Source organism: Algoriphagus vanfongensis DSM 17529 (assembly GCF_000429465.1).
GTDB classification, from domain to species: Bacteria; Bacteroidota; Bacteroidia; order Cytophagales; family Cyclobacteriaceae; genus Algoriphagus; species Algoriphagus vanfongensis.
Window position 1 is genome coordinate 1 of sequence record NZ_KE386906.1, and the last position, 230,686, is coordinate 230,686.

183 protein-coding genes and 1 tRNA gene are annotated in these 230,686 nt (G+C 41.7%); 106 read left to right on the forward strand and 78 right to left on the reverse strand.

Features of this window, described 5'->3' with window-relative positions; genetic code table 11:
• Positions 1-11 precede the first annotated feature (11 nt).
• Positions 12-221, reverse strand: a complete 210-nt coding sequence (locus G460_RS22235) for a DUF7218 family protein (RefSeq protein WP_342667619.1) — start codon at positions 219-221, stop codon at positions 12-14.
• A 460-nt stretch (positions 222-681) separates the two neighbouring features.
• Here G460_RS22235 and G460_RS0118935 point away from each other — a divergent pair, with 460 nt between their 5' ends.
• From G460_RS0118935 to G460_RS0118950, 4 genes are all read left to right on the forward strand, one after another.
• Positions 682-1,071 carry a plasmid mobilization protein gene (locus G460_RS0118935; protein ID WP_026956820.1) on the forward strand — a complete coding sequence of 130 codons (390 nt, stop codon included), beginning with the start codon at positions 682-684 and terminating at the stop codon, positions 1,069-1,071.
• Positions 1,059-2,342: a relaxase/mobilization nuclease domain-containing protein gene (locus G460_RS0118940; RefSeq protein WP_026956821.1), complete on the forward strand. Its 1,284-nt coding sequence runs from the start codon at positions 1,059-1,061 to the stop codon at positions 2,340-2,342. The genes G460_RS0118935 and G460_RS0118940 overlap by 13 nt, the downstream gene beginning before the upstream one ends.
• 18 nt (positions 2,343-2,360) lie before the next feature.
• The gene (gene mobC / locus G460_RS0118945; protein ID WP_245578760.1) at positions 2,361-4,346 is read left to right on the forward strand and encodes a conjugal transfer protein MobC; all 1,986 of its coding nucleotides are present in this window, start codon (positions 2,361-2,363) and stop codon (positions 4,344-4,346) included.
• Positions 4,347-4,892: 546 nt separating this feature from the next.
• Entirely contained in the window at positions 4,893-8,180 is a 3,288-nt protein-coding gene (locus G460_RS0118950) for a VCBS repeat-containing protein (protein ID WP_245578761.1), read from the forward strand.
• A gap of 113 nt (positions 8,181-8,293) precedes the next feature.
• Here the strand turns inward: G460_RS0118950 and G460_RS0118955 are convergent, their stop codons facing one another.
• The 4 genes from G460_RS0118955 to G460_RS0118975 form a co-directional block, all read right to left on the reverse strand.
• Positions 8,294-9,964 (reverse strand): RagB/SusD family nutrient uptake outer membrane protein, encoded by a 1,671-nt coding sequence (locus G460_RS0118955; protein WP_026956824.1) that lies wholly within the window; start codon positions 9,962-9,964, stop codon positions 8,294-8,296.
• A gap of 18 nt (positions 9,965-9,982) precedes the next feature.
• The gene (locus G460_RS22240; RefSeq protein ID WP_084421444.1) at positions 9,983-12,976 is read right to left on the reverse strand and encodes a SusC/RagA family TonB-linked outer membrane protein; all 2,994 of its coding nucleotides are present in this window, start codon (positions 12,974-12,976) and stop codon (positions 9,983-9,985) included.
• Positions 12,977-13,781: 805 nt separating this feature from the next.
• Positions 13,782-14,996, reverse strand: a complete 1,215-nt coding sequence (locus G460_RS0118970) for a site-specific integrase (protein ID WP_026956825.1) — start codon at positions 14,994-14,996, stop codon at positions 13,782-13,784.
• Positions 14,997-15,350: 354 nt separating this feature from the next.
• A tRNA-Ser gene (locus tag G460_RS0118975) sits at positions 15,351-15,442 on the reverse strand.
• A 237-nt stretch (positions 15,443-15,679) separates the two neighbouring features.
• Here G460_RS0118975 and G460_RS0118980 point away from each other — a divergent pair.
• Positions 15,680-15,931 (forward strand): hypothetical protein, encoded by a 252-nt coding sequence (locus G460_RS0118980; protein WP_026956826.1) that lies wholly within the window; start codon positions 15,680-15,682, stop codon positions 15,929-15,931.
• 5 nt (positions 15,932-15,936) lie between these two features.
• Here G460_RS0118980 and G460_RS22755 read toward each other — a convergent pair whose 3' ends face one another.
• Complete coding sequence (locus tag G460_RS22755; RefSeq protein WP_051316132.1) at positions 15,937-17,451, reverse strand: hypothetical protein; 1,515 nt, start codon at positions 17,449-17,451, stop codon at positions 15,937-15,939.
• A gap of 9 nt (positions 17,452-17,460) precedes the next feature.
• A complete protein-coding gene (locus tag G460_RS0118990; RefSeq protein ID WP_026956827.1) occupies positions 17,461-18,693 on the reverse strand; it encodes an S-adenosylmethionine:tRNA ribosyltransferase-isomerase in 1,233 nt (410 codons plus the stop codon).
• A gap of 73 nt (positions 18,694-18,766) precedes the next feature.
• Here G460_RS0118990 and G460_RS0118995 point away from each other — a divergent pair, with 73 nt between their 5' ends.
• Positions 18,767-19,837 (forward strand): o-succinylbenzoate synthase, encoded by a 1,071-nt coding sequence (locus G460_RS0118995; RefSeq protein WP_026956828.1) that lies wholly within the window; start codon positions 18,767-18,769, stop codon positions 19,835-19,837.
• Here G460_RS0118995 and G460_RS22250 read toward each other — a convergent pair.
• On the reverse strand, positions 19,834-20,973 hold the full coding sequence (locus G460_RS22250) for a lactonase family protein (RefSeq protein ID WP_051316133.1): 1,140 nt from the start codon (positions 20,971-20,973) through the stop codon (positions 19,834-19,836). The two genes, G460_RS0118995 and G460_RS22250, sit on opposite strands and share 4 nt — an antisense overlap.
• Positions 20,974-21,142: 169 nt before the next feature.
• Here G460_RS22250 and G460_RS0119005 point away from each other — a divergent pair, with 169 nt between their 5' ends.
• The gene (locus G460_RS0119005; protein ID WP_026956829.1) at positions 21,143-23,677 is read left to right on the forward strand and encodes a phosphoenolpyruvate carboxylase; all 2,535 of its coding nucleotides are present in this window, start codon (positions 21,143-21,145) and stop codon (positions 23,675-23,677) included.
• An 82-nt stretch (positions 23,678-23,759) separates the two neighbouring features.
• Here G460_RS0119005 and G460_RS0119010 read toward each other — a convergent pair whose 3' ends face one another.
• The 23 genes from G460_RS0119010 to G460_RS0119120 all read right to left on the reverse strand — a co-directional run bounded on the left by G460_RS0119010 (position 23,760) and on the right by G460_RS0119120 (position 48,334).
• Positions 23,760-24,395 carry a hypothetical protein gene (locus tag G460_RS0119010; RefSeq protein WP_035464800.1) on the reverse strand — a complete coding sequence of 212 codons (636 nt, stop codon included), beginning with the start codon at positions 24,393-24,395 and terminating at the stop codon, positions 23,760-23,762.
• A 26-nt stretch (positions 24,396-24,421) separates the two neighbouring features.
• Positions 24,422-24,970 (reverse strand): DUF4136 domain-containing protein, encoded by a 549-nt coding sequence (locus G460_RS22255; RefSeq protein ID WP_051316134.1) that lies wholly within the window; start codon positions 24,968-24,970, stop codon positions 24,422-24,424.
• 42 nt (positions 24,971-25,012) lie between these two features.
• On the reverse strand, positions 25,013-25,606 hold the full coding sequence (locus G460_RS0119020) for an outer membrane beta-barrel protein (protein WP_026956831.1): 594 nt from the start codon (positions 25,604-25,606) through the stop codon (positions 25,013-25,015).
• Positions 25,607-25,608: 2 nt separating this feature from the next.
• Positions 25,609-26,247 carry a DUF4136 domain-containing protein gene (locus tag G460_RS22260; protein ID WP_051316135.1) on the reverse strand — a complete coding sequence of 213 codons (639 nt, stop codon included), beginning with the start codon at positions 26,245-26,247 and terminating at the stop codon, positions 25,609-25,611.
• 18 nt (positions 26,248-26,265) lie between these two features.
• Positions 26,266-26,733, reverse strand: coding sequence for a hypothetical protein (locus G460_RS0119030; protein ID WP_035464802.1), 468 nt, complete (start codon positions 26,731-26,733; stop codon positions 26,266-26,268).
• A 121-nt stretch (positions 26,734-26,854) separates the two neighbouring features.
• Positions 26,855-28,054 carry a BamA/TamA family outer membrane protein gene (locus G460_RS0119035; RefSeq protein WP_026956833.1) on the reverse strand — a complete coding sequence of 400 codons (1,200 nt, stop codon included), beginning with the start codon at positions 28,052-28,054 and terminating at the stop codon, positions 26,855-26,857.
• Between the two features lie 39 nt (positions 28,055-28,093).
• Entirely contained in the window at positions 28,094-29,290 is a 1,197-nt protein-coding gene (locus G460_RS0119040) for a porin (RefSeq protein ID WP_026956834.1), read from the reverse strand.
• 88 nt (positions 29,291-29,378) lie between these two features.
• On the reverse strand, positions 29,379-30,032 hold the full coding sequence (locus tag G460_RS0119045; protein ID WP_026956835.1) for an outer membrane beta-barrel protein: 654 nt from the start codon (positions 30,030-30,032) through the stop codon (positions 29,379-29,381).
• Between the two features lies 1 nt (position 30,033).
• On the reverse strand, positions 30,034-30,768 hold the full coding sequence (locus G460_RS0119050; protein WP_084421447.1) for an outer membrane beta-barrel protein: 735 nt from the start codon (positions 30,766-30,768) through the stop codon (positions 30,034-30,036).
• A 20-nt stretch (positions 30,769-30,788) separates the two neighbouring features.
• The gene (locus G460_RS0119055; protein ID WP_026956837.1) at positions 30,789-31,829 is read right to left on the reverse strand and encodes a hypothetical protein; all 1,041 of its coding nucleotides are present in this window, start codon (positions 31,827-31,829) and stop codon (positions 30,789-30,791) included.
• Between the two features lie 12 nt (positions 31,830-31,841).
• Complete coding sequence (locus G460_RS0119060; RefSeq protein ID WP_026956838.1) at positions 31,842-32,396, reverse strand: hypothetical protein; 555 nt, start codon at positions 32,394-32,396, stop codon at positions 31,842-31,844.
• A gap of 2 nt (positions 32,397-32,398) precedes the next feature.
• Positions 32,399-33,421 (reverse strand): HAD family hydrolase, encoded by a 1,023-nt coding sequence (locus G460_RS0119065; protein WP_026956839.1) that lies wholly within the window; start codon positions 33,419-33,421, stop codon positions 32,399-32,401.
• 52 nt (positions 33,422-33,473) lie between these two features.
• On the reverse strand, positions 33,474-35,012 hold the full coding sequence (locus tag G460_RS0119070) for an arylsulfatase (RefSeq protein WP_084421450.1): 1,539 nt from the start codon (positions 35,010-35,012) through the stop codon (positions 33,474-33,476).
• A 154-nt stretch (positions 35,013-35,166) separates the two neighbouring features.
• Entirely contained in the window at positions 35,167-37,539 is a 2,373-nt protein-coding gene (locus tag G460_RS22760; RefSeq protein ID WP_026956841.1) for an OmpA family protein, read from the reverse strand.
• 4 nt (positions 37,540-37,543) lie between these two features.
• Positions 37,544-38,713, reverse strand: coding sequence for a hypothetical protein (locus G460_RS0119080; RefSeq protein WP_026956842.1), 1,170 nt, complete (start codon positions 38,711-38,713; stop codon positions 37,544-37,546).
• Between the two features lie 7 nt (positions 38,714-38,720).
• Positions 38,721-40,202 carry a hypothetical protein gene (locus tag G460_RS0119085; RefSeq protein ID WP_026956843.1) on the reverse strand — a complete coding sequence of 494 codons (1,482 nt, stop codon included), beginning with the start codon at positions 40,200-40,202 and terminating at the stop codon, positions 38,721-38,723.
• Positions 40,203-40,316: 114 nt separating this feature from the next.
• Positions 40,317-41,666 (reverse strand): BatD family protein, encoded by a 1,350-nt coding sequence (locus G460_RS22270; RefSeq protein ID WP_084421452.1) that lies wholly within the window; start codon positions 41,664-41,666, stop codon positions 40,317-40,319.
• Entirely contained in the window at positions 41,659-43,326 is a 1,668-nt protein-coding gene (locus tag G460_RS0119095) for a VWA domain-containing protein (protein WP_026956844.1), read from the reverse strand. The genes G460_RS22270 and G460_RS0119095 overlap by 8 nt, the downstream gene beginning before the upstream one ends.
• On the reverse strand, positions 43,316-44,332 hold the full coding sequence (locus tag G460_RS0119100; protein WP_026956845.1) for a VWA domain-containing protein: 1,017 nt from the start codon (positions 44,330-44,332) through the stop codon (positions 43,316-43,318). Before G460_RS0119100 ends, G460_RS0119095 begins: the two co-directional genes overlap by 11 nt.
• Entirely contained in the window at positions 44,316-44,813 is a 498-nt protein-coding gene (locus G460_RS22275) for a DUF4381 domain-containing protein (RefSeq protein ID WP_051316138.1), read from the reverse strand. The genes G460_RS0119100 and G460_RS22275 overlap by 17 nt, the downstream gene beginning before the upstream one ends.
• Entirely contained in the window at positions 44,810-45,745 is a 936-nt protein-coding gene (locus G460_RS0119110) for a DUF58 domain-containing protein (protein ID WP_026956846.1), read from the reverse strand. Before G460_RS0119110 ends, G460_RS22275 begins: the two co-directional genes overlap by 4 nt.
• A gap of 10 nt (positions 45,746-45,755) precedes the next feature.
• Positions 45,756-46,724 carry an AAA family ATPase gene (locus tag G460_RS0119115; RefSeq protein WP_026956847.1) on the reverse strand — a complete coding sequence of 323 codons (969 nt, stop codon included), beginning with the start codon at positions 46,722-46,724 and terminating at the stop codon, positions 45,756-45,758.
• A 62-nt stretch (positions 46,725-46,786) separates the two neighbouring features.
• The gene (locus G460_RS0119120; protein WP_211226774.1) at positions 46,787-48,334 is read right to left on the reverse strand and encodes an arylsulfatase; all 1,548 of its coding nucleotides are present in this window, start codon (positions 48,332-48,334) and stop codon (positions 46,787-46,789) included.
• Positions 48,335-48,591: 257 nt separating this feature from the next.
• Between G460_RS0119120 and G460_RS0119125 the strand changes: the two genes are divergently transcribed.
• Positions 48,592-48,909: a DUF3192 domain-containing protein gene (locus G460_RS0119125; RefSeq protein WP_157366970.1), complete on the forward strand. Its 318-nt coding sequence runs from the start codon at positions 48,592-48,594 to the stop codon at positions 48,907-48,909.
• A 94-nt stretch (positions 48,910-49,003) separates the two neighbouring features.
• Positions 49,004-50,404, forward strand: coding sequence for a sugar porter family MFS transporter (locus G460_RS0119130; protein WP_026956850.1), 1,401 nt, complete (start codon positions 49,004-49,006; stop codon positions 50,402-50,404).
• 6 nt (positions 50,405-50,410) lie between these two features.
• On the opposite strand, the gene G460_RS0119135 is transcribed toward G460_RS0119130, so the two are convergent.
• Genes G460_RS0119135 through tamL form a run of 3 tightly spaced genes read right to left on the reverse strand, consistent with a single transcriptional unit; the run spans position 50,411 to position 54,355 of the window.
• Entirely contained in the window at positions 50,411-50,986 is a 576-nt protein-coding gene (locus G460_RS0119135) for a phosphatase PAP2 family protein (protein WP_026956851.1), read from the reverse strand.
• Complete coding sequence (gene hemF, locus G460_RS0119140) at positions 50,983-51,894, reverse strand: oxygen-dependent coproporphyrinogen oxidase (RefSeq protein WP_026956852.1); 912 nt, start codon at positions 51,892-51,894, stop codon at positions 50,983-50,985. Before hemF ends, G460_RS0119135 begins: the two co-directional genes overlap by 4 nt.
• Before the next feature lie 7 nt (positions 51,895-51,901).
• Positions 51,902-54,355: a translocation and assembly module lipoprotein TamL gene (gene tamL, locus G460_RS0119145; protein WP_483756953.1), complete on the reverse strand. Its 2,454-nt coding sequence runs from the start codon at positions 54,353-54,355 to the stop codon at positions 51,902-51,904.
• Between tamL and G460_RS0119150 the strand changes: the two genes are divergently transcribed.
• The 3 genes from G460_RS0119150 to G460_RS0119160 all read left to right on the forward strand — a co-directional run bounded on the left by G460_RS0119150 (position 54,345) and on the right by G460_RS0119160 (position 57,025).
• Positions 54,345-55,094 (forward strand): TrmH family RNA methyltransferase, encoded by a 750-nt coding sequence (locus tag G460_RS0119150; protein WP_026956854.1) that lies wholly within the window; start codon positions 54,345-54,347, stop codon positions 55,092-55,094. The two genes, tamL and G460_RS0119150, sit on opposite strands and share 11 nt — an antisense overlap.
• Positions 55,094-56,083, forward strand: a complete 990-nt coding sequence (locus tag G460_RS0119155) for a bile acid:sodium symporter family protein (RefSeq protein WP_026956855.1) — start codon at positions 55,094-55,096, stop codon at positions 56,081-56,083. Before G460_RS0119150 ends, G460_RS0119155 begins: the two co-directional genes overlap by 1 nt.
• A gap of 78 nt (positions 56,084-56,161) precedes the next feature.
• Positions 56,162-57,025: a hypothetical protein gene (locus G460_RS0119160; protein ID WP_026956856.1), complete on the forward strand. Its 864-nt coding sequence runs from the start codon at positions 56,162-56,164 to the stop codon at positions 57,023-57,025.
• Between the two features lie 54 nt (positions 57,026-57,079).
• Here G460_RS0119160 and G460_RS0119165 read toward each other — a convergent pair whose 3' ends face one another.
• The 11 genes from G460_RS0119165 to G460_RS0119215 form a co-directional block, all read right to left on the reverse strand.
• Positions 57,080-57,340: an acyl-CoA-binding protein gene (locus G460_RS0119165; RefSeq protein WP_026956857.1), complete on the reverse strand. Its 261-nt coding sequence runs from the start codon at positions 57,338-57,340 to the stop codon at positions 57,080-57,082.
• Positions 57,341-57,459: 119 nt separating this feature from the next.
• Positions 57,460-58,746 carry a citrate synthase gene (locus G460_RS0119170; protein WP_026956858.1) on the reverse strand — a complete coding sequence of 429 codons (1,287 nt, stop codon included), beginning with the start codon at positions 58,744-58,746 and terminating at the stop codon, positions 57,460-57,462.
• A gap of 254 nt (positions 58,747-59,000) precedes the next feature.
• Positions 59,001-59,423: a BrxA/BrxB family bacilliredoxin gene (locus tag G460_RS0119175; RefSeq protein WP_026956859.1), complete on the reverse strand. Its 423-nt coding sequence runs from the start codon at positions 59,421-59,423 to the stop codon at positions 59,001-59,003.
• 27 nt (positions 59,424-59,450) lie between these two features.
• Positions 59,451-59,786 carry a DUF59 domain-containing protein gene (locus G460_RS0119180; RefSeq protein WP_026956860.1) on the reverse strand — a complete coding sequence of 112 codons (336 nt, stop codon included), beginning with the start codon at positions 59,784-59,786 and terminating at the stop codon, positions 59,451-59,453.
• A 1-nt stretch (position 59,787) separates the two neighbouring features.
• The gene (locus G460_RS0119185; RefSeq protein ID WP_026956861.1) at positions 59,788-60,216 is read right to left on the reverse strand and encodes a SufE family protein; all 429 of its coding nucleotides are present in this window, start codon (positions 60,214-60,216) and stop codon (positions 59,788-59,790) included.
• The gene (locus G460_RS0119190; RefSeq protein ID WP_026956862.1) at positions 60,213-61,436 is read right to left on the reverse strand and encodes a cysteine desulfurase; all 1,224 of its coding nucleotides are present in this window, start codon (positions 61,434-61,436) and stop codon (positions 60,213-60,215) included. Before G460_RS0119190 ends, G460_RS0119185 begins: the two co-directional genes overlap by 4 nt.
• A 9-nt stretch (positions 61,437-61,445) precedes the next feature.
• Entirely contained in the window at positions 61,446-62,711 is a 1,266-nt protein-coding gene (gene sufD, locus G460_RS0119195) for a Fe-S cluster assembly protein SufD (protein WP_026956863.1), read from the reverse strand.
• Between the two features lie 18 nt (positions 62,712-62,729).
• Entirely contained in the window at positions 62,730-63,491 is a 762-nt protein-coding gene (gene sufC / locus G460_RS0119200; RefSeq protein WP_026956864.1) for a Fe-S cluster assembly ATPase SufC, read from the reverse strand.
• Between the two features lie 43 nt (positions 63,492-63,534).
• Complete coding sequence (locus G460_RS0119205) at positions 63,535-63,924, reverse strand: four helix bundle protein (protein ID WP_026956865.1); 390 nt, start codon at positions 63,922-63,924, stop codon at positions 63,535-63,537.
• A 37-nt stretch (positions 63,925-63,961) separates the two neighbouring features.
• Entirely contained in the window at positions 63,962-65,407 is a 1,446-nt protein-coding gene (gene sufB, locus G460_RS0119210; protein ID WP_026956866.1) for a Fe-S cluster assembly protein SufB, read from the reverse strand.
• Positions 65,408-65,648: 241 nt separating this feature from the next.
• On the reverse strand, positions 65,649-66,122 hold the full coding sequence (locus G460_RS0119215; protein ID WP_026956867.1) for an Lrp/AsnC ligand binding domain-containing protein: 474 nt from the start codon (positions 66,120-66,122) through the stop codon (positions 65,649-65,651).
• A gap of 370 nt (positions 66,123-66,492) precedes the next feature.
• Between G460_RS0119215 and G460_RS22280 the strand changes: the two genes are divergently transcribed.
• From G460_RS22280 to G460_RS0119245, 4 genes are all read left to right on the forward strand, one after another.
• A complete protein-coding gene (locus G460_RS22280; protein WP_051316139.1) occupies positions 66,493-67,029 on the forward strand; it encodes a hypothetical protein in 537 nt (178 codons plus the stop codon).
• Between the two features lie 87 nt (positions 67,030-67,116).
• A complete protein-coding gene (locus tag G460_RS0119235) occupies positions 67,117-69,033 on the forward strand; it encodes a M14 family metallopeptidase (RefSeq protein ID WP_026956868.1) in 1,917 nt (638 codons plus the stop codon).
• A gap of 16 nt (positions 69,034-69,049) precedes the next feature.
• The gene (locus G460_RS0119240; RefSeq protein ID WP_084421490.1) at positions 69,050-71,863 is read left to right on the forward strand and encodes a S9 family peptidase; all 2,814 of its coding nucleotides are present in this window, start codon (positions 69,050-69,052) and stop codon (positions 71,861-71,863) included.
• Positions 71,864-72,005: 142 nt separating this feature from the next.
• The gene (locus G460_RS0119245) at positions 72,006-72,560 is read left to right on the forward strand and encodes a hypothetical protein (protein WP_026956870.1); all 555 of its coding nucleotides are present in this window, start codon (positions 72,006-72,008) and stop codon (positions 72,558-72,560) included.
• Positions 72,561-72,611: 51 nt separating this feature from the next.
• Here the strand turns inward: G460_RS0119245 and G460_RS0119250 are convergent, their stop codons facing one another.
• Positions 72,612-73,406 (reverse strand): thymidylate synthase, encoded by a 795-nt coding sequence (locus G460_RS0119250; protein WP_026956871.1) that lies wholly within the window; start codon positions 73,404-73,406, stop codon positions 72,612-72,614.
• A gap of 125 nt (positions 73,407-73,531) precedes the next feature.
• On the reverse strand, positions 73,532-74,584 hold the full coding sequence (locus G460_RS0119255; protein ID WP_026956872.1) for an endonuclease/exonuclease/phosphatase family protein: 1,053 nt from the start codon (positions 74,582-74,584) through the stop codon (positions 73,532-73,534).
• 214 nt (positions 74,585-74,798) lie between these two features.
• On the opposite strand from G460_RS0119255, the gene G460_RS0119260 reads away from it, so the two are divergent.
• The 17 genes from G460_RS0119260 (at position 74,799) to G460_RS0119340 (ending at position 94,061) form a co-directional block, all read left to right on the forward strand.
• Positions 74,799-75,371 carry a DUF2911 domain-containing protein gene (locus tag G460_RS0119260; RefSeq protein ID WP_026956873.1) on the forward strand — a complete coding sequence of 191 codons (573 nt, stop codon included), beginning with the start codon at positions 74,799-74,801 and terminating at the stop codon, positions 75,369-75,371.
• Between the two features lie 108 nt (positions 75,372-75,479).
• Positions 75,480-77,903: a penicillin acylase family protein gene (locus G460_RS0119265; protein ID WP_026956874.1), complete on the forward strand. Its 2,424-nt coding sequence runs from the start codon at positions 75,480-75,482 to the stop codon at positions 77,901-77,903.
• Positions 77,900-78,274, forward strand: a complete 375-nt coding sequence (locus G460_RS0119270) for a hypothetical protein (RefSeq protein WP_026956875.1) — start codon at positions 77,900-77,902, stop codon at positions 78,272-78,274. Before G460_RS0119265 ends, G460_RS0119270 begins: the two co-directional genes overlap by 4 nt.
• 103 nt (positions 78,275-78,377) lie before the next feature.
• Complete coding sequence (locus G460_RS0119275; RefSeq protein ID WP_026956876.1) at positions 78,378-78,896, forward strand: transcriptional regulator; 519 nt, start codon at positions 78,378-78,380, stop codon at positions 78,894-78,896.
• Positions 78,897-79,018: 122 nt separating this feature from the next.
• Positions 79,019-81,640, forward strand: coding sequence for a polysaccharide biosynthesis/export family protein (locus G460_RS0119280; protein WP_035464868.1), 2,622 nt, complete (start codon positions 79,019-79,021; stop codon positions 81,638-81,640).
• A gap of 36 nt (positions 81,641-81,676) precedes the next feature.
• A complete protein-coding gene (locus G460_RS0119285) occupies positions 81,677-82,996 on the forward strand; it encodes a UDP-glucose dehydrogenase family protein (protein ID WP_026956878.1) in 1,320 nt (439 codons plus the stop codon).
• 8 nt (positions 82,997-83,004) lie between these two features.
• A complete protein-coding gene (locus G460_RS0119290; protein ID WP_026956879.1) occupies positions 83,005-84,438 on the forward strand; it encodes a lipopolysaccharide biosynthesis protein in 1,434 nt (477 codons plus the stop codon).
• The gene (locus G460_RS0119295) at positions 84,435-85,514 is read left to right on the forward strand and encodes a DegT/DnrJ/EryC1/StrS family aminotransferase (protein ID WP_026956880.1); all 1,080 of its coding nucleotides are present in this window, start codon (positions 84,435-84,437) and stop codon (positions 85,512-85,514) included. The genes G460_RS0119290 and G460_RS0119295 overlap by 4 nt, the downstream gene beginning before the upstream one ends.
• Complete coding sequence (locus tag G460_RS0119300) at positions 85,515-86,120, forward strand: PglD-related sugar-binding protein (RefSeq protein ID WP_026956881.1); 606 nt, start codon at positions 85,515-85,517, stop codon at positions 86,118-86,120. It abuts the gene before it with no gap.
• A gap of 4 nt (positions 86,121-86,124) precedes the next feature.
• Complete coding sequence (locus G460_RS0119305) at positions 86,125-87,282, forward strand: TDP-N-acetylfucosamine:lipid II N-acetylfucosaminyltransferase family protein (RefSeq protein WP_169817536.1); 1,158 nt, start codon at positions 86,125-86,127, stop codon at positions 87,280-87,282.
• On the forward strand, positions 87,275-88,141 hold the full coding sequence (locus G460_RS22765) for a glycosyltransferase family 2 protein (protein ID WP_157366971.1): 867 nt from the start codon (positions 87,275-87,277) through the stop codon (positions 88,139-88,141). The genes G460_RS0119305 and G460_RS22765 overlap by 8 nt, the downstream gene beginning before the upstream one ends.
• Complete coding sequence (locus G460_RS22290; RefSeq protein WP_051316141.1) at positions 88,141-88,998, forward strand: glycosyltransferase family 2 protein; 858 nt, start codon at positions 88,141-88,143, stop codon at positions 88,996-88,998. The genes G460_RS22765 and G460_RS22290 overlap by 1 nt, the downstream gene beginning before the upstream one ends.
• Positions 88,995-89,945 carry a glycosyltransferase family 2 protein gene (locus G460_RS0119320; RefSeq protein ID WP_281171670.1) on the forward strand — a complete coding sequence of 317 codons (951 nt, stop codon included), beginning with the start codon at positions 88,995-88,997 and terminating at the stop codon, positions 89,943-89,945. Before G460_RS22290 ends, G460_RS0119320 begins: the two co-directional genes overlap by 4 nt.
• A gap of 172 nt (positions 89,946-90,117) precedes the next feature.
• Positions 90,118-90,996 carry a GNVR domain-containing protein gene (locus G460_RS22770; RefSeq protein ID WP_169817537.1) on the forward strand — a complete coding sequence of 293 codons (879 nt, stop codon included), beginning with the start codon at positions 90,118-90,120 and terminating at the stop codon, positions 90,994-90,996.
• Positions 90,989-92,263 (forward strand): O-antigen ligase family protein, encoded by a 1,275-nt coding sequence (locus G460_RS0119330; RefSeq protein WP_026956884.1) that lies wholly within the window; start codon positions 90,989-90,991, stop codon positions 92,261-92,263. Before G460_RS22770 ends, G460_RS0119330 begins: the two co-directional genes overlap by 8 nt.
• Positions 92,264-93,337, forward strand: coding sequence for a glycosyltransferase family 4 protein (locus G460_RS0119335; RefSeq protein ID WP_157366972.1), 1,074 nt, complete (start codon positions 92,264-92,266; stop codon positions 93,335-93,337).
• 25 nt (positions 93,338-93,362) lie between these two features.
• Entirely contained in the window at positions 93,363-94,061 is a 699-nt protein-coding gene (locus G460_RS0119340; RefSeq protein ID WP_026956886.1) for a WecB/TagA/CpsF family glycosyltransferase, read from the forward strand.
• On the opposite strand, the gene G460_RS0119345 is transcribed toward G460_RS0119340, so the two are convergent.
• Positions 94,058-95,308, reverse strand: a complete 1,251-nt coding sequence (locus G460_RS0119345; protein WP_169817538.1) for a glycosyl hydrolase family 28-related protein — start codon at positions 95,306-95,308, stop codon at positions 94,058-94,060. The two genes, G460_RS0119340 and G460_RS0119345, sit on opposite strands and share 4 nt — an antisense overlap.
• A 192-nt stretch (positions 95,309-95,500) precedes the next feature.
• Between G460_RS0119345 and G460_RS0119350 the strand changes: the two genes are divergently transcribed.
• From G460_RS0119350 to G460_RS0119555, 41 genes are all read left to right on the forward strand, one after another.
• Positions 95,501-97,081, forward strand: coding sequence for a capsule assembly Wzi family protein (locus G460_RS0119350; protein WP_245578763.1), 1,581 nt, complete (start codon positions 95,501-95,503; stop codon positions 97,079-97,081).
• Between the two features lie 233 nt (positions 97,082-97,314).
• Positions 97,315-98,625 carry a nucleotide sugar dehydrogenase gene (locus G460_RS0119355; protein WP_425393941.1) on the forward strand — a complete coding sequence of 437 codons (1,311 nt, stop codon included), beginning with the start codon at positions 97,315-97,317 and terminating at the stop codon, positions 98,623-98,625.
• Positions 98,626-98,799: 174 nt separating this feature from the next.
• Positions 98,800-99,537 (forward strand): polysaccharide biosynthesis/export family protein, encoded by a 738-nt coding sequence (locus G460_RS0119360; protein WP_026956890.1) that lies wholly within the window; start codon positions 98,800-98,802, stop codon positions 99,535-99,537.
• Between the two features lie 6 nt (positions 99,538-99,543).
• Positions 99,544-101,931: a GumC family protein gene (locus G460_RS0119365; protein ID WP_026956891.1), complete on the forward strand. Its 2,388-nt coding sequence runs from the start codon at positions 99,544-99,546 to the stop codon at positions 101,929-101,931.
• Positions 101,928-102,677, forward strand: coding sequence for a methyltransferase (locus tag G460_RS0119370; protein WP_026956892.1), 750 nt, complete (start codon positions 101,928-101,930; stop codon positions 102,675-102,677). Before G460_RS0119365 ends, G460_RS0119370 begins: the two co-directional genes overlap by 4 nt.
• Before the next feature lie 11 nt (positions 102,678-102,688).
• Entirely contained in the window at positions 102,689-103,408 is a 720-nt protein-coding gene (locus tag G460_RS0119375) for a hypothetical protein (protein ID WP_157366973.1), read from the forward strand.
• Between the two features lie 6 nt (positions 103,409-103,414).
• A complete protein-coding gene (locus G460_RS0119380) occupies positions 103,415-105,217 on the forward strand; it encodes an ABC transporter ATP-binding protein (RefSeq protein WP_026956894.1) in 1,803 nt (600 codons plus the stop codon).
• Between the two features lie 84 nt (positions 105,218-105,301).
• Entirely contained in the window at positions 105,302-106,303 is a 1,002-nt protein-coding gene (locus G460_RS0119385; RefSeq protein ID WP_157366974.1) for a glycosyltransferase family 4 protein, read from the forward strand.
• Positions 106,304-106,307: 4 nt separating this feature from the next.
• Positions 106,308-108,179: an asparagine synthase (glutamine-hydrolyzing) gene (gene asnB / locus G460_RS0119390; RefSeq protein WP_026956896.1), complete on the forward strand. Its 1,872-nt coding sequence runs from the start codon at positions 106,308-106,310 to the stop codon at positions 108,177-108,179.
• A gap of 3 nt (positions 108,180-108,182) precedes the next feature.
• Positions 108,183-109,580: a glycosyltransferase family protein gene (locus G460_RS0119395; RefSeq protein WP_026956897.1), complete on the forward strand. Its 1,398-nt coding sequence runs from the start codon at positions 108,183-108,185 to the stop codon at positions 109,578-109,580.
• Positions 109,581-109,584: 4 nt separating this feature from the next.
• Positions 109,585-110,736, forward strand: coding sequence for a glycosyltransferase family 4 protein (locus tag G460_RS0119400; protein WP_026956898.1), 1,152 nt, complete (start codon positions 109,585-109,587; stop codon positions 110,734-110,736).
• Positions 110,733-111,854: a glycosyltransferase family 4 protein gene (locus G460_RS0119405; RefSeq protein WP_026956899.1), complete on the forward strand. Its 1,122-nt coding sequence runs from the start codon at positions 110,733-110,735 to the stop codon at positions 111,852-111,854. The genes G460_RS0119400 and G460_RS0119405 overlap by 4 nt, the downstream gene beginning before the upstream one ends.
• 38 nt (positions 111,855-111,892) lie before the next feature.
• Complete coding sequence (locus tag G460_RS0119410; protein WP_026956900.1) at positions 111,893-112,927, forward strand: glycosyltransferase; 1,035 nt, start codon at positions 111,893-111,895, stop codon at positions 112,925-112,927.
• Positions 112,928-112,937: 10 nt separating this feature from the next.
• Positions 112,938-114,350, forward strand: coding sequence for an O-antigen ligase family protein (locus G460_RS0119415; RefSeq protein WP_157366976.1), 1,413 nt, complete (start codon positions 112,938-112,940; stop codon positions 114,348-114,350).
• Between the two features lie 16 nt (positions 114,351-114,366).
• Positions 114,367-115,563: a glycosyltransferase family 4 protein gene (locus G460_RS0119420; protein WP_026956902.1), complete on the forward strand. Its 1,197-nt coding sequence runs from the start codon at positions 114,367-114,369 to the stop codon at positions 115,561-115,563.
• Complete coding sequence (locus G460_RS0119425) at positions 115,560-116,447, forward strand: NAD-dependent epimerase/dehydratase family protein (protein ID WP_026956903.1); 888 nt, start codon at positions 115,560-115,562, stop codon at positions 116,445-116,447. Before G460_RS0119420 ends, G460_RS0119425 begins: the two co-directional genes overlap by 4 nt.
• 355 nt (positions 116,448-116,802) lie before the next feature.
• Positions 116,803-117,495 (forward strand): glycosyltransferase, encoded by a 693-nt coding sequence (locus G460_RS23360; protein ID WP_211226766.1) that lies wholly within the window; start codon positions 116,803-116,805, stop codon positions 117,493-117,495.
• Positions 117,496-117,507: 12 nt separating this feature from the next.
• Entirely contained in the window at positions 117,508-118,803 is a 1,296-nt protein-coding gene (locus tag G460_RS0119435; protein ID WP_026956905.1) for a phenylacetate--CoA ligase family protein, read from the forward strand.
• A gap of 9 nt (positions 118,804-118,812) precedes the next feature.
• Positions 118,813-120,660, forward strand: coding sequence for an asparagine synthase (glutamine-hydrolyzing) (gene asnB / locus G460_RS0119440; protein ID WP_026956906.1), 1,848 nt, complete (start codon positions 118,813-118,815; stop codon positions 120,658-120,660).
• Position 120,661: 1 nt separating this feature from the next.
• Positions 120,662-121,720, forward strand: coding sequence for a hypothetical protein (locus G460_RS0119445; RefSeq protein ID WP_026956907.1), 1,059 nt, complete (start codon positions 120,662-120,664; stop codon positions 121,718-121,720).
• 22 nt (positions 121,721-121,742) lie between these two features.
• Positions 121,743-122,687, forward strand: a complete 945-nt coding sequence (locus tag G460_RS0119450; RefSeq protein ID WP_157366977.1) for a hypothetical protein — start codon at positions 121,743-121,745, stop codon at positions 122,685-122,687.
• Positions 122,688-122,693: 6 nt separating this feature from the next.
• Positions 122,694-123,560 (forward strand): UbiA prenyltransferase family protein, encoded by an 867-nt coding sequence (locus tag G460_RS0119455; protein WP_026956909.1) that lies wholly within the window; start codon positions 122,694-122,696, stop codon positions 123,558-123,560.
• The gene (locus G460_RS0119460) at positions 123,553-124,869 is read left to right on the forward strand and encodes an FAD-binding oxidoreductase (RefSeq protein WP_026956910.1); all 1,317 of its coding nucleotides are present in this window, start codon (positions 123,553-123,555) and stop codon (positions 124,867-124,869) included. The genes G460_RS0119455 and G460_RS0119460 overlap by 8 nt, the downstream gene beginning before the upstream one ends.
• A 116-nt stretch (positions 124,870-124,985) precedes the next feature.
• Positions 124,986-126,500, forward strand: coding sequence for a hypothetical protein (locus G460_RS23365; RefSeq protein ID WP_211226767.1), 1,515 nt, complete (start codon positions 124,986-124,988; stop codon positions 126,498-126,500).
• Entirely contained in the window at positions 126,497-127,231 is a 735-nt protein-coding gene (locus G460_RS0119470) for an SDR family oxidoreductase (protein WP_026956912.1), read from the forward strand. The genes G460_RS23365 and G460_RS0119470 overlap by 4 nt, the downstream gene beginning before the upstream one ends.
• The gene (locus G460_RS0119475; RefSeq protein WP_026956913.1) at positions 127,232-128,365 is read left to right on the forward strand and encodes a hypothetical protein; all 1,134 of its coding nucleotides are present in this window, start codon (positions 127,232-127,234) and stop codon (positions 128,363-128,365) included.
• The gene (locus G460_RS22300) at positions 128,355-128,993 is read left to right on the forward strand and encodes an HAD-IB family hydrolase (RefSeq protein WP_051316144.1); all 639 of its coding nucleotides are present in this window, start codon (positions 128,355-128,357) and stop codon (positions 128,991-128,993) included. The genes G460_RS0119475 and G460_RS22300 overlap by 11 nt, the downstream gene beginning before the upstream one ends.
• A complete protein-coding gene (locus G460_RS0119485) occupies positions 128,980-130,047 on the forward strand; it encodes an N-acetylneuraminate synthase family protein (protein WP_051316145.1) in 1,068 nt (355 codons plus the stop codon). The genes G460_RS22300 and G460_RS0119485 overlap by 14 nt, the downstream gene beginning before the upstream one ends.
• Positions 130,034-131,176, forward strand: coding sequence for a UDP-N-acetylglucosamine 2-epimerase (gene neuC / locus G460_RS0119490; protein ID WP_026956915.1), 1,143 nt, complete (start codon positions 130,034-130,036; stop codon positions 131,174-131,176). Before G460_RS0119485 ends, neuC begins: the two co-directional genes overlap by 14 nt.
• A gap of 153 nt (positions 131,177-131,329) precedes the next feature.
• Positions 131,330-139,402 (forward strand): PKD domain-containing protein, encoded by an 8,073-nt coding sequence (locus G460_RS0119495; RefSeq protein WP_157366978.1) that lies wholly within the window; start codon positions 131,330-131,332, stop codon positions 139,400-139,402.
• 39 nt (positions 139,403-139,441) lie between these two features.
• Positions 139,442-140,143, forward strand: a complete 702-nt coding sequence (locus G460_RS0119500) for an acylneuraminate cytidylyltransferase family protein (RefSeq protein ID WP_026956917.1) — start codon at positions 139,442-139,444, stop codon at positions 140,141-140,143.
• Between the two features lie 119 nt (positions 140,144-140,262).
• A complete protein-coding gene (locus G460_RS0119505; RefSeq protein WP_026956918.1) occupies positions 140,263-141,225 on the forward strand; it encodes an MraY family glycosyltransferase in 963 nt (320 codons plus the stop codon).
• A gap of 533 nt (positions 141,226-141,758) precedes the next feature.
• Entirely contained in the window at positions 141,759-142,229 is a 471-nt protein-coding gene (locus G460_RS0119515) for a hypothetical protein (RefSeq protein WP_026956919.1), read from the forward strand.
• A gap of 24 nt (positions 142,230-142,253) precedes the next feature.
• Positions 142,254-142,832, forward strand: a complete 579-nt coding sequence (locus G460_RS0119520; protein WP_026956920.1) for a hypothetical protein — start codon at positions 142,254-142,256, stop codon at positions 142,830-142,832.
• Positions 142,829-143,668 (forward strand): hypothetical protein, encoded by an 840-nt coding sequence (locus G460_RS0119525; RefSeq protein WP_026956921.1) that lies wholly within the window; start codon positions 142,829-142,831, stop codon positions 143,666-143,668. Before G460_RS0119520 ends, G460_RS0119525 begins: the two co-directional genes overlap by 4 nt.
• The gene (locus tag G460_RS0119530; RefSeq protein WP_026956922.1) at positions 143,655-146,108 is read left to right on the forward strand and encodes a leucine-rich repeat domain-containing protein; all 2,454 of its coding nucleotides are present in this window, start codon (positions 143,655-143,657) and stop codon (positions 146,106-146,108) included. The genes G460_RS0119525 and G460_RS0119530 overlap by 14 nt, the downstream gene beginning before the upstream one ends.
• Positions 146,109-146,188: 80 nt before the next feature.
• Positions 146,189-146,443 carry a hypothetical protein gene (locus tag G460_RS0119535; protein ID WP_342667620.1) on the forward strand — a complete coding sequence of 85 codons (255 nt, stop codon included), beginning with the start codon at positions 146,189-146,191 and terminating at the stop codon, positions 146,441-146,443.
• Between the two features lie 73 nt (positions 146,444-146,516).
• Positions 146,517-146,657 (forward strand): hypothetical protein, encoded by a 141-nt coding sequence (locus G460_RS23245; RefSeq protein WP_157366979.1) that lies wholly within the window; start codon positions 146,517-146,519, stop codon positions 146,655-146,657.
• A gap of 346 nt (positions 146,658-147,003) precedes the next feature.
• Positions 147,004-148,761: a hypothetical protein gene (locus G460_RS0119545; RefSeq protein WP_026956924.1), complete on the forward strand. Its 1,758-nt coding sequence runs from the start codon at positions 147,004-147,006 to the stop codon at positions 148,759-148,761.
• A 13-nt stretch (positions 148,762-148,774) separates the two neighbouring features.
• On the forward strand, positions 148,775-151,465 hold the full coding sequence (locus G460_RS0119550; RefSeq protein ID WP_026956925.1) for a phage tail family protein: 2,691 nt from the start codon (positions 148,775-148,777) through the stop codon (positions 151,463-151,465).
• An 11-nt stretch (positions 151,466-151,476) separates the two neighbouring features.
• A complete protein-coding gene (locus G460_RS0119555) occupies positions 151,477-152,091 on the forward strand; it encodes a hypothetical protein (RefSeq protein WP_026956926.1) in 615 nt (204 codons plus the stop codon).
• A 76-nt stretch (positions 152,092-152,167) separates the two neighbouring features.
• On the opposite strand, the gene G460_RS22305 is transcribed toward G460_RS0119555, so the two are convergent.
• Positions 152,168-152,944 carry an endonuclease/exonuclease/phosphatase family protein gene (locus G460_RS22305; protein WP_084421462.1) on the reverse strand — a complete coding sequence of 259 codons (777 nt, stop codon included), beginning with the start codon at positions 152,942-152,944 and terminating at the stop codon, positions 152,168-152,170.
• Between the two features lie 116 nt (positions 152,945-153,060).
• Here G460_RS22305 and G460_RS0119565 point away from each other — a divergent pair, with 116 nt between their 5' ends.
• The 4 genes from G460_RS0119565 (at position 153,061) to G460_RS0119580 (ending at position 159,258) form a co-directional block, all read left to right on the forward strand.
• Positions 153,061-153,555, forward strand: a complete 495-nt coding sequence (locus tag G460_RS0119565) for a hypothetical protein (RefSeq protein ID WP_026956927.1) — start codon at positions 153,061-153,063, stop codon at positions 153,553-153,555.
• Between the two features lie 53 nt (positions 153,556-153,608).
• Complete coding sequence (locus tag G460_RS0119570) at positions 153,609-155,207, forward strand: tetratricopeptide repeat protein (protein WP_026956928.1); 1,599 nt, start codon at positions 153,609-153,611, stop codon at positions 155,205-155,207.
• Positions 155,208-155,397: 190 nt separating this feature from the next.
• On the forward strand, positions 155,398-156,483 hold the full coding sequence (locus G460_RS0119575) for a phytase (protein ID WP_026956929.1): 1,086 nt from the start codon (positions 155,398-155,400) through the stop codon (positions 156,481-156,483).
• Positions 156,484-156,498: 15 nt separating this feature from the next.
• Positions 156,499-159,258 carry a TonB-dependent receptor gene (locus G460_RS0119580; protein WP_026956930.1) on the forward strand — a complete coding sequence of 920 codons (2,760 nt, stop codon included), beginning with the start codon at positions 156,499-156,501 and terminating at the stop codon, positions 159,256-159,258.
• Between the two features lie 418 nt (positions 159,259-159,676).
• Here G460_RS0119580 and G460_RS0119585 read toward each other — a convergent pair whose 3' ends face one another.
• Positions 159,677-161,434, reverse strand: a complete 1,758-nt coding sequence (locus tag G460_RS0119585) for a metallophosphoesterase family protein (RefSeq protein WP_026956931.1) — start codon at positions 161,432-161,434, stop codon at positions 159,677-159,679.
• A gap of 198 nt (positions 161,435-161,632) precedes the next feature.
• Between G460_RS0119585 and G460_RS0119590 the strand changes: the two genes are divergently transcribed.
• From G460_RS0119590 to G460_RS0119600, 3 genes are all read left to right on the forward strand, one after another.
• Positions 161,633-163,429 carry an alkaline phosphatase gene (locus G460_RS0119590; protein ID WP_245578766.1) on the forward strand — a complete coding sequence of 599 codons (1,797 nt, stop codon included), beginning with the start codon at positions 161,633-161,635 and terminating at the stop codon, positions 163,427-163,429.
• 54 nt (positions 163,430-163,483) lie between these two features.
• Complete coding sequence (gene bla, locus G460_RS0119595; RefSeq protein WP_026956933.1) at positions 163,484-164,212, forward strand: subclass B1 metallo-beta-lactamase; 729 nt, start codon at positions 163,484-163,486, stop codon at positions 164,210-164,212.
• A gap of 226 nt (positions 164,213-164,438) precedes the next feature.
• A complete protein-coding gene (locus G460_RS0119600; RefSeq protein ID WP_035464808.1) occupies positions 164,439-166,415 on the forward strand; it encodes a M1 family metallopeptidase in 1,977 nt (658 codons plus the stop codon).
• A 36-nt stretch (positions 166,416-166,451) separates the two neighbouring features.
• On the opposite strand, the gene G460_RS22310 is transcribed toward G460_RS0119600, so the two are convergent.
• Positions 166,452-166,841, reverse strand: a complete 390-nt coding sequence (locus G460_RS22310) for a response regulator (protein WP_051316148.1) — start codon at positions 166,839-166,841, stop codon at positions 166,452-166,454.
• Between the two features lie 429 nt (positions 166,842-167,270).
• On the opposite strand from G460_RS22310, the gene G460_RS0119615 reads away from it, so the two are divergent.
• The 9 genes from G460_RS0119615 to G460_RS0119650 all read left to right on the forward strand — a co-directional run bounded on the left by G460_RS0119615 (position 167,271) and on the right by G460_RS0119650 (position 179,062).
• On the forward strand, positions 167,271-170,486 hold the full coding sequence (locus G460_RS0119615) for a SusC/RagA family TonB-linked outer membrane protein (protein WP_026956935.1): 3,216 nt from the start codon (positions 167,271-167,273) through the stop codon (positions 170,484-170,486).
• Between the two features lie 25 nt (positions 170,487-170,511).
• Positions 170,512-172,062 (forward strand): SusD/RagB family nutrient-binding outer membrane lipoprotein, encoded by a 1,551-nt coding sequence (locus tag G460_RS0119620; RefSeq protein ID WP_035464809.1) that lies wholly within the window; start codon positions 170,512-170,514, stop codon positions 172,060-172,062.
• 77 nt (positions 172,063-172,139) lie between these two features.
• The gene (locus G460_RS0119625; RefSeq protein ID WP_026956937.1) at positions 172,140-173,222 is read left to right on the forward strand and encodes an alkaline phosphatase family protein; all 1,083 of its coding nucleotides are present in this window, start codon (positions 172,140-172,142) and stop codon (positions 173,220-173,222) included.
• Positions 173,219-174,865: a metallophosphoesterase family protein gene (locus G460_RS0119630; protein WP_026956938.1), complete on the forward strand. Its 1,647-nt coding sequence runs from the start codon at positions 173,219-173,221 to the stop codon at positions 174,863-174,865. The genes G460_RS0119625 and G460_RS0119630 overlap by 4 nt, the downstream gene beginning before the upstream one ends.
• 107 nt (positions 174,866-174,972) lie before the next feature.
• Positions 174,973-175,593: an RNA polymerase sigma-70 factor gene (locus G460_RS0119635; RefSeq protein ID WP_245578767.1), complete on the forward strand. Its 621-nt coding sequence runs from the start codon at positions 174,973-174,975 to the stop codon at positions 175,591-175,593.
• Positions 175,590-176,561, forward strand: coding sequence for a FecR family protein (locus G460_RS0119640; RefSeq protein WP_026956940.1), 972 nt, complete (start codon positions 175,590-175,592; stop codon positions 176,559-176,561). The genes G460_RS0119635 and G460_RS0119640 overlap by 4 nt, the downstream gene beginning before the upstream one ends.
• A 169-nt stretch (positions 176,562-176,730) precedes the next feature.
• Positions 176,731-177,231: an STN and carboxypeptidase regulatory-like domain-containing protein gene (locus G460_RS23250; protein ID WP_157366980.1), complete on the forward strand. Its 501-nt coding sequence runs from the start codon at positions 176,731-176,733 to the stop codon at positions 177,229-177,231.
• 12 nt (positions 177,232-177,243) lie between these two features.
• Complete coding sequence (locus G460_RS22315) at positions 177,244-178,401, forward strand: hypothetical protein (protein WP_157366981.1); 1,158 nt, start codon at positions 177,244-177,246, stop codon at positions 178,399-178,401.
• A 109-nt stretch (positions 178,402-178,510) separates the two neighbouring features.
• The gene (locus G460_RS0119650; protein ID WP_035464810.1) at positions 178,511-179,062 is read left to right on the forward strand and encodes a DUF4256 domain-containing protein; all 552 of its coding nucleotides are present in this window, start codon (positions 178,511-178,513) and stop codon (positions 179,060-179,062) included.
• 804 nt (positions 179,063-179,866) lie between these two features.
• On the opposite strand, the gene G460_RS0119660 is transcribed toward G460_RS0119650, so the two are convergent.
• On the reverse strand, positions 179,867-180,814 hold the full coding sequence (locus tag G460_RS0119660) for a hypothetical protein (protein ID WP_026956943.1): 948 nt from the start codon (positions 180,812-180,814) through the stop codon (positions 179,867-179,869).
• A 200-nt stretch (positions 180,815-181,014) separates the two neighbouring features.
• On the reverse strand, positions 181,015-181,701 hold the full coding sequence (locus G460_RS0119665; protein ID WP_026956944.1) for a hypothetical protein: 687 nt from the start codon (positions 181,699-181,701) through the stop codon (positions 181,015-181,017).
• Positions 181,702-182,494: 793 nt separating this feature from the next.
• On the opposite strand from G460_RS0119665, the gene G460_RS22320 reads away from it, so the two are divergent.
• From G460_RS22320 to G460_RS23255, 3 genes are read left to right on the forward strand one after another with little or no spacing between them, the layout of a single operon-like run.
• The gene (locus tag G460_RS22320; protein WP_211226768.1) at positions 182,495-183,676 is read left to right on the forward strand and encodes a hypothetical protein; all 1,182 of its coding nucleotides are present in this window, start codon (positions 182,495-182,497) and stop codon (positions 183,674-183,676) included.
• Between the two features lie 34 nt (positions 183,677-183,710).
• The gene (locus G460_RS0119675) at positions 183,711-186,056 is read left to right on the forward strand and encodes a TonB-dependent receptor (protein ID WP_026956945.1); all 2,346 of its coding nucleotides are present in this window, start codon (positions 183,711-183,713) and stop codon (positions 186,054-186,056) included.
• Between the two features lie 5 nt (positions 186,057-186,061).
• A complete protein-coding gene (locus G460_RS23255; RefSeq protein WP_157366982.1) occupies positions 186,062-186,226 on the forward strand; it encodes a hypothetical protein in 165 nt (54 codons plus the stop codon).
• A 17-nt stretch (positions 186,227-186,243) separates the two neighbouring features.
• Here G460_RS23255 and G460_RS0119685 read toward each other — a convergent pair whose 3' ends face one another.
• From G460_RS0119685 to G460_RS0119695, 3 genes are all read right to left on the reverse strand, one after another.
• Positions 186,244-188,490, reverse strand: coding sequence for a Tex family protein (locus tag G460_RS0119685; protein ID WP_211226769.1), 2,247 nt, complete (start codon positions 188,488-188,490; stop codon positions 186,244-186,246).
• A 207-nt stretch (positions 188,491-188,697) separates the two neighbouring features.
• Positions 188,698-189,894 (reverse strand): AAA family ATPase, encoded by a 1,197-nt coding sequence (locus tag G460_RS0119690; RefSeq protein WP_026956947.1) that lies wholly within the window; start codon positions 189,892-189,894, stop codon positions 188,698-188,700.
• 105 nt (positions 189,895-189,999) lie between these two features.
• The gene (locus tag G460_RS0119695; protein WP_026956948.1) at positions 190,000-190,974 is read right to left on the reverse strand and encodes a helix-turn-helix transcriptional regulator; all 975 of its coding nucleotides are present in this window, start codon (positions 190,972-190,974) and stop codon (positions 190,000-190,002) included.
• Positions 190,975-191,067: 93 nt separating this feature from the next.
• Between G460_RS0119695 and G460_RS0119700 the strand changes: the two genes are divergently transcribed.
• Entirely contained in the window at positions 191,068-191,553 is a 486-nt protein-coding gene (locus tag G460_RS0119700) for a DinB family protein (RefSeq protein ID WP_026956949.1), read from the forward strand.
• A gap of 105 nt (positions 191,554-191,658) precedes the next feature.
• Here G460_RS0119700 and G460_RS0119705 read toward each other — a convergent pair whose 3' ends face one another.
• The gene (locus G460_RS0119705) at positions 191,659-194,448 is read right to left on the reverse strand and encodes a TonB-dependent receptor (RefSeq protein WP_026956950.1); all 2,790 of its coding nucleotides are present in this window, start codon (positions 194,446-194,448) and stop codon (positions 191,659-191,661) included.
• Between the two features lie 279 nt (positions 194,449-194,727).
• Between G460_RS0119705 and G460_RS0119710 the strand changes: the two genes are divergently transcribed.
• Together G460_RS0119710 and G460_RS0119715 are read left to right on the forward strand one after the other, a co-directional pair.
• Positions 194,728-194,985: a hypothetical protein gene (locus tag G460_RS0119710; RefSeq protein ID WP_026956951.1), complete on the forward strand. Its 258-nt coding sequence runs from the start codon at positions 194,728-194,730 to the stop codon at positions 194,983-194,985.
• Entirely contained in the window at positions 194,982-195,755 is a 774-nt protein-coding gene (locus G460_RS0119715) for an XRE family transcriptional regulator (RefSeq protein WP_026956952.1), read from the forward strand. The genes G460_RS0119710 and G460_RS0119715 overlap by 4 nt, the downstream gene beginning before the upstream one ends.
• Here the strand turns inward: G460_RS0119715 and G460_RS22775 are convergent.
• Both G460_RS22775 and G460_RS0119725 read right to left on the reverse strand, forming a co-directional pair.
• Positions 195,752-196,777: a toll/interleukin-1 receptor domain-containing protein gene (locus G460_RS22775; RefSeq protein WP_051316149.1), complete on the reverse strand. Its 1,026-nt coding sequence runs from the start codon at positions 196,775-196,777 to the stop codon at positions 195,752-195,754. The two genes, G460_RS0119715 and G460_RS22775, sit on opposite strands and share 4 nt — an antisense overlap.
• Positions 196,778-196,842: 65 nt before the next feature.
• The gene (locus G460_RS0119725) at positions 196,843-197,604 is read right to left on the reverse strand and encodes a hypothetical protein (RefSeq protein WP_026956953.1); all 762 of its coding nucleotides are present in this window, start codon (positions 197,602-197,604) and stop codon (positions 196,843-196,845) included.
• 72 nt (positions 197,605-197,676) lie between these two features.
• On the opposite strand from G460_RS0119725, the gene G460_RS0119730 reads away from it, so the two are divergent.
• Positions 197,677-198,288 (forward strand): 2OG-Fe(II) oxygenase, encoded by a 612-nt coding sequence (locus tag G460_RS0119730; protein ID WP_026956954.1) that lies wholly within the window; start codon positions 197,677-197,679, stop codon positions 198,286-198,288.
• Here the strand turns inward: G460_RS0119730 and G460_RS0119735 are convergent.
• Both G460_RS0119735 and G460_RS0119740 read right to left on the reverse strand, forming a co-directional pair.
• On the reverse strand, positions 198,285-198,716 hold the full coding sequence (locus tag G460_RS0119735; protein WP_026956955.1) for a DUF2141 domain-containing protein: 432 nt from the start codon (positions 198,714-198,716) through the stop codon (positions 198,285-198,287). The genes G460_RS0119730 and G460_RS0119735 overlap by 4 nt on opposite strands.
• Positions 198,713-199,780: an AMP-binding protein gene (locus tag G460_RS0119740; protein WP_026956956.1), complete on the reverse strand. Its 1,068-nt coding sequence runs from the start codon at positions 199,778-199,780 to the stop codon at positions 198,713-198,715. Before G460_RS0119740 ends, G460_RS0119735 begins: the two co-directional genes overlap by 4 nt.
• Before the next feature lie 104 nt (positions 199,781-199,884).
• Between G460_RS0119740 and G460_RS0119745 the strand changes: the two genes are divergently transcribed.
• Complete coding sequence (locus G460_RS0119745; RefSeq protein WP_026956957.1) at positions 199,885-200,718, forward strand: 1,4-dihydroxy-2-naphthoyl-CoA synthase; 834 nt, start codon at positions 199,885-199,887, stop codon at positions 200,716-200,718.
• A 98-nt stretch (positions 200,719-200,816) separates the two neighbouring features.
• Here the strand turns inward: G460_RS0119745 and G460_RS0119750 are convergent, their stop codons facing one another.
• The 9 genes from G460_RS0119750 to G460_RS0119790 form a co-directional block, all read right to left on the reverse strand.
• Positions 200,817-202,247: a sulfatase family protein gene (locus G460_RS0119750; RefSeq protein WP_026956958.1), complete on the reverse strand. Its 1,431-nt coding sequence runs from the start codon at positions 202,245-202,247 to the stop codon at positions 200,817-200,819.
• Positions 202,248-202,250: 3 nt separating this feature from the next.
• Positions 202,251-203,591, reverse strand: coding sequence for a vanadium-dependent haloperoxidase (locus tag G460_RS0119755; RefSeq protein WP_026956959.1), 1,341 nt, complete (start codon positions 203,589-203,591; stop codon positions 202,251-202,253).
• Positions 203,581-206,802, reverse strand: a complete 3,222-nt coding sequence (locus G460_RS0119760) for a VCBS repeat-containing protein (RefSeq protein ID WP_245578769.1) — start codon at positions 206,800-206,802, stop codon at positions 203,581-203,583. Before G460_RS0119760 ends, G460_RS0119755 begins: the two co-directional genes overlap by 11 nt.
• 90 nt (positions 206,803-206,892) lie before the next feature.
• Complete coding sequence (locus G460_RS0119765; RefSeq protein ID WP_026956961.1) at positions 206,893-208,140, reverse strand: ROK family transcriptional regulator; 1,248 nt, start codon at positions 208,138-208,140, stop codon at positions 206,893-206,895.
• Between the two features lie 479 nt (positions 208,141-208,619).
• Entirely contained in the window at positions 208,620-210,194 is a 1,575-nt protein-coding gene (locus tag G460_RS0119770; RefSeq protein ID WP_026956962.1) for a toxin-antitoxin system YwqK family antitoxin, read from the reverse strand.
• Positions 210,195-210,293: 99 nt separating this feature from the next.
• Positions 210,294-210,836 (reverse strand): hypothetical protein, encoded by a 543-nt coding sequence (locus G460_RS22780; RefSeq protein ID WP_051316152.1) that lies wholly within the window; start codon positions 210,834-210,836, stop codon positions 210,294-210,296.
• Between the two features lies 1 nt (position 210,837).
• Positions 210,838-211,836 carry a 3-oxoacyl-ACP synthase III family protein gene (locus G460_RS0119780; RefSeq protein WP_026956963.1) on the reverse strand — a complete coding sequence of 333 codons (999 nt, stop codon included), beginning with the start codon at positions 211,834-211,836 and terminating at the stop codon, positions 210,838-210,840.
• 78 nt (positions 211,837-211,914) lie between these two features.
• Complete coding sequence (locus G460_RS0119785; protein ID WP_026956964.1) at positions 211,915-212,613, reverse strand: SOS response-associated peptidase; 699 nt, start codon at positions 212,611-212,613, stop codon at positions 211,915-211,917.
• 23 nt (positions 212,614-212,636) lie between these two features.
• Entirely contained in the window at positions 212,637-213,596 is a 960-nt protein-coding gene (locus tag G460_RS0119790) for a YheT family hydrolase (protein ID WP_026956965.1), read from the reverse strand.
• 119 nt (positions 213,597-213,715) lie between these two features.
• Between G460_RS0119790 and G460_RS0119800 the strand changes: the two genes are divergently transcribed.
• The 4 genes from G460_RS0119800 to G460_RS0119815 all read left to right on the forward strand — a co-directional run bounded on the left by G460_RS0119800 (position 213,716) and on the right by G460_RS0119815 (position 218,098).
• The gene (locus tag G460_RS0119800; RefSeq protein ID WP_026956966.1) at positions 213,716-215,356 is read left to right on the forward strand and encodes a pyruvate dehydrogenase complex dihydrolipoamide acetyltransferase; all 1,641 of its coding nucleotides are present in this window, start codon (positions 213,716-213,718) and stop codon (positions 215,354-215,356) included.
• Between the two features lie 101 nt (positions 215,357-215,457).
• Positions 215,458-216,000, forward strand: a complete 543-nt coding sequence (hslV, locus tag G460_RS0119805) for an ATP-dependent protease subunit HslV (RefSeq protein WP_026956967.1) — start codon at positions 215,458-215,460, stop codon at positions 215,998-216,000.
• Between the two features lie 109 nt (positions 216,001-216,109).
• Entirely contained in the window at positions 216,110-216,775 is a 666-nt protein-coding gene (locus G460_RS0119810; protein WP_026956968.1) for a TetR/AcrR family transcriptional regulator, read from the forward strand.
• Positions 216,776-216,778: 3 nt separating this feature from the next.
• On the forward strand, positions 216,779-218,098 hold the full coding sequence (locus G460_RS0119815; protein WP_026956969.1) for an ABC1 kinase family protein: 1,320 nt from the start codon (positions 216,779-216,781) through the stop codon (positions 218,096-218,098).
• A 24-nt stretch (positions 218,099-218,122) separates the two neighbouring features.
• On the opposite strand, the gene G460_RS0119820 is transcribed toward G460_RS0119815, so the two are convergent.
• Complete coding sequence (locus G460_RS0119820) at positions 218,123-218,680, reverse strand: GNAT family N-acetyltransferase (RefSeq protein ID WP_026956970.1); 558 nt, start codon at positions 218,678-218,680, stop codon at positions 218,123-218,125.
• Between the two features lie 292 nt (positions 218,681-218,972).
• Here G460_RS0119820 and G460_RS0119825 point away from each other — a divergent pair, with 292 nt between their 5' ends.
• Positions 218,973-219,764 (forward strand): vacuolar protein sorting-associated family 26 protein, encoded by a 792-nt coding sequence (locus G460_RS0119825; RefSeq protein ID WP_026956971.1) that lies wholly within the window; start codon positions 218,973-218,975, stop codon positions 219,762-219,764.
• Between the two features lie 51 nt (positions 219,765-219,815).
• Here G460_RS0119825 and G460_RS0119830 read toward each other — a convergent pair whose 3' ends face one another.
• From G460_RS0119830 to topA, 7 genes are all read right to left on the reverse strand, one after another.
• Positions 219,816-220,991 (reverse strand): MFS transporter, encoded by a 1,176-nt coding sequence (locus G460_RS0119830; RefSeq protein ID WP_245578770.1) that lies wholly within the window; start codon positions 220,989-220,991, stop codon positions 219,816-219,818.
• Positions 220,984-222,003, reverse strand: coding sequence for an L-glyceraldehyde 3-phosphate reductase (mgrA, locus tag G460_RS0119835; RefSeq protein WP_026956973.1), 1,020 nt, complete (start codon positions 222,001-222,003; stop codon positions 220,984-220,986). The genes G460_RS0119830 and mgrA overlap by 8 nt, the downstream gene beginning before the upstream one ends.
• Before the next feature lie 91 nt (positions 222,004-222,094).
• Positions 222,095-223,213, reverse strand: coding sequence for a serine hydrolase domain-containing protein (locus tag G460_RS0119840; RefSeq protein ID WP_026956974.1), 1,119 nt, complete (start codon positions 223,211-223,213; stop codon positions 222,095-222,097).
• Positions 223,214-223,263: 50 nt separating this feature from the next.
• Positions 223,264-224,217 carry a DUF5996 family protein gene (locus tag G460_RS0119845; RefSeq protein WP_035464814.1) on the reverse strand — a complete coding sequence of 318 codons (954 nt, stop codon included), beginning with the start codon at positions 224,215-224,217 and terminating at the stop codon, positions 223,264-223,266.
• A gap of 48 nt (positions 224,218-224,265) precedes the next feature.
• Positions 224,266-224,961 (reverse strand): SIR2 family NAD-dependent protein deacylase, encoded by a 696-nt coding sequence (locus tag G460_RS0119850; protein WP_026956976.1) that lies wholly within the window; start codon positions 224,959-224,961, stop codon positions 224,266-224,268.
• A 37-nt stretch (positions 224,962-224,998) separates the two neighbouring features.
• Positions 224,999-226,195, reverse strand: a complete 1,197-nt coding sequence (locus G460_RS0119855) for a carboxypeptidase-like regulatory domain-containing protein (protein WP_026956977.1) — start codon at positions 226,193-226,195, stop codon at positions 224,999-225,001.
• Between the two features lie 53 nt (positions 226,196-226,248).
• A complete protein-coding gene (topA, locus tag G460_RS0119860; RefSeq protein WP_026956978.1) occupies positions 226,249-228,570 on the reverse strand; it encodes a type I DNA topoisomerase in 2,322 nt (773 codons plus the stop codon).
• Positions 228,571-228,724: 154 nt separating this feature from the next.
• On the opposite strand from topA, the gene G460_RS0119865 reads away from it, so the two are divergent.
• From G460_RS0119865 to G460_RS0119875, 3 genes are all read left to right on the forward strand, one after another.
• A complete protein-coding gene (locus tag G460_RS0119865; protein ID WP_169817543.1) occupies positions 228,725-229,192 on the forward strand; it encodes a SixA phosphatase family protein in 468 nt (155 codons plus the stop codon).
• A gap of 69 nt (positions 229,193-229,261) precedes the next feature.
• Positions 229,262-229,699, forward strand: coding sequence for a hypothetical protein (locus tag G460_RS0119870; RefSeq protein ID WP_026956980.1), 438 nt, complete (start codon positions 229,262-229,264; stop codon positions 229,697-229,699).
• Between the two features lie 207 nt (positions 229,700-229,906).
• Positions 229,907-230,674: a 3-keto-disaccharide hydrolase gene (locus tag G460_RS0119875; RefSeq protein WP_026956981.1), complete on the forward strand. Its 768-nt coding sequence runs from the start codon at positions 229,907-229,909 to the stop codon at positions 230,672-230,674.
• Positions 230,675-230,686: the final 12 nt, after the last annotated feature.

Below are 230,686 nucleotides of genomic sequence, written 5' to 3' on the forward strand. Positions count from 1 at the left end.
TTCTTCCTTATTCATTTTGCTTCTGCCTTCGATTCCAACTTCCTTGGCTTTGTCATACAGCTGCTTCTTGCTGCGATCTTCGTACTGTTCAGCTTGCCTCCTTTTTTACCCGAGTTGGGGTCATTAGCGATACGAGCAGCTTTTTGTTTGCTCATTCCTTGCTCTCGTAGGGCCTCGTATTGTTCATCATTTTTGATGCTTGGGCCATGGTTCTTTGTCATGATTTTGTGGTTTAAAGAGTTACATATTGGTTGATACTATTCCTCAATAGAAGGGGACACCCCTTGGCTAGTGGCAGTGGTCATTATTCTTTCAAATAGAAAGCCAAGAGATGGTTGACTTAAACATGCAATGACCTCTCAAGCTATTCTGCATGAGAGAACTTTGTTTTTTGAATTGATTACGTGTTTCCGGAAATCTATAAATCATGACCCTATTTAGACATTGATCAGGATATGTAAGTTTTCAAAGTACTTTTTAATCTTGTGTCACACGCTTCTTAGGAGGTTTATCAGCTTGATTTAGATTATTCATTGAATTTCAGGTGATTTCAAATTTGATGGGATTTCCTGTTTCTTCTGAAATCGGCAAGATGTACGGTTGTATCACAACCGGATATTGATCCCCTTCACTCCGAAGTCGTGGGGATTGAATCATAAATGATTTTTAAAAGAAAAAAGTATGGTAAAGATTGATGAAAACACCCGTGATAAATGGCTGCATATTAGGCTTACAGATCAAGAATTACTCACGATCAAGGCGAATTTTCAGAAGTCGATTTATGAAAATCTAAGCGAGTTCGCTCGCCGGATGTTGCTTCAGAAACCTATCGTGGGAAGGTATAGAGATACAGGGGTTCAGGAGCTTTTAAAGGAGTTGGTTAGCCTGAAAAGAGACTTACATGGCTTGGCTACTAATTACAATCAATTGGCAAAAAAGATGAATACTGCCAGCGATTTGGAAATAAATACGCATAGAAATCAAGTCATTGGAATGGAAGTAAAAATAGCCAAGTCTCTGGATTCTGTAAGGCGATTTATCGATCAAACGACAGCAAAATGGTTGCAATAATCAAGACAAGTGCATCTGTTCGCAGGCCATTTCAATACAATGAAAATAAACTGAAAGCAGAGGCTGCAGTGCTTCTTTTGGCTGCAAATTACCCTGGGGTTTTAGCTGAAGAATCCTCCCGGATGAGGCTGAAATATTTGCAGAAACTTGCCCGATTGAATTCCAGAACAAAGGTTAATTCGGTTCATATTTCATTGAATTTTGCCCCGGATGAGAAGCTGGAAAGGAATCGCCTGATTCAGATTTCTAAGGAATATATGAGCGGGATTGGATTCGGAGAGCAACCCTATTTGGTCTATCAGCATACTGATGCTGGTCATCCTCATGTGCATATTGTCAGCACGAATATTCAATTGGATGGCAGGAGAATTCCGCTGCACAACATTGGGAAATTGAAGTCTGAACCAACACGGAAAGCAATCGAAAAACAGTTTGGGTTGGTACCTGCAGAGCAGCAAAAAAAGGGAGTGTTTCTTGCCAAACAAGTGGATCTTTCAAGGGTAGAATATGGGAAATCCGAGACCAAAAGAGCTATTGGAAATGTATTGCAGCAAGTGCTTAAAAACTATCACTATACATCTTTGCCAGAACTCAACGCTGTCCTCAAAGGCTACAATATACTAGCAGATAGAGGAAAAAAGGAGTCGAGAATTTTTAGGAATCGGGGGCTGGTTTATCGGGTTTTGGATGAAAAGGGAGAAAAGGTTGGGGTGCCTATCAAGTCCAGTAGCTTTCACTTTCCAGCTACTTTGAAAGCTATTGAATCTATTTTTTTGGTCAATGAAAACACGAAGGATAAACATGCTAGTGGTCTTCGCGCGACGATTGATTTGGTCCTGATGAGATCAGCAAATGTGAGTTTGGGTGACTTTGAAAAAAGCTTGGAAAGGCAAGGAGTTGCGCTGGTGCTCAGAAAAAATCAAGAGGGGAGGATCTATGGATTAACCTATGTGGATCATCGGAGTAGGGCTGTTTTTAATGGGAGCGCTTTGGGGAAATCATACAGTGCAAAAGGCTTGCTTGATCGGCTAAACGCTACTGAATTGGTAACTCATAAGAAGGAGAATTCTATAAATCAGAGTAAGAAAAGGGTGGATTCTATTTCAAGTGTCAATAATAAGAAGCCTATAGAATTAGATGTTCAACAGCTAAAACCAGTTGCCATCTTGCAGCCTATCTATGCTGTGATTAAGCCTCAGGAGAGTTATTCCTACCTCCCTTTTGAATGGAGGAAAAGAAAGAAGAGGAAAAAGAGAAGGATATCCAACTAGACGGAAGGAGGAGCTGAAATGGGAATACAAACAGGAGAAAACGAGCAAGGCTTGCGTAGGATTTTGGACATGACCAGACTGATGGGGATCGGAGTTTTGGGACTTCATTTCTATTATTATTTCTATGAATCTTTTCAGGATTGGGGACTGGTTTCGGATCTGACGGATCGGATTTTGGATCATGTTTGGAAGACTGGTTTGTACCGTTCATTTCATTTGTCTAAAGTAATTTCATTGGCTTTGTTGATGATCTCCATGCTGGGAGCAAAGGGGAAGAAAGACGAGAATGCTTCTTTTCAATCGGTTGGTTTGCGAGTGTTGCTAGGCCTGATTTTATTCTTTGGGAGTCTTTTTTTGATTCAGTTTTCAATGACTGCTGTGCAGCTTGGCTTGGCGTACATGACTGTGACTTCCATTGGTTTTTTAATTATACTTTCAGGTGGTACTCAACTTTCCAGAATCATACGGACCAAGTTGAGCGAGGAAGTTTTTAATTCAGAAAATGAGACTTTTCCTCAGGAGGAAAGGCTGATTGAAAATGAATTTTCTATCAATCTCCCGACGAAATACAATTTTAAAGGAAGGATAAAAACAGCTTGGATCAATGTCATCAATCCTTTTCGTGGACTCTTGGTATTGGGGACACCTGGAGCAGGGAAGAGCTATTTTGTTATTCGGCATGTAATAGATCAGCATATTAGGAAGGGTTTCTCCATGTTTGTCTACGACTTTAAGTTTGATGATCTATCCTCCATTGTGTACAACACTTGGCTGAAAAATAAGAGAGCCTATCCTGTGGAATCCAAATTCTATGTGATCAATTTTGATGATCTTCAGCGGACTCATCGTTGTAATCCCTTGACTCCGGAAACTATGCTGGATATCACCGATGCAGCAGAGTCTGCACGGACTATTCTGATGGGATTGAATCGAGAATGGATCAAGAAACAAGGAGACTTTTTTGTCGAATCACCCATTAATTTTTTGACAGCGATCATCTGGTTTCTGAGAAAATATAGCAATGGTGAGTACTGTACTTTGCCTCATGTAATCGAGTTGATGCAGGTTGAATATGATCAGTTGTTTACAGTTCTGAGGACAGAAAAGGACATTGAAGTATTGATCAATCCTTTTGTGAATGCCTATCTTAATGATGTGATGGAGCAGTTGGAAGGGCAGATTGCTTCGGCTAAAATTTCCATGGCAAGACTATCATCTGCGCAGTTATACTATGTGCTTTCCGGTAATGATTTCACATTGGATATCAATAATCCGAAGGAGCCTAAGTTGGTTTGTATGGGGAATAATCCCCAGAAAATTCAGATTTATGGAGCAGTACTTTCGCTCTATGTAAACCGTTTGGTCAAGCTTGTTAATCAGAAAGGAAAGCTGAAAAGCAGTTTGGTCTTTGATGAATTTCCGACAATTTATCTCAATGGAATGGATAGTTTGATTGCTACTGCAAGGAGCAATCAAGTAGCCACCACTTTGGGACTTCAGGATCTCAGCCAGTTGAGAAAGGACTATGGAAGGGAGCAGGCGGAAGTGATTATGGGCATAGTGGGTAATGTGATTTCAGGACAGGTGACAGGGGATTCAGCCAAGCAACTTTCTGAGCGAATCGGGAAGATCATGCAGGATAGAAAGAGTCTTTCAATCAATAGTTCAGATACCTCAGTTAGCAAATCCAAGCAGTTGGAGGCTGCCGTTCCTCCCTCTACTATTTCATCACTTTCTTCTGGAGAATTTGTCGGGATGGTGGCTGATAACCCTGATTGCAAATTGGATTTGAAAGCCTTTCATGCTGAAATCATCAATGATCATCAACGGATCAAAAAGGAGGAAAAAGCATATTCACCTATTCCGGAAATCAGAAAAGTAGACACAAGCATTGTCCAAAGAAACTATCTTCAGATCAAGCAGGAAGTTGCTGATTTGGTCAATTCAGAGATGGAGCGGTTACTGAAAGATCCGGCTTTGAAGCATTTGGTGGTGAGGAAATGATAGGGCTTGTTGATGAAGATTTTTTAAGAGTGGAGTGTGCAAGAAATTGCTTGAGACAAGATTTTCCTGACTTGTGAATATTTCAGGGAGTTCCAGTCCAAAGAGGGAAGAATTGCTGCACATCACCGTATTCAAAGGGATATGAAAAGCCCTGGTTTTTGATATGAGAATGAAAGAGTCGCTTTTCAACGAGGACCAAATATAAAAGCCAAGGTAGGAAGTTAGAAGTTAAGATAAACTTTAGGCTTGAAAGAGTAAACCAAAGTGATTTAGAGTAATTGTGAAAAAGAGTCTAATGTTGCATGTCAGGCTCTAATTGTCATATGCAATACCACATTCAATGAATTAGAAATCTTCCATTTCATAATTTATTATGGAGTAGGTTTTCATAAGTAGTAAATAGCGGTTTTTACAATATTTCAACGTGGTACTACATTTCGTCTATTTCTGAGGAATAGACAAATTAAATTGTCTATTAGAAAGTATTGAATACGAAGAATCCTTTAGTCAGTAAATAAAAGTGTTAACTTCAAAAATTAAAGAAGATTGATTTTTGAAACAGTTATCATGAGGAGATATTATTTGGTTTACCTTATAGTTGCTTTTCTTTTTTCATGTGAAGGGCAAAATAGTGACGACTTTTTGTTTACTCGCCTAGATCCAAATCAAACCCAAATTCATTTTGTGAATAAGGTTGAGGATAGCGATTCTCTTGGGATTTTATATTATCTCTATTTTTATAATGGTGGTGGAGTGTCAGTAGGAGATATTAATAATGATGGACTTCCAGATGTTTTCTTGACCAGTAATCTTGGATCGAATAAGCTCTTCCTCAATAAGGGAGCATTGCGATTTGAAGATATTTCCTTAAATGCTGGAATTGGAGGTAAATCCGATTGGAATACAGGGGTGACAATGGCGGATGTAAATGGGGATGGGTTATTAGATATTTACGTTTGTGCAGTAGTTGGAATTCATGGATTGGAGGGGGAAAATGAATTGTATATCAATAATGGAGATCTTACCTTTTCAGAAAAGGCTGAAGCATACAAATTGAATTTTAAAAGTTATAGCACTTCTGCCGCATTTTTTGATTATGACAAGGATGGAGATTTGGATCTATATTTACTTAATCACTCCGTTCACACTGAAAATTCATATGGTCCTGCAGCTATAAGGGCAAATAGAGATGAAAATAGTGGCGATAAATTGTTGAAAAATGAAGGTGGTGTTTTTGAGGATGTCAGTGAAGCAGCTGGAATTTTCGGAGGTGCAAATGGATACGGGCTTGGGTTGGCTACCGCCGATTTCAACAATGACGGGTGGACAGATATTTATGTTAGCAATGATTTTCATGAAGATGATTATTACTATGTCAATCAAGGAGATGGAACTTTTGTAGAGCAGTTGAAAGAGAAGTTTTCCCAAACAAGTCGGTTTTCCATGGGGAATGATGTAGCTGATATCAATCATGATGGCTTTGTAGATATAATTACTTTGGATATGCTTGCTGAAGATGAAAAAGTACTCAAATCATCCATGAGTGACGACCCTATCTATACTCATGATTTGAAAATTGAACGTCTCAAGTATCACCCCCAATATGCCCGAAATATGTTGCAGGTGAATCATTCAGGAGAATTTTTTCAGGAGTATGCTCTCTTCAGCGGTGTGGAGTCAACAGATTGGAGCTGGTCACCACTGTTTGCAGATTTTGATTTGGATGGGAATCAAGACTTATTCATTACTACAGGAATTCCAAGAAGGCCAAATGACCATGATTACATCGCTTACATTTCCAATGAAAATACAGAGAGAGAATTCAACAATACGAGCCGCTTGGACCAAAAGGCACTTGAGAAAATGCCAACTGGCAATGTGAAAAATTTTATTTTCAAGGGAGGAGCTGAGTTAGTTTTTTCTGATCAGACTGGAATCTGGGTGGACGATGAGCCAAGCATCTCTAATGGGGCAGCTTGGGCAGATTTTGACCTTGATGGAGATTTGGATCTAATCACTAATAATATTAATGAAGCAGCTAGTCTCTATCAAAACAATTCAAACGACAGTTCCAATTACCTATCACTACATGTTGAGTTTGACGCTCCGAATAATTTTGGTATTGGGACTAAAATAGTGTCTTGGCATAGGGGAATTATGCAAACCAAGCAATTATTTCCTTCTCGTGGTTTTCAATCTTCCTCTGAACCTATGATTCATTTCGGGTATGGGAAGGAAACTAAGGTTGATTCACTCTTGATTATCTGGCCGGATGATACTTACGAAATGAAATATGACATATCTACAAATCAAAGAATAGTGCTTAGACCTAAGGAAATACGTAAAAGCATAAATTATGAAAATGTTTATACTAAGCCTAGTCCATGGTTTGAGAAGGTGGAAATTGATGGAATAGACTATGTTCATCAGGAAAACCGATACATTGATTTCAATAGGCAAAAGCTCATACCCTATAAGATTTCAGATAGAGGGCCAGCTGTTTCCATTAAAGATATAAATCATGACGGTCTGGAAGATTTGATATTTGGAGGAGCTAAAAATCAAACAGCAAGCCTTTATCTCCAATCAGTAGATGGATTTAAAGAAATGCATGTTCAAGCCATCGAAAATGATTCTTTGCAAGAAGATGTTTCACTCATTATAGAGGATTTTAACGGAGATGGAGTCAATGATTTGTATTTCGTCTCGGGAGGGGGTGAATATTTGGCAAAACAAGAACAGTTGAGGGACCGATTGTATTTACAGGTTAATGGAAGGTTTGAAAAGTCTAAGCTTCCTGATTTTTTTCAGAATGGATCAGTTGTCAAATCTGCTGATTTTGATAAGGATGGTGATTTAGATCTTTTCGTTGGAAGCTTGGCTGTAGCCAATGATTTTGGTAAAATTCCAAAATCCTTTTTGTTGAAAAATGAAAATGGGATTTTTGAAATTTATGAGAATGAGTTATTGGGGCAAGTAGGTATGGTGACAGATGCCATTTGGACCGACTTTAATCTTGATGGCTGGGAGGATCTGATAGTAGTAGGAGAGTGGATGAGCCCTGCATTTTTCAAAAATGAGAATGGCAATTTCGTTCTAGTAGATGAAGATATTTTCTCAGGCCCCCTCAATGGCCTTTGGCAATGTATCATCCCCTTTGATATGAATGGAGATGGTCAAATTGATTATTTGTTGGGAAATTGGGGGTTGAACACAAAGTTTACTGCAAGCTCAGAGTTCCCATTAAAAATGTATTACAGTGACTTTGATCAGAATGGGAATTCCGAAACTATCCTTGCTTATGAAAAAAACGGGGAATATTTTACGTTGGCAGGACTAGCTGAATTGGGCAGTCAGCTTAGTTATTTAAAAAAGAGATTTACTTCCCATTCAAAATTTGCAGGTAAGAATTTGAATGAGATTTTTAATGACAAAGAATTGGAAGTCGCTACTCAATTAGAGGTACATACATTATCCTCTGGATATTTATTAAATAAAGGTGGAAGTTTCACATTCCAACCATTTCAAAAGGAACTTCAAGTAGCTCCTATAATGGCATTCTTAGAATATGATTTTAATGGAGATGGTGAAGTCGAAGTCTTGGTAGGGGGGAATTATTTCGGAGTAAATCCCTATCATGGAAAATTGGCTAGTATGTCTGGAAGTATACTTACCACTTCAGGTAAAGTAGATGAAGGGGCTCACCTTGGACTTAATTTTACCCAGAAATCAGTTCGAGCATTTAATATCATTCAAGTCAATGATCAAGATTACCTTTTAGTTACTTACAACAATGATAAGCCCGAGTTTTTTAGCTTTAATCAGAAGAAATAAGTCTTTGATTTAGATTCGTATTTTGAATTGAATCATTGAAATCAAAAAAATAAGGGGCATAAATTATTTATGCCCCTTTTATTATCAGATTTAACTGATTAAATGATCATGGCTTAATAGCCAGGGTTTTGTGTCAAAACATTACTTGCAGAGAGGGCAGAAGTAGGTACAGGAAAACGATTTAAGTGGTCTGAACCAGAAGGTTGATGATCCCACCATTCTTCTGTAGTGAAGAAGCCTAAGCGAATTAGATCAGTTCTTCTTCTTCCTTCACCCAAAAATTCAATACCCCATTCGTCAGCCATCCTGTAGAGGTCTAGGTTACCTGAAGTAGCTGGGTTTGGGTCCGCTCCATTTTCAAATGCTCTTCTTCTTACATCATTTATGAGGCTTGCTGCTGTATCACTGTCTCCCAGTCTTAATTTGCACTCTGCAAGCATCAAATATGCCTCAGCTAGCCTAAACGCAGGATGGTCAGCCCCCCATCTAAGGCTTAGATCTGTGCTGGAAGGGATTGGGATTTTAACCAGTCTAACTCCGGTGTTTTCTTCTCCTGATGCGATATTGGAGGGGAGCTCCTCAACAGATGAATAGGTTTGCCCTACTTCAGAAAATCTTCCTACCTGATCAACAAATACCAAAGGCTTTCCATTGTATTCTTCATTACCAGTAACTTCAGCCCCGGTGACTGGTGATGTTTGATCCCCGATTAGAAACATACCTTCATAATTTCCATTTCCTAAGTATCGGTATGGTTTTTTTCTTAAATCTCCATCATCAAACTTTTCGTATGGTGATCCAAGCTTGAAATCATTCCTGTATAAATCCCCGTTTGGTTTTCTAGATGGTTGCAAGTGTGTCCCGTTATTTGATCCCAAATCAACATCGAAGTAAATCCTGGAATTGTAATGGTACATATGATCGTAATGAGTGTACTCTAATCTATTAAATTCAGAAGGAATGGACCAAATGATTTCATTTGATTGGTTATTATTGAAATGATGAGGGCCCCGCCAATCTGAATCAAGACTGTATTCACCGTATTCTCCAGAAATTATATCCTCTGAAATAGTTGCAGCTTCTTGATACATGTCTACACCGATGTATGCTTCGGCGTTGAAGTAGAGTCTTGCGAGCATCAAGGCAGCTGCTCCTTTGGTTATAGCTCCTTCCAGCGGAGCTCCTACTTCTCGAGGAGGCAAATCGACTAATGCCTGCTGTAGCAAAGCTTCGATATGGTCGAATGTTTCTTGTTCGGTACTTCTGGGCACATTTTCCTGATCTAGACTTGTGAATATGGGAAGTCCCCCAAAAAAGTCTAGCCCCCTTAAATAGAAGAAAGCTGTCAGAGCATCTAGTTGACCTAAATGGGCTGCTTTATCTGCATCGGTCAATGCCAAACTCTCATAGTCAAGATTACCCAGATCCTGTTTTACGTCAAGGGCTAATGCCACTCCTTGGAGCGTACCTCTCCAAGTCCCAAATAGTTGCGATTCATCGGGGGTCCATTCGTGATGTTGATAGCGGGCATACCTTCCTCCATCATACCAGTGTCTTCCCTTTGTCGTTCTAGCAAATTGATCTGCGGAGAATTCCTGAGCTATCCATCGATCTCCTGTAAGGTACCACCTAGCATGTGTGAAAGGTCTATATAGTGCGGCTAATACATCTCCTTCAGTTTTGAAGAATGTTTCCGGGACCACTTTATCATACCAAACTTCATCTAAAGAGCAACTTGTCAGTGCTGCTGTGATTGCGATGATTATGTATTTTTTGAATTTCATTTTTCTGGTATTTTGGGTTTAGAAATTAGCTTGAACACCTAGCATAAATGTCCTAGTTTGGGGATAGGTTGCTCTTTCTTCAAAGCCTGGGTCCAAACCGTTGATGTTTACTTCTGGATTAAGACCTGAATAGTTTGTCAGTACGAGAAGATTTTGTCCAGTTGCATATACTCTCAATCCCTTTAAATATTCGGTCTTTTTTAGATTAAAAGTGTATCCCACAGAAAGTACATCCAGCTTTAGAAAGTCACCTTCTTCTATCCAGTAGTCACTGAGCTCTTTTTCTCCTGTGATGTGTTTTTGTTTTTCATAATTTTCTTCCAAAACATTTCTTCCTTCGAGAGGAATGCCGTAATAGAAGTTGGGCATGTTAAAAATATCATGTCCAACCCATGCTCTGAAGTAGGCCCCAACATCAAAATTTTGAAAGTTGAACTGATTGTTCCAAGAAAGAATCAATTTTGGAATTGCATTTCCAATAAACTGCTTGTCCTCATCTGTTTTGGTTCTTTCGGTGACATCAAAAACTTCTCCGTCAGCTCCCTCTAACATCCAGTTTCCATCTTCTGTAAAACCGGCAAACTTCCAGACATAGAATTTCCCAATTGGTTCACCGGGAAATAACCGGACTGCATTCCCGGGACTGCCAGGGGCAGGAAAGCTCATTCTATCCCAAAATGTCTGATTACCCCAAAGGCTTACCAACTCACTTTTATAAGAAGATCCGATAAAAGTGGTAGTATATTGAAAGTTTGGCTTATTGACGGCATTCCAATTAATTTCAGCTTCCCAGCCAGCATTAGTTAAAACTCCAACATTCATTGTTGTTTTGTCATGTATTGCAGGTGGTTGAGGTACTGATATATCATAAATCAAGTCATCCACGTCTCGACGGAATACATCGAATCTACCATATACACTTCCGTCAAGAATAGCAAAGTCAAGACCTATATTGTACTCTTTTTTTGTTTCCCATTTCAAATCTGTATTTTGGTTATGAGAGACTCCATATGTTCTTCTCCACTCACCATTCATAAGCCACCAAGTGTCTGGTCCATACATTCTGGTAGCAACACCTGGAGCAAATCCTTCATTTCCTGTTTCTCCATATCCAGCCCTTAGTTTTAGAGTAGTGAATATGTTTTGATCTTGCATGAAGGACTCATTGCTTATATTCCAACCTATTGATATGGCGGGAAACATACCCCATCTATTTCCCTCAGCAAACTTGGATGATCCCTCTCTTCTTAAACTGGCAGTTAAAAGATATCTATTGTCAAAGTTATAGTTAACCCGGCCAAAGAAAGCCATTAACCTCACTCTAGGGTTTTTATAAGAACCAAGTCCAGCTCTTCCCTCGGCTAGAAATCTACCAGTTCCTAAATCATTTTCCTCAATGCCATCTACAGCAAAATCTGAATTGTTTGCGTTAAATCCTTGCCCATTGAACTCTTGAAAACTATACCCTAAAACTGCATTGAAGTTATTTTTTCCAAAGATGGAGTTATAGGTAGCAAATGTTTCGAAAGTCCTACTCTGTGACTCGGAGTAACTTTGGCTTGCGTAGCCTGCAACTCCTTCATCTAGTGAAGTTTTGTGTTGTGCAGAACGCCAATAGGTGCCATAGTCATTGTTGTTCACAATTGAATATCTTCCTGTTATGAAGAAATCATCGGTCAGATTCAATACTAGACTGGTAGTATTGAGTAAGTAATTATACTTTCTGTCATCTGTTCTAAGTTTTATATCAGCTACAGGGTTATACCAATCATACCCTCCGGTCCAAACATTCAGTCCGTTTGGATGAGTTGGATCATATGGGGTTTCAGTTGGATTCAACTGGATAGCCATTCGAAAAATATCATTGTTAGAAAAGGTGGACTTCCTGTTGCTGTAAGAGAGATTATTACTGATTTCTAAGAATCCTTTGAACATAGTAAAGTCTGTGTTGATCCTAGCCTGGATATCTTCTCTTGTGGATCCAATAGCCAAACCCGTGGCGTCTCTCTGGCTCACAGTTGCTCTGATTCTAGCTTGTTCTACACCACCATTTAAACTAATCACATTCCTATATGCGAATGGGTTTTTGTTGGTGACTTCCTCAAACCAGTCAGTGTCATAGCCTAGGTCTTCTCCAATTCCTTCCTCGAGGAACCTTTCAGTACTTAAAGGTTTATTGTATCTCCTTACAGTTTCCACAAACATCTCTCCTGTATAGCTGACTGAAAGTCCACCTGCTTTGGCAGATTTTGTGGTGATTAATATTACTCCTCCCGAAGCTCTTGTCCCATAAATTGCTGCACCTGAGGCATCTCTCAGTACTTCGATTGATGCAATGTCTTCTTTCACGACTGTGTTAATATCACCGCCGGGTACTCCATCGATGACTATCAAAGGTCCTTGGGATGCATTGACACTGTTTACTCCTCTTAATTGAACTGAAACGCCTGCGTTTGGATCAGTGCCATTAGATGATTGGACGCTTAGGCCAGGTACTTTTCCCTGTATGGCCATTAAAGGAGACACTGTGCCAGCTACAAAGTCATCTTCGTTCAGTGAACTGACTGCACTTGTAAGATTTTCTCTGTTGACGGAACCGTAACCAACTACAACTACTTCATCTAAGGAAGATATGTCTTCTTTGAATGTTACATTTATTTCCGTCTGATTTGTTATCTCAAAACTTTGAGATTCATAACCGATGAAAGAAAAAACCAATGTGGCCCCTTCTGGTACAGTGATAGAATAGCTTCCGTCAATATCTGTAACGGTTCCAGTTCCAGATCCGAGGACGGAAACCGTAGCGCCTGGAACTGGTTCTCCTGTTTCATCTTTCACTATACCTTTGATTTCAACATCGGCAAGTTCCTTATGATAAGAAATGTTATCAAAGGGGATGCTTAGGTTTAAATTGTGGGAATAGACCTGATTGTAAGTAGTTAACTGTAGCCAGATTAAAATCATGAACAGTTTGGCGATCTTTTTTGACCACCTGTGTAAGGCTGTTTTCATAGCGTAATTAGTTAATTGGGTTGTTGTTATAGATAAATAAGGAAAAGCCTATTCTCTAAAAAAGAAATAATTAGTAGGTATTAATACTAGTTATGACTTCTTTAGTAATTCTGTACTATCGGGACAATTTGCACCCGGTTAATCAAAAAGATAAAAGCTTTGAAGTACAATGGTAAAAGCTTTTATGCTGGTAAAATATTTAGCCCTGAATGACACAGGAACTGATCAGCTGGTCTATTTTAAATCTAGTGAAAAAGAAAAATTTAAGATTGATTTTTCGTGTTATTTTGAATAATAGTAAATGAATGGTTTTTATTTAATGTAAGCGGCATAATATGAATTAATCAATATAAAATTGTATTAAATGATCATATGTATTGTGTTATACAATAATACCATGTGCCAAATCTATTGACTGCCCCACGTTTAAAAATTATTCCAATACCACCTTAAGTCATCTTTGGTGCCATTTACCTTTTTAATTTTTGAAATGTTTTGAGCCTGTCAATTGGCATATCAGCATCTTGCCTGATTTTCAAAATCACTGACTTTGAGTTTAGCTATGACGCCAGTTTGCAACAAAGGGAATACGTCAATCGTTTGGTTACCGACGTTAGCTTTGATTCAAAAGAAATAACCTGTGGAGGCATATCAGGCCCCTTCTATTTTAAAGCACATACACAAACTGTTAGTATGTGTATGTGCTTTTTTTTTAAACTTAAATAACAAGTATGGTTAAAATAGATCGCTATCTCCAGTTGAATAACTTCAATTATTGTTGATGGACATTCAATTAGTTGTGGGTTTATGACAGTTTTTTCCTTAATGCCATCATATCATGACTGATTTTGGTATCCAAGATCTTTGCGTAATGCTGAGTTTGTTTTAGTGACTTGTGACCTAGCATTTTTGATACAGTTTCGATAGGGACACCATTGCTCAAGGTAACTGTTGTTGCGAAGGTGTGACGGGCAATATGGAAGGTGAGAGGCTTGTTTATTTCACAGAGATCTGCTATTTCCTTTAAATAGGAATTCATTTTTTGATTACTCAGAACGGGAAGGACATGAGTTCCGTCTATGCAAGTAGGGTGATCTTTGTATCTGTTGATTAAGTCAAGTGCTTTGGGGAGTAGGGGAAGTCGTGTTGGGGTATCTGTTTTCCTCCTTTTAGTAAATATCCATTGTTCTCCATCTATTCCCGTAACTATCTGGGACCGGCTAAGTAACTTTACATCTATGTAGGCGAGTCCAGTAAAGCAACTGAATAAAAAGATGTCTTTGACATGATTCAGTCTGTCAGTAGCAAATTTCTTGTTCTCTATGCGTTTGATTTCCTCATAGGTTAAGAATATCCGATGGACTTCTTTTTTAACCATTTTGAATCGGATGAACGGATCTCTATCCAACCAACCACTCTTTAAGCAAATCAAGACGATCTTTTTAAAATTGGCCAGATACTTAACTGTCGTATTGTGGCTGCAATTCTGAACTGTTTTAAGCCAAAATGAATAAGAGGAAATAAAGTCATAGTCCAGTTTATGGATTTCTAGATCTTCTCTCTTGTATTTCCATTTGATAAAAGCTCTGGTGTGATCCAATGAAGTTCGAAATCGCTGCAGTGTACCCGGTGCATATTCTTTATGGAGCAGGGCCTCTACCTGGTCATTATGTTCCTGATAAATTTCAAGAATCATCTTTTTCTTTTCACTCACTCCCAAAAGAATATTCCTAATACCTTCTGCAGTTACTTCCTCGTCCTTGTCCAATAGGATCTTTTTTGCTTGGAGGCTTTTATAATAAAGCGTATCCAAGAGAGAGTTAATGGTTTTTGCCTCTTCAGAATTTCCTATGGCTCTACCTGAAGTAGGGTTCCAAATAGACGGGTTGCATAATCTCTTGGTTGACAGTTCTTTAGATTTCCCATCAACTGTAATGCGAAGGTAGATGTACCTTTCATTTGTTTTGTTTTTTTTGGATTGCTTTAAAAAGAAGAGCAAACCGAAGCTTTTTTCTAGCATGACGCACTGATTTTGGTTAATAAAACTCGAAATATAAGCTCTAAATCACAAGAAGGTTAATTATTGAACATGTTGATATTCAATGTTCTATAAGGATTTCAGTGCGTCTTTTTTTTGAATCCAAGGACTACACGAATGACGCACTGGGATTACAGGCAATTGTGAAAATTATAGTGGTTTGGACACAAAAAAACCTGTAATTCCAAAAATCACAGGTTGTCCCAATTTGAGTGAAAAAAGCATTTTTGTTTTTTTTAAAATGCTGATTATCAATACTTTCTGAATAAAATTCCTAGAAAATAAAAAGGGTTACTGATTTTTGATTCAGTAACCCCTTGGCTTTCTTGGCCTTTTTGGCAGAGAGTGGGGGATTCGAACCCCCGGTACGGTTTGACCCGTACGACAGTTTAGCAAACTGCTGGTTTAAGCCACTCACCCAACTCTCTGTTTAGCCTCTATACGGAGAATGTCTCCCCAAAGGCGATGCAAATATAAAGTAAATGAGAAGATTTTAACAAACATTCTTCCCAGGGAATAAAACTTTAGAGGAGGATTTGCTTAATCAATTGAATTTCAACTTAAATAATTTACGTTTTTTCTGAATAATTCCTGAAAAATACCCGGAACCGGGTATTTTTTTACCAAATCAAGCCCTTAATTTTATGTCAATAACTTTTAAGCCCATGATTGTTCAAGTAAGTAATGCCACATTTTTAATCGAAAACTGTTCGACTCAAAAGAGCTGTTTTTCCATCAAGTCCGATTCCATGGAAGAGCTCTTGAGGTTGTTTGGTTCGTCCAAAAATATCCAGTTTGTACCGGGAGAATACCCGTATCAGGTCAATATCTGTAGACAGGAGTTTTCAAATTCTTTGATTTTATTGATCAAAGAGATCGACTACACCAATTTTTCAAAATTGGCTACATATTGCTGATCGTTTTATTTTGTGACTCCCAAGAGACTGAATAATGTGAGCTTGGGGGCGATCTCCGGGAATCCCTGAAGCGATACAAACTCCGAACTAACCCAAAGCATCTTATCATTTCCCAAAGCTAGTCCTTCGGTGTTGCCTCTCAACGAGAGGTCTCCGATTTTAATTTTGGGGTGAATAGATTTCAGCTTTTCGTTTTCTAACTCATAAATCCAGATTACTTGTTCGTAGGGATTGGTGCCGAATGGCTTCATTCCCAAAAGGATGATTTCCCCAGTGGTAGCGTCTATTTCTGCTGCAGAAATCAGGCTTTCAGTCTCAATAGTTTCTAGAAAAACGGCTGACTGGACAAAGATTTCATTTTTTAAAACGTAATGATGACTGTCTTCAGTCCCTCTGTTTTTGGTGAAAAGATGAAGCATATCGTGGTGAAAAATCATCGCTTCACAATCATACGGATGGTTTTCATCTGTTCCGCTAAAGTCAGACTGCTCTGGATAATGAAAATCTATTCGCTCTGCCGATACCTGAGCCGAGGTCAAAACATCGGTGATGGGAACTCGATAGATCGTAAGATCTTTTCTAGTTCCTAGATTGTTGCCAAAATCACCAATAAAAAGGTATCCATCTCCGACTGCCAAATCCTCCCAGTCCCTATTGCTGGCATTGGCTACTGTGATCGACCGAATCAGCTCTCCAGTCAAAGGCTGGAGTTCGTGGATTTGATTGCTATTGTCACCGTCATTGATAGAGAAAAGCCGACCTTGAATCCATGCCAGGCCGGATGTTTCATTTTGAGAAGAAGGAAGCTCGGCCAGCTCAGTTCCTACCAAAGAAACTGGGTTTTTAGCTGGATCAAGTTTGATGTGATGCTCTTCGTAGAGATTTGTGGCTACATTATAGTCCAGTTCCACTACCTGCTCGGAGGACTCAGTGAGAAGAGAATATTGTGTCAGGGATCTGTCATTGGCAAAAGGGACCTGAAAGGATTGTAAGCCTGTGGTCTGACTGTAGATGAAATGTTCTTGAGAAGAAAAGCTGTAAAATGTTATCGGCTCAGTTCCATTGAATATGGGAGCGGAGATAGATTCTTCAGAAGAAACAAAGATTCTTGAATTGAGTCTAGTTCCACTGATCCCAATCTCTTGGTTTGTGCGATTGACTGTGAATTCACCGGAAAGTTTTACTGATGCCGTAGCAGAAAATTCTCCTTGATTCCCCGAAGTATAGTCATAGTCATAGCTTCCAAAAGGAAGAATTATTTTTTCTGGGATCGGATCTTCTCTTGGAGAAATGGTCAAGCTATACTTGTCTTGAGTCTCTTTGTTTGTGACAGTTAATTTGATTTGTGCTTCCCAGTTTTCTTCAAAATCACTATTTGTATCTACTAGTGTGATCCCTGTGATGGAGATTTGCCCCGAATTCTCTGGAATAGCAGGCTCAGGGGATTCACTTTCTCCACAGGAGTATAGACAAAGAATCGCTGGGAGAAAACACGCTAAAAAATAAGAGGACAGACGCATAGGCTGAAGTTAGTGATTTTCTAAAACCGAATCCGGAATCCATAGTAAGCTGCTATCTCCATAGCTTAAGAAGCGATAGTCATTTTCTAGAGCTTCTTGATAGACTTTTTTCCAATCATCTCCCAGCATAGCGGCAATAAGTAACACAAGGGTGGTGCCGGGTTGATGGAAATTGGTGATCAGGCCTTCGAGCATGTGAAATCTGTAGCCGGGGAAAATAAAAATCTCAGTACTGCCCATCAGAGCCTCCATTTGTTGAGCCTCCATGAAATTCAATACAGCTTGCAAAGCCTCTGCTCGAGTAGGAATGGAGCTCCGTTGCTGGTAGGGGAAGAGTTTTTCTATGCTGAAATCAGTGCCTTTGTTTTCCAGAAGTTTCACTCCAAACCAATAAAGACTCTCAAGACTTCGGATAGAAGTAGTCCCTACCGCAATAGTTTGGCCTTTCTGGTTAAGGATTTTTTCGATGCTGGACTTTTGGAAATGAATCTGCTCACTATGCATAGGGTGGTCGGTGACCTTGTCCACCTTGATCGGCTGGAAAGTCCCTGCAGACACGTGGAGCGTCACTTGGGCTTCTCGGATATCTTTCTTGCGGATTTGATCAAAGATTTCCTCCGTGAAGTGCAGTCCAGCTGTCGGTGCAGCTACAGCTCCCTCATTTTTGGAATAAACCGTTTGGTATCGGTTTTTATCATCCTCTTCGGGTTTTCTGTGGAGGTATGGCGGAAGCGGAACTTCACCACTTGCCTCGATGATGTCCACAAATGGAATGGTAAAATCAGACCATCTAAATTCCACTCGCTTGGATTCCCGATCTGTCAGCACAGCTTGGATTAAGGTTTCCTTGCCCTGAAAATCCAGTTTCCCTTGCAGAATTTCTCCGTCTTTCCATTTCTTGGCGTTGCCTATCATCGTTTCCCAGGTGACAGGATGCTTTGCAAGCATGATTTCGGGAATGACGGTGCTGGGAGATACAGGTTGCAATAGGAAAATCTCAATCCTTGCACCAGTTTCTCTTTGAAATATCAATCTGGCCGGAATCACCTTCGTGTCGTTGTATACCATCAAGCTATGCTCTTCCAGCAGCTCAGGCAAATCATAAAAATGCTGATGACTGATCTTTCCGTCTTTGTAGTGGAGCAATTGGGAATGGTCCCTTTTTTCCAATGGAAACTTGGCTATCCGATCTTCAGGTAGTGTATATTCGTAGTCTCTTAGATTGATGAGAGGCTCTTGCATGCGATTGATTTTGAAAAGGCAAATATAAAGCTTCAAATCTTTTGCTCTCTCATTTCACAAATTCCCATTTTCGATGAAGTTAAATTTTGAGATAGTTCCCAGAGTTCTGGAGTTTAAGTTTGATGCGGGTACTTCCCGAGGAGTGCTCAAAACCCGTCAAATTTGGTGGGTCAAAACTTGGGACTTGCAGGCTCCTGATCGGGTAGGCTGGGGCGAAGCGGCGCCTCTGGTCCAGCTAAGTGTAGATGATAGACCGGATTTTGAGGTACGCTTGGGAGAAGTCTTGGCAAAAGCTGCAAGGCAGGATTGGTCAGGAAATGAAGCTGATGTTTTGGCTCGGATCAAAGATTTGGTTCCTCAAAACCTACCTGCTGCTCGTTTTGCTTTGGAGATGGCGGTGCTAGACTGGAAAAATGCGGGAGAAAAGAGATTTTTCAGAAATGCCTTTAGAGATGCATCTGATGCGATTGCTATCAACGGCTTGATCTGGATGGGAGCAAAAGAGTTTATGTTTTCCCAGATCAAAGAAAAGCTGGCAGCAGGATTCACCTGTATCAAAATGAAAATTGGTGCGATTGATTTTGAGCAGGAGTTGGAGCTTTTAAGGTACATCCGACAGCAGTTTTCGCCAGATGAAATCACCTTAAGAGTAGATGCAAATGGTGCTTTCAAGCCTGATGAAGCCCTGGACAAACTGAAACAACTGTCTGAGTTGGGTATTCACTCCATAGAGCAGCCGATCCGTGCTGCTCAGAGGGATGAAATGGCTGAACTATGTGTAAAATCACCTCTTCCGATTGCTTTGGATGAGGAACTGATCGGTGTGGCGGACAAAACAAGCTTGCTTAATCACATCAACCCTCAACACATAATCCTCAAGCCCAGTCTTCTGGGGGGATTTTCGGAAAGTCAGGAGTGGATCTCGCTTGCTGAATCCAAGAAGATCGGCTGGTGGGTGACATCTGCTCTGGAGAGTAATGTCGGCCTCAATGCCATCGCACAGCTGGCTTCGAAGTATCAGCCTGTGATCCCCCAAGGTTTGGGTACCGGACAATTGTATCACAATAACCTGGCATCGCCGCTTCAAATCTCAAAGGGTAGCTTGATATATAATCAGGCAGCGAATTGGGAAGAGCCCGCTTAATGAGTGAGCGGGAATAAATAGACGGGTTGATTGCCTTTCGTCCGTAGTCCTGTTTGAGTCAGTTCACCTGTCTCTACATTTCTTTTGAAGATCACAATATCTCCGGACTGCTGGTGTGCGGAAACGAGGTATTGTCCATCGGCTGTCAGGTTGAAATTTCTAGGCATGATGCCGCCAGACGGATAGTGTGAGATCAATGCAAGCTCCCCATTGTCGGTTCTTTTGAAAGCAGAAATAGTATTGGCATCTCCTCGGTTGGAGACGTAAATGTGATTCCCGTCTGGCGAAACTCTCACCTCTGCAGCACCAACCGATCCGTCAAAATCATCTTGGAGTAAGGAGAGTCGCTGTCTGGAGGTTAAATTTTCATCTTTGAAATCAAATATTTCTAGTACAGCTGTCATTTCCTGCACGACATAAACTTGATTGCCATCTTTGGAAAATGCCAAATGTCTAGGCCCGTCTCCAGGAGTCATCGAGACTTTTGTTTTCAAGTTTAGAGGAGCTTCTTTTTCTACTTCAAAGCTGTAAATATAGATTTCATCTGAACCCAAGTCAGCTACCAATACATTTTTGCCATCTGGTGAAAATGTCGCGCTGTGTACATGAGGTGCTTCTTGACGGTCTGGATTGACACTGGATCCTTCATGCTGAATCAATTGAGAAAAAGCTAGTCTTCCTTTCAGGTCTACCCGAAACCCGGATAAGCTTCCTCCACTATAATTGCTCAAAATCAGAAAGTCTTCATCTGGAGATAGAGCGATATGGCAAGGGTGATCTCCTTGAGTTTCCATGGAGTCTAGTAGAGTCAGCTGGTTGTCCGTAGGATTTCTTTCAAAACTCACAATTTTCCCTCCTCCCTTACCGGCCTCTTCTTGGAGTGTGAAAACTTTTTTTCCATCCTTGCTGGCTAATACAAAGGAAGGATTGGCTAAATTAGGAACAAGTGTCTGGAGGTGAACGGAATCTTTCTTTGGTACCAAAGTGAGAAAATCCAGGCCTTGATCGTCAGATTTGGTATAGGTGCCGACCAGAAAAGAATAGGTCATAGGGGTGCTGTTTTCTTGAGTAGAGGAGGTAGGTGAACTGCAGGAAAAAAGACCTGCTAGGATGGGAAGGAGCCAACGTTGTTTCATGATGAAATATAGGAAATCAAAAATAGATAGAGATTGATATGAAAATTAGAAAAATGACCTTTTTGATGAATTTAATTAACAATTTGTCTTGAATTTTTGTTGAAAACGTAAATAATTCGAGAAAAAGCATAAATTTTATTAATTTGCTAAGCTTTAAACCCTGTGATAAATGTACCAAACCTATGACACCGAAGTCGCCAAGCGATTTACGATTTACAATTCACTTTTTTTAGACCTTCCATTCGATGATATCTTTCGTACCGGAACCATGCTTCCGCTACTGGGGAAGGCTTGTGAAAAGGGCTTTGAGTCCGGCAAATCTCCCCGTCAGATTATTGAAGGCTATTTTGAAGAACTCATGCCTTCCAATACTCAGGAGGAGCGGACTGATTTACTTTTTCAAATGATCCAATATGTGGAGAGACAGGTAGTTTTGTTTGACTCCATAGAAGATGCCGCCTATGAGCGTATCAATGATCTGGGCGGGAAAGGCTCTATCAAAGCTTTGATTACCCGTGCGGAAAGTGACCACAAAAAGGAAGAGTTGGTAGAAAAGTTGAAGACCTTTTCAGTTAGACTGACGCTTACGGCTCACCCGACGCAGTTTTACCCTGGGAATGTATTGGGAATCATCACGGATTTGGAGAATGCCATCCGTACAGATGACCTAGGTAGAATCAACCAACTTCTTCAGCAGCTGGGAAAAACTGGCTTTATCAATAGAGAAAAGCCTAGCCCGTATGAAGAAGCGGTCAGTTTGATCTGGTATCTGGAAAATGTATTCTATCAATCTATTTCCGATATCATGATTCGGCTTTTGACCAGTCTGGATCAGCCGATTCATTCGTGGGAAAACCCTGGATTATTGAAAGTTGGTTTCTGGCCAGGTGGAGACCGGGATGGTAATCCATTTGTGACCCATGAGACGACTGTACAAGTAGCGGAAAGACTCAAGAAGTGGGTGCTTCGATGCTACTACAGAGACATCCGCAAAGTGAGAAGAAGACTTACTTTCAAGCATGTGGAAGGCATCATGCTACAGGTAGAAAAGGGGATTTATACCACCTTGTTTGAGGATACGCCTGTATATCAAAATAAAGAAGAGCTGATAGCGCAATTGCTAGAGGCTAGGGAAATGCTCATCAAGCATCACAATGGCCTGTTTCTGGAATTGTTGGATCAGTTCATTTTGAAAGTTAGAATTTTTGGTTTCCACTTTGCACATATGGACATGCGTCAGGATAGCCGAAAACATGACAGTCTATGGAATGAAATCTTTCAGATTCAGGGAGTGAAGTGGGCTGAAGGTGAGAAAAATCAGATAGATCAGATCCTAGCCTGTAAAGAGTTGCCTGCTTTGGAAGCTGTTAAGGATGATTTTCACCGTGAGATGCTTCAGTCCATAGGAGCTATCGAAAAGGTACAGACTGCTAATGGAGAGGAAGCGCTTCATCGATATATTATTTCCAATTGCCAGTCAGCAAAGCATTTACTGGAAGTGTTTCAGCTGGCTCAGTTGACCTTAGGAAAAGGGAAGGAGCAATTGCCACTGGATGTAGTGCCGCTATTCGAGACGATCGATGACTTGGCTGAGGCTCCAGAGATCATGGCCTGGTTGTACCAGTTGCCAGTCTATCAAAAACACTTGGCCTCAAGAGGAAATAAGCAGACCATCATGCTCGGATTTTCTGATGGGACCAAAGATGGCGGCTATCTGAAAGCCAACTGGTCTATCCTGAGAGCTAAAGAGGAGCTGACCAGAGTGTCGAAAGAAAATGGAATTGAAGTCGTCTTTTTTGATGGGAGAGGAGGACCTCCTGCTAGAGGTGGAGGAAACATGCACAACTTCTATGCTTCTCTCGGTGAAAGGGTAGAAAACTCAGAGATTCAGGTGACGATTCAAGGACAGACTATTTCTGCCAATTATGGCAAGCAAGCTTCTTGTATTTACAACTTTGAACAATTGCTCAGTGCAGGACTGGAAAACCATCTGTATTCAGATGCTGAAAGAAATCTTTCCGAAGATCAAAGGAGTTTGATCGAAGAGTTGGCCAACTTGGGCTATGAGTCTTATAAAGACTTTAAAAGCCATCCGAAATTTGTGCCATACTTGGAGCATGTCACTCCTCTCAAATATTTTGGTAAAACCAATATCGGCTCCAGACCACTGAAAAGAGGGAAGGGAGAAGGACTGAAGTTTGAAGACTTGAGAGCAATTCCTTTTGTAGGTTCTTGGGCGCAGATGAAGCAGAATATTCCAGGATTTTATGGAGTAGGTGCTGCCATCGAATCCATGGAAAAGCAAGGGAGAACAGAGGAGCTGCAGACACTTTACAAGGAAAGTCTGTTTTTCAGAACGCTGCTAGGCAATTCCATGCAGTCTCTCAACAAGTGTTTTTACCCGGCTACTTCTTACCTCAAAGAAAATAAAGAGTATGGAGGTTTTTGGGAGCTGATGTTTGAGGAGTATAATCGATCCGTAGAAAAACTCAAGTTGGTCTCACAAATGGAAGAACTGATGGGGGATAATAAAGTCATCAAAACCTCGATTGCTATTAGAGAGCGCATAGTACTTCCATTGATTACAATTCAGCAATTTGCCATTCAGACGATGCTGGAGGATGGTAAAAATCTCGAAGTGCTTCAAAAACTAGTATTGAGAAGTATGTTTGGAATCATCAATGCAGCGCGAAATGCCGCTTGATGCAAGAAGTTGACTTGATTCCTGAGGAAACAAAAAAGGGAGCTCAATCTGATTGAGCTCCCTTTTTTAGTACTTGTAAAATTTACTTTTTGATGATCAGACCATCCTTGATCAATTGATTTACTACTGTCTCAGAGAATGTTTTTGAGAAAGTCTCAATAGAAGCTGGGTTGGTAGTCTCAGACTGAGATGACCAAACCAATTCTTCTGTCTCTGCATCATAGAGGTTTGCCTCTAGGTAGTAGTTTTTGTCCGTAGTGTAATAGCCCGGATCATACATCACTGGATTGTAGTAGTTGTAGTATCCCCAGAAGCTACCATAGTATCCATAGCCCATAGGAGAATACATGGTCGTGCCAGGGACATAGCGGGTCTCGTTGGTTTGATCCAATACAGCCACAGTCAGGATAGCATCATTTCCAAGTTCTCGGATTTTTGACAAAATCTGATCTTTATCTACTCCATTGGATTTGAAACCTGGAGGGAGTATGTCAAAGCTACTTTGTGCATTGACACCATCCTCCATGAGGAGATTGTCCAAGTCTGTTTCGACAGTTTGTCTTGCTAGGATATTGTCCGTCAATGCAGTGACGAATAGGTCATCATATCCACCAGCAGGCTTGTTTGGACTGGTCCAAGAACCCAAAATCTTTACACTTGGCGAGCAAGCACCCAAGATCAAAAGGGTGATGACGAGAAATGAAGATAATTTTCTCATGTTGTTTTTCAGTTGAAAGTTTAAAATTATTTGTCTAGTTGTTTGAATAAAAGATCTACGGCATTGTCAATCGTCGCAGGAGTGTTTTTCACTTTGTTTGGAAGTGCACGGGCTATGGTACCGATCCATACGGCTTCTTTTTGATCTGGATCTATCAGGTGCATGACGAGAGTGCCTTCTTCATAGGTTCCTACCGGTACATCTTGTACCTGCCAGGTGTAGTTTCTCTGGCCTGTATACATGAAAGGATCGGTCGCTAGATTGGTTTCACGAGTCTGTACCTTTTCTTCGACAGTCAAGCCAAGGTTGATGGTCAGATCAGGGTTAGAACTGCTCTGCGTCAGGCCTCTTTCGGTGAGCTTTTTGACGATTGCTTCTTGGAGATAGTCCATGTTGGCCTGAAATTCCTCTTTGCCTCGATTTTCTGCATCGATGTCATGAAAATCAAAGGTTTGGTAGCTGCTCAAATCAAAATCAGCATACAGATCCTCATTGACTACTACCGGACCAGATGAGCTGCAGGCAAAAATCAATGCGGAAGCACATAGCGAAACGATTATTCTTAGTGTTTTCATACCTAGACTTTTTGGATTAAAATATATGTAGGATAGGTGATCTTATCTCAAGAATACTAACCCGAAGTTGATTCCAATGTTTGATTGGCCCTCGAGATTGTTGCTTTCAAAGGAGTTATAATACTTAGCTCCCAATTTGAAACCTACTTGAGGAGATGGTTCGAAAAACAGTCCTAACTCCGGTCGAAGAGCAAATTGCCAATGGGTCTCCTCGGATGAAAATATTCCCATGTCCAGCCTTCTGTCTTGAGCCACGGTGCCGATTCCCAATCCTGCAAAAGGTTTTACCTTCCCTGCAGTCATCGGGAAATACGTACCTGTCACGAGAATAGGGTAGGCATATTGATAGCGATATTGGATGCCTGATAGAGAGGCTGTGCCTTCAGTATAGACTTTGCTGTCTTCTCTTTTGTATAAGGTACTGTGACCGATTTCACCACCGATTGCAAATTCCGGTTTGATGAATCTTTGATATTCAATGTTGATCCCACGGATGGCAGTCTGATCGATAAAGTCAGCGGTATTTCCCACAGGGATGGTTACTGGTATTTCGATAGTGAATGCCGAATGTTGTGCTTTGGCTATTCCCGCAAAGGCAAAAACCAAAATCAGAGCAGTGTATAATGTCTTTTTCATGATTATTTAGACAAATATGGAGATTGAGTGAAAGCCTGATTGATGGTGTTGGTGATTCTGGTCGCTACCTGATCTTTGGAACCTTCCAAAAGTCCATTGACAATTCCAGTCCAGACCACAGGGATTTTGTCACTGGCACTGATTCCAGCTGGCTGAGTCATCTGTAAGAATACAGTTCCTGTACGAACTCTAGTGACCTGAGGAGGATAATAGCCAGGATAGTACCATCCCCAACCCCAGCCCCAGCCTGGGTACCACCAGTTCCAATACCACCAGTCGTAGTAGTAGTACAATTGATCTGTCTGAAGTGCAGATGCCAAGATGATCAAATCTGGATTGGCACTTTTGTCCACTTCAGTGTAGCCGAGCGCATTCATATTGGAGCGGATCGTGCTGAGAATAGAGGCGGAATAGACCGCATCGACAAATTCCGGTTCTTCGCCTTCTATCGCTTCTCCAGTGATCTTGATGACCTTGTCTGGGATTGCATAGGTGTTTTGCGAGGCATATGCAAAGTCTGCATCGTGATTGGTATAGACGATGTCCAGTTCATCGACATAGTCTGCTCCGTCAGGTACACATGACAGAGCCACAGTGGTAAGCAATATTCCAAATAGGAATATTCTGGTCTTTTTAAACATGTTGGTTATTGATTTAAATTAGTTTTCATCTATAAATGGCAGCTCTTGCTGCATGGCATTTCTGATCGTGTTGTGGATATAAATGTCCACTTGGAGAAATTTTGCTGCATTTTTGGCTGTGGTAGCTTTTTTGAATTTTTTGAAGTAGGTCTGGTGCAATTTGCTCAGTGCCACATCATTTTTCAAAGTGCGCTTGGCAAGAGATTCCGACTCCTCTTCGCTCATGCTTTCCAGATTGCTGAGGTATTCGTCGATGATCAAGTATCGCTCTCTCGCTAGCAATTGACGCTGATCTTCATATTCCTGATAGACTTTCCAAAAGAGGTTAGCCTCTGATTCCGGTAAATCCATGTAGGCTTCGACGAGTTGTTTTTTGCCCATGCCAAATTCCGCCTGGATAAGCGTGATTTCATCGTTGATATCTTGAGCAAATGCAGCACCTGCAAAAAGAGGGAGGAGTGTGACTAAAAAGAGTAACTTTTTCATAATGAGTAATTTAGAAATAAAGTGACTAAGTAAAGAATGTACACTTCCTTAAATGGATAAAAATTTAGGAAGTAAGGACTAAAATTAAATGAAAACTGTGAAAAACCTTGAAATTATTGGATTAAAATGTTTCGTTGATGTTTAGATAAAATCCCGAATTTCCCTTTCTTCCTATGCCATAATCAGCTGTGATAGTAGTCCGATTTTCCTTGTTGATCATCACTCTTAAGCCAACTCCGTAAGACATGTTAATGTTTTCAAGCAGTTTTTCTCCGCTGTATTTGCTTCCAAATGAATTGGCATTGACAAAAACCGTCCCTCCGAAGGTTTCTTTTTCTTTTTGCAGTGGGAACCGATATTCAGACTCGGCATAGAGCATGTTTTCTCCTCTAAACCTGCCTTGGGCATAGCCTCTGCCAGTTCGCCCAAACATGTCCCAACCCAATGACGGGAGGTTCATGTAGGGGAGTTTGCCAGAAACCAAAAAATTTGCATAGGTCCAGACACCCAAGAGATGCCTTTTTCTTTTTTCTGAAAGATTGAAATAATGCCGGTAATCCATCAGTAGGGTGGAGGAGCTTTGATCTGACCCGAGAAAGGATGGGTTGATTTTATAAGAGATCAAAGCGAAGTTTTTTTCGTAGGGGGATACCGCATTGTCCCGATTTTCGAAAATCCCATTGATCGTGATCCCAGAAAGCGTGTACCTGTCCAAATCAAATCCCAAGGAGGAATTATAATCATCGTGAACAAACTGTAAGTTGGGATCAAATTCCTCATTCATGAAGTTTTCGATTTTGGAATGAATATCCAGATGATATCCGACACCTAAGTAAAAATTACTAGCTGAGATTCGCTTCAAAACGGTCTCATAAAACCTGATCAGACGAAAATCCATTTGCTGCTCACCCCAAAGGACTGCAGGATCACTTGGATTGGCAATTGGATCATTGGGGGTGCTGCTTCCCAGTCCATAGGTGGGCTGAGAAGTGATGAAATACCTCCAGTCTCCGATGAGAATTAATTTATTTTCATCAAGAAAAATATTACTTCTAGAACTGAAAATCCATTGTTTTTTGGTGGTATACAGGAGGTTTCCTACCAGATTAGAAAGCTTGGTGTTTTCAGGGTTGCCCATATACCAGGTAGCGGAAGGAGCCATGCCAAACATCCAGCCATTGGCAGGATTGTAGGCGATGGCGGGAAGCGGTACCCATTTGAAATCGTTGATCCGATTGGGAGTATAGATGAGCGAGTCCTGCGCGAAGCTCACCTGACTGCTGAGCCAAATGCAAGCGATACAGAGTACTAATTTCTTCATAGAGTGGCAAATGGAGATTACATGATTCTTTTCATTTCTCTAGAATGAGATATCCCATTGAAATCTAAATCTTGTTTCGTCTTTTCGCAAGAGGCTTTGGTCTTCAAAGGTAAATCTTGTCACCTCCGCTGTCAATTTGTTTTTGTGTCCTGCAAAGAAGTAATTTCCGACCAGTCCGACTTCCTGTTGGGTGTTGGATCTGATATCTAGGTCAGGTCTATATTGGGAAAGCCTCATTGCTATTTCCAGTTTTGGAGTGATGCTGGGGATCAGCCCGTGAGGGAAGTATCCCGCTTGCGCATAGAATCCTCCCAGAGTAGTTCCATTTTGGGATTTGATATCAAATATTGTCTTTCTGTGGATCTCCATGGCCCAAGAAAATCCTTGATAGTTTAATGCGGATTCTACTTGGAACTGATCTACTTTGTATTGACCATTTTCGCCTGCTTCAAAGCCTTCCAGTTGGCCTCCTCCAGACTGGGAAAAACGTGTGTAAGGACTGGTATTGGTCACAGCAGCAAAGGCGATGATGCCAACAGGTCTTTGTGAAATCTCTAAATCTCCACCAGCAAAATCCAGCTCTTCCCCCAGAAAATTCCACTGGAGCCTTCCAAAATACATTAGTTTGTTGTCGTCATTGAATGTAGATCCTCGACCTGTACCAGTGAGTGCTGCGACCCAATAGCTAAAATTGGCGATTCCTTTGCCTGCAAGATTTCCATAAACAGTAGCTCCCTGCTGTCTATCCAGGGTAAAGGGACGATTGATGATAGAGCGGTCTACCAGCTGCTGTTCGCCCGAACTGATAAATCTTTCTCTTGTATACTCCACTTTCCACTGTCCAAATTTGAATTTCAGCCAAGGCCATTTTTCTATCATTACACGAAAATCCAGCAAATTTCCCTGAGCTAATTCGTATTCGAAATAATACTTCAACCAAGGCTGGTAGGCATGTCCTCCGATTTTTAGCCTTGCTCGGTTGATTTTGAATAGTCTTGTATCCGGATTGTCAAAATCATCAAAAGTCAATGGATTTTGATCATCGGGTGTGGCAAATCGGAACTGCAATCTGGAAGCAAATTGCAGTTGAAATTTTTTATCTGCCGTGGTGAATACAAAGCCTTTGCTACTATGGGTAATGCTCGCTTGCGTGCTGTCTTCTGATTGAGCAAGGGCTGAAAATGTTGGAGCCAACCAAATGAAAAACAAAAATAAAACAAGCTGCGGTCTAAGCATTTGGGAGGTTAGGCTTTTCCTAGTTTGAAAAATAAAAGTACAAAAAAAGCCCTAGAAATGGATCTAGGGCTATTGGATTGCTAAAATCTTAATTTTTTGGAATTCGGAATACCAATCCTCCGTCAAAGCCAAACTGGTATAGAGTCGAGTAGGAGCTCAGACCTCCGCCTACACCGCCAGTGCCGAAATAAAGTCCACCACCAATGGCTTGGGTTGCAGAAAGCAAGGATGCTTGGATACGAAAGGCGATATTATCTGCCAGCCAGAAGTTGGAGCCACCTCTAATTTGCCAAGAAAATTTAGTGGCAGAATTGGAGTTGCCATTGTCTGGATTGTCTACTCCAAAGATGCCCATTCCGACGCCAGCACCGGCAAATGGCTCTACCGTTTCATTGATCGGGAAGTAGCGTGTTCCGTTTAGCATTACCCAGTTGATGGCTACATCGAAGTTGGTGTTTTGAATGTTATTAAATATGCCTTGATCAAGGTAAGTTGTTGGAGCATTTGTGTCTTGTCTTAGGTATTGGATTTCGATAGCACCTCTATCTGGGATATGATATTCTACTCCCAGTCCCCATCTGAATCCATCCTGGATGGTTCCTTCAAAATAAGAGCTGGAAGAATAATAAGAGTCAACTTTATCTTTGAATGCATACCCAGCGTAGGTATTGACGCGTAGATCCTGAGCAAAACCAGTCTGTAGGATGAAAAGTAATAAAGGTAGAATTACTAGTTTTTTCATGTTATTGTTCGTTTTGTTTCATTTTTCCTCTGCCAACCGGAAGATTGGCATAAATCGCCCATTGGCTATGTTTCTGACTTCCTGCTTGATCTTTCAGGGCGTCATTGAATCCTTTGTGATGTCGGATACCGATTGCATTTATTTTGTCTTTGCCGACCATCATGCCGATTCCGATCAGGTACCCTATGTCAAATTTGCTGACCTGATCACTGATGTCTCGGCGGTATTCCACTAGGTCGTTGTTTTCTTCTACTTCGAAAATATCCCATGCTTTTAACCTCATAGATACTTGAGGGCCTAGCTCCAAAAACAATCGCTCAGTGCGATAATATCTAAAGGATAAAGGGACGCTGAGGTAATTGATCGTTCGGGCCGCGTTCGCTTCAGCAAAGAGGCTATTGATGTCTGGATTGTCAGATTCTGTAAAAGAGATACCTTTCACACCACGTCGGTATTTTGCGAGCATTTCCAGATTGAGCATGTATTTGTCGTTGAATTTGTGCCCGAAAAACAAGCCTAAGTTAAACGACCTCAAGTCTTTGGTGTCTGAGAAATTGGAAAAGTGATTGGTGCTTTCATTTAAGTGAATTCCGAAAAGATTGGTTTCAGAATTCAAGTCATCTCCGAATAGCAAGCTCATCAATACTTGAGATTTGGCCTCCTGAAGAGCTCCAGAGGTCATGAAAAGCGTCAGGTAGAGCGCAAAACAACTGAAATAGAATCGAGAGATCTGCATAAGAAATGTTTTGTCGCTGATTACTTATTTTTCTTTTTGAATCCAGCAAATCTCCAGTTGAGGTTGAGGAGAAATTGACTTCTTCTGCCAAATACACCCATTTCTGAGCGAAGCATCCAGTTTTTATTGTATTGAAACTGCGCACCTAAAATCATGTTAAAAGGAGCTGTCACTTCCTTGTCCAGCAGATACTCTATGGTGTCTTCGCCTGGATCTATTCCCTGTCCGAATTCATCCAGTTTGTTGATGATTTGCTTGGCTACGATTTTTTGAGCTGGAGGAAGAGTTTCTGCCCATTCGTTGAGTGTGCCTATCACATTGCCGCTACCGAAACCCGGAAATATCTGACTGATAGGTATAGATCCTTCGGTGTCATTTTGCAGGGCTTGATAGAAAGTACCTCCCCATACAGATAGATTTCGTTCTGGATTTCTCAATGAGGGGATGGTGTGACCGATACGAATACTAGAGTTGAATGCAGGCACCGGCTCCACGATGACGTCAATATCTGCGAAGTTGATATTATTGTCCCAAGCTACCCATACAGGCCCAACTGCACCGGTGAGAGTGCCACCAAAACCAAAACTTTTTGCCCTGAAATGCTGACTGGTTTCAAATCCTACAGGTGAAAGCAAGGTAATGTCGGTTTGGGTGGTTCCTCCTCCAAATATCCCGTAGACATTCAGAAAGGGCAAAACCCAGATATCCGGTCTCACGGTGTAGGCATTGGTAGTGGCTATTGTAGGACCAAATTTGATGAACTGACTTACATCCACCATTTCACTTCCTCCGAAACCCACCATCGTACTGTTGATAGTGATTTCTTGTCTTTGGGTGAAATAAATGAAACTGGCTCCCCAGGCATAAGGAAGGTCATATCCGGCCTTTGAGGCTTTCTTTCCCAAAATTGGAAGTGCATAGGGATAGTCCATCTGCTTCAGACTGTCAAAATAATCCTGATAGATGGGATTGAAGACTTTTTGGGCACCCTGACCGAAGCTTTGGTAGGTGCCTAATGAAATCAGAATTAAGGAAAGAAAAGCAAGTCTAAAAATCTTCATTAAGCGTGTGGTTTAGTCTCTTTTTTCCCAGATCTTCTTATTGAAAGCAATTCCAAAATTCCAGGAGTTATAGATTTCTTTTTTGTTTTCGTAGGAAAGATTGAGTGCTATTTCAAAATTTTCTGAAATCTCAAAACCGTACTCTGTCCCTAGTTTAAAAAAAGTAAGGTTTTCATTTTTTTCAAACTCATAGCCTGGTCCCACATAGAAGGACCAATGTCTTAAAGCATGGTAGTGAATCACCGGAGCTACTGAGAAGGGGTAGCTTCTTTCCAGTGTGGACTCGCCGTCTTCTACCTCAAAGGATTGAAGCTTTAAGTCCATCTGCAAAGCAACAGACCATTTGGGGTGAAAATAGTAATCAATATCTGCTCCCCATGCCGGAATGATTGCTACTTTTTTATCTCCTTCCGTAGCTGTAGGGACATGGGAATTGGCCATCATGATCGCAGCTCTGATTTTAGGCACATGTTCTTCTTCCAATTCCTCTTCAGTATTTTCTATTTCTTGGGAAAAAGAGCTAAATCCCACAAAAAGAAGAGCTACGGCAATAAACCAACGTTTCATTTTCAATCAGGGTAGATAGTTTTCCAATCATTTGCCATATCTACTACGATCCAGCCCTTCTTATCAGCATCATCCAGTCCTTTGGCAAATTGACCAATGTGAGAATCTCTATCGTAAGCGTATTCTCTTACTGAATCCGTGTGATGGATGTAAATGCCCAATCTAGGCCCTTGAGAATTGGTGGTGTAGTCGATCATTTGATAGTCTCCGTCTGAGTTGCCTACTGCGATTGTAGGTCTCATTCCTATGTTTTGGTGGATGCCTACTGGCTTGCCTTCTTTGTCATCAAAGTGATTCAATTCTGGCAACTTGACCACTTGGAGTTTGCCATCTTTTTCTTCGTATTTTGCTTTGAGTGATGACCCCACTACTTGATAAGGAGGTATCCCATAAGCTTCTTCTGCCCATACACGGATAAAGTCTATTCCTCCGCCTGAGACGATAAAAGTTTTGTACCCATTGGCTCTTAGGTACTCCAGTAGCTCTACCATTGGCTGGTAGATCATTTTGTTGTAGGCTTTGCCTGTTTCTGGATGAGTAGTAGACTCCAGCCATGTTTTGATTGAATTATTGAATTCATCTTCTGTCATACCGGCATGTGATGCCATGACAAGTTCTGCTAGGGCTTTTTCTCCTCCTGCCAAAGCTCCCTGCAGATCGTCTTTTAATATCGCTTGAATACTGGCAACATTTGCCCATTCAGGATGTGAGTCTGCGTTTTTTTTGATGAAATCAATGGCATAAAAAAGTTGGAAATACATGGGTTGCTCTCCCCAAAGCGTACCATCATTGTCAAAAACGGCGATTCTTTCATTTTCCGGGACAAAATCAGCACTTCCAGACTGGGTTGTCTTTTCTACAAATTGAACGATAGCGTCTCTTTGAGCACTTTCATTCCAAGAAGGAAGTATTGGAGCGGAGTTTACAATCGGATCCTCGCTGGTTTCAGCAGGTTTTGGGGTACAAAAAGTAGTCATTCCGATGACTATTAATCCCAAGTAGAAAGTTGGTTTGCTGTATTTCATGATTTCAAGGATAAAAAATGCAGATGGGGAATTCCCCATCTGCATGTTGTGATTAGTTAGATCTACCTGCTTCGATTTGCTTTTGGATTTTCTCCAAATTAAACGATCCAGGAGTTTGGCTTGGCGGATAATCTCCCATTGTCTGAAGGAATTTTCCTGCCATTTGTTGCATTGGAACCAATACAAATGCGTGGTCTAGGAACCAGTCATTGTATACAGTAGCGTTATGCTGTGCTTTTTCAAATGGATCTCTTCTCAAATTGAAAAGCAATGGAACTCTCAATTCTGTGAAAGGCTCTCTCCATACCTCGAAGGCAAAAGCTCTGTTTTCCAAGAAAACTGCTTTCCAGCCATCATATCTCATCGCTACGATTTGTCCATCGTCATTGACATAGATGAATTCTTTCTTAGGAGCTTCTTTGGTTTTGCCAGTCAAATAGTCCAATTGATTGACACCATCGATGTAGTTTCTGTAGTTTCTTCCAATTGCAGAATAACCATTTTTGATTTTGTCGGCGATATTTGGATCACCTGCAGCTGCTGCGAAAGTAGGCAACCAGTCCTCATGTGATACTATACCGTTATAAGTCACGCCAGCAGGGATTTTGCCAGGCCATTTGATGAAAGCAGGTACTCTGTAAGCGCCTTCCCAGTTGGAGTTTTTCTCAGATCTGAAAGGAGTAGTACCAGCGTCTGGCCATGTATTGTAGTGAGGGCCGTTATCTGTGGAGTAGAATACGATCGTGTTGTCAGCGATTCCCAATTCATCCAAAAGGTCCAAAAGCTCACCTACCATCATGTCATGCTCTACCATGCCATCACTGTATTCGTCTTGGCCTGAGATGCCCAAATGCTCTTCTTTGACGTGAGTTCTGAAGTGCATTCTGGTAGCGTTCCACCAAGTGAAGAAAGGCTTACCATCTTCTACTTGCTTTTTGATGAAATCTTTGGCAGCCGCGATAGTTTCCTCATCCACTGTTTCCATTCTTTTCTTGGTCAAGGGTCCCGTATCTTCGATGCGGCCATCAGAATAACTATGGACTACACCTCTTGGGCCATAGTTTTCGGCAAATGTCTTACCATTAGCCATCATCATATCTCCAGGATAATCTCTGTGCTCAGGCTCTTCTTCAGCATTGAGGTGATAGAGGTTTCCAAAGAATTCATCCCAACCGTGGTTGGTAGGTAGATGCTCATCTCTGTCTCCTTGGTGGTTTTTACCAAATTGACCAGTGGCATATCCCAAACTCTTCATGACACCTGCGATGGTGATGTCAGACTCTTGCCAACCTTCCTTGGCTCCTGGAAGACCTACTTTGGTCATCCCTGTTCTCACGGGTACATTTCCGCCCAAAAATGCAGCTCTACCAGCTGTACAGGATTGCTGACCATAATAGTCGGTAAAAGAAGCACCTTCTTTTGCAATTCTGTCAATGTTTGGAGTCATGTACCCCATCATACCACGGCTATTGTGGCTGATGTTCCAAGTGCCAATATCATCGCCCCAAATGACGAGGATATTGGGCTTTTCTTGGGCCTTGATCCCGAAGGAAGCCAGAAAAGCACTCAGTACTAAAATCGTTTTTTTCAAAATGTAGAGGGTTTAATTAAAAGATGTTTTCAAAATAATTGGGACTACAAATCTACGAACATCCCAAACTGATTACTTACTAAACTAGATGTTTTTTTAATGAATAACTGAATATTATAAAGATTGTTTGTGAATATTCTTTGGTTTTGGGAGATTAATTTTCTTTAAAGCGGACTTCTACTTTTCTGTCACCATCTGCAGAAGCCTTTGCACTACCTCGGATAATCAAGCCTCCCACATCTGCACTGATCCTACTCTCTGCTATGCCAATGGATATGAAATATGCTTTGACAGCATCTACTCTCTTTTGGGAAATCTGCAAATTGTAGCTGACTGAGCCGGTATTATCGGCATAGCCTGTCAGTTCCAGTCCCAATTCGGGATTGTCATCCAATACTGCTTTGACTTTTTGTAATTTTTCTTTCTCAGACTCTGCCAGCTCACTTTTATTGATGCCAAACAGGATCTCGACTTTACTTTGATTGAGCAGTGCATGAGAGGTGGATGGGATTTCTTTCTCGATAAAAACGGTGTCATTCATCCCGCCGATATCTACAATGCGCTGTAGACTGTCTATCAATATGGAATCAGCCTGTATTTGTGCCATCATGAGAGAGTCTCTTTGTGCTTGTTCTTCTGCTCTCTTCTTATCGCCGGAATTGGAAATGGCTGCTGTAGTAGCCGCAGTACCCCCTACTAAAAGGGCGTCTTTCAAAAGTTCATTGTTTTTCTCTTCGAGCTTTTGTTGCTTTTTCCTGTTCTTCTCCAGCTTTTTCGCAGTTTTCTCATCTACATTGTCATTCTCAATAAGCAATTCCTGAGGTTCTCTTTCCTCGGGTTCATAGGCTACTTGTTCAGGGATTTTTGCTGCAAAAGCCATCATCATCGCCGAATCACGAGTGGCTTGGGCGGAGAGCATCTCGGATCTGAATTGATCCATTTTCTCTTCAAACTCCTCTCTGCTCATCATTCCCGTAGTATCTTGGGCAGAGGCCATCGTTCTGCTCTGTGTACTGCTGAGCGTGCTATCTTGTAGATTAGCTACGCTATCTAGGTATAGCTCAGTGGGGCCTGTGGCAGAGTACAGGATTTTACTCGCTTGCCCTGGATAGATCAGCAACTGCTTCATCATTGCAGTAGAGTCCATGTAGTGAACTTCGTCATTTACTTTGACTGCATTGATAGAGTCCAGTTTGAATTCCAACTGGGAGTCAAGGGTATTCAAACTGGTCATTTGACCGTTTGCGATTGATTTTTCATTTTCCAAACTGGCAACACGCGCCTCGGTAATTTCAGAAGACACGGTACTGTCTCTTCTTGCCAGAGCAATCGTTTCATCGATTTGGCTAACCTGGCTTTGGCTTGCTAGCAGTTCATTTTGGATTTCTTCCCTCTGAGCGAGTAGGGAGTCTCGATAGACATCTAACTCTGCCAATGCCATCGAGTCCAATGTGGTACTGTCCCGCAAGAATTCTTTTCCTTCCCACCCTGGGAGTTGGATGACGGTGAAGTAATTGTTTGTCACGGGTGCTGCTGGAGTCGGGGAGACTTTGCTGGAATCAGCTTTTTCCATTTGCTTTTCTGACAGTTCTGTAGGCACAAAGGTGTAGCGCTGACTGATCACTGGAGGATTGAAGCTTTCCTTGTTGGCTCCCAAACTAAATTTGACGCCGATCCCGTGATAAATGTACCAGTCTGCTTTGCTGTTTTCCATTCCTCGGTAAGGATTGTCAGCAGATGGTGTATTGGTGCCGGGTAGGGCAGCGTAGGACTGGAAATCATTGTCGTAGCTGGTGCGATACATGCCGGAGACATCATCCAGATAGTCTGTAGCGGCTCTTTTAAAGTCTGATTGTGCAAAGATTTCAATTCCTTTTGCAACTCTAAACCGGAAGCCCAACCCTAGATTTGCGTACATAGTAGCTTTCTTATAGCCGCCCTCTACTTCGGTTTCGATTTCTCTCAGGCTCGTCTCAAAAGTGCCATCAGGTATGGTGTTGCTATTAGTATAGTCGTAGCGATTGCCATTTTCATCGAGCAAATCGCCATAGACATTGAATGATTGTACTCCGAGACCTAGCACGATATAGGGTGCAAAGAATGATTTTCCAGAAAGCAACCAATTGTTGTCAGGTTTGATGACAAAGGAAAGGCCACCATCTACAACATTTGTCTGGAAATTGAGAGCTCTGTCAAAATTCATACCTTCCTCATAAAGGGTTCCGTCATTTTTAACAAATCTATCTCCAGAGCCAAACTGGTAGCTCCCAGCTGTCAACATCAGTCCCACTGAGTTGCCCAGCGCATATTCGATGGATAGCTGGTAGGAGAGGTTTTCTGAATAATGATCGTAGCGCTTGTAGAGTTTGGTGAACTCTTCAAAATTTTTGATTCCCAAAGGCCGGATGTCTCCAAAATAATTGGTCGTACCGGCACTGACGCCAAATCTCCATTTGTAGCCATATTGCTGTCCTATCACTGGAGAAATAAAAAACAGCAGACCGATGAGTATTGCTAACTTTTTCATTTGCTTATTTTTTATTTCCAAAACCCAACCAGATTCTAAACTCGGCACTTAAACCCACATAGGGTTGAAAGCCATTGATATTGTTGCCGTCTAGCTGCTCAGTCGTCAAAAATGTCCCACCTGCATTGAGTCGGACAAATCTGAAAAAGCTATAGCCTAAGCCCACATAGACTGGTCGGTCAAATGCAGGGCCACTGATTCGCTCTCCCAGCGAGTTTTCGATGTCTCCTGAAAGAAACATGCCCGCACTGATTGACATGTTGCTCATAAATCTAGCAAATGTCCGGTTGCCCAAAGGGAATGAAAACCCGGCATATGGACTGTACACAAACTCTTGTTGTGGAAGGTTCTTGGACAAGGAGATTGCTCCGTAGCCGACGTTGATTGGGATAGAGTTTGCTTTTTTCTCGGTAGGATAGTTTTGAAAGTTTTTCTCATCCACTCGAGCTAGGAGATTGGTGGTGAGGTATTGATCTACTTCAGCAAATACGATGGCTTTCAATTCACTCAAATACTGCTGTGCATAAGCGCCTCTCGCATTGTCAGCTTCACTAAGCCCAGATACATTGTATTTAGCCTTACCCATTTTTAGTTTTTTTCGCTGCTCGAGCTTTTTCCTTGTCAAATCCGAAAAACCCGGAAAGGGCGCGCCATTGGGCATCTCAAAATAAAAAGCGCCTGCCTCTATGATTTTGTTCATGTTGTTGAGGATTTGCTCATCCGAATCCTCAAAGTGGATTCCTCCTTTTTTGACCGATGTGATCGTGGTCAAATAGGTGTCTAAGTTGGTTTGGATGAGCTTCCGGAGTTCCGCCACTTCTTCTTTACCAGCTTTTTGATAAAAGCCGATTTCTACGTGATAGTCCTCGTTGGATCGCAAGGGATCCTCGACAAGCGCCTGAAAAGAGTTTTCCTGATAGCCAAAGGGAGCTTTCCAGAAATAGGTGAATCCTGATTTTTCAGACTTCTTGGAGGGATATACTTCCACTTTGACCAGCTCAATGGAGCTAGGGATCGCTCCCCGGATGTAGAATTTTTCTTCCGAAGGCAAGGGCATTCCCCCGTTGATTTTACTTTGTATCAGGTCTAGATTGACCGTCGTCAATGATTCTTGAGCAAAACCAAAAGTCTGTATGCCCAATAGCATTATTATAGGTAGTAGCAATTTTCTCATGCTGCTTCTAGTTTAATTTTTTGAAATAAAAACTATATCCAATGATCGCCCCGATATTGGAGTATTTTGCTTTCACTATCGAAAGCACCCCTTCGATAGGAGGATTGGGGTCTGAGTCTGTGAAACTGGCCTCCTGAACATAAGCGTCCGTTCCGCCAAAACTATATGCGAGCCCCAAAGTCAAGCTGCTATGTTCTTTGTGATGAACCCCTCCAAACGTGAGATGGAAAATGTTCCATTGAGTAAATTCTGTGGTAAGTTGGTTGCCCAGAGACGGTTCCTCATCGAAATAGCTAAAGTCCGTACGGAAGCTACCCATCAGCTCAAGATTTTCTTTGACTCGATTTTCGTAAGCTATCGCAAAGTTGGTGACAGGCTTCATGGCGGTCTCTACATTAAGGAAATCTGCACTGGTGAATTGGTCGGTAAGCTCAGGCCTGATCAATAAATTAGGTTCTGCTTCGATCAATCTGTAACTGTCAAACCCGAAGTAATGCCCAATGTTTAAACTCAAACCTTGAGATCCCCATTGTTTTTTGATTCCCAATCCGATTTCTAGAGGGGATTTGAACTTCGCTTTGAGTTTTTCCTGCCGGTCAGAAGCATAGGCCGATACACGTTGGTCGGAGTTTTCTGGCTTGAGATTGGTCAGGGTCAAATCTTCCGCTACAGTCCCATTTCCGAAGAGATTCAGACTTGGGCTTGTGACAGTCATTCCTATTGCAAAACCATTTCCTTGATAGTTGAAACCTCCTTTGAGAGCGGATCTCACGGTTGAATAGTTGACAAACTGATTCTCGGTTCTGGATATTAAAATATAATCGACGCTGTTAGTCAAGGTTTTGGCAGCAAATCGAAACGAATAATCCACTGATCGTAGCGTGCTCAGCAACGAGACCCCATAACTGAAGTTGGGGTTGATTTTTTTACCAATCCCCAAGGCAAGTGTAGTCTCTTGTACGCGTGTGTTGACACCAGACTCAGCCAATAATTCTTCCGGTCCAGGACTTTCTGCTTCATCTACCAAGTCGCTGATGCGGTCGATCCTAGCGATGCCGTTAAATTTGAAATTGACAGGAGTCAATAGTCCGTAGTGAATTCTAAGTTTGTTTTTGAGGCTGAAAGAACCGCTGATCAGCAAGGGAAAGGAATTGAATTGAAGTCCTTTGAAATCAGCACGGTCTCCAAGTGCGTTTTCTACTTGAATACTTTCCAGTCCGTAAAAATTGGCATTGAGAGAAAGGCTACCTGAATCCAAGTAGGCCAAATTTCCGGGGTTGTAAAAAACGCCAGCATTGTCCAAAGTGTCTGTCAGAACTGCTCCGCCAAGTAATGCTGCACGTGTCCCAAACTGATTGCCCCAATGATGCGTGTCCTGAGCCCAGGTCAGGTGACTAATAAAAAATAGAAGTGGTAGCGCAATAAGAAACCTATTTTCTTCAAAAAAAGAAAAGGCCGCAAATGTAGATTGTTCTAAAAGTCTTTTCATCCAAAATTTGGTACTATTCGATTTGAAAATTGAACAATGAAAGTAGAATAGCTTGAATAATTGAATTGAAGTTAAATAAAATTAATGAATACCTTCTTTTTCAATTGAAGTTTTTTAGTTGTTGATTTTGAAGAGTCTTGGATTGATCCAAAAGTCCTGAATGGGGGTATCTCTTTTACTATAGCGAACTCGTGCTTTGTCCCAATTGGAGAAACTGGAGATGCCGGAAAACCGCTTTTCCCGTAGCTGATTTTCCAATAATTCCACTTCTTTTCTCAATTCCGAATTTCCATAAGAAGCCACAAAACTGGCTAGGCTGGGCTCCTCGAGTTCCAAATGATCGATCCACCCATACAGTGCCTGGATAAATGCCTTCCGGTCTCCTGACTTGGATGCTTTTTTGACCTGAGAAAAATAGAAAGCTTCGGATTGGAGGTAAGTCTTTCTTCTTGCTTGGACAATTCTAAATATGCGCTTCAAAAGTAAGATCATCACAAAAGCCAACAACAAGATCAACGCTATAACCAAGGCAAACTTCTTGGGACTCATTCCCAAGATGGTCAAAGGTAGGTCTGCCTTTTCCTCTTCCAGCATCTCTTGCTGATTGATCTCCAGAGAGTCTCTGACGGTAGCAAGCATTCCAAGATCCGGGTTGGGAATGACTTCAATTTCTACGGCCGGTAGAGTTCTTTTATAGAGTTGGTTTCTGGCTGGATTGTACCAGCTAAACACTTGCTCGGGAATAGTAACAGTACCTTCTTTTTCAAATAAATACCTCATCTTCTCCACTCGTCGAGAGGAAATATTGGTTTCCGTATTTGTATTTGCCATCTCGGATCTCATCGGGTAGAGGCTCACTCCGGGGATGGAATCCCATTCGACAGGAGGGATGAGTTCGGGTACTGTCCCGTAGGCATTTCGCGTAATGGATCGCTCTAGCACTTCTCCGACTTTCATTTGTCGGGTGGATCCTTTCCAGTTTTGTGCTACGGTGAGGTCAGAAGCTACTAGCCATTGCGCTGCGCTGAATTTGGAAGGAATTGGCTTGATTTTGATCGTCTGAGCTTCCGTTTTTACCACTTTCTTGACTCCTTTAAAATCTCCTTCCGCGGGAGTTTCCACTTCGATGTCTAAGGCAGGAAACTCTATGTCTTCGTCGGTATAGGGAAAGACATTGTAGATCAATTTGACACCAGCGTAGGTTTTGCCATTTTGAGTAGTGGAAACGGACACTGGTCGAAAATAAGCAGTAAAAGCGCCTTCCACTTTCAGGTTTTGGGGAGAAAGCCCCCTCGTAAACCAAGTAGAAGTATAGACAGAGATCGTGACTTGAATGGGTTGGCCCACGAAAGCTTCCTTTCTATCCAGACTTACTTGTGAAAATAGGCTTTGCGCCCGAAGAGAATGAGCACTGAGTAAAGTTAGCGCAAGAAGCAACAAGAAAGATTTCAGTGATTTAGTCACGGTTCACCTCCTTTTTTTCTCTCTTTTTGATCTGAAACTGGAATTTTTTCTGAAGAAAAAGGGAAGGGTCATCATCTGTCTTTCGCAAGAGAACTTTGCCCGGATCCATTTTTTCGGGATTCATCTTGAGATCGTCAGGCACCTCATCCAGTTCTTCTGCCTTGCGGATATCCGTAGTGACAGTTTCTTCTTTCCGCTGAGTTTCCATGTCTTTTTCTGTAGCCTCTTGACCACCACCGCCTAGATCCTCGGGGTCTTTATTTTCGATGTTGTTTTGAGGTTGTTTTTGTTCCAATTCCTCTGCTTGATTGGGGTCTAGGGTTTCTTCATTTTCCCCCACAATATTAGAGGCAAGTTGCTGCGCATTTTTGGCTTCTTCGAGGTTGGGATCCAATTCTACCGCTTTTCCAAAGGCCAATTCTGCCAAGTCATAATCTCCATTTTGGTAGTAGCTCAGGCCGAGATTGTATTGGCCATTGGCGCTGGTGTCCTGTCTAAATTCACGAATGGCATCTTCGTAATTTCCCGCCTTGAAATAGGCTACGCCCTTTCTCATGGGGTCGGAGTAAAGTTCAGCCGCTTTCTCAAAATCACCCTGATTACTTGCTTTTTGGCCTTGGTAGTCTGTGGTGTACCAAAGGTCTTCGAAAGTCTTCACCTCACCACAGGAAGTGAAAATGACTAAAATCAGTGCATACAATACCCAGCCTTTGCGAAACCAAAGCAAAAGCAAAACGATCATAGGGATGATCAAGAGGATCCCAGCATCTCGCCAGTCGTCGGCAGAGTCTTCTGGTTTTTCGGTGAAAATCAAATTGTCTTTTACCTCATCCCGAATTGCTTCCATGTCACTTTTGTCCAAAGTCATCTGATGGATGTCCACTCGGTCGAGCGAACTGAGCTGCGATAAGGTCGTCTGAAATGTCTGTCCATCTTCATCACCCAAATCTCCCATCGCCCGAGTCGGTACCCATCTCAGCTGATTGGTGGAGGTCTGAAGGTATTGAGAGACAAACCCAAAATCCTCGTCAGAAAGTTGATCTGAAAACACAAGAAGTGTTCCTGGGGCAGTGGTTTTTTTGACCAGCGAATCTGCTAATAAGAAAGCTTCTTCCAAGTCATGCCCGCGAACTGGCATGACGGAAGGTTTGAGTGTCTCGATGTGGCTTTTGATGATCTCATAGTCTTCCGTGAGAGGAACGACCGTATGTGCCGATCCTGCAAAAGCTATAAGGGCTGTTCTGGCTCCTGGATCTGCCTCCAAGAGATCAATGATTTTGAATTTGGCTCGCTCCAATCTGCTCGGCTGGATATCTTCTTCCAGCATGCCTTCTCCCAAGTCCAGTAAGATAATGAGGGATGTTTCCAGTTGCTGGCCGGGTATTTCGACTTTTTTCCAAGTAGGTCCTGCTAATGCCAATGCACCTAAAGTCAGGAATAGAAAAGTGAAAATATTCATCAGAAGTTTGATGTGTCCACTTCCTTTTTGCACCATGTAAGGTCTCAGGTGAGGGGCAATGATTGACTTCCAACTGATGTCTTGTCGTAGGTTGAGCAGGCTAATCAGGAAAATAAGGCTAGCTGCTCCGATCAACCAGAGAAATTGTGGTCTTAGAAAGTGGAAGTCACTCCACTCGATCGGAAAAAGATCAGTGAACATGCGCGGCCTCCTTTCTCCTGCTTTGGATTTCTTTTGCTGACTGGAAGAGATTCTGAAGTAGAGACAAGACCATGATGATCGCCAAACCTGCCGCTAGTGGATAAGGATAAAGTAGGGTCAGTGGTTTTCGTTCTTTTTCTTCTATTTCGATCGGTTCCAGTTCATCTATCGTTTTATATACCTCAGCTAGGCGTTCTTGGTCCTGTGCCAAAAAATACTCTCCGCCAGTAGCCTCTGCGATATCCTTCAAAGTTTGCTCGTCCAGATCAGATCCACCGTCACCCGGCTTTCCGATTCCCACGGTGTAGATTAGAATAGAATCGTTTTTGGCGAGATTGGCGGCGTCTAATGGTAATATCTCCGTACCGGAATCCACCCCATCTGTCAGCAAAAGCATGACCTGAGATGGCAAGGTATCATTGTCAAACATCTCCATCCCTTTGGCGATAGCTTTACCGATATGGGTCATCTGTCCAGCCATTCCCACGTCTGTCTCATCTACCAAGAGGCTCACGGTTTCGAGATCTTTGGTAAATGGGGCCTGAATGTAGGCATTAGTTGCAAAGAGAATCAAGCCCATCCGATCTCCTTCTCTTTCCGCTATGAAGTCTTGCATCAGGCCTTTCACACCTTCCCATCGGGTGATTTTCCCATCGGGTGTTTCCCAGTCCTTCTGTGCCATACTAAATGAAATATCGGCTGCGATGAGGAAATTTCGTGTTGTTTTGACTTCATACTCTGGTTCTCCTACCAGCTGAGGGCCAGACATGGCGGCTAATAGAAGTAGCCATGCCAGCCAAAGTGCAATGGCATTGAACCAGCCTCTTTTCTTGACAAAAGCTGATTTTCTTGGTCTTTCCCCTGTGTACTCTTGCGCATCAGCATAGAGCGGAAATCGCAAAAATGGACTCCTGATCCTCAGTGCAGGAATTAGAAAATAGACCAGCAGAGGCAGTGGAATGAGCCAAAATACCCAAGGAAACGCTATTTCAAAGTTTGCTGGCATGCGATTTTATCCAATGACTTGCTTGTTTTTTGACGAGATTAAAATCCGATAACTCGGGAGATTGATCGGTGTAGATGGCCTGAAGGATTAGTGAAGAGTGCTTTTGAAAAGTGGAGTTTTTTCCAGTTTTATCTAGAAAAAGCAGCCATTCCTTTCCGATCAAGGATCCGATTCTTTCCCTGCCAAAAGTGATCATGGCAGTGTACTTAAGAATCACAAAGACTTCAGAAAAATGTTCGGGTTTTTGAAGCTGATCCAATCGTGCAAGTGCTTCTCTGCGATACTTGTTTTTGACATAGGACCTGATCCAAATCAAGGCAGCTATGATGATTCCTAAAATCAGGACGATTAGCAAGATTTTCCATCCGATCGTCTCAAAGGAAAACGAAACTGGATCTGGCTCATACAAATTGCCAAGCTCAGGTATAGCCCGGCTTGAAGCAATCGTGTCTGTCGCTAATGTATCCTGAGCTTGCCTCATCTTGTTTTATTTTTAAAAAGTTCTTTCAATTGATCTTCCATTCCTCTGACAGTGTCGATCAAGATGAGGGGTATCTGATGTCTCTTGAGCTGAGTTTCAAAATCCCTGAATTTCTGATCAAAGCCTTCTGTGAATTTCTCCCGAATCTGCTTGCTGGTGCCAGTGACAGAAATCTGGGTTTCTTGGTCTCCGACGATTATTTTTTGAGAAGGTATCTCCCGCTCCAGAGGGTCATAGACTTTGACCAAGACCAGATCATTGTGCCCTGCTAGCAATGAAAGTGATCGGATGACTTGAGGATCATGTCTATTGAAGTCCGAGATCAGGAAAATAGTGAAGTCATGCGTGACCAAGTTACGCGTCTGCTTGGTGACTTCTTTGAGTATTTCCTGAAAGGGCGTCTCTTTCAAATCTTTCAGCTCATGATTTCTTTGGACGATTTTTTCCAGTAATCTCAAGAGATTTCGTCTGTCTCTTTTTGGAAAAATGATGTCAGTGCCTTGATCTGAAAATACAATTCCACCGACTCGATCTCCTTCTTTCTGGATTCGAAATGCGATCAAAGCTGCAATTTCTGCCGCAGCTACGGATTTGGTTCTTTTTTTTGACCCAAAAAACATGGAGATACTCTGATCAACAATGATCAGGGCGGGTTTTTCCTTCTCTTCGCTGAAGACTCTCGTGTGAGTTTTTTTTGTTCTTGCCGTCACTTTCCAGTCTATTGTCCGGATATCATCCCCATTCACATAATGCCGCACTTCTTCAAAGTCCAGACCTCTCCCTCGCATTTTGGACGCATGAGGGCCGCCCAATACAGTTTTGACGCGACGTTTTTCCTTCTGCATTCCAAACAGCCGGTTGTATTTTTCCATCGCCATCAGCTCTGAAAGTGAGGTGAAAATATCTTTTGGAAAGGCAGTGTCTTTACTCATAGTTGAGGATTTAAGCGACTACGGCGACTTTTTCCAATAGCTGATCCAAAACCTGATCGGGACTGATGCCATCTGCGTTGGCTTCGTAGCTCAGAATCAGACGATGGCGGAGACAATCATGAAGAATAGCTCTGACATTCTCTGGACTGACGAAATCCTGTCCATTCATCCAAGCGTGTGTTCTAGAAGCTTTGTCCAGCGCGATACTTCCTCTCGGACTGGCTCCAAAATCAATCCAGAGATCCAGCTCTTCTGAGTATTTTTTAGGATATCTAGTCGCCGAAATTAGATCTACGATGTATTTCTCCATGTTTTCGGAGATTTTGACTTGGGCGATTTCTTTTCTGGCTTCGAAAATAAACTCAGGAGAAAGTTTGTCCTTTTTGGCTTTTTCTCCTCCGCCTGACTGCTCATTTCTATTGAGTCTCATGATTGCTAGTTCTGACGCATCATCAGGATAATCTATCATCACATGCATCAGAAATCGGTCCATCTGGGCCTCAGGGAGAGGATAGGTCCCCTCTTGCTCCACAGGGTTTTGGGTAGCCAAAACCATGAAAAGTGGATCCATTTTGTAGGTTTTTCCGGCTACGGAAACTTGTCTTTCTTCCATGGCTTCGAGCAAAGCGGATTGTACTTTTGCAGGGGCCCGGTTGATCTCATCTGCCAAAATCAAATTGCTAAATATTGGTCCCTGTTGAAAAATGAATTTCTCTTCAGATTCTGGTTGGTAGATTTCTGTACCGGTGACATCAGAGGGTAGCAAGTCAGGTGTAAACTGAATCCGGCTCAATCCGCAGTCCAGTTCTTTGGCCATGGTCTTGATGGCTCTGGTCTTAGCTAAGCCTGGTAGGCCTTCCAGCAGCATATTGCCATCTGCCAATAGTACCAAAATCAGCCGTTCTACAAGTTTGTCCTGTCCGATGATGGAAGCGGACATCCGGGATTTGAGTTCTTGAATGGATTCTATGGGACTCATAGGGGTAGGGTTTAAAAATAAAGACAGAGGCTTAACACCTCTGTCTTAGGATTTGTTTTCTATTATTTTCCTTCTTGACCAGCTGTCAATGACTGCATTACCTCATCTAGGTTGAATGAAGAAGGACGCTGTCTAGGAGGGTATTCTACCATGGTCTGGATCATCTTGCCAGCTATGTCCTGTGAAGCCCCACCTGCAAACTGGATGATGCCTTCCATCCATTCATAATAGGAATTGGAATTGTGCTGAGCGCGCTCAAAGGGATCCATTTTCAGATCAAAAATCAATGGAATTCTCAGCTGAACAAACGGATACATCCAAACGCCAAACTTGGAAGACTGCTGCTCCATGAATACCAATTTCCATCGGTCATAGCGCATGGCGACCAATTGTCCATCATCGTTCCAGTAGAAGAATTCTCTTCTAGGCCAGTTGGTGGCTCCGTATTGATCCTTGGAGATTTCTTTTTCTCCAGTCAAAAATGGAAGTAGGTTGTATCCATCTAAGTGGACCTTATAGTTCATGCCACCGACACTATGTCCTGTGAGCAATTTATCCTTAATATTAGCATCTCCTGCTGCAGCCATCAATGTAGGTAGCCAGTCATTCCCTGCTACGATTTCATTGATTTTGCGACCAGCAGCGATTTTGCCTGGCCATCTCACGATCATTGGCACCCGATATCCACCATCCCAGTTGGTGTTTTTCTCGCCACGGAAAGGAGTGATACCACCATCTGGCCACATATTAAAGTGGGGGCCATTGTCCGTGGTATAAAGTACGATGGTGTTTTCAGTGATCCCAAGTTCATCCAATTGATTAAGAAGATCTCCGATTTGATCGTCATGCTGAACCATGCCGTCGGCATATTCTCCGAGGCCGGTTCTACCAGAATAGTTTTCAGGCACGTGCGTCACATAGTGCATGCGGGTGGTATTGAACCAAACAAAAAATGGCTTATCGGCATCGACTTGTCGGGAAATAAAATCCTTGGTAGCAGTCAGGACTTCCTGATCGATTGTTTCCATTCTCTTTTTGGTCAGAGGTCCTGTATCCTCTACAGAGCCGTCTGCTGTACTTTTGATGACTCCCCGTGGACCAAATTTTTCCCTAAAAGCAGGGTTTTTAGGATAGTACGGGTTCTCTGGAGTTTCTTCCGCGTTGAGGTGGTAGAGATTTCCAAAAAACTCATCAAAGCCATGATTGGTAGGAAGAAACTCATCCTTGTCACCCAAGTGATTTTTACCAAATTGACCAGTTGCATAGCCTAATGGCTTGAGCAATTCTGCTAGGGTTGGATCTTCTGGCTGAATTCCCAGATCAGCTCCTGGGATTCCGACTTTGGTCAGGCCGGTACGGACCGGCATCTGTCCTGTGATGAAAGCAGCACGGCCGGCAGTACAGGACTGCTCGGCATAGTAATCTGTAAAAATAGTACCTTCTGCAGCCAGTCGATCAATGTTTGGAGTTTCGTATCCCATCATTCCCTGATTGTTGTAGCTGAGATTCCAGTAGCCTATGTCGTCTCCCATGATGACTAAGATGTTTGGCTTCTCCTGAGCGAAACTTGCTGAGCTAATAAAAAATAAGAGTGCAAAAGCAAGCCACATCTGATTTGTGATTTTTTTCATCTGAATAATTTTAAGTCCAAATTCTAGGATTATTAAATTCCTCAAGATTGAAAATAATAATTTATTAGGAACAAATTAGTTTTAACGGGTAAAATTAACCGGAGCTTAATTTTAAAATGAAGTTCTTCAACAACTAACTGCTTGATTAGTAGTAAGGTTTTTGGGAGATGGAGAACTGCTAGTCAATTCTGACAACTTTACCTCCTTACTTTTACGTTTGATTTTTAAAAAGTCCTATGAAGCAATTATTTCTAGCCTTGTTCTTTGTCCTGATGCTGGCATCTTGTTCGCCGCACATGTTCAACTTGGTGAATTCTAAGAATATGAATCAGCTTGAATTGGGGATGTCTCGGCAACAGCTGATCGAAATCATGGGAAAATACTACAGCATCTCTGAGAAGAAGATGGAAAATGCGAATGAAATCGAGGTGATTTCTTACAGAAACTATCCTTATGAGGATGAATTTTACCAATTTGTTTTTGTCAATGATCGCTTAGAAGAGTGGTACCGTGAAATAGTACCTTCCTATGAGGTACGGGATGATCTTCGCTAACTAGCGTACTTGGTCCACTGCACCAAGGAGAGGGCAGGATTGCCAAGTTGAGGGATAGGCTTATTTTTCCCATTCAACAGCTAAACATGCCGCCATGCACAAAGCCTATCCATTAAATCAGACTTATTTATGGTTGATATCATTGACCGCGGCTTTGGGAGGTTTTTTGTTTGGGTATGATTGGGTAGTCATTGGCGGTGCCAAGTCCTTTTATGAGCCTTTTTTCAATGTGACAAGTGTGGAAGATCAAGGCTGGGGCACAAGCTCTGCCTTGGTCGGTTGTATGATTGGGGCGACTTGCTGCATTTTTCTCAGTGAGCCGATGGGAAGGAAAAAGCTTCTGATTTTTTCTGGCTTTTTATTTTCACTTTCTGCCGTGGGGACAGCACTCGCAGATACTTTTTGGTGGTTCAATTGCTTTAGGATAGTCGGAGGAATTGCGATGGGAATAGCCTTGAATCTCTCGCCCCTTTATATTTCTGAAATTTCTCCTGCTGAAAAGCGAGGCCGAATGGTGACGATCAACCAACTTTTGATCATGATCGGCGTGCTCTTGGCTCAGGTGGCTAATTGGCAGATTTCCCTGCTGGATACAGAGCTTTCTGATCAGGCTACTTTTGATCAAATCGCCCAAAGTTGGAATGGACAGATGGGGTGGCGTTGGATGTTTGGCGCAGAGATGATTCCAGCTGTTTTATTCTTTTTGCTGTTGTTTTGGGTGCCGGAGAGCCCACGTTGGCTGGTCAAGAATGGACAGAAGGAGAGGGCCAGATTGATCCTGGAGAGGATAGGAGGGGAGGGATACGCACAAGGCAGCCTACGGGAAGCAGAGCAGATATTGGCAAAAGGGGATGAATCCCAGTTTAATCTAAAAGCTTTAATACAGCCAAAAATCATCCGACTTTTAGGATTGGGGATATTTCTGGCTTTTCTACAACAGTGGAGCGGGATCAATGTGGTGATCTATTATGCTGCGGACATTTTCCAGGCTGCAGGCTTTACCTTGAAGCAGATGATGCTCAATATTGTGGTGATCGGGGGTGTGATGGTCGCTTCTGTTTTTGTCACGCTGGCTACAGTCGATAGATTTGGGAGAAAAAGTATTCTGCTCTGGTGTCTGGCGGCCATGAGCTTTTTGTATGCTGCCATTGGCTATACCTTTTATGCAGATCTGGGTGGAGCGACGATTGTGGTCCTAGTTTTAGCCAATGTGATGTTTTACAGCATCTCTCTGGCACCCTTGCTATGGGTGTTGCTCTCAGAAATCTTTCCTACCCGTGTCAGAGGTGCGGCGATCTCAATCGGGGCACTGGCTCATTGGGTCGGTAATTTTACGCTGACCTACTTCTTTCCTGCAATCAAAGAAAATCTCGGTTGGGCCAATAATTTCTGGCTCTATGGACTGATCTGTGCGGTTGGGTTTGTGGTACTCTGGAAAATCCTACCTGAGACGAAAGGGAAATCTTTGGAACAACTGGATCAGGAGCTGTCGTGAACGTGCTTACTTCAAGACTTTTTTGAGGATTTCTCTTTTGACAAATACTATCAAAAACCAGCTGATCCATGCCGCCGCTACGCCCACAAGTGCACCCATCACAATGTCCATGGGATAATGGACGCCCAGATAGACTCGGGTATAGCTCACAAAAGCAGCGTAAAGATAGAGCCAGACTAGGCCTTTCATTTTTCCTTTTAGCTTCCTGTTGAGAAAGACGGCCAAACCAAAGGTATTGGCAGCATGAGAGGAAACAAAGCCATAAAGCCCGCCGCACCTTTCATAATTGTGGATGAGCTCATCCCACCTAGAGTCATGGCAAGGGCGTAGACGCTCGAAAAAGGGCTTCATAAAACCTGACGAAACCTGATCTGCAATCAGAATAGTAATCGCAATCCCTCCAAAAACCCACCAGCTATTCTGCGGGTCCAGTCGGTAGATTTTATAGATCAAAAAGAGGTAGAGTGGTACCCACGTGATGGTCTGAGTGGCTTGGTACATGATAGGGTCCAGCCAATCCAAATGATGGGCATTCAGCTGAAGGAAAAGTTCCTCATCCCATTGTTTGATAGTTTCGATCATGGATGAAAATTAAGCCAGTCTATGTCTTTTTTTAAGTGCTGCTGCGTAAATGCCTCAGCGCTGCCAGGTGTAGGTTCATGCATATAGGTCCATTCAGCTTGCGGCGGCATGCTCATCAGGATACTTTCTGTTCGTCCATTAGTGTCCAGACCAAATTTAGTTCCTGCATCCCAAACTAAGTTGAATTCTACATAGCGGCCTCTTCTTAGATTTTGCCAGGCTTTTTCAGTTTCTCCATATGGAACAGCTCCATTCTTTTTCATGAAATGACCATAGATATCAGGGAAAAGCCGGCCAAGCGACAGGCTAAACTTCAGAATATTTTCGAAATGTGAATCTGATGTAGCGCTAAGTCGATCATAAAAGATGCCTCCGATTCCTCGGGTTTCATTTCTGTGTTTGACGTAGAAATAGTCATCTGCCCAAGATTTAAATTTCGGGTAGTAGGTAGGATCGTATTGGTCACAGACTTTTTTGACTTCGGTATGGAAGTACCTCGCATCCTCAGGATCGATATAGTGCGGTGTCAGGTCAATACCCCCACCAAACCAGTGGGTTCCATTGTCCATTTCGAAATAGCGGATATTCATGTGGATGATGGGAACCATGGGACTTTTGGGGTGTAGTACGATGGATACGCCTGTTGCAAAAAAGTCCGCTTGATCCAAGCCTAGTTTTTTGAGGATTTTGTCTGGAGTCGGTCCATGAACTGCCGAAAATGCCACTCCGCCTTTTTCGATGACTTTTCCATTTTCAAATATTCGGGTTCTACCACCGCCGCCATCGGCTCTCTGCCAAAGATCTTCTTTAAACTTCCCCTCGCCATCATGCAACTCCAGCTGACTGGTGATGTGATCTTGAATTCCTTTGTAGATTTCCGCTATTTCCTCTTTTGTTTTTCTCGCCATGGTACGTTTAGAAAGGATATCCAATCCCAAAATTAAGAACTGTTTGGCCTTTGAGGCCAAAAGGTCGTCTGAAATTAATATTGTCAAGCACCCATCGCTCTCCCTCAGGCTCTGCGGGATCGACGGCTTTGGTGGCTAGATCTAGGCGAATGATCAGAAATTCGAAATCCATGCGGAGTCCCAGTCCTGTACCGACTGCAAATTCTTTGTAAAATCTGTCAAACCTAAAATCTGCTCCTGGACGACTGGAGTCGTATCCCACCATCCAAGAGTTGCCAATGTCTATGAACAAGGCCATGTCAAAATAGCCATATAAGTTTCTGCGATATTCCAGCATCGACTCGATAATCATCTCTGCCGGCTGCTCAAAATCATAATCATAGCGTCCGTTTTCGCCGATATTGGGTACAGAGCTTCCTGGCCCCAGTCGTCGAGCCTGCCAAGCCCGTATACTGGTACCTCCCCCTGCAAAAAAATACTTTTCATAAGGCAGGATGCCAGCACTGACACCGTAGGGCTGTGCAATTCCGAAATTGAATCGATAGGCGAAGGTCTGTTTTTTATCGAGAGGGAAATACCTCCTGAAGTCGGCCTGAAACTTCAGCCATTGAAAATTTGCAAAGTCAATTCCCTCTTCATCATTGCTTCGGACATCGAGTAGATTGATGGTGGTACCACCGCTTTCGACGAATAGTCTCAGCAGTGAGGAAGGACGCGTATTCCAGGTGCCGTATTGATTGAAGTTGATGATGGACTGTGCAGAAATACTACTGACGAAAGAAGGAAGAAAAGACCAGATCAGGTTGTTTCCTTGATTTTGAAGGTCTTCCAGCACATCAAAAAATTCCTGAGTGATTTTAGGCGTACGGATGTAGTTGATGTCTGCGACATTTACAGTGAACTGTTGTCGATTATTCAAAGTAGCCCAGGAGTAAGCAAACAAGGCGTTAAGACCATTTCTAGTGTACTCTGGCCGATTGGTGTGATTGTAGCCGATTTGTGTCCGCGTGCTGGGATTGTATTTTCCGTATTTCTTTAGTGTATTTGGGGCAAATGGAATCAAGAATCTCGGGAAAATAATAGAAGCCGAAACTCCCAGTTCCTTACTCTGATACACACCCTGGTTCGTAGCTGATGCTACGCCCTCGTAGCCCGCCCGGAAATTAAACTCCAGAATCTCTCCAGCTCGAAAGAAGTTTCTGTTTCTCAGAGATGTACTGAAAAAAGGCCCGGGAAGCTGCTCTGTGACACTGAGTCCAAGCTGGTTGGTCAACTGGTATTTTTGGGCTGGCTGTGTGAAAATATTGGCTGTCAGGGAAGTTCCTAAAGTGTCAAAGGTAATATTGACAAATCGAAACAAATCCAGATTGCCCAATTGGCGCTGACTCTCAATGACAGCTTGTCGACTATAGCGCTCTCCGGTGTTGAAGAGGACTCTGGATGCTAAAATTCGCTCTGAATAGCGATCTCTATAAAATGAAAATTGGATGTCGTCAAATCTATTTTGAATCCTCTCATCGGTGAATTCATCCGAAGGTGGATTGATTCTGAAATTAATGGAATCAATCGTGTAGACTTCATGCTTGTCCGTGAATGTAGGCTGTCTGATTAGCTGCTCTATTTCTACAGTTTTTTTTATTGTGTCTTGGTAGACGTTGTACTCCAAGTAGGATTTGGAAAACATGTAAAAACCATTGTTTTTGAGCAGTTCTTCGACGCGGTTTCGCTCTGCAATGATGGCGTCTTGAGAGTAGCGTTCGTCAGTTTGGAGATTGGACCGAGACTCTGATTTTTTTAGCAGTTTGAGAATTTCTTCATTCTGAGACCTGCTGAATATCGAGTCCACCACATAAGGTGCATTCTCTTGCAATACATAGGTGACGAAAGCTTTTTTACCTTTGGTTTCTACTGTGAAATCAGTATTGGAGTCAAAGAAACCGTTGTTTTGCAGGTAGCCTGCCATGTTTTTTTCTGAGGATTCGATGAGACCTGTGTCAAGCATCGCTACCGGATTTCCGGTTCTCATGAAACCATTGCCAAATTCTTCCTTTTTCTCCAAGCCTTCAATTTTAGAATTGAGTTTGTCCCTTCTTTTTTGAAGTTTTCTGTCATCGGGAAGACTGTCCAGCTGGGCACGTACTTGAACCAATTCTGCTTGTGCAGAGTCAATCTTGGCAACGACCTTTTCATGATCGTAGAATGAATTCCCAATTCGGTAAATAGTGACTCCAGGACTCACATTGAGTAAGGGGATTCGGAAATTGGGCTCCAGTTGATTGAGACCGGTAAGAGATTCTTCATTGGCTTTGTCCGCTCCTTCGATTTCCACATCGAACACCACAAACTCACCTTCGGGGATGTTTTTGGTCAGGGAACAGGCCATACTTAGCCCCAGCAGAGCAAGAAAAAGTATATATTTGGAGAATTTCAAATTCGGAAAATCAAACGGAATGCTTAGCAAAAATACAGTTAAGTTTATAAAATCCTTACATCAAAAAAAATACCGATCTGAGCATGGTTTGTTCTTTGTGGAGGGAGAGAAGAGTGTTCTTGAATTATTGAGTTCAGATTTTAAAACGGAGAATTTATTTGCCACAGCTGACTTTTTGAATAAAAATCAATCTTTCATTCCCCAATCAGGTCTGGATATCACGGAGGTGACTCAAGCGCAGCTGGAATCCATGGGGCAATACAAAAGCAATGATTCGGCTTTGGCGGTGGTGAGAATGAAGGAAAACCGACTTCTCAAACCTCATCCTGATCAAATGATTCTCGCCTTGGATGATGTCAGAGATCCTGGGAATTTGGGGACGATTATCAGAATAGCGGATTGGTATGGTATCCGGCATATTTTAATGTCTGAGCAGACAGCCGAATTTTACAATCCTAAAGTGATCCAATCCACCATGGGATCATTTACGCGGATTCAATTTTTTTATGGGAATCTCTCAGAAGTCATTCAAGATTGGAAGTTGCCGGTTTATGGAGCTTTTTTGGATGGGGAAAATATCCATGAAATGAAGGAGGTCAAACCTGGGGTGATTCTTATGGGGAATGAATCAGTTGGGATCTCCTTCCAGCTCGGCAGGTTAGTCGATCGCAAAGTGACTATTCCTGCTTTTGGAGCAGCAGAGTCTCTCAATGTCGCCATCGCCACGGCGGTGATTTGTGACAATTTCAAAAGATTAAGTCAATACTAGTGAAGAAACTGATTTCACTTTTGCAAAAAGTAGGTCTTAATGGTTTTCTGTTGGGACTGCTGGGAGCCATTTTATTAGCGAGTCTCTTTCCGTCGTGGGGGGCATCGACTAGTGTCATTCCTTGGAAGCCAATCATCAATATTGGGATCGCTTTGGTGTTTTTTCTATACGGAGTCAAGCTGGACCCTATCCAACTTAAAACGGGCCTGTCCAACTGGAAACTTCACCTGCTGATCCAAACCTTTACTTTTTTGATATTTCCTGTCTTGGTGATTTTACTACTTCAATTGATACCTTGGATAGATGATGATTTTAAGTTGGGCATCACCTACCTATCGGCTTTACCTTCAACTGTCAGTGCATCTGTAGTCATGGTGTCCATAGCTGGGGGTAATCTACCTGCAGCTATTTTTAATGCCAGTATTTCCAGCTTGTTCGGGGTGTTCGTTACTCCAGTTTGGATGGGAGTTTTGGGAGGGGCTAATTCCGATGCGCAAGTGGATTTCTTGCCTACTGTGACTGAGCTGACATTTAAAGTGATTTTGCCGGTTGTCTTGGGAGTCATCGCCCACTCTAAACTTTTCCCCTTGGTGAAGCAACACCTCGGTAGTCTGAAGTATATCGACCAGTCAGTCATCATGATGATCGTGTTTACCGCCTTTTCGGAGTCCTTTGCACAAGGTGTTTTTGACCCTTACAGTGGACGGATTTTGATTCAGATCGGGTTAGTGATGCTCAGTTTGTTTGTGCTGGTTTGGATGGTGATTTCATTGAGTTCTAGATTGCTGGGTTTTTCTTTTGAGGATAGGATTACAGCCCTATTTTGTGGGTCCAAAAAGTCACTGGTTCATGGAGTAGTGATCGGTAAAATTTTGTTCCCAGATCCTGCTGTATTGGGCTTGGTACTCTTGCCTGTGATGCTGTACCATATTCAGCAATTGATAATTGGATCAGCAATAGCTCAGTATTTTTCAAGAAAATCAAGGTAAATTAATATTTACTTGATCGCTGCTTATTGCCTCAAGTTAATTTAGTGCCTACCTTAGGTAGAAAATATACTGATCATCATGAAAAACTCAATCAAATACGTAATAGTTTTGATGTTGCTTTTTGGCGTCATGGCAGCTTCTCACGAGGTGCAAGCACAAGAGAAAGTAGATGTCGTGACTATGAGAAATGGCGAAGTAAGAGAAGGAAAAGTCACTGGGATCTCAGAAGCAATAGTGAAGTTTAGATATACTGGAGAGGATTTTGATTACGAATTGCATAAAACAGATATTTCTAAAATTCAATTTTCAAGCGGTAGAGTTCAGAATTTTGAGCAAGCTACCTCGGATGTGCCGGCTGATGGAACTCATGCTGGAAGCTCAGCAGATAGACATAACAAAATAGCCGTAATGCCCTTTGCGGTGATTACCAATGATCCAGGTTTGACAGTGGATCAGTTAAGGACGTTTATCCAGAATCAAACAGCAAATACAGTTCGGAATGAATATGGGACTCTTCAGCTACAAGACCCTATGACTACCAATGCGCTAATGGCAAAGGCGGGGATCACTACGGACAATATGAATACATTTACTCCATCAGAGCTGGCCATAGCCTTGGGAGTAGAGTATGTGGTCTTTGGATCTGTCAACTTGACTAATAAGGGAGCGCTGACTACTTCTACTGATGTATCTACTTATAAGGATAAAAATGAGCGTAGCTCAGGAAGCAGCAGAAATAAGGGCAGTGTCGTGTCGACTGGGAGCACGAGTACCACTATCGAATACGATACCACGGTAGACCTGCGACTATTTAATGACCGTGGGGATAACCTATATTCCAACTCCAGACATGCTTTTGGATCCAGTACGGACGCTTATGAAGGAAGTATCAGTTATATGCTGAAGCGAACGCCTTTTGGCTCCAAGTATGGGAAAAAATAAATGAGTCGTTCATGTATTATCAACAAAAAGGTCTGGAATTAATCCAGACCTTTTTTATTGGTATTGGGCGCTTAATTTTTCTACTAGGTCGATGTACGATTGAGCAGCTTCTTCTTTGGATTTGCCTTTGAGATTGAGCCAAGCATTGTATTTGGCAGCGGCCTTAAAGTCAAAACCTCCCGGGCGTTCTGTTTCATTATCTCCTTCTGTGGCTTGCTTGTAGAGGCTGTAAAGCTGAAGAAGCTCTTCATTGCTAGGTCTACTTGTAAATGTTTTGGTGAGAGCTGCGGCTTCTTCGAGAGTTTTGGGTTTCATGATCCTTGTTTTTTGGTTTAAGATCAAATATGCATTAAAAACACCGGGTCAAAATTGTCCTATATCAAAAAAGCCAACCTAAAAGGTTGGCTTTACTATTTCTAAAGATGAAAACCGGCTTATCGCTTGTTCATAGAAACATAGTCGCGCTCATTGGCTCCCACATATACTTGACGAGGACGACCGATAGGCTCTCCGTTTTCTCTCATTTCTTTCCATTGTGCAATCCATCCTGGGAGACGACCTAGCGCAAACATCACTGTAAACATGTCGGTAGGAATACCTAATGCACGGTAGATGATACCTGAGTAGAAGTCTACGTTTGGATAGAGTTTTCTGTCCACGAAATATTGGTCATTCAGTGCAGCATATTCCAGTTCCTTGGCAATGTCCAAGACAGGGTCATTCACACCTAGTTTCTCCAATACGTCATCTGCAGCCTTTTTGATGATTTTGGCACGTGGATCAAAGTTTTTGTACACTCGGTGTCCAAAGCCCATCAATCTGAAAGGATCATTTTTGTCTTTTGCTTTATCCAAATATTTCTTGGCATCTCCACCGTCAGCTTTGATGGCTTCTAGCATCTCGATCACGGACTGGTTAGCTCCACCGTGAAGAGGGCCCCAAAGTGCGTTGATGCCAGCAGAAATAGAGGCGTAGATGGATGCTTGAGAAGATCCGACGATTCTGACGGTAGAGGTTGAGCAGTTTTGCTCGTGATCTGCGTGAAGGATCAATAGCTTGTCCAATGCCTTGGCTACTACAGGATCCACGTCATATTTTTCTGCCGGAAGGGCAAACATCATTTTAAGGAAGTTGGAACAATAGTCCAACGAGTTGTCCGGATAGTTGACCGGATGACCCATTTCATTTTTATAAGCCCAAGCTGCGAACGTTGGCATTTTGGCGATCAGACGCACCATGCTCAAGTTGATTTCTTCTTTGGATCTATTTGGATTCAAAGAGTTTGGATAAAATGCAGAGAGGGAACAAATCAAGGAAGATAATACGCCCATCGGATGAGCATTGGAAGGGAATCCATCCAAGATTTTTTTGATATCCTCGTGTACGAGGGTGTGATGTGTGATCTCTTGGGTGAAGCTTTCGTACTCGGCCTGAGTAGGAAGTTCTCCATAGATTAGCAAATAGGCTACTTCCAGAAATGTGGATTTTTCAGCCAGATCTTCGATTCTATATCCTCTGTATCGTAGGATTCCTTCTTCTCCATCCAAAAAAGTAATGGCACTGGTAGTAGAACCGGTATTTTTGAAACCTGGGTCCAGGGTGATTAATCCGGTAGAGCCTCTTAGCTTAGCAATATCTATAGCAGCTTCTTGCTCTTTTCCGACGATTACCGGGAATTCAAAATCTTGTCCATTATAGGACAACTTGGCAGAATCAGACATTTTATAAGAATTTGGATTGCGTTTTTTTAAAAACCTTAAAATATGGCCTTAAGTTAATAAAATCCCATATTTTTTGAGGTTTTTATTATATAACGGGTGATTTGTTAATTTTAATTCAGATTGAAATTCCTTGTGAATATCGTCTAAAAACTAAATAGAAAGATACTTTTGCGGGAATTTTTAAAATCTCCTTTTTTAATTTCAGAGATTCTCGAAAGATCAATGAAAAAAGCCCCGGAGGGCTCTTTTTGATATTAGTCACAGAAATGCTCAAAAACCTCCACGAGGTGATCGCCGATCATTTTGGCATTTCTTCCTTCGATGTGATGACGCTCGATGAAGTGTACCAATTCTCCGTCTTTGAACAATGCCATCGCTGGCGAGGAGGGAGGGTACGGTAGGACTAGCTCTCTCACTTTGTCGACAGCTTCTCGGTCATTGCCAGCAAAAACGGTCGCAAGTGTAGTAGGTTTTTTGGCAGCTTGATCCAAGGCATATTTTACTCCTGGTCTGGCAGCACCAGCGGCACAGCCACAGACAGAGTTGACTACGACGAAAGTGGTTCCTTTATGATTTGGTCCCAGATGCTCGGATACTTGCTCTGCGGTTTTAAACTCCTCAAAGCCGACTTCTGAAAGCTCAGCTCTCATGGGAGCGATTAGTTCTTCTGGATACATAGTATGATTGTTTTTAGAATTATTGATTTAAAGGAAGCCCAATTCAAGTTTGGCTGCTTCTGACATCATATCCTGAGAGTAGGGAGGATCAAATGTGACCTCTACTTCTACATTGTTGATTCCTTGGATTTGCTGGATTTTATCTTTGACCTCTGAAGGGATAAATTCCGCTGAAGGGCAATTAGGCGAGGTCAAGGTCATCGAGACAAAGACATTGTTGACCGGATAGACGGTGATTTCATAGATGAGACCAAGTTCGTATACATCTACTGGGATCTCGGGATCATAGACTTGCTTGATTGCCTGGACGACCTTCTCTTTGAGATTGTCGATTTGGCCTGCATTATTGATTTCAGTTTCCATTTCAGGCATTTAGTTTAGTTTGGAAAGCGAGGGCATAAAGCTTCATTTGCTTGATCATGGAAGCCAGTCCATTAGAGCGCTGGCTACCGATAATATTACCCATGCCTATTTTCTCTATGAAGTTCAAATCTGCCTGGATGATTTCTTCAGGGCTACGATCATTCAGCACGCGGATCAATAGGGAAATCAGACCTTTGGTGATATCCGTATTGGAATCCGCCTGATAGTGAATCTTTCCGTTATTTTCTTCAGCGATCAGCCACACTTTGGACTGACAGCCTTTGATGATATTCTCTTCTTTTTGCTCCTCTTCAGGAAATCCCTCCAGCTGTCCTCCAAGCTCCATGATATAAAAAATCGTGGACTCACGATCATCTCCTAGGATCTCAAATTCAGCTATGATTTCTTCCTGTACTTCCTGGATACTCATTTGTTTTTGATTTTGGCGATCCGGGCTACTCCCTCGGCTAATTGGTCAATTTCTGATTTGGTATTGTAAACAGAAAAACTGGCTCTGACAGTTCCCTCGATACCAAATCGTTTCATCAATGGCTGAGTGCAATGATGGCCCGTTCTCACAGCGATGCCTCTAGCATCTAGCATTTGGCCCACATCGAAGGGATGCATACCATTGATATTGAAGGATATTACAGCTACTTTTTCGGCTGCGGTACCTATTGGGTCAAATCCTTTGATAGCTCCCAATTGTTGATTTGCATGAGCTAATAGCTCATCTTCATGCGCTTTGATTTGTTTTTTGCCCAGTGTATTGACAAAATTCAACGCTGCGCCAAAGGCGATGACGTCTCCGATGTTCGGCGTACCGGCCTCAAATTTGAATGGGATGTCGTTGAAAGTGGTTTTTTCAAAAGTAACTTCCTTGATCATCTCACCTCCACCCAAAAACGGAGGCATGGATTCCAATACATCTCTTTTGCCATATAATACGCCTAAGCCAGTGGGCCCATAAAGTTTGTGTGCAGATAATGCCAGAAAATCACAATCCAACTCCTGAACATCGATTTCGAGATGACTGGTAGATTGTGCTCCATCCAGCAATACTTTGGCACCGACTGCATGGCCTGCCTGGATTATTTTTTTGACCGGGTTGATGGTGCCCAGTGCATTGGAGGCATGAACAATACTGATGAGCTTTGTCCGCTCAGAGAGTAGTTTTTCAAAAGCATCATAGTCCAATTCACCGTTGTCATGAATAGGAATGACTCTCAGGACCGCTTCTTTTTCTTCACAGAGGAGTTGCCATGGAACAATATTGGAATGATGCTCCATGGTAGAAATGATGATCTCGTCGCCTTTGCCGATAAACTTCCTACCGAATGTCATCGCTACCAGATTGATCGATTCAGTGGTTCCTTTGGTGAAAATTATCTCTTCAGTCTCGCGGGCGTTGATAAAATCCCGGACAGACTTTCTAGTGTTTTCAAAATACTGAGTGGCCCGATCAGCCAGTGCATGCGCTCCGCGGTGAATATTGGAATTGTCATGCTCGTAATAGTTCAAAAGTGACTCAAGGACAGCTTTGGGCTTTTGAGTCGTAGCGGCATTGTCAAAATAAATCAAGGGCTTGCCGTGTACTTCCTGATGAAGTACAGGAAACAAGCCCCTGATTTCATTCACATCAAATTTCATAAAGGGATTTTAGAATTTGCTTCCCAATCTTTGCTGCACCAGTCCAGTGCAATAGTTTTTGAAGTTTTCGTCCTCAATGTGATCCAAAACTTCTCCTGCGAAAGCGTAAAGCAGAAGTCCTTTGGCTTGAAGCTTATCGATTCCTCTTGCTTGCAGATAGAAAAGAGCTTCCTCATCGAGCTGTCCTGTGGTACAGCCGTGTGAGCATTTTACATCATCTGCCCAGATTTCCAATTGCGGCTTGGTGTTGACGGTAGCATCTTCAGAAAGCAAAATATTGTTGTTTTGCTGAAATGCATTGGTCTTTTGAGCATCCTGACGGACGAAAATCTTACCGTTGAAAACTCCACGTGAGGAATCAGCTAGGATACCTTTGTAGAGCTCGTTGGATTCTGCATGAGGAATTGTATGATCCACATTCGTGTGATTGTCCACGTGGGTTTTGCCATTCAAAAGATACAACCCATACATGTTTCCTTCAGAATTACTTCCCAGTAGGTTTAGATTGAGATTGTTTCTCACCATGTCACCTGATAAGGAAATAGTCACTGCTGTAAACTGGGCATCTTTCTGAATATCAGTCTCTATATTGCTGACTTCGATGGATTCCTTTCCTTCATTTTGGATTTTGTAGTAGTGAACTTTGGAGTTGTGACCTCCTTTGATCTCAACTACTTGATTGGAGAAAAGTGCTCCATCTAGCGGCTGCACAGCTTGATCGATGAATGTCACCTCTGCAAAATCACCAGCTTCAATCCATATTCTAGGCTGGACCACTTGCCCTCCATTGGTCTGATTGACCGAAAGGATCAAGATAGGTTGCTCAATTTGAGTCTTTTTTGGGACAGAAATAGCCAATCCTGAAGCAAACGAACTTTGGTTGAGTGCAACAAATGGATCTTTTTCTGGCTTGGCAATAGTTCCTACTGGAATGCTGCTGTCCTCTAGCTCCGAAATAGAAATTTCCTCAGGAAGAGAAGAAAGCGTTGCGTCCCATTTTCCATTGTTTAATACAATCAGATGGCCTTCAAATCCTTCAAATATTGATTTTTGGATCAATTCTGAAGTGATGTCGGCAGGTTGGGCTTGCTGAAAAGAGGAGATTTCTTTCTCCAGTTTTCTGGCAATTTGCGTGTATTTATATTCCTCAGCTTTGACAGCAGGCAGTCCTTCTTGCAGGAAGATCGCTTTCGCAGCTGATCTTGCTGTGGCAAAATTGGACGGTGCTGTTTCCAAAAGTGGGGAAAGGGTATCTTGTGTAGTCAAGGTACTCATGATTTAGGGGTGTTTGGATCAGACAGTGGCTGAGTCTACTTCTTCTTTGATCCAGTCGTATCCTTTTTCTTCCAGCTCCAGCGCAAGTTCTTTAGTGCCGGATTTTACAATTCTTCCTTTGTATAGGACGTGGACATAATCAGGGACGATGTAGTCTAATAGACGCTGGTAGTGAGTCACTACGATAGTGGCGTTTTTGTCAGATTTCAGTTGATTGACACCATTGGAGACGATTCTCAAGGCATCGATATCCAGCCCAGAATCTGTTTCATCCAAAATGGAAAGTGTCGGCTCCAACATGGCCATCTGGAAGATTTCGTTTCGTTTCTTTTCACCACCAGAGAAGCCTTCATTCAATGCGCGGCTCAATAGTTTCTGGTCGATTTCTACGAGTTTCATTTTTTCTTTCATAAGAGAAAGAAATTTGACAGCGTCCAAAGCTTCCAGACCGCGATATTCTCTTACTTGATTGACTGCGGTACGGAGGAAATTGGTAGAAGATACTCCCGGTATCTCCACTGGATACTGGAATGCCAAGAAAACACCTTCTCTTGCTCTGTCTTCAGGAGCCAGTTCCAAGAGATCTTTGTTTTGGAAAGTAACTTCTCCCTCAGTGACTTCATACTCTTCTCTACCTGCCAATACTGATGCGAGGGTAGATTTACCGGAGCCGTTCGGACCCATGATGGCATGGACTTCACCAGCTTTTACTTCCAAATTGATGCCTCTGAGAATAGGAGTACCCTCCACAGATGCATGTAGGTTTTTTATACTTAACATAATTCAAAATTTGACATTTGAAGTTTGAGATTGGGGGATAGGTTTATTTAAACTTGTTGCCCTTTATCTCGCTTTCTTTTAGATACTTAATGAATCCTGATAAAGATTTACTGATCTCTATGTTTTTATTTAGTAATTCAATGAGCTTTTCTTCCGAAATATATTTTCTGTCAAAAGCTCTGTAAAGTTGTGATCTGGCTTCTCCAGATGACCCTTTGGCGATACTTAGAAAATGAATGAATTCTTTGTTTCCTTCTCTTTCAAAGCCTTCGGCAATGTTATCTGCTATTGATCCTGAAGATGAGTTTATTTGATTTTTGAGGCTGAAGTCTTTTTCAAAGTCACCACAAATACTCAATTCGAAAATCTCTTTGGAGAACTCTCTGGCTAGCTGCCAGATTTTCAAATCTTCAAACCGAACGATGGTTCCCATAATTTCAAATTAGAAACCTCAAATTTCAAATTGTCTATTACCCTACAGACCCTTCCAATGTCAAAGCCAATAGTTTTTGGGCCTCAACTGCAAACTCCATCGGAAGTTGGTTCAAGACTTCTTTTGCGTAGCCATTGACGATCAAAGCCACAGCATCTTCTGTGTCGATCCCCCTTTGGTTACAATAGAAAATCTGATCTTCTCCGATCTTGGAGGTGGTAGCTTCGTGCTCTACCTTAGCGGTAGGATTTTGGATGTCAATGTATGGGAAGGTGTGAGCCCCACACTGATCACCCATCAGAAGAGAGTCACATTGCGAGAAATTTCGAGAGTTTGAAGCTCTCTTCATGACTTGCACCTGGCCTCTGTAGGAGTTTTGGGATTTGCCGGCAGAGATGCCTTTAGAGACGATTCGAGATTTTGTGTTTTTCCCGATATGAATCATTTTGGTACCTGTATCTGCTTGCTGGTAATTATTGGTCACAGCGACGGAGTAGAATTCTCCAATTGAATGATCCCCTTTTAGGATACAAGATGGATATTTCCATGTGACAGCAGAACCTGTCTCTACCTGCGTCCAAGAAATTTTAGAATAATCTCCAGCACAGATTCCTCTTTTGGTTACGAAATTGTAAATACCGCCTTTGCCATCCTTATCTCCTGGGAACCAGTTTTGAACGGTGGAATATTTCACCTCAGCATGAGCAGCGGCATAGATTTCTACTACTGCTGCGTGAAGCTGGTTTTCATCTCGTTGTGGAGCAGTACAGCCTTCTAAGTAAGAGACATAGGACTCGTCTTCGGCGACGATCAGTGTTCTCTCAAATTGACCTGTATTCGCGGCATTGATCCTGAAGTAGGTAGATAGCTCCATAGGGCATCTTACTCCTTTAGGAATGTAGCAGAATGATCCATCCGAAAACACAGCAGAATTAAGAGCTGCATAATAGTTGTCAGTCATGGGGACTACAGATCCTAAATATTTCTTGATCAACTCTGGATGATCTTTGACAGCCTCACTGAAGGAACAAAAGATGATACCGAGTTTTCCGAGGGTGTCTTTGAAAGTAGTAGCTACAGAGACAGAGTCCAAAACAGCATCTACTGCGATCCCTTGAAGTCTTTTCTGCTCGTTGAGTGAAATGCCCAATCTCTCGTAAATAGCGAGAAGTTCTGGATCTACTTCATCGAGGTTTTTTGCTTTTTTATTTTGCTTAGGAGCGGAGTAGTATCTCAACTTTTGAAGATCTACTTTAGGATAAGTGACATTGGCCCACTCCGGCTCTTGCATTTCTTGCCAAGTTCTAAAAGCCTTTAACCTCCAATCAAGTAGCCACTGAGGCTCCTCTTTTTTGGCAGAAATCCACTGGATGATCTCTTCATTGAGTCCTAGCGGAGCTTCATCTGCCTCATAATTGACAGACCAGCCATGTTCATATTCTTTGGAGGTAAATTCTTCTAAAATCTGATTGTCTTTGCTCATGGTACTGAGTAGTTTAGACTAATTACATTTTGACTTGCGAAGGTACAACATATAATGAAAAAATTATGTTCAATACGATTTAAAAAACCTATCAGAGATCTAAATTTTCAATGAAAATGGCTTTAGAGGCTTATTTTAAGCAGTTTGGAGATAATATAAAAAGCCCGGTTTGAGCCGGGCTTTTGTGATAGCGCGAATATTTTTATTTATCTGGATTTGATCCAAATAGGGTTTGTGTTAATTACTTTTCTTTATCAAAAAATTGAATAGGTCGATTGATGCTTTCTTCCAGCACAATTAGAGTCTCGGTTCGGTCGATGCCGTCTACTTTTTGAATTTTATCCAATACGAGTCTGAGGTGGTTGGTATCTCTACAAATGATTTTTGCAAAAATGGAATAATTCCCTGTTGTGTAATACGCGCTTACCACCTCCGAGATCTCCTTGAGTCTTTCGATGACATTGTCATATAAGGAGCTTTTTTCAAGGTAAATCCCCAAAAATGCAGAGATGTCATAGCCTAATTTTGAGAAGTCAATATTCAAGGTGGCACTTTTGACGATCCCCATGTCCTCCAGTTTTTTCATCCTGACGTGGACTGTGCCTGAAGAGACAAAGACTTTCTTTGCTATTTCGGTATAAGGGGTTTTTGCATCCTCGTTAAGTAGAGAGATGATTTTGAGGTCTATGTTATCGATATCTAAAATTTTATCCATTTTTTCGATGTGGATTTAGATGATTGTTAATGAAATCGATTGTAAATTAGAGATAGTTCAAAATATTGCAAAATATTTTTTTCAATTTGTAATTAAATCCAAAAATCTTTTACTTTGGGTTCGAAATAAATGGCTTTCTGAATATTTTGATAAAACGAGGTTTTTGAAATTATAATTCTGAGTTTTTGATATAATTCAAATAGCCACTATTTCGGGTAAAACTTTTAATCTCTAAAGTTATATTTGGGTTTATATTCTGAAAAGGGTCTTGCTGCTGGCAGGACTTTTTTGTTTTCTGTCAAAAATTTTAAATGCAAAAAATTGTATTTGAAAATATTTATCATGTATTTTTGGTCAAAATCAATTCACTATGTCCCAGATCCTGAGCAGCAAGGCTACGACTCTTTTTATTTTCATTTTTGTATTGGTAGGGCAGCAATTGGCGGCGGGCGCATTGGCCCAAGCTAATGGAGATGATTTTATTGCTACAAGCCTAACGGTACATTATAATAACCTGAAATTAAGATTAGTCGAAGATAGCCGAAGTGGAAAAACTGAACCAAGCTCTCCTGAGGATCTCCGGCAAGTTCCATTGACTATAGTTGAAGAGAATTTGGCCCATAATCTCAATTCGCATTGGGCTTGGCCTGAATACACTCTTGATATGATAGATTCGTACTCTCCTTTCTTATTCCGAACCAAAAAGTCGAGAGAGATAGAAGAAGTAAAAGTATTGCTAAAAGTCAGTGCCACCGGAAAGGTGGAAGGGTACGAACTGCAGTCCGAAGTGGACAAAGGCCTACGAGAGAGGATAGACTACCTGGTGCGCAAACTGCCTGATTGCAAACCCGTGCCAGGTTTCCAAGAATATTCTGCAGAAGTGTTTGAATTGACGATCCAAAAATAGGTTGATAGATTTTTAGGTTTTTTTTGAACGGTGCTACTTCCAAGTAGCACCTTTTTTACTTTTAGACCTATAAAACCACCTCAGCCTATGAAAAAAACACTTACTATCTCTTGCCTTGCCTTATTATCGGGCTTGGTCAATGCGCAAGTCAGGCCTTTCGAAAAGGAAAAGCCATTTACGGAAAGTGATTCTACCGCCAAATTTCACACTGTGTCAGGTGAAAGGCATGGTCCTTCATTTTTTAAAAAATTTGTATTCCCTGAGGTAGAATATACCCCTGGAGCATCTTTGACTTTTGATAAATATCATACAGTTAATGTCATGTATCATTGGTATGAGACATGGGCAAAGCAATATCCAGACATCGTGGATCTGTATGTGATTGGGGAGTCTTTCGAAGGGAGACCGATCTATCAGATGACCATCACGAATAAGAAGACGGGCAAAGAAACTGATAAACCTGCTGCTTATTTTGAAGGAGGAAGACATTCTGGAGAGATCACTTCTTCTGAATCGATTCTATGGTTGACGCAGCATTTGCTTGAAAACTATGGAAAAGACCCTGAGATCACTCATTTGATCGATACTAAGACAGTCTATTTACGACCTCAAAATAACCCAGATGGGTCCAACCTCTATCTGTATACTGAGCAGAGAAATAGGAGTACTGTCCGGCCTCATGACAATGATAGAGATGGACTGATCGATGAGGACCCAGAGGAAGATCTGGATGGAGATGGCGTGATCTATCAAATGCGTAAAAAAGCTGTAACAGATGAGGAGAAAAAAAATGCAAACTACATCGTAGATCCAGATCATCCCGCTGGTAAACTCATGAAGAGAGTTGCATCTGGTGAAGGGGATTATTTGATGTACTCCGAAGGAATTGACAACGATGGAGATGGAGACTACAATGAAGACGGGATAGGTGGATTGGATTTGCACCGAAACTACCCTGAAAATTGGAGACCCGATAGAGGTGGAGATATGACTGGAAGAGGGTATACGCAAAATGGTGCTGGTGAATTTCCGCTGAGTGAGCCAGAAACCCGATCCACTGTATTATGGATTCTCAGTCATCCGAATATATCAGTGGTCAACTCTATGGATACCCGTGTGCCGATGCATCTTAGAGCACCTTCTACTTCCAAGGGAGAAGAGAGTATGTATCCTGAGGATCTTGCTATTTATCGTGAAATGGACGAGTTAGGTCTATCTTTTACAGCCTATCCATGGGCTGGTGATGTGTACGAAACTTACGCTACTAGGTATAAGGTCAACAGGATGACCGGTGATCCTCTCAAACCCTCCCCTTTATTTGGGCATGGACCAGATTTCGGGTATTTCTACTTTGGAAGTATCTGGTATGGAGATGAGCTCTGGAACAACGGTGCCATGAAAGACTACAATGGAGATGGGATCTATGATGACTACGACGGATTAGTTTGGGATGAAGAGGAAAATGGTGGGAAAGGATTCAAATCCTGGACAGCTTTTACCCATCCTGATTTAGGCGAAGTAGAAATAGGAGGTTTTCATCCCAAGTTTTTTGGTCAAAATGGTCCGACTTGGCAGCTGGAAAACTGGGCCAAAAAGCAAGCGCTATTTAATCTAGCAATGGCCAAAAAGCTTCCGGAGCTAAAAGTCAATTCTCCGCAGGTCAAATCTTTGGGAGGTGGGGAATATGAGGTGTCTTTGACTTGGGAAAATGTCGGGGGGCTGCCGGTAGCATTGGAACAAGCGAAAATTGTCAAAATTGTCCAAGAAGATCGCGTTTCGCTGAGTTTTGACAAAAAGCTGACCGAGGGCAAAGAGAATGCAAAGGTGCAGATCATCAGTCCTGAGCTCTATGACAAAACAATCTATGCTGGATATATTGGAAAAGGAGAAACCAAAACCGTTACTTTCAAGCTAAAGGTCAGTACGGATGATCCTGTTCAAGGCAAAATCAGGCTATCCTCCACGCGTGGTGGATTCTTTGAGCAACAATTCGAAATAAACTAAATCAAACTACTAGATGATGCTACGAAAATTAAGCGGAGCAATGCTGGTCTTACTGGCCCTGACGATTCAGGGAGTCTCAGCCCAGCAAAAAAGATCTCTGACCCATGATGACTACGATGGTTGGGAGAGCTTATCCTCAGACCGGATCACCAAAAACGGGAAATGGGTGGGGTATATGATTTCACCTCAAGAAGGGGATGGAAGATTAGAGATCATTCCTTTCCAGAATGCGAGTAAAAAGTTCATCATTCCACGAGCTTCGGGATGGGATTTTTCTGCAGATGATTCCTATGCTGTAGGCAAAATTTCTCCTCAAGAGGATTCGGTAAGAGTTTTGAAACTTAAAAAGGCCAAAAAAGATGAGATGCCTAAGGATAGTCTTTTCATCTATGAGATGGCATCAGGTGAGCTGGAGAAGATGGCTAATGTCAAATCTTTTGCCATACCACAGGAAAAGGGCAGTTGGATAGCTGTTCACTTTGAAAAAGAAAAGCCTGTCAAGAAAGATGAGGCAGACTCTACTGCCAAAGCTGAAAAGCCTAAGAAAACCGACGGAACCAAACTTTTGGTAAGAAGTCTCGATGGGGCCAAATCCTATGAGTTTGATCGAGTCAAAAGTTATGGATTTTCAAAGAATGGAGATTTTCTTCAGTATGTCCTAGCGGAGGAAGATACACTGGATAATGCTGCCATTTATCTTCTGAATTTGGCTTCCGGTCAGTCACACCTTTTACATGAAGGAAATACAGCTTATGAAAGAGTCTCTTTTTCACCTCAGTCTACCTATTTGGCTTTCGTCAGTACCAATGACAGTACCAAGGCTAAAAAACCTTATTATGACTTGTATCTGACCCAGACTTCCAGTCCGGATCTGGAGGTAGTCGCCACCAAGGACTCCGAGGGCATTTTGGATCAGAGTCAGATCAGCTCAGATGCTTCGATTCGTTTTTCAGAAAATGAGAAAATGTTGTTTTTCGGAGTGGCAGAAGACTATGTAGATTATGCTTATGAGTCTGATACCACTATTTTGGATGAAGATCGAGTGAGCTTGGATATTTGGGGATGGCAAGATGCTGAGATCCAGCCAATGCAGCTTCGTAACAAATCCCGTGAACAAAAGCGTGCCTATACAGCTTCTTTGGATCTTTCCAATGGAAACATAGCACAGTTGGAAGATCGGGAAGTGAACAATGTGATGCTAGAAAACAAAATTGAGCGTGATTTTGGATTAGCATCCACAGATGCACCTTATAGAAGAAGCTACAGTTGGGATATTCAGATTGGAAGGGACCTTTATCAGGTTGATTTCAAATCAGGAGAAAAAACCTTGATAGAAGAAAATATTTCAGGATACCCGGGACTTTCTCCAGAAGGAAAGTATGTCACTTGGTACTCAAGTACGGATAGTACTTGGTTTGCCTATGATTTGGCTAGCAAGAAGAAAATAGACTTGACCGCGAATATTCCAGGAGTTGTATTCTATGACGAATTGCACGATTCTCCATCCAGACCTGGGTCTTACGGTTCTGCAGGCTGGCTGGCGGAGGATACAGCTATTCTGATCTATGATCGCTATGACATCTGGAAAATCGATCCAAAAAATCCTGAAGCAGCTGTCAATATTACTGCCGGAGAGGGTAGAAAGCAGCAAATTGAATTTAGAAGACAGGATTTGGATCGGGAAGAAAGAAGCATCGATCCGAAATCAACACTTTATCTGACTGCCTTTGATGAGATGAGCAAAGAGTCTGGACTTTATACGGGTTCATTTTCAGGAGCTAGTCCAAAAGTGATCCTAATGACTCCTCATCGGTATTATGGATTGAGCAAAGCAAAAGATTCGAAGGAAATCACAGTAAGAAGAAGTACCTATCAAGAAAATCCGGATTTGTATTTGGGTGATATGAGCTTGAAAAACCTCCGAAAAGCCTCTGATCTCAACCCACAGCAGGCAGGGATTAAGTGGGGATCAGTGGAGTTGGTTCAATACCTAGCCAATGACGGAACTCCTTTGCAAGGGTTGTTATTTAAGCCGGAGAACTTTGATGCAACTAAGAAATATCCGATGATGGTTTATTTCTACGAAAGAAATAGCGACGGACTCTACAGCTATAGGACTCCGGCGCCATCCGCATCGACCATCAACATTCCTTATTTTGTAAGTAATGACTACTTGGTGTTTGTGCCAGATATCAAATACGAATTGGGCTTGCCAGGACCATCAGCATATGACTGCATTATCCCCGGCGTACAGTCAATCGTGGCAAAGGGTTTTGTGGACGCTGATAACATGGCGATCCAAGGACAGAGTTGGGGTGGCTACCAGGTCGCTTATTTGATTACACAGACTAATATGTTCAAAGCAGCTGGGGCTGGAGCACCGGTGGTCAATATGACTTCAGCCTACGGCGGTATCCGCTGGGGAACTGGAATGAGTCGAATGTTTCAGTATGAGCAGACTCAATCTAGAATCGGTGGAACGCTCTGGGAAAAGCCAATTTACTACATTGAGAATTCCCCATTGTTTTTCATGGATCGTGTAAAGACTCCTGTATTGATCATGCACAATGATGAAGATGGTGCAGTGCCATGGTATCAGGGCATCGAGATGTTTATGGCACTGAAGCGCTTGAATAGTCCTGCTTGGCTATTGCAGTACAATGGAGAGGATCATAACCTGCGCCAGCGAAAAAACAGGAAAGATTTATCTATGAGACTCAGTCAGTTTTTCGACCACTACCTAAAAGGTGCTCCTGCACCGTTATGGATGACAGAAGGACTTCCAGCTGTAGAAAAAGGCAGAACTCTTAAGTATGAGTTAGAAAAGTAAGACCATAAATTAGATTAATAAAAGGCTTGAAATAGGATTATTTCAAGCCTTTTTTCTTACATAAACTAAATATGACTTTAATTTTAATGCGTTTAATTGTATTTTTAGTCACTATTTGCTTATACCAAACGCCCATTACTCCATGTTTAATAAAATTAAAAGTGCCATAACCGGCTACAAGGTGAAGCACTACGTCTCCGATGGACTCAAAGTCAAGGTCCAATATCGGGGGAAATTACATACTACAGATCCACTGTCGGTCGTACGACAATTATTACAAAGGCTTGATCATCCCCAGACCGTGGTAGATACAGCTATAGACTTAAAGGAATGTTGGGAGGATAGAATGAACTACTTCAAAGTAGGAGCTCTATCTTCTATTACTTCTTTTAACATGGAGTATAGCACCTATAAGATTTCACGCTATGTCTCAAAGCAAGGCAAGTCTCCATTGAGCTTGTACGCTGTGATGGAGAATGATAAGGTGTTTGCGTTTTTTTCTAGAGTCTACGATTATGGGGCATTTTTCAAGGAAATGGAAGAAACGTTTGTAAAGAACACTTCAGAGGAAAGTGCTGGTGCTTACCTGATAAAAAATGGGACATACCAGTTGCTGATCGACTCATTCGGACACTCCCAGTCCTTTTTGTGGAATGATGACAAAGCGCTGGATCAGTTTCTTCAGACTTTGAAATAAGTCAAAATAAGTCGTCGATTTTGCTACCGTTGACCTACTATTGGAATGTGATTATACTGCCACAGCAGCTTTGATATGAGGGTGCGGGTCATAGCCGGTCAATTCGAAATCCTCATAAGTAAAATCAAAAATGTCTTTGATCTCAGGATTGATTTTCATGGTAGGAAGTGGCCTGCATTCACGACTTAATTGCAACTCAGCTTGCTCGAGGTGATTCAAATATAAATGTGCGTCTCCAAAGGTATGGACAAACTCACCCGGCTTCAGACCACATACCTGAGCTATCATCATGGTAAACAAGGCGTATGAGGCAATATTAAATGGTACGCCTAAAAATACATCCGCACTTCTTTGATACAATTGACATGAGAGCTTGCCATCAGCCACATAAAACTGAAACAAGGTATGACATGGAGGCAGAGCCATATTGTCTACATCAGCGACATTCCAAGCACTGACAATGTGCCTTCTGCTATCCGGTTTGGTTTTAATCTGATGGATCAAGTTTTTGATTTGATCGATTTCTCCTCCTTTGCCGTCAGGCCAATGGCGCCACTGATAGCCATACACTGGACCTAAATCGCCATTTTCATCCGCCCATTCGTCCCAAATTGAAACTTTGTTTTCTTTCAGGTAGTCGATGTTTGTGCTCCCTTTGAGAAACCAAAGCAGTTCGATGATGATACTTCTTAGGTGAAGTTTTTTAGTAGTGACCACAGGAAAACCCTCTGATAAGTCAAATCTCATCTGATGTCCAAAAATACTGATGGTACCAGTACCGGTACGGTCAGATTTTTTTACTCCTTCATCTAAGATTTTTCGCATCAAATCGTGATACTGCTTCATGGGAAAGGGATTTGTATTGGATGGTCGAAAGATACTAGCTTCCTTTCACAATAGGAACTAGAATTTGGGAAAGCTAGTCTTCTTGAAATACAGGCGCTAAAGAGAAATCGGAAAAGACACTATGATTACTCTTGATTTTCAGGGTTTTTGTCCCATCTGAATGTAGCTGTGACAGGATAGTGATCTGAGTAATCTACCTCTCGATGAGTTTTGAATTCTACAGCTTTCAAGCTTGAGGAACTGAAAATATGGTCAATTCGAAGAAAGAAAAGGATTTTGTTGTAAGTGAATCCAAATCCACGCCCAGCTGTTTCGAAAGCATTAGTTAACAACTTACTCATTCGGAAGTAGGTGTTTGAATAAGGAATTTCGTTGAAATCACCCATGACGATCACAGGATGGGGACTATTTGCCACATGTTCTTCAAGCACTTTGAGCTGCTTGCTTCTAGCCAGACTGCCTCGATGAAGCTTTCCTAAAGTCTGTCGGTATTTTTCTTTTACACCATCTAGATTGTCCAATGCCTCTGATTCTATACGCATGGATTCGAGGTGGCAATTGTAAATTCTTACCGTGTCTGATTCATACACTATATCTGCGAAGATAGCTCCGTTGGTAGATTTGGTATCAAATACGACTCCCTCATGAATGATCGGAAATCTTGAGAAAATAGCTAGCCCATGTGACCTTTTATTGGAATTTCCCTCTACGATCTGGTAGACGGACTCCATGTCTTTATCCTCTCCGAGTAATTTGAGGGCGTTGCGAGAAGGAGTGGTTTGATCTTGGAAAAATTCTTGAAATACCTTCACATCTGCCGGATGATCCTGAAGCCAAGTGAAGACATTCGGGTCAAATTCTCCTCCCATTCTTCTCTTATAATCAAACAAATGCGCATTGTAAGTCAGGACCTTGAGTCCTTCGGGGTTGTCCGTTCTTGGATTGAGCTGAAATGTGATTTGTGCAAAGCGATACCCAATAAGCAGTGCTAAGAGAGGTAGAAAGGCGAGCTTTCTCCAAGAAAGGGTGAGAATGATGAGAAGGAAAAGATTGATCAACCAGAAGACGGGTACGAAAAAAGGGAGCAAGCCTACATAGGGGAAATCTCCCGGAGTGATAAAAACACTTCCAAAGACCAAGAGGGTAAGAAGAAATAGGAGCCAGGTGAGGATTCTCATGTATGATGTTAAGCGCAGAAGATCTAAAAAGGTTGGATTGAGTGATTAAATTTTCATCCTTTCATTTGTCGATATCGTAAAGAAGCAAAGAAGAGGCTAAAAATCCGTTTGATCAAAAAAAAATCGGGATTCGCTAAATTTATTCTTAACACAATAGGCAGGGATTTTGCGGATAAGCTGATATTCCTTTTATTTCGCTAAAAAATTAATCACTATGAGCATTCGCCAATCAATTTGGATAGTTGCAGTTGCAGGAGTTTTTCTTTTTTCCTGCTCTTCTCAAAAAGCTGAGGAGTCCGAGATGGAATCGATGACCGAGGCAATGAATGAGGATTCAGATGAAGAATCTAGACCCAGTCCTTTGGAAGTCAAATCCGGCCAGATTTCTGGTAAGGAATTCAAAGTGCAATATGGATCTCCTGCTGTGAAAGATCGGGAAATCTGGGGTGATCTAGTTCCCTACAATGTCGTGTGGCGAACAGGGGCCAATGAAGCTACCTTTGTGGAGTTGGCGCAGGATATGACTGTCGAGGGGCAGACTCTTCCCGCTGGCAAATATTCATTGTTTACGATCCCTAAAGAAAGCGGCAAATGGACTGTGATTTTTAATTCTGAGTGGGATCTGGAGCATGGACATTTTCAGTATGATGAAAAGAATGACGTATTGCGTGTAGAAGTGACTCCTTCTTGGGAGGCCATGGCTCAGGAGAGATTATCCATTGACATAGAAAGTCCGGGAATGGTCATCCGTTGGGAAAAGTTAAAATTGCCAGTCAGCATTCAATAGGAAATATAGATTCCAAAGCCCTGAATTCAGATTCAGGGCTTTTTTTTTGACTTTAAAAAATTGCAACTTACTTGCTAAATTGATATTTCTCCATATTCCTCGACAGGCATGAAGTATATAGCTTTTGTAATAGTGGTTTTGATCACAGGTTTACTGGGGTACTTGGGTTCCATTTCGTTGGGTCCTGCTCCTCCGATGGCGCCACTTTTGGATCCGAATCATGGTTTTTGGCAGAACATGAAAAGTGAAGACGCGCTGGCGAAGGAGGAAATAGTATTGGAGGGCCTAGTAGCACCTGTGCATGTCAGCTACGATGAAAACCTTATTCCCCACGTATTTGCAGAGAATGAGCAAGATTTATATCGAGTCCAGGGGTATGTGACTGCAATGCATCGATTGTGGCAGATGGAATTTCAGACCATGGCGGCTTCTGGTAGGATATCGGAAATCGTAGGTTCTATCGCTGTCCCACTTGATAGGATGACCAGAAGAAAAGGCTTGGCCTATGGAGCTGAGTTGGGCATGGAGTTTATTCAAAAAACAGATCCAGAGACTCTTTTACTCTTGGAGGCTTATTCCGACGGAGTCAATCAATATATCGATCAGCTAAGCGAAGCGAGACTGCCGGTAGAATATAAAATTTTGAATTACCGTCCAGAACACTGGACTGCATACAAATCGATCCTGCTGCTCAAATATATGTCAGATATGCTGGTAGGCGATCGGGATCTTGAATATTCCAATCTCAGAAAATATTTAGGAGAAGAGATGATGGGGAAGCTTTTCCCTGATTTCCCAGAAGAAAATGATCCTGTAATAGAAAGCGGGAAAAAATGGGAGTTTGCCCCTATACCTATATCAAGGCCTGATAGCATTTCGTATCCTGACGACGCCTTGGTGATAGAGCCATTGCCTCAACCAGAGGAAGGTACAGGATCCAATAACTGGGCAGTTGCAGGAAGTAAAACTAAAAGTGGAAACCCTATTTTGGCAAATGATCCGCACTTGAGTTTGAATCTACCATCTCTTTGGTACAGCATGCAATTGAGCACTCCGGATTTTTCTGTCAAAGGGGCTACGCTGCCAGGAGCTCTGGGAGTGATCTCTGGCTTCAACCGCAATATCGCTTGGGGAGTTACCAATGCAACCAAGGATGCAAGAGATTGGTACAAGATTACATTTGAAACTGATCAAAGAGAAGCGTATCGCTATGGAAGCGAATCGAGAAAGACCGAATTTAGGATAGAGGAGATAAAGGTAAAAGGCGAGTCTCCATTCATGGATACAGTGGTCTATACTCACTATGGGCCAGTGGTCTATGATCGCACATTTCGGGCAGAGCGGCAAGATGTCAACTTTGCTCTCAAATGGACTGCTCATGAAGGGTCTAATGAGCAAAAGACATTTTTGCTGTTAAATAAGGCTGAGAACCATTCGGATTACAATTTGGCTCTAGATCACTTCACCTCTCCGGCTCAGAATTTCGTTTTTGCCTCTAAATCTGGAGATATCGCCATGAGGATTCAGGGAAAATTTCCTTTAAAATGGAAGGAGCAGGGCAAATACTTCATGGATGGTGCAGATCCTAGGATGGAGTGGCAATCCTACATTCCGAATGAGCAAAATCCAAGTACGCTCAATCCTGAAAGAGGCTTTGTCTCATCTGCTAATCAGCATCCTGTAGATTCGACTTATCCTTATTATGTATTTGACAATAGTTACGAACACTATCGAAATAGGAGACTAAATACAAGACTAAGGGAAATGTCAGGTATCACGCTCCAAGATATGCAAGAGCTCCAGTTTGATGATTATTATCTTCATGCATTTGAGGCTTTGCCAGTGATGCTAGAGCTATTGGGGAATGATGCATCTGCTGAATCTCAAGCTCAGAAATATTTACAAGAGCTTAAGAATTGGGATTATTATGCAGACCCTAATCAGCAAGCTCCGACGCTATTTTATCTTTGGTGGGGAAAATTGTATGATTCAATTTGGAAGGATTTATCGGAGCTCGAAGGACCAATAGTACGGCCTAATTATTACCGAACGGTGAAGCTCTTGAAAAATGAGACTCAAGGTGAAATTTTTGATCTGAAATCTACCAGTGGAAAAGAAACTGCATCCACACACGTAAAGCAAAGCTTTGGAGCGATGCTCGAAGAGATGAAGACTTGGGAAGCAGAGGAGGGAGATTATGCTTGGGCAAATTATAAGCGGACTAAAATCCAGCACTTGGTACCCCAGTTCACTTCTCTCTCTGTAGAAAATGTATATACAGGTGGAGGAGCTGGGATCATCAATGCGACTAGTAGCAGGCATGGGGCCAGTTGGAGGATGGTGGTAGAAATGGGTGAGGAGGTCAAAGCCTTTGGAATCTACCCCGGAGGACAGTCTGGAAACCCAGGAAGTAAATTTTATGCCAATTTCGTCCCGAAATGGGCAAATGGTGAATACCTGAATTTTGATTTGAGAGAAAAAGAAGAGGAAGCTTCCCTTCTATTTGAAACTGTCTTTACACCCCAGCTATGAGATTCTTTGGTTTTTTAATTCTAACAGCTCTTTTGGTTGTTTTTGTTGGTCCATTTGTTCCTTATTGGATGCTCATGGTGGGTGCGTTTCTTTTGGCTTTAGTTCTGAAACCTGGCAATTCCGCAGCTTTTTTTGGTGCTGGTTTTGGGTTTGCACTTTCATGGGTTGGTTTGAGTCTTTATTTGACCATCGATACGGGTAGTGAGTTAGGCGGAAGGATGGCGGCTATTCTTGGTGTCCAATCCGGCACGGTTCTGATGATAGTAACGGGAATAGTTGGCTTTTTATTAGGGGCTTTTTCCTCACTTAGTGGAAATATGTTACGCAATTTGTTTAGAAAAAAGCCTGACAACATTTACGGAGGTAGATAATCCTTTTGGTCAAAAAATGCGCCGCTGGTAAAATAGAGGCTATTTTATTTTTACAGTTGAACCGAATGAGTACCTTTGTTACTCACTTAGCTGGTGATTTTTTATGCTGGAATCTTTAATCACCTCAAAGACCCGTTTGAGGCTTCTTGTTAAGTTTTTTGTAAATGATAGAAATCAAAGTCATCTCCGTGGATTGGCTGATGAATTTGGTGAATCTACCAATGCAATCCGCAAGGAGCTGAATAACCTGACGCAAGCAGGGATATTGCTCAAACATTCAGAAAAAAACAAGATTGAATATCAGGCGAATACCAAACATCCTTTTTATATCAATATCAGAGATATTATTAGAAAGTATTTGGGATTGGATATGCTTTTGGAGCAAATCTTGGATAGGATGGGGGAGGTAGGTCAGGTGGTTTTGGTAGGAGATTTGTCCAAGGGTATCGATTCCGGCAAGATTGACGTATTGGTCACTGGCACTCCGCTCAATGAAGGATATATCCAGACTTTGACTGAGAGAATAGAGCAGATGATGGATAGGCGGGTGATTTTCATTTTGGAAAATGAGCGCTACGAAGGTGGAGGATTGGTACTCTATGATAGGTATATAGGGGTATAATTCCCTGAAGGATTTTAGAATTGTGTGAGGCTTGGTAGGTTCGGTATGGGACTGAAAGGGCGAAGCTGTGCCATCTTATAAAATAATCGCATATTTACTTCTTGATAGATTTGAAGCATAATTTGAAAAAGAATAACAATACGCTATGGAAATGTCTGTCATTTCTATTGCTGGTTTTTTGTCTAGCTTGGAATGTGGAGGCACAGAGCCTTTCGGATATTCCCACCATCAAAGTAGATAATCTCTCGGATGCTCAAATAGAGCAGCTAATCAAGCGAGCGGAGGCAAATGGAATGACATCTAGCCAATTGGTAGCTTTGGCAAGAGAAAGAGGAATGCCTGCCAGTGAGGCTATGAAACTGAGTCAAAGAATTTCCGAACTTCAAAACTCTGCTGGAGCCTCTGGAAATAGCGGGACAGTGATGGGGGGGAGGAGTTTGGTCGATCCTCAAGGCGTCGACATGTTTGATTCTTTGCGCAAGTCAGATCCCTATTATGATCTGACACCGACTCAGAAGAAGATTTTTGGATATAAATTGTTCCACAACCGGTCACTGGATTTCAGTCCAAGTCTAAATCTCCCGACACCACTATCTTACGTGATTGGTGCTGGAGATCAGCTGTTAATAGATATTTATGGGGCTTCACAGCAATCCTATGATTTGACGGTCACCCCAGAAGGCAGGGTTCTTTTTCCCAATATCGGCCCTGTGCAGGTAGGAGGATCTTCAATTGAGGCAGCATCCGCACGGATCAAGACGAGTTTGTCTCGAATTTATTCTGGACTACAGGGATCTAATCCCAATACATTTTTGCAAATAAGACTTGGGAATATCCGATCGATCAAGGTATCCATGGTAGGAGAACTGACCAAGCCAGGAACTTATACGTTACCTTCGTTTGCTACAGTTTTCAATGCGCTCTATGCCGCAGGAGGCCCAAATGAAAATGGTGCTTTTCGAAATGTTCAGGTGTATAGAAATTCCCGCTTGGCTGCTACGGTGGATATTTATGAGTTTTTGTCCAAGGGTGATCAGAGTGCCAATATTGTTTTGCAAGACAATGACGTAGTAATAGTACCTCCTGTGCAGGCACGTGTGGAAGTCATAGGACCAGTCAGGAGAGAAGGTCTTTTTGAAGTCAAACCAGATGAGAGTTTGTCTGATTTGTACGTTTACACGGGTGGATTTCAAAGTACAGCCTACCAAGATCGTATTACTGTACGCAGAATAGAAAATAACCAAAGAAAAGTTTTGGATGTTTCGCGGGATGAGTTTGGTTCGTTTTCTCCCAAAGATGGAGATGAGATTTTGATAGGAGAGGCCTTGGAGAGATTTACCAATCGGGTTCAAATTGCAGGTTCAGTCAATCGTCCAGGAGAGTTTGCGCTTACTGAATCAGGACTTACGGTGAAAGAGTTAGTCAGCAAGGCTGAGGGGGTAAGACCTGAGGCTTTTACCACTAGAGCTACACTTTATCGAACAAGTGATGATTTGACTTTAGCCGCGGTGCCCCTAGATCTAAAAGGGATTATGGATGGAAGCCAGGCTGATGTAGAGCTGAAGAATGAAGATTTATTATTTGTACCGAGTCGCTATGATATTCAGGAAGAATATTATGTGAAAGTCTCCGGTGAGGTGAATTTTCCGGGTACTTATCCTTATGCATCCGAAATGACGGTAGGTGATTTGGTGTTGAGAGCTGGCGGATTGCTGGAATCTGCGAGTAATTCTTCAATAGAAATTGCAAGAAGGGTACGTGATGCAAGCACCGGGAAGATTGCAGAGATTTTGACTTTAAGTATTGATGCAAACCTGAAGCTTTCTCCAGAGGAAACCAACACAAGACTGAGTCCTTTCGATCATATTTTCATTCGAAGAAAGCCAGGGTTTGAGCAGGAGCAGCTGATTACTTTGAGAGGAGAGGTGAAGTTTCCTGGTGACTATGCGATTGCTTCGGCTAATGAGAGGATTTCAGATGTCATTAACAGAGCTGGTGGATTTTCGGATTTTGCATACCCTAAGGGGGCTAGTTTGATTCGAAGAACTATCTATTTCAAAGGGCAAACTGAAGAAGAAATCAGAGAGGAGAGGTTGAAGGAGATGAGAGACAATCTTGATCCAGAAAAGAATAGAAATACAAATGAGGCTGAGCAGATTTTGTATGAAAGAATAGTTGAGAAGCTCGAACAAATAGAGGCACAAAAGGAACTGGAAGAAAATGAGAGGATGCGGTCTCAGATTTTCGAAGTATCCAATCCTCTAGATAGTATGAGTATGGATTCGACTCTACATGCAAAGCGCTATAAGGAAGAAGACCTAGTTGGGATAGATCTGGAATATATCATGAATAATCCAGGCTCTGATGCAGATTTGATCCTATTTGAAGGCGATGTATTGCAGATTCCTAAACAACTGCAGACAGTACGAATGGTAGGTGAGGTTTTACTTCCTACTACCACAAGATTTGAAAAAGGGCAGAATCTGAAAGACTATATTTCTAAAGCAGGGGGGTTTACAGAAGATGCTCGTAGAAGTAAAGCATTTGTCATTTATGCCAATGGAGATGCTGCTCAAACAAAGAATTTTTTGGGACTGAAAAATTACCCGAAACTAGAACCAGGTGCTGAGATTGTCGTACCTCGCAAGCCTCAACGTGAAAGAATGAGTGCGGCAGGATGGATTGGTATTGCTTCCAGTTTGGCGACTTTGGGGATTTTGCTTGAAAGACTAATCACGAATTAAGAAATCAATATTTATTATTTTCTCCACTAATTACTTATGAAAATAGCAGTAGTAGGAACAGGCTATGTAGGGCTGGTTTCAGGAGCATGTTTTGCTGATGTAGGAATAGAAGTTACCTGTGTCGATATCGATCAAAAGAAAATCGACAAACTCAAAAATGGCATTATGCCAATCTATGAACCTGGTCTTGAGGAGATCGTAGTTCGTAATTATAAAAGCGGAAGATTAAAGTTCAGTACTGATCTGGGGGAGGCTATCCAAGGTGCTTCTGTAGCTTTTATTGCAGTGGGAACACCTCCGGGAGAAGATGGATCTGCTGATTTGAAATATGTATTGGCAGTAGCAGATGAGATTGGTTCCAAAATGACCGATTACATCGTAGTGGCAACCAAAAGTACGGTGCCTGTGACAACAGGTGAAAAGGTAAGAGGTGCGATCAAGTCCGCCTTGGATCAAAGAAATTCCAATTTGGAATTTGCGGTGGCATCCAATCCGGAATTTTTGAAAGAAGGCGCTGCGGTAGAAGACTTTTTGAAACCAGACAGAATAGTGATTGGGGTGGATGACGAAAGAGCTGAAAAAATCATGCAGCGACTCTACAAACCATTTCAACTCAGCGGAGAGAGGATCATCTATATGGACATCCCATCTGCAGAGATGACCAAGTATGCAGCAAATGCAATGCTGGCAACCAAAATATCATTCATGAATGATATTGCGAATCTGTGTGAAAAAGTAGGTGCAGATGCCAACATGGTGAGAAAAGGTATAGGGTCTGATCCAAGAATTGGCAATAAATTCATTTACCCGGGAGTAGGATATGGAGGTTCTTGTTTTCCGAAAGATGTAAAAGCTATCATCCGGACCGGGAGAGAATATGGGCATGAGCTCCGAGTACTACAATCTGTGGAAGATGTGAATGAAGATCAAAAACATGTCTTGGCCAATAAGGTTAAGGCTCATTTTGGAGAGGATCTTTCAGGGATGACTTTTGCGATGTGGGGACTGAGCTTTAAGCCAAATACAGATGATATGAGAGAAGCTCCTGCGGCCGTTATTATTGATGAATTGAGAGCGGCTGGAGCAACAGTAAAAGCTTATGATCCAGTAGCAATGGAAGAAGCCAGGGAGCATTATATTTTTGACAAAGTGACATACTGCAAGGATGCATACGATGCACTTGTGGATGCAGATGCGCTATTGCTAGTCACAGAATGGTCTGAATTCAGAATTCCGAGTTGGGAAGTAGTAGGGAAACTATTGAAGAACAAGGTCATCTTTGACGGTCGAAATATCTATGATAAGAAGTATTTGGATTCACTTGGATTTGTTCATTTTGGTATCGGTTCGAAGTAAGTTTTCACTTGAGTCTTAAGAAAAAAGCCTTCTCTGGTCTTCTATGGAGTTTTTTTCAGCTTTTTGGAGTCCAAGGTATAAATTTCGGGTTGTCCATCATATTGGCCAGGATACTAGCACCGGAAGATTACGGTCTATTGGGTATGCTGGCCATATTTATGGCTATAGGTCAGTCCCTCGTCAATAGTGGGATGACTTCAAGCCTGATTCGGACAGCTGAGGCTACTGATGCGGATTATTCTACCGTTTTTTGGCTTAATCTTTTGATCAGTTCTGCTATTTACTTAGTCTTATGCCTAGTGGCACCCTGGATAGCTGATTTTTATGATCAGGAGATTTTAACGCCCATAGTTAGAGTCTACTGCTTGTCATTAATTTTTTCGGCATTGTCTATGGTTCAGAAAGCAAGGCTAATTAAAAAGATGGATTTTAAGACACAGATGCTTGTTTCGATTCCATCACTACTAATCTCAGGTGTCGTAGGGATTTTTATGGCGAAAAATGGTGGAGGAGTGTGGGCACTCGTGTGGATGAATTTGTGTCAGATTTCCCTGAATTCATTATTTTTTTGGATTCATTCGGGTTGGAGACCCCAATTTACAGTTCAAAAAGACTTATTGAAAAGGCATTTTGGTTTTGGCTACAAACTGACCTTTGCTGGTATCTTGGAGTCGGTGTTTCGTAATAGTTACCAACTTATGATTGGGAAGTTTTTTCCTGTGGCAGATCTAGGGTATTATACCAAAGCAGACAATCTCAAGCAGCTTCCGGTTCAAAATATTTCTACTGCCATTGATTCAGTGACATTTCCACTTTTTTCCAAAATCCAAAATGAAGATGAAAGGTTGAGAAATGCTTATAAAATAGTGATGCAACAGGTGTTATTTTGGCTTGCTCCTACACTTACCTTTGCTGGGGTTTTGGCAGAACCGATTTTTGGTTTTTTGCTTTCAGAAAAGTGGATTCCGGCTGCTCCGTATTTTCAGGTTCTATGCGTCATAGGTATTTTGTATCCCTTGCACTCTTATAACATCAATATTTTGAAAGTCAAGGGAAGGACTGACTTGATATTATACCTCGAAATTTTCAAGAAGATCCCTTTGATTATTGGATTGTGGTTTGCGATTTCTCAAGGGATATTTTTCTTATTATATCTTCAGGTTGGGCTTAATATTCTCTATTTTTTTTTGAATTCTGCCTATTCAGGTCGCATGATTGGATACTCCACGGGGCAGCAAGTCCGTGATCTATTTCCCATTTTTATAATGGTTGTGTTGGCAGGAGGGCTTGTTTTAGGTCTATATACTTATTTGAATGCCTGGAGCTATTTTCCCTTGATTTGTATTTGTTTTCTATCAGGGTTTGTTTTTTATTTATTGTCTTCATTTTTATTTAATTTGGAACCCATTTTATTCATTAAAAAAGAGTTGCTTAAAAAATGATTCCTGTAACTAAGCCATTCATGCCTTCACTGACTGAATATCAAAGGTTATTAAAAGGTATATGGAAAAGAAATTGGCTTACGAATAATGGCCCTCTTGTCAATGAGCTGGAGATGACTCTCAGAGACTATCTCCGGGTGAGTAATGTACTATATGTATCCAATGGGACTATTGCTATTCAAATGGCTATCAAATCATTGGGTATAAAAGGAGAAGTGATTACCACCCCGTTTTCGTATGTAGCTACGACAAGTAGTCTAGTATGGGAGGGTTGTACGCCTGTATATGTGGATATAGATCCAGATACTCTCAATATAGACCCATCAAAAATCGAAGAAGCTATCACTAAAAATACCAGTGCGATTTTGGCGACTCATTGTTTTGGCAATCCTTGTGATATTCAAGCAATTCAGGAGATAGCTGATCGGTATAGTTTGAAGGTGGTGTATGATGCAGCACATTGTTTTGCTACGCAATATCAAGGCAAATCGGTCTTTGAATATGGTGATATTAGTACGACTAGTTTTCATGCAACTAAGCTTTTTCATACTGTTGAAGGAGGAGGGGTATTTACAAAAGATAAAAATCTGGCTGAGCAGCTATCCTATCGCCGAAATTTCGGTCATAATGGGCCTGAGAAATTCAATGGGATAGGTATAAATGGTAAAAATTCTGAGCTGCATGCTGCTATGGGACTTCTCAATTTGGGGTATATGGGTCAAATACTGGATAGAAGAAAATCACAGACTGAATATTATCACCAGATTCTAAGGGATTCCCATCTGAAGTATATCAAATTACAAGATAAGACAGGATTTAATTATGCCTATTTCCCCGTGATTTTTACCAGTGAGGAGGAAGCTTTGATTACTAAAAAGCTTTTGGAGGATAATCAAATTTTTCCAAGAAGATATTTCTATCCAAGCCTTTCCTCTCTCCCTTATGTTTCAGGCAATACCCCTATCTCCGATGATATTTCAGCTAGGATTTTGTGCTTGCCTATCTATCATGAGTTGACTAAAGAAGAACAAGATTTGATAGGGAGATTTGTTTTAAAAGCATTAAAGAAGAAATAGATGCTGATAGCTGGTGCCGGAGGACATGCTTTGGAAGTTTTGGATGTATGGAAAGAACTTGAACCTCATTTTCAATTTATTTTTTTCGATGAGATCAACACTGATCAAAACCTTTTGAGGGATATTTATCCGATATGTCATCATCTTGAAGAAGTGAAGGCTATTCTCTCAGTTAAAGATCAATTCTCACTTGGTGTGGGCTCCCCCGAGGTGCGTAGACGTCTCTATGGGATACTCTGCTCACAAGGCGGAACATTTAGTCCATTGCACGCGGCCTCTGCTCAGGTTAGTTCGACTGCATCTGGTGAATTTGACGCAATGCCTTTTTCATTTATTGGCCCTGATGTCCAGATAGGACAGGGATCATTGATCAATACTCGGGCTCATGTCCATCATGAGTGTTATCTTGGCGAATTTGTAGAAGTGGGGCCTGGAGCTGTGTTGTTGGGCAATGTACATGTAGGGAGTTATTGTAGTATTGGTGCTGGCGCAGTATTACTTCCCGGGATCAATCTGGGAAACCACATCCGGGTAGGTGCGGGGGCTGTTGTCACTCGGGATTTTCATGCTGGGGCAACAGTCAAAGGAATCCCTGCCAAAATCTGAACTGATGTCTCAAATACTTCATATTTCTCGCGATAATAAGTTTTTGGATTTTGCCATTAACTGTTTTGAGCAGGTCTGTTCTGGTGAAAGCTATTACTGGATTCTCGAAAATGAGCATTCCAAAGAACCTGTCACTCACATCAAGTATGAGCAGATCCATCCGATCCAGGTCAAGCAAGCATGTAGATTAATCAAAGACCAGAAATTTATCAGCCAATTTAAGACTGTTATTTTTCATGGGATTTCTCCCGTTGAGCAGCAGGTCCTTCAGTCTATTCAAAGTCAAATCAAGGTCATTTGGTTTGGTTATGGGTTTGATTATTACCCGTTAATAGATTTTTTTATGCAGAAGTACTTGGATAAGAAAACAAAAAAGTACTGGTATAAAGAAAAAGCAGGATTGGCCAAGTTAGGGTTAAGGCTGAATGAATATCTTCCATTTTGGACTTATTTTAAGTCTAAAAGTCAATTAAAGTTTTTTGAAAGAGTCGATTACTTTGCACCTGTTCTAGAGCAGGAGTATGACAAAATCAAATCCAAACATCCTAATTTCAAAGCGAAGTATATTGATTGGAATTATGAGTTGGGTAAAAATATTTTTGATAGTATAGGAGAGGAATATGTACATGGTACTAATTTTCTCGTTGGAAATAGTGCGTCGATCACCAACAATCATATTGATTGCTTTGCTATGCTGAGCAAGCAAAAAGTCGAGTCAAATCGAGTGTTAGTCCCTCTAAGCTATGGATTTCCCAAAAAATTTAAAAAGACCATATTAGCTGAAGGGTTACAGGGGTTTGGAGATAGGTTTTTGCCTATAGAAGAATTTATACCCTTTGCGGATTATCTTGATCTTCTCAAATCGTGTGGATATGCATTGTTTGGAAGTATTCGGCAACAAGCCTTAGGAAATATATATATGTGCCTCGCGCTGGGGATCAAAGTTTACCTCCATCCTAGGAATCCAGTTTTGGATGATCTAAAGAAAAAAGGGTTTCATGTATTTGATTTCCATCAATTTAAACAAGAAAAGGCTTTTCGAGAGCCTATGCCATTGTCATTGCAGCAGGAAAACCGAGAGCTGATGCGCCAGATGTCATTGGAAGAAAATTACCTTTCAAAAACCAAGAAATTGGTGGAATTGATTCAAACTTTTGAGTAAGCAAATAGAGGGGATGGTTTCCATTTTGGTACCTGTTTTCAACAGGGAAGATCTTTTATTGGAGACTCTAGTCAGTATCCAAAAGCAATCTTATTCTAATTGGGAGTGTATTTTGGTTGATGATGGCTCGAATGATAGTTCTCTGTCTATTTGTAAAGAAATGGAAAATAGGGATTCTCGCTTTAGAGCATTCTCTAGACCTGTTCAGACTATCAAAGGAGCGGCGGCTTGTCGTAATTACGCCTTTGAAAACAGTAGGGGAGAGTTTATTCAATATTTTGATTCAGACGACAAAATGTTGCCATTCATGCTGGAACGGAAAGTAGAGAAACTGTCAAGATACCCTAAAGCTGATTTTTTGGTTTCAAAAATGGCTTCGTTTGATGCCGATGGAAGGATTGACCACCAGGACTATCCTCTGACATCGACTAATCTAATCGCTGATTTTCTTACCTATCAAGTATATTTTCTAACACCAGGCCCCATGTTTCGGAAAGTTTTTCTAGAAAAGTTTCAGGTGAAATTTGATGAAATACTTGACCGGAGACAAGAAAGGGAATTTTATACTCGAATTGTACTGTCAGAGCCTGTTTATATCACCAGTGATGAGGTTCATTGTCTACGTCGAATTCATGGTAATTCTATCAAATCTACCTTTGAAACCAAGAGCTCAACCATTCAAGTTTGGAGCAAATTTTTATTTTACCGGCAGCTTTTTCTCAATTCCCAACAGAAATATGGGACTTTGATGAATCAATATTTCGGTGATGAGGTTACACGGATGATTTTCTTTTTTCTCAAAAAAGGGAAGTTGGGTAAGGCTTGGGAAGTTTTGCAGTTTCGAATCTCTATTGGCTGATGGAGATTTCCGTTATCATTCCGGTGTATAAGGATTGGGCAAGATTGGCTATTTGTCTGATGTGCCTTCAAAATCAATCTATCCGATCCGAAGATTGGGAGATTGTAATAGTGAACAATGCTCCAGATGATAGCCCTCCGTCTAATTTTCTAATCCCAGATAATGCCATCCTCATCGATCAAGCGAAAGCTGGTTCATATGCCGCTAGAAATACAGGGATTCTTCATTCAAAAGGGGAAGTATTGGCGTTTTTGGATTCTGATTGTATTCCAGATTCTGATTGGCTATTAAATGCCTCTAAACTCCTGGATCAAGAAGTGGAGCTAGTAGGTGGGAAAATGGAATTCTTTAAAGAAAAAGAAGGGTCAGAGTTGGTATTTCAGTTTGAGAAGGCTTTTTCCTTTGATCAAAAAGGAAATGTTGCAAACGGTCAGAGTATTACTGCCAATTTGTTTGTTAAAAGGAATGTTTTCGATGAAGTAGGGTTTTTTCCAGAATCATTCTTATCTGGTGGAGATTTTTTTTGGACCAATAAAGCATCAAAACATTTCAAATTAGTCTATGGTAAAGATGTCGTAGTGAGACATCCGGCGAGATTGTCTATTAGTTCTTTGAAAAAGAAGAAAAAAAGAACTGCGGGCGGTATGTATTTAAGAGAATTTCAGTCTTTATCTTTTCTTCAGTCTTTCATTTTTGTAGTGAAGCAATTGAGGCCTCCATTGACAATATTTCTGCTCAATAGATATAGCATGGCTTTGAGAGTTAGATTTTTTTTTCTCAAATGGTATTTGGAATGGATAGGAATCCAAGAAATGATGCGAGTTAAATTTGCCAATCAAAAGATGGAAAGAAATTGAAATTTTCAGTAATAATACCCTGTCACAATAAAGCAAAGCATGTGGAGCGCTGTATTCAATCTGTACTTGCTCAAACTTTTTCTGATTGGGAACTGATATTTGTAGATGACTTCTCTCAAGATGGATCTTTGGCAATCGCACAGAAATTTGCAGATCAACGAATTGCCTTCTATCAACGTGAGATCCCAGGCCCAGGTGGTTATGCAGCTCGAAATTTTGGTATTGACAAAGCTTCTGGAGATTGGGTTTGCTTCTTAGACGCAGATGATGAATGGAGGCCTGAATATTTGCAAACTCTTCACAGTACAATCAAAGAGAATAGAGGAGTTAGGCTTTTTGGCACTGCCTGGAAGAATATGAATGCTGGGACCGGGGATATATGTCCAATTTCCAGGTGTTTCCAAAACGGAGCAATAGAGATTTTAAGCTTCCATACCTTTTTATCATGTTCAGTTCAGAATTGCCCTCCACTATGGACCAGTGCCGTAGCTGTAGACTTATCTCTGATCCGAGAGGTAGGTGGCTTTCCAGAAGGTATGTGTAAATCAGGTGGAGATGTGGATACGTGGTTTCGATTGACTCATTATACCAATGCGGTTGGTTTCATCAATACTGTAGGGGTATATTACCATACAGATAGTGAGAATATGGTGACCCGTACCCTGAAATCATTTGAAGTGCCTTGCTTGGTGCATTCGGTAAGATCAGTGTTGGGATCGGCTGGAACTGATGAGAAGAAGTTACTCAAACAGTATTCTAATAAATATCTCCTAGCTCAAATAGCAAAATCAATTCGATCTGGCAGATTTAATATAGACTTAATATCTTATTTTTTTTCCGAAGTAGAACCATTAAAATACAGGATTTTGATCCTATTTAAGAGCAAGCTTTTCCGATCACTTTACAGAATATATCTAACAGTAAATAATCCTTTCTATGGCAAATGAACCGATTGATATTGGGGAACTGATCCAGTTTTTCTCAAAAAAAATCCGAAGCCTGCTAAAGGTGTTGGGAGGATTCTTGATTCTAGGAATTGTTGTGATCCTTTTGACCAGAGATCACTATGAATCCAATTTGAAATTTGTAGCTGAAAGTGGAAATTCCGGAGGCAACCTAATGAGTCAATTAGGAGGCATCTCAGGGTTGAATTTAGGGTCATTTGATAGTCAAAACTCTTCCCAGCTATCACCTAGCCTTTACAATGAAATTATTTATAGCTACCCTTTCCTCTGGAAATTGAGTCAGAAGATGATTTTAGTTAATGGAGGAGAAATGAAATTAGGTAGTTTCGTAGAAAATAATCGTAGACCATCTCTTAAATCATTAATTAAAGGGTATACCATCGGACTTCCAAGTAAAATTTTTGGTGAAAAACCTGAGCCTCTTAATTTGGATATGGTTGTTTCAGATTCTAGCGTATTTTCCAGCCGAGAACTTGTTCCATTATTTAATGAGTTCAAAAATATGATCACGCTTGAAAGTGACCAAAGTACCGGAGCCATTACACTTGTAGCTGAGAGTCTTAATCCTGAAGTGTCAGCACAAATGGCTGTTCATCTATATCAATTGCTCTCTGACTATGTAGTAGAATATAAAACTGAAAAAGCCATGCAAAATTTGAATTTTGTGGAAAGTCAGTTTGAAGAGGCAAAACGAAGTTTTTACGAAAGTCAAGAGAAACTATATACGTTTAGAGATAGAAACCAGCACCTGAATATGTCCGCATGGAGAGCCGATGAAGAAAGGCTACAGGCAGAATATAATCTTGCGAACAATCTTTATAATAATCTTGCGGTCCAGCGTGATCAGGCCAAACTGAAAGTACAGGAAGATATTCCTCAGTTGACGGTTATTAATCCACCTGTGGTTTCTTATCAGACATCTAAACCAAATATTCCACTCATTCTGGCTGTATGTATATTTTTGGGTTTGATGACTGGATTTGCCTTGATTTTATTCCTTTATCTAAAGGAGTATATTTTTAAAAATGGATAGATCGCAGCCATTAGGTGATGTGTTTGAATTACTAAAATGGGTGCTACTCGGGATGGCTTTTACATATCTTTGGGTAGATTGTCTTAATGGTGTATTGATCCGGATAGGGGTGGGGCTTTCTATTTCCCAACTATTTAAGATGGCACTACTAGCTGGGATGCTATTATACTTGCTCTGGAAGAATACTTCTTACTTTTTGATTTCCTTTGGGCTGATTTTATTTTTTCTATTCCCTTTACTTTTCAGATCTATCTTTACTGGTGACACCAGAGGTGTTGTAGGAGATTTTGGATACAACCTCAAGTTGATATTATTTCCTATTTCTTTTTTGTTTTTTGGCAGCCTAGACAATATCAAGGGTCAAAACCTCAAAATCCGCAATACATTTGCTTGGAGCAATTTTGCTCTTATTGCTGTTAATATTCTGCTTGGTGTGGCAGGTATTGGTTATAGTCAATATAATGGTCCTGAAGGAGCAGGTATAGGAGGCCGCGGCTTTTTTTATGCGGGCAATGAAGTAGCTGGAATTTTTGTGTTGTTTGGTGGGGTTTGTTGGTATTTGACTAAGGGTTGGGGTTCGATCTTTAGGTTTGTTTTTTTTGTATTTCTCTTGATTTTGGGAATTATGAATACTTCTAAAACGGCCATTCTAGGAATAATTTTGATAGTAGGATTGACAGAGCTACCTACACTACTCAAAAAGAAAATGTCTCTTGGTCAGTTTTTGATTGTGTTGATGTTACCCTTTTTAGCATTTGCAATCGTCGGCTCGGTATATTATGGGGTTCAAGCCACAGGACTCATCGACAGGATCTCGTTTTTTTATCAGCGGATGGATTTATTGACATTTATACTGTCTGGAAGAAATGAAATGGTGGCAGGAGCTATGAGTTTTTATACGGAGGTTTTTGGGTTTTGGGACTATCTTTTCGGTTTGGGCAATGGTGAGTTTGTTGATATGATGGGTCGGTATCATACTAAAGCCCAAATAATAGAAATTGATTTTTTTGACTTGTTGTTTATCAATGGTATGCTCGGGATGGGATTGATTCTGGCAATTTATGTGGCCGTCACTTGCAAGTCAATGTATGAGGGAATCATTTCTAATACACCCTATTGGGCGATAAATTTGATTTTGATTTTGATATCGATGATGGCGGGGCATATTTTCAATTCTGCGATGCTAGGAATTAGCTTAGGATTTTTCAATGGTTTGGTAGTTCATTACCCCTCAAGTAAAACCCAGTCAACATCAACTTTAGTCTAGGTGAAGCTTAAAGTACTTTTGATATCTAATATGTATCCTTCTTCCCAGTTTCCTTATTATGGGACCTTTGTTAAAGAGATGGAAGATGCATTGATAAAGACGCAATTAGTGGAAATTGACCGGATTGTAATAACTAAAAGTCAAAACTATATCATAAAAGCGGTTAGCTATTTGACTTTTTTTAGTCGGGTGGTTTTAACTTTAGGCCTCTTTGGGAAAAAGTATGATGTTGTTCATGCACATTTTCTCAACCATACATTGATTCCATTCTTTTTTTTGAACAAGTCTAACATGTCCAAATGGGTTTTTAATGGTCATGGAAGTGACGTGTTTCCCGAAAAAAAACGGGGAGATGTATTGGGGAAAGTTTCAAAGTGGGCGATAAGAAAAGCAGATAGCGTTGTAGTGCCTTCAGAATATTTTAAGAAAGAGGTGGTTAAGAAATTTAGCTTGAATCCCAATACAGTGTTTATTTCTCCTTCGGGAGGAGTTGATGTTACTTTATTTAGAGGGATTCGAGCAATCGATCCTTCTAGGAAAGTAGTAGGGTTTCTTGGAAGGATAGAAGAAAATAAAGGGATCAACTTATTTTTAGATGCTATATCACTCTCTAAAACCAAAGGGATTAAAGCAAAAATAGCAGGTACAGGAGAGATGGTTCATCAGCTGAACGACCGGATTAAGCAAGATAGAAGGTTGCCCACTACGAAGTATCTAGGTGCAATTGCCAAATCAGAGGTTCCACAGTTTTTCGATGATATCGATTTGTTCTTATTTTTGAGCGATCGAAAGGGAGAAAGTTTGGGGCTCACAGCACTAGAGGCGTTAGCGGCGTCTTGCCCTGTTCTGGCTTTGGATAGAGGTGCTGTTCGTGATTTTGTCCTGCACGATGAGAATGGCTATTTGGTCCCGCAAAAAGATCCACAGCAAATCGCAAAATGGGTTGATCATTTTTTTAGTTTAGATCAACAACAAACTGAAAAAATGAAAAATAAGGCTTATTCCGTAGCCTTAAAATATGATTCTGCGTCTATTGGTAAAGACTTAGTGAATCATTATTATCATCTCACGTAATCAAGTTCCAACTAGTATATTATCAATGCAGCATAAATTTATAAATGGTATCAGAGTGTATGGCTTTGGAAGCAAGGTAGACCTAATAGAGTTTGCTAATCAAAGGCCACCAGTAATACTGATTGCTGTAAATGCTGAGAAAATAGTCAATTCCAACCCTCAACTGAAAGAAGTTATAAATGCTAACATTGGCTATGCTGATGGTGTAGGTGCAGTCTGGGCTCTTAAACAAAAAGGCTTAAACAATGTGGTCAAAATCCCTGGAGTAGAGCTTTGGCTTGAGTTTGTGAAAAATTGTTACAAGGATAGTTCTTTTTACTTTGTGGGTGGGACAGAACCTGTAATACAAGCAGTAGTTCAAAAAATCAAAATTGAATATCCCGGAATAGCGATCAAAGGATATAGAAATGGGTATCTCAAAGAAGGAGATCGTAAACTATTGATTAAAGACATAGAAGAAAAAAAACCTGATTTCGTCTTTGTGGCGATGGGAAGTCCTGCCCAAGAAAACCTAATGACCGAAATGGTCAAGGTTCATGCAGCTGTATATATGGGATTAGGTGGGAGTTTTGATGTATATACTGAGAAGGTAAAAAGAGCACCCCAAGTATTTTTGGATTTCAAAGTGGAGTGGCTTTACCGATTACTTTCCGACCCTAAGCGTATCACAAGGCAGCTGAAACTGGTCGGATTTGTTAAAAACATGATGTTGAAAAAATACTAGAACACGTCTTTTCCTGACTTTGACTTATGTTTGATTTTGTTGTTTTTCCCCTTTTTGGATGCAGATTTAATGTCATTTACAGAAAAGTCATATAGGCCATAAAGTTGAGTTTTCTTGTTTTGGTTGTCTTCGCAGATATTGTTTGAGAATGTATTGTTTTTCAAATAATCTTTCAAAGCTATAGCTCCTCGAGTAGACAAGGTTAGCATGCGTTGATTGCCATTGATAGCTTTGTTATTAAGTACCTGAGAATTTTCCATTTGGCGAAAAAGAAAACCATGTATGCCACTATTTTGAGCCAAATTGCCTTCCATGTAGATATCAGACGAAACTTCAGGATAAGGGTGTGAAGCTGTTTCAATACCAAATCCATTTCCGCAACCAATCGCGCGATTATTTATCAATTTGGTGTTTGATTGAGGTACATGAATTCTAAAGCCATAATTGTCACAATTTTCGGCTAGGTTATTTTCGATAAGAGCTCCTTTCTTGTAGCCTATGGCAAACCCGGATCCATAACCTTTTTCAGGACTTGGACCGCCCTTGGCTGAGCAGTTTTTGACTGTAAGATTATCGACGATCAAATAATAGCCATTGTCCTCAAACCAGCCCTCAGCATGGTTCCCTTCAAGAGTAATGTTTTTTCCATAAGCATAAAATCCTGTTCCTGCATTAAAGCTTTTAGAATTCAATATTTTGCTACCGGGATCTACGGATAATATTCCTCTTGGTCGTCCAGAATTGTCTTTACTTGTGAATGTGTGGGCATTGGTAGAAATCACTCGGTCTATAATGTTTTGCGAATCATCCCCTTTAAAGTCGTAGAAAGCAACTCCATGCCATGTATTGAATGTTTGTACGTCTTTGATACTACTCTTGCTACAATTTCTCAATGCAATTCCCGCCTTTCCTCTTGAGGCTTTCTTTTTGAAATTACCATTAACTTGAACATGAGAGACGTGGATGTTATGATTAGCTGCTGCAGGATTTGTAGTGATTAATCCTTGGGCTTTGCTGATACTCCAGCCTCCCTTTACGGAGTCTCTAAAAAAAATAGTTTCATTAGAATTTTCACCCTTCAATGAAATATTGCTTTTCAGAATAATAGCATCGTTGAGTAGGTACTTACCTTTAGGAACATAAACAGTTCCTCCCCCACTTGTAGACAGACTATCTACCAATATATTGATTAAATCGGAATTTTCGAATTTGCCACTTGGGTCAGCGCCAAAATCAAGAATATTCACCTCTTGGGCTTGGAGATTGAGGGAAATAAAAATTAAAAAAATGGATTGTTGAACGATCCTTTTCATAGAAGTTTAATGGTAAGTAGACAAAAGATAGGTAAAAATATCCTTCCAACTTTAATCTTTGCAGTTTTTGTCTTCGGTATGTTTGGCCGGATTCATTCACTGTATGGGCAGTCCTTACAAACTGGAATGCCTGTCATCGAGGAGGCCATACGGAGGAGTCAACTCTTAAATAGTGAAATGCAAGGGCCTAGTTTTGCATTGAGACCTCTACCTCTGGCACTTCATAGGATGGATAGCTCTCAAGCGTTTACGTCCTTGAATCTATTCATCTCTCCAAACGAAAACTTCATCAGGGCTTTACCTATAAGACAGACGATGGAGTTTAATTCAAAACGTCCATATGGTTGGGGAAATGGAGCAATGGTACCGAACGTGGGACTTCAATCCTATACAAATCTGGGGGTTGAAGCAAAATTTTCGGTATTCAACATTAAACTAAGCCCCGAATTAATTTGGACGGAAAACAAATCTTTTCAGGGTTTTAGTTTTACTCAGAGAAATATTGCAGAAGCAAGATACAGATCATGGAGTTTTGGTGATTATCCCGAAAGATATGGAGAAAGCCCAACGACCTTAATTTGGTGGGGACAGTCGAAATTCACGCTGCAGGCTGGATTTCTGGAAGCAGGTATTTCTACAGAAAATATTTGGTGGGGTCCAGGGCAATTCAGCGCTTTGACTTTCTCAAATAATGCAAGGAGTTTTCCTCACTTGACTCTTAGAACAAGAAGGCCGGCTAAAACTTTTCTGGGGCAGTTTGAAGGAGAAATCTTATCTGGAAAAATTGAAGATTCAGGATTAGCTCCTGCGCAATTAGCTGAATTGAACAGCTTGTATTTCTATCCCTTTTCAGGTGATCATAAGTATGTTAATGCAATGACATTAACTTATAATCCTAAATGGGTGCCCACGATGTTCGTTGGTTTTACGAGGACACATCAGCAATACTCAGATCAAATGGGGGATGAATTTTTTGACTATCTCCCTATTTTCGAGCCTTTCCAAAAGTCTGTTTATGGATTTGATAAGGATAGCGAAGGCAGAGATCAGCAGTTTACTTTTTTTGGGAGATACGTCATTCCCAAAGCCAGCATGGAGGTGTATTTTGAATACGGCAGAAGAGACCATGCCTACAATTGGAGAGAGGCTATATTAAACCCAGAGCATGCGAGAGCCTATCTGTTGGGATTTCAAAAGGTTTGGAAAACAGGGATTGAAGAAGAGTATGTTCAAGTTAGAGCTGAACTACTCCATCAGCAAGAGTCGGTTAACAGATATATTCGTTATGCGGGTTTAGGAGGGTCTTACACATGGCATACCCATGGACAGGCTCGAGGTTTTACTAATTTCGGGGAAGCATTAGGTACAGGTCCCGGGGTAGGCTCTAATGTTCAGACGTTGGAAATAGCGAAGGTCGCAGGCTTGAATAAAAGAGGAGTAAGACTTGAAAGATTGGCCAATAATCAGGATTTTTTTTACCGTGCTTTCGGGCAAAACACCGAGAAAAAGCCATGGATTGACCTCAGTGTTGGTTTGCTTTGGGATCAGGAATGGGATCGATTGATCTTGAGTGGGAAGTTCCAATATATTCGAGCTTTGAATTATCAGTGGCAATCAGAGGCTACAAGTACAGTTGACTTTCCTGACGGTCAAAACTTAGGATCTTTTTTCACCCAAATCCACCTGATTTATCGAGTTGGAAATTGAGTAAGATACCCTTGGTTTTATTTCACACATTTTCTGTTAGTTTTGCTATCAATTATGGGGTGAGTAATTTTGGTACTCATTTTTCCCTAGTCAAAAAGCTTGAAATTTGCTAGGAAAGCTACTTTTTTGAAAAGAATTAAGTACTTCCTCTTACAAATTTTAGATAAATATTTCATAATTAATTAGCTAAGTCTCTGTGACTGAAGGGGCGAAGCTGGCTAGTGCTACCAAGAATGAGTAATATGTTGAGACCGTTTGAAGAAGTGAAAATAGCAGTCATTGGTCTAGGCTATGTAGGCCTTCCTCTGGCGGTAGAGTTTGCGAAAAAGTTCCCTGTTGTAGGGTTTGATATTGATCAAAAGAGAGTTAACGAACTGCAAAAAGGGAAAGACAATACGTTAGAAGTCGATGATGAATTACTTGCTTCGGTTCTTCAAGAAGATCTTGCCGGAAAGCCTACTGGCCTACTACCCACATTCACTGACCAAGACTTGTCAGACTGTCAGGTTTATATTGTAACTGTCCCTACGCCAACTGATAGACACAATAGACCAGTACTGACTCCGATGCTAAAAGCTTCCGAGAACATTGCGAAATTTTTAAAAACAGGGGATGTGGTCATCTATGAATCTACTGTATATCCTGGGGTCACAGAGGATGAATGTGTGCCAGTTTTGGAGAATATTTCTGGCCTTACCTATAACGAGGACTTTTTTGCAGGCTATTCTCCAGAGCGAATCAACCCTGGTGACAAGGAACATACCGTAGCTAAAATATTGAAGGTCACCTCTGGAAGTACTCCAGAAGTTGCAGAGTATGTGGATCAGTTATACAAAACAGTTATTACAGCTGGGACTCACAAAGCCTCTTCGATCCGAGTAGCCGAAGCGGCAAAGGTGATCGAGAACTCCCAACGTGATATCAATATTGCTTTTGTCAATGAGCTTTCGAAAATCTTTAACCTATTGGGAATAGATACCCAAGAAGTGTTAGAAGCAGCTGGAACGAAATGGAATTTTCTGAAATTCCGACCAGGATTGGTTGGTGGTCATTGTATTGGGGTTGACCCTTTTTACTTGGCACAAAAAGCTCAAGAAGTGGGCTATCATCCTGAAATCATTTTGGCAGGCCGTCGGCTAAATGACTCCATGGGCAAGCATGTCGCCACAGAAGTGATCAAGCTCATGATGCGGAAAGATCTGAAAGTGATTGATTCCAAGGTGTTGATTCTAGGCTTTACCTTTAAAGAGGATTGTCCGGATGTCCGAAATACGCGTGTGATTGATATTTACAAGGAACTGAAGTCCTACGACATGGAAGTGGATGTCTTCGATCCTTGGGCCAATCCAGCTGAGGTTAGGCATGAATATGGGATTGATATCATTTCTGGAAGCAAAGAGCCAGAGTTAGGTGATTATTCTGCGGTGATTTTGGCAGTTGCTCACAAAGAGTTCAAAACATTGGCCATCTCTAAATCAGAAAGTCAAGTTGTCTTTGATGTGAAAGGATTTCTTGAAAAAGATAGGGTGGATGCTAGATTATAAATGAGTTTGTCCCGAAAGAGTATTATTTAGATATATTTCTATTTTTGGGTGGTTTTAGTATTAAAATTTTAAATAATAGTATAAATGCTTTCGAAGTATTTTAAAATCGCCATCGTTTCGGTGGTTGTTGTCTTGAGTTTGTTTTCCTGTGTGTCAAATAAGAAGGTGATCTACATGCAAGAATTAGAGGATAGTACAGGCCCTTTAAAAGAGTCAAGCGTCAAATACCCTTATCAGCCAGAGGAATATTTACTTCAGGTAAATGACATCATAGAAGTGAATATCAAAACAACTGATCCGGATTTGAATAGATTACTTTCCTCAACCTTTAATGACCAAAATGGGAATCAAATGGCAGGAGGAGGCCAAAGTGCAGGAGATGTTTTTTTTATGAATGGATATTCTTTGGACGAACAAGGGCAAATTGAACTCCCGCTTATTGGAGAAGTAAAACTAGACGGAATGACTATAGATGAAGCTAAGGTCGTTGTCGAAAATGAAGTTAAAAAATACGTTAAGGAAGGCGAGTATTTCGTCAGAGTGCGATTGGGAGGTGTGAGATTTAGTGCTCTTGGTGAGTTTAATAGTTCAGGTAAGTTCACAATCCTCCAAAACAGAGTAACTATTTTTGAGGCGATTGCCTTTGCGGGAGACCTGAGCAGATTAGCCAAAAGAAATGAAGTGCTTTTGGTGAGACAATATCCAGATGGTACGCAAATACACAAAATTGATCTTCTTGATAGAGATCTTTTAACTACCGAATTTTATTGGTTGAAGCCTAATGATTTAATTTATGCTGAACCTATGAAAGTTCGTGAAATTGGAGCAGGTAGTTCATTGGTTGAGACTTTGACGCTATTGACTACCTCAATTACAGCTATTACACTTATACTAACTCTTGTCAATAATTAAGTAAATATGAGTTTTGACTCCGAAGAAAAAGAATTTTTTAGCGAAGACAGTTCGTTTGATATCAAATCCGTGATCCCTAAAATCATTAGGGTCTGGCCAATTATCTTGGTCTCAGCTTTTTTGTTTCTAATAGGCTCTTACGTCTATACAAGAATGAGCACGCCGATGTTCAAAGTTTCGGGCTTGTTTTTTATTAAAGACAACGATAGTCAATTTTCATTATTTAATGGTCCGGCAATTGATGGATCTGTAAAAAATGGTCTAGTAAATGAAATTACCATCCTAAAGTCAAGACCTATAGCAGAGGCAACTTTAAGACAACTTGACTTTAATACTGAGTATTATTCAAGAGGGACGTTTATTAACACCGAGCTTTACATCAATACACCAATTCTCGTAGAAGTTAACTGGAAAGAACCTCAAATTTTGCAGGGTCTTGTGACCATAAGATGGAAGAATGAAAAGGAATTTGAAATTTCCTTTGAGGATAAAGAATATAGCAAATATCTTCCAGACGGCTCTAAAGCAAAAATGGAGATATTGCCTGAGCCCAAAAACTACCCTTTTGGGGAGTGGATTCAGACTAATAATTTCACAATAAAAGTTACTAAAACCAGTGTGGAGCCAGAAGGGGAGGTTTTGGTTAAGTTTAGAGATTTAGAATCATTGATAGGGGAATATTCTAATAAATTGATGATTCAGAATGCTCAAAAAGAGGGCTCAATACTTGAGTTGGGACTGAGCACACCTAGTGTAAGAAAGGGAGAAGTTTACATCAATAAGTTGATGGAAACGTATTTATTTTTGGAGTTAGAAGAAAAAAATCAGATTGCTTCCAACACAGTGAATTTTATTGACAGCCAAGTAGCAGGCGTCTCAGATAGTTTAAGGCAATTTGAAAATCAACTTCAAACATTCCGATCTTCCAATAAGATTTATAATCTCGAATCCGAAAGTTCTTCAGTTTTTAGTCAACTTACTGAACTTGAAAATCAATTAGGGCAGGAGGAGTTTAAAAGGAACTATTACAGGAATTTAGGAGGATACCTGATCAGAGAACAGTATAGTGACCTCGTAGTTCCTTCTGGGATTGGTATTGATGATCCTATCCTAAACTCTTTGATTTCAAATCTGATGGAATTGCAAGTAGAAAAGTCAAGACAACTTGCAACTCTTACTGAGCAGGCTCCTGTGGTCCAGGCTTCAAACAATAAAATTAGAGAGCTAAACAAATCCATACAAGAGGTCTTGAAAAATGTTGATAGTAACTCAGCACTTTTGATCGAGGACTTGAAAAATAGGATAGAAAGTATAGAGAGTTCGTTTAGAGACTTACCAGAGACCCAACAAAATCTAATAAGAATTCAACGGCAGTTTGCATTAAATGAGAATATCTATAATTACCTGATGGAAAAAAGAGCCGAGGCTGCTATCACCAAGGCTTCTAATAAGGCTGAAAATAAAATAATTGAGCCAGCATCAGGGGGATATTTAACTAGTCCAATTCCTATTAGAAACTATACTCTCGGGATATTTGCAGGAATAATGATTCCGATCCTTATTGTATTAATCAGAGAATTAACTCGCACAAAAATAGAGGATGTATCTTATTTGGAGCGAAAATTAAGAATCCCCTTGTTGTCTACCATTCTTTACAATAAGAAAAAATCAAATCTAGTGGTATTGGAACAAGGCAAGTCAGGGCTTGCAGAAGGCTTTAGGTCGCTACGGGCAAACATCAGGTTTATTTCTCCAAATGAGAAGCAGCTCACTGTGATGGTTACCTCGACTATCTCTGGAGAGGGCAAGACATTTTGTGCAATGAATTTAGCATCAGTTTATTCACTTACGGGTAAGAAAACGATACTAATTGGTTGTGATATGCGTAAACCTCGAATTTTCAATGACTTTGGAATCACTAATGATGTTGGGTTATCTACAGTTTTGAGTGGTCAGATCGGATGGAATGAGGCAATCAAACAATCAAAGTATGACAATCTGGATATAATGGTCTCTGGACCAACTCCTCCAAACCCTGCTGAATTGTTGTTTACCAAGGAATTTGAAAACTTGATCACTACTTTAAAAGAAACCTACGAGGTAGTGATTTTGGATACACCACCAGTAGGCCTTGTTAGTGAGACATTAGATTTATTGCCTTTTGTTGACTTGACTTTGTTTGTTTTCAGACAGAATTATAGCCAAAGAAGCTTTGTAGAGGCACTGAATGGGTTGAAGCTTAATAAAGGGATGAAGAATTTGTATGCAGTTTTTAATGGAGTAGATGGCAGTAAAGTGACATATGGGTATGGATATACTTATGGTTATGGGTATGGCTACTATGAAGATGACAAGCCGCAAAAATATTCGATCCTGAAAAAAATATTTAAATGAATAAAGTAGAAGTTTTTTTGGATAAGTTGGATTTCAAAAAGAGAAGAAAACTCATCCGCCTGGTTAATCGATTTAGGACTTTTGGTAAAACACAAAACCTCAATTTTTTAGCTGTCACGTATAAAACTGATAAGTGGGGAAAGCATTTTTATACACAACATTATAATTTTCATTTTGAGAAATTCCGAAATAAGAAGTTTAAACTTCTTGAGATTGGGATTGGAGGATATGATAATCCAACTCAAGGAGGAGGTTCTTTAAGAATGTGGGAAAGATACTTTTCGAAAGCTGAAATCTTTGGTTTGGATATTTATGACAAGACTCTACTTGAGGAAGGTAGAATTAGTATTGTCAAAGGGAGTCAAGTTGATAAGCCATTGTTGGAAAACCTCTCGAAAAAAGCTGGTGGATTCGAGATTATTATCGACGATGGAAGTCATATGAATGAACATATTATCGACACGTTTCAAATTTTGTTCCCTCTTCTTAAAGAAGGAGGAATTTATGCAATTGAAGACATACAGACTTCCTATTGGCCTGAATATGGTGGCAATAGTGGAGAACCAGATGAATTGAGTACCGCAATGGGCTATTTTAAATCACTAGTTCATGGATTAAATCATACAGAATTCAAAGATTCGGATAGAAAACCTTCCCCGTTTGAGCAGCAAATTTCATCCATTCACTTTTATCACAATTTGATTTTCATATATAAGGGGACTAACCCTTATGTAGATAAGGCATAGATTATATCTAAATGAGTTTTGTTCTATTGCTTACAGCTTCCATTAGCCCTTATCCATCAGATGATACAAGAGGGAGAATTAATCCTAAAGATCGTGAAAGAGATTATTTTAAGGCTACTAAGTATTATTTGTCTAAGGGGTTTAAAGTAGTCTTTGTTGATAATTCCAATACTAAATCTGATATGATTGTAGCATTGGGAAATGAATATGGGAATCTGGAATATCTTCATTTTGAGACAAAAAGGAGTTATTTGGGGAAATCACACGGTGAAGTGGAAATCATGCAATACGCAGTAGAAAACTCCGTGCTTCTCTCTAAAGTTGATTATTTAATTAAAATCACTGGAAGATATTTGATCAAGAATATTTCGGAAGTTCTTCTTCCTACAAATCAGATGCGGGAGGAGTTATACATAAACCCCACTAGAAATTTGAGGTGGGCAGACTCCCGATTGATGATGATGCGGAAATCATACTATTTTAATTATTTTATTCCTACTGCCGAAAAGTTCTTAGATGAATCAAAAAAGGTATATATGGAAAATGCATTTATTAAAAGTATGTTTTTTTTCCTACTTGATGGAGGTGAACTTCACCTGTGGCCCGCTTATCCTGCTTATGATGCCTATGATGGTACTTTCAATGAGAAGGTGTCTTTTGGATTTTTGAAACGGGTGAAATATAATCTCTATTACAAATTTAAAAAATTTGCCTTCAAGCATAGGGCTTGAGTTATTATGAAACTTAGCGATAAGGTCATTACCAAGTATTTCAGGCATTTTGCCTTTTTCTATTCCTATCTAGGATACCGATCCTTTCTATTGATATCCTTCAGTATTTTTGTTGGTTTATTGGATGGCTTTGGACTAGCCATGTTCATTCCGGTTTTTCAGCTAGCCGCCAATGGAGGAGAAATGACCTCTACTGAGTCCATGGGTGAGCTTCAGTTTTTATTGGATTGGATCAAAACGGTTGGCTTGCCTGTTAATCTCAATACAGTAATAGTGGTGATGATTGTACTTTTTGTACTGAAGGCTATCCTGAAGTTTATGGATGGGTGTTACAAGATCAAGCTTCAAAATCACTTTGTAAAGAAGCTGCGTAATCAGCTTGTCGATGGATTGAGTTCATTGGATTACAAAAATTTCCTAAATCTTGATTCTGGTAAAATCCAAAATGTCCTAGGAGCTGAGGGGATTAAACTCACCTATGGATTTTTGGCATATTTCAATTCGGTGCAGCATGCGGTGTTACTTTTGGTATATATTGGTCTTGCAATGCTGTCCAATTTTGAATTTGCAATTTTGGTAAGCATTGGGGGATACTTGTCTAATTATGTGTTTAGGTTTTTATTCAAAAATACCGAAATAGCATCAGTAGGGCTTTCTAATTTAGGTCATACCTACCAATCTTACTTAGTTCAGTCTGTTTATAATTTTAAATATCTCAAGGCTACGGGCTATTTTTCTTCTTATAAAAACAAATTGAAGGATATTATTGACAAAATTGAATTAACCCAAAGGAAAATAGGTGTTTATAATGCTATCATGTCTAGCGCAAGGGAGCCTATGATTCTTTTGGTTGTGGTACTCATTATTGTCATCCAGGTCCATTACTTAGGTGGGTCTATTGCTACAATCATGCTCAGCTTGATGTTTTTGTATAGAGCGCTTAACTATATAGTGACTTTACAAGGGAGTTGGCAAGGATTCATTTCCAACATAGGAGGGCTTCGAGCTTCTGTAGACTTAATAGATGAGTTTGATAATGGAAAAGAGTACTTCAATTCTGATCCAAGCATTGAAAAAATTAATTCCCTTACTCTCAAAAATGTAAGTTTTGCATACCCCAATGGATTTGAAGTACTTAAAAACATTGATTTGGAATTGGCGCCCCTTCAGACATATGCATTTGTTGGTGAAAGTGGTAGCGGTAAAACCTCTCTTGTAAATCTCCTCATAGGTCTTTTAAGTCCTTCTGCCGGTCAATTAAATGTCAACGAAACGAATAGATCTGATATTAACTTAGCTTCTTACAGAAAAAGATTTGGATATATAACTCAGGAACCCGTCATTTTTAATGATTCGATTTTCAACAACATCACATTATGGGCTCCAGATACTCCTGAAAATCGACAAAGATTCCAAAATGCTGTCAAGTTGGCCAAACTGGAGAATTTTCTGGAAGATTTGCCAGAAAAAGAGCACACTAGACTAGGAGATAATGGGATATTAATTAGTGGAGGGCAAAAACAACGTGTGTCAATAGCTAGAGAGTTGTTTAAAGATGTTGATATATTGATTTTTGATGAAGCTACTTCTGCGTTAGATTCGGAAACGGAGCGTCAAATTCAAGATAACATCGATCTTTTGATGGGGAAATTCACAATGGTGATAATCGCCCATAGACTGAGTACGGTGAGGAAGGCAGATGTGATTCATCTAATGTCTAAAGGAGAAATATTGGAGTCAGGCAGATTTGAAGAGTTGCTAGAAAACAATTCACAGTTCCGAAGAATGGTAGAACTTCAGGAATTTTAATATTTTTTTTTGATTCGCATCTTAGTATCAAATACGGAGTTACCCAGCAAAAAAATTGGGAGTTGGACCAACAGGATATCCAAGTTGATTCAAGAAGAGCCACTATTTTTTGATTTTATACTATCCCCAACCACCAGTCCTACCAATTCCCATTTCAATTGTGTAAAGAAAAAATGGCTTCCCCATTTTCCTAGGAGGTTTAGATCATGGGAAGTATTAAATAACCAGGCAGGTCAATTTGTAAAGGCCTTTAAATCACTTTCTCTAGGTACTCAGCCAGTACAAGTGTTGGTAATGGATGACCTTGTCTTGTTAGAAGCATTTGCATTACTCAAGTTGAGAGGGCATGACTTTAATTTAGTTTATTCATTTCATGGGCACTCCTTTCTTTTTCCCGATAGCTGGTCTTCCATGGTGAATCAGGTTCTTTTTCTAACAAGCTTGGGGTATATGGAGACTTTCCAAAGGCATGAGGTATTCACTCCGCTGGTCTCAATTGTAGGAAATGGAGTCGATTCTAATTTATTTTTTCCACTTTCATCAAAAGAAAAGGCCATCCGTAAGCGAGAATTGGGCTTTGCTGATGATTCATCAATTTTAATTTGGCTTTCAAATAATCGCCCTAAAAAAGGGTTTCACTTATTTCAAAAGTTAGTTGAAAAGCTGCTCATAAAGTATGAGAAATTAGAAGTGCTGGTGATTGGAACTAAACAAGAAGGTTTAGAAGATAGTCCGAGAATTCATTGTTTGGGCAAGATTGCTAACAAGGATCTTCCTAAATATCTTCAGATAGGTGACTTCTACACTTTTACATCCTTATGGAAAGAAGGATTTGGCTTATCACTGGCTGAAGCAGCGAAATGTGGGAATCAAGTAATTGCGTCAAAATCCGGTGGAATTCCTGAGGTAGTTAAAGGCTTGCCAGGTGCGATCCTAATAGATCAACCTAATCAATTAGAGGCTTGGGAACAGGGTTTTAACTTGGCTTGGTCCCGTCGGAATGATTTTGTTCCAGATCCATCATCCCTTAGGGATTTCCACGATCTGGAGGATTGGAAAAATAAATATTTGGCGGCGTTGAGATAGCTCTATGTGTGGGATAGCAGGAATAATTAAATTTCAAGGGGAAATTTCTGACGAGGAATTGACGAGGTTGGATGAGGCTTTGGAGGCTCAAAATCATCGAGGACCTGACGCTAGTTCTTCTTGGAACTGTCCGAAGATTGCATTGGGCCACAATAGGCTATCAATTATTGATCTTTCTTCTTCAGCAAACCAGCCGTTTTCTCGCGAAGATTTGGGACTAACTGTTGTGTTTAATGGTGAAATTTACAATTATCAAGAGTTACGAGATACTCTTCAAGGTGTTGGATTTCAATTTTTTACTACCTCAGATACTGAGGTTCTTTTAGTAGCTTATCATCATTTTGGAAAACGAGTACTAGAAAAATTGGTGGGGATGTTTGCCTTTGTAATATATGATCGCCAATTACAGACCGTATTTGTGGGCAGGGATAGGTTTGGGGAGAAGCCGTTATTTTTTATTCAATCTGATCAAGAAATTATATTTGCTTCAGAGCTTCTTGCATTAAAAAAACTCTATGCTGGGGATTTGAATATCAATCAAAATGCAGTAGTGGATTTGATGGAGAACATGTATATCAATCTTCACCATACCATCTATAAAGAGGTCAGTGTTTTTCCGCCAGCTCATTATTTGTTTATAAGGGATAATGTACTGGAGTGGGAGAAATATTACCATTATCCACTTGTGGCTACTAAAAATCAAGAGTTTGGAAGTCTTAAATCCCAAGTAAAAAGTCTATTAACTGAAATAGTGGCCAATGAACTCCATGCTGATGTTCCGGTTGCTACTTTTTTGAGTTCAGGGATTGATTCTTCAGTGATTACTGCAATAGCTAAAGAGCACAAGCCAGATATTTTAGCAATAACCATGTCTACTGGTGATCCTAAAAGTGATGAGACAGATCCTGCCCGAAATTTTGCTAAAAAGCTTAATATACAACAAGAAATTGTCTCGGTAGAGCCCAGCTCTCTCCATGTGTTGGTCAAACTGCTCAAAAACATCCAACCTTTAGCAGATGCTTCTTTGATTCCCACACATCTAGTAACAGAGGCTGTAAATTCCCATACTAAAGTAATGCTATCTGGAGATGCTGGGGATGAAGTTTTTGGCTCTTATAATAAACCGAATTTATATAAGGAATTTGGAAATAGGTCCATTCCAGGTGGAAGCACATTCATATCTAGCTTTATGAAGATTTCTGAGTCATCTTGGGAAAAGTATCTATCTGATAAGAATCGCTTCAAACTTAGTAGTTGGGAAGGCTTCTATTTGAAAACAAATCTTTCTGGTAATTATTGGAAAGTGTTTAGGTCTGGTAAACCCATCAACCAAGTAAGTAAGATTGCAGCTCAATTATTACCAAAGTATTCTGGGAATCCGGAAAAATTGTCATTTGGTGTAGATATCGAGACCAGGCTTCCTGGAGATTTTTTGCAAAAGGTCGATGCCGCTTCAATGCGGAGTTCCTTAGAAGTAAGAGCTCCTTTTTTGGATCATCGACTTGTAGATCTATCATTATCTAGTAGTACCGAATCTCTAATGCCAACTCAAATTGATAAGGAGGTCACTAGGGCTATATATAAAGATTTTGCAGGATATGAGCATGTGGGCAGTAAAAAAGGTTTTTCCATCCCTTATCTTGATTATCTGAGAGGGGCATGGGGAGATGTCTTAGAAAAATTCCTAAAAGAAAAGCTTTCTGCCCAATATTTTGATTTTAATACTGATGGCCTTTTAAAAATGCTCAGAGAGTTGAGGGAAGTCCCAAGACAGTCATACGCCCGGATTTTATTTTCAGCATTGGTAATGGAAATATGGCTTAGAGTCTTTCATTTAGATCAAAATATCCACATTTCAGTTAGCACGAAAAAATAGTACATGCGAGTTTGTCTTTTGATACCTGATGGGGTAGGGATAAGGAATTATCTCTATTCAGATTTGATTAAAATACTTCAGCAAGGTGGTAACCAGGTAGTTCTTTGGCATAGTTTGGATCCTCAAATGATACAAATCGCTGAAAACAGACTTGGTGTCAAATTTGATCAGTTTCCTTACGTTCATAGACCCAATGGGGTAGCTGCGCAGCTATTGAGAGAGTCTGGACGATATGGACGAATAAGACTAAATGCAAAAACGAAAAATAACTCCACAATTTTGACCAATTGGTCAAGAGCTTCTACTTCTTTCAAAGGGAAATTACTTAATTATTTTGCAGAGAAGATTGGCAGTAGGGTTAAGAGCTATGACAGGGTTTCGCTGATTGAAGAGAAGGGATTTAAGCTGCTTCGATCAAGCAAAGAGTATCGAGAAGCAAAGAAAGTTTTGGAGGAGATGAAGCCGGATATACTTTTCTGTACACATCAGAGGGTTTATTCTGTGACGCCAGCAATTGAAGCAGCAAAAGCTTTAAACATCCCTACATCTACAGCTATTTTTTCTTGGGATAATTTGCCAAAGGGGCGGTTGCCATTCCGTGCAGATCAATATTTGGTCTGGAGCGAATACATGAAAAACGAATTGAAGGATTATTATCCTGATATTGAGGATAAGACTATCAAGGTGACTGGTTCTCCTCAGTTTGATTTTTATTTTCAAAAAGGCCTTATACTAGACCGAAAAGAGTTTGCCGATAAATTTGATCTAGATATAGCCAAAGAATGGGTTTGTTTCTCCGGATGTGATACAATCACTTCTCCAAATGACCCTCAATATCTAAAAGATGTTGGGGAAGCTCTGATTGATCAGTCTGGTATTCAGCTCATATTTAGACCTGTCCCTGTAGAGCCCCTATCTCGTTACCTTAAAGTGTTAGAGGAGTATCCTGAAGTTCGTTTGATTAAACCCAAATGGGAAAAAGGCGATCACTGGGGAAGTTTTTTTCCATTATTTGAGGATATCCAACTCTTAGTGAATCTCGCTTTCCATTGTAAAGTAGTAATCAATATGGGATCCACTATGGCGTTGGACTTTATTACCTATGGAAATGTAGGTCTTTATTTGAGATATGATCATTACAAGGACGTCAAATCGAATTGGTCTGTAGATACGATTTATAAATTTCAGCATTTCAGATCTATGGAAAATTGGAAGGCTGTAGGGTTCATCTATTCCAAGTCTGAAATTCTGCCTGAAATAAAAAGAGCTATCAAGGCTCCAGATGAGGTGGCTCCTGATCGTACCAAATGGTTTGATAAAATAGTGGAACCTAAAAAGTCTGAATCATCTGCCCAAAGAGTAGCTGATGCTTTGATCTCTTTGGCTAATACACAGAGTTAATAGTATGCACCTCTGCTATCTGACCAATGAATATCCGGGACCAGGAAAGTCTCATGGTGGTATTGGAAGTTTTTTAATAGTGATTTGTCCTGCATTGGTCAAGGCAGGTCATCAAGTGACTATCATCAATGGTACATCGGGTCAAAGAGATATTGTAGAAAGGGATGGAGTCAAAATTATATACACTCCTTTTTCCTCTAAAAGAGGAATTGCTTGGGCTCATAATTATAATGCAGTTGATAGGGAAATAGAACTTCTGCATAGAATTCAACCAATAGACGTAATAGAGGGCTCTGAATTGAGCTTTGCATTTTTAACTAAAAGACCAGATATCGCCTTTATAATCCGCCTCCATGGCGGGCATCATTTTTTTGCAGAAGGTGAAAATAGAAAGGTGAATTTTTGGAAAGGATATCAAGAAAAAAGGTCTTTTGCCAAGGCAGATGGTTTTATAGGAGTTTCAAACTACGTCGTCAGACATACCTCCAATTTCCTTAAAATCAAACCTCGACCAGTAAAAGTAATCATGATCCCAATTAATCTGGAAATGTTTTCAGGCGGTGAGTTTTCTGCTATAGAACCTTACCAGTTAGTGTTCGCAGGGACTTTGATAGAAAAAAAAGGAATAAGGCAATTGTGCCAAGCAATGGCAAGAGTAGTTGACAAATTTCCTTTGGCTCGTCTGCATGTTTATGGTAGAGATTGGAAGGATAGATCAGGTAATTCATATTTGGAAATACTCCAATCTATTATTCCAAAATCGCTTCAGAATCATATTGTTTTCCATGGACAGGTAGACCAGCGATCTCTCCCAGAAATTTACTCTAAAGCACATTGTTGTGTCTTTCCTTCACATGTAGAAACGTTGGGCTTAGTAGCACCAGAAGCTATGGCTATGGGGAGAGCTGTGATTTATACATCTACTGGTCCCGGTCCAGAAGTGATCGAAGATGGTGTTTCAGGTTGGCTTTGTGACCCTCATGACCCGGAAGATATTGCAGAAAAAATCATAGATGTATTTTCAAATGATACAGAGATGAAAAAAAGAGCTTGTGCCGGACAAGAAAAAGTCAAACATCAGTTTAATATCAAAAATATCTTAAACCAAAACTTAGATTTTTATACTGAGGTGAAAAACAATCTATCTCAATTATGAGATTTTTGATCGTATCCCATGTGGTGCACAAAAAGGTCGGAGATAAGTTTTTTGCTTACGGGCCATATGTTAAGGAAATGAATCTTTGGTTCCGCCATGTTGATGAGGTGATAGTCCTAGCTCCATGCATCGACGACGAGAGTCCTGACCCCATTGATCTGCCATACATCCACTCCAATCTAAAAATTGTGGAGGTACCTGAAATTAACACATTATCATGGCCTGCCAGATTGAAGTTGTTGATTCAGCTTCCAATAGCATTTTTCAAAACATTTGTTGAAATGGGTAGGGCAGATCATATCCATCTTCGCTGTCCTGGTAATATAGGTTTGATTGGTTCTTTCGTGCAGATTTTCTTTCCTTGGAAGAATAAGTCAGCTAAATATGCTGGAAACTGGGACCCAAATAGTGCGCAACCACTCACTTACAAATGGCAGCGAAATATCCTTGCAAATCAATTTTGGACTAGAAATATGCGAGTGCTTGTGTATGGAGATTGGAACCGAAACAATCGAAATCTTTTGAGCTTTTTTACTGCATCCTATTCAGAATCAGAAATCGTCGAAAGTCCCGTCAGAAGTTTATCTTTCCCTTTGCAATTGATTTACGTTGGAAGTCTTCACTCAGGCAAAAATCCGATGATCAGCTGCGAAACAGCTAAACATTTGACCCAAGGTGGAGTGAAATGTCAATTGCATCTTTATGGAGAAGGTACGGAGCGTACAAGAATCCAAGAATTTATTCATGATAATAAGCTAAAGTCTGTGATTGTTTTGCATGGTAATGTAGGTGCACAAGAACTGAAGAAAGCATTTTGTCAAAGTCATTTTTTGCTCTTTGCTTCAGAAACTGAAGGCTGGCCAAAGGCTGTTGCTGAAGCAATGTTCTGGGGCTGTTTGCCTCTGACTACGCCAGTATCTTGTGTGCCAGAGATGATAGGTGATGGCAGTAGAGGGGATTTGGTGAAAAAGGATGCTAAAGACCTTGCCGCTAGAATAGAATTTTACCTTCAGAATCAACGTATGTATGGACAAAAAGCCCAAAGCGCAATGGAATGGTCAAGGAGATTTACTTTAGAAAAGTTTGAGGCTGAAATTCAAAAAGTATTGTTGAATTGAAGAATAAAGTGTTTTTCCAGCTAGTCGATACCCTATCTATGGGAGGAGCTGAGCGTATGAGTGTCAATATAGCCGGAGCTATGGAGGAGGATGGTTGGGAGAGCCATTTAGTAGTTTCTAGAAGCGGAGGAGGACTAGAGGCTCACTTACCTTCAGGAGTGAATGTTCATCTCTTAAATAAATCGACTTTTTATGATTTAGGAGCTTTTTATAACTTGATTAAGTTATTCCGCAAACATCGTCCATTGATCTTGCATGCACATAGCACATCCATTTATTGGGCAGTTTTGCTTAAAATAGTTGTAGGTGACTTCCACTTGATATGGCATGATCATTTTGGTCTGAGTGACCAATTAGACAAATATCCTAGGAAGGATATCGTTGTTTTGTCCAAATGGATTGATCGGATTATTGTAGTCAACGAAAAATTAAAAGATTACTGGAGAAATCTTATTCCTTATCGTAAAGAGGATATTACATATATTGGCAATTTTCCATGGCTTAATTTACCAGAGAAAACAAAATGTGAACTATTCACTTTTCTCAATTTGGCAAATCTTCGACCACAAAAAGACCAAATTACTCTTTTGAAGGCATGCAAAATATTGGTAGATCAAGATAGAAAGTTTAAGGTACAGCTAGTTGGAGAATATGTAGATCAGGAATGGACTAATCAGGTGAAAGATACACTTGTGGATCTGAATTTAGAGGGTTTTGTCGAACTCGTAGGACCTGTCAGCGAGGTAAGTTTATGTTTGGCTAAAGCGCATGCCGGGATTTTAAGTTCAGAATCCGAAGGACTTCCAGTGGCCTTATTGGAATACGGATTGGCAGGATTACCTGTCATCTGTACCCAAGTAGGTGATTGCCCAAAGGTTTTGAGCTCACCTGACTTAGGGATTTTGGTCCCGAAGTCTTCTCCAGAGGAATTAGCTCTCGCTATGGATAGACTGCTTTCGGACTATTCATCCAATAAATTGATGGGGGAGAAATTGCAAGAAAAAATAATTCGAGAATATGGTAAGGGTAATTTTCTCGACAGTTATTATAAAATAATCCCGACAACGACTTAATTGAAATAATTTGATAAAGTATTTACTGAATTATAGAAGTGGGTTATTCTGGATAGTTGTCCATATTATCTTAGGCATTCTCTCATTACTGAGCCCTTTCCCAATTATTGGGTGGTTTTACCTTTCTTTATTTTCTTCGTTGTGGGTAGCTCTGAGACCCAAGGTTCCTTTGTCGATTTATTTGGCGATGATAAGCTACCATGTCTCATTCGAATTGCTTTCGCGCATGAGTGGTACATCTCCCTATATTCCATATGAGTTGGGGAAATATTTGTTCTTCGCCTTTACCGTTTTTGGAATCGTCAAATACAGGGTTTCAAATTTGCCGGGTCTTTGGTTGATCCTCTGTCTTATTCCTGGATTATTGATAGACCTTTCGGGTGAAGTCAACAGGCAGGATATAGTTTTTAATTTTTTGGGACCTTTGAATACCGGTCTTGCAGTACTTTTATTTTCTGCTGCTCCCATTTCCAAGACTATGCTCAAACGTATTTTGACGGTCAGTATTTTACCTTTGATTTCGGTATTGTGTCATTCCTTTTTCAAGGCTCCAGATTTGGATAAGGTAGAGTTTGGATTGGGGGCAAATATGGCAACTAGTGGTGGCTTCGGGTCCAACCAAGTGTCGACAGGATTAGGCTTGGCATCATTTTTAATTTTTATCTTTTGGATTAATCGATGGAGATTCTCAGGATATCGGTGGCTCGATACGTTGATGATGATAATTTTCATTCTTCAAGGGCTCCTTACTTTTTCTAGAGGTGGGATGGTTACTGGGTTTGTGGGGATTGTCATGGTGATTGTTTTCCTCAAACGTGCTTCTCCAGAGCAGAGCAAAGCATTTCATATCCCTAGGATAGGTAAATACCTGTTGCCTGCAATAGGCTTGATGATTGGAGCTTTTTATGTAGTGAATATCATCACTAACGGAATGCTCTTTTTAAGGTACCAAGGCGAAACAACTGGTACGATGGCTGGCAATAAAGAGAAAGATCTAAATACAATCACATCCGGAAGGTTAGATATTTTCGAGGGAGACATGGACCTTTGGCTTGAACATCCAGTTTTTGGTGTCGGTGTAGGTGCTTCTAAATATTTAAGAGATAAAATGCATAACGTAGTAGCCCATGTCGAATTCAGCCGTTTATTGGCAGAGCATGGGTTGCTGGGTTTGATTTACTTTTGTTTGCTTATTTACCTAGGAATAAGGTTGCCACGGTCTAACGCGGACCCATCTGTAGTAGCTATTGTGTGTGCTTTTTTTGCAGTGGGTGTATTTACCAGTTTTCATGCCGCGATGAGAACTTTTGTTTCACCCTTGACTATTGGCCTCAGCATGATCTATGTAAGGTCATTAGTTCCAAGAAAAAAGACTAAGCAACTATCAGATCTCGGCGTAAATCAAACGCTAGTTAAACTGTAAGTACCCAACAGGATAAATGAAGATTTTGATTTTTTATCAGTATTTCGGCACTCCAAGTGGGGGTTGGAGTACGCGTTATTATGAATTTACTAGACGTTGGGTCAAAGCAGGTCACTCAGTGACAGTTGTTACATCTCCATATTATAAGTCGGATATACAAGCTGATGGGTTTATTTCGAGAAAAAATGTGGAGGGTGTAGAACTTATCGTGGTAAATTCTCCAGACTCAAATAAGGATTCATTTTTTAAAAGAGCTTGGAATGCATTTCGGTTCAGCATAGTCTCGATCTATTTTGCTTTGAGTGAAGATCATGATCTAGTGTTGTCCAGCTCAGGGCCGATAACCACAGCGGTACCAGGATTATTTTCCAAATGGATTAGGGGTAAAAAATTGGTCTTTGAAGTTCGGGATTTATGGCCTAAAGGAGGAATTGAACTGGGTAAATTGAAAAATCCAATAATTCAACGGATTGCACTAGGATTTGAAAAGATAATTTATCAAAACTCATCTCTTGTTGTGGCTTGTTCAGGTGGGATGGAACAGGGAGTGAAAAATGTGGTTCCAGAGGTGTCTACTTTAGTAATATCCAATTCATCTGATGTAGAATTGTTTTCAAATAATGAGCATTTCCCTAATCTTCCGCAAGACTTTGATGCTACTTTACCCATATTTATCTATGCGGGATCTTTAGGCTTAATGGACGACTGTAGTCAGATTCTTGAGGGATTAAGGCTTATTGACAATTTGGAATATAATGTAGTTTTTATCGGTGATGGAGCCGAGAGAAATCTATTGGAAAGACTCTGCGAAGATTATGGACTCCATAGAAAAGTTTGGTTTTTGGGTCTCATCCCAAAGACTGAGGTAGTCAAGTGGTTTGGACTGGCTAGAGCAAGCTTTGTGACATTCAAGGATCTGCCAGTATTAGGGACCAACTCTCCTAACAAAATGTTTGATTCGTTTGCTGCCGGTGTGCCTATTATCCAATCTACTCGTGGATGGATAGCTAATTTAGTCAATCAATCTTCCTGTGGAATTAATGTAGATCCAACCAAGCCCAAAGATTTTGCCGACGCTATTCAATTATTTTTAGAGAATCCTGATCTTGCTAATGAAATGGGGCGAAACGCAAAAGCTCTTGCGGAGAATGACTTTAATCGAACCGTTCTTTCAAATAAATTTTTAGCAGGACTAAATGAATTAGTCCCATGAAAATATTACTGACTGGTGCGGGAGGTTTTCTAGGGAGTTATTTGCAAAAAGAGCTTATAGGTGAACTGAGTACGCTAGGTAGGCGAAGTTCAAGTTCTATCATTTGTAGTCTTGATAAAGAGGTTCCAGTCTTGAGTGAATACGACCTTATCGTTCATAATGCTGGATGGGCACACAGGATTCCAAAATCACCTGAACAAGAAAAGCGTTTCTTCGAAGTTAATTTTGTAGGTACACAAAATCTAGTAACTGGCATAGATAATAGCGGAAAGTACCCACAGGCTATGGTTTTCATTAGTACAGTTGCTGTGTATGGTGTGGATACGGGCGAACTGATAGCTGAGAGTTGTGAGCCAAATCCCAAAACTCCCTATGCAAAAAGTAAATATAAGGCAGAACAATTGCTTCAAGATTGGGCAAGTCAACATGGTGTCAACCTATCTATTCTTCGACTTCCGCTGATTGCAGGAGGCAATCAAACACCTGGAAATCTCGGAGCAATGATCAAAGCGATCCAAAGAGGATACTATTTCCGAATTGGAAAGGGAAGTGCAAAAAAGTCTTTGGTTTTGGCTGAAGATGTTGCATGCTTGATACCTACACTGATAAATACTACTGGTATTTTTAATTTGACCGATGGTGTTAATCCTTCTCTAGCTGAATTGGAAGAATACCTTGGCTCATTCTACGGGAAGAGAGTCAGGTCAATCGCCCCATGGATTCTAAGAGTAGCAACATGGTTTGGAGATTTGATTCCTGGATTTCCAATTAACTCTTATAGAATGGGGAAGTTGGGAGACTCTTTGACATTTGATGACGCAAAGGCCAGAAGAGAATTGTCTTGGGATCCACGTCCAGTCATTGGAAATTTAGACCTACGATAAGTTAGCAATGAATTACCCAAAACGAATACTTTTTCTAGGTGAAACTTATCGTGCAGATGCACAGACTTGGATCTCGGGTATTGAGAGAGCTTCTAATGTCCAGATTGATACATTGGAGGTCGAGCCTACTACAACTAGGATAAGTCGAATTGTAAATTTTATTGGCTTTGGTCTAAAGATTCTGAAGGGAAATTTTTCTAAGTCCTATGATTTGGTTTTAGCTGAAAGAGCGACTAGTTATGGTTTTTTTTCACTTTTTGTACGTGCCAAGAAAAGGGTAGTAGCGCAGCAGGGAATCACAGATGCTTGGCCGGAGACTGGTTTTTCAGGCGTATATAAGAGATACCTTCAATCATTGGTATACAAGAAAGTAGATTTGATTCACGCTTGGGGGGAAGTAATGGTTCCAGCTATGATTTCTTCTAATGCTTCCCCTGAGAAAATTATGATTGGTCCTAAGGGTATAGACCTTGGCAAATATCAAAAGTGGGACAACAAGACTCCGTTTCATGCCATTGTTACGCGAAGTCTTACTTCAGTTTATCATCATAGCGATATTTTGAATGCACTCGCGATTTTAAAGGGAAAAGGCATTTGTGTGCATCTCACTATAGTAGGTGACGGAAATCTTCTGAATAGTTTAAAAGATCAATCAACACACTTATCCCTTGATGATCAGGTGAATTTTACTGGAAGAATTCCTAATTCAGCTCTTCCTAGACTTTTGCAAAAATCTGAAATCTATCTTTCTGTTCCAGAAACTGAAGGGGTTTCTGCCTCATTGTTTGAAGCAATGGCCTCTGGGTGCTTTCCAATTGTGACTGATCTTCCTGGTACACGGGCCTTTTTGAAAAATGGGAAGAATGGATTTTTGGTTCCTGTAAATTCCCCTGAGAAAATCTCAGAGGCCATAGAATCTTATCTGCAAAATCAGGAATATTTTCAAAGTGAGGTTATTGCAAATCGGGAATTTATCGAAAAACAGGTCGACCTGAAGAAAAACATGGATAACATCTGGTCAAGGTATCTCGAAATATTCCAAAATTGATCACAACTAGCTATGAGTAAGTTCCACAAATGGCTGTATTATCGAGGTGCAAAAAAGCGGAATCCTTCTCTTTTTAAACATTTCTCTGATCTGAAAAAGACAGAGAAATGTGAACTTGCTGAATTAAAAAAACTCAACGAAGAGCGATTGCAAAAACTTTGCATTTTTGCCTTTGAAAACAGTGAATTTTATCGAGACCGTTTTAATAGGGTTTCATTTGACCCTGTAAACTCATGGTCATTAGCAGGATTTCAGCGACTTCCACAAGTATCCAAAAAAGATCTTATTGAATTTAATTCGGAAATTCACACACCTTCTCATTTTTTTAAAAAGCGTTTCTTTGTCGAAACATCCGGGACCTCCGGAGAAATCCTGACTTTTCACAGAGATGAATCGTGGGATTCATTTAATAGGGCATCTATTTGGAGGGGGTACAGTTGGTTTGGTGTAAATCCTTGGGATAGAAAATTGTATTTCTGGGGTTATAACACCGCTCCTTTAAAAAGGATAAAACTCCAGATACTGGATTTTATGGTGAATAGATTTCGATTATTTGATTATGATGCAGATAGACTGAAGAAGCTATTGCCAAAGTTGAAGAATGTTTCCATTATAGAAGGATATAGTTCAATGATTTATGAACTAGCCAATATTTTGGAGGATCGCAAACCACAATTTGGCTCTCTTAAGCTTGTAAAAGGTACCTCTGAAAAGGTCTTTCCTCATTATCAGGATATCGCAAGGAAGGTTTATGGTCTTTCAATTGCTAATGAGTATGGTGCTACTGAGTCTGGTATTATAGCTTTTGAATGCCCAAATGGAAATATGCACCTCAATATGGAAGGGGTTTATGTAGAGCAAGATCCGGAGGATGGAGGGATTTTAGTCACAAATCTCCAAAGCTATTCTTTTCCTTCAATTCGCTACAAGCTTGGAGACCAAATTGAATTGGCACCGGAGACATATGAGTGCTCCTGTGGCTTGAAAGCTCCAGTCCTCAAGGAAGTGACTGGGAGGATTGGTAAGAAAATTTTTGGAAGGAATAAGATCTACCCAAGTCTCACACTCTATTACATCTTCAAGAACCTTTATTTCAATGATCACAAAACTATTGACTTTCAGGCCCATCAATATGAAGTAGGTAAACTGGAAATTTGGGTGAAAGAGCCAGTCACAGAATCTCTCAATTCAATGATTTTGACAGAGGCTAGTAAATATTTCTCGGATTTGGATCTAAGTCTGATCGAAAATCATGACTTCAGGCAGCAGTCAGGCAAATTGAGAGACTTTGTTTCACATTTAGACTAATTCCTTAATATGTGCGGAATCGCAGGAATCATACATAAAAATTCTCAACTAGTCACTGACCAACTCTTGGATACGATTGGTGACAGTATCCTTCATCGAGGCCCGGATGCCTCGGGAAAATTTATAGAGCAGAATATTGGGTTTATCCATAGACGTTTGTCTATTTTAGATCTTAGTGATGCTGGTAATCAACCATTTATTTCGGATGACGGTAGATATGTATTAGTATTTAATGGTGAGATATTCAATTTTCAAGAGCTCGCTCAAGAGTTGCTAGATAGAGGTTATTCTTTTAGATCTCATTCTGATACTGAAGTACTGTTATATCTTTTAATAGAATATGGAGTTGAGGTTCTTTCTAGACTCAATGGTTTTTTTGCATTTTCTTTTTTTGATAGAACCAAAAATGAGCTCATTCTGGCAAGAGACCGTTTTGGAGTGAAACCTTTGTTTTACGGACAGGATTCAGGAAAGCTAATTTTTGGCAGTGAGCCAAAAGCCCTTTTTGCTGGAGGCTTTAGAAAAGAAATCAATGAATCCGTGTTGAATGAATTGTTTTTTTATCGATACGTATCAGGAGAAAATACTTCATTCAAAGGGGTCAAAAGGCTGCTTCCTGGCCATTGGATGAAAATCAGCAATGACGGAAATATTAAGGAAGTCAAACGCTGGTTTTCTTTAAAAGAATCTGCTCAAGCACATTCTAGGATTACAAAGCCATTGGATTGGTTTGAGGAAACTTTCCATCAATCTATTCGCTATAGAATGATATCTGACGTGCCTGTAGGTACTCTACTAAGTGGTGGCTTAGATTCTAGTTCTGTGCTATATAGCCAAGTTTCACAAGGCTTCAAGGGCTTAAGTTCTTGGAATATTTCTTTTTCCAATTATGAGCATGACGAATCGTCTGTGGCAAGGAGGTTTTCTGAAAGCCTAGATGTAGGTTTCAATACTCATGAATTTCGAGGTGAAGAGCTAATGAAACTTGTTACAGAGGCTATTTTCAATCATGATGAGCCATTGATGCACTTGCAAGATGGTCATTTGTTAGGGATAGCACGTAGAGCAAAAGAGCAGGTGTCTGTCTTGCTAAGTGGGGAAGGTGCGGATGAAGTTTTGGGAGGCTACGTGAGATATAAAGTCCATGACAAAGTATGGAGATATCAATTATTGCAAGTACTTCGATATGTTCCAGATCGCTTTTTGAAGAATGAGCGATTGAAGAAAATGAGACGCTATCTAATGGACGGCAATGAGGACTTTCAGATTATGTCCAATAGTAATGAAAACTTCCTGTCAGATATTAATAGATTAGGTGGCGTCACTGGTGGTCTAGATGTATCCTACAGGCAGCAAATGCTGGAAGAGGCAAAGTCATTATACCCAAGTAGCCGCCTTCGACAACTCCTTTATTTAGAGCAACACACTCATCTATTTACGCTAAATGATAGGAATGATAGAACTACAATGGGAGCTTCTATTGAATGCAGGGATCCATTTTTAGACCCTAACCTAGTGATAGGTACTGCGAGTCTTTCTGATGCATGGTTTGACACAAAGGGTAAAGGGAAGAAATTATTGTTTCAATCCATAGGTAGACATCTTCCAGATTATATCACAAAACACCCTAAAATAGGACTGTCTGTTCCGTGGAATGAATACTTCCTGAAGCAAAAGGAGTTCAATTTTCATTTTGAGCAAATGAACAAAAGTCCCTTATTTCAATTCGAAACATTTGAAAAGTTGCAAATCCCACAAATTATTCGAGATTTCAAAAAGGATGGGGTTACAAATTATGGGATGGTGAGGCAGTTATTCTTCCTTTCTCTTTGGTATAAAAATCACTTTGGTGAGTAAAATGAGCCATTTTAAAATTTACTTTCCTACCTATTCAGGTGGGAAAAGATTGATAATGGAAATTGCTGAGTGGACTCCAGAAGGAAGGCTAGTATTATCCTCTTTAGGGAAAGAGAATTTTGTCCAAGTCAATTCTCCGGAGGATGCAGACTGGATATTGATCCCGATTTTTCTTTCAGGATTAGTCAATGAAGCAGGATATTCTTATCTCAAAGAAGTCAGTGAATTATCAAAAAAACACAAGAAACCGCTGGGGCTTTTTTCAAATTCTGATTTGATTGTAGATCCCCGAGTTTCTAATTACCATCTCTTTACTCCTGGAGCATATTCTACTGATAAAAGGTTGATTGAGTTGCCTGCTCTGTTGCCTATCGATCCTGTTTCAAAATATTTTGAAGGAAATTTGGCTCCGCTTGGTAAAAAAGAAAAGCCTACTCTTGGCTTTTGCGGTCAAGCCACCGCAAATGGGTTTAAAACAGCTAAGGATCTGTTTTTGCTTTTGAGGCTAAAGTTTTCTAAGAGAATAGGTAAGTCGCCTTATCTTACGATCCCCATGTTTTTACCTGCATATGAGCGATACCGATTGCTGGAAAATTTGGAAAAATCCTCAAAAATCAAGACGGATTTTGTGTATCGTATGAAATATCGTGCAGGTGCTCATACCGCGGAAGATAAACTCAAAGTGGAGCGGGAATTTTATCAGAATATTCGTGATAACATGTTTACCCTTTGCCTTCGAGGGATGGGAAACTATTCCGTTCGGTTTTATCAGACTCTTGCTATGGGTAGAATTCCTGTACTAGTAGATACAGAAAGTAAAGTACCATTCGAAGAGTATATACCGGAAAAAGGCTTCTATCTGAGAGTTCCGTACAAAGAGCGTAATAGGATAGATCAATTTCTTGAGGATTTTATAGAGAAAAAATCTGAGGAAGAACTGATCCAATTGCAGTTGACTTGTCGAAAAGTTTGGGAAAGCTATTATCGGAAAGGTGCCTTACTTCAACTATTGTATTCAGAGATGAAAGGTATTTATGAAAAATGTGTTTTTCAAGAGTAATTAAGTTTCTAATTTTACCCCAATGCAAATAGTTAATATTTTAAATGTTCCCAATTACTATTGTTCATACTATTTGTTGGGACTTGGCCGTGTAGCTAGACTAAAGTACACACCTTTACCTGAATTTGCGCATCTAAATGACAAGCCCTTTTTGGTGCTTGAGGTGAAAGGCAAAGTGATCGTCATAGAAAATGATGATCCTATAGGAGTAGATAAGCCTTCTTACGAATTGGCTGATCTGTACTTTGCTACCAATAAACTGAAAAGCCGTGAGGATTATAATTGGCCAAAAACAAGAGCTATTTTCCCTCATTATTCGATTGATAATTGGGGTCAGTATCTTCAACTTTTTGGAGTAAGGGGAGTAAGGGAGATCGGCTTTAAGGAGTTTTTGAGGCAAACGTATATTCTTTATAGGAGACCGGATTTTGTCAATTTGCCTTATAAGGAAAAGGAGGGGAATTATGTTTTTTTTGCGGGTAGTATATGGAAAAAGGAAAACTGGGCCAATCAGGTAAGGGCAGCTTTTGTCAAAGCCTGTCAAGCTAACTCTCACATTCAGTTTGAAGGAGGAATGAATCCACGATCAGATGGAGATTTATGTGGTCTTTCTCCTTCTGTCATGGACAAAAGATATACTCCTGAAGAGTTTGCTACAAAGTCCTCGCAGTCTGTGATTGGGTTTAGCAATCCTGCTGTGCTCGACGCGGTGAGTTGGAGGTTAGCCGAGTATATGAATTATGGTTGTTTTATTATTTCTTTTCCTTTCAAGATTGAAGTGCCAGTAGAGCCAGTTCATGGAAAGGATATCCACTACATTCAAGATGTTTCAGAGTTTGATGAGGTGATTACTTATGCAATGAAAAACGAGAAGTATCGAAAAAATGTATCAAAAGGGGCCAAAGAGTACTTTGAACGCTATTGTTTACCTGAGACTCAAGCCAAAATGATTCTAGATTCTATATAATTTTTTATGTTTTTAAAGGCTGTCTTTCGTCTCTTAAGGCCCAAACATTGGGCAAAAAACGTATTTGTTTTTTTTCCATTACTCTTTTCTGGTTCAATAGTTAGTTCTTTTACTTGGGATCTCTTATTGCTATTTATCGCATTTTGCTTCGCTGCATCTTCGATTTATGTAGTGAATGATCTGGTGGATGTGGAGAAGGATCGAATGCATCCTGAAAAGCGCTTTCGACCAATAGCATCCGGAGAGGTTTCTCCCAGTCAAGCAATTGGAGTATTCCTATGTTTACTATTGATAATTGGCACTTTAGGTTTTTTCCTGCAAATGAGTGCCTTTGTTTATGTGATATCTTATTTTTCACTTAACCTCTTGTATTCTTTTTATTTGAAAAACCTCTCAATAGTGGACGTTACCTGTATTAGTTTGGGGTTTGTTTTTAGAGTGATGGCAGGGGGAGCAGAATCAGATATTTATGTGACTAATTGGATGGTTATTTTAGTGTTTCTATTGACCATTGCACTTGCTTTTTCAAAAAGGAGAGATGATTTTAAAATCGGAGTAGACCAAACCAAGTTGCGTGTTTCTAATACAGGCTACTCATTGGTTTTTCTTGATATTGCTAAATCTATTTCTTTTTCAATCACTCTGGTAGCATACATACTTTATTCGATAGATCCCATTACTATAGCTAGTATGGGGTCTGATAAGTTGTATCTGACATCCTTTTTTGTGTTTTTAGGAATAATGCGCTACATCCAGATTTCTGTAGTTGATCAGGATGCTGGATCTCCCGTGAAGGTGCTTTATCAAGATAGATTTATCCAGATGACAATTTTAGGTTGGGTATTGACAATTGGTGTGATTCTGTATGGCTAAGCTGAGTAGTTGGGGAAATTATCCCTTGATTGAAGCAAAGGAATTTTATACCCATGAATTTGAGCCACTGTCGGATTATATTCAGTCGACAGAAACTTTTATTCCTAGAGGTAACGGACGATCCTACGGAGATAGTGCTCTAAATGGTAAAGTAGCGTCAATGCTTGGCTTTAATCGCATCCTGAACTTCGACGTAGTTAGGGGGGAATTGACCGCTGAAGCTGGAGTTCTCTTTAGTGACCTCTTGGAAGTATTGGTCCCCAAGGGCTTTTTTCTTCCTGTCACCCCTGGAACTAAGTTTATTACTCTTGGTGGAGCTATTGCTTCAAACGTACATGGCAAAAACCATCATAAAGAAGGAGCTTTCTCCAACTTTGTATTGGAGTTGGGATTAATGACCGCTCAAGGTCAATACATTATTTGTAGTCCAACTAATCACTCAGACATATTTCGGCAGACGATAGGTGGTATGGGCTTGACAGGAGTGATATTGTGGGTGCGATTTAGGTTGAAAAAAATTCAATCTTCCTATATCAAACAGGTCAATCATAAAGCAAAGAATCTGGGTGAGTTGTTGTCATTATTCGAATCTTGCAATTCGAGTACCTACTCTGTTGCTTGGATTGATTGTCAAAAAGGAGGAAAGGATTTGGGAAGATCCATATTGATCTTAGGGGAGCATGCTGATCTAGATGAGCTTGAGACTACTGATCAACGGAATTTCCCTTTAAAGTCTCATTCAAATAAACATGTGTCGGTACCATTTCATTTTCCTTCTGGAATGCTAAATCGATGGACCGTCTCGATATTTAATCATTTGTATTTTCATAAAGAGTTCCAAAGTAGCAGAAGCTTTCTGGCTCATTATGATCCTTTTTTTTACCCCTTGGACAAAATTCTTCATTGGAATCGGATTTATGGTAAAAAGGGGTTTCTTCAGTATCAATTTGTCATTCCATTTGAGGCAGGAGCAGAAGGACTTGAATTGATATTACAAAAGATATCTGCTTCTGGTTTTGCTTCATTCTTGGCAGTTTTGAAAACTTTTGGTCCTTCTACATCTTTGGAATCCGACATTTCATTTCCACAGAAAGGATATACACTCGCATTGGATTTTCCGGTGTCCTCAGGAATTTTTGAACTATTGGATGAATTAGATCAGCTTGTTTTAAATTTTGGAGGAAGGGTATATTTGACCAAAGATGCGCGAATGTCCCCAGAGACTTTTCAAAAAATGTATCCATTGGGCTTTCCAACTCAACCTAAATTTTCCTCTCTCCAATCACAGAGGCTTAAGTTACACATATGAATTTTAAACTTTTCTTTCTAAGCTTGGGGACCGTCCTATTGGGGTCTTTTCTGGCATTTTATGTCAATGGGTTTCCTACTGATGGGATTGACGATGCAAATATTTACATGGTTTATATGCGAAATTTTTCAGAAGGCCATGGATTTGTTTATAATGTAGGCGGAGAAAGGGTAGAGGGATTCACCTCTCTATTTTGGACCATTCTTGGTGCAGGAATATATCACTTTACTGATTCTATCGGGCCAGTTTTGATGCTTATTAATATAGTGGTGATTACTTATTCCATCTATAAATATTTGCTATTTATCCAGGAAAATCAACCTTATGGAAGTAAGTTGACTGTTCCATTTCAAGTTTTGTTTGCTTCATTGATAGTTGTCATTCCCGGCTTTTTTTCATGGACAGTGATTGCGTTATTAGAAACTGGGATTTGGTGTTCAGTTCTTTCTTTATTGTTATTGTTCGTTCTAAAGAATACTGGAAGGAGCAAAATATCAGATGAGATTTATTTCTGTTCTTTGATAGTGATCTTGATTTTGATTAGACCTGAATCATTGCTTTGGGGCTTATTTTTTGTGAGTGCTAGAGGCTTTAAAGTTGCATACGATACCAGAAATATACGTGCTTCTTTCTACCAGATGCTACCCGGTATTATTATTTACATTATCACGATAAGTATTCTAATCACGTGGAGGATTTCCTATTTTGGATTTCCTCTACCAAATACGTTTTATGCTAAGGTATCTGGTGACAAACTTCATAATCTACTTTATGGAGGCTTTTATCTATATAAAAACTTCCTTCACAACCCACTACTTTTACTGACTGCTCTTTTAGTGCTGATTAATATTAAAGCAATTTCTAAATCTTATTTGCTGATAATATTGACAGGGTTTTTTGGGGTGACTTTATTTATTCCACTTTATACGGGGGGGGATCATTTTGGAATGGGTAGGTTTATTCAGCCATCTTTACTTGGGGTTTACCTGTTATTGGTTTTGTTGATCTTTCAAAAGAGGCAGCTTAGTTTAAAAGAAGTTTCTGCTCTGGTTTTGTTTTTAAGTTTTACGTCACAGAATTCTTGGTATGAGTCCATTTTATTCAGATCCGGACCTATTTCGCATGAATTTGCTCTGGCTCAGAGTGGTAGGTCTAAGTCTGAAAGACTAAATAAGTTTTTTAGTTATGAGGACGATGGTTATCCTGAGATTGGCGTATTGACCGCGGGTGGTTCTGCCTATACCTATTTAGGCAAAACAAATGATTTGCTAGGCTTGAATAATTCTGAAATGGCTCATTTTGAGGAGGTAGGTGTTTCTTCGAATGGTCCTAAAAATCATAGTGGATTCAAGCAAGAAGTATTTTTTAAGCAAGAACCTGATATATTTTTTCTATCTCTGGAGATATTGGAAAATGATGACCCTAGACTGTATGAGCCTCTTACAATAGGTGAGTTTTCTAGAGAAGTATTTAAATCAATAGATAGCAATCCTGAGTTCGAAAATGAATTCGATGCTGTTGTTATTTCCAATTTGCATTTGGATTACTCTATCAAAACCTTTGCTTCTGAGGACTTTTTGGCCACGCTGGATGTGGAGGATTATAGTTACAAGAAAATATCGTATAAATGAAAACAGCTCTGATCCTCGGATCCAATTCCGACGTAGGAATAGCTTCCGCTCATAGATTTGCCAAAGAGGGCTTTGATATCTATCTAGCTACCCGAAATGTGAACCAATCACAGAAAAATTTGGCAAATGACTTGGCAATTAGGTATCAGATAAGTTGTGAAACCTTCCAGTTTGATGCCTTAGATACCGAGGTACATCCTCAATTTGTTGAAAATCTCCCTTTGATTCCGGATGTTGTCATCAGTGTATTTGGGGTATTGGGAGATCAGGAGCAAGCCTCTCGCAATTTTAAGGAAGCCGCTAGGGTTGTAAATACAAATTTTTTGGGAAATGTTTCAATACTGGGTCTGTTTGCTGAAAAATTTGAAGCAATCGGCTCAGGTAGTATAATCTGCATTTCTTCTGTAGCAGGAGAACGAGGTCGAAAAAGTAATTACATCTATGGAAGTTCCAAAGCGGCATTGACCTGCTATCTAAGTGGCTTGAGAGCAGAACTCAGTTCTTTTGGAGTGCATGTGGCTACTGTCATTCCGGGTTTTATCAAGACCAAAATGATTGGAGATATGCAAACCCCAGCACCTTTGACAGCACTTCCTGAGGAGGTGGGTGAAGCTGTATACAAGGCTTTTAGTAAAAAGAAAAGCGTCATTTATGTTAGAGGTATTTGGTGGTTAATCATGCTTATAATCAAACTAATTCCTGAAAATATTTTTAAAAAACTTAATTTTTAAATGAACCCAAATTTGGTTAAATGGGAGAAGCCCGTCTTTTTTTTGCTGGCCATTGGTTACGGATTCACTCGTAGTTTGAGATTTCCCAATGATTGGAGTGAAGCTCACTGGTTGATAACCTATGATATGGGTTTGTTAAAACGAGCTCTAGTAGGCACTCTATTGAATCCTATCTTTTCAAATATGGATGTTAGTCAAGTAGAATTGACTATCTCCTTATTTTCGTTCGTGTCAGTGATGATTTTTATCTGGCTTCTCTGGAAAGTTTATCAACCTCTACCACTTTTAGTCGGATTAGCAGTTGTGGTTTCACCCATGGTAGTGATGATGCTTCACCTCAATGGTTATTTTGATTTTCAACTAGTTTTCCTGGGAGTCCTAGCACTTTATTTGATTAAATATGAACAATTCATTTTAGCCTCAGTGCTTCTTGCCATCGGTATATTAATCCATGAAAACTGCATTTTCATTTCGATGCCAGCCGCTTTTTATGCGATTTATTCTCGGTATGATTTCTCATCAAAATTGACTGTTCCTGTATCCAAAGTATTTGCATTACCACTACTTGTATTCTTGAGTATTCTTGTTTTCACTGACAGGAATTCAGAAAGCAGTTTAATCCAAGAGAATATCATTACTGGGTTAGGTTACTTTCCTTTTGTGGCTTCAAAAATTGAATATGTAGCTTATTCATTTACTCACTCATTTGTATCCTATTTCAAGTGGAGGAGAAGTTTCTTAAATCCGGTCTATTTTATGGTTTTCCTCAATTGCTTGGGTATGTTTTTTTTGTTAGCGACTGGGAAGAAGAAACAAGAAAAAATAATGCTCGGTTTGATTCTGGGATTTCCATTGATTTTGCAGTTGATAGCAGTAGATACAGGCCGTATCTGGATCTTTCCATTGTTGATTGGTTTGCAGCTTATTTTGAATGGAGGGTTAGCAAATCTTGATTCGAGCAAAATTAAATTTGGAGCTGCTTGTCTACTAATTGTCAATTGCGTGTACACTATTCCATTAATGGATGATTTAGTAGATCGTGTGCCACTACTAATTAGATGTATGGTAGCAGCCCTGGCCATTTTTGGTCTTGGGTTTTATAAAAAAGAATTCTGGCTTGCTAATGAAAAATAATAAAGTTGCGGTATTTGATGTGGATGGTACGCTGACATCAAAGGATACTTTTTTGGAGTTTCTAAAATTTGTAAAAGGCAAGAATTTTTTCATTTGGTGTCTTATTGCTAACTCCCCCTACATTATTTTATACTATCTCAAATTAATTCCTAATTATCGCCTCAAAGAGTATTTCTTTAGTTTTTACTTCAAGAATGAGCCCGAAGAAGGAGTTTTAAAATTAGGGAGGGAATTTGCCTTGAGTCAATTTCCAAACCTGATTTATCGAGCCGCAAGCCAAGTTCTGAACTGGCATAGACAGAATGGTCATGAGGTAGTCTTTCTCACTGCAAGTTCGCCTATTTGGCTAGGACCATGGTGTTCTGAGCAAGGGATACATATTGCGGGTACTGATTTCGAGGTGTCCAATGGTAGATATACCGGTAAAATATTAGGAAAAAACTGCTACGGAAGAGAAAAAATCCCACGTCTAACTACAATCTTGAATTCCTTGAATATCCATGAAGTTGAATATGCGTATGGTGATAGTCCAGCTGATCAGTATTTTTTGAAGTTAGCTAAATATTCTATCCCATTTCCATTGACAAAAAAAATAGTTACAGAAAAAATAAATTATGTCCTATCATAAAAATCCAACTACCGGAAATGCCTATTTTGAGATTTCTGGACGAAAAATCGGTTATGATTTTCCACCATTGATCATCGCCGAAATCGGAATAAATCATGAAGGTTCACTAGCTACGGCCAAGGAAATGGTAGACGCTGCACATCGAGCAGGAGCTGAAATGGTTAAGCATCAAACACACATTGTGGAAGATGAAATGTCCAGAGCTGCTAAGAATACAATTCCAGGCAACGCCAAAGTGTCCATCTATGAGATCATGAAGCGATGTGCTCTAAACGAAGCAGACGAACTAGAGCTTAAAAACTATGTGGAAAGTAAGGGGATGATCTTTATTTCTACGCCGTTTTCAAGAGCGGCTGCAGATAGATTGATTCAATGGGACGTTCCAGCATTTAAAATTGGCTCTGGCGAGTGCAACAATTACCCTTTATTAGATCATATAGCTGCATTTGGTAAGCCAATCATCATGAGTACAGGTATGAATACGATAGAAAGTATTCGGAAGGCTGTTTCTGTTTTTGAAAAGCATGGTGTCCCTTATGCACTTCTTCACACGACAAATTTGTACCCTACTCCAGATCATTTGGTAAGACTGGGAGCGATGGTCGAGGTCCAAGAAAATTTTCCCAATGCAGTTGTTGGCCTGAGCGATCATACACTTAGTAATCATGCCTGTTTTGGTGCAGTGGCTTTAGGGGCTTCTATTCTAGAGAGACATTTCACAGATCACATGGACAGGCCAGGACCAGATATCGTCTGCTCAATGGATGAGAAAGCTTGTACAGAACTGATAGAAGGATCTAAAATTCTGCAATTGCAAAGGGGTGGAACAAAAGGTCCTGCAGAAGAAGAAAAGGTGACCATTGACTTTGCTTTTGCGACTATCTGCACGATCAAACCTATCAAGTCTGGTGAAAGCTTCAGTAAAGAAAATATATGGGTAAAGCGTCCCGGTAAGGGAGGGATTTTGGCGGAACACTACGAGGAGGTGATAGGGAAAGTGGCCAAAAGAGATCTAGAAACCGATATTCAGTTGCTTTGGGATGACATTGACTAAGCGAAAAATAGTTTTTCTAACTGGAACAAGGGCGGATTTCGGAAAGCTAAAATCTTTAATCGAAATCACCCGAAACCATGCGGAATTTGAAGTACATATTTTCGTGACGGGGATGCATATGCTGGAGGCATATGGATATACATATCTGGAAGTTAAAAAATGCGGGTATGACAATATTCATTCTTTCAGTAACCATACAGATGAAAAGACCATGGACCTCAGTTTGGCCAAAACAATTGAGGGATTTTCTTCTGTAGTGCGTGAACTTAAACCGGATTTGATAGTAGTACATGGCGATAGGCTAGAAGCAATGGCTGGAGCAATTGTTGGTGCATTGAACAATGTACTAGTTGCACATGTAGAAGGAGGGGAAGTATCTGGAACGATAGACGAATTGATCCGTCATTCTGTGTCCAAAATGAGTCACATACACTTTGTCTCCAATGTCAAAGCAAAGCAAAGGCTGATCCAAATGGGAGAACTTGAACAATCAGTTCATGTCATTGGATCTCCTGATGTGGATTTGATGCTATCTCCCAACCTGCCAAGTTTGGAAAAAGTCAAGGCCTATTACCAGATTGATTTTCCAACGTATGGTATTGCTATGTTTCATCCGGTGACGACCGAATATGCAAATATGAAATGCTATGCTCAAGAATTTGTTCAAGCAATTTTAGAAAGTGATCGGGATTATGTGGTGATTTTCCCCAATAATGATTTGGGAAGTGCATTTATTCTTGACGAATATAAACGATTAGAAAATCATCCTCGCTTTAGGGTTTTTCCTTCTATTAGGTTTGAATATTTTCTTACTTTATTAAAGAATGCGGAATTGATGGTTGGCAACTCTAGTGCAGGTATTCGTGAAGCACCTTATTATGGAATACCAGTAGTGAATATTGGGACGAGACAGCAGAATAGAGCATTGCATCAGGATATAATCAACTCTGGTTATCAAAAAGACGAAATTTTGCAAGGTATTCATGTCGCGAGTCAAAGCGAATTTGAAAAAGAAGATCTCTTTGGCAAGGGTAACAGTGACCAGCTTTTCTTAAATTCATTGCTAGAAGATAGGGTTTGGAATGTAGATAGACAGAAAAAATTCAATGATTTGCGATTGCTGGATTGATGCCGTCTTTGACTAATGGATGGTGGAAAATGCCAAATGTTATTTCTGAGTTTTTTGTCTCATTTGCTCGGCATGTTTTAAATTGGGTACGATATATGAGGCTTTTCTCTTTTATCCCTACTAGGGATGGATTAAGTGGAGCTGAAGGATTGCATGAAGAAAAGAATTACCCGACTAATTTCTCAAAGTAACCAAGTAGTGAAGGCACTTCTTGGAATGGCAATGCTATTGGCCTTGCCATTTTTTGTTTTTGGACAAGTCACGGTTCCTAGAGCCGGATTCCCATACTGTCAGCCATTTACTGGCACCACGGTGAACCCCAATTCATTGCCTTTTACAATTGCACGAGGTAATACAGTTATAGATTATGGGACCGGTCAAGTGTCTCCAGATGAAGATTTGATCCTAACAGGCAATGCACTTCAACTTACTTCTACAGTTTCTAATCGTAGGGGATATGTCTTAATTGATTTGCCATTTTCTTCTGAGTATGGAATTAAGGCATCTTTTGAATATTTTATTCATACACCAGGTGGTAATGGGTTGGGAGATGGAATTGGCTTTTTCTTGATTGATGGAGCTATAACTTCGAGTACTTTTCAGATCGGTGGAGTCGGAGGATCATTGGGTTATGCTCCTCATGGTAGTGATGGCGCTGGTACATACAGTACAAGTGGAATTACGGGAGGATACATGGGGATTGGCTTCGACGTCTTAGGAAATCATGGTAATTATCACGAGAAAAAATATGGTGGATTTCATGATCCAAACCAATTTAATTACACCAGCCCTCCATTGACAAGACAAATGTATCCTGATGGGATTACAATTAGAGGTCCATTAAATTCTGCTGATGTATCTAGAAGAAATGGCAGCCCCACGGCTGATGCTACTAATATCGCTTTGGATAGCTATCAGTTTGTGGAAGGTAAGATTACTTATTTTGATCCTACTCCTGGAGCATATTCCCATTATGGTGGGACCGAATATAGAGTTGTAAATGGTTCTGGAAATTTATATGTCACAAATCCTACCAAATTTCTGGGAATGAGTGATATGTTTAAAATTGGGTCAGGTTTACGTCCTGAGGATTTGAATTGCTCTTTTCCTTTACCAGATGGATATAGAAAGGTTTTTATAAACCTTGAACCAACAGGTAATCCAATGTCTCCTTACCTCATTTCATTAGATATGTTGGTGGGAAGTAATCCAGTACCTGTTAATATCTTTAATGGTGTGCCTTATACTAATAAGCCTGCTCCAGCCACCCTGAAAGTTGGTTTTACAGCCTCTACCGGTGGTGGGTTTTTTAGCACTCAGGAAATTAGAAATGTAGCAGTTCAGGTATCTAGTATTGAAGATCAAGCAAAGCCTTTGCCCCCTTCTTTATTTAGGGAGATTTGTGTGGAAGATCAGCAAGAAGTTGAGCTTCCATTTTGTGTAGAATTGCCTTCATCTTCCAATGCTTTTATTCAGTGTATTCAGCTTTATGATACTGATCCGGGGCCAGGTGATAATAATTTTGCTACAGATACTTATGAGTGCGGGCTATCTGGCTATTGCGCACAGCGTTGTAATGAAACCTTCAAAAGATTAGACGCAATTGATCCTCTAACCGGAAATAAAGTTGGAGAGTTTATTGGCGAATTGAGCGATGAAGTTGCCGTTGGTGAATTTAATCAAGCAGTGATTCGCTATGTAAGAACGGACATGAGTTTCTATGGCACCGTTACAGCTTGGTACAAGATTGTGGACAATTTTGGGCTTGAATCAGATGGTGTTCCTATTTCAATAACAATCAATCCTGTTCCTAAAATTCAAAGTATTGGAACCAAAACAGATGTGACTTGTGACGGTCAGGGAGATGGTTCTATTACAGGAGTTGTTCTTACCGATTTGGCTGAACCAGGTAAATATCAAGTTGAATTCTTGGATGACGCAAATAATGTAATTCCGTTTACTTTGGTCTCTGAGTCTCAACAAGCAAATGGTTTTTGGACAGCAACTTTTGATCTTACGGGACTTAATTTGGCGGCATACAGAGTGAGAGTAACCAATCCAAATGTGGCAGGATTAGGCGACCAATGCTCTGATGACTTTGATGAGGTTCCATCTTCTGATCCTTGTGATGCGGAATTTAATCTGCACGAATTGACCCAGCAAATGGGGACCCCTGTGGATTTGCAACCCTATGAGGATACGATTTGTGAGCTAAATGATGCAGTGGTTTCCCCTTCAATAGATCCTGTTTATAACCCAAATGGTCTTCCTGTTCCATTTAAGTGGTATGCAGACGAGAACAGGTCACAAGAATTGGTTACCGGATCTACAACCATAGATGGAGCCCCTGTAGATGTTGAGGTTGCAGCTGATGGTACTATCACCATCACTGGATTATTAGCTGATGGTACTAATCCGAAAACCTACTCTTTCTATGTAGAAACTGATTTCCGGGACAATAGTGGGAGTAATTCAGGTAACTTTTGTCAATATGATGGGACAGTTTCAACTGTAGCAACCATTACCGTTCATCCAGCTATCAACATACAGATAGTTGAAACTCCAGATTGGTGTCGCGAAAATATCGGTACTATAGAGGTGACTGCGATCGGAGGAACAGGTGCCAAGGAATTTTATTTGTATGAAGTAGGGAATACAAATCCGATTCAACAAAGTGGTGCGATAAATGGAACTAGTTTTACTTTCACTGGCCTTTACCCAGGTGATTATGAAGTAGAGGTTGTCACTCAAAACCCAACCTGTACCAATTTACTAAGTCCAATCACCGTTGAGGGACCTGAAATTCCATTGGCTCTTACAGAGGTTTCCAAATCAGAGGAATTCTGTGACCTTCAAAATGGATCTTTAACCTTTTCACTTTCAGGTGGAAATACTCCATACAATTCTATTCTAGTAGGAGGGGTAGATGTCAATACCTTGAGCATAACTCAGACCGGGGATAATTATCTAGTAGAAGATTTAGCTGGAGGAACCTACACCATCGAGGTGTTGGACGGCCAGAATTGTCCGATCAGTATTTCTATAGATGTTCCTTATGAAATTCCTTCTGAATTTGGAACGATACCGGATGAAGTCTGTGAGGGCCAAACGGCTACCGTACAGGCAGAAATAATTGAATTATCAACTTCTGCTCCAACTTTCAATTGGTTTGCGTCAGACGGAGCGGGAGGTTATCTACCGATTACAACATCTTCAACTTTTGACGGAGGGGCTTTTACTTTTGATGCCGCGACGAATTCCATGTCAGTTTCGGGACTTGCTGCTTCTGCTACACCGTACACTTATTATTTGGAAGTGACCGGTTCCAAAGTTTGTGACCAAGGTTTTATACCAGTTGATGTTATTGTGAATTTTGGGCCAGAGATGAGTCCTCCAACTTCAGACATGGTCACTTGTTTTGGTGCTGGAGATGGTGTCATTCAAGCTGTCATTCCATCAGGAAATTTGACTGATTTTGAATTTAGCCTTTCTGGTGACAATGGGGTAAATATTCCTTTTGCGGCAAACAATGGCTTGTTTGATAATTTGATTCCTGGCATTTATTCCCTTACGATGCAAAATGCAGAGGGATGTGCCACGACAATCGATGACTTGGAAATTACCGAGCCTACCGAAATTTTAATTCAAACTACAGATAAAATAGAACCTACCTGTGGAGAGGCTAATGGTATTTGGACATTTGCGGTTTCGGGAGGAACTCCAGATGGAAGCGGTAGCTATGAAATTAGTCTTGACGGAAGCCCAGTATCTTCATTGGGAACGGATTGGGAGGTAAATGGAACCAATGACTTTTCGATCCTAAATCTTTCTCCAGGTGATCATGTGATTACAGTTCAGGATGCAAACTCCTGTCCGATGGATTTGACCGAGACCTTCACAGCTCAAGCGATCCCGGTATTCGATGTGGCGGATGTGACTATCTGCGAAAATGAAGCTTCGGCCACTTTATCACCAATTATTGTAGATCAGGCTGGTTCTACTCCTGTGTTCGTCTGGTCCTATGAAGATCCGAGCAATCCAGGTTCCTATATCGATATTGCCAATAATGACAATATCAATGGTGCAACCCACACCTTAGTAGGTAACGACCTTCAAATTGCAGGTTTGCTAAATTCAGGTTCACCTTATACCTATTATCTGAAAGTTTCTGGAAACTTAGTTTGCCCGGCAGATCCTATTCCAGCTGTGGTTACAGTTTTGAAATTGCCTGAAGTTGTTTTCGAGCAAGATTCTGTCAGCTGTTTTGGAGGAAATGATGGAGGAATTAATCTGATCTCCAGTGACCCATCCGCAAATATGACCTATTCGGTTATGGAAACTGGTGCCAGTAATGCTACAGGTAATTTCACAGGCTTGGCAGCAGGAATTTATACCATCACGGCCCAAGAAAATGGAGCGCCATGTAGCAATCAATTTACCGTGGAGGTATTACAACCTTCAGAGCTTCAGTTGCTCAACGAATCTCAAATCGATCCTACCTGTGGGGATGACAATGGTTCGATCTCATTTGATCTAGTTGGAGGTACTCCAGATTATCAAGTGACAGTGAACGGAACACCGATAGAAGATTTCCCTGTCAATAGTAAAACGGGAGACACCTATGAGGTGAAAAATCTGGCTCCTGGTACCTATTCCGTTGCGATGGTGGATGCAAATGGATGTATCTTGACAAGAGATGATTTGTTTTCCCTGGTCAATGATGCCGGGATAGATGTCAGTATAAATCCGATTGCTGAAGAGATATGCGAAGGACAGGATGTATTGTTGGAGCTTGTTTTCCAAAGTCCACCACCAACTACTCCGACACTTAAGTGGTTTAAAGATTCGGAACTGAGCGAACCGATCACTTCTAGTCCTGATCCAGATGTGGATGGATTAACCTATCAGATTGTAAATGGCAATCTGACTGTCAGTGGACTATTGGCAGGAAGCCATGATTTCTATTTGGAGATCTCTGGAGCAGGTATTTGTACTTCTGTGGAGCAGGCAGGTGTGGAAGTTTATCCTGAACTAACAGCCACGATAGATTTGACAGATGAAACATGTTTCCAAGCAGAAGATGGCAGTATCACCGCAAATGGAGTTGGGGGAAATGGAATCTATGAATATAGCTTAAATGGAGCTGCTTTTTCAGCCACCAATGCATGGACAGATCTGCCTCAAGGGACTTATTCTATTTCAGTTAGAAATGATATCGGATGTACTTACTCCGAAGATGTTACAATTGGAGGGCCGACTTCAGCCATTTCTATCAATTCTCCGACCATCATCAGAAGTTCTTGTGACCTGGACAATGGAAGTATTGAGGATTTGGTGATATCTGGTGGTACACCTGCCTATTCTGTAGAATGGAGAAAGGGGAGTGCCACAGGTACGGTGGTTGCAGGTGATGAAAATGGAGCAATGGATTTGGCTCCGGATACCTATTACTTGCTTGTAACTGATGCCAGCAATTGTACGGAAGTGTTCGATTTCTTGGTAGAGGAATCCTCAGATCCTGTTTATGCAATCATACCGCCTATAGATGCTTGTATGGGGACTCCGGTGGAAATCAGACCCGTTCATATTGCCCCAGATCCATCACTTCCACCTGCCGCAGCCACGGAGGTGAGATGGTTTGCTGGTCCCGGACAAACGGATGAGATTCAGAACGGTCCAGATCCATCCAATCCATCTATTAGTTACACCATCGATGATTCTGATTGGCTGAATCCTGAATTGATAGTCGAAGGTTTACCTGCAGGAACTTATGATTACTATTTCTATGTGGTATGTACTGGGCAGGAAATCCAAATTGACATAACTGTGTATGATACACCTCAAGTGGTCTTGGATACAGAAGCCATTACTTGTTTTGGGGATACGGATGGTAAAGCAATGGTTCTTTCCGGAGGAATGGCCACATACACCTATAGTCTGGATGGTGGAGCTTCCATGGATCAATCTAATTTTGAAGCCTTGAATTTGGCTGCGGGAAGCTATCAATTAATCATCAGCACACCAGCAGGATGTGCACAAATGATTGATTTTGAAATCGAAGGTCCTGATGATCCGCTGGCTAGCTCTCCACTGACTAAAATAGATCCCGGTTGTGGAGCAAGCAATGGGAAGCTAGAATTGACTGTTACTGGCGGTTGGGTACCATATACTCTCGAAGTAATCAAAGATGGGACACTTTTGGAAAGCCAGACAGTAAGTGAAAACGATATCAGTCTCAATGGCTATTCCATTGGAGATTACCAAATCATCATTACAGATGCAGGAGGTTGCTTTGTGACGACCAATACTGTTACACTTGTAGATGGGCCTACCCAAATATTGATAGAGGAGGACGAAATCTGTGTAGGGGCCATAGCAACATTGACTCCTGTGCTGGATCCTGTAGCACCCGATGCCACCTTCCAATGGTATTTTGATTCTTCACTTTCTCAGCCCATCACCAGTAGTGCTTCTCCTGCTGCAGACGGGAAGATTTATCAAATAAATTCAACCACTGGTGAATTAACGATCAGCAATCTTCCAGAAAGTGGCACACCATACATCTATTATGTGACAGCATCTGGATCCAGTGTTTGTCCTGGTTTTATAGGAGAAGCTGAGGTAAGAGTCTTTGGCACACCTTCAGCAACTGCGACTGTTGTAAATGAGGTTTGTTTTGGAGATGGTGGCCAAATTACTGTCAATGCCACTGGAGGCTCAGGTAATTACACGTACAGTTTGAATGGGGCTGGATTTGTTACTGAAAATGTATTTGACGTCGCCACGGGCACCTATCAAGTGGAAGTCATGACCGCCGAGGGATGTTCTTTTGTGATTTCAGATATCCAAGTCACAGGTCCTTCAGCGGCCTTAGAAGTATCCGCTGTAGAGTCTGATAACCCAACTTGTGATCAATCCAATGGTGAAGTTAGATTCATCGTTTCAGGCGGATATGAGCCTTATGTCATTTCTTACACCAAAAATGGAATTGATCAGGGAACTGTTCCTTTGGCAAACTCTGGGCAAATTTCCATCCCCGGATTAGGAGAAGGTGAATATGAACTCCAAATAGAAGATGGTGAGGGATGTGTGATTGCGCTTCCAAGTCCAATTGAGTTGGTGGAGGTCCCTACTGTGATCACCGCGCCTGATGATTCGATTTGTGAAGGAGAAACAGCACAGATAACTCCGTCCTTGCCTCAAAATATCACTAATCCTGCTTTTTCATGGTCATTTGATGCTGCAGGTAATAATCCGATTTCTAATGGTACTTCCAATGGGGTTACCTACACGATAGCTTCCAATGGAGTTTTATCTATTCAAGGGCTAACAGCCGACAATTCACCTACCACCTACTATGTAACTGCTAGTGGCAATGGTATCTGCAACATCGTTCCAGAAGAGGTTGAGGTGTCAGTCTATGAGATACCTATCTTAAGAGTTTCAAATCCATCTGTTGTTTGTGATCCAGGAGGTACTGTTGATTTGACTGATTATATCGAAGGGTTCAATCCTTCTATCTATGACTATAATGTATTAAGCCCATCTGGAACTGCCATGCGATTGGACGAATTGGATCATGTGGCGATTTCAGGGGATTATCGAGTTAGCAGTTCCGCCAAAGGGTCCGATTGCTGGAATCAACCACAAAGAATCAGAGTTTTAATTGCCGAGACCTTACTTGAGGCTGAGTTTCAGTTTGAAGTCGATCTAGGCGATGGTACATTGATCACCAACGGCGATATTCAGATCCAAGAAGATGTTCAATTCGAGGATTTGAGTCTTGGAGATGCAGTAATCTGGAATTGGGATTTCGGAGATGGCTCTACTTCTTCTGAGCAGCATCCTATACACCAGTATCAATCCAAAGGTATCTATACTGTTTCATTACAGGTGATCGATTCGATTGGATGTGTTTCTACTTTCGAAATGGTGGTTCAGGTTTTTGATGATTACATGGTAATGTTTCCAAACGCGTTTACTCCAGACGGAGTGAAAAATCAAACTTTTAGACCTCAGCATAGAGGGATTGCGCAAATGGAAGTATTTATTTTCAATACTTGGGGAGAATTGATCTATCATGCCGACACCTTGGAAGATCAAGGCTGGGATGGTACCGTAAAAGGAACTTCAGCACCAAATGGCAACTATATCTATCGAGCTAAATTCACAAGCCGATCTGGAGAGAAATTTGAAAAATCAGGAGTATTTATTTTGATTAGATAGTTTTAAGTAGTTGGTTATTAGTTTTATACTTAGATTTTAATGAGAATACTTGCTTTGATCCCTGCCAGGGGAGGATCGAAAGGAGTTCCTGGGAAAAATATTAAAGAATTGGCCGGTAGGCCATTACTTGATTACACCGCGAAAATTGCGAAACAGTCGTCTTTGATTTCCAAAGTAGCTCTGAGTACCGATGATGAAGCAATCGCAAAAGTTGGTAGTGCTTCCGGACTTGAAGTGCCATTTACACGGCCTGCTGAACTGGCATTGGATACTACCCCTACCTTGCCTGTGGTTCAGCATGCGCTGGATTATTACTCTTCGATTGGAGAGGACTATGACGCAGTTTGTCTTTTGGAAGTGACATCTCCCTTTCGGACCGTAGCATTTTTGGATCAGGCTATAAAAAAATTCATTGACTTGGATGCAGATTCCTTAGTTTCAGTATTGGAGGTCCCAGCTACTTATAATCCTCATTGGACATTTGAAGAAAATAAGGATGGTTATCTCGCTATATCAACAGGAGAGGGACAAATAATACCACGGAGACAAGCACTTCCAAAAGCCTATCATCGCGATGGAAGTGTGTATTTGACAAAGGCATCTATAATCCGCTCTGGTTCTTTGTACGGATCAAAAATGACTTTTTTAGAGAATGATCCTAAAAATTATGTCAATATTGACACCTTAGACGACTGGAAGGAGGCTGAAAATTGGATTTCTTTACATGGAAGTCCAGAATAACTTATACTTAAAAGATTATTTTTTAGGAAATCTCTAATTGCATTTTAGAAAGTCCTAAGCATAGGAAATAACTTTACAATTATTCATCAAGATTGCTTACTTGATTTTAAAATCGTTTCATGATCTTATCCTATTTATCCATTTTCCTATTTCTCCTGCTGATTGGTTTGGTTTATTACCGACTGGCCAGAAAATTCGGAGTATGGGATCTGCCCAATGAGAGGAGTTCTCATCGACAGGTGACAATTAGGGGAGGAGGGATTTTATTTCCAGCAGCAGCCATTATCTGGTGGCTGTTTTTTGACTTTCAGAATACTTGGATGATCATCGGAATGCTGTGGATATCGTCGATTAGTATGCTGGATGATATCTATACGCTTTCTGCCAAATTGAGATTTGGAGTTCAGTTTTTGGCGCTGACCATGGCATTTTGGGATCTTGAAGTCTTTCAGACGGTGGATTGGTATCAGCTACCCATATTATATTTCTTTGGCCTAGGGATCATCAATGCCATCAATTTCATGGATGGGATCAATGGAATCACAGGGCTTTATGGCTTGGTGTTTTTCGCGAGTTTGATGGTGGTCAATACTTATTCTCCCTTTTTTCAGGACGAGCTCCTACATTACGAGGTCTTGGCGATTTGCGTGTTTTTACTATTCAACCTGCGAAAGAAGGCTTTGATGTTTGCAGGAGATATAGGAAGTATCACGCTTGCCTATCTCATGATTTATTTTTTAACCAAATGGTATTTGGCTGATGGTAACTGGACAATTATTATGTTCCTGTTGATTTATGGAGTCGATGTGACAGCGACATTTGTCAGAAGAATCCAAAAAAGAGAAAAGCTAACCGAACCCCATCGTACGCATTTATATCAGTTTCTGGTCAATCAAGTGAAAATTGATCACGTGATCATCGCTTTAGTCTATGCTTTATTGCAAGGCGCAATCAATTTTGGGTTTTTTATCCTTCCGCAGGGCTATCCTGAGCCACGCACTGCTTTTGCCTTTATGGCGGTGTTGGGCTTTGCCTATCTGTTTTTCAAGAATTGGATCAGAAAGAAATATCTTTTGACTTGAGGTTGTTGCCTGTCGAATATCAAAGAAATTTGAAAGGCTCACTTTTGTGGGCCTTTCTGTTTTTGGTCTTTTGAGCACCCTGTGTTCAAGGATGACTTGGATAATTTCTAAGTGAAGTTTGGCGGTATTTGGAAAGAAGGTAACCTCATGACTTAGGACTATTTTTCGATGTCCGGTTGCAGGGATTATTTTTTGAGAAAAAAGTTCCAAAACTGATGAAATTCCTCAAACCTTCTCCAGACACTTGGCGTAGAAGCCATCAAATTCACCCACAGTATGTAAATCGAAAAATCTGAAATTTGAGAAAAAATGCCCCAAAAGCAGGCTTTTTTCCACACTTGTCCTCATGCTAGGCATTTGGCAAATACCGCTTATATGCTTTTAATAAAAATTGACAGAAGTAAAATTTCTTTTGGAACATGCATTGCAGGTTAATCATTGGTTTTTATTTACTTTGTCCCAAATTTCAAAAAAGGAAAAATCAACCAATAAGTTTTTCCAAAAACCAAATAAATCATAATCTATTCCCCAAAATGAAAGAAAAGTTCATCTCATTTTCGCTCAACCGCTCTTTGATGATTGCTATGGTGGCTTTGATGGCCATGGGTGCTTGTAAGTCCAAGAAAAAAGCTGTTCAGCCAGAGCCAGCTCCTGCACCCGTGGAGCAGACACAACCTACTCCGCCACCTGCTGCTCCTGAGCCTACTGCCGAAGAGCTAGCTGCACAGAAATTGGAAAGTGCTTTCAATGCCGTAGCTGCTGCCGGTAACACCGCCATGGCTAACCAATCTATCGAGCAGACTTTGGCTATGTTTTCCAATCAAGACACTCCAGTATTGATCGTGATCCATGAGGAAAACGGCATCAAGGACTACGACGAGCCTACTACTATCCGGAAGTATCTGGAATACCTCAAAGACACCAAGAAAAACCTAAACTATATCTCTGACATCCGTCTGGATGCCAACGGTAAGGTTTCTGAACTTGAATTGAGAAGAAAATAATTGTCCCTAGTAAACCATTTGAAAATGAAAAATAAATTAATCCTATTTCTTGGCCTTTTTCTTGCAAGTTCAGTAGTAGCTCTTGCCCAGTCAGATGATATCAGCCCAGCTAGAAAGCAGGCAATCGATTCTTTGGCTCTTGAGAAAGTAAAAGACTTAAGTAAATATATCGCTATCATCGGTAGCAAAGAGACTCAGTTTTCTGAGGCCAACCGCGTGATGGATCGTGCAGAGGAGCTTTTCGCTCCAGGTGCTGAGATGGGCGTATCTAGCATCAACTCTAACGAGATCGCTTACTATAAAGTGAGAAGATACTTTGAAAGATTGATGGCTTTGAACTACGACCGTGTCAACATTACTTGGTATGACATCCAGTATATCTCTGACTTGGAAAGACAACCTGACGGTAGATATGTGGGTGTGATCACCATCTTCCAGAGATTCGAAGGAACTTCTATTGAGACTGGAATGAACTACAAAGACACCACCAAAAAAGATATCACGATCTACGTAGAGAAAAAACAAACTCAAATCGCCGGTAGAACCATCGAATTCTGGGATGTGATGCTGGGTGATGTGCGTGTGACTGAAACATCTGCATGAGAATTACCTTAATTACCTTTGCGATTTTATTCGCAAGCATTTCGATTGTTTCCGCTCAGGGCATTGGCTCTGGCGGAACAATCCAAGATGACGGCCGATTGGCCGCTTCTACCAAACAACTCAATCAATTTTTCAGAAGATTCAATGCAGAAGAGTCTCCAGATGGCAATACTCGATATTATCCAGGTGACTCACTCTATCACAACCTGGCCCTTAGAAAGGGGTTTGTCCAGATACTTTTTGATAATCAGACAGGATCAATTTCTCCGGATTTAAAAAATCAATTTACCCAGTCATTACTTTCAGACTCGTATCCTCAGTATATCAATTTTCATCGTGAAGGGTGGTATTCAGAGGTTCAGGCCGAATTTATGTTTAAGGGAAAAAGAGAGAAAGCTACGCTTATCCTCAAGATCCAGCCAGAAGGCTTGGGCTATGAGTGGGTCATCGATGCGGTAAGCTTTCCTCCATTCAAAAATTTATTCAACAAACCGGTGGGTGACGAAAAAGATTTTCTCCATCCGCTATCCCACGAGCTGGGATTTATGAATTTGAGAAGGGCCTTTCAAGATTCTAAGATGCCCGAATCATTCACAAACAGCACCTTTCATCCAGATTACCTGACCATTTTTCTTTACGAAATGAAACAGGGAAATCTCAAATTCCTGACGGTAAACGATGTGAAGTTTCACTTCTTTCAAGTGGAAGGCTGGTATTTTGAAGTTTCTCAATTCAATCGTCCCGGTTTCAATACAGGTTGGTTGATTTCCAACTTGGTCAAATTAAATCCTGGAGATAAAAAAGCCATTGAAAAATACATTTATGATCAGAAGTAAGAGACATTTCCTATTGCTGTTGATTATCTTTTTGGCCGGTCCTATTGCATATTCTCAGAGTATCAAGGGCTACACCAAAGAGGAGATTAAAGACTTTTCTTCCAAGGTAGAGGATCAAGTCCGCTTCCTGGAATACCTGCTCAATACGGTGGGCTCATCCCAGACCTCTGCTAGAGACAAGGATGTGATCATCCGTGAGAGCTACCTGAAGATATTCAGAGATGCCGAGGTGCAGGTAGAAGATGATTTGCTCTTGGATCGCAAAGTAGTGACGAATAAAGACGTCACGGCATACATGAAAGACATTGAATTTTTCTTTCAGGATGTCAATTTCAAATTTAAAGTAAGAGAAGTAAAACCCGCCCAAAAGGACAATGGAGAAGTATACTTCATGGTTTCGCTGGATCGTACGCTAGATGCTACCGGCAAGGATGGCAAAAAGGTAACGAATACAAAACCACGATTTGTAGAGGTCAATCTTTTGGAAAAAAGTCAAGAGCTCAAGATCGTCAGCATGTATACTACCAAGCTCAGCAGAGATGAAGAGCTATTGGAATGGTGGGAAATCTTGAATCCTCATTGGAAAGCCTATTTCCAACAAAGATTTGATGTGAGTCCGTATGACTCCGTCGATGTGGAGCAACTGTACCGTTTCGTTTCGATTGATTCACTGGATATTTCTGGCACCGATTCACTGTTGGATCTGAGTCCTTTGCAAGCGCTTCGCGAACTCAAATTTGTAGATCTCAGCAATACGCAGATCACAGCTTTGGGTCCGATCTCTAATGTGACCTTCCTGCAATACCTTGACGTGTCCAATACCCCGACTTCGGATATCCAGTTTATCAAATATTCAGATAGGCTAAAAGAGCTCAATATTTCCAATACCCAAATTCAGGATATCAGTGAGCTGAGAAATCTAAAATCCCTGATGTCTCTGAAAGCTGAAAAAACTCCGATCATGAGCTTTGCTGTGTTGAATGAGTTTGACAGTTTGAGATCTTTAGAGTTGGCGGAGAGTGGCTTTAATAATGCAGAAAATATCAAGGAACTCAATAGGCTTGAGCGATTGGATCTGAGTAGAAATTATTTGATCAATTTCACCAGCTTGGGAGAGTTGGAGTCTCTCAGATATCTTAATTTGTCCCAGACCAATATCCAGGATTTGACTCCGCTGAATAAGTTGGAGAATCTCGAAATCGTAGATTTGACACAGACGGAAATTGCTGATATTTCAGTACTGAATGCCAAACCAAACCTTGAGAAAGTCTTGGCGGATCAGACTGGTTTGTCTGTCTCTGCAGCGGATAATTTTATTCGAAATAATCCTGATGTACTGTTGATTCACCATGTCAAGGACTTGGAATCTTGGTGGGCTGGACTATCCGACCCATGGAAGGAGAGTTTGAAAAAAGCGAATTCGCAGATCAGAAATGATCAACCGAATGTGGAGGTCTTGACGACTACTATCGGATTGGAGAAACTCGATCTTTCCAATTCAGGAATCGAGACACTTAATCCCTTGACTCGATTTGCGAAATTGAAATCAGTGGACTTTTCCGGAAATCCTATTTCTGACTTGCTGCCATTGAGTGAAGTCAAAACACTTGAGCAAATCACTGGGATAGATACAGAAGTTCGAGATCTTTCCGCTATACGCAATAATGAAGCACTCCAGAAAGTTAATTTTGAAGGAAGTCCGATAGAAAGTATACTTCCCGTATTGAGCCTTCCTAATCTGGCCTACCTCAATGTCGACAGTAGTGCCATTTTTGCCGAGGAGGTACCAGAAGTATTGATCAAAAAGCCCGAATTGACATTGATCTATCGGACAGAGGCTTTGCAGCTTTGGTGGAACGAACTTCCGACCAACTGGAAAGAAGTGTTTAGAAGGGAGTTTAAAATGCCTGAAGAACCAAGCACAGAGCAACTTCATGATTTGACAGGTAAGTCTACAATGGAGCTGAATAGAGTGTCAGTTCAAGACATTAGACCGTTGACTGTTTTTGCCAATTTGAGATCATTAAAAGTATTTGATGCTCCTATTCAGGATATTTCACCGATTTCTGAATTGAGTCTTCTGACCTCTCTTCAATTGTCCCAAGCGCCAATATCTGATTTCCTTCCTGTGTCTAGTTTGTTCAAGCTGGAAACTTTGGATATCTCTAATACTGGGATAGAGGATCTACAGCCGTTGGCTTCATTGACGGATTTGCGAGTTTTGAATATTTCAGGCACCAATCTCCGGGTTTTGAAAGGTCTTGAAGGTCTCCATAATCTCAAAGAACTAGATGTGGCTAGTACCAACCTCCGATCTCTGAGACCGATAGAGGGGCTGAGCGGATTAGAAAAATTAAGCTGCTTCAATACAAGGCTTTCTAGCCGTACTGTGGATAGATTCAAAGAAACTAATCCTGACTGCGAAGTGCGCTACTATTAAGCACAACCTTACCCTTAAAATAAAAAACCTCCTTCCTTCCCGAAGGAGGTTTTTTATTTGAAAATGCCCAACTTTGGGATATGATGTTTGACAGTTCTGATTTCCCCAAAGCGCTGGAGGAATCCACTTTTGAATCTTGGTTGGAAGCCGGTAGAAACAGTAAAATTTCTTTTGCCTATCTATTGATTATTTGGGATGACATGGAGGGAAGCTACAGTCCGGTGTATGTAGAAAATCGCTCTGATATGGCAGCCTATTCCAAGTATGGTGATTCACCTGAGCCGCAGGCGCTTGTAGCAGCCTATGATCTTTATTCTGAATCAAGGGTCGCTTAACACTTCTTTGTGATAAACTCCGGCTAATTTTCAAGCTAAACTGAACGAAGTTTTTTTTGACTCCTATAGGGAAATGAACAAAATCCAGGAAGCCTACGATCAGCAATGTGGCAATGGTATAAATCGGGACATGCAGGAAAAATGGAATATGTGGATCCAAGAGGCGCTGGAAGGAGACTGGACTAACTTGGTGCAGGCTGTGACCAAAGAGTAATAGTTTAAATGAAACACTTTTTCAGTCAGGCAATAGTGACTTGGATTTTTTGTGGATTTGGGATGATGTGCACTTTACAGTATCTCATTGACTGTTATTTAGTTGTGATTGTAACTTACTGAAATATACGTGTTTACACGTATTTACTTTCATTTGCAAAGCATCTACTTTTAATCTATTAATTCTTTGTTTCATTTTTCTCAATACCCCGTTTGATGTTTCTATTTGGTTTTCAGGCCGTTTAATTTCAGTTGACTAAGTTTTTATTGGATACTTTTCACAAAAGCACTTTGCCTGCTGATCATATTTTTAAATGAGGGTATTTGGGATCCAAACCTAAAATCTCATGAAAGAGAATCCCAATTTGGCTGGTTTTGACATGGTACTGGGTCTTTCCCAGACGACGATCAATTATCAGTTTAAAAAACTCTACCAAAACGACTTTATCCAAGATAAATGGTTCGCTTTGGTAGGAAATGTCCTGAATCCAAAGGAAGGTGAAAAGCCGTTCCATTTGGCAGGGGCCGATGATGAGTTGAAGTCCAAAATCGATCGTTGGATAGCACTGCAACATGATGTAGAAGAAGCCAAAAAATCGGAGGATTGGGCTGCTTTTGGACAGCTAATGAACACGATCAAGACTGAAGGGCTCAATTTTGACTATGCCTGGGATGCCGATCTCAAGGCTCCCAGCATTGAGATTATCGACAAGGATCCCCGCAACTTGTATTTCAATTTGTCATTTGAGGATGGCAAACTATACTATCGCCCTGAGTCCACCTCAGCTGTCAAGGTATTTGACCTGTCCGGTAGCGTCTATGCCTTTACTACTCCTATCGGTCGGATCAAGATAAACAAAGATCAGATGGTAATGGAGGCTGATGAGGCAATGGATTCGTTGATCCGAAATTCCGGTTTGTCGGAAGCTGATTTTCGAATTGAGAGCCTGTTTCTAAATCTTGAAAACGCCAACATTTCTGATTTTGACAAAAACAGGAGCAAGTTTCCAGAGGATGCCACTCTTCCGCTTCAGATAGCAGTGGAGAGCTACTTTAATTTGATGCTAAAGGGAGCAGAGAATCCCTATGTTTTGGGCTACGGTGTCACTCAGCCAGATGTCAAAAGTAGTGAGGCGATGTTTCAGCCTACTTCTTTGGCTTTTTCATCTAGCTACAGTAGCAAGCAAAATACCTCCAAGCCTATCAAAGGACAATTTAGCGCTTTGAATTTTCTGATGATGCTCAACAAGGAAGACGCTCCTACTGGACCGACGGCTGGGATTATGCCGGCTAGTGTGATCGAGCTGGGTAAGGATACGAGTTCTACTACAGATGGAGTTTTTGCAATTGATAGAGGACATTTTGACCAGTATATAGACTCATTGGATGCATATGTGGTCAGTGTGTTCAAGGAAAAAAAAGATGTAAGCATAGAGTCGGATGGTTTTCAAGTGAAAGATGGGAAACCTACGATGGTAGCCAAATCTCACATGTCAGGTGGGGAACTGGGAGATGACAAGATCGATACTACTTATACATTAGTAAGAAAACCTCTGAAAAATGTAGATCAGGGATTAGAAGTAGAGTATGAGTTTCATGTGAGCATCAAGGTACATTTGATCGCCAAGGTCTTTGTTGAGATAGAATTGAAACAGATAGACCTTTCTACCTCCGGTCAGTATAGCTACAAGGACGTGAAGGGTCCGGGGAAGGTCGGTTCTATGAAATTTCTGATCAAAAATGGCAAGGAAGGGCGGTTTGATCTTGAAAACTCTTTGGACCCTCCAACAATTGCTTTTGATGAATCGGTCTACCTTTTTGAAGGGGGGGCACTTAAGGTTTTCCTCAATATTCTCAAGCTGGTTCTGGCATGGCCGATCTTGATAGTAGAGGGTATTATCAACCAGATCGCCATTGACCTAGGCAACAAGGATGTCACCAAGGAAAATGAATCAATTCAAAAGCTCCGTGAGCTGGATGTGCTTAATCAGACCAATAAGGTAATCCTTCCATTGGGAAAAACCTATGCCTACAAAAACCTGAGAGCTATTGAAGATAAGTCTTTGATAGTCTATGATATCACCTATGCACCTGTCACCGAATAAACCCCTTTGAATCATGGAAAAAGAACAAGTAAAATTCGTATCCAAAGAAGACCAGGTAAGTGTCAGCTTTGCCAGTGAACTAATGAGTAATTACTTCCCGGAGTCCAATATCGAAGGGAGTAGGGAGATCCGGACTTTCATGGTTGGGCCAGACCAGTCATTGATCTTCTATCAGGATCAGCAGGAGATGCTCAAAGCTATTTTGAGAAAAGAAGGATCCGAGTCCGGCTGGATTCCCTTTTCGCTCTCAGAGGATGCCGTCAGATCCTATGAATTTGAATTCAATCCCAAAAAAGGAACATTTCAGCTAGCAAAAGTAGAAGGAAATCAAGTGTGGGTATCTCAGGCACTCGTGGTGAAAGATACTGATTTTGAGCAGCTGGATCAGGTCATCCAATGGCGTAAAATCCATGCCGATAGTTTTTCTGAAACCATTGACAAAGTTTCAATAGGTACGCGACATGTGCTTTTTGGGACTTCCGCTGAGAAGAGCGATGCTTTGTTTTACCTCGCAGATCTCAATGACCTAAAGCCAGTATCCTATACCTTTCCTGAGCATGCCAAGCGTATTGTTCAGTTTGAGCTTGGTACGTATGCCAAGTCTAGTGGCGTGTTTTTTCTGTATGAAATCGGTCAAGAGAGAACCATGCTTTTTCAGTCTTTTGAAGATGAGGAAACAGGGAAAACAGACGATGTACGATTTGAATCGGAGGAGTCATTCAACTGTTTTGCTCTGTTGGAGACGAGCTCCGGGAATCATATGCTGTATGCTGCAGGGAATCAGGTGCATGAATATAAGGGCCCTGAAAAAGGAGAATATGGTAAGCATGCTGTTCTCCCGGGTACTTATGATCAAATCCAAAAAATCCGCGTGGCGTCCTATGATCAAGAGCGAACAGTATGGGCCATGGATAAGCAAGGACTCTTTTATCAGACCAACCGCTTTTTTGACCAAAGCAGCCAAGGCTTTCAGGTGGGACAATGGACCAACCCTTTGCTCATGGTAGAAGGTGTGGCACAGTTTAGTTGTGCCAAGGGAAATGGCATCCGAAATCAACTTTATGCCATCAGTACAGAATATGGTAGTGAGTTGACGCGACTTTGGCAGGATAGTGTGACGACACTGTGGAATACCAATAAGGTGACGCTGTCAAATATGGATAGTTTGAAAGAAGTGGCTAGTTATTCGGCTCAAGTTCGATTTAGTACAGCTACTAGCTTGCGGTCCTTTCAGGGGCAAAAGGTGTCATTGAGTGCTGATTCGAACATTTTTGTGTATGTGGATAGCCAAAGTTATCACTTGGGGCCAGCTCATCAGGTCGAGATTAGTTTGGGACTGGTACCGGAGTTTACCATTATCTGCCCTGTGGAAGAGCTTGGAGCAGCCAATATTCATCTCACAGCAGATTTTCTACAAGGAGAAGAATTGATCAATCTGTCTGGAAAGGCACTCGATCGACTTCAGGATAAGATAGAAAAAGCGAATGGTCTCGGGAATGTCAAAAACTCCAAAGGAAAGCCATTAGTACCTGCTGGAGTGCAGCCAGATGCTGTCCAGGCTGCGCAGGCTGGGATTTCTCAAATGATCAGTGCTGGGAGTTCTATGGATAAAAAAGCTGCTCCGGTTTTGAATTCTTCCTCATTTAGAGTTCAGGGAGCGGTCTCCGCCGGTGTCTCTGCACCGACTGTAGAGTCATTTTTCGTACATGCCGGACATAGTTTGGGAGATTTTCTTCATACCGTGTGGAGCAAAGCCAAAGAGGCTTTTGAATTTGTGATGGAGAAAGTTGCCGATGGATTCAAGTTTATCATCAAAATAGGTGAGCAGGTTTTCAACTGGATCGTCAAGACGCTCCGCGAAATTGGCAGTTTCATCCAGCGAGTATTTGAAGCCATTGGGGTCTTTTTCAAGGATTTGTTTGATTTCTTGGCATTCCTTTTTGATTGGCATGCGATCCTAGAGACTAAAAGAGCTTATAAAGGCTTTGTCGAAAATGCAATAGTCAATCTCAGGGGAGAATTGGTGAATATTAGAAAATTCATCGATGCTACCTTGGAAAAGGAAATAGAGAAGTTTTCCCCTGAGTTAGTTTCTATTCCAAAAGACATTGCCTCAGTCAATGTATCCGAATCCCCGAAAGAATCCAGCCCCGACCCCCGGTCCAATTGGCTCAATTCTAAAAAGCAATACTTGGATAATGGAAAAACAAAAGGAGAAGGAAAAAAGATGCCAACAGAGTTGTCAGATGTATTCGAGAGTTTGATGGCTGATCTGATCCCTATTGTTCAAGAAACAGGCAAAGGATTACTGGAGGAGCTTAAAATTGTTGCGGATGAGTTTTCGAATGTTATCCATGGCAAACTATCCTTTGGTGAGTTTCTGAAAATAGCCATGGAGAAACTGGCCGGTTCTGGATTGTTTATTCTCAAGCAATTGATGGATGTCATTCTCCGTTCATTGGAATCTTTGGTAGAAGTGGCATTTATAGGGCTCACACAGCCATGGAATGTTCCTATTATCTCTCCTATTTACGAGGAGTTTTCCGAAGGCGACAAGCTGACTTTCTTGGATTTGATGTGTCTTTTTGTAGCTATTCCAAGTACCATCCTATTCAAAATAGGAGAGAATCAAGCGCCTTTTGAATCCGAAGAGGTCAAAGATGCATTTATAGCCAGAGGCAAAAATATTTTCCAACTAACTTAAACTGAAATCAAATGAGTGTTGATAGAACTATTGAAAAAATCCTCCAATATGCAGACGCTGGATTGACCAGTCTGGAGGTATTGTTGTTTCCTGCCGAGCAAATATTAGAGATGGCAGATCAGGAAGAAAATTTGATTTCCCGGACTAGCAATGTCCTGTTTGGTCTTGGGATGGTGTCGACAATTACTTCTTTCGGAATCGTCTATGCTCGAGACATCCAGCTTGATTGGAGATTTAAATGGATCGCTTATCCGGTTTTGACTCTTATTTTATTGGCTGAATCGATTTGGATCTATAGTATGATGAAAACCGGATCGCCCAAGCTTCTGGAGAAAATCCTGAATTTTGGAAAGCCAATACTTTATTTGGCTAGCGGCGGCCTGGTCATCGCTGCGATGATTTATAATCCTAAATCTTTCTTTAATATGATAAATGTGGGACGGGCGATCTATTTGGTCCCGGGGATCTTTGCTCTTCCTCCTTTGAAAAAGCTCCCATTCTATCCTATTGTTATTTTGGTAAGGGCTGGAGGGAAAATCACTCAACTTGCTGCACAAGTGATAGAATTAGCCTCTCCGGAAGAGGAACAATCAATCGAAGGAAGCTCACAGTTAGGTTTGGAATAAGTTAATTCTGAATCCCTTAACAGCCCTTTGGATTTCCAAAGGGCTGTTTTTTTTACTAAAATCCAGCTTGGGACGCTTATTTTCCAAAATCCACCACCGACAAGATCGGAAGATGATCCGACAGGTGGTTGGAGATAAATACTTTTTTCTGAAAGGACTTCTGGCTGATATCTTTGTCTACCAAGATGTAATCGATCTTTTTGGTTGGGTTTTGCTCTGGGAAGGTGAGGTCGGTGTCCTCCTGTGTGAGCTGGAAGCGTGATTTTAAGAGTTCCAGCTCGGGGCTGTCAGGTAGCGTATTCAAGTCTCCTGTCAAGATCACGGGATATTCTCCTTCTAAAAACCCCAATATCTGATTGATCTGAGTCATGCGGGTAGGATGATCCAAGGCTAGATGAGCAGTGGCAAACCGGATGTTTTTGCCGCTAGGCAATAGAACTCTAGCTGAAAGTAAGGCCAAAGTAGCCGTGTCTCCATTGGAGCGGATACTCATAATTCGATCATTTTTGACATCCTCCAAAGGGTGTTTTGAAAGAATTCCTAGGCCATAGGCACCGCCGTCATAGGCAAAATGTCTTGCAAACTTTGGGTTCATTTTGGTGATTTGAGCCAATATTCTCATTTGATCTTGTTTTCCAGATCGATTGCAGACAGAATCCACCTCCTGCAGTCCAACGATTTCTGCCTCTGACCTGAGGATAAAATCTCCCATTTCCCGCAGGGTCAATTTCTCCGCCCGAGTAGCTCCATGATGGATGTTGTAACTCATGACCTTCACTTCCTGAGCGAATAGCAAGCTGGATCGGCTAAAGGAACAAAAGATGAGAAGGATTACTAGATGGGATGCTTTCATGAGGTGAGTTGCTTTGGATTCCAGATCTTTACGTGTCGAAATCTGAAAAAATAGTGATAAAATATGTAGCTAATCAGGATGCTAGATCGTCTTCTTTGCAACCTAAACCTAATACTATGAAATCACAAATCAGCTTATTATTTGCCATCTTGGTTGTCGTTACATGTTTTTCATGCCAGAAAAAGGATGATATGAATCCAGCGGGTATGGACGGAACCTATGAATTTGCTTTCCAGAATGAGACTAATGAGCTTTGGATGGTTTATTCTTACATTTTTCATCCAAATGGAGATTTGGAAATCACACTGACAGCAAGAGAAAATCCGCAAGGGGAAGACTTGGGCTATGTCCTATCCAATAAAGGGTTTTATTATTTGGACGGAGAGGAGTTTAGTCAGTCTCTACAAGAATATTTCATTTGGTATTCCGAAGATCCGGAAGAACTCTTCGGCCCTAAAGATGGATTGGGAATGCTCGAGGATGCTGAGGAAAGCATAGAAAGAGGAACTCTCGTGTCCCAAAATGGCGGGCAGGAAATCATCATTACCTTTCCTTGTAAAGCGACTTATGAGGCTTGTATAGGAGATAGAGTGTTTTCAAAAGTTGACTGAAATACAAATAATCCTTAACAGCAAGTTCATATCACTTTCTGTACTTGCTGGGTATGAAATTTCTGATCCTTTTCTTCTTTGTATTTTCAGCTGATCCAGTCCAAAAGCCTTGGGAAACTTTTGAAAAGCAAGCTCTCACTAGCCCTCAAAAAGTTTTTGAAGAACTAACCGAAAAGGTAGAAAACAACCCAGACCTTGATCCTCTCCAAAAAGGAGAAATCCAATCTCTGAGGGGAAAGTTGCTTCTGGATTTTGGTTTGTATCAAGAGGCCGGAGTTACGCTCTACGAGGCAGAGGAGATTTTTTTGAGTCAAAATTGCTTGTCTTGCTTGGGCAAAAACCACAATTATCTAGGAGAGCTCTACTATAAAATAAAGGGAGTGGATGCCGCTCTGAAAAGACACCAGCAGGCACTGGAACTATTTGAAAAACTCAATCTAAGAGAGCAGGTTGCAAAAACGCAAGGGTTCATCGGTACGATGTATGAAAAGCTGGGCGATTATGAGCAGGCCATCGCGATGCAGCAGAAAGCCTTGAGAAATCTTGACTCCCAACCTCAAAGCTTGGTTCGTCCATTTATTTTCGAAAATCTCGGCAGCATCTACGAAGATCTGGAGCGCTATGACTCGTCCAAAGTCTATTTTTCTAGAGCTCTGGAATTAAACCTGGCTGTTAATGATAGCATTCATCTACCGGGCAACCTCAACAATCTGGCAGACATCGAGCGAAAAACCGGCAATTTCGAACGAGCTCTACTTCTGAGTAGCCAAGCGCAGAAGACGGGAGAAATGCTGGGAAATCTCTACCAACAAAAAAGTGCCATAGTCGACCTGTCTAAAACTTGGGCGCTTATGGGAGAGTATGATTTGGCTTACGAAAAACTTGAAGAAGCCAGAAAACTCGATGAAGAGATTTTTTCGGACGAGACAGCCCGGCAACTTTCCATGCAGGAAACACAGTACAGATTGCATCAGCAGATTGCTCAAATCAAACAGCTGGAGCAGGAGTCGGAGTTTGAGGACAAGTTTAGAGCCTTGCTGTTGTTCTTATTATTGCTTCTGGTTGGGCTAGGTTTGCTGATTTTCAACCGGCAAAAACTGAAAATAAGAAGCAGTAAAGCACTCCTTGAGCAACAGGAAAAAAACCTGCAAATCAAGGAAAGACTCATCGCCACAGAAAAAGAAAATATCAATCTCCTCGAAGCGCGCATGTCTGTGGAGGTAGAGTCTCAGACCAAAGCTTTGACTGCCCAGACCGTCCACTTGCTCGAAAAAAATCAGATGCTGGAAGAAATCCGTCAAAAACTGAAGAAGACTCTGGACGCAGAAACGAAGGATCAGAAAAAATGGATTCGCAATCTTATCAAGCAGATAGATTATAACTTTTCGCAGGACACGGATTGGGAGGATTTCAAAACCAACTTCGAAAAAGTACATCAGGATTTTTTCAAAGCCCTTGGTAAAAACGGGTTGGAATTGACTCCGGCGGAAGCCAAGCTGGCAAGTCTGATCCGAATGAATCTCAGCTCAAAAGAGATAGCGGCTACACTGGGGATTTCACCCGAAAGCTTGAGAATCTCTCGCTATAGGTTGAGAAAGAAGCTGGGCTTACAAAAGGGAGAAAGTCTTCAGAATTACATCCTTTGTATATGAGTCACAATTTGTTAACTCCATTTTAACATGGTGCAATAGGTTGGTTTTCAGTTTTTTGTGCGTGGGTTTTGATTTTTTGTTTTCGTTTTGTTAACGCTCAGATTCCTTTGAGTTGCCTAATTGCTAACGCAGATTTTTAGACATTTTCTCTGCACCGCTCTAAAATTGCCAGAGTAAAAACCAACAACAAATGCAAAGAAAAATTACAATGTTTTTAGGTGGAGCTGGACTTTTGGCTGGCTTTGCATGCAGTTCTCCGAAAGAAGAAATCAACACTGAAGTTTCTCTCCAAGAAGAGAAAATCAAGCCGCTTTATGTGACGGGGGCTTTGGATCATGATTCGGATGATCCGGCCATTTGGATCAATCCTGATGACGCCTCTCAAAGCCTGATCGTAGGCACAGACAAGGACTCCTTAGGGGCTTTGTATGTATTTGATCTCAAAGGAAACATCATCGACTCTCTCGTGCGAAAAGGAATTCAGCGTCCCAATAATGTGGACATCGGATACGGACTTCAGGCGGGAGACAGAAAGGTGGATTTTGCGGTTACTGGTGAGCGCTTGACTTCCAGACTGAGATTTTATTCTCTACCTGATATGACTGAAATCAACGCTGGTGGCATCGAGGTGTACTTGGGTGAAACTGGTCCAGAGTACAAAGATCTAATGGGTGTGGCAGTCTATCAGAGTCCTGAATCCGGCAAAACGTATGTGATCGCCGGTAGAAAGAATGGACCTACTGATGGAACCTATCTGTGGCAATATGAGGTGAAAAGTACAGCAACTGGAATTGAGCTGGAATTGGTTCGAAAGTTTGGAAACTACTCTGGAAACAAAGAGATCGAAGCGATCGCAGTCGATGCGGAGATGGGCTATATCTACTATTCTGATGAAGGAGTAGGTGTGCGCAAGTACTATGCAGATCCTGGAAAAGGGAACGAAGAGTTGGCTCTATTTGCTACAGAAGGCTTTACAAAAGATCATGAAGGCATTTCTATTTACAAAACAGGAGATGCGACAGGATATATTCTGGTGTCTGATCAGGAGGTCAACTATTTCCATGTCTTCCCAAGAGAAGGAGCTGAGGGAAATCCTCATGAGCATCAGTTGATCAGCAAACTACCACTCAGTACCATCTCTAGCGATGGGTCAGAGGTAACCAACAAAGCACTAGGTCCTGATTTTCCGAAAGGCCTGTTTGTGGCCATGTCAGATGACAAAACCTTCCAAATCTACAACTGGGAGGATCTTGAGAAATTTATCAAAAACAACTAATCCAGGCTATTCTACATGAAAAAGCAACTAGTACTTTTATTGGCATTCTTCTCTCTCAGTATGGGAAGTTTTGCCCAGGGGATTTTGAAAGGGAAAGTCGTGGACGTTCAAAATCTTTCCCTTCCCGGAGCCAATGTCCTGCTAAAAGGGACTACGGTAGGCTCGGTGACCAATCAAAGTGGAGAGTTTTCTATTTTGAATTTGGAAGCTGGAAGCTATGAGGTGATCGTAACATACTTGGGCTACCAAAGTGTCCAAAAATCTATTTCTATTACAAATGGTCAGACGACTGTTTTGGATTTTCAATTGGAAGAGGGAACTCTGGAAGGTGTGGAAATCGTCATCTTCGGAGATAGGCTGAAAGGTCAGGCAAAAGCCCTCAATCAGCAAAAAAACAACGCCAATATCACGAATGTGGTTTCATCGGATCAAATCGGTCGTTTTCCGGATGCCAATATTGGAGATGCACTGAAGCGGATTCCTGGGATCACGATGCAAAACGACCAAGGTGAAGCCAGAAATATTGTGATCCGTGGGATGGCTCCCCAGCTGAACTCGGTGACTCTCAATGGAGAGCGTATCCCCTCAGCAGAGGGTGATAATAGAAATGTGCAGATGGATTTGATCCCATCGGACATGATCCAGACCATCGAAGTCAATAAAGCTGTCCTTCCAAGTATGGATGCAGATGCGATCGGTGGCTCTGTGAACCTGGTGACACGTCAGGCTCCCAATGGATTGAGGATTTCTGGCACGGCTGCTTCAGGGGTCAATCTGCTTTCTGACAAGCCGATATGGACCGGAGCTTTGGTTCTCGGTAATCGATTCTTGGATGACAAACTGGGAGTGATTCTTTCTGGCTCATACAATAATCATGATTTTGGATCCCAAAATATCGAGGCGGTTTGGTATGACTCTGACAATGGTCTTACGCTAGAAGAGTTTGACATCAGAGAATATCGCGTACAGCGAGTGAGAAGAGCTTTGACCTTAGCTTTGGATTATGAGTTGAGCCCCAATCACCGCGTATTTGTTTCCGGTATGTACAATCATCGGGATGACTGGGAAAACAGATTCCGTATGAGAGTGAGTCAACTCGATGAGTCATTTGACGAGGGTGACTTTACAGAGACTTCTCCTGGAGTATACATGACCAAAGGAAGAGTAGAATTTGAAACAAAAGGAGGTCTGGACAATGGACGCATCAAAGCAAGAAGACTGGAAGATCAGCGTGTGTACAATATGACGTTTGGTGGGGATCACCTTTTCAATAAACTGAAAATGGACTGGAGCTTGACCTATGCGAAAGCTTCTGAGGAGAGACCGCATGAGCGATATGCTTCTTACCGATCTTCAGGGCAAGATGTGATGGTAGATATCTCCAATCCAGAACAGCCTTTGGCTATTTTGAGCAATATGGAGGATAATATGGCAATCGGATTCAATGGTCTTGCCGAGCAATACAGCTACACGGATGACAAGGATCTCAATGCCAAAATTGATTTCAAGTTACCGTATTCAGATAAAGGAATCCTACAATTCGGTGCTCGATACAGAGGTAAGAACAAAGAAAGAAACAATAATTACTTTGAATATGAGCCGCTGGATGAAGATGCATTTGGAGCCACTTTGGCAGATGTGCCTACCATTGACGCTTCTGATCCAAACTTCCTTCCTGGAGCTCAATATCAGGCCGGAACCTTCGTAGATCCTAAATTCCTAGGGAACCTTGATCTGACCAATTCCGGTCTTTTCGAAGAATCTGATATTTTGGAAGAGTATGCCCCGGGCAATTTCACCGCAAAAGAAACGATCATCGGAGGATATGTGATGGCAGACCATCAGTTTACAGATAAGCTATCTGTGATCGGTGGCCTGCGAGTAGAAAATACAGCGATCGAGTACAATGGAAATATTTTTGATATCGATAATGAAACGATCGCTCCGGCTGTAGGTGATCAAAACTATACCAATGTGATGCCGGGCTTGCACTTCAAGTTTGATGCGAATGACAATACCATCTTGAGGTTTGCTTGGACCAACACCATTGCGAGACCGAATTATTATGATTTGGTGCCTTATGCGGCATTTAGTCCAGAAGATGAGGAATTGGAGAGAGGAAATCCAAACCTGAAACCAACCACAGCGATGAATTTTGATTTGATGGCGGAGCGGTATTATGAAAACGTAGGACTCTTTTCCGGAGGATTGTTTTACAAAGATATAGATGACTTTGTCTACACAATCACCACGCAGGGCTATAGCGATCCGCAATTTGGCTCTGATCTGGAATACTCCAGACCTGATAATGGTGGGACCGCTTCAGTCTTCGGTTTTGAAACCAGCTACCAAAGACAGCTTTTCAAAAACTTCGGAGTCTATCTGAACTATACCTACACTCAGTCCAGCACCACAGGGATCGAAGGTAGAGAAGAAGATGATTTGGAATTGCCGGGTACAGCTACACACATGTTCAATGCGTCACTATCTTATGAAAATAAGCGCTTGGTCGTGAGGGCTTCCGTCAATTTCTCATCGGATTATCTAGACGAGCTTGGAGGAGAGGGATTTGAGGATAGATTCTATGATCAGCAGACCTTCTTGGATATCAATGCTTCCTATGCCATCACTCCAAAATGGAGAGTGTTTGCGGAAGGAAACAACCTGACCAACCAGCCACTGCGCTATTATCAGGGGATTCAGGCTCGCACGATGCAATCTGAATTTTACAATGCAAGATTCAATTTTGGGTTGAAGTTTGACTTGTTCAATTAAAAAAACTCAAAACTGTTACAGCTAAAAACCAGTCGGGTCCAATCCGGCTGGTTTTTTTGTTTTCAAAGCATTCTAAATAATTGAAAGAATGTGTTTTAGTGAGGTCAAAGCTAGGATGGGAGCAATGTTTCAATTAATTGTTTAGTGTTAAGTTTTAGCCTTTAAGTACATTCTTAACATACATTCTTTAGCCTCCCATTCATATTCGTTTACTTTTGCGGCCGTGTTAATTATCCCCAGCGAGTTTTGAGTTATTTTACAGTCTTTACAGTTTGCCTTGCCTTATTGGGTTTGTCAGAATTAATAGTTTGGATATCTAAGAGAAGCTCTGGTCGTCGCTAGGGAAAAATATAGTACAGCAGCAAGAAAGGGGGAAGGAAATTTCCCCCTTTTTCATTTATAAGCTTTTTAGGAGATATCAATAGTCGCTTACCTGCAAGTCCGGTAAGCTGATATAGAAATCTTCTGAAGGCAGGTCTTGACTGAGCTGGGAGAGAATTTTTAGAAAAAGTCGCACCTCATTCGGTTCCGCACTTTGTTCCTCTGGCCAAGTCAAGTTTTGATAAAACCTTAGTCTGTCTTCGGAAACCAAGTTTTTGCCCAGATCTCCGCCATTTTTGATCCAAAAGAAATCCTGAATCACCTGACCTGGAACATCGGATCCTGAGATACTTTCTAGGTTTTTAGTCTGTAATCCTGCTTGTTTTACAAGCCCTTGTAGATCGGATGTTCGGAGTCTATTGGCAAGGTCTTCGGGGAAGTCTTGGCGAATAAATCGTTCCCTCGTCAAACCTTCCAAGTGAAGATTGGTGAAGTGCCAATAGTCTTTTGCCTCGAGTATTTCTCTGTTCCAAAGCGTAGGCGCGGCTCCTTTTTTCAGAAAATCATGCTCTCGTCTATAAAGGTCAAAAAAAGTGTCAAAGCCGGTTACTTCATCTAGTTTGTGAGTTTGCACGAGAAGTCTTTCTGGACTGTTCCAGTCTAGTGTTTTGTAGGCTGGTGGAAATGCCGCAAGCGAAGGAACTTGGATATTGAGTAGTTTTTGGCCGTTTTTCCCCTGGTATAGCTCCGTGTCGTTTTGATGCATATGCCCTGCAAAATGAATCTGAATACCGGCTTCGGCGTAAGTTTGGCTTACTTCAGGATGTGGAACTCGGGAAAGTTGCATTTTGTTCTCTCCAAAGAGTTTTTTCATCTCTTCGCTACTGCCATTATTGTAATCGGCCAGAGGATAGTGGCTGAATGAAATCAGTAATTTACCTCGCTTATCTGCTTCTTTCCGTAGTTTTTCGATCCATCGGAGTTGATGCTCTTTGAGCTCCATTGCCAGATTGAATCCCACACTTGAGCCTTTCCAATTTTGGGTATTTGCTGCTGGTTGATAGATATTTCCGTCCAATGCCAAGAGCCAAATGCCTGCTACAGGCTCGACCAGATAGCTGGCATCAGGAAGATTTAGTCCACTGTTTTTCTCTTTATATCGCCGGATTTCCAAAGAAGAATTTTGCTTTGCTAGATCGAAATCGTAGCCATCGTAATCCAATTCCTCGAAGGGATGGGTCCAGAAAATATCCGCCTGATGTGGGAAAAAACCATGATTTTGGAGTGAAGTCATGATCTCCTCATAGCCCCAATAATTCAGCGAATCGGAATAGTAAGCATATCCCTTGCCCAGCTGTAGACTATCTCCAGTGATGCCTACTTCCTCTCCATTTGCTCCCAGAAAATCTCTTTTTCCAGCTTTCCCACCAGTTGGCAATACGGGGTCATGGTTTCCGGTGGTGATAAAAAAACGCATGCCATTTTGATTTTCGTAGTCCTCCAGAATCTCTTGAAGCTTTCGCACATTCATAGGTTGTCCATCGTCCGTATAGTCGCCGGGCAGCACGATATAGCGGACCTTCTGCTCTGCCAGTTGATTGAGAGTCTCTATCAGAGCAAAGTAATTTTCGTTGAACAGTCTTGTAGAATTAAGCTGAGCGCGCATGCTTCTGATGGTGGCATTTTCCGATGATGGCATGGCAATGCCTAGGAAGGAATTTTCTCCAAAATCTCCATAGACATCCTGAAGGTGGATGTCAGAAACAAATGCGATGACAGGCTTTTCTTGACTTTGAGAGAAAGCTGCTACTGTATTTCCTAGAAGTAATAGAAGAAAAAGGGCTTTTTGGAGCATTTGAAGGTGATTTGGAAATCAAATATTCAGGATATTCTCAGTGTTTTACAATCGTCTGAGTTCAATAAATCGTGAATTTCGATAATTGTCAATGTTTCCAAATCGAGAATGGGATTATTAAAGTATTAAGTTAAGGATTTCGGGAGGATATGATTTCTGGCAGTTTTGGGATTCCTTTTATTTTTGAGGATGAAAAAAATGTTTGTCCTCCTTTTCTTATTGAGTGCAGTGATGAGTTCCGGGCTTTTGGCCCAAGCTACTTTTAAGGTTCACTCGCATAATGATTACCTTCAAAAAGTCCCTTTTTGGGATGCTTACTCTGGAGGAGCCAAGTCAATTGAAGCGGATGTGATTTTGCAGGATGGAAAATTACTGGTAGCGCATGAAGCGGCCAGTGTAGAGCCTTCCAGAACATTGACCAGCCTGTATCTGGAACCCATCCGGAAAGGACTGGAGCTGGGCTTGATCGACGAGATAGATTTTCATCTTTTGGTAGATCTCAAAACGGAGGCTTATACCACTTTGGATAAGGTGGTGGAATCAGCTCAGGAATTTGAATCTATACTTTTCTCTAAAACCAATCCGACCGGACTCAAACTGATCATATCTGGGAACCGGCCTAAGCCTGAGGATTATCGAAACTATCCTGATTTCATTCTATTCGACTATCAAAGCAGGGAACTAGATACTTCTTTGCCATGGGACAAAATTGGAATGGTCAGCTTGAGCTTTCGATCTTTCTCCATTTGGAATGGAAAAGGAAGAATCGTAGAAGAAGAGTTGGAGCCTATTCAGGAATTTATTGAGAAAGTACACTCCTTTGAGAAGCCTGTCAGATTTTGGGCCACGCCAGATTCCAAAACATCTTGGAATGCCTTTGCGATGCTGGGGGTAGACTATATCAATACGGATGACCCAAAGGGAGCCGTGGCATATCTTAAGACTTATCAGAAAAATACCTTCTCTTCGGCCGAGCAGCATTCGATCTATGCGCCTAGCTATGCAAATGAATCCGATTCTCCACGTCAGATCATCCTGATGATAGGAGACGGCATGGGCTTGGCTCAGATCTCTGCAGGCATGGTTGGCAATGGCGGACAGTTGAACCTGGGTGCTTTCAAGCAAATGGGACTGGTCAAAACCCACGCTGCGGATGACTTCACGACTGACTCTGCTGCCGGGGCTACAGCCTACTCCACTGGACAAAAAACAAATAATAGAGCCATAGGAGTAGGGCCGGATGGTGAGGTATTGGCTTCCTTGCCAGAAAAAATTCAGGCTATGGGATGGAATTCAGGGATTGTGACCACCGATAAGTTGACAGGAGCTACGCCATCCTCTTTTTATGCCCATCATTCAGAGCGAGATGATTCGGATATTTTGGCGGCATGGCTTTCCAAAAGTCCACTAAGCCTCTTTGTAGGTGGAGGTGAAGAAGATTTTGGATCGGAAATGGGAGCACTTCGAAGTGCTGGGTTTGAATTGGTGATTTCTCCTAAACAGCTTTTTCCTTCATCTGCTGATAAAATAGGTTTTTTCGCAAGCAAGTCAGGAATGCCGCCTATGAGTGAGGGTAGAGGGGATTTGCTTGAAGCCAGTGTCATGCAATCGCTGGCGTTTTTAAAATCAAAAAAGAAACCATTTTTCATGATGGTAGAGTCAGGCATGATAGATTCTGGTGGGCACGCCAATGATAGCGAAAAGATTGTGAGAGAAATGATCAATTTTGATCGGGTGATTGGGCAAGTTGTCGAGTTTGCAGATCAAAACCCCGGTACTTTGATACTGGTGACGGCGGATCATGAGACGGGTGGAGTGGCATTGCCTCAGGGGGATCTTGCTTCCAATGAAGTCGAACTATCCTATTATTCGGATGATCATACAGGTATCATGGTGCCAATCTTCGCCTATGGTGCTGGAAGCAGGGAGTTTTTTGGAATCATGGAAAATACCGAAATCCATCAGATTCTGATGAAATTGATCCAAGCAAATTAGTATGAAAAAAGTAGCTTGATTTTTGAGTGGGGGTTGATCTTGACTTCTGATATTATGCTCAAAACCTTCTCCCAAGTTGCATCGATACTAGCTCTGTTTTTCGCAGGTTTGACATGGAGCTTTGCTCAAAGTCCCAATCTGGAAATAGAACAGCTCACCGAAAATACCTTCCGGCATATCACTTACCTGCAGACGGAGGATTTTGGCAAAGTTGCCTGCAATGGGATGATTTTTGTCTCGGATGGTGAGGCATTGATCGTCGATGCTCCCAGTAGGAATGAGGATTCAGAGGAGTTGATCGCTTACGTGCAAAAGGAGCTTCGCGCCAAAGTGATCGGAGTAGTCGCGACCCATTTTCACATTGATTGTTTGGGCGGCTTGGATGCTTTTCACCAGGCAGGGATTCCTTCCTATAGCTATTACAAAACTGTTGATCTGGCTAAAGAAGCAGCTTATTCCATTCCTCAGCAGGTTTTTGAAACCAAGAAAACTCTTCAAGTAGGAAGCCAGGAAGTCATTTTGGATTTTCTAGGTGAGGGGCATACCAGAGACAATAGTTTGGTGTATATCCCGTCTAATAGAGTTTTGTTTGGTGGCTGTCTGATCAAGACTTTAGGAGCAGGAGAGGGCAATCTCGAAGACGCCAACATCGAGGCTTGGCCGCAGACAATGGAGGCAATCCTAATGCATTACCAGCAAGCGGAAGTGATTATTCCCGGCCATGGAAAAACTGGAGATCAGGAATTGATTCGATACACCCAAGAGCTTTTTAGCAAAAAATAGTATTGCGATTTTCTTTAAGTAAAAAATGAGATTCCTTTCTGAAGGAATTGAAGTTCATTTGAACCAGCGGAGGGCAATTGCCCGTCGTCTGTGGACGATCATTCGCTGCAATACACTTAAAGTAATCCTTGATGGTGTGATTGCGCTTAATCATAGTTCATATTTTTATTTCTGGTCATTGCAATTATTTAAACTTTAGTACCTTGAATTTCCAGAATTGAACTATATGAAAAAAATACTTTTACTGCTGACATTTTGTAGCTCTGTAGCATTGGCTCAGCAAAAACAAAGAAGCAGTCTCTCTCCGGATAGCCGGGCCATTCGAAGGGATGTTCCCATGACCAACTCCATCCTGAAAGCCTTTGAGGCAGGAACCAGAGATTTCTCCGGTACGCCTGGCGCCAATTATTGGCAGATGGAAACGGATTTTGTGATCCAAGCGAGTTTGGATCCCTCGACACAGACTATTACCGGTACCGAAACTATCAAAGTACATAATAATAGCCCCGATGAACTGGACGTGGTTGTGCTGCGACTGGATCATAATATTTTCAGGGCAGATGTGCCGAGAGGTTCGTCTACACCTGCAGAGCAGACAGAAGGGATGATCGTCACTCGCATTACCGTCAATGGGGAGGCTGTGAATCTCAATCCACCTCGACCAAGGAGAAATGATCCACCAAGCCTAAAAGCCATGAATTTGACCAAAACGGTCGCGTACATCAGTCTGGAAAAACCCATTGCTGCTGGGGCAACGGCGGAGCTGGAAATAGATTGGAATACCAAATTGCCCGGTGGTGATAATGGAAGAGGCCATAGAATGACCCAGCGATTTGATAGCACCTTGTTTCAGCCGACACAGTGGTTCCCAAGGTTGGCCAAATATGATGATCTCAGGGGTTGGGAGACGAGTGAGTATCTTGGTCCAGCTGAATTCTTTAATAATTTCGGACGCTTCGACGTGTCCTTGACCGTTCCTGCTGGATGGATTGTCAGTGGAATAGGTGTTTTGCAAAATCCAGAAGAAGTATTGACTCCGACAGCGATAGAAAGGCTTTCAGGAGTATTGGATACAGACGAAGAAGTGACCATCGTAAGTGAGGAGGAGAAAGGTCCAGGTAAGAGTACCTTGGCGGGAGATATGCTCACTTGGAGGTTTGTAGCGGATAGAGTGAATGATTTTGCCTGGGCAACATCAGATAGATTTATCTGGAAAGCCACCCGAGCTAATATTCCGGGGAAAGGCTTCATTCCGCTTCACATGGTTTTTATTCCTGAGAGAGCCAAATATTTTGAAGAAGCGGCTGCAATCAGCCGTCATGCCCTTGAGTTCTATTCAGACCTGTGGGCTCCCTATCCTTTTCCTCAGCTGACCATGCAAGATGGGCCGAGTGCCGGGATGGAATATCCCATGGTCATTAATTCCAATCAGGGTGCGGCTGACCACGAGGTGGCACACCAGTGGTGGCCTATGATGGTAGGTACCAATGAGACTCGCTATGGCTGGATGGATGAAGGGTTTAACCAATATATGAATATCCTCTCGGCTGCAGATAGCAATAATGAACCTTACAATCTTGATGGTAGAGGTCAAAGCTACGGGAGAATGAGCGGAAGTGAGGATGAAGCTCCTCTGATGTGGGCTTCCAATGACGCCGGGAGCGGCTATGGTTTTCAGACTTATCTCAAGACTCCACTCATGCTATCCATGCTGGGCGGGATCGTCGGTGATGAGCAAGTCATTGCTGCGATGAAAAAGTATACGGATACCTGGGCTTTTAAGCATCCTTCTCCGTGGGATTATATGTTTTTTATGCAAAATGAGTTGGGGGAAAACCTAGAATGGTTTTGGTATTATTGGTTGTTTACTACTGAATCAGTCGATGGCTCTATCCAAAAGGTAGACTTAAAAGATGATCAGGCTGTAGTCACGGTAAGGCAAGATGGCCAGATGCCTTCACCTGTGGTATTGGAAGTGGAATACGAAGGTGAACTACAAGGAGGGGTTGCAACGAATATTCAAATGGAGCAGACGAGCCAGACCACTATGCTCATTACCTATCCAGTCGATATCTGGTTTGGCGGGGAAAAGGAAATTGAACTAGTTCTTCCATTCCGGACATCTCAAATCAAGAAAATCACCTTGGACCCTCATAGAAGATTTCCTGACAAGGATGCATCTGATAATGTTTGGGAAAAGTAACGTAAGAAGACCAGTCTCAATTGAGGCTGGTTTTTTTTATACAAGGACTTTGATCAAAGTCTTGTCGGTAATTGGTTTGGGTAAAAAATCGATGACCTCATCATACTCTTCCATTCTGGTCAGATCATTGGGGTCGATGGAGCTGCTCATGATATAGATCCGAAAGCACTCCTTTTGAGCCACTGATAGCTTCCGATAAGATTCTAAAAAGTCCCAGCCGCTGGCAATGGGCATGGAGAGGTCCAGTAGAATCAATGATTTGGATGATAAACTCCCAGCGACATATTCCAATAGCTCTAGTCCATTGTAAAAGGACAACATCGGAATGTTTATCTGAGCAATTTCAAGGTATTTTTTGACCATAAAGTGGACAAGAGGATCATCATCTACCAGTATCAATTGCTTATAGGAGCTTTGGGTTGACATGTAAATCGATCAATAAATTGGCATAGAGCCAGCTGGGTTAATACCAATATAATCAAGCTTTCTCACATTATTGTTTTTGAATGTTGAAAAACGTTTTTTTAGTGACAAAAATCAAAAGAAAGCCTTGTGTGGGATTAGCTTTGATGGAAGTCTACTTATTTCATTAGAAGTGGCAAATCAACTTATTTGTTTAGAATTTATATACAATTTTTGATAAACAAATCTTAAAATATTCTTAATCCTCCCTTTCATGTTAAGTCAATTTAATGCTCTATAAATTCGTTTTTGATTCATTTTGCCTGCTTTTCTGTTGTTTTAACAATAAATTAATTCATTTTTTGGTAAACTCGAATTAACCACCTCGGAATAGTGGAAGTATAGTTTTGTTAAAATTTTTAAAAACAATCTATTCAAAACTTCTACTAAAAAATGATTGCTAAAACGAGAATTTGGCAAGGAATGATGGTGGCCTGTCTACTATTCGTTCTGAATTTTTCCTTCGCCCAGTCTATCCGGGTCACAGGAAAAGTAAGTGATGCAAACAACGAGCCTTTACCGGGAGCTACTGTCTTGGTGAAAGGAACTTCTAAAGGTACTGTGACTGATGTAGATGGTGCTTATGTGATTCAAGCCGCCTCGTCAGAAGTGCTTGTTTTTTCCTTTGTTGGTTTTGAAGCACAGGAGATTACTGTAGGGAATTCCTCAGTGATCGATGTGACCCTCTCAGAAGGACTTGCTCTCAATGAAGTGGTGGTCACAGCTCTGGGTGTGGAGAGGGAAACCAAAGCTTTGGGCTACTCTGTACAAGAGGTGAATGGGGATCAATTCACCGAAGCTAGAGAGACGAATGTGATCAACTCCCTCAGCGGACGTGTAGCAGGTGTGCAGATCACCAATAGTTCCTCAGGAATCGGCGGCTCCAGCCGTGTGACCATCCGTGGAGAATCCTCTCTGAATATCAATGCCAACCAGCCGCTATTCGTAGTGGATGGCGTGCCTATTTCTAATAATGTGGTGGGGTCTTCTGGTTCTAGCAATCAGGAAGTCGATTATGGTAATGCCGCAGGAGAAATCAACCCGGATGATATAGCTTCGATGACGGTATTGAAAGGTCCTGCCGCGGCGGCATTGTATGGCTCAAGAGCTGCGAATGGTGCGATTTTGATCACTACCAAGTCTGGTAAAGGCAAAAAAGGATTGGGCGTAACGATCAATTCCAATACGACTTTTGACAATCCTCTCGTGATGCCTCAGTGGCAAAACAAATATGGTCAGGGAAATAATGGCCAGTTTGAATTTGTCGATGGGGCAGGCTCAGGTATTGCTGATGGCGTAGATGAAAGCTGGGGCCCGGCTCTGGATGCGGGATTGATGATCCCTCAATTTGACTCCCCGAGAAATGTGGATGGCTTTAGAGGCGGCGATTTGAATGCGCCGGCTGGGAGTACCATCGAGGCTACTCCTTGGGTAGCTGCTCCAAATAATATCAATGATTTCTTTCAGACAGGTGTGACTTTGTCCAATAACATCTCTATCGCCGGAGCCAATGACAATGCCAATATCCGACTTTCTTGGACCAATTTGGACCAAAAAGGAATTGTACCAAATACAGATTTGAAAAGAAACACGATTGCTATCAATGGTGGAATCAATGTCACTGACAAACTTTCTGTCAACACGGCTGTCAACTATCAGAGAACAAACAGCGGAAATAGACCGAATATCAGCTACGGTACAGAAAACCTGATGTACCTGTGGATTTGGTACGGAAGACAGATCAATACCAGAAACCTGAGAGATTATTGGATGCCGGGCTTGGAAGGGGTACAGCAGTTTAACTACAACTACAACTACCACGACAACCCTTACTTCAATGTGTATGAAAATACCAATGGGCAGTCCAAGGATAGAATTTTTGGGAATGTGTCAGTTAATTACAAATTCACTGACAAACTTAGCTTGATGCTCAGAACCGGTTTGGATACCTATAATGAGCTAAGAGACAGAAAAAGAGCTTTCAGCACTCAGAGATTTCCAAAAGGAAACTACCGAGAAGATGATGTCTTCTTTACCGAGCAAAATTCCGACTTCTTGTTGACCTATTCAGAGCAAACCAAGCCTGTATGGTCCTATAGCATCGCTGTGGGTGGCAACCAAATGAGACAGGAAAACAGATATCTACAGACTATTGCTCCTCAATTGTTGATCCCGGGTATTTACAACTTTACCAATACCGCTGTAAACCTGCAGATCAGTCAGTATAATTCTGAAAAAAGAATCAATTCATTGTATGGATTTGGTCAGATCGGGTATAAAAATGTCCTTTTCTTGGATGTCACTGGCCGAAATGACTGGTCTTCCACGCTTCCTACTGGCAACAATAGCTACTTCTATCCATCAGCGACTCTTAGTGCAGTCATCTCCGATATGGTGGAGCTACCTAGTGCGATTTCTTTCTTGAAGGCACGTGCAGCCTATGCAGAAGTAGGGAATGACACCAATCCGTATGCTTTGACGAATGTGTTCAACTCAGGAACTGCATGGGGGTCTGTACAGACTAAGTCAGAATCCAGCACCTTGTCCAATGCAGACTTGAAGCCGGAGAGAACCGGTTCTTTTGAAGCAGGGATTGATATCAGATTCTTGGAAGGTAGATTGGGATTGGATTTCACCTACTTTGACAATAGAACCCGCAATCAGATCATCCCGATCACTTTGGATATCGCCACAGGTTACTCTTCCCGAATCATCAATGCCGGAGAGATCCAAAACAAAGGGATCGAAGTAGTTTTGAATGGTGCGCCTATAGTAAATCCAAATGGATTGAACTGGAACTTTATCGCCAACTTCACCAGAACGAGAGGTTATGTATTGGAATTGACTGAGGGGCTAGATACCTACACTTTGGTAGGTCGAAATGGTGCCAATATCCAAGCTAGAATCGGAGAAAGAATGGGGAATATCTATGGCTCAGGTTTCGCCAGAGTAGAAGATCCTAATTCTGAATATTTTGGACAGATTATCCACAACTCTACCGGTACTCCGATTACAGATCCTGAGTTGAAAAATCAAGGAAATTACAATCCGGATTGGATGCTAGGCTTGCAAAATAACTTCAGCTACAAAGGCCTCTCATTGGGATTCTTGCTTGACTTTAGATATGGTGGCATTGTTGTTTCCCGTACCAAAACGATCGGTTCTACTTCTGGTCAGCTAGAAGAGACCTTGTATGGTCGTGAAAACGGCTATGACCTAACTGTAGAAGGTAATGGAATCATCAGTGAAGGTGTGGTAGAAAACGCAGATGGATCTTATTCTCCAAATACCTTCAAAGTATCTTCCAGAAACTGGCATAACCGCTACTACGAAAGAAACAACGTAGAAGCAGCCAAATATGACGCGACTTTCTTGAAGCTACGAGAAGTGACCATCGGCTATACCATCCCAAGATCAGTGCTCGGAAATCTTCCGATCCAAGATGTCAAAATCTCCCTAGTAGGAAGAAATCTGGCTCTTTGGACTGAAAACCCTCACTTCGATCCGGAAACCATGTCCATGAGCGGTGGTACTTTGATCCCTGGTGTGGAGGATATGTCCTTCCCATCTACCAGAAGCATCGGCTTCAACCTCAACGTGAAATTCTAATCTGATTGAGAAAAACAACAAAATCATGAAATTGAATAAAAAATACATATCTCTTTTCTCTTTGGCTCTGGTTATGGGACTCAGCTCCTGTGACAAGGATTTCGAAGAGATCAATATGAATCCGAATAGTCCTGAGACTGTTTCCGCAGATCTTTTGCTGCCAAATGTGATCAGATCCACAACCAATGAAATCGCCGGGTCTGCCTGGGGTACCGGGAATGTGGTCATGCAGTTTACTGCCAAAATCCAGTTTACCAGTGAAGATCGCTACAACTGGGGCCCGTCTGGAAATCCCTATTCCACTTTTTACAACTCCATGCGGGATTTGAACAACGTGATCCAAATCTCCTCCGAGGCCAATCAGCAAAACTATGTGGGTATAGCCAAAGTCCTTCGCGCCAGCTTGTTTTCCTTTATGTCTGATGCTTATGGTGATTTGCCATATTCTGAGGCGATTCAGGCCAAAGAAGGTGTGAACTATCCGAAATTTGACACACAGGAGTCATTGTATGCCGGGGTTTTGCAGGAGTTGGAAGAAGCCAATCAATTGTTGGGATCGACAACTGAGCAGGTGAGCGGAGACATCCTTTTCAACGGAGATATCGAAAGATGGAAGAAATATGCCAATTCTTTGAGATTGCGAATCTTGATGAGATTGTCTGATCGACAAGACCCATCGGCTGCCATGCAGGCGATTTTGAGCAATCCTGCCCAGTCACCGATTTTTACCGGAAATGATGATCACGCAGCATTGACTTATTTGCTGGATGTACCTAATCAGCATCCATTGTATACCACTCGTTCCGGTTCATTTGATGAGTTTCGATTGAGTGAGAAAATGGAAAATACCCTAAAGGAACTTCAGGATCCTAGATTGTATGCTTATGCGCAGCCTACTACCAATTCTGGTGCTGGTGTGATTGGGGATTTGGAAGATTACCAAGGAGTTCCAAATGGATTGGCGGATGAGGAAGCATTGGCTTATGCTCCATCCGGCGATCCTTCCAAAGGTGGATCCAATTTCATCTCCCGTGTTGGATTGCTTTGGTCCTGTTCAGCGTGTACTTCTCTAGCCAATCCGACTGGATATCAGGCGATTTTGATGAGTTACGCAGAGCTTCAGTTTGTTTTGGCAGAAGCGAGAGAAAAGGGATACATCACGACAGGTTCGGCTGAAGAATACTACATGAATGGTGTGAAAGCTTCATTCTCTTATTACAAGGAAAGATATGAATTGGTCAACTTGCCGCAAATTGCAGAAAAATTGGAAGTAGGAAATTCGTATTTTGAGCAAGCTGATGTGGCCTATACCGGTTCAATGGAAGAGAAGCTTTCAAAAATCGGTACCCAAAAATGGTTGGCTTTGTTTTTCAATGGCATGGAAAGCTGGTATGACTGGAGAAGAACCAATTACCCGGAGATTCTGCCAGGTCCAGCTGCCTACATCAACTCTGTGCCGGTGAGAATCATGTATCCATCCAGTGTACAGGCTCTGAATTTGACAAATTATCTAGAGGCAATCGACCGACAAGGAGAAGATGCCATCACAACCCGCGTATGGTGGGACGTGGATTGATCTGAAAAGACACCACCTTAAATCAATCAATCCTGCGCAGTCTAGGCTGCGCAGGATTTTTTCAAGCTAATATTCGTATGAAAAAGATCTATTTGTTTCTCGCATTTTGCCTTGTAGGACTTCAGGCAAAAGCCCAAGATTATAAAACTGAAAATATCATCCTGGTTACTTTGGATGGGATGAGATGGCAGGAAGTGTTCAATGGCGCAGACTCGCTGATGGTGGATGATACCGGGATGATTGCATCACAAGGTTCTCTCTTGGAAGAATTTTGGCATCCGGATCCTTTGCAAAGAAGAGAAAAACTCATGCCTTTTTTCTGGGGTACCCTTGCTCAGGAGGGACAGCTTTACGGCAATAGAGCTTATGGCAACTATGTCAATAATGCCAATTCTATGTGGTTTTCCTATCCTGGCTACAATGAGGTTCTCAGTGGTTTTGCAGATGATGAGCGCATCAATTCCAACTCAAAAATCAACAACCCCAATGTGACTTTGCTCGAATACCTCAATCAGAAAGATGAGTACAAAGGGAAAGTGATGGCCTTTGGGTCTTGGGATGTGTTTCCCTATATCGTCAATGAAGAGAGAAGTGGAGTGCCGGTTAATGCGGGTTTTGACATTGCAACAGGAGATGATCTGACGGATGTGGAAAAAACCATCAATCGTCTTCAAAAAGAAATTCGCGGCCCTTGGGGAGGTGTAAGGCTAGATCCTTTTACCCATCATTATGCTCTGGAATCTATCAAGAAACACCAGCCAAAAGTCCTATACATCGCCTATGGCGAAACGGATGATTGGGCACATGGCAATAAATACGATCAATACATCTGGTCAGCCAAGCAAACGGATGCTTTCATACAAGAGCTTTGGGAAACCGTCCAATCCATGCCTCAGTACAAAGACAAAACTACCATGATCATCACTACCGATCATGGGAGAGGCGTGACCAAAAGAACTTGGACTGGCCATGGAGATGCCATCGCAGAAGCGGGAGAGATCTGGATAGCTGCTATTGGTCCTGATACTCCTGCAGATGGCGAGATGAAAGAAAAAGGACAATGGCACTCAGCCATGATCGCACGGACTATTTTCCAATTGCTAGGAATGGAATATCCAGACTCCAAAGCTGAGCCTGCTATCCAAGAAATGATCCGATGAATAAGCTGATATTATTTCTTCTGGGAGCTAGTATCGCTAGCTGCACTCCAGCAAATGACCCTGCCTCTCCAACTTATGGAGAGGTATTTTTTTCAAATACAAGTTGGAATAATGAGTGGTCTGATCTTTCTCGATTCTCGTCGGATGCAGAGGTGTTGGATCTTTCCTGGCAATTTTTGGGAATGGATTCAATTTCTGGAATTGACAGAGAGTATCCGGAAAATCTAATCTCAGGAGAGCCTGTTCTGCTTCCTCACCGCCTTGATGCACCCAATCATTCTCTCTGGTATCGTGCACAAATAGAATTACCGCCGGGGCTTTTAGGGATACGGGCAGATGATGGTACACAACTTTGGGTCAACGGGAAGAGGCTACATAGATCTGATCTAGGGGAGTTTTTTGAAATCACCACTGCTGGAGCAAAGGAATTGTTGATCCGAGTAGTAAACAATGCCATGGCAGGAGGGCTGCACAGCGTGTATTGGATGGAGCGTCAGGATTTTGAAAGTTGGAAGGAAAGAACAGAAGATAAGCAGGATTCCCTTTTATTGGTCCGCAAAAGGGAATTGCTTCAAAGTCAATCTCTTTCGAATGCAAATTTGGACGAGTATCCTATCTTATTTTCCAGTCCAGTGATGCTGCTGGGAACAGATGGAATTCACTATGTGAGATGGATCAGCGAAAAAGCAGGAGAATGTTTTCTGCAATTTCCCGACGGAAGCAGAGAAGTCATTTCATCTCAGGATGGAGTTTTTACTTATGAGTTTGATCAGCACACGCTATCATTTGATCTGGGGCAGGAAAAGACTTTTCATGGGAAATATACTTTTGCGAAGCCTTCATTGTCTGATCATGTGAAATTAGCCGTTTGGGGAGATTCACAAGGTGGTTGGGAGACTTTTGATGAGCTATCCAAACTCATCGGCAGACAGCAGGTAGACTACAGCATCGGTCTGGGAGACTTGGTCAATGACGGTTCAGAGACTTGGGCATACGAGCGTTTTTTAGAGGCAGCTGCACAGATGAAGACCGTTCAGATCCCCGTTCCGGGCAATCATGACTACGATGGCTACTACGAAGATCTTGCTCCGACCCTGTTGAGATCCAGAGTATTTCGCGAAGAAGAATTGACGTATGGAGTCAATTACCTGGGGCCAGTGGCGCTGATGCGATTGGATCCCAATGAATTTTTTCCGGTTTCTCTGCCTGAGAAGTCTGCTCAATTGAACTGGTTTTTGGAGGTGATAGAGTCTGAAAAGTGGCGAAATTCTGCATGGAAAATCTTGGCTATCCATCAGCCTCCTTATTCTCAAGGCTGGCCGGGCTATCATGGGGAAATCAGTATTCGAAAGCTATTGGAGCCTTATTTTCACAGAGGGTTAATCGATGTGGTGATGGCAGGACATACACATGATTACGAGCGATTGAGTCAGGATTTTTCTGGTTCCCAGGTGCAGTTTTTTATTTTCGGTGGCGCCGGTGGGGGTCTGGAACCTGTGGGTGAAGATTCTCTTTTTCCTCAGATGGATCAGTTGATCAAAAAACATCACGTTGGTCTGATGGATCTGGATGAAACCTCTCTTTCATTGAAGGTATTAGATCAGAGTGGAGGGACTTTGGATAGTCTTTTTCTCCGCAAGTAAGGACGTATGACTTTTCTTCAGTAGAGAATTGACAGAGAAGATTTTTACAAAAAATTGTAATTGCTGATAGGGGGAAAGTCCTTTTGACTTGTCCTAAAAGAAAAAACATGCAAAGTCTTATCTTGCAGGAAGATTTTGTTTTTTCCATGCAAGTCCACGCGGCAACCAGTTTTTCAGCGATCCAAGATGGAGATATGCGGGCCTTCGAAGTGCTTTTCAAAGAGCATTATGAGGCTCTGTGTCGCTTTGCTTCTGCCTATCTTGAAGACTCGGATGAAGCCGAGGAGATCGTCCAAAATACCTTTATTGGGATTTGGGAGAAAAAGGAAAAGCTCCAAATAGAAAGCTCTGTCAAAGCGTACCTCTACCGAAGTGTGAGAAATGCCTGCCTCAATGAAATCAAAAGACTGCAGGTGCGAAAAGCACATGCCGCCGATGTATTGCAAGGGCCGACAGGCTATGCTGAAGCCTCAGACCGACCTGCTCTCAAGCAAGAACTGGAAGATAGAATACAGCATGCCATTCGGCTATTGCCGGAGCAGTGCAGGCTCATTTTTCAGATGAGCCGCTATGAAGAACTGAAGTATCAGGAAATCGCCGACCAATTGGGGATTTCTATTAAAACTGTAGAAAATCAAATCGGAAAAGCGCTCCGCATCATGCGTGAGCAGCTCAAAGATTATTTGCCACTGATCATGCTCTTGATGAAAGGGTTTTTGGAACTATGAGCGAGCAAGAAAGAGAACATATAGAGGATCTGATCGGGAAATATATCTTCGGTGAAGCCAGCCAGACTGAAAAGTCTCAATTGGAAAAATGGGCCCTTTCTGATCCGGCCAATCAAAAGTATCTGGAGGATGCTCAGTTGATTTTTGAAAAGAGCCAGCTCGAGGTCGATGCATCTTTTGATGCTGATTTGGCTTGGGGCAAAGTCAAGCCTCAGCTTGCTACCAAGAGCAGGCAATTGATTTTTCCTTCTCTATGGAAGGTGGCTGCGAGCTTTGTCCTGTTCGCAGGTTTGGCCTATTTCCTTTATTATCAGTTTGCGCCGGGAGAGCGACAGACCTACTACAGCGGCAATGAAGTAAGAACGGAATTGATCGCAAATGAAGCTGAAATCACGCTCAACAAGGGGGCGGAGATGGTTGTAGATTACAATTCCAGAAAGAAAACAGGTATCATAGAACTGCAAGGAGAAGCTACGATCAGCATCTCGGAGGATAAAAAGTCAAGTTGGCTGGTGCAAACTGGTGAGCTGCTCATTCGGGATATAGGCACTGTCTTCCATGTCAAAGCATTGCCCGATCAAAATGAAGTGGAGGTCTCTGTGTTTGAAGGAGAAGTGCAGTTTTATTCCGCAGGTGAGGAGGGAATACATCTTTTGGCGGGTGAAAAAGGTGTTTATTCCAAATCGACTCGGGAATTTGTGAAAGCAGTAGCCAATGAGAACGTTTTGGCTTATAAGACAAGATCCTTTGGGTTTGAGGATCAAAGATTGGAGGAAGTAGTCGCGCAACTCAACCAAGTCTATGATCAAAAGATCATCATCCAAGGTGGAATAGCTCAATGCAAGATCACCGTGGGTTTTGTGAATGAAGACTTGGAAACTATTCTGGATATCATTTCGGAAACGATTAAGGTGGATATTGCCAGAAATGGGGAGCAAATTATCCTTTCGGGCGAAACTTGCTTTTAGAATGACTTTCCTAAAAATTGATTCAAATAAGAACTCATTAGCCTTTTGGACGCAGGAAGATCGGAGCTCAGTTAATTCTGTTTTGGGTGTTCAGACTCACATTGCTGCTTCTCCTGTTTTTTCAACTATGCGCCTTTCCGTGTATCTTTATTAAGCGATGGATAAATCCTTGAAACCTATTTTTTTGAGCTTGCTGCTCGGTTTTATTCTGCTCTCTGGAGCTTCTTTTGCGCAGCAAAAACCTCTGCTGGAGAGACAGGTTACGGTGACTTTTGAGCAAAAGCCTGTGTCTAGCGTGCTCGATCAGGTAGCCGCTCAGGCTGCATTTGTTTTTTCATACAGTAGCTCGGCGATTGATGTTACCAGACTTGTTTCAGGCAATTTTGAAAACCAATCTGTTCGGGAGGTTTTGGAAGGGATTTTTCAGGGAGAGGTTCACTACAAGGAAAGAGGAAACTACATCATATTGACTCCGGCTCCTGTATCCAAAAAAGAAGTGACCGTCAGTGGCTATGTATTGGATGAAAAAACGGGTGAAAGAATCCGAAATGCCACCGTGTATGATCCGATTACACTCCAATCTTCCGTAACGGATGAATATGGGTTCTTCGAAATTCAAGTCAAAAACCCAGCTGCTGAAGATTATAAATTGATCGTCAATAAGGCATAATATACCGATACCATGCTCGTGTCGAGTGCCAAGGGACAGCTGTTTCAGAATATTTTGCTTCGCCTGGACCCACAGCGCATTCTCAATGCCATGGATAGCACGGATAGCTGGAAGTTTTGGAAGCTGAATAAGGATACGGATCAGGCCAAAAACATAGAAAACCTGAAGGATACCATCCATCGGGATTTTCAGGTTTCTTTTCTTCCTTTTCTGGGAACGAATAGAAAACTCAGCGGCAATGTGGTCAATGACTATTCTCTAAACATATTGGGAGGATACTCTGCCGGTACGGAAAAAGCAGAATTGGGTGGCTTGTTTAACCTGAATAGGGGAAATGTCGGGAAGTTTCAGGCGGCTGGTTTGTTCAATTTCAATGGAGGAGGTATTCAGGGAGTTCAATTGGCGGGATTACTGAATATGAACTTAAGAGAAAGCAAAGGGCTACAAACCGCAGGCTTGGTCAATTTCAACCTCAGAGATGTAGATGGAGTGCAGCTATCGACGATCCTCAATAGTACGGGAGGAAATCTCCATGGGCTTCAGGCTTCCGTCTTAGCCAACTATACCCATCGGGATGTAGAAGGGACACAATTGGCGCTGCTTTTTAATGGGGCGAGAAAGGTGAAGGGCTCCCAAATCGCCCTGTTTAATTATTCAGACAGCATTCAGGGCATCCCTTTTGGACTGATCAGTATAGTGAAAAAAGGCTATCACAAAATCGAACTAAGTGCGGATGAAGTCATGCCGCTAAATGTATCCCTGAGGACTGGCACACGATCCTTTTATAATATTCTATTGGGAGGGATTCGACCTGATGATACCAATGTGAATACCTACACCTTTGGCTATGGAATCGGTTCATCGCCGAGGTTGGGCAAAAAAACGTACCTCAATGTAGAATTGAGTTCTCAGCAATTGACTCGGGGAAACCTGGCCGCTATTAATTTGATTACTCGCTTTTATCTGGGTTTTGAATACCAAATCACCCGCTATGTCGGCGTATTTGCCGGACCAAGTATCAATTGGCGACTATATGATGAAAGCTATGATTTCCATCCCGAGACATTCACCTATACCAGTCCCAAGCTTCTTTCCGAGCATAGCTTCGCTGCCAACAATCTGGCCGATCAGTTTTGGATAGGTGGACGATTTGGTGTTCGGTTTTTTTAATAACTTAACGCTATAATTCCACCTTGGAAAGGGGGTTGGAGCTTGTCCCGAAGAATTTCGGGAGGGATTGAAAAGCTAAGAAAGTATCAACTAAACCATAGTACCAAAAATGAACCTCTCCACCCAAGACCAGCAGATCTTAATGGACTTAATCAAAACCCGTTTTGAAAAGAACCAAAGCCTGTATCCAAAGCTAGACTGGAAGCAGGTTCAGGAAAGACTTGCCTCCCAACCCGAAAAACTAGCCTCCCTCTACCAAATGGAAGAAACAGGTGGTGAACCTGCACTGATGGGAGTGGATTCTGAAACAGGAGAGTTCCTATTTTTTGACTGCTCGGCAGAGAGTCCATCGGGGAGAAGAAGTGTCTGCTACGATAGAGAAGCTTGGGAAGCCCGCAAGAAATTCAAGCCTGAAACCTCAGCTATGGAACTAGCCGAGAAAATGGGAATAGAGGTCCTCAATGAGGAGCAGTATCGTTTTCTACAGACTCTGGGCAAATACGATCTCAAAACCTCCTCTTGGATCAGCACACCAGCCAAAATCCGAAAACTAGGCGGAGCACTTTTCTGCGATCGACGATATGATCAGGTCTTCACTTATCACAATGGAGCGGATTCCTACTATGCCGCTAGGGGATTTAGAGGAGTTGTGAGGGTTTGAAATTTTGAAAAACGATTGGAGAAGTACGAAGTACGATTCATGGAAATTGTAAAGGTTTTTATTTCAACATTCAAAATCTGTCAAAATATTTAACTCTTTTAACTAGGAAGAAAAGGTTGTCTAAGTATGCTGGACTATTATTCTAAATCAAAACCTGAGAATCAATGGACCGCTGTATACGAGACCCGTACGTACGGTGGTGTGAGAGGCGCACCCCGATGCATCGTGGCGGGCTGTGGGCTTATAGCTCACGGCCGTCTACTCGATTAGGCATAGTGCTTCATTCAACTGTCTTGTTTAAAAGTATATAAATTCTATTAATTGCCATAATTAAGGTCAAAAGAAAAAGTGTCAATAGAAAATAGTTTATTCCGATTATAGTTTTCTCAATAACCCATTTGTAATGCCAATTTGGAATATACACAGTACTTGACAAAAGTGTTAATATTAAGAAAATTGACAGAACTATACAAAACGAAATATTAACATGAATTTCCTTCACAAATTTTTGTTTTAGTTCATTGCTTTCATTGTCAGCGTCCTTTTTAATATTGTCAATTTGACTATAAATAATTGCTAATAGATTAAATAAAAAGCCGCCAAAAATTGCTATAGCGGCAATTAAGTTTCCTAACTGCCCTTTAAAATCGAATCCATTATATGTTAAAGTAATCGATATTAGAATGGGAAATGCCAAAAAAAGAATTGCATCCTTCCAATTGATATATTTTGATCGTTGATTAAGGCTTTTCAAAGTGCCAAAATGGTCAAAAATAATCTTCAATATGTTAATTCTTTCAAGCATTATTGCCTTACTCTTAGTTCAATAATATCTTCTATGAGTTCTTCACTTTGGTCGATTAAGGATTGAAGAATTGGATTTCCTTGTTCATCAAAATCAATTTGACTGGTTACATCTACATCTGGTTGAATCCTGTTTTTATGTGCTACATAGAATGTTTTTCTTTTTCCATTCAACTCCAATTCAAATTCAATTTCATCAAATTCTTCATCTATACCATCAATCTCAATTCTTTCATTTTCTGGATTTGTAAACAGGTTATCTACAAAATTCTTAAAGTTTTGAGGTAAACTTGAATTAGATAACATAGAGGTTTTAAGAGTTCCTGGTATTTCTTCTGGATTTCCACCATTTCTGTAGTATTCTTCAATCGAATTCGGTATCCTACGTTTAATAAACTCAACCTTTTTTAAATTTCCATTATCCATCATTCTTCTGTATACACTGCCATGAAGAATGTTATTCACTAAAACCTTATAAACTTGAAATCCTTCAGCTCTTACGAATTGATTTATTGTCCGTTTAAAAACGGTTTTTATACCAAATTTTGCCTTTCGTTGTAGAATTAACGCTCCTGAATTTCTGTTTGTTGGTATTTTCAAGTAAAAGAAAATATTCCTAAAGGCAGCATGATTCTGCTGAACATCTAAAATATTTTCTCTCGATTCCACATCTCTTATTTGATATTGTTCCCCACTTACTCCAGAAGAGAAATATCCGTAAATTCTTCTGCTGGCTATATCAACTGTCGGGGGAGCATCTAAAGTCAAATGTAATGATGTCGTATCACGAGCGTCAGATGTATCAATAATGTTTTCAAATATAGAATTCAAATAATTTTCAAAAACTTGAAAAAAATCATCTGTTCCATTAAACCTGCTCAGTATTTGATCATTGTTATTGTTGTCCTGAACCTTAATTATGTATGTTGATAGTAATATTTTGTCCATATTTTTAGTATTATGCTTAACGACCAGCTATGATAAGTGGGGATTAGAAAGCACTAACCTCTCGTCTCGCACATAGCCACGCCTTGATTTAAATTTAAAACTTGTGGCGGACTTTCCAATCCCCACAAAACTGTCCTGACTGATGAACCCCCATTCATTCATAGCATTTGGTACCTGCTGTGTTTCTCCGTTCATAATGTTTACGTTTGGAGTTGTTCGCTGAACCAAGAGAGTTCGTGAGGCATTTTCTTCTGGAGATATTCGTTCCACTTTGCCCAACTGAATATCTGGCTGGTATGCCGTATGAAAATTAACTGTGTTTCTGTTCCTTCGGAATGTCTAACTGTTGCTGTCTTAGCATATGCGTTACTAATGTAATCTTCCCATTTTACGCCTTCAGTCGAGTATTCGGTTTCTTGGAGTGCGTTAGCCAATAAATTTGCAGCACTTGTTCCGATAAACAGGCAAGTTTTGGGTTTAAGCAATTTCATAATCTCCAAAAATGGGAACCAACCACTGTAAAAGTCCTCGTAACTTGGTCGTCCCTTATTTGTTTCCATAGGTCTTTGGATGAAGTTGTAGAAGGAAACCAAATTCCAAAAAGTTGATGAATCAAAATCATCATTTCGAAAGAGTGCCCGATGAAGATTTGGGAAGATTTTTGTTCCGTAGTACCAACGTTCAATTGCAAGTTCTTCAATCACTTCTCTTGTAAAAGTTGGAGAATTATGTATTTCAATTGACTCAGGGGTGTTGTCATGATAGTGGCTTTCTCCAACAATTAGAAGTTTGTTTTGAGTGTCCAGTGAATCAAATTGGCTACCAACCCAAGGTAGCCATTTTAAGCCTTTAATTTCCAAAAATCGAGAATCGGTAGTTCTGTCCATGTTACATCTTAGACCATGAATGCATGCTTCCTGATGGACAATTAAATGAGGAAGGCGTATTTTTTGATTTAACTAAAGTCCCACATTTTTTGCATTGGTAATTGTTAGGCCCAACTTCTCCCAAGTCTGTCCATGAATGCATTCCCCCTCCGGGGCAATTGAAACTACTTGGAGTTTTGTCGCTTGTGATGTGAGTCTTACATTTTTTGCATTGATAATTTTTTCATTTCGTAGTGAATTTAGGTTTTACTTATTTGTTGACATCTGGATTTTCCGCTCCTACTCATAGCAGGTAACGAATCGATATACCCAACCAATTGGGTATATTTTTCATATATCCTCAATCGAAAACCCTTTCAATTGATCAAATTTGAGGTTTATCCGATTGTTACCGTTTGGTGTCTGATATTTATAAAATCTGATAATTTTCATTTCTTCCCTAAAAAATCCCTGTTCGGCCTCAGAAAAAATCTCTTGGCTAAGAAAGGTACATAATCGATAGGAGACAATACCCTGTACAGGGTATTTTTTGATGAATTCGGATTTTTTTGCTTATCGATCTCTGATCTTCTTGACTCCTTATTCTTCCGTATCCTGTCTGTCCGCTGTGACGGGTCTTCGCTCTTCCGTCCCCTTTATCCAATCTCTCAATCTCGAATTCTCGTAAATTCACAACCTTCCCACCTTCCCACCTTTCAACTTTTCAACCTTCCCACTCCCAAAAATTTTCCAATTCCTCCCATAGGGGTAAAGCGCGACTTGTCTGTCCTAAAGATGAAACGAAACCAATACGATGAATACGATCCAAAAATTCGCACTGCTTTTCCTCTTTTTGATCAGTCAGCCTATTCTGGCGCAGGTTCAATCCGCTGAGGAAGAAGTGATTCAGAAAAAGCATTTTCAATTTCAGCCTTTCACCAAACCTGGAGCAGATACAAGCTATGTGCCCTTTCAGATTTCACTGGTTCCTTTTGTAGGTACCAATGGAAGCAATTCCGGGAATGTCGTAAATGGAACTTCCATCAATGTACTGGGAGGTTTTTCTGCAGGAAACAGAGCTTTTGAAGCAGCTGGACTTTTCAATCTGAACCGTGGAAATGTGACCGGGGTACAAGTGGCTGGTTTGTTTAATCAGGTGAGAGGTACCGTGGATGGGGTTCAGATGGCAGGTCTTTTCAATTCCAACCTCGATTCGGTACAAGGGGTGCAGCTAGCCGGTTTGACCAACTTTACCACCGGAAAAGTAGATGGAGTACAAATCTCCGGTTTGGCGAACTTCACTCCCAAATCGGTGAAAGGTGTCCAAATTGCAGGTTTGCTGAATTTCTCGGCCAAAGATCTGGAAGGTTCACAGATCTCAGGTGGCTTGAATTTCACTGCCAAAAATGTGAAAGGTTCCCAAGTAGGTTTGGCTAATTTCGGAGGGAAAGTAGAAGGCTTCCAACTGGGTTTGTTCAACTATGCAGACTCCATGAGCGGGGTGCCGGTAGGATTGATTACCTATGTGCGCTCGGGATATCATACTTTGGAATTCAGTGCCAATGAGGTGCTGCCGCTTAATCTTGCCTTTCGCAGTGGCAAGAGAGAGTTTTACAATATGTTGTTCGTCGGGTTCAGACCGGAGATCCAGCGGGATGTAGTGTGGTCCTTTGGCTATGGAGTAGGTACTTCTCCCAAGTTGACAGATTGGCTCTATCTGAATATAGAGGCGAGTTCTGAGCAGCTCAACCAGGGCAATGTCATGGCACTAAATCTAATCAATCGCTTCTATGTAGGAGCGGAGTTTCAAGTAGCCAAAAAGCTTGCGATTTTCGGTGGTCCCACTGCCAACTTGAGGGTTTACGATGATACCTATGAGTTTCATCCCGAACTCTTCCAATATACTTCTCCACAAATCCGAAATCAGCGCTACTATCCTGACCGAGTTGCGAGTCAATTTTGGTGGGGATTCCGTGCAGGACTTCGATTCTTCTAATTCTCCTTCTTTTCTTATCTAATCAATTTTCGCTATGAAAACTTTCATTGCCTTGGCTTTGCTATGCCTTTTTGTGAGCCCAACTAAACTCTATTCCCAAGAACTGACGCAAACGGTCCGTGGGAAGGTGGTAGATCAGATTTCCCAAAATCCCATAGAAGGAGCATCGGTGATTGTACTGGGTTCTGATCCGGTGCTGGGCGCGGTCACAGATCGACTAGGGGAATTCAAAATCGCTCTGGTGCCCTTAGGGACGCAGGCTTTGCAGGTGAGTTTTATGGGCTATGAAAAAGTGATTCTGTCCCAGATTCAGGTCAATAGCGGGAAGGAGACTGTTCTTGCTGTAACTTTGAAAGAGGATATTTCCGAAATCTCCGAGTTTGTCGTGACTGCCAGCCAAAAGGAGAAAACTGTCAATGACATGATAGCGGTCAGTGGAAGAACTTTTTCGGTGGAGGAAACCAGGAAGTTTGCAGCGGCAGTAAATGATCCGGGACGGATGGCGATTTCATTTTCCGGAGTGGTAAGCACGGATGATGGGAATAATAACATTTCTATCCGTGGCAATAGTCCCAACGGCCTGCTCTGGAGAATGGAAGGGATCGATATTCCCAATCCCAATCACTTTGTCAATCCGGGGTCGTCTGGAGGGGGCGTATCCATATTGAGTTCTCAGTTGCTGGCCAATTCGGATTTTATTACGGGCGCATTTCTTGCTGAGTATGGCAATGCTCTTTCTGGAGTTTTTGATCTGAGTCTGCGAAAAGGAAATAATGAGCGAAGAGAATTCACTGTTCAAGCTGGATTTTTGGGGACGGATGTGGCAGTAGAGGGTCCATTTTCTCCCAATTACAAAGGTTCTTATCTGATTAACTATCGCTATTCCACACTATCCCTCTTGTCAAAAATCGGGGTGCCATTGGGCGATTATGTGACCAATTTTCAGGATTTGTCCTTCAATTTCTATTTGCCGGCAGGTGAAAAAAACAGTTTTTCCATCTTCGGATTTGGAGGCCTTAGTGATCAGAAGAGTGATGCGGAGCTGGATTCCTTACAGTGGGAGTCGGATGATGAGCGCTACAATTCTACTTTCTTTTCCAATACCGGAGCAGCAGGGGTCAAGCATGTCTATCTCTTGCATTCCAATCATGTGCTTCAAAACACGGTGCTTTTGTCCGGGACAGAACTGGGCGATAATTACCATCGGCTGGATGAGGAATATGTGCCTGAGGAGCGATATTTTGAAAAATTCGGTAACTCTAAGCTAACCGTCAGTTCGGTACTTAATTCGAAGCTATCGGCCAGATCCAGTCTGAGGTCGGGGATTTATTGGAATAAGCTATACTATCAACTTCATGAAAAGTCCTATGAAGTAGAACTGGGTGGATTGGAGACAAAGATCAATTCCAATGGCAATACAGAAACTTTGCAACTTTTCAGCCAGTGGAATTACCGAGCATCAGAGCGATGGACGGTCAATCTGGGGATGCACTACCTGCGCCTCAATCTCAATCAAAGCCAGTCTCTGGAGCCAAGAGCGAGCGTGAGTTATGCATTGGATGAGCGACAAAGTCTGAGCTTTGGCTATGGGCTTCACAGTCAGATCCAGCCATTGGGAACCTACTTTGCGGAGCAGGTAGTGGGAGAGCAGGTTACTTTGCCCAATCATGACCTGGACCTGAGCAAGTCCCATCAGGTGGTCTTAGGCTATGATCGCTCGATCAATCCTTATCTACGCATGAAGCTGGAAACGTACTATCAGCATCTATACCAGATTCCAATCAAACCAGGTGCTGATCAGACTTATTCTATTATCAATCAGGAATGGAGTTTTATGACAGATCCTTTGATCAGTGATGGAAAAGGAAAAAATTACGGGCTGGAGATGACATTGGAACAGTTTACCAATCAGGGAATGTACTTTCTTTTTTCAGGCTCTCTATATAATTCACTCTACCAAACCGAAGAGTCCAAATGGAGAAATACCCGCTTCAATGGAAATTTTAACCTGACGCTGACAGGAGGAAAGGAGTTTGAGTGGGAAAAAGGAAGGAGCTTTGGGGTGAATATCCGTGCGATATATAGCGGAGGTATGAGAGTAACTCCGATTGATATGGAGGCTTCCATCGAAAAAGGAGAAACTGTCTGGATAGAAGAAAAGGCTTTTGAGGAGCAAAATCCGAACTATTTCAGGGCTGATCTGCGATTCAGTCTCAAAAGAAACAAAGCCAAATCTACACGGACCTGGGCTTTGGATATCCAGAATGCGAGCAACAGAAAAAATGTGTACGGAAGTTATTTCGAGCCAATGACAGGAGAGGTCAAAACTTCCTATCTCAGCCCATTGATTCCTATTTTAAGTTATAGAATTGAATTTTGATCACTATGGAAATGAAAAAAGGAGCTGATTTTTCCCGATTGATCCCATTTTATTCGAAGAGTTTTTCAATTCAGAAAACGTTTCACAGAGAAGAGTTTTCTGAGGAGACTGGCGAAGAAAGTGGGATGCTGGTAGAATCAGCTCCTTTGCAGTGGATATGGAACAGCTAGTTGCTTTTTAGAAAAGCTTAGCTTCCAAACTTCCCTTTGAGCGCAGCTAGTTTTTCGGCCATTGTTCCTTGCGACTCGGAGTTGCGGGCAGGTTTCCCTTTTCCTTTCTCCATCTTTTTGCCTCTTTCTGCAAATGGATCAGATTTCATACTCAAACCGATTCGCTTGCGAGGGACATCTACTTCCAATACGGTCACCTCGACCTTTTGATTGACATGCACGATTTCATTGGGATCTTTCACAAATCGATCTGCCAAGTGACTCAAATGGACTAGGCCATCTTGATGTACTCCCACATCTACAAATGCTCCAAAAGCGGTGATATTGGTGATGACACCAGGAAGTTTCATTCCAGTCTTGAGGTCGGTGATGGCATTGACACTTTCCTCAAACTGGAAGACTTCAAAGCTTTCGCGAGGATCACGACCCGGCTTTGCAAGTTCCTCCAAGATATCCTGCAAAGTTGGCAAACCAACCTGATCAGACACATAGGATTGGAGGTTGATTTTCTTTCTCAAGTCCTCAGATTGGATCAATTCACTGACGGATGAACCAAGGTCTTGGGCCATTTTTTCCACCAAAGAATAGCGCTCTGGATGGACTGCAGAGGAATCGAGTGGGTTGCTAGCCTGACCGATTCTCAAGAAACCCGCAGCCTGTTCGTATGCTTTATCTCCCAGTCTTGGGACTTTGAGCAATTGATTTCTGGAGGAGAATGGACCATTTTGATTTCTGAAATCCACGATATTTTGAGCCAATCCAGGGCCTAAACCGGAAACATAAGTCAAGAGCTGTTTGGATGCCGTATTGACTTCTACTCCCACGCCATTTACAGCGGACATGACTGTGTCATCCAAGGCATTTTTGAGGGAGTTTTGATCCACGTCGTGCTGATATTGTCCAACACCGATTGATTTGGGATCGATTTTGACGAGCTCAGCCAAAGGGTCCATCAGTCTTCTCCCGATCGAAACAGCTCCTCTGACAGTCAGATCCAAATCAGGAAATTCTTCTCTTGCCACGTCTGAGGCCGAGTAAATCGATGCGCCTGCTTCATTGACCATGGTGACGATTGTGCTTTTGGGAAGTCCAAGAGTTTTGACAAAAGCTTCTGTTTCACGTCCGGCGGTTCCATTGCCGATAGCGATGGCCTGAACCTGATATTTCTCCACCATGCCTCTTAGAATCATGCCTGCTTCGGCAGTTTTGCGCTGCGGCTCATGTGGAAAAATGGCTGAATATTCTAAAAATTGACCTTGAGGTCCGAGGCAGACGACCTTGCATCCTGTCCTAAATCCAGGGTCGATTGCCATAACTGATTTTTCACCCAAAGGTGCTCCTAGCAAGAGTTGACGAAGGTTTTCTGCAAATACCCTAATAGCTTCCTCGTCTGCCTTTCTTTTGGTCAGAAGTCGAACTTCTGTTTCCATGCTTGGTTTCAGGAGTCTTTTGTAAGCGTCTTTGACTGCAATTTTCACTTGATCTGCTGATGAGTTGGCCTGTCCTGTCAGCACTTCTCTTTCTATCACGGCCAAAGCATCCAGTTCTTCAGGACAGGAGTCCAGCATCAGGAAAAGTTCTTTTTCCCCCCTTCGCATCGCCAAAACCCGGTGAGAAGGAGCTGTCTTGATAGGCTCCTTCCAGTCAAAATAATCTTTGAATTTGGCGGCTTCAGTCTCTTTTCCTGGGATGACTTTGGAGCTGAATGTGCCTTCTTCCAAAAAGAGTTTTCTCATTTTTTCACGAAGTGAGGCATTTTCATTGATCCACTCGGCGATGATATCGCGAGCACCTTGGAGGGCTTCTTCGATGGATTGCACTTCTTTTTCTTCGGAAATATATTTTTCAGCTTCCGTATCCAAGTCTATGCTTTCCTGCGCAAAAATCAATTCTGCTAGAGGCTCAAGCCCCTTTTCTCTTGCTATTGTTGCCTTGGTTCTTCGCTTAGGTTTATATGGAAGGTAGATGTCCTCCAGTTTGGACATCGTTTCGGCTTCAAGAACCTGCTTTTGTAAGGAGTCGGTTAGTTTTCCTTGCTCGGAGATGGATTTGAGGATAGCTTCTTTTCTTTTGTCCAGTTCGCGTAGCTGGATCACCCGGTCTCGGATACCCGCCACCTGCACTTCATCGAGACTGCCGGTAGCTTCTTTTCGATAGCGGGAGATAAAAGGTACGGTCGCTCCTTCATCCAAAAGTTCCAAAGTAGCCTTGACTTGGCTGGCTTTGATGGATAGCTCGGAGGCGATTTTCAAATCGTAATTCATAGCGATAATAGGAGGTTTTAATCAATCAAGCTGCAAGTTAAGTCTGCATTGTTGGGAAAAAAGGCTTTGAAAAAGGGAGGGCTTTTAAAGCTCTGAGGGCCTGAGGGTAAAAATGAAGAATTTAAGTGTTCTAATTTCAAATTGGTGTCAAGTCGTCTAAAAAGCCATGTGATATTTTTGGGATGGTGTCAGACCAGTTCGATCGATTTAATACATCATCCCAAAAAGCCACAAAGGGACCTTGCTCCCAAAGCCCAACTCAATATCATCCGCTGCCAATAGATAGTGTTCTAGATGCTTGACCTGACTTGCGTCTTTATTTTTACCTCCCACTTCTATCACCAACTCACCGGCCTTGAAGTCTCCTTCTTTGGGTAGAGTAACTTCGATTTTACTGTTTTTCAATTGATTGAGTAAAAATGTCTCTCTGATAGCACCAATCTCTGGTAAGGCTTTGAGAGCATAGGAAAGATTCGTGTTTTCCAGGTAGATTTTGTCGGGCTTTTGCAGCAAAGAGACTCCTTTTCCATCTGCCAATAGCAAATTGAGAAGTCTTGCCTTTTCCAATTGAGCAAGCCACTCATAGACTGAGTCTCTACTGGTCTCTACTTTTCTAGAAATTGAGGAAAGGTTAGGTTTGAAAGGAGCTGATTCCGCTAAAACAACCAGGAGTTTTTTGACTTTATAGGCTGATCCAGCATTGTAATCAGCTATAAATGCCAAGTCGGACTCGACTACCGTGTTGATGATTTGTTGAAGAAAGATGGGGATGCTATCTGGCCTTGATTCTGCTATAATGGGCAGATATCCCTGTTTGAGGTATTCTTTGAAAGCTGGAAGGGGTTGGAATTGCTGTCGAAATTCTTGGGCGATTTCCAAATGTGATTGTCGGATCTCTCCCAGATCGACCTTTTTCAAATTTATATTTTTTGTCAAGCTAATGTACTCTCGAAAAGATAAACCGGGTAGTTCATAAGTGATAACCCTTCTACTCAAATCTGACTCTCCACGATAGATGTCTAGAGCAGAAGAGGATGAAAAAACCACTTTCAAGTCAGGAAAGGAATCATAGATGTTTTTTAGTTCTCTGGACCAGTTAGGGTACTTGTGTACTTCATCTATAAATAGATATCTTCCACCATTTTGATAAAAATCGAGTGTAGTCTCTACTAGATTGTGGGTATAAAACCAATAATGATCTGCAGAAAAATAAAGGACTCCCTTTCCTGTGGATTGGATTCCAAATTTGATGCGTTGGAGCATAAGGGTTGTTTTTCCTGATCCCCTTGGCCCCTTGATCGCTATCATCCGCTCATTCCAGTCTATTTCCGAATAAAGAAATCGGAAAAACTGATCACTAACTTGATTCAGGAGGTTGTGAAAGTTTGAGACTAAAATTTCCATATTGTAGAATGTATTCGACAAAAATGAATAAAATATGTCGAATCAAAAAGTCAAAATAGGAATTGAAATGCCTTTTCAAATCGACAAATGTTCCAAGCCAATGCTTTAACGATCTGATTCATGAACGGATATGTTCTGCTTTTTCCAGATTTCCCGAGTGAGTTCCTGGAGTCTTTGCTGCGCTTCTGGCGGGGAAATGATCTGAATTTTGTCTCCCAAGCAAATAATCCAACGAATAAATCCTTCCAGAGAGGTGCACATAAAAGTCATCAATACGCGGTCTTTTTCCCGTCTTTCTAGGACAAACCCTTGGTTGAACTTTTGGACTCTCAGGTATTTTTCGGCTGAGATGGGAATGGAAATTACAATCTCCAGCAGGTTTTCGGAGGAGCGGATTTTTTCGAGATATTCTGAAAGGGAAGGGTGGGATTGAGGGTTGTAGTTTTCATCCAGCACAGTAAGCGTATTGATCCGGTCGAGTCGAAAAGTGCGATAATCGGCTCTCATCCTACACCAGGCGATCAAGTACCATTGCTGGTATGCATAATATACGCCGACAGCTTCCAATGTTCGGCGGCTGGTTTTTTCCTCGACGAAAGTCGTGTAAGTGATATCAATGAGCTTGCGAGAGACAAGAGCTTCTAGGATTTGTTGCAGAAAACGGTCCTTACTATCATGTAGAAGTTGATTTTTCTGATTGAATACCGCTACCAAGGATGAGAGTTGCTGCACCTTTTCTTTTTCGGTGGTACGCAGAACAGATTTGATTTTGAGCATGGCTGACTGGAAATGTTCCAGACTGCTTCGGTCCGAAATTTGGCCGATGATTTTTTCTGCCAAAGCGAGAGATTGTGCTTCCTCAGCTGTAAACATCACCGGCGGCAAACGATAGCCTTCCATCAGGGAGTAGCCTTGTCCAGCCTCTCCGATGACGGGCACTCCTCCTTCTTCTAAGGCCCGAATATCCCGGTAGACAGTTCTGAGACTGATTTCAAATCTATCTGCGATTTCCTGTGCTTTGGTCAGTCGTTTGGATTGCAGATGTGTGAGGATGGCGGTGAGGCGGTCGATTCTGTTCATTGTTGTCAGAGAAAATGAAAAATTACAAAATCCTACTGACATACTGCTGTCACTAAGCGTCGGTTTCTTTGTGTATCCTAACGAATAAAAACTATGGAAACGCAAGAAAAACAAAGAACATTTATCGACAGAGAACAAGTTTTGGCTCACTGGCAAGGACATCGAGCATTGACAAGAAGGGTGATTGAAGCTTTTCCCGAAAAGGATCTTTTCACATTCTCCATCGGAGGCATGCGGACTTTTGGCCAAATGGTAGGGGAACTACTGGCCATTGCTGGGCCAGGTGCAGTTGGTTTGGCAACTGATGAGTGGAAGGAACTTGACGAGAAAGATAGGTCGCAAGAGAGCAAGGAGAAGCTACTAGAGCTGTGGGATCAGACGACGCAGGTATTGGATGAAAACTGGTCCAAAATCCCGGAGGAAAGATTTCAGGAAACTCAGGTCGCATTTGGGATGTATGAAAACCCCGGCTATTGCTCAGTGCTGTATTTTATTGACAATGAAATACATCATCGGGGACAAGCCTATGTATATCTGAGGGCTTTGGGAGTCGAGCCGCCGGCATTCTGGGAAAGGTAAAAGGAAACTGGTTTTTTCGAAGAAGTATTGTTTAAAAAAAAGAAGCTGCTCCGGATCGGAGCAGCTTCTTTGTATTCAAATTTCTGATTTCAAACTTTTGATTTTCTAAATATCTCCTCTGCTTCCTCCTGGTCCCATACTTGGACCTTCACCGGTATTGATCATGTTATTGTAATCGTCCATGTCCATGCCTTTGCTGAAGCGACGGATATTGTAGGAGAATGTCAACATGAAATAGCGCTGCAAGACATTGGTTTGCACGTCTTCGATGTAGGTTTCGGTGACATTTCTACGAATACTTGCATTTTGTCTGAAGAGGTCATAGACATTCAGACTGACCTCTCCTCGCTGGTTTCCAAATACTTTTTTGCCCAAGCTCATATTGACCAAGGTGAAATTATTGTCAAATCCTTCACTTAGACCAGAGTTGATCTGATGGCTCAGGTCAAGTCTATAGACAAAGCCTTCCCAGATGATCCAATTGAAGTTTACACGACCTCTTTGGTTGAAATATTTATTGTTCAGGCTAGTGTTAAGGGTGTTTTCTACATCATTGAAGGAGAATCTCGTCCAGATGTTGAAGTCCACCTGATCGGAAATATTACTGCTCAAAGAAAATCCGGTGCTATAGCGGCTCGAATTGTTGAAGCCATACTGCTCGTTGACCAAAGTAGGTCTTTTGGTATAGGAGGCTCCGAAATTGATGTTGAAGTTTGATTTGATAAATCCTGCAGGGATGCCATAGTTCATCCAAGATCTAAAATCCCAATAGCCATCCAGATTGACTGGTTTGTAAAGCTGCGATCCAGGTTCCAAAATAATCCCATCTTGGATTTCGGTGGCTTCGTCAGCGATCAGAGAGCTATTCGAGATGGTATTGTTGACTATGGAGGACTGAGCAAAAAGGAACCAATTGCGGTCCGTGTCCGGATTGTTGGATCGGAATCGGACTCTCATTCGGTGCGAATAAGACTGATCCAACTCAGGATTTCCGACATAGAGCTGCAACGGATTGGAATTGTCTACGACAGGCTGAAGCTGTCTGAGATCTGGTTCGTTGGTACGCGTATCGTAGTCAAATTCGACATTGGTATTGTCTGAAAATTTATAATCTACCCGAACCGTAGGAAGAAAACTCTGGAACGTTCTTTCCAATTCGAAGGGCTGAGGAAAGCCCTGCTCGTTGTCCAGTTTGGCATTTTGATATTGACCTTCCACTTGGAATCTCAAGCCATCTTTGGAGTATTGATAACCGAGTTCTACTTCCTGAGTCAAGAATTTGCTTTCGAAGGTATTACTCAATGCGGTGTCCAAAGCAAGATTTGCTTCTCCAGGAGATTCATCCAGCACGTCAAAGATCAACTGATCTGAATCATTGACACGATTACCGATTTCGTATTCCAATTCAAACTGACTTCTTTCGCTGACAGCCTCGGTAAAGGAAATGCCCGTCTCCCAATCAAATCCTTTTCTATCCCGATTGATCAATTGATTGATGGTTTCGGTTCTGTATTCTGGTTCGAAATATTGATTTTCGGCCAATCTTTTGGAGCGATCTTCATTTTGATGATTGCCGACTCTAGCTCTTACGGTCATGGTCCTGCCGGGCTTGTCGAATTTGTGACTGTATAGAAAACGATTGAAAATATCGTAATCTTTGTTTTTGGCAGTTCTGGTATTTTCTACGGTATTGATCAGATCTGTTCCGTTGGTGGTTTCTCCAGAGAAGTCCGAGTTTTCTGTTTCAAATCGGGCGGACAAACGAGGAATGAATAGAATTCTGTTTTTCTCATCGATGTCGTATTCCAATCGCATGTCAAACTGATGCTCATTATTTAGCCTGGAATCGTTGCTGATTTCATTGTAGAATTGTTGGCTTTCATCATTGGTGATGAATTCTCTGAAGCGGATTTCCTGCCCGATATTTTCTCGGCTGTTGAATACATAGCTTCCAGTGACTTTGACTTTTTCTCCCCAAAGATCCGTATAGTTAAGTCCGGCGAGATGGGTGTTGATAATCCCACTTTGAGGTCGGGAATTGTCTTGGGCGTTAGGGTCAGAGGAATAGTCCGTCAGGTTGATGTTATTTGTCAGTCCTGTGAATGTGATTCGTTGATCTTCATCGAAGGCATTGATAGAAGCACCGACCACATAGCGGTCGTCTGTGCCATATCCGGCAGTAGTTCTACCAAATTGTCCTTTTCTTCGATTCGGTTTGGTGATGATGTTGATGGTTTTCATCCTTTCGCCATCATCAAAGCCGCTCAATCTCGCTTTTTCGCTGAGCTGGTCAAAGATCTCAACGCTTTGGATGACCTCTGCAGGTAGATTTTGAAGGGCTGTTCTCACATCTGTTCCAAAGAACGGTTTACCATCCACGAGTATTTGCGCGATATTCTCACCTTGAGCCTGAAGTGCTCCTTCGGCGGAATTGACTCCTGGGAGTTTTTCGATCAATGTCTGAGCCGAGGCATCCCTCATGGTTTTGAAGGCATCGGCATTGTACATGGTCGTGTCAGATTTTTGCTGACCGGTGGAGCGTCTAGCTGCCACAGTCACTTCCTGCAATGCGGTAGCTTCTTCACGCAGAGGAATGACACCTAGGTTTAGGTCTTGATTGACGTGGATGCTTTTGAAAAAATTACTGTAGCCGAGGTATTGTACCTTGAGGAGATAGTCCCCTTCTTTTACTTGGTTGATTTCAAAATTTCCTTCGAGGTCAGTGATCATTCCATCGACTTGGGAGGAGTCATTGACGCTGAGGATCAATACATTGGCATAAGGAATAGTAGTGGAAGATCCAGCCTCCTGGATTTTCCCTTTGACGGTGTAAGATTGGGCAAAGGAGGCAGCCGAAACTACCCATACAAAAAGGATACTTAAATAAACTTTCATTTAGTTGGTTTTTGGGAATTGGCCATCTCGGTTATGGCAATTTGTATACAAAGGAAATAGCTAAGACGCTAAATTGTTTTAAGATTTGGGCTAAGCGGTCATATGAGCCAATAAGTGCCTACCGATCATGTAAAAAATAACAGATTAGTCTGATTTTCAAAGTCTTATTGGGGGCGTGTCGGTTTTGTGTCAATTATTGTCAGAATTGATGTTATTTTTATTGTCAATAGAGTGTTTATAAAAACAACATTTTATATTAGTGTCATAATCATCAAGGATATGGAACAGCAGGAAAAAATTAACGTCACAACGAAGCAATTGGCGTCAGGTAATTGTCAGGTGAAATTCACCGTGGAGAATAGTGCCGAGCAGCAATACGGATACTTGCTCATGTCTGAGCCTCGACCAGTCGGAGAAATCATCCAAGAAGTTCAGCGGAGATTGGAGCAAAGAAGAGCTGCTGCCAAGCGTATCAATCCTCTTTTTCCTCTCGCTCCAGCGCAAGATGATGCTGACTTTTATCTTTTTTCAGCATGAGTTTTTTAGCATCCAACCTTCGTTTTTTGCGCAAGCAAAAAGGCATCACCCAATCAGATCTGGCAGAGCAGCTGGATGTGCAGCGTACGATGATTTCTGCGTATGAAGATGGTAGATCCGAGCCGAAACTGACTACTCTGCTCAAGCTGTGTGATATTTTGGAAGTAGGGCTGGAGGAACTGATCGAGCATCCTATCGAACAGCTGGGGCGTAAGGCCGTCCAAAAGCGCAAGTTGAATATTCTCACTATTGCGACGAACGAAGAAGGGAAAGAAAATATCACCTTGGTGGGACAAAAAGCTTCAGCAGGATATCTCAATGGATTTGCAGATCCTGAGTACATGGATAAGCTTCCGCAGTTTCATCTCCCCAATTTGACTAGTCAGATGACCTACCGTGCCTTTGAGTTGGCTGGGGATTCCATGCTTCCGTTGGTTCCTGGTACTATTGTCATCGGCGGTTTTGTGGATCAGTTGAAATCCATTAAAAGTGGTCGGACCTATATCCTGGTGACCCAGACCGAAGGGGTAGTGTATAAGCGTGTGTTTAATTATCTACAGGAGAATGGAAAACTATTCTTGGTGTCAGATAATGATCATTACAAACCGTATGAGGTAAAAGGGGAGGACATATTGGAAGTATGGGAAGCAAAGGCATTTATCAGTACTGATTTCCCCAATCCTGGTGACAAGAAAAAACCGCTAAGTCTGGAGGACTTGGGTGAAATGATCAAGGATATTCAGGATGATCTGAGAAGACTAAAAAGCTAATCTCGGGTTAGTGTAATTTGATTGTAGGTGCCTAAGCTAGGGAAGTTTGCCCTTCCAGTCCAGGATGTACCTTTATTAGCGCTCGATAATTTAAATTCTCCTGATATTCCTAAAATAGAGTTGTAGTAGTCGGTATTCAGGGAGTTGCCATCTAGGTATCCGGAACCTCGCCCAATCTCCATATCAAACAAATTGTATTCTATAAAACTCACCTCCTCTGCTTCTTGTGTGAAAAAAAGAGATGATTGGTTTCCATCCTTGTCTTGTAAGAGCCAATAGCCAGAAATATCCATGAACTCATTTGTGTTGCCTGGGGGAGTGTATGGCGGAGGATCATTGGAAGGTTGAATTTCACTTTCAGAACCATCGACAATAGGTCGTGGTTCTGGCTCGTATCCAGCACCGCCATTCTCATAGTCATCTCCTGATCCCAGGTTTGCCAAGATCAAGAGAATTACAAATGCGCCCAGTATCCAGAGGTAGTTTTTTTCCAGCCAACTTTTTTGTTTACGTATGGGTGGAGTTGGCTGTGGCTTTGGTGGGGGCACTTCCTGATAGCCTATGATTTTTTTGAGTACTTCTGTAAGCTGCTCACAGTCGTATTTCCATCTCGAGCTGCTCAGCTCTTGCGCATGTCTGCGAGTCAGAGCCCGAAGATTTTCCGGTAATTGATCTGCTGTAGGCATGGATGCTCCATTGACCAAAACGGGAATGACCCGAATGTCTCTTTCCAGAGCAGCAGCGATTTCAATTCTGATGAAATCGTCCTCCTTAAATAATCTTGGGTTTCCTTCCGGATCTTTGATATTGGCCCAGTGAGGACCTATCATAGCGATAAGCACTTTGCATGAGTTCAAGGCTTTGTTGATTGCCTGAACAAAATCCAGACCTGCCTCGATCGTCTCTACATCTAAAAAAACACTGGAGTCTCCAAAGACTTCTTGCAAATGATCTACCAGACGGCCTGCTTCTCCCGAAGCATCTTGCCTTCTGTAACTCACAAAAATTTTGTTGTTGGACATAAAAAAACCTGATTTCTTCACTTAAATTTAAGGAAATCAGGTTCTTAAATGCAATAGCTAAAGAACTATCCTGCTAATAAATCTTCAAAGCCTTCTTGGATTTTTCCTACTGCGTCAAAACTCGGATCTATATTGACCACACCGGTGCCCAATTCATGCCAATAGCCATCGCCGCAGTCGATGTACGAACCTCTTTTATTTCCGGCTTTATCCTTAGCCAATTCGTAATGATAATCTGGAGTGAAAATTAGTTTCATCAATTGGATGGCATACTCCCAATTGATGGTTCTTTGCTGGCCATTGCTCTCAAAAATCACTTCCCGATTAGAAAATTTTACGGTGATAGAGCAGTCTTGAGTCTTTTCAGAGTCCACATTTCTGTAGAAAACCTGAAGTGGCGCCTCCTTTTGATTGCTCTCGTAGATGGCTTGAATGATATCCTGTGCCATGAGTTGCCACTCTTCCTGATTTGCCGGAGTCTTGTAGTCTTTTACTTTTCCCTGGTCCAAAATCCCGATTCGGATTCCTCCTTCATCTAGTGATTTTGCACTCCATTTGGAGCTGGACATGAGTTCCTGTACAGGTTTTGCCCACACGGCACTTAAAGGCCCGTGATAGCTATAGTCGTCATTGGTTGTGAATCCCTCATCTAGTATTTCCTGTTCTGTCAGATCTTCCCGATCAGTATAGTGGAGTTCTAGGATGGTCAGTAGTTTGCCATCCGACCAATCCAATGTCAGGTGAAAAACGTGGCTATAAGGAGGTGGTACTATGCCGGAGTCGTATTCGAGGACGATTCCTGTATGCTTGCTTTTTGAGGAAGTCATGCTGTGAAGTTTGGCACAAAAGTATATTTTTTCAGGCGATTAAGCATTTATTTTGCAATCAAAACAGATCCAATGGAGGATAAACTCGAACAGATCGCTGCTGGGATTTATGAGAAATCTTATGTGGTCATTGACAATTTCGTGGATGAAATTTTCAGAAAGGCACTTTTTGATGAGCAGACAGATTTGCTGGAAAAGGGCAAATTTCGTCAGGCTGCCATAGGTACAGGTGACCAAAAGCAAATACGAACTGAGATCCGAAGTGATGAGGTGCTCTGGATGGAGCCTGACAACCTCAGTCCATTGCAGGCTGAGTATTGGAACAGGGTCGATGAAATCCGTCACATGCTCAATCGCCGGTGTTTTTTGGGATTGAGGTCATTCGAAGGGCATTTTGCCCGCTATCCTATTGCGTCTTTCTATAAGAGACATTTGGATCAGTTTCATCAGGTTCCTTACCGCGAAGTGACCGTGATTCTCTATGTGAATGACAGTTGGACAGAGGCAGATGAGGGTGCTTTGAGAATGTATTTGCCTCAAGAAGATGGGGGTGAAAGGGTGGAAGACTATCTTCCTTTGCCTGGCCGGTTGGTGGTTTTTCTTAGTGGGGAAATTCCTCATGAGGTGTTGCCTACCCAAAAGGAGAGAAACAGTATCACTGGTTGGCTCCGGACGATTGATTAGCGGAGTTTGATGTGCACGTGTTTGTTTTGATTGACTTCCAGCAGAAAGCTGCAATTTTCAAATGTTGGAGCGGCAAAAGTAAGCTTGGGATTATTGGAAAAACCATATCGTTCTGAAGGAAATCCAAGCAAGTGTTTTTCCAATTCACCGTTATTGTCTTCGTCATGGAAAACAGAAACTGCATATTCTCCAGGTGGCAAGTCGTCGATGACAACTTTGGATTCTTTGTGCTGTATGGGAAGAGAGTAGGAAGCAACGGCGGACTGAACATGCTCTGGAAATCCAACAGCTTGATCAAATACCAGCAATCGGATCAGACCTTCATCTGATTTTGCATGGGTGATCATGATAGTCAAGGAGGCTTCGTTTTTACTTTGGCTAAAAGAAGCGAAGCTGATGAAAAGAGTTAAAATCCAAGTAAATATCATTGTGCACTAGCTAGTTTATTGATTTTGCCACTCGGCGTTTCTACAAATTTGCTACTAAAATTGATTTCTTTGGGCCTTTCGTAAGGATGAAAATTCAAATTTAGGAGTTCTTCGAGCCTGCCTTTTTGCATTTCAGAATGTCCTTCATTTTCAATCCATAGTGTGAGCATTTCTCCGAGTTTGGGATGGGTTTTTCCAATATAGAAATAGCGTGCTTCAGGAAATATCGCCTTTATTATTTTTTCAGCTTTGGATTCCAATTGTTCTGGATGAAGTTTGACTCCGCCAGAATTGATTACGAAATCAGCACGTCCTTTCCAGATGAATCGGTTCCGGTCCAAAATTTCCACGATGTCATTGGTTTGAATGGGATTGGGCCCACTCATGGGAGAAAGGATATTTAAGCAGCCTCGCTCATCGGTACCGATTTGGACTCCCGGTAAGGTCTCATAAGTGAGTGGGTTTTTATCTAATTTTCCCAGAGCAATATGAGATACAGTCTCAGTCATGCCGAAAGTCTGATAGGCCTTTATTTCGTTTTCAATCAATTTTTCCTTCAATGCAAACCCAACTGGAGCACCTCCCAAAATGGTGTTATTGATGGCTTTAATCTTCGCTAAGCTGTTTTCATTTGACAAAATGGCTTCCATTTGCAAAGGAACCAAAGCAAGAAAATCGGGAGATAAATTAGCGTCTAAATCACGAAGAGGGTTGGAAGTCGGCTCCTCGAGGATGATGGGGCAGTTCCAAACCATGGCCCGAACCAACATCATTTTTCCAGCGATATAAGCAGGATTGAGGCAGCAGAGTAGAGTAGTTTCAGAGTTGGTTTGGAAGAATTTGCCCGTAGCCTCTGCACTGGCGATCATTGCCTCACGGCTTATTTTGATGATTTTTGGAGTGCCAGTTGACCCTGAAGTTTGCTGGTCAAACTCCTGTCTTCCTGCTATCCAAGCATTACAAAAGCTCAAAGCTTCCTGAAGAAATCCAGGTTTTTCTTCGGAAGGACTGTCGACTCTTTCGGCGCCAGTAAAGACTCTATTGTTGTAAATTAGCTGAAACATAAAGTATTAGCTTTCTCGGGATAGCTTCGGTTTTGAAAAGCTAACAATTTCCATAGAAGCCTGTTATCTTGCAAGAAAATCTGATTTTAACCAAAAGGGAAATCATGGAGTGGATTACTGTCAAAGAATACGAAGATATCACTTATAAAAAATGCAATGGCGTCGCCCGAATTGCATTTAATCGTCCGGACGTGAGAAACGCTTTCCGTCCTAAAACTACTGCCGAGCTGTATGATGCGTTTTATGATGCGCAAGAAGATACATCAATAGGTGTCGTGTTGTTGAGTGGAGAAGGACCTTCATCTAAGGATGGAAAATGGGCTTTTTGCTCCGGAGGTGATCAAAAAGCGAGAGGACATCAAGGTTATGTAGGAGATGATGGTTACCATCGATTGAATATTCTAGAGGTGCAGCGCTTGATCCGATTTATGCCAAAAGTAGTGATAGCAGTCGTGCCTGGATGGGCTGTCGGAGGCGGACACAGCTTGCATGTAGTTTGTGATTTGACTTTGGCAAGTAAGGAACATGCAATATTCAAACAGACAGATGCAGATGTGACGAGTTTCGATGGTGGCTATGGGTCAGCCTATCTGGCTAAGATGGTTGGGCAGAAAAAAGCGAGAGAAATCTTCTTCTTAGGTAGAAATTATTCTGCTCAGGAAGCTTACGAAATGGGAATGGTCAATGCCGTGATCCCTCATGATGAACTGGAAGATACAGCCTATCAGTGGGCACAGGAGATTTTAGAAAAATCTCCGACATCTATCAAAATGCTCAAATTTGCGATGAACTTGACAGATGATGGGATGGTCGGTCAGCAGGTTTTTGCGGGAGAAGCTACTCGTCTAGCCTACATGACAGAAGAAGCGAAAGAAGGTAGAAATGCCTTTTTGGAGAAAAGAAAGCCGAATTTCAAGCATATCAAGTGGATACCGTAGTCTAGTATCTAGACTTTAGTATCAAGTATCAAGTATCAGGATTTGGTATAGATGAATCAAAAAAAACCGGAGTTGTTAGCGGCTCCGGTTTTTTTGTTTTAATCTTGAATCTTCCCGTGTTTTCGTAATCCGGGGCCTTCGGATTGGGTCAGTTTGTCTCCCATGTCTCCTCTGGCAATATTGGCCAAAGAGTCCATTTGTGCCATGATTTCGGGGAATTGATCTTTCACATCCGTACTTTCCGCAGGATCTTTTTCCAGATCATACAGCTCTGTTTTTTCGAAGTCCAAATACAGGTAGTTGACCGGGAAGCCGTCATTTCTCAATTCGGTTCCTTCTGGAATGATTCTATATCGATGTGGATAGACCACTTTCCACTTGCCATAGATCACCGCTTGCAACTCGTTTTGATTGTAATAAGCGTAGTAAGGCTTGTCGTCCATTTTTTCACCTTGAAGAAGCGGCCAGATATTCCTACCGTCGATTTTCAGATCGGGAAGATTGGATTCAGTCAAAGATGCGATAGTAGGGAATACATCGATCGTCATAGCTGCTTGATCCTGTACTTTTCCAGCTGGAATTTGTCCTGGCCAAGTAAAGATGGCAGGCACTCGGATACCTCCATCCAATGAGGTCCCTTTTCCAGCTCTCAACCCTCCGGTAGTCCCGGCATGACCTCCATAAGATAGCCAAGGTCCATTGTCAGATGTGAAAATGATCAGCGTGTTTTCCTCCAATCCCAATTCTTTCAGTTTGGCACGAACCTGTCCCACAGACCAGTCGATCTCCATCATCACATCACCGTACATGCCTTGCTCAGATTTTCCTTTGAATTTCTCTGAAACAAAAAGAGGCACATGAGGCATGGAATGCGCTAAATACAGGAAGAAAGGCTTTTCTTGATTTTCTTCAATAAAGCTGACAGCCTTCTCTGTGTACCAAGTGGTCAACTGGCTTTGGTCATCCAAAATCTGGATGACAGAATCGCCTTCATACAATGGAAGAGGAGGGTAGTAATTTTTTGTCTCCGGATGATGCGGCCACATGTCATTGGAATAGGGCAACCCGAAATAAGAATCAAATCCCTGCTTGCTTGGTAAAAATTCAGGCTGATGCCCCAAATGCCATTTTCCAACGATTCCAGTACTGTAGCCCTTCGTTTTCAGCATTTCTGCAATGGTGGTTTCTTCTGGATTGAGACCATGCTTGGCTGAGTGATCCAATGCACCGAAGATCTCCAATCGATTGGCATAAGCACCGGTCAAAAGGGCCGCACGCGAGGCAGAACAAACCGCATGAGGTACATAGAACTGAGTGAATTTGGTGCCGTCAGCTGCTAGCTGGTCCAGATTTGGAGTTTCCCAGCCCGTGGCTCCATAGCTTCCTAAGTCTCCATAGCCCATGTCATCGGCGAAGATGATCACGATATTCGGTGTTGTTGTTTTCTCGGAGATTTCTTCAGCTGGCTTGGATTGGCAGGCCAGAGCTCCCATCAAAATTCCTGAAAGAAGGAAATGGTTGATTTTCATTTGTTATTTTTTGGTAATCAATAATTCAGACTTAGTAACTTTTTTCCAGATCATTTTCCCAATTTTTTCTCCTTGGGTGATTCCTTCTTCGATGGCATCTCGAAAGTGGATTCCTCCATACAGTCTGGAAATCGCAGCTTCTTCGGAAGCTTGCAAAAATGAGGTAAATTCTCTTTCCGGCAAACCAAAATAGACTTCAGAATTGTCCACGAAGGCAAAATCATCTCCAAAGTAACCTGTAAGTATTACTGCGGAAGCCCGCGAAATCACTGAGTGACCGGAGGTGTATTCTGGAAAGGGAGGTGTCTGAAGCTGCGGCCTCCATCTCTGGTCCAGTTCTCGATTGATCACAGTTTCAGGGCGTATTCGGTCGGTTTTGTATTTTGTTTCCCAGCAGGAAATAAAGGCATCATGGAGCCCCATCGCTACCATGGCATGAATGTATGCAGTTTCGGCAAAGCTGATTTGAGCTTTTTCTGCCACTATTCCTGTGATCCCCATCCAGTGACCTCCAGGGGATATTTTTTTGACGCCGATGGCCATATGGCCCGAAAATTTGACCATAAAGGGATTGCAGTCCCAAAAATTGGCGATCAATCGCTGCTCATCCGTCAGGTTTTTGCCTGTTTCATAGACCTCAATCATTTGGGTATGAAATGAACTTCCCGGTGTGAGGTCGTAGGGAGCCATGGGATTGCCACTGTAGGCGTTCAATTCAGGAATAAAGAATGTCTTGATCGTCCGCCACTCAGGCTCGATGGCAGAAATATAGGCCGGTGGAGTGGGGTACCAGTTGCCTGGCCCTTCCTTGGGAGTATATCGAGTAAGAGCCGGCAGCTGGAGGTAGCCATCTGCTTTGGCCTGTGCCAATACTTTTTGGGCGATTTCATTGGCAAAAGCCAAATGATTTTCTACTTCTTTTTTCTTGATGATTTTGGATTTGATGGCAAAATCTATCCAAGCTTCTTTTTTCTCTTCCAGCAAATATCCGGATGGCATCAAACCCTGACCTACTGTCATGAGGGCATAAATGGCAGAAAATTCAGGAGAGGATAAGGAGATATTTGCATTGGCGGAAATTTCACCGATGAGGGAGTTTTGGTCCAAAGCCGGATATCGAAATGCTGCCCCTTGATTTTTCATGACCAAGTAGGACGCCAAATTAGAATAGGCATAGATTCTGGCGGCTACAGGTGGGCTGGCCACATCGGTGACCATCACTTTGGTGATATGAAAAAGTTCGTCCTTGTATATTTTAGGCCAATTCACCTCATCATTGGCCATCGCCAAACTGTTGGCAAAAGCCAAAAGAAATACGATAATCAGAGTCGATTTACTTTTCATTGCTTTGGTACAGTTCTAAAGCTTGTCCATGAATGCCAAAAAGCAGGAAGCTTTTTTGATTTACATGAAGTGGAAGGATGGACTTGATGTCTCCTTTGATTGCCATGCCGGTTTGGCTAGGAAGAAGAGGTTGAAACTGCCCTTTTCCATTTCCTTTAAGAATCAACCCGAGGCCTGCATCCATATTTCCGATTCGGATTCTGGTTTGACTTTGATTTCCTCCCAACAAAAGATCTACATGTCCATCATGATCAAAATCCTGAGTCAGGATCTGATAAATAGGGAAAGCTTGAGCCAATGCGGGAAGAGGGTGCGCTTTGAAGCCTTGCTCTGTATTTTCAAAGTAATAAGAATTAAGCGTGTTGGCTTCCAATACAAGGGCAGATTCCAAGTCTTTTTGATTGAATAAATCTTTCATTTGGGCATCGGCATAGGATTCATACGTGGTGAATTTGCTTCTCATGCCGACCATTTGATCCAGCAGCTCATCTCTGCTGGCGAATGGATAAGCCTGATCTCCCACAAAGCACTCCAGGATAGGATCGATCGATCCATTGCTGTCAAAATCCTTTGCGTATAATCTCAAGCGCTTGGACTCGCTGACTTCAAATTGTGAGTTTTGTCCAAAATTCCCTGCAATCAAATCCAGATCGCCATCTCCATCCATGTCTGCTTGGGCAAGTGAGGACCACCAGCCCGAAAGGTTTTCACTGAAATAACTTCCAGTTTGATTGCTGAAGCTTTTTCCATTTTCATTGATCCAAGCTGAAACAGGGAGGTATTCTCCCGCTAAAATCAAATCAGGGAAATTGTCTCCATTTAGATCTTGACTGATGGCAGCCGTGATCATTCCCAGTTTGCCTTCTTCAGGAAGAAAAGTGGATGATTGATCCGAGAAATTGCCTTTACCATCGTTGATCAGCACTTTACTGCTCGGACTCAATGGATATCGGCCTGGGATTACTTTTCCTCCCACAAATAAATCCAGAGCCCCATCTTGATTGATGTCCAAGGCTAAAGAAGGCCCTCCTGAGACAGCATATTTTGGGAAATTCTCCTGCAAGACTAAGTTGCCTTTTTGATCATTGAGGTACAATCTGTCCTGGAGTGACTCATCCGAACTCAGATAATCGTGATAGCCACCGCTGACGATGAAAAGATCGTCCCAACCGTCGCCATTGAAATCTGCAAAAATAGCTGATGCATCTGTGTATTCGTCCGAGGAAGTAAATCCGGTAAAGCTGGTCCAGTTTTGTCCATCAAAACTATAGATTTCACCTTTTTGCCCTTTGGCGCCTCCAATGAAAATCTCCGGGATTCCGTCTTGATTCAGATCAGAACTTACTAAAGCAGGGTTGATACTGCCCGGCATGGAAAGCATCAACGGCTGTCTTTTGAAATCATTGAACCTATTTTTATCAGGCACGAAGTCTGGGATAGATTTGCTTTTGGAAAAAAGTGTGGAAGATGTTTCAGGACTTCCGGTCTGCATTTTTGCCTCAGAATGCTGAAGTTTCAGGACTTGGTTTCCTGCAATTTGATGAAGTATCTGGCTAGCGCCGTCAGGCCAAGTGATTTGGAGAGAATCGACCAGAGTAGAATTTCCCAAACCAAATTGCATCCGTAAAGTACTGGAGGATTGGAAGCCTCGAACAGCTTGTTGTTCTTGTGCTTGCAATTTTTCGCCTAGATAGACTCGTACTTGAGTCCCGATCCCAAAACTGTTTCCAGTAGGACCTTGGAGCTGAATTTGAAGATAATTGCCTTTTGAAGTCGTGTTTTCGTAGATGCTTGCTGATTCATTCAGGTTGCTGACGATCAGATCCAAGTCTCCATCATTGTCCAAATCAGAATAAGCAGCTCCACTTGAAAATCCCTTTTTGTCAAAACCCCAAGTATTGGATTGATTCTGGAATTGGAGATTGCCTTGATTTTCGAAAAAGTAATTGTGGACCGGCGTGGATTCCATTGTGGTCACGAGGTGGAGAGTGTCTGCTTTTTCGTTGGCTACAGCCTGTTTGAAATAATAATCGCCTTTATACTTGAGGAAGTCTCTATTGGTATAGTCACGGTAATAGCCATTGGTGACAAAGAGGTCTTTGTTGCCATCGTTGGTGGCATCAAAAAACAAAGCTGACCAAGACCAATCTGTGTTGGAAATACCCGATAATTGCCCGAGCTCGGCAAACTGACCACTTCCTTGATTTACCTGAAGCATATTTCGCATGTTCTGATGATAAAAGCCCTGTTTGATCATCAATGCATATTGTTCGTAGTTTTCTGGTCCGTAGAGGAGCTTCTGCCTGCGATTGTCCTCAGGTAGCATGTCCAGGGTATAGATGTCTTTCAGTCCATCATTATTGATGTCAGCGATATCTGCTCCCATAGAAAAGTGGGAAATATGCTGAAAATGATCGGTCAGTTGATCCCTAAAAGTTCCGTCGCCTTGATTGATGTACAAATAATCTGGCTCGATGTAATCATTGGTTACCAATAGATCGGGCCAACCATCATCGTTGATGTCAGATGCGATCACTGCCAAACCAAAACCCAAGGCAGAGCCTTTGATCCCAGCTTGCTCACTGATGTCGACAAATTTCCCCCCATCATTTCTGAAGAGCTTGTCTCCTGCATAGGGATGCCTGATTTTTTTGACTTCGTCAAATTCCAACTCTGTGATGACCTGGATGTGGTGGTTGAGTAAAAACAGATCCAAGTCGCCGTCTCTGTCAAAGTCGAAGAATAATGCTTGGGTAGAATTGGCAGGGTCGTCTATCCCGTACTCAGCTGCTTTCTCTACAAATTTAAAGTTACCCTCATTGATCCAAAGCTCATTACGACGGCTGGCTTCATTGCCCTTGCCGGAGTAGGATACATAGATGTCCAACAGTCCGTCTGCATTGACATCAGCCATGCTGACACCGGTAGTCCACGAGTCTTTTCCGGCTATTCCGGCTGATTTGGTGATATCCTCAAACTTCAGATTTCCGAGATTCTTGTACAATTTATTAGAAACCATGTTTCCAGTAAAAAACACATCATCCAAGCCGTCTCCGTCTAAATCTCCTACAGCTACTCCGCCTCCATTATAAAAATATTCATAGCGAAGGATGTTGTTTTCGCTGTCCTCAGTGAGATTGTTTTTGAATGTTACTTTGGTTTTACCAGGTTTGAGTTCTTCGAATTTTGCCTCGAATTCAGTCTGTCCCATGCTTGGTAGAGTAGGCCCAACAAGCATGGAGGTGAAAATTCCAAGTTGGAAGATTCGACTGAATAATGAATTGAAAGTCATTTTTTAGAATTAACCAAGTCGGTTGATTACATCTTCGAAGAGCTGCTCATTCACTACCGCGACTCCGCCCATTAGTCCCACATCTTTACCAAGCTTATAGAGTGCCAATTCGGACTTTTCGCGAGATTTGGCCATGCTGTAGATATTCAGTGCTTGCTGAATAGGAGTGATGAGGTATTGACTGGCTTCAGCTACCGAGCCGCCGATAATGATCAGTTCGGGGTTCAGCACCTGAATGAGCATAGATATTCCACGTCCAAGATCCAATCCAGCTTCTGATAGGATGGTGATTGCTCTCTGATCACCAGCCAAGGCTGCTTCGACGACGATGCCCGGTTCCAGTTCGCCCTGATGATCTCGTACCATTCGTGCCAAGATACTGTCTTTGTCCAGTTGAATGGCATCTTCTGCCATTTTGACGATGGCGGTGCCGGATGCGACCGCTTCGAGACAGCCTTTTTTGCCACAAGTACAGGTGACGTCTCTTGATTCGAAAATAGGAGAGTGGGAAAACTCACCGGCGAAGCCTGATGCACCCCGGTAGATTTTACCATCTATTATGATCCCAAGACCTATTCCCCAGCCTACGAAAAGGCCCAATACATTCTTGTGATTATGATCTGAGCCGAATTTGAATTCTGCCAAAGTCATCGCTCTGGCATCATTCTCCATAAATATTTTCTTCTTAAATCGCTCCTGGAAATTTTCCAATAAGGTCTTTTTGCCAAAGCGGAAATAAGTATAATTTACCCCACCTACTGAATCAAGCAAGCCAGGCATGGAGATCCCGATGGCGATGATTTTCTCATTGGGGATGCCTGTGCTCTGGATGTATTTTTCCATGAGGTCACAGATTTTGTCAAAGGTGTCCTTCTCATTGTTGAGCGTGACTTTGTGGCTTTGTTTGGGATGGGCTATGGAATTGTTGCAGCTATAAAGTGCCAAATTCATGTTGAATTTGGATAGGTCAACCGATAGCACATAAAATGCATCTTCTGCCAATCTATAAAGATCGGGCTTTCTGCCTCCTTGTGATTCTGCACGGCCATGCTTGATGACTTCTCCCGAGGTCATTAGGTCACTGAGCAGGGAGTTGACTGTTGGTAGTGAAATGCCAACTTCATTACAGATTTCACTTGCGGTATTGGCCTCTTTGAGGTAGAGGTTTTTGATGATTTTTATTTTGTTCAGGTAGCTTTTGATTTCTACCACTCCGTCCATTTTCTCAATGACGGCATTTGGATCGATTAGATTCATTTAGTCACATTTGTTCCTGAATTAAAGGAATTTTTGTGTTTCAAAAAATACTTTCATAAAAAAATCAGAAAACAATCTTTAAATAAAAGATAAAAAGACAATTTATTTGATAAGGTGCGGCGATCTCCACAAGATTTGCAGGAATACTTTGGAGGTTTCAATAAAAAAAGTGGCCCGAAATCTCGGGCCACTCCTATTGTTCAATAAGGTCCGTAGCTCAATCACCCTTAAAATAAACTAATCAAGATTAAAAAATGGTCTAGCGGACTTGCTAAAACAACATGTTCAAGTTAAATACAATTATTTGAAATACAAATATTTGTGTTTAAAAATATTAAATACGGATTCCTGGACTAGTGGCAAATGAGGCTTTTGCTTTATTGTGAAATGCAAAATTGGGCGAACTATGCTGGGCTATTTTTTCAATTTTAAGCTTCGCTGTTCTCCATTTATACCTGTCCAACAGAAAAACAGGCTCGTTAATCGAAATTGTAAAAGGAGTAGCTTGCAACATTCGATTCAATTGGCTCGTCATCTTTGTAATTGATGAGATCTTCCAATCTTCCTGAGGAATTGAAATAGCGCCAAGGACCTTGCTTCATCCCGTCTTCCATGTTCCCTTCAGAAGCTTTTCTACCATTTTCATGGTAAAAAACCCAGATTCCATCCGATTTTCCATCTTTGTATCTGCCTTCAGACTCGATTTTACCATTGGTGTAATAGGTTATTCTTACTCCGTTTCCGTTGCTAAGCGAGCCTTTTTCCAATGTTTTCTCTCCAGAGTAAGAGTGATATTCACTGACATTTAGGAGGCGACCATTGTCCCAGATTTCTTCTTGAGTCAATTGTTTGTTGTCATAAAAAAGCCCCCAGATTCCATCTTCAAATCCCAGTTTGTATGCGCCAATAGATTTCAACTGACCGCCATCGTAATAGTAGACCCACTGGCCGTTTTCCATGCCTAATTCGTATTCTCCCTCAGCTATGAGAATTCCTATCTTGTTGAAATACTTCCAAAGCCCACTTTTCAGATCATTGCGGTACTCTCCGATAGAAAATAGAGTACCATCAGGAAAGAAACTTTTCCATAAGCCGCTCTTCATCCCGTTCTGATATTGACCCTGTACCGAAGGTGATCCATCATCGAAGTACTCTTCATATTTTCCGACTGGCACTCCCAACTCATAAGTTTTACGCTTTGACAAGACTTTGTTTGGGTAGTATTCTTCCCAAGTACCTATTGCAATTCCATTTTCATAAGACTCGATACGGGCAAGCCTTTTGTTTTCATAATAATATTTCCAGGTGCCGATCCGGTTGCCATTGGAGTCGTAGAATTCTTCGGCCTCGATGACTTTCGTCTCCGGGAAATATCGAACCCATTGTCCGACTTTTTTGCCGTTTTTATATTTTCCCTTTTCAAGTACGCTGTTGTACATGGAATAAGAAGTGGATTCTCCTTCCAGCTTGCCGTCTTTATAGGTGGATTCTTTGATGAGGTTTCCGTCTAGGTCATATTCTAGATAAGGTCCTTCTTCCTTACTTTTGACATAAAAAACCCGAGACTTGACTTCTCCATAAGGATAATAGGTGATCCATTGCCCCGATTTTTCTCCATTTTCAAATTGTCCTTCTCGATAGACTTGCGTAGGGTCGATGTAGTCAGGATTACCAGTTTTGCCATAGTATTCGATGAATTTGCCCACCAGAATACTGTCTTGGAAAATCAGCCTTCTTCTTAGGGCTCCATCTACATCATAGACTTTGGCCGGTCCAAATAATTTTCCGTTTCTATATTCTGCTTCTAGTTGGGTGGTTCCATCTTGAAAATTTGTTACCCAGGTTCCTTCTTTTTTGCCAAACTCATAAGTGCCAGACTGAAGCAATGTGTTGGTCTTTGGATTGATAAATTTCCATAAGCCTTGCCTTGCATTGTTGCTCATCACACCGGTAGCGACAATGGTCGAGTCAGTGTTATAGAGACTTACAAGTTGATTTTCTTGAGCTAAAAGTGGGGAACTGAAGAGTAGGAGAATAATGACTAATTTCCTCATATAGTTGGTGGTGAAGCTGGAATCAATCCAGAATCGAATATTGGGTCAGATGATTGCTATCTATTGTACGAACAATTGATTTTCCTGTTTAAAAATATATTAATTCTCTGGCAAAGCCAGAAATGCTTCTAGGGAAAGGATCACTTTTTTGATCTCTTCGGACCATAGGCGTAAAAGCTCAGCAGATTCAGAAGCAATGGGTAATTCTTTGAACCATTGTGAGTAGTTTAATTCTGCGGCGACAGCTTGGTTTTCAAAAAACATAGCTGGATAGTCCCAAGGAGAGAGAGTTTTACTCTTTTTGTAATGAGAATCTTCAGGTGCCCATCTTCGAAATTTCTCCTTGCCGCAGAGTAGCAGGAGATAGGCTCCTTTTCCATACCAATTGAGAATTCTGATATTCAGGCCTGTCTCAAAATCAAAATCCCGAATCAAATCCAACACCTGATAAGGCAAGCCATCTAGTTCATAGCCTTGACTGACTTTTTTGCCTTTCGAAGCATGATGCAGCAGTTGAAGTTTTTTATTGGGGAATTTGTTGCCTACTTCCCCGAGCAGGTTTTTTAACTGGCTTTTGAGTTTGTTTTGCTTACGAAAAAGCAATTCGTCCTTCCAGAGATCCAGATCCAGAGCATCCTTCATCTTACCAATAGAGCAAGGCGGAGGCCCATGTAAAGCCTGAACCAAAAGCTGCCAGGCAGACCAAATCACCCTCTTTTATTTTTCCTTGTTCCCAAGCTTCGCTGAGTGCTATAGGGATGGTGGCTGCGGTGGTGTTTCCCTTGTCCATGATGTTGTTGAACACCTTATCGTCCGGAAGTTCGAGCTTCTGCTGAATGTACTGGCTGATTCGCAGATTGGCTTGATGAGGAACAAGCAGGTCAATCGCTGATTTGTCTAGCTGGTTGTGGCTCAGTGCTTCTTCTATCACTTCCATAAATCTGACCACGGCATGCTTGAACACTGCATTTCCATTCATTTTCAAAAAGAAGCTTCCCGAGTTGATCAAATCGGGAGAAAGTCTGGTTTCACGACTGCTTCCTGGATCTTTGCAATACAATTCTTCGGCATAGGCTCCTTCTGAGTGGAGGTGTGTGGACAAAATCCCCTGATGATCAGCCTCTGCAGCACCAAGTACCACTGCTCCGGCTCCATCGGCGAATATGACAGAACTGGATCTTCCTTCATCACTTTTGTCCAAAGCGGAAGACTGGATTTCGGCTCCTACTACCAGCACCTTATTGTACATTCCGGTCTTTATGAATTGATCTGCGACAGAGAGTCCATAAATAAATCCAGAGCAAGCATTGCGGATATCGAGCGCTCCAATATTTCCGAAGTTCAATTCTCTTTGTAACAAAACTCCATTGCCGGGAATAAAATAATCCGGCGTAATGGTGGCAAAAACTATAAAGTCGATCTCATGAGCTTCTAACCCTGCTCTATCAAGGGCCATCACGGTAGCCTCTTTGGCCATGGAGGTGACAGTATCTTCACCTGGTGTAAACCAATGTCTGGATTGGATGCCTGTCCGCTCCACGATCCATTCATGATTGGTGTCCATCATTTCAGCCAGATCATCGTTCGTCACGACTTTGCTGGGTACATAGTGACCTACACCTAGGATTCTGGATTTTCTCATGGGTTATCGGGTTTTTCTGTAAAATTCACGTCGGCTTACTGCCAAATCACTTTTACAAAGATGGTTTTTCAGCCTTAATTACCCAAACAATGTATAATTCCCATGTTGATCCATGGGGGAAGTTTTGCGGAGTAAAGCGGGGCTGTCGTTATGGACTGAGTTGACAAGGGGAGATACCGTGAATCCTACCATTCGATCGGGGTCGTAAGGTTTTAGGATTTGGAGGAGGTCGTTTTCTGACGCATAGTTGTCCAGCCATTTTTTTTCATCAGACTTGTCCAAAATCACCGGCATGCGATCATGCACTTCGGAGACTACCTCATTGGGCGAAGTGGTCAAAATCAGAAATGTGTGTTCTGTTTCTCCCTTTACATTTTCATATTCATCCCAGATCCCTGCGAAAGCAAATGGCTCATCTTCGCGCAAGGTAAAGCGGTGAGGGATTTTGGTTTTTTTGCCCAATCGTTTCCATTCATAAAATCCATCTGCAGGAATTATACAGCGTCTGGATTTAAACGAGTTTTTGAAAGAAGCTTTTTCATGAACAGATTCCGCTTTGGCATTGATGAGTTTTTGGGCTACGGGTTTGTTTTTGCCAAAATCAGGGGTGATGCCCCAGTAGAAAAAAGAAAAACCTTTGGGGCTCTTAGAGGTAATGACCGGGACCAGCTGAGTGGGGGCGATGTTATATCTTGGCTTAAAGTCCGATAGCATTTCCGCTTGGAATCTCTCTTCCAAGTCGCTTTTACTTTTACTCAGTGAATATCTGCCGCACATAGTTTGGTATAATTTGCTGGAAGTTAGAGATCCATCCCAATAAATTCAAATGCTCGCTGCTCAGAATAATAAGGATCTTTGGTGTTTTTAGGAGAAAACCCAACATGGCCACCATATTCTGGAAATTCGAAATAGGTCTTTGGGAGCTTCTTTGCCAGATTTTCAGGGAAGCACTGAGGGCTTAGGAAGGGATCATTTTTGGCATTGAGCACCAGGGTAGGAACAGTGATTTTTTCCAAAAAATGAAGTGATGAGTTGACCTCGTAATATTCCTCCGCATCGCTAAATCCATGAAGTGGTCCAGTGTATTGATCGTCAAACTGGCTCAGGGTCTTGATATCCTTTAGAAAATGAACAGGAATCTGGTCCGGATGCGCCTCAGCTTTTTGGATGACTTTCTTTTTGAGAGTTTTTAGAAAACGCTTGGTGTAGAGAAGGTTTTCTGTTTCTGCGATTTTTTTGCTCGAGCTGGAAAGATGCAAGGGCACAGAGATCGCTACTCCTCTTTTGATTTGTGGTATTGAGTCTCCTTTTTCTCCCAGGTATTTCAAGGTGAGATTGCCACCTAGGCTAAAGCCGACTAGAGAGATGGCCTCATACTTTTCAAGAGCTTTCTGGACGACTAAGTCAAGATCATAGGTAGCCCCGGAATGATAAAAGATAGGTTGCTGGTTGAGCTCGTCGCTACAGCTTCTGAAGTTCCAGGTCAATACGTCATATCCATTTTGAAGGAACAGCTTGGCCATGCCGAGCATGTAGGGGCGAGAACTGTTCCCTTCCAATCCATGACTGATCAGGACCAGATGAGAGCCATTTTGACGATACCAGTCCAAGTCCAAAAAATCCTCGTCGGGTGTTTTTAATCGCTCACGTTGGGGAGCGGCTATAGTGACTTTCCGGAAAAGCGCCGGGTAAATTGTTTCTAAATGTCCATTAAACAGCCACTTAGGTCTTTGATAGGTCTTGGAGGTGACTAAAGGCATGAAATTGTCTCAGATTGCTGTGCAAATTGAACTGGGGAAAATACTAGTTTTAAATTTGAATAAAGACATTATAAAAACTATTTTTGGACACTTTAAAACGAACTAGCGCGCAATAACCTATGGCCGAAGTAATAAGAATGCCAAAAATGAGCGACACCATGGAAGAAGGGGTGATCGCTGCATGGTTGAAAAAAGTTGGAGATTCTGTGAAGCCCGGAGATATCCTGGCCGAAGTAGAAACTGACAAAGCCACCATGGAGCTGGAGTCCTACGAAGAAGGTGTCCTCTTACATATCGGAGTAAAAGAAAAAGATGCTGTTCCAGTGAATGGAATCATCGCAGTCATCGGAGAGAAAGGGGAAGACTTCAAGCATCTCCTCAGTGAAGATGGTGGAGCTTCTGAGTCCAAATCGGAAGAAGCACCGAAAGCTGAAGAGAAAAAAGAAGAAGCACCGAAAGCTGCTAAATCTGAAAAAATTGACACCTCCAATATCAATGCAACGGTGATCACCATGCCTAAGATGTCTGATACCATGCAGGAAGGTACGATTGCTGCTTGGTTGAAGAAAGTAGGGGATGATATCAAATCAGGTGAAATCATTGCAGAAGTTGAAACTGATAAGGCGACCATGGAATTGGAGTCTTACGAAGATGGTACTTTGCTTTATATCGGAGTGGAAGCTGGTGATAGTGTTCCTGTAGACGGAGTCATTGCTGTCATTGGTGAAAAGGGAGCTGATTTTGAGACTTTGCTGAAAGCTCAAGAACAGTCGTCTTCTGCAGAACCAGAAGCTGCAGCACCTGCTCCGGCTGAAAAACCTGCTGAAACAAAAGCTCCAGAAGCTCCAAAAGCTGCTCCTGCTGCTAGCACTTCTGCTCCAGTTCTTGCAGATGGTGAAAGAGTGAAAGCTTCTCCGCTTGCCAAAAAGATTGCTGAAGAAAAAGGAATTGACATTCGCCAAGTGGCCGGCTCCGGTGACAATGGTAGAATCGTCAAAAGAGATATCGAGAACTTTGTACCTGCTGCTGCACCAACTGCATCTGCGGCTGGAGGAGCTGTCATGCCGATGGTAGGACAGGAAAGCTTCAAAGAGGAGAAAGTTTCTCAAATGAGAAAAGTCATTGCGAAGAGATTGGCAGAAAGCAAATTCTCTGCTCCTCACTTCTATTTGACTATGGAGATCAACATGGACAAAGCGATCGAAGCTCGTAAGAGCATGAATGAGATCGCTCCAGTGAAGATTTCCTTCAACGATATGGTGATCAAAGCCGCTGCAGCTGCTTTGCGTCAGCATCCAAAAGTAAACTCCAGCTGGTTGGGCGATAAGATCAGATACAATGATCATATCCATATCGGTATGGCGGTAGCTGTAGAGGAAGGACTATTAGTACCTGTGATTCGTTTCGCAGACAGCAAGTCACTCTCTCAAATTTCCAACGAAGCAAAAACTTTGGGTGGAAAAGCCAAAACGAAAGAACTTCAGCCGAAAGATTGGGAAGGAAACACCTTTACCATCTCTAACTTGGGTATGTTCGGAATCGATGAATTCACTGCCATCATCAACCCACCTGATGCTTGTATCCTAGCTGTAGGCGGGATCAAGGAGACTGTGATCGTCAAGGATGGCCAGATGAAAGTCGGAAATGTCATGAAGGTGACGCTTTCCTGTGATCACCGAGTGGTGGATGGAGCTGTAGGCTCCGCATTCCTATTGACACTGAAAGGGCTACTGGAAGATCCAGTCAGAATCCTGATCTAATAAACTGCCAAAAAGTCCTGTTTCGACAGGACTTTTTGCTTTAGAACGGTTATTGGTAGCATGATATGACACGATAACCAATTAGTATAAATTTTTGCCACATGGAGAAAATAAAATCAACCACGGTCGTAGCGATCAAGCACAATGGCGAAACTGTCATCGGTGCTGATGGGCAGGCGACTTTGGGAAATACAGTAGCCAAAAGCAGCGTTAAAAAAATCAGAGTTTTACAAGGAGGTAAAATCGTCACAGGTTTCGCTGGCTCCACGGCCGATGCGTTTACCCTTTTGGAGAAGTTTGAAGAGAAATTGGGGGCCTTTGGAAATAACATGAAAAGAGCCGCTGTAGAGCTTGCCAAAGAATGGAGAACGGACCGAATGCTGAGCAAGCTGGAGGCGATGATGATTGTAGCAGATCAGGATGATATTTTGATCATTTCTGGAACAGGCGATGTGATCGAGCCAGATTTGGAGATCGCAACTATCGGATCGGGAAGTATGTACGCCCAGTCCGCGGCAAGAGCCATGAAGAAATTTGCGCCGAATCTCAGTGCGGAGGAAATGGTACGGGAGAGTCTGCATATAGCAGCCGATGTCTGTATCTACACCAATCATAATTTGGTAGTCGAAAAAGTCACAAATTGATATGACTCAATAAATTAACCGGGAGTATAAAATCCCGGTTTTTTTTGTGCCTTTTTCGAAAACCTCAAGGTACTTTTTGATGTTTATGAACTGAATCAAAGCCTTGAAAATGAAAACTCAAACTGCTAAAAAGACTACCCAAAAGGATCCACGAGAGAAAATCATTGAAAGCTATATCTCCCATGTTTTGGAACATGGATCCGAGCCCAAATCGATTTTTAAATTCACACAGGAATTAAAAATGAAAGAAGGAGACTTTTACTCCTACTTCACATCTATGGAGGGTATCAAAGCCGCAATCTGGTCGCAGATTCTCGATGAGACATTGAGCCAGCTGAAGGCGCAGGAAGTGTATCCTTCTTATTCTTCAAGGGAAAAGTTTTTGGGCTTTTTGTTCACTTGGATAGAAGTGTTGAAAAATCACAGGTCTTTCCTATTGGCATTGTACCAAAAGCAAAGTAGCCGATTGGGGATGCTTCCTGCTGAGTTGAAAACCTTCAGAAAGGATTTTTTGGAGTTTTCCACGGAGATCCTCAAAGAGGGAGAAGAGTCTCAGGAGATTTCCAAGCGTCCGATTTTATCAGACCGGTATGGAGAGGCGCTTTGGGTGCAGGTTTTGTTTGTGCTCAAGTACTGGATGGAGGATCAATCACCAAGATTTGAAAAGACAGATGCAGCAATCGAAAAATCGGTCAATCTGGCCTTTGATCTGATGGGACAAAGTGCCTTGGATCGTTTTCTGGACTTTGCGAAGTTTTTATACCAAAACAAGTAAATCATGGCTGAGAAATTAAAAGAACAGGAATCCATTCCGGTTTCCAAAGTTCAGCGTGCTGCCAAATTTATCTCTACAGGTGCTAAAGTAGGAGGGAATTACGTCAAGCATTACGCCAAAAAAATAGTGGATCCCAAGTTGGAAAAGGAAGCTTTGCATGAATCCAACGCCAGAGATATTTATAGCTCTCTGAGTGAGCTGAAAGGCTCTGCTTTGAAGGTGGCGCAGATGATGTCAATGGACAAAAATCTGCTTCCTAGAGCCTATCAGGATCAATTTACCATGGCGCAGTATTCAGCTCCTCCTTTGTCTTACCCACTGGTGGTAAAGACTTTTCAACAAAACCTGAAGAAAACTCCCGATCAGATCTTTGATTCATTTACACGATCTGCGGTGAATGCTGCATCCATTGGCCAAGTTCATCAGGCGACCAAAGGAGATAAGCTTTTCGCAGTCAAAATCCAGTATCCAGGAGTGGCCAATTCAGTTAGTTCTGATCTGAAATTGGTAAGACCTTTTGCTTTGAGACTTCTCAATATGAATGAACGGGAGCTGGATCATTACATGGCTGAAGTGGAGGAAAGACTATTGGAGGAAACAGATTATATCTTGGAAGTGGAGCGCTCTCGGGAGATCTCAAATGCATGTGCTCATATTCCCAATTTAAATTTTCCGACCTATTATGATGAATTGAGTGGGGATCGGATCATTACGATGGATTGGATTCAGGGAAAACACATCAAAGAATGGCTGGAAACCAATCCTGCTCAAGAGGAGAAAAATAAAATTGGTCAAGCCCTTTGGGACTTCTATGATCATCAAGTGCATCATCTGCTCCAGGTGCATGCAGATCCGCATCCCGGAAATTTCATCGTTCAGGATGATGGGAATCTAGGGATTATTGATTTTGGCTGTGTCAAAATCATCCCGGAGGACTTCTACAAGGGCTATTTTGCGCTGATCAAAAAAGATATGCTGCTCAATGAAGATGAGCTTAATCAAGTATTCTATGATTTGGAGTTTATTTCTGACAAGGACAGTCCGGCCGAAAAGGAGTTTTACAAAGCTGCTTTCCGAGAGATGATTTCTTTGCTGGGGAAACCCTTCCATTCAGATCGCTTTGACTTTGCAGACAACCGTTTTTTTGATCAGATTTTTGAGTTGGGAGATCGGATTTCCAATGATAAAATGTTCAAAAAATCCAGACAGGCGAGAGGTTCCCGACATGGCCTGTATATCAATCGAACCTATTTTGGGCTTTACAATTTATTGAACCAGCTGGAAGCGGAAATAGATACGACAAAGCCGAAATGGCTTCAATAGTAAAAGCGCCAATCGGCGCTTTTTTTATCTCCAATTTTTCTTCAAAACCGGCCATTCATGTGCCAAAACACTGTAATAAATACTGTCTCTTCTCCTGCCGGTACACAACAATGTATGACTTCTCAGGATTCCTTCCTCGGTAATTCCCATTTTTAGAAGAGCTTTTCTTGCAGCTTGGTTGAGGACGTCGGTTTTGATCTCAACTCGTTTTACGTGCAGTGTTTCAAAGGCATATTCCATCATCAGGTATTTCATTTGCGCATTGATTCCTTTTCCCTGAAATGATTTTCCTAGCCAAGTCCAGCCGATTTCTATTCGCTCGTCTCTGGGAGAATAGTTGCCAAAGGCAGAAGAGCCTAGTAGCTGTTGGCTTGCTTTGTCGACGACAGCCAACTGATCTCTTTCCCCTGCAAAAGCCGGCTTCGCCCATTTTTCCAGTTCGGATCTATCACTCAGATCAAAGGTGAAATACTCCCAAAGAGTGTTGTCCTGTGTGATCTGAAACAACTGATCAATGTCCGCTCTGCCGATAGGGCGGAGAAGGATCTGTTCATTTTGTAAGAGAATGGGATCGGTCAGCATAGAGGGAGAGAGGTTTTATGGGCCTGATGCCAGTGTTTAATTCTTATAAAGCTAGGCTTTTTTTCAGGAGAATCTACTTGTAATTCCCGATAGGCAAAGTTCATTTTATTAGAAAAATTATAAGGTTTTTCGACTTGCCTTATCAAAAATGTATTTTCTTCCTGACTTTATTAAAAATAAGTTTTGATACGAAAAATGAATGAAAAAGAAATTTCATTCTAAAAAATTGCTTTATAACAGAATATATTTTTAAATTATAGTGAAGCACAATTAACCCTAAACCCACTGTATTATGAAAAAAATGCTTTTTTTATTGATTGGAGGGTTGCTATGGTTCTCCACCCTGAGCGCCCAGCAGACTCAGTATTTGGTGTTCGAATTTATCAAGGTTGAAAACGATCAAATCTTTGATTACATCGAATTTAAAGACTTAATGGAAAAGGTTTATCGCCAGGCAAAAAACGATGGACAGATCAATGGTTGGGACTTTTGGGCCCTACAATCAGGAGGTACTCACAGTGATTTTCAGTATATCATGATCACCTACTTCAATGATCCTGTGAAGATGATGAATGGTCTGGACGATGCCAAAATGATGGAATATACCAAAATTGCCTATCCCCATCTGAATGATGTCCAAGTAGGAAAACTCTTTCAGGAATCCTTGGCGATGAGAGATATGCCCATGCGACTCTACATGAAAGAAGTGGTCGCCACAAGTGATAATTTTCAGATGAGGCCTGGAGTTTTGGCATCATTCGATCTGATGAAAGCAAACGAAGGCAATTTTGAAAAATACGAGCAAGCTGAAATGGAGGTGTTTAAGCCCATTCACCAAAATCGTATTGAAAAAGGACTGATGGGACATTGGAGTCTGCTGCGAACTGCGTTGCCATTAGGTTCACAGGCTCAATCCACCCATTTGACCATAAATATGTACAAAGATTACATGCAGTTTTTCAATGGACAGGCCTATGAAGACCTTGAGCAGACAGACGCAGAGCGCGAAGCTGTGAATGAAGGTCTCAATTCCAGAGATCAAAAATGGGTCTATCTGGCCACCTTAGAAAATGTAGTGAGATAAGTTGTTCCGGTTTGTATCATGAGAAAGAGGCTAAGAGACATAGCCTCTTTTTTAGTTTCTGAATTTTTGAAATAGAAGAATCCCCAGCAATGGTCCACCGAGCAATAGCGCAAGAACTTGGGTGATAGGGATCCATTGCAGGAGCCACTGACTAAGATAGATCGAAAATATAGTCAAGGAAAAACCCAGACAATTCACCAGAGTCAAGGCAGTTCCTTTGTACTCAGCAGGAGTTGCTTGGGCAACCAACGTCGAAAATTGAGGAGAGTCCGCCGTGACTAGCATTCCCCAAATCAGTAAAAAGAAAATCCAGCCCCAACTTGGGTCTGAAGGAATGAACAGGAGCAAAAGACAGCATGCCCCAGAACCAATCAGTGAAAATTTGGCAACTTTGGCAGAGCCGATTCTTGCTGCTAGAAAACCTCCCAAAGCGCAAGATGCAGCACCAGCACCAATGATAGCAAAGGATATGAGTCCATTGGAAGAAGAGATGCTTGGTTTTAGCGTAAAATAGCTGACGAGAGCCGGCAGAAATGCCCAGAAGGTATACAACTCCCACATGTGGCCAAAATAGCCAGACGCAGCGCTTTTGAGAGAACGAATCTTAGAGAGTTGTGGTAATACTTTCCAATCGAACTTTGGGTTGGCTCTGCGATAAGGACCATCGGGTACCCAAAGCCCCACAAGTACCCCTCCTATAGTAGCCAAAAAGGAAGTGATCCAGAAAATGATCTGCCATGACAGTTGCCAATCCAGTGCTCGGATCAGATGAGGAAATGCCGTCCCCAGTACAAGTGCTCCTACAAGCAATCCCAAGGCTGCTCCAAGCCCTTTTTGAAAATAGTCAGCGGCGATCTTCATCCCAACAGGGTAGATCCCGGCGAGAAAAAATCCAACTAAAAAGCGGCAAAGCAATACAGCTTCCAATTGAATCGGAATGAAAGTCACTAGACAGTTGAATATAGCGGCTGCTATTGCACTGAGGAGAAATACTCGATTGGGAGGAAATCGATCTGGAATAGAAAGTAGAGCAAACACTAAAGTGCCAAGAATAAAACCGAGCTGGACAGAGCTGGTAATAGCAGCTGTTAGCTCGGGCTGTCCCAAAAGTTTGCTCATTTCCGGAATGGCTGCATTTCCTGCAAACCAAAGAGAAGTGCCCAGAAACTGAGCGATCACGATCAGAATCAGAGCACTTCTTGGACTTCTCTGAATGCTCTTAGGCACCTAGGATTGTTTTGATTTTGCTGATTTCTTCGGAAGAAAACTGGCTATTTTCAGTTGCTTTTACATTATCGTCCAGTTGCTCAGGCTTGGATACTCCTACCAAAACTGAGGTGATTCGGTCATCTTTCAAAAGCCATGCAATAGCCATCTGAGCTAATGTCTGCCCTCTTTCTTTGGCGACTTCATTGAGTTGGCGGATCATTTCCAGTTTTTCTCCACCTATTTGATCTGGCTTGAGGTAGCGACCATCTTTAGCAGCCCGCGAATCCTCAGGGATTCCTTTTAGGTATTTGTCTGTAAGCATACCTTGCTCAAGCGGTGAAAATGCGATACTTCCCACTCCTTTGTCACCCAAGACATCGAGCAGACCATTTTCTACCCAGCGATCCAGCATGCTGTAGCGTGGCTGATGGATGAGAAGAGGTGTCCCCATTTCTTTCAAAATCTGATAAGCCCGAGCAGTATCCTCAGCACTATATTGTGAAATGCCTACATAAAGCGCTTTTCCCTGTCTTACTAGTAGGTCTAGCGTGGCCATGGTTTCTTCCAAAGGAGTCTCAGGGTCAGGTCTATGATGATAGAAAATATCTACATAGTCCAGTCCCATTCGCTTGAGACTCTGGTCGCAGCTGGCTACCAAATATTTTTTGGAGCCCCAGTTGCCATAGGGGCCAGGCCACATGTCCCATCCAGCTTTGGAAGATATGATCAACTCGTCTCTGTAGGGTAAAAAGTCCTTTTTGAGAATTCTTCCAAAGTTTTCTTCAGCTGAGCCAAATGGAGGTCCGTAATTATTGGCGAGATCAAAATGGGAGATTCCCAAATCAAAAGCTCTCCTCAATATGGATCTGCCCAAGGTGAAATCGGCGTTGTGTCCGAAATTGTGCCATAAACCCAGGCTGATTTCCGGAAGTAGCAAGCCACTCTTTCCGCATCGTCTATACTTCATCTGCTCGTAGCGATCAGCTGAAGGTTGATAATAAGGCAGAGGATTGTGATCGTTGATTTTCATAAAGGTCTTTTAGGTTTTATACCGAGCCAAAATAAGGCTATAAATAAGGAATTCAAATAAAGAATACGTGGGGTGACTGGCCTCTTTAGTCTTAGAGCGTATCTTCTTCCCGCATTAGTGCAAGGAGCTGACTCGCTATCTTTTTGCGAAAGTCCTGATCGTCTTTGGAGTTGGCAAGTAGAATCAAACCCGTCTTGGAGGTAGGGTCAAAAACAAGGAGCGAACTAAAACCTGCCTGAGCGCCATAGTGTCCAAAATATGTATGATCATGAAGTGAGATGGCCTGAAATCCAGCAGGGGGCAAGTCTGGATCTGATTGCAACCAGTTCAACTCAGATTGCAGAAGACCAAGATCTCCACGGATCATCTGGATGAGGGACTTTTCCAAATCTTCCACCGAGCTGATCAAACCAGAAGAAGGCGAAGGAGTGAGGGCCAGAGTCATTGGAGCAGGTTTGATCCTTTTCCAGACCCTTGTTTTTTTATGCCCATTGGGGAGATGGTGGTCAAAGCTGAAATAGGAGTTTCCCATTCCCAATCGCTCTAAAGTGAGGGAATCCGACAAAGCAGTGAAGTCCATACCGGAGTAGGACTGGAGGAGGTATCCCACCAAATCAAAATTGCTGTCAGCATATTGGTATTCCTTTATCTGACTTTCACTTGCAAACTTTTGTGTCAGTTCCTTACCGAAGGTTTCCAAAGAAAGATTATTTTGGAAAGACAGCAGGGAGTTTAGTTTTCCCGGATCACTGATCCCTGATTGGTGACGAAGTAGCTCTTCAAACGTCAGCTTTCCCAGAGCAGTTTCCCGATCCAATTCGGGAAGTTTTAATATGTGAAGTGAGTCTTCCAGCGTGATATCTAGCCTGTCAAGGTATCTTGCCAGAGTCAAGCTGGTAAATAGTTTGGATACAGAGGCCACGGGCAAAGTAGAATTCCAATTCAGGCTATCATGTGTGTCATGGTCCAGAAAGCCCAGCGATTTTCTATGATATACTTTGGAATCCCTAATGATAGAGATGGAAATCCCCGCTAGGAAATTTTCATTAAAGCTGGCAATCAGGCTAGAATCCAATTTTTCCTTCAGACTCGTGGAGCCCATGGGAGGAGCCAAAGTGATCCTCGGATAGCTATTCCACCACTCGATTCCCAGAAATATCACTAGCCAGCCTACGATGCCCCAAAGAATGAATTTGACTTTTGATTTCATTCTTATAAATAGTTATCTGGAGCAGATGGGGGCTATATGATGGCCCGCATTCATATCGTGATGTTGGAATTTTTCTTTTCTAATTCTGAAAAGTCACAATCCAGTTCTTCCCTGTTCCAATTACCCACTTCTGCCGCAGCTTCGTAGGTGCTTTGTAGGAAAGACAAAAGCGTTTCCTTGGGATTGCTACTGGTCTGGACGCTTTTATAGGGTAGAATAAATTCGCCCAGACTATCGCTCCAATAGGCTGATTCAGGCTGAATTTGCTTGTCCTTGAACGAATCATGATTGGGGTAGCAATAGGCATAGAATGCAGGTTCGGGGAGCCTTTCATCTCCAGGCCAAAATCCAATACTGAAGACTTCATGGGAATAGGCTTCTCTCATGATATCCTTGGAAATATTGGGTACATCTCCTTCAAACTCTGGTGCTGTGGCGCCAGAAAAGCGCGTATAAGCCATGTCAAAAGAACCCCAAAAAAAGTGAATGGGGCTGTTTTTTCCTCTAAATCGAGCTCTAAACACTCCCAGAGTATTTTGGATCAGGATCATTGCCTTCCAGAGCTTCTGAGCTTCATTAGCCAAGTAAGGGATTCGTTTTGTGTTTTGTGCAAAGGGGATACAAACTGGCATCTCGTTGGGCTTGGTGCTGATTTTGACAGCGATACCCAAAAACTTTAATTTTTCATTGAGCTGCTCGTAAAAGCTGGCCACGGTCTGTCCGCCTAGCGGAAAACGGTCACGCGTACCGTTGCTAGTTTTGATTTTGAGCTCATGTCTGGTCAGATCAAAACGGATATCAAAAACTCCTCCTTCGTAGGGAATGGGACCTGTGGTCAAGCCTTGGGAATCCACATATAGAGCTACGTGCCAAGAGTGATTCTGCCATGGAGACTTTTTTAATCGGACTTTTCCCACCATCTGAGTCCAGTGATGTAAGAGGTAAATGGTGTCCTTGTACTCATTAAAATTCAAGGAAGGCCAGGTGAGTTTTTTTGTTGCCATGGTAAAAATTTCTATTTCAATTTATGGCTTTTAGCCTAATCATCGAAATTAAATATCCTTTAATAATGAATCTTTCAGCAAATTCATCCCGGCAGTAGCCGAATGTTGCCAATGAATCACGCCTTTGGGTAGTTTGCCGAAGTCATCACTGGGATCGATCAGGTGGATAGGGATGCCTTGAGGAGCATAGTCCATCAGACCAGCTGCCGGATAGACTTGCAAGGAGGTGCCAACTATTAAGAAAATATTGGCTTTTCCAGCCAAATGGATCGCTTCTGTCATCATAGGGACAGGCTCACCAAACCAGACGACATTAGGTCGAAGCTGACTTCCTTTCTCACATTTGTCACCTTTCTTGATCTCCCAATGGTCCAAATTATAGACAAGCAATGGGTCTAGGGAACTCTGGGCTTTTTTGAGTTCGCCGTGGAGGTGTAAAACGTTTGTAGATCCAGCGCGCTCATGCAGGTCATCGACATTTTGCGTGATGATCTGTACATCAAAATACTCCTCCAGCTCCGCCAAAATCAAGTGTGCCAAATTGGGTTTGCACTCGTACATCTGCTTTCTGCGGAGATTGTAGAAAGTCTGTACCAAATCTTGATTTCTTCTCCAACCGCCCGGAGAGGCTACTTCCATGACATCGTGCCCCTCCCAAAGACCACCGCTGTCCCTGAAGGTTTTGATGCCACTTTCAGCAGAGATTCCAGCTCCCGAGAGCACAACCAATCGTTTTTTGTTCATACTTAAAATTAACTGGAGTGCTCAAATGATCCAAGTTTTAGTCCTTGGGCCTGTAGTCCATGGGCATCAGGTCGGCTACTTTTTCCCAACCCATGTATCCATCTACTAAAATACCCAGAGGTTCTGAGTAGCTGCCATTCTCGAATAGCTCCAAGAGGTCTGTTCTGATATAAAGTTTGGACACTTGATGGCCTGCATGAGAGGCGTTTATTGCACCTAGGAATTCTGACGACTCTTTTTCCCCCAAATAAGTGATTTGTAAGATGGCATTTCCCTTCAATTGACGTTTACCATCTGGAGTGGTCATCATGATCTCAGTTGAATTGATCGGTTTTTTTTCGAGTACTTCGACACTATCTGGCAAGTGTCTCTTATTGAGGATGTTAAATAATAGAGAGTCTTTGATAGACCGTTCTTGTGTTTTCATGAATAGAGCCTCAGCTTTTCTGATTGTCTCGCGACTTGGTTTTTGAGGGTTTGGCAGTTGATAAATCCTTCGTATTTGATACTTTTCTTTCCTCGTTGTCCCTTCGTAAAGTGAGGAAATGAAATGCTGGAGACTGCCTTGATAGGCTTTTTGTCTATTTTTTTTAATCCGGTAGGCTTTGGATTTCGAGAGATTTTGATCAGGAATAAATAAGGGGTAGCCCAAATAATAGAAGGACCCGGCTCTGGAGTCATATTCGAATTTGACCAGCTCGAAATCCAAGGTGTAGCCCAGGTTGGGGTTGTGGATGAGAAGCGGTTCTTGGGCACTAGCAGTGAGGACCCCTCGTCGTGAATCGCTATCCAGTAGAATCTTCTTTTCATTCTCAATCCAGGCACTTTTGGCATTTTCAGTATTTCCCAAAAAGTAATTTTTGAAATCTTTGAGATTCCGATACCAAACCCAATCCCGATCTTCATTCACATCAATAGCTTTCAATTCGACCTCCATGATCTGGAGATAAATCAAAAACCCATCTTTTGGAAGATTGTCTGTTTGGATCGAGAAAACTTGAGTCTCGTAGCCAATCATCCGAATGGCTACTTCGTAGCTTCCATTGGGGATTTCAATTTCGAAATGTCCATTTTCATCCGCTGAGATTCCCAGAGTGGTATTTGGCAAAAATACCGAGCAAAAAGGAACAGGGGTTCCACTGCCGACCTCGACAATTCTTCCTTTTAAAACAGCCTGAGCAAAAGTATGATGGAAAGAAAGGAATAGAATGGTAAAAAATAATAGTCTTTTCATATACGACTAAAAATATAAAAAATAAGGCCGGAAAATCCTCCGGCCTTAATTCTTTATTTTTTCTTGGCAAACCTTCCACCTCGTTTTTTAGGTTCTGGTTGGTTTTCGATGATTTCCATCGTTTCAGCAAATGTCAACTTCTCTGCTTCCTTATCCTTGGGGATTTTGTAATTGGTTTTCCCCATCTTGATATAAGGACCCCATCTGCCATTGAGGATCTGCAGTTCAGGATTTTCATCAAAGCTTTTGATATGCTTTTTGGCGTCAGCTTCTCTTTTATCCTTGATGAGCTGGATTGCTTCCTCTTCAGTGATGCTCAGTGGATCCTGTTCTTTTTTCAACGAAACAAAAGAACCGTCATGACGCACGTAAGGACCAAACCTACCGATGGCAGCTACCATTTTTTTGTCCTCAAACATCCCCACATCGCGAGGTAATTTGAACAACTCCAGCGCATCTTCCAAACTGATGTTTTCGATGAATTGGCCTTTTTTCAGTGAAGCGTATTGTTTTTCCTCGTCCTCATTGTCTCCTATCTGCACGAGAGGGCCAAACCTTCCCAGTCTGGCAGTCATCGGTTTGCCACTCTGAGGATGATTGCCAAGGAATCGGCTGGTGTTGATGTCCTGACGGGAAACTTGCTCGGTCTCCTCTACGGTATGATGGAATTTTCCATAGAAAGAATCGATCATATCTTGCCAGTCTTGACCTCCCGCTGCAATGTCGTCAAACTCCTTTTCCACCTTGGCGGTGAAGTTGAAGTCGATCACATTAGGGAAATGATCCACCAAGAAGTCATTGACGACCATGGCGATATTGGTAGGGAAAAGCTTCTGTTTTTCAGCTCCCGTGATTTCTGTTTTAGTTTCTTCCTTAAACTGACCCTTGGAAATCTTCATTTCCTGATAGTTTCTCGGGGTGCCATCTCTGGATTCCTTGATCACATAGTCCCTCTTTTGGATCGTAGAGATCGTAGGAGCGTAGGTAGATGGTCGGCCTATGCCCAGTTCTTCGAGTTTTTTGACCAATGAAGCTTCCGTATAGCGTGGAGCGGCTCTCGTGAAAGATTCTCTTCCCTTCATTTCCAAAAGCTCCAGTGACTGACCGACAGTCAAAGGAGGCAAAAGTGATTTGTCTGTGCTTTCATCTTCCTCCTCATCATCAGTACTTTCTAGATAGACTTTGAGAAATCCATCAAATTTGATGATCTCCCCGTGAGCAGATAGTGTCAACTCAGAATTGGAGATACCGATGGTGACGGTGGTCTTTTCCAGTTCTGCATCTGCCATCTGGGAGGCAATCGCCCGCTTCCAGATCAGTTCATAGAGTCTTTGCTCATTTCTGTCTCCAGTGACTTGGGACTGAGAAAAATCCGTTGGGCGGATCGCTTCGTGAGCTTCCTGTGCGCCTTCAGATTTGGTGGTATATTTTCGTGCCTTATGGTATTGGCTGCCATAAGAATCAGAAATCGCGTTTTCTGCCGAACTCATAGCGTCTTGGGATAGATTGACACTATCAGTACGCATGTAGGTGATCTTACCTGCTTCGTAGAGCTTCTGCGCAACGGACATCGTCTGAGCTACAGAGAAATACAATTTTCTACTGGCTTCCTGCTGAAGGGTAGAAGTGGTAAATGGCGGCGCAGGCGATTTTTTGGCAGGTTTTTTCTCCAGATTTTTGATGGAGAAGTCTGCTTCCAAGCAAGTCTTTAGGAAGTTTTCGGCTTCTTCTTTTGTTTCAAACTTACGAGGAAGTTCGGCATTGAAAGATCTGCCATCTGCCTCAAACTGGGCAGTGATTCGGAACGATGATTTTGCCTTGTGCGCTTCGATTTCTCTTTCTCGCTCCACAATGAGTCTCACTGCCACAGACTGCACCCGTCCGGCAGATAGACCTGTTTTTATTTTTTTCCAGAGAATGGGAGAAAGCTCAAATCCCACCAGCCTGTCCAGAATCCTTCTGGCTTGCTGGGCATTGACTAGGTCGTAGTCTATTCCGCGGGGATTTTCGATGGCCTTGGAAATGGCATTTTTGGTGATCTCCCGAAATACGATTCTCTTGGTATTGGTCTCGTTGAGTTTCAGTACCTCCTTGAGGTGCCATGAGATGGCTTCTCCTTCGCGGTCATCATCACTCGCTAGGTAGATGGTCTCAGCATCCTTGGCCAAACTTTTGAGTGTTTTGATGACTTCCTTTTTATCAGGAGTCACTTCGTAGGTCGGTTTGAAACGGTTTTTTATATCAATCGCTTTATCACCTTTGGGCAGGTCTCGAACGTGCCCGTAGCTGGAGGCTACTTTGAAGTCCTTGCCTAAATACCCTTCAATGGTTTTGGCTTTGGCAGGTGATTCGACGATTACAAGGTTTTTAGACATAAAAGCAAAGATCTAAAGCCGGGTGGCTTGTTTTGAAAAGCTAAAAATAGAGGGCAATGTGATTACCTCCAAATAAATATCTTTTAGTCATGCTCGAATTAGAATGGTTTTTGATATAGTAGGACTTGCAAGGAATCTACTTAAAACTCCCAAAATGAAGCGTTTGTTTTTAATTCGACACGGTGAAGCAGGTTTTTCGGAAGGAACCGATTTTCAGCGCCAGCTGACCAAATTAGGGATAGAAAAGATCCTGAGGGTAGGCGAAACGCTCCACAAAATCCAGCCGGAAATAGATCTGATGTACTGTTCTCCGGCACAGCGTACGATGGAAACTGCCGATGTGCTCCGGAAAAATGTGCAAATTAGATCCAATGAATACCATCAGTCAATTTATGATGGCGATCTACTTTCTTTAATGGGATTGTTGGAAAATATACCCACAATTGTAGATTCTTGTCTGATCGTAGGGCACAATCCTATCATCAGCCTCTGTCTGTCTACCTTGACGGATCATTCCTATCAAAATATGAGTCCTGGGACTTTGGCTTATCTGGAATTTGAATTTGACTCTTGGAAATACATCAGTGCAGGCTCAGGCATCCTGCGAGAAATTATTAGCTGAGCCATATCTTGAGGGAGGATAGTCATTCATATTGCGGATACATAGTAGGGATTCCTTTTTAAGAAAAACATGAAAATGAAATCATTGACTAGATTGGGTACTTGGGTGGCTGCAGTCATACTGAGTGGATTGGCTTCCTGCTCCTCTGGAGTTTCCGAAGAAAAACTTGAAGGAAACTGGAAAGGAGAGGATTTTCGATTTGTCCAATCGGAAGGTCCAAATGTCGTTGCGATGATCGATGGAGGCAGAGAGCTGCATGAGCAGAGTGAGTTGCTCTTGAAAGCGGACGGGACGTATGAAATAGTGGTCAAAGAAGAAATTCCGAATGGGGAGGGAGTGTGGAGCGTGATCGATCGAAACTTTCTGCAGACTATTTCTGGGTCGGATACTATTTTGTATGAAGTGGTGGACCTGAGTGAAAACAGATTGGTCACCAAACATCAAGTCGCTTACGAGACTCCGATGGGGAATTTGGCTGGAGAAATCACTCTTATTTATAAAAGGTAAGGAGAGGTAGTCAGTCCTTGCCTGAATTAGCGACTTACATTTTTTGATCGGACTTTTTTTGGGAAGGAATACCTTCTTCTTACTCTCTTCAAATTAATTGGAAGAGTAGATTTCTGCTAAAAATCCATCAGCGGTTTTTCGATTCACGGCATTTTTACGGTTATTTATTGCCTTTAGAAATCTTTCCTAAAATAATCTATTGTATCAATGAATAAGCAATTAAAGACCCTGGCTATTCTAGCAGTAGGGATGTGTATCAGTTCCATGACCTACGCTCAGGATCAGACACCTCCCAAATTACCACCTCAGGCTACTGAGTTTTACGCACCTGTGCCACCGAAAATCACCCCTGGTACCGAAAACAATCTTCCACCGTCAGATGCGATTGTTCTCTTTGACGGGACAAGCCTTAACAATTTTGTTTCTGCTAAAGACGGCTCCAGTCCTGCAGCATGGACAATCGAAAACGGAGAATTGGTCGTGACAGCGGGACAGGGTGATATCCAGTCCAAAATGCCCTTTGGTGATGCGCAATATCACCTCGAATGGACTGCTCCAACCGAGATAAAAGGTGAAGGACAGGGTAGAGGAAACTCTGGATTCTTCTTGATGGGAATGTACGAGGTTCAGGTTTTGGATTCCTACGAAAGTAAAACCTACACCAATGGACAGGCAGGTTCGATCTACAAGCAATTTCCTCCATTGGTCAATCCTTTGAGAGCTCCAGGAGAGTGGAATTATTATGACATTATCTTCAAAGCTCCTCGATTTGATAAAAATGGCGTTTTGACTTCACCGGCTACTGTGACTGTCTTGATCAATGGAGTTTTGGTGCAAAATCATGTGATCCTCAGAGGTCCTACTGAGTACATTGGTATTCCGAATTACAAGGCACATGCAGAGACTTTGCCGATCAAATTGCAGGATCATGGCAACCCGGTAAGATTCAGAAATATCTGGGTCAGACCTCTTTGATTTTTTGTCCAC

Bases quoted from the DNA above. Each gene is read 5' to 3' on its own strand.
- G460_RS22235 (WP_342667619.1), bottom strand. From the start codon at position 221: ATGACAAAGAACCATGGCCCAAGCATCAAAAATGATGAACAATACGAG.
- G460_RS0118935 (WP_026956820.1), top strand. From the start codon at position 682: ATGGTAAAGATTGATGAAAACACCCGTGATAAATGGCTGCATATTAGG.
- G460_RS0118940 (WP_026956821.1), top strand. From the start codon at position 1,059: ATGGTTGCAATAATCAAGACAAGTGCATCTGTTCGCAGGCCATTTCAA.
- mobC (WP_245578760.1), top strand. From the start codon at position 2,361: ATGGGAATACAAACAGGAGAAAACGAGCAAGGCTTGCGTAGGATTTTG.
- G460_RS0118955 (WP_026956824.1), bottom strand. From the start codon at position 9,964: ATGAAATTCAAAAAATACATAATCATCGCAATCACAGCAGCACTGACA.
- G460_RS22240 (WP_084421444.1), bottom strand. From the start codon at position 12,976: ATGAAAACAGCCTTACACAGGTGGTCAAAAAAGATCGCCAAACTGTTC.
- G460_RS0118970 (WP_026956825.1), bottom strand. From the start codon at position 14,996: ATGCTAGAAAAAAGCTTCGGTTTGCTCTTCTTTTTAAAGCAATCCAAA.
- G460_RS0118980 (WP_026956826.1), top strand. From the start codon at position 15,680: ATGATTGTTCAAGTAAGTAATGCCACATTTTTAATCGAAAACTGTTCG.
- G460_RS22755 (WP_051316132.1), bottom strand. From the start codon at position 17,451: ATGCGTCTGTCCTCTTATTTTTTAGCGTGTTTTCTCCCAGCGATTCTT.
- G460_RS0118990 (WP_026956827.1), bottom strand. From the start codon at position 18,693: ATGCAAGAGCCTCTCATCAATCTAAGAGACTACGAATATACACTACCT.
- G460_RS0118995 (WP_026956828.1), top strand. From the start codon at position 18,767: ATGAAGTTAAATTTTGAGATAGTTCCCAGAGTTCTGGAGTTTAAGTTT.
- G460_RS22250 (WP_051316133.1), bottom strand. From the start codon at position 20,973: ATGAAACAACGTTGGCTCCTTCCCATCCTAGCAGGTCTTTTTTCCTGC.
- G460_RS0119005 (WP_026956829.1), top strand. From the start codon at position 21,143: ATGTACCAAACCTATGACACCGAAGTCGCCAAGCGATTTACGATTTAC.
- G460_RS0119010 (WP_035464800.1), bottom strand. From the start codon at position 24,395: ATGAGAAAATTATCTTCATTTCTCGTCATCACCCTTTTGATCTTGGGT.
- G460_RS22255 (WP_051316134.1), bottom strand. From the start codon at position 24,970: ATGAAAACACTAAGAATAATCGTTTCGCTATGTGCTTCCGCATTGATT.
- G460_RS0119020 (WP_026956831.1), bottom strand. From the start codon at position 25,606: ATGAAAAAGACATTATACACTGCTCTGATTTTGGTTTTTGCCTTTGCG.
- G460_RS22260 (WP_051316135.1), bottom strand. From the start codon at position 26,247: ATGTTTAAAAAGACCAGAATATTCCTATTTGGAATATTGCTTACCACT.
- G460_RS0119030 (WP_035464802.1), bottom strand. From the start codon at position 26,733: ATGAAAAAGTTACTCTTTTTAGTCACACTCCTCCCTCTTTTTGCAGGT.
- G460_RS0119035 (WP_026956833.1), bottom strand. From the start codon at position 28,054: ATGAAGAAATTAGTACTCTGTATCGCTTGCATTTGGCTCAGCAGTCAG.
- G460_RS0119040 (WP_026956834.1), bottom strand. From the start codon at position 29,290: ATGCTTAGACCGCAGCTTGTTTTATTTTTGTTTTTCATTTGGTTGGCT.
- G460_RS0119045 (WP_026956835.1), bottom strand. From the start codon at position 30,032: ATGAAAAAACTAGTAATTCTACCTTTATTACTTTTCATCCTACAGACT.
- G460_RS0119050 (WP_084421447.1), bottom strand. From the start codon at position 30,768: ATGCAGATCTCTCGATTCTATTTCAGTTGTTTTGCGCTCTACCTGACG.
- G460_RS0119055 (WP_026956837.1), bottom strand. From the start codon at position 31,829: ATGAAGATTTTTAGACTTGCTTTTCTTTCCTTAATTCTGATTTCATTA.
- G460_RS0119060 (WP_026956838.1), bottom strand. From the start codon at position 32,396: ATGAAACGTTGGTTTATTGCCGTAGCTCTTCTTTTTGTGGGATTTAGC.
- G460_RS0119065 (WP_026956839.1), bottom strand. From the start codon at position 33,421: ATGAAATACAGCAAACCAACTTTCTACTTGGGATTAATAGTCATCGGA.
- G460_RS22760 (WP_026956841.1), bottom strand. From the start codon at position 37,539: ATGAAAAAGTTAGCAATACTCATCGGTCTGCTGTTTTTTATTTCTCCA.
- G460_RS0119080 (WP_026956842.1), bottom strand. From the start codon at position 38,713: ATGAGAAAATTGCTACTACCTATAATAATGCTATTGGGCATACAGACT.
- G460_RS0119085 (WP_026956843.1), bottom strand. From the start codon at position 40,202: ATGAAAAGACTTTTAGAACAATCTACATTTGCGGCCTTTTCTTTTTTT.
- G460_RS0119095 (WP_026956844.1), bottom strand. From the start codon at position 43,326: ATGTTCACTGATCTTTTTCCGATCGAGTGGAGTGACTTCCACTTTCTA.
- G460_RS0119100 (WP_026956845.1), bottom strand. From the start codon at position 44,332: ATGCCAGCAAACTTTGAAATAGCGTTTCCTTGGGTATTTTGGCTCATT.
- G460_RS22275 (WP_051316138.1), bottom strand. From the start codon at position 44,813: ATGAGGCAAGCTCAGGATACATTAGCGACAGACACGATTGCTTCAAGC.
- G460_RS0119110 (WP_026956846.1), bottom strand. From the start codon at position 45,745: ATGAGTAAAGACACTGCCTTTCCAAAAGATATTTTCACCTCACTTTCA.
- G460_RS0119115 (WP_026956847.1), bottom strand. From the start codon at position 46,724: ATGAGTCCCATAGAATCCATTCAAGAACTCAAATCCCGGATGTCCGCT.
- G460_RS0119120 (WP_211226774.1), bottom strand. From the start codon at position 48,334: ATGTGGCTTGCTTTTGCACTCTTATTTTTTATTAGCTCAGCAAGTTTC.
- G460_RS0119125 (WP_157366970.1), top strand. From the start codon at position 48,592: ATGAAGCAATTATTTCTAGCCTTGTTCTTTGTCCTGATGCTGGCATCT.
- G460_RS0119130 (WP_026956850.1), top strand. From the start codon at position 49,004: ATGCACAAAGCCTATCCATTAAATCAGACTTATTTATGGTTGATATCA.
- G460_RS0119135 (WP_026956851.1), bottom strand. From the start codon at position 50,986: ATGATCGAAACTATCAAACAATGGGATGAGGAACTTTTCCTTCAGCTG.
- hemF (WP_026956852.1), bottom strand. From the start codon at position 51,894: ATGGCGAGAAAAACAAAAGAGGAAATAGCGGAAATCTACAAAGGAATT.
- G460_RS0119150 (WP_026956854.1), top strand. From the start codon at position 54,345: ATGCTTAGCAAAAATACAGTTAAGTTTATAAAATCCTTACATCAAAAA.
- G460_RS0119160 (WP_026956856.1), top strand. From the start codon at position 56,162: ATGAAAAACTCAATCAAATACGTAATAGTTTTGATGTTGCTTTTTGGC.
- G460_RS0119165 (WP_026956857.1), bottom strand. From the start codon at position 57,340: ATGAAACCCAAAACTCTCGAAGAAGCCGCAGCTCTCACCAAAACATTT.
- G460_RS0119170 (WP_026956858.1), bottom strand. From the start codon at position 58,746: ATGTCTGATTCTGCCAAGTTGTCCTATAATGGACAAGATTTTGAATTC.
- G460_RS0119175 (WP_026956859.1), bottom strand. From the start codon at position 59,423: ATGTATCCAGAAGAACTAATCGCTCCCATGAGAGCTGAGCTTTCAGAA.
- G460_RS0119180 (WP_026956860.1), bottom strand. From the start codon at position 59,786: ATGGAAACTGAAATCAATAATGCAGGCCAAATCGACAATCTCAAAGAG.
- G460_RS0119185 (WP_026956861.1), bottom strand. From the start codon at position 60,216: ATGAGTATCCAGGAAGTACAGGAAGAAATCATAGCTGAATTTGAGATC.
- G460_RS0119190 (WP_026956862.1), bottom strand. From the start codon at position 61,436: ATGAAATTTGATGTGAATGAAATCAGGGGCTTGTTTCCTGTACTTCAT.
- sufD (WP_026956863.1), bottom strand. From the start codon at position 62,711: ATGAGTACCTTGACTACACAAGATACCCTTTCCCCACTTTTGGAAACA.
- sufC (WP_026956864.1), bottom strand. From the start codon at position 63,491: ATGTTAAGTATAAAAAACCTACATGCATCTGTGGAGGGTACTCCTATT.
- G460_RS0119205 (WP_026956865.1), bottom strand. From the start codon at position 63,924: ATGGGAACCATCGTTCGGTTTGAAGATTTGAAAATCTGGCAGCTAGCC.
- sufB (WP_026956866.1), bottom strand. From the start codon at position 65,407: ATGAGCAAAGACAATCAGATTTTAGAAGAATTTACCTCCAAAGAATAT.
- G460_RS0119215 (WP_026956867.1), bottom strand. From the start codon at position 66,122: ATGGATAAAATTTTAGATATCGATAACATAGACCTCAAAATCATCTCT.
- G460_RS22280 (WP_051316139.1), top strand. From the start codon at position 66,493: ATGTCCCAGATCCTGAGCAGCAAGGCTACGACTCTTTTTATTTTCATT.
- G460_RS0119235 (WP_026956868.1), top strand. From the start codon at position 67,117: ATGAAAAAAACACTTACTATCTCTTGCCTTGCCTTATTATCGGGCTTG.
- G460_RS0119240 (WP_084421490.1), top strand. From the start codon at position 69,050: ATGCTACGAAAATTAAGCGGAGCAATGCTGGTCTTACTGGCCCTGACG.
- G460_RS0119245 (WP_026956870.1), top strand. From the start codon at position 72,006: ATGTTTAATAAAATTAAAAGTGCCATAACCGGCTACAAGGTGAAGCAC.
- G460_RS0119250 (WP_026956871.1), bottom strand. From the start codon at position 73,406: ATGAAGCAGTATCACGATTTGATGCGAAAAATCTTAGATGAAGGAGTA.
- G460_RS0119255 (WP_026956872.1), bottom strand. From the start codon at position 74,584: ATGAGAATCCTCACCTGGCTCCTATTTCTTCTTACCCTCTTGGTCTTT.
- G460_RS0119260 (WP_026956873.1), top strand. From the start codon at position 74,799: ATGAGCATTCGCCAATCAATTTGGATAGTTGCAGTTGCAGGAGTTTTT.
- G460_RS0119265 (WP_026956874.1), top strand. From the start codon at position 75,480: ATGAAGTATATAGCTTTTGTAATAGTGGTTTTGATCACAGGTTTACTG.
- G460_RS0119270 (WP_026956875.1), top strand. From the start codon at position 77,900: ATGAGATTCTTTGGTTTTTTAATTCTAACAGCTCTTTTGGTTGTTTTT.
- G460_RS0119275 (WP_026956876.1), top strand. From the start codon at position 78,378: ATGCTGGAATCTTTAATCACCTCAAAGACCCGTTTGAGGCTTCTTGTT.
- G460_RS0119285 (WP_026956878.1), top strand. From the start codon at position 81,677: ATGAAAATAGCAGTAGTAGGAACAGGCTATGTAGGGCTGGTTTCAGGA.
- G460_RS0119295 (WP_026956880.1), top strand. From the start codon at position 84,435: ATGATTCCTGTAACTAAGCCATTCATGCCTTCACTGACTGAATATCAA.
- G460_RS0119300 (WP_026956881.1), top strand. From the start codon at position 85,515: ATGCTGATAGCTGGTGCCGGAGGACATGCTTTGGAAGTTTTGGATGTA.
- G460_RS0119305 (WP_169817536.1), top strand. From the start codon at position 86,125: ATGTCTCAAATACTTCATATTTCTCGCGATAATAAGTTTTTGGATTTT.
- G460_RS22290 (WP_051316141.1), top strand. From the start codon at position 88,141: ATGGAGATTTCCGTTATCATTCCGGTGTATAAGGATTGGGCAAGATTG.
- G460_RS22770 (WP_169817537.1), top strand. From the start codon at position 90,118: ATGAGTCAATTAGGAGGCATCTCAGGGTTGAATTTAGGGTCATTTGAT.
- G460_RS0119330 (WP_026956884.1), top strand. From the start codon at position 90,989: ATGGATAGATCGCAGCCATTAGGTGATGTGTTTGAATTACTAAAATGG.
- G460_RS0119340 (WP_026956886.1), top strand. From the start codon at position 93,363: ATGCAGCATAAATTTATAAATGGTATCAGAGTGTATGGCTTTGGAAGC.
- G460_RS0119350 (WP_245578763.1), top strand. From the start codon at position 95,501: ATGCCTGTCATCGAGGAGGCCATACGGAGGAGTCAACTCTTAAATAGT.
- G460_RS0119355 (WP_425393941.1), top strand. From the start codon at position 97,315: ATGAGTAATATGTTGAGACCGTTTGAAGAAGTGAAAATAGCAGTCATT.
- G460_RS0119360 (WP_026956890.1), top strand. From the start codon at position 98,800: ATGCAAGAATTAGAGGATAGTACAGGCCCTTTAAAAGAGTCAAGCGTC.
- G460_RS0119365 (WP_026956891.1), top strand. From the start codon at position 99,544: ATGAGTTTTGACTCCGAAGAAAAAGAATTTTTTAGCGAAGACAGTTCG.
- G460_RS0119370 (WP_026956892.1), top strand. From the start codon at position 101,928: ATGAATAAAGTAGAAGTTTTTTTGGATAAGTTGGATTTCAAAAAGAGA.
- G460_RS0119375 (WP_157366973.1), top strand. From the start codon at position 102,689: ATGAGTTTTGTTCTATTGCTTACAGCTTCCATTAGCCCTTATCCATCA.
- G460_RS0119380 (WP_026956894.1), top strand. From the start codon at position 103,415: ATGAAACTTAGCGATAAGGTCATTACCAAGTATTTCAGGCATTTTGCC.
- asnB (WP_026956896.1), top strand. From the start codon at position 106,308: ATGTGTGGGATAGCAGGAATAATTAAATTTCAAGGGGAAATTTCTGAC.
- G460_RS0119395 (WP_026956897.1), top strand. From the start codon at position 108,183: ATGCGAGTTTGTCTTTTGATACCTGATGGGGTAGGGATAAGGAATTAT.
- G460_RS0119400 (WP_026956898.1), top strand. From the start codon at position 109,585: ATGCACCTCTGCTATCTGACCAATGAATATCCGGGACCAGGAAAGTCT.
- G460_RS0119405 (WP_026956899.1), top strand. From the start codon at position 110,733: ATGAGATTTTTGATCGTATCCCATGTGGTGCACAAAAAGGTCGGAGAT.
- G460_RS0119410 (WP_026956900.1), top strand. From the start codon at position 111,893: ATGGGAGGAGCTGAGCGTATGAGTGTCAATATAGCCGGAGCTATGGAG.
- G460_RS0119420 (WP_026956902.1), top strand. From the start codon at position 114,367: ATGAAGATTTTGATTTTTTATCAGTATTTCGGCACTCCAAGTGGGGGT.
- G460_RS0119425 (WP_026956903.1), top strand. From the start codon at position 115,560: ATGAAAATATTACTGACTGGTGCGGGAGGTTTTCTAGGGAGTTATTTG.
- G460_RS0119435 (WP_026956905.1), top strand. From the start codon at position 117,508: ATGAGTAAGTTCCACAAATGGCTGTATTATCGAGGTGCAAAAAAGCGG.
- asnB (WP_026956906.1), top strand. From the start codon at position 118,813: ATGTGCGGAATCGCAGGAATCATACATAAAAATTCTCAACTAGTCACT.
- G460_RS0119445 (WP_026956907.1), top strand. From the start codon at position 120,662: ATGAGCCATTTTAAAATTTACTTTCCTACCTATTCAGGTGGGAAAAGA.
- G460_RS0119450 (WP_157366977.1), top strand. From the start codon at position 121,743: ATGCAAATAGTTAATATTTTAAATGTTCCCAATTACTATTGTTCATAC.
- G460_RS0119455 (WP_026956909.1), top strand. From the start codon at position 122,694: ATGTTTTTAAAGGCTGTCTTTCGTCTCTTAAGGCCCAAACATTGGGCA.
- G460_RS0119460 (WP_026956910.1), top strand. From the start codon at position 123,553: ATGGCTAAGCTGAGTAGTTGGGGAAATTATCCCTTGATTGAAGCAAAG.
- G460_RS23365 (WP_211226767.1), top strand. From the start codon at position 124,986: ATGCGAAATTTTTCAGAAGGCCATGGATTTGTTTATAATGTAGGCGGA.
- G460_RS0119470 (WP_026956912.1), top strand. From the start codon at position 126,497: ATGAAAACAGCTCTGATCCTCGGATCCAATTCCGACGTAGGAATAGCT.
- G460_RS0119475 (WP_026956913.1), top strand. From the start codon at position 127,232: ATGAACCCAAATTTGGTTAAATGGGAGAAGCCCGTCTTTTTTTTGCTG.
- G460_RS22300 (WP_051316144.1), top strand. From the start codon at position 128,355: ATGAAAAATAATAAAGTTGCGGTATTTGATGTGGATGGTACGCTGACA.
- G460_RS0119485 (WP_051316145.1), top strand. From the start codon at position 128,980: ATGTCCTATCATAAAAATCCAACTACCGGAAATGCCTATTTTGAGATT.
- neuC (WP_026956915.1), top strand. From the start codon at position 130,034: ATGACATTGACTAAGCGAAAAATAGTTTTTCTAACTGGAACAAGGGCG.
- G460_RS0119495 (WP_157366978.1), top strand. From the start codon at position 131,330: ATGAAGAAAAGAATTACCCGACTAATTTCTCAAAGTAACCAAGTAGTG.
- G460_RS0119500 (WP_026956917.1), top strand. From the start codon at position 139,442: ATGAGAATACTTGCTTTGATCCCTGCCAGGGGAGGATCGAAAGGAGTT.
- G460_RS0119505 (WP_026956918.1), top strand. From the start codon at position 140,263: ATGATCTTATCCTATTTATCCATTTTCCTATTTCTCCTGCTGATTGGT.
- G460_RS0119515 (WP_026956919.1), top strand. From the start codon at position 141,759: ATGAAAGAAAAGTTCATCTCATTTTCGCTCAACCGCTCTTTGATGATT.
- G460_RS0119520 (WP_026956920.1), top strand. From the start codon at position 142,254: ATGAAAAATAAATTAATCCTATTTCTTGGCCTTTTTCTTGCAAGTTCA.
- G460_RS0119525 (WP_026956921.1), top strand. From the start codon at position 142,829: ATGAGAATTACCTTAATTACCTTTGCGATTTTATTCGCAAGCATTTCG.
- G460_RS0119530 (WP_026956922.1), top strand. From the start codon at position 143,655: ATGATCAGAAGTAAGAGACATTTCCTATTGCTGTTGATTATCTTTTTG.
- G460_RS0119535 (WP_342667620.1), top strand. From the start codon at position 146,189: ATGATGTTTGACAGTTCTGATTTCCCCAAAGCGCTGGAGGAATCCACT.
- G460_RS23245 (WP_157366979.1), top strand. From the start codon at position 146,517: ATGAACAAAATCCAGGAAGCCTACGATCAGCAATGTGGCAATGGTATA.
- G460_RS0119545 (WP_026956924.1), top strand. From the start codon at position 147,004: ATGAAAGAGAATCCCAATTTGGCTGGTTTTGACATGGTACTGGGTCTT.
- G460_RS0119550 (WP_026956925.1), top strand. From the start codon at position 148,775: ATGGAAAAAGAACAAGTAAAATTCGTATCCAAAGAAGACCAGGTAAGT.
- G460_RS0119555 (WP_026956926.1), top strand. From the start codon at position 151,477: ATGAGTGTTGATAGAACTATTGAAAAAATCCTCCAATATGCAGACGCT.
- G460_RS22305 (WP_084421462.1), bottom strand. From the start codon at position 152,944: ATGAAAGCATCCCATCTAGTAATCCTTCTCATCTTTTGTTCCTTTAGC.
- G460_RS0119565 (WP_026956927.1), top strand. From the start codon at position 153,061: ATGAAATCACAAATCAGCTTATTATTTGCCATCTTGGTTGTCGTTACA.
- G460_RS0119570 (WP_026956928.1), top strand. From the start codon at position 153,609: ATGAAATTTCTGATCCTTTTCTTCTTTGTATTTTCAGCTGATCCAGTC.
- G460_RS0119575 (WP_026956929.1), top strand. From the start codon at position 155,398: ATGCAAAGAAAAATTACAATGTTTTTAGGTGGAGCTGGACTTTTGGCT.
- G460_RS0119580 (WP_026956930.1), top strand. From the start codon at position 156,499: ATGAAAAAGCAACTAGTACTTTTATTGGCATTCTTCTCTCTCAGTATG.
- G460_RS0119585 (WP_026956931.1), bottom strand. From the start codon at position 161,434: ATGCTCCAAAAAGCCCTTTTTCTTCTATTACTTCTAGGAAATACAGTA.
- G460_RS0119590 (WP_245578766.1), top strand. From the start codon at position 161,633: ATGTTTGTCCTCCTTTTCTTATTGAGTGCAGTGATGAGTTCCGGGCTT.
- bla (WP_026956933.1), top strand. From the start codon at position 163,484: ATGCTCAAAACCTTCTCCCAAGTTGCATCGATACTAGCTCTGTTTTTC.
- G460_RS0119600 (WP_035464808.1), top strand. From the start codon at position 164,439: ATGAAAAAAATACTTTTACTGCTGACATTTTGTAGCTCTGTAGCATTG.
- G460_RS22310 (WP_051316148.1), bottom strand. From the start codon at position 166,841: ATGTCAACCCAAAGCTCCTATAAGCAATTGATACTGGTAGATGATGAT.
- G460_RS0119615 (WP_026956935.1), top strand. From the start codon at position 167,271: ATGATTGCTAAAACGAGAATTTGGCAAGGAATGATGGTGGCCTGTCTA.
- G460_RS0119620 (WP_035464809.1), top strand. From the start codon at position 170,512: ATGAAATTGAATAAAAAATACATATCTCTTTTCTCTTTGGCTCTGGTT.
- G460_RS0119625 (WP_026956937.1), top strand. From the start codon at position 172,140: ATGAAAAAGATCTATTTGTTTCTCGCATTTTGCCTTGTAGGACTTCAG.
- G460_RS0119630 (WP_026956938.1), top strand. From the start codon at position 173,219: ATGAATAAGCTGATATTATTTCTTCTGGGAGCTAGTATCGCTAGCTGC.
- G460_RS0119635 (WP_245578767.1), top strand. From the start codon at position 174,973: ATGCAAAGTCTTATCTTGCAGGAAGATTTTGTTTTTTCCATGCAAGTC.
- G460_RS0119640 (WP_026956940.1), top strand. From the start codon at position 175,590: ATGAGCGAGCAAGAAAGAGAACATATAGAGGATCTGATCGGGAAATAT.
- G460_RS22315 (WP_157366981.1), top strand. From the start codon at position 177,244: ATGCTCGTGTCGAGTGCCAAGGGACAGCTGTTTCAGAATATTTTGCTT.
- G460_RS0119650 (WP_035464810.1), top strand. From the start codon at position 178,511: ATGAACCTCTCCACCCAAGACCAGCAGATCTTAATGGACTTAATCAAA.
- G460_RS0119660 (WP_026956943.1), bottom strand. From the start codon at position 180,814: ATGGACAAAATATTACTATCAACATACATAATTAAGGTTCAGGACAAC.
- G460_RS0119665 (WP_026956944.1), bottom strand. From the start codon at position 181,701: ATGGACAGAACTACCGATTCTCGATTTTTGGAAATTAAAGGCTTAAAA.
- G460_RS22320 (WP_211226768.1), top strand. From the start codon at position 182,495: ATGAATACGATCCAAAAATTCGCACTGCTTTTCCTCTTTTTGATCAGT.
- G460_RS0119675 (WP_026956945.1), top strand. From the start codon at position 183,711: ATGAAAACTTTCATTGCCTTGGCTTTGCTATGCCTTTTTGTGAGCCCA.
- G460_RS23255 (WP_157366982.1), top strand. From the start codon at position 186,062: ATGGAAATGAAAAAAGGAGCTGATTTTTCCCGATTGATCCCATTTTAT.
- G460_RS0119685 (WP_211226769.1), bottom strand. From the start codon at position 188,490: ATGAATTACGATTTGAAAATCGCCTCCGAGCTATCCATCAAAGCCAGC.
- G460_RS0119690 (WP_026956947.1), bottom strand. From the start codon at position 189,894: ATGGAAATTTTAGTCTCAAACTTTCACAACCTCCTGAATCAAGTTAGT.
- G460_RS0119695 (WP_026956948.1), bottom strand. From the start codon at position 190,974: ATGAACAGAATCGACCGCCTCACCGCCATCCTCACACATCTGCAATCC.
- G460_RS0119700 (WP_026956949.1), top strand. From the start codon at position 191,068: ATGGAAACGCAAGAAAAACAAAGAACATTTATCGACAGAGAACAAGTT.
- G460_RS0119705 (WP_026956950.1), bottom strand. From the start codon at position 194,448: ATGAAAGTTTATTTAAGTATCCTTTTTGTATGGGTAGTTTCGGCTGCC.
- G460_RS0119710 (WP_026956951.1), top strand. From the start codon at position 194,728: ATGGAACAGCAGGAAAAAATTAACGTCACAACGAAGCAATTGGCGTCA.
- G460_RS0119715 (WP_026956952.1), top strand. From the start codon at position 194,982: ATGAGTTTTTTAGCATCCAACCTTCGTTTTTTGCGCAAGCAAAAAGGC.
- G460_RS22775 (WP_051316149.1), bottom strand. From the start codon at position 196,777: ATGTCCAACAACAAAATTTTTGTGAGTTACAGAAGGCAAGATGCTTCG.
- G460_RS0119725 (WP_026956953.1), bottom strand. From the start codon at position 197,604: ATGACTTCCTCAAAAAGCAAGCATACAGGAATCGTCCTCGAATACGAC.
- G460_RS0119730 (WP_026956954.1), top strand. From the start codon at position 197,677: ATGGAGGATAAACTCGAACAGATCGCTGCTGGGATTTATGAGAAATCT.
- G460_RS0119735 (WP_026956955.1), bottom strand. From the start codon at position 198,716: ATGATATTTACTTGGATTTTAACTCTTTTCATCAGCTTCGCTTCTTTT.
- G460_RS0119740 (WP_026956956.1), bottom strand. From the start codon at position 199,780: ATGTTTCAGCTAATTTACAACAATAGAGTCTTTACTGGCGCCGAAAGA.
- G460_RS0119745 (WP_026956957.1), top strand. From the start codon at position 199,885: ATGGAGTGGATTACTGTCAAAGAATACGAAGATATCACTTATAAAAAA.
- G460_RS0119750 (WP_026956958.1), bottom strand. From the start codon at position 202,247: ATGAAAATCAACCATTTCCTTCTTTCAGGAATTTTGATGGGAGCTCTG.
- G460_RS0119755 (WP_026956959.1), bottom strand. From the start codon at position 203,591: ATGAAAAGTAAATCGACTCTGATTATCGTATTTCTTTTGGCTTTTGCC.
- G460_RS0119760 (WP_245578769.1), bottom strand. From the start codon at position 206,802: ATGGGACAGACTGAATTCGAGGCAAAATTCGAAGAACTCAAACCTGGT.
- G460_RS0119765 (WP_026956961.1), bottom strand. From the start codon at position 208,140: ATGAATCTAATCGATCCAAATGCCGTCATTGAGAAAATGGACGGAGTG.
- G460_RS0119770 (WP_026956962.1), bottom strand. From the start codon at position 210,194: ATGAGGAAATTAGTCATTATTCTCCTACTCTTCAGTTCCCCACTTTTA.
- G460_RS22780 (WP_051316152.1), bottom strand. From the start codon at position 210,836: ATGAAGGATGCTCTGGATCTGGATCTCTGGAAGGACGAATTGCTTTTT.
- G460_RS0119780 (WP_026956963.1), bottom strand. From the start codon at position 211,836: ATGAGAAAATCCAGAATCCTAGGTGTAGGTCACTATGTACCCAGCAAA.
- G460_RS0119785 (WP_026956964.1), bottom strand. From the start codon at position 212,613: ATGTGCGGCAGATATTCACTGAGTAAAAGTAAAAGCGACTTGGAAGAG.
- G460_RS0119790 (WP_026956965.1), bottom strand. From the start codon at position 213,596: ATGCCTTTAGTCACCTCCAAGACCTATCAAAGACCTAAGTGGCTGTTT.
- G460_RS0119800 (WP_026956966.1), top strand. From the start codon at position 213,716: ATGGCCGAAGTAATAAGAATGCCAAAAATGAGCGACACCATGGAAGAA.
- hslV (WP_026956967.1), top strand. From the start codon at position 215,458: ATGGAGAAAATAAAATCAACCACGGTCGTAGCGATCAAGCACAATGGC.
- G460_RS0119810 (WP_026956968.1), top strand. From the start codon at position 216,110: ATGAAAACTCAAACTGCTAAAAAGACTACCCAAAAGGATCCACGAGAG.
- G460_RS0119815 (WP_026956969.1), top strand. From the start codon at position 216,779: ATGGCTGAGAAATTAAAAGAACAGGAATCCATTCCGGTTTCCAAAGTT.
- G460_RS0119820 (WP_026956970.1), bottom strand. From the start codon at position 218,680: ATGCTGACCGATCCCATTCTCTTACAAAATGAACAGATCCTTCTCCGC.
- G460_RS0119825 (WP_026956971.1), top strand. From the start codon at position 218,973: ATGAAAAAAATGCTTTTTTTATTGATTGGAGGGTTGCTATGGTTCTCC.
- mgrA (WP_026956973.1), bottom strand. From the start codon at position 222,003: ATGAAAATCAACGATCACAATCCTCTGCCTTATTATCAACCTTCAGCT.
- G460_RS0119840 (WP_026956974.1), bottom strand. From the start codon at position 223,213: ATGAAATCAAAAGTCAAATTCATTCTTTGGGGCATCGTAGGCTGGCTA.
- G460_RS0119845 (WP_035464814.1), bottom strand. From the start codon at position 224,217: ATGGCAACAAAAAAACTCACCTGGCCTTCCTTGAATTTTAATGAGTAC.
- G460_RS0119850 (WP_026956976.1), bottom strand. From the start codon at position 224,961: ATGAACAAAAAACGATTGGTTGTGCTCTCGGGAGCTGGAATCTCTGCT.
- G460_RS0119855 (WP_026956977.1), bottom strand. From the start codon at position 226,195: ATGAAAAGACTATTATTTTTTACCATTCTATTCCTTTCTTTCCATCAT.
- topA (WP_026956978.1), bottom strand. From the start codon at position 228,570: ATGTCTAAAAACCTTGTAATCGTCGAATCACCTGCCAAAGCCAAAACC.
- G460_RS0119865 (WP_169817543.1), top strand. From the start codon at position 228,725: ATGAAGCGTTTGTTTTTAATTCGACACGGTGAAGCAGGTTTTTCGGAA.
- G460_RS0119870 (WP_026956980.1), top strand. From the start codon at position 229,262: ATGAAAATGAAATCATTGACTAGATTGGGTACTTGGGTGGCTGCAGTC.
- G460_RS0119875 (WP_026956981.1), top strand. From the start codon at position 229,907: ATGAATAAGCAATTAAAGACCCTGGCTATTCTAGCAGTAGGGATGTGT.